This is a genomic window from Saccharothrix sp. AJ9571 (genome assembly GCF_021725495.1).
Taxonomy (GTDB): domain Bacteria; phylum Actinomycetota; class Actinomycetes; order Mycobacteriales; family Pseudonocardiaceae; genus Amycolatopsis; species Amycolatopsis magusensis.
Genome location: NZ_CP091382.1, coordinates 4,605,001 through 4,832,559 on the forward strand (window position 1 = coordinate 4,605,001; position 227,559 = coordinate 4,832,559).

The following is a 227,559-nucleotide window of genomic DNA, read 5'->3' on the forward strand; positions in this document are numbered from 1 at the left end:
ATAGGTGGGAGACTGTGAAGTGCTCACGCTAGTGGGTGTGGAGTCGTTGTTGAAATACCACTCTGACCGGATTGGGAATCTGAACCTACGCCCATGATCTGGGTGAGGGACAGTGCCTGATGGGTAGTTTAACTGGGGCGGTTGCCTCCCAAAGAGTAACGGAGGCGCCCAAAGGTTCCCTCAGCCTGGTTGGCAATCAGGTGTTGAGTGTAAGTGCACAAGGGAGCTTGACTGTGAGACTGACAGGTCGAGCAGGGACGAAAGTCGGGACTAGTGATCCGGCACCACCTGGTGGAAGGGGTGTCGCTCAACGGATAAAAGGTACCCCGGGGATAACAGGCTGATCTTGCCCAAGAGTCCATATCGACGGCATGGTTTGGCACCTCGATGTCGGCTCGTCGCATCCTGGGGCCGGAGTAGGTCCCAAGGGTTGGGCTGTTCGCCCATTAAAGCGGCACGCGAGCTGGGTTTAGAACGTCGTGAGACAGTTCGGTCCCTATCCGCCGCGCGCGTAGGATACTTGCGGAAGGCTGTCCCTAGTACGAGAGGACCGGGACGGACGAACCTCTGGTATGCCAGTTGTCACGCCAGTGGCATGGCTGGTTAGCTACGTTCGGAAGGGATAACCGCTGAAGGCATCTAAGCGGGAAGCCTGTTCCTAGATGAGGTATCCCACCCCTTTGTGGGTTAAGGCCCCCAAAAGACGATTGGGTTGATAGGCCAGAAATGGAAGCGCAGTAATGTGTGGAGTTGACTGGTACTAATAGGCCGAGGACTTGCCTACAAAGACGCTTCGCATCCACTCTACGGCTCTGAAACACCACATCAGAGACGTCAACGTCACCGGTTGGTTGTTTCGTAGTGTTTCGGTGGTTATAGCGGCGGGGAAACGCCCGGTCCCATTCCGAACCCGGAAGCTAAGCCTGCCAGCGCCGATGGTACTGCACTCGAAGGGGTGTGGGAGAGTAGGACGCCGCCGAACTTAACGTGAAACAGAGCGGGGCTCTGGACCAGAAATGGTCCGGAGCCCCGCTTTTTCGTGTGCCCTGTCCCGGATCAGTTGTCCTTCTTCGACTGCTTCTGCGCGGGCTCGCCCTTGCCGTTGTTCTTGTTGCGGTTCTCGTCCTTCTTGCCGGGCCCCGAGTTGCCCGGGTTGTCCGAGTTGTCCACCGGCACGGTCCCGCCCTGCGGCTGGGCGTTCACCGGGGGCACCACGGGCTGCCCGGCACCGGGGGAGAGGGTGGCACTGTCGATCGGCGCGCCCGCCTCGACCACCGGCGGCGGCGCCGGGGTGCTGTGCGGGGTCTCGCCGGTCGGAAGACCTTGCGTACCACCGGAGTTCGCCAGGGCGAAGATGCCGGCGACCGCCACCGCGGCGGCGGCCGGGATGGCGGCGGAGAGCATGACCTTCTTGCGGCGCTTGGGCGGCTTTCCGGACTGCAGCGGCTTGGTCCCGGCCACCGGCGGCCGGTCCGGCGACACCGGCTTGGTCACCAAGGTGGGTGCATCGGCCTGCTCGGCGGTGAGCCGGCCGATCACGGTGGTGATGGCCGTGGGTGCCTCCGCCGAGGTGAGGGCGTCGGCCACCTGCGCGGCGGTCGGCCGGACCCGGGGGTCCTCGTCGGTCATACGGGTCAGGAGGGCGGACAGCACCGGGCCGACGAAGTCGGGGATCTCCGGCGTGCGCGACAGCCGCGCCAGTGCCGACTCCACCATGGCGCCCGGGTATTCGCGGTAGCCCGTCAGGCACTCGAGCAGGATCAGGCCCAAGGCGTAGATGTCGGCGGGCGGGCCGACCTCCTTGCCCCGCACCTGTTCCGGCGCCATGTAGGCGGCGGTGCCCACGACCGCGCCACTGGAGGTCAGGTCGCTGGTGCCCAGCCGGTAGGCCAGGCCGAAGTCGGTGAGCAGCGGGCGGTCCCCGGCGAGCAGGATGTTCGCCGGTTTGAGGTCGCGGTGGGTGATACCGCGGGAGTGCACGTACGCCAGCGCTTCGGCGATGCCGATGCCCAACTGGGTCGTCTCCGCGGCCGTCAGCGGGCCGCAGAGGATGCGACCGGCCACGGTCGGGCCGTCGACCAGCTGCATCACCATGTAGGCCCGGTCCAGGTCGAAGCCCGAGTCGCGGAACTCCACCAGGCCGGGGTGGTGCAGATCGGCGAGCACCCGGAACTCGCGCTCCCGCCGCAGGAAGTCCTTGCCCGCTATCCCCGGGTGGAACAGCTTCACCGCGACGTCGTGCCCGGCTTCGAGGTCGATCGCCCGGTACACCACCGCGCTCGTGCCCGCACCGGTCTTCGACAGCAGGCGGTAGCGCCCGGCCACCAGCGCCGGGCACACCGGCTCTTCTGCCAACTCGGGCAGGTCGAACCGCGGCAACGTGTCGTCGGCCGAACTCACCGCCGGGGCTCCTCCGCTGTCGAAACGAGACAAGTCATCGTGGGTACCCGGGCGGGCGGTCACCCAAACGCCGACTCGAGAAATGCTTTACCCACCGCCGACAGGCGCTGAGCGTCGTAGACGATTCCATATCTACGCCGGATGGGTGGCGAGATCCCCCGGATCACCGCGCCTTCGCGGGCGGCGTCCTCCGCGCGGGACCGTTCGACCACGCCGACCCCCACCCCGGCCAGCACGAACCGCTCGGCCGCGGCGCGGTGCCGCAGCACCGCGGACGCCCGAGTCCGGCGGTTCGCGCCGGCGAGCGCGTCCTCGATCTGCGCCCGCACCGGGCTGCCCTTCGGCACGACGATCAGCGGCAGGTCCGGCAGCGCGGCCAGCGGCAGCGGGTCCTCCGGTGGCACCTCCGTGCCCGGCGGGAACACCAGCGCGTACTCGTGCACGCCGAGTTCGTGCGTGGTGAGGCCGTCCCCGCCGGCGGGGAAGTAGCAGAAGACCAGTTCGCAGTGGCCGTCCCGGAGCAGCAACGGCACGGAGTCGTTGTCCCGCAGTTCACCGATGCGCACCGACACCCCCGGGTGACGCTGCCGGAACGCGCCGACCAGCGCCGCCACCGGGTGACCGGTGGTGAACGGCCAGGCGTGGATGTCGAGCCTGCCGCGCGGGGCGGTCCGCAGGAAGCCTTCGGCGGCGACCACGTCCCGCAGCAGCTGCCGCGCCGGGCCGATGAACTCGTGCCCGGCGGAGGTCAGCACCAGTCCCCGGCCGATGCGGTGGAACAGGTCCACGCCGAGTGCCCGCTCCAGCGAGCGGATGCCCTGCGAGACCGACGGCTGCGCGACCCCGGTCGCGGCGGCGGCCGGGGTGATAGCGCCGTGGTCGACCACCGCGAGGAAGTACTCCACCTGGCGAAGTTCCACGTCGGCTCCCTACGCGAGTTCGATGAAGGCGGCCGCGGCGGGGGACAGCGGGCCCGCGCGGAAGATCAGCCCGATCTCCAGACGGATCGCGGGCTCGGTGGCCAGCAGGGGCACACCGGGCAACTCGCGTTCGGCCAGCGTCCTCGGCAGGAAAGCGGCTCCGGCGCCGTGCGCGACCAGCTGTCGCACGCCCTCCGGGTGCGCGCATTCCACCACCGGGTGCAGTGTGTCGGGGATCAGCTTGCGGATGGTCGCGTCGGCCAGGCCCATCACCAGGGGCAGGCTCGCGGCGGCGGAGAGCGGCACCGGATCGGGCAGGCCCGCTGCGAAGGCGGCAGGCACGGCGAGCACGATCTCCTGACTGCCGAGGCCGCGCTGCTCGACGCCGGTCACCGGCAGTTCGGTCAGGCCCAGTTCGCAGTTCCCGCGTTTGACCTCGGTGCCCACGTCGTCCGGACTGCCGGGGTCGGTGACCGAGATCAGCACACCGGGGTGCCGCCGGTGGAACTCGCCCGCGAGGGCAGGCAGCGGGTCGACCGCGAGCGTGGCGAGAGCGGCGATCGTCACCCGGCCGCCCCGGAGTTCACCGACCCGGGACGCCGCGGCCTTCGCCAGCCGGGCGTCGTCGAGCAGCCGCCGCGCGGGACCGACGAACGACCGGCCCGCCTCGGTGAGCACGAGCCGTCGTCCACCTCGGTCGAACAGTTCGGCCGCCAGCTCGCGTTCGAGCACGCGAAGCGCCTGCGAAACCGAGGGCTGCGCGACGAACAACGCCTCGGCCGCCCTGGTCACGCCGCCGTGGTCGACGACCGCGAGGAAGTACTCGACCTGCCGGAGATCCATGCCCGCACTCTGACATAGGCACGGCCTATCCGATCATGCGGAATCCCGACTTTGCGCGGGTCGCCGCGCTGTGCTGGATTGGGCGGTAACCCAGAGCTGGAGGTCGTGTGGACGCCGAGGACTTCGACGCGGTACTGCGAACCGTGCGTGAGTTCATCCGCAAGGAGGTCGTCGGCCGCGAGGCCGAGATCGAAGAACGGGACGAGATCCCGGCGCAGATCCGGCAGCAGGCGGCCGGGCTCGGCCTGTTCGGCTGGGCGCTGCCGGAGGAGTACGGCGGTCTCGGCTTGAGCATGGGCGAGGACGTCCGGCTGGCCATCGAACTCGGGTACACCACGCCCGCGTTCCGCTCGCTGTTCGGCACCAACAACGGCATCGCCGGGCAGGCGATCGTCAAGTACGGCACCGACGCGCAGCGCACGGAGTGGCTGCCGAAGCTCGCCGCGGGGGAGGCCATCGCCGCCTTCGCGCTGACCGAGACCGAAGCGGGCTCGGACCCGAGCGGGCTGAGCACCCGCGCCGTGCGCGACGGCTCGGAGTTCGTGGTGACCGGGACGAAGCGGTTCATCACCAACGCGCCGCTGGCCGACGTGTTCGTGGTCTTCGCCAGGACCGAGCCCGATTCGACCGGCAGGCACGGGATCTCCGCGCTGCTGGTGCCCGCCGGTGCGCCGGGGCTGACCGTCGGCCCGCACGACCCGAAGATGGGCCAGGCCGGGGCGTGGACCGCCGAGGTGTTCTTCGACGAGGTCCGAGTCGGCGAGGACTCGCTGATCGGCGCCGAGGGTGAGGGCTTCCGGATCGCGATGGCCTCGCTGGCGCGCGGCAGGCTGCACATCGCCGCGGTCTGCGTCGGCATGGCCGAGCGCGCGCTCGCCGAGGCCGTCGAGCACGCCAAGGTCACCCGGCAGGGCGGGCGGCCGATCGGGGAGTTCCAGCTGGTGCAGGCGCTGCTCGCGGAGTCGCACGCCGAGCTGTACGCCGGGCGCACGATGGTGCTCGACGCCGCGGCGAAGTACGACTCCGGCGAGGACCGCAAGCTCGCGCCGTCCAGCGCGAAGCTGTTCTGCACCGAGATGCTCGGCCGGGTCGCCGACCGCGCGGTGCAGGTACACGGCGGCATGGGGTACATGCGCGGGGTGGCCGTCGAGCGCATCTACCGCGACGCCCGGCTGTTCCGGATCTACGAGGGCACCAGCGAGATCCAGAAGCTGGTGATCGCCAAGCAGCTGCTAGCCGACCGGGGCTAACGCCAGTTCGCCGGTGACCTGCAGCGTCGGGTCCTCCTCCAGCGCGGTTTCCACGCCGAGCAGGCCGAGCGCGGCCAGGGTGACCGGCAGCCGGGCGCGGTCACCACCGTCGGCGATCTTGATGCCGAGCGCCGAGCCGTCCGGCAGCGCGGCCACCTGCACGCCTTCGAAGCCGTCCTTCGCGATCAGGCCGGGCACCGCGCGCATCAGCTTGGTGACATCGCGCCGGGTCCCGGCCAGCATCTCCGGGTGCCGCCGGATCGCGTGGGCCACCGCGCCTTCCGCGGTCTCCGGGTCGGCCGCCCCGATGCGCCCGATCGCCCTGGTCAGGCCGAGCAGCGAGAGCGAGAACAGCGGGGCACCGCAGCCGTCGGTGGCCACCTTCGCGATCGGCTCGCCGGACAACTCGGCGACCACATTGGCGATCTCGCGCTGCAGCGGGTGGTCCGGGCTCAGGTAGTCCTTGGTGGACCAGCCGTGCGCCCGGCTGACCGCGAGCATGGCGGCGTGCTTGCCCGAGCAGTTGTGCGACAGCTTGCTGGCGGGCCGTCCCGCGGCCAGCCAGGCGTCCCTGACCAGCGGGTCGTACGGCAGGGCGACCGGGTTGCGCAGGTGGGCGCCGGTGCAGCCGGCGTCGCCGAGGATCCGGCGGACCCCGGCGAGGTGGAAGTCCTCGCCGGAGTGGCTGGCCGCGACCAGTGCGCGGAGGTCGTCCGGCAGGTCGAGGCCGAGCCGGGTCATCGCCGCGGCCTGCAGCGGTTTCGCCGCCGAGCGCGGGTAGCCCGGCGATTCCACGTCACCGGTGGAGAAGCGCACTTCGCCGTCCGGGCCGATGACCACGACGGAACCGAAGTGCACGCTCTCGACCAGGCCGTCGCGCATGACGTGGAGCAGGGGGACGTGGGCTGGTGTGGCTGTCACGGCTTGACCTCGGCGAGCGCCTTGGTGGTGTCGACCCGCTTGCGGACGCTGAACCAGCCGACCACCAGCGCGAGCAGGATCAGCGGCAGCGACAGCAGGGTCAGCCTGCCCAGCTCGTCGAACCACATCAGCACCAGGACACCGGCCAGGAAGACCAGGGTGACGATCTCGGTGACCGGCGAGCCGGGCAGCCGGAACGAGGGCCGCTGGGCCAGGCCCGCCTTGGCCTTCCGCCAGAACAGCAGGTGGGACAGCATGATGATGCCCCAGGTGGACAGGATGCCGATGGCGGCGAAGTTCAGCACGATCTCGAAGGCGTCCGCGGGCACCACGTAGTTCAGGCCGACGCCGAGCACGCAGACCGCCGCGGTGAGCAGGATGCCGCCGTAGGGCACGTGGTTGCGGTTCATCACGCCGGTGAACTTCGGCGCCGAGCCGGCCACCGCCATCGAGCGCAGGATGCGGCCGGTTGAGTACAGCCCCGAGTTCAGGCTGGACATCGCGGCGGTCAGCACCACCAGGTTCATCACGTCACCGGCGGCCGGGATGCCGATGTTGGACAGCACGGTGACGAACGGGCTCTCGCCCTTGGTGTAGGAGCTCCACGGCATCAGCATCGCCAGCAGCACCACCGAGCCGACGTAGAAGACGCCGATCCGCCACATGATCGAGTTGATCGCCTTGGGCATGATCTTCGCCGGTTCGGCGGTCTCCCCGGCGGTGACGCCGACCAGCTCGACCGAGGCGTAGGCGAACACGATGCCCTGGATCACCAGCACCAGCGGGAGCAGGCCGTTGGGCAGGAAACCGCCTTCGCTGCCGAGCAGGCCGACGCTGGGGGAGGTGCCGTTGATCGGGTCGCCGGTGACCAGCAGCACGATGCCGATCACCATGAACAGCACCAGCGCGGCCACCTTGATGATGGCGAACCAGAACTCCATCTCGCCGAACAGCTTCACCGACACCAGGTTCAACACCAGCACCACGGCCAGCGCGATGAGCGCGAGCACCCACTGCGGAACCGGCGTGAAAAAGCTCCAGAAGTGGGCGTACAACGCGATCGCGGTGATGTCGGCGATGCCGGTGGTGGCCCAGTTGAGGAAGTACATCCAGCCGGCGACGAAGGCGCCCTTCTCGCCCATGAACTCGCGGGCGTAGGAGACGAAGGCGCCGGAGGAGGGGCGGTGCAGGATCAGCTCGCCGAGCGCGCGCACCACGAAGAAGGCGAACAGGCCGCAGACGGCGTAGGCGACGGCCAGCGCCGGGCCCGCCGAGGCGAGCCTGCCGCCCGCGCCGAGGAACAGGCCGGTGCCGATCGCGCCGCCGATGGCGATCATGCTGATGTGGCGGGGCTTGAGCGCCTTGCTGTAGCCGGCGTCCCCGGCGTCGACCGTCTCGGGCGGCGCGGTGGGCTGCAGGGTCTGGTCCGTCACGGGTGCTCCGGGGGTCGGTGCGCGTCGTTGCGCACGATGGTTTCGAGGGTTCGCTCGACGTTGTCGAGGTGCCGGGTCATCGCCTCGACGGCGGCCGCCTCGGCCCCGTCCGCGATGGCCCGCACGATCTCGGCGTGCTCGGCGTTCGACTCGGCCTGGCGGTCGCCGAGCTGGTTGAGGAAGCTCGACTGGCGGGAGAGCGCGTCGCGGATCTCCTCGATGACCTTGCCGAAGGCCGGGTTGCCCGAGGCCTGGGAGATGGTGATGTGGAACAGGCTGTCCAGCGCCACCCAGCCGGTGTTGTCGGTCTCGCCGGACATCTTGACCAGCAGGTGCTCGAGCAGGTCGAGATCGTCCTGGCCGCGACGCAGGGCCGCGTAGCCCGCCACCGGGATCTCCACGTGCCTGCGGACCTCGAACAGGTCGCGGGCCGAGTAGTCGCCGAAGACCGGGTTCTCCACCGGGCCCGCGGCCGCGACGAAGGTGCCCTTGCCGGGGCGGGAGACGGTGAGCCCGAGCGCCTGCAGCACGCGCAGCGCCTCCCGGACGACCGAGCGGCTCACCGCGAACTCGGCGGACAGCGCGGCCTCCGACGGCAGCTTGCCGCCGACGGCGTACTCTCCGCCCTCGATGGCCGACCGGAGACCGGCGAGCACGGCCTCCATCGCGGTCATCCGCCGGGCGGAATGTCCGACTGTCTGGCTGTCTGACAGGTTCACGAGGGCAGATGGTGCGGTCGTGCGCTCGGCGTTGTCAAGCGGAGCTTTCGGCGACGGCAGACCGTCCGGTATGGCTTGTGGGGCAGGGATTTCCGCGTTGAGCTGGGGCGCCGGGCGGCCGGTGTGGATCTTGGCCCACTGATCGGGTGACCCGGCTCACTAGTCATCTCGTGGTGCCGGGCGATTGCTATGAGTGGGGCATTACTAGCGTTGAGTGCAAGTAATGCCCCACTCATAGCAATCAGCCGAGGTGGGTGCCGGTGGCGCGAGGGGAGCGTCGGATCACCGGATCCGGAGGGCGTGCCGCTGGTGCTGAGGATCTTCGACTGGACTACGGTGGATCCCCCGGGCGGCGGTCGCGGCCGGTGGTGTTCAGGGGAGGTTTTCGCTGGTGTCCAAGGATTCTTTCGTTCATCTGCATGTGCACACCGAGTACTCGATGCTGGATGGTGCGGCGAAGATCGCGCCGTTGTTCGCGGAGGCGGCTCGGCTGGGGATGCCGGCGGTGGGGATGACCGACCACGGCAACATGTATGGGGCGGATGAGTTCTACCAGCAGGCGCGCAAGGCGGGGATCACGCCGATCATCGGGATCGAGGCGTATGTGGCGCCGGAGTCGCGGTTTCACAAGAAGCCGGTGTTCTGGGGTCAGTCGAACCAGCGTGGGGCGGATGAGCTGGGTGAGGGTGGTGATGTCTCGGGTGCGGGTGCGTATACGCACATGACGATGCTGGCGGAGAACGCGGCGGGGTTGCGCAACCTGTTCAAGTTGTCGTCGCTGGCGAGTCTGGAGGGGTATTACCGCAAGCCGCGGATGGATCGGGAGTTGATCGCCGAGCATCATGAGGGGATCATCGCCACGACGGGGTGCCCGTCGGGTGAGGTGCAGACGCGGTTGCGGCTGGGGCAGAAGGCCGAGGCGATCCAGGCGGCGTCGGATTACAAGGATATTTTCGGGGCGGGCAACTTTTTCCTGGAGTTGATGGATCACGGGTTGCCGATCGAGCGGTCGGTGCGTGAGGGTCTGCTGGAGATCGGTAAGCAGCTGGGTCTGGCGCCGCTGGCGACCAACGATTCGCACTATGTGACGCAGGATCAGGCGGATACGCACAGTGCGTTGTTGTGTGTGCAGGCGGGTAAGACGCTCAATGACCCGAACCGGTTCAAGTTCGATGGTGATGGTTACTACCTGAAGTCCGCGGCGGAGATGCGCCAGTACTGGGACACCGAGGTCCCCGGCGCGGCGGACTCCACCCTGCTCATCGCCGACCGCATCCAGTCCTACGAAGAGGTCTACGCGCACAAGGACCGGCTGCCGTTCTTCGAGGTCCCCGAGGGCTACGACCAGGGCACCTGGCTGCGCGAAGAGGTCCAGCGCGGCCTCAAGTGGCGCTTCCCGGAAGGCGCGCCCGAGGGCTACCAGGAGCGCATCGAGGTCGAGCTCGACGTCATCATCGGCAAGGGCTTCCCGGCCTACTTCCTCATCGTCGCCGACCTGATCAACTACGCCCGCCGCGTGGGCATCCGCGTCGGCCCCGGCCGTGGTTCGGCCGCCGGTTCGCTGGTCGCCTACGTGCTCGGTATCACCAACCTGGACCCGATCCCGCAGAAGCTGCTGTTCGAGCGGTTCCTCAACCCCGAGCGCGTCTCGATGCCCGATATCGACATCGACTTCGACGACCGCCGCCGCGGTGAGATGATCCGCTACGCCACCGACAAGTACGGCGTCGACAAGGTCGCCCAGGTCATCACCTTCGGCACCATCAAGACGAAGGCGGCGATCAAGGACGCCGCCCGCGTCCACTACGGACAGCCCGGCTACGCGATCGCGGACAAGATCTCCAAGGCCCTGCCGCCGCCGATCATGGCCAAGGACATCCCGCTCTCGGGCATCGTCGACCCCAAGCACGAGCGCTACGGCGAGGCCGCCGAGGTCCGCGCCCTGGTCGAGACCGACTCCGAGGTCTCCACCATCTTCGAGACCGCCCGCGGCCTCGAAGGCCTGATCCGCAACGCCGGCGTGCACGCCTGCGCGGTCATCATGTCGAGTGAGCCGCTGACCAACGCGATCCCGCTCTGGCAGCGGGACGACGGTTCGATCATCACCGGCTGGGACTACCCGTCCTGCGAGGCCATCGGCCTGCTGAAGATGGACTTCCTCGGCCTGCGCAACCTGACCGTCATCGGCGACGCCATCGACAACATCAAGACCAACCGCGGGGTCGACATCGACCTCGACACCCTGGGCGTCGAGGACCCCGAGACCTACAAACTGCTCGCCCGCGGGGACACGCTCGGGGTGTTCCAGCTGGACGGCGGGCCCATGCGGGACCTGCTGCGGCGCATGCAGCCGACGCTGTTCGACGACATCGTCGCGGTCGGCGCGCTGTACCGCCCCGGTCCGATGGGCATGAACGCGCACAACGACTACGCCGACCGCAAGAACAACCGGCAAAAGGTCAAGCCGATCCACCCCGAGCTGGACGAGCCCCTGAAGGAGATCCTGGCCGACACCTACGGCCTGATCGTCTACCAGGAGCAGATCATGCACATCGGCCAGAAGGTGGCCGGTTACTCGATGGGCCGCGCGGACGTGCTCCGCCGCGCGATGGGCAAGAAGAAGAAGGAAGTCCTCGACAAGGAGTTCGAGGGCTTCGAGGCCGGGATGAAGGCCAGCGACCTGGTGCCCGGCGGGTTCTCCGACGAGGCGATCAAGGCGCTCTGGGACACGATCCTCCCGTTCGCCGGGTACGCGTTCAACAAGAGCCACGCGGCCGCCTACGGCCTGATCTCGTACTGGACCGCGTACCTCAAGGCGAACTACACCGCGGAGTACATGGCCGCGCTGCTGACCTCGGTCGGGGACAACAAGGACAAGTCCGCGATCTACCTGTCCGAGTGCCGACGCCTCGGCATCAAGGTGCTGCCGCCGGACGTCAACGAGTCGGCCCAGCGCTTCGCGGCCGTCGGGGACGACATCCGCTTCGGCATGGGCGCGGTCCGCAACGTCGGCGCGAACGTGGTCGAGTCGATCATCAAGACCCGCGAGGAGAAGGGCAAGTACACCTCGTTCACCGACTTCCTGGACAAGTCGGAGCTGGTGGCCTGCAACAAGCGGGTGATCGAATCGCTGATCAAGGCCGGGGCCTTCGACTCCATGGGCAACACCCGGCTGTCGATGGTCCAGGCGCACGAAGAAGCCGTGGAAGCGGTCGTGCCGCTCAAGCGCCAGCAGGCGATGGGCCAGTTCGACCTGTTCGGCCCGATGGGCGACGAACCGGACGACGCGGCGGCCGCGGCGGCGTCCTCCCCGCTGGCGCACCTGAAGTTCAGCGACGAGGAGTACCCGCGCAAGCAGTTGCTCTCCTACGAGCGGGAGATGCTGGGCCTCTACGTCTCGGCGCACCCGCTGGACGGCGCCGAGCGGATCCTGCGCAAGCACGCGAAGAAGCCGATCGCGGCGATACTGGCCGATCCGCCGAAGGAAGGCGAGATCGTGGTGTCCGGGCTGATCACCGCGCTGGAGCGGCGGGTCAACAAGAAGGGCGAACCCTGGGCGATCTGCACGGTGGAGGACATGGACGCCTCGCTGGAGGTGCTGTTCTTCCCGAAGTCCTACGCGATCTTCGCCGCGGACCTGATCGAGGACAACGCGGTGCTGGTCAAGGGCCGGGTCAACTGGCGCGAGGACAAGATGTCCGTCTTCGGCGGGGGCCTGGTGCCGCTGGACCTGTCGGACGCCGCGGTCGGGGACGAGGAACCGCCGCTGGTGCTGCTGGTCGCCGCGGAGAAGCTCGACCACTCCGTGGTCAGCGAGCTGAAATCCACGCTGCTCGCGCACAAGGGCGAAACCCCGGCGCACCTGAAGCTGATGGGCAAGCAGGGGCCGCGGATGTACGCGTTGGACGACTACCCGGTGCGGGTCAGCTCGATGCTGATGGGCGAGCTGAAGAGCATCCAGGGCATCACCGCGAACACGTGATCCCGGCGGCGCCGCCGAGCTGGGTGCGTTGATCCGCGCGACGATGGACGGGTGAGCACACCCGAGGGCAGTCACCGCGCCGAACCCGATCCCCGTCGCTGGAAGGCGCTCGCGGTGACGTTGACCGCGGGGTTCATGGTGCTGCTCGACGTCAGCATCGTGAACGTGGCGCTGCCGTCGATGCAGGCCGACCTCGGGGCGTCGGCGGGCGGGGTGCAGTGGGTGGTCTCCGGCTACGCGCTGACCTTCGGCCTGGTGCTGGTGGCGGGCGGCAGGCTGGGCGACGCGCTGGGCAGGCGGCGGATGTTCCTCATCGCGCTCACCGGGTTCGTGGCGACCAGCGCGCTCGCCGGGATCGCGCCGAACGAGGTGCTGCTGATCGTGGCCCGGCTGCTGCAGGGCATGGCGGGCGGGCTGCTCACCCCGCAGAACACCGGGCTGATCCAGGAGTTGTTCTCCGGCCCGGAACGCGGGCGCGCGTTCGGCATGTTCGGGGCGGTCGTGGGCATCTCGACCGCGGTCGGCCCGGTGCTGGGCGGGGTCATCCTCGCCGTGTTCGGTGATCCGGAGGGCTGGCGGTGGGTGTTCTACGTGAACATCCCGATCGGCGCGCTCGCGCTGGTGCTGGCGGCCAGGCTGCTGCCGAAGTCACCTCGTTCGATACGCGGGCTGAGGTCCGAATTGGACTCCGTCGGCGCGCTGCTGCTCGGGCTCGCGGTGGCCGCGGTGCTGTTCCCGGTGATGGAGGCCGAACAGGGCGGGCTGGGCAAGCTGTGGTGGCTGTTCCCGATCGCCGTGGTGCTCGGTGCGCTCTTCGTCTGGTGGGAACGGCGGCTGGTGCGGCTGGAACGAGCACCGCTGCTCGACATCCGGCTGTTCACCACCGTGCGCGGCTTCTCCAGCGGGGCCACGCTCGGTTCGGTCTACTTCTGCGCGTTCACCGGGATCTGGCTGGTGTTCGCGATGTTCTTCCAGCAGGGACTGGGGTTCACGCCACTGGAGTCCGGCTTGGCGGTGACGCCGTTCGCGGTCGGCTCGGCGGTGTCCGCGGTGATCGCCGGCCGGCTGGTCGAGCGCTGGGGCCGCGGGCTGACCGTGACCGGGCTGAGCATGGTGGTGCTCGGCATGGTCGGGTCGGGCGTGGCGGTGCTGGTGTTCCCGGCCGAGCACGCGGGGCTGGCGATCGCGTTGCCGCTGCTGATCGGCGGGATCGGCGGCGGCATGGTGATCTCGCCGAACACCACGCTGACCCTGGAGTGCGTGCCGACGGAGATGGCCGGGGTCGCCGGGGGCGCGCTGCAGACGGGGCAGCGCATCGGCACCGCGATCGGCACGGCCACGCTGGCCTCGGTCTTCCACACCGCGGTCGCCGGTTCGGGGGAGGACTACCCGGTGGCGCTGGCGGTGTCGATGGGCTGTGCGGCCGGGCTCACCGCGGTCGCGCTCGGGCTGGGGATCTTCGAACTGCGACGGCGGCGGGTCGCGGTCGGAGGACAGCACAGCGTGTTCGCCGATAGTCCATCCGGGTGACACGCCGGTCCGCTAATGGCGCTACGCTGAGCCACTGTGCGAGGCTTTGACCGCCTTCGCGCCGCGGTATCCGCTACCCAGGGTGGTAATTCGGGTCAGCCTGCTGTGCCGGATTGTCTCCCGGACGCGCATCCGGGAGGAACTCTCAGCCGCACGTCACCGACGGCCGCGGGGGATCGCACGGTGAAGCGCTGAGGGCGTCGCCACCACGGCGGGGTAGGCGCGGGCGAAGGCCACTGGAGTGAGCTCGGGAGGGGGAGACCCCGGGCTCACTCCAGTACGTTCCGCTGTCGTACTAGTGGAGGGCGCTGCCCGCCACCCACTGGTCCCACGGCAGCGCCCAGTCGCCGTAGAGATCCCAGACCGGTAGCTGCGGGCCGCCGGAACCGGTCACCTCGACCACGTCACCGAGGCCGAGGTTGTCGAAGAACCACTTGGCGTTCTCCGCGTTGAGGTTGATGCAGCCGTGCGAGACGTTCGCGCTGCCCTGCTGGCCGACGCTGTTCGGGTTCTCGTGCACGAATTCGCCGTCGTTGGAAATGCGCAGCGACCACTTCTCCTGCGTCCGGTAGTAACCGGGGGAGCCCTGGCAGACGCCGTAGGTGCACGAATCCATGGTGTAGCTTTCGTGCTTTTCCGAGATGACGTGCGCGCCGAGGTGGGTCGGGGTGGCGTCCTTGCCCATCGAGATCGGCATGGTCTTCACCAGCGCTCCACTGTGGAATATCCGCATCTGCTCGGTGCTACCGTCCGCCTTGGCCACCCAGGAATCGTGCACCTGGTACGTTTCGCTGCGGTCCTGTGCGCCGTAGACCCCGCCACCGAAATCGACGCCGTAGACCTTGGCGTCGACCTTCAGCGTGGTGCCCGGCTGCCAGTACTGCTTCGGGCGGTAGTGCACGTTCTTGTCGTCGATCCAGTACCAGCCGCCCTCCTGCGCCGGTTCGGAGACCACCGAAAGCGACTTCTCCACGGTGGCTTTCGCCGCGTCGCCCTTCACCGGCTGGCTGAACTGGAAGACGATCGGCTGGCCGACGCCGATCCCGCTCTGCGCCACCGCCCCCGGCGCCGGGATGAGGTTCGGCTCGGCCTGCTGCTTCGGCGTGAGCGTGGTGATCCGCGCCTGCTGCTCGATCGGTTTCCCTTGCTGGTCAACGGCTTTCGCGACGATCGTGTAGCCGGCGCCGTAGCCGAGCGGCTCGGCAGAGGTCCAGCTGGCGTGGTCGGGGGCAAGCGTGCCCTTCACCTGCGTCCCCCGCGCGGTGTTGGTCACGGTCACCTCGGTCAGCCCCGCGTTCTCGGCGTGCACGGTGACCGGTGTCACCGGGCTGAGGTCCTGCCCGCCGGCCGGCTCGATGCGCACCACCGGCTGCCCCGGCGCCGGTTCGGCCGTGCCGGGGGTGGTGCCGCCGGAATCGCCTGCCGAACACGCGGAAAGCAGCAGCAACGCGGTCAGCGGGAGCCAGAGTAAAGACTTCTTGGGTGCCATGTTATCTCTTTTTTAAGAATCGACGCGGTGGATTTCCCTTGGCGTCAAAACTACCGGCAGTTCCCGGTCAGGGGGTGGCGAGCCCGGGCACACCATAAAGGCCGGGGCCGTTCACCGAAAGTCCGGCCAGGTGCTTTTTGGCCGATTCGTACGCGAGTGCGGTGAATTCCCCGGTGCGCCGGAAATCCAGCGGGCTCACCCGCACCGGCGGCGGCCCCGGCAGGTAGACCACCGGCACCTCGGTGGCGGCCAGCGGCGCCTCCAGCACCGCCTGGTTCCGCATGCTGATCATCGCGGTGAACATGACCACCTCGGCGAGGGTCTGCGGCCGGGTGGGCAGCCGGCCGGGGAACGCGCAGTCGAGCACGATCAGGGACTTCGCGCCCATCGCGATCGCCTGGCGCATCGGCACGTTGGCCACCAGTCCGCCGTCGTAGAGCAGCCTGCCCTCGTGCTCGACCGCCGGGTAGATGCCCGGGATCGCGCAACTGGCCAGCAGCGCGGGCCGGAGTTCGCCGGTGCGGATCAGCCGCGGTTCGGCGGTCTCCACGTCGGTGGTCACCACGCCCAGCGGCAGCGCGAGGTCCTCGAAGGTGGTGCCCTCGCCGATGTACTCGTCGACGATCGCGGCCAGCCCGGTGTTCGGGAACAGGTTGGTCCGGCTGTGCCGCAGGGTGCGGACCTGGCTGAACACGCCGCCGGGGAAGGCCTCGTGCCGGGTCATCCTGGTCCAGATGCGCTCCAGGCGTTCGGCCTGGTCGTCGCCCCGGCGCGCCAGCACCGCGCCGTTGAGCGAACCGACCGAAGTGCCGACCACCAGGTCCGGGCGGTAACCCGCTTCGGTCACCGCGCGCAGCATGCCGACCTGCATCGCGCCGAGGCTGCCGCCACCGCCGAGCACGAACGCGAGCGGGCGCGGCAGATCCGCCGTGGTCATCTCCGGTCCTCCTGATCGGGGTCGAACTGTTCAGTAACGTAGCCCGCCTGCCGGTTTCCCTGGCACTACTGATGGGTAACACTGGTCACAGTTTCCGGAATGGACTTGACGGGACTCGTCGATGCGAGGAAGGGGAGGCTGTGGTGGCCGACCAGCTCAAGGTGACGGAGAAGGAAGCCCGCGCGGTGGCCGAGGAGGCGAGGGAGAGCGGCTGGCAGAAACCGTCCTTCGCCAAGGAGTTGTTCCTCGGCCGGTTCCGCCTCGACCTGGTGCACCCGCACCCGCTGCCGTCCGCGGAGGACGACGCCAGGGCGGACAAGTTCCTCACCCAGCTCCGCGCGTACTGCGAAACCCTCGACGGCACGGTGATCGAACGGGAGTCGCGCATCCCGGACGAGTTCGTCAAGGGCTTCGCCGAACTGGGCTGCTTCGGCATCAAGATCCCCGAGGTCTACGGCGGGCTCGGGCTGACCCAGTTCGCCTACAACCGCGCGCTGATGCTCGCCGCGTCCGTGCACCCGACGATCGGCGCGCTGCTGTCCGCGCACCAGTCGATCGGCGTGCCCGAACCGCTGAAACTGGCCGGGACCGAGGAGCAGAAGAAGCGCTTCCTGCCGCGGTGCGCGAAGGGCGCGGTGACCGCGTTCCTGCTCACCGAGCCCGACGTCGGCTCCGACCCGGCGCGGCTGGCCACCTCGGCGGTCCCGGTGGACGGCGGAGAGGCGTACGAACTCGACGGCGTGAAGCTGTGGACCACCAACGGCGTGGTCGCCGAACTCGTCGTGGTGATGGCGCGCGTGCCCAAGAGCGAGGGGCACCGGGGCGGGGTCACCGCGTTCATCGTCGAGGCGGACTCGCCGGGCATCACCGTCGAGCACCGCAACGCGTTCATGGGCCTGCGCGGCATCGAGAACGGGGTGACCCGGTTCCACAAGGTGCGGGTGCCGAAGGAGAACGTGGTCGGCCGCGAGGGCGACGGGCTGAAGATCGCGCTGACCACGCTGAACACCGGGCGGCTGTCCATCCCGGCGATGTGCGCCGGCGCGGCCAAGTGGTGCCTGAAGATCGCGCGTGAGTGGTCGGGCGAGCGGGTCCAGTGGGGCAGGCCGGTCGGCGAGCACGGGGCGGTGGCCAATAAGATCTCCTACATCGCGGCCACCTCGTACGCGCTGGAAGCCGTGCTGGACCTGTCCGGGCACATGAGCGACGAGGGCCGCAACGACATCCGCATCGAGGCCGCGCTCGCGAAGCTGTGGGCGAGCGAGGTGTCCTGCCTGATCGCCGACGAGCTGATGCAGATCCGCGGCGGGCGTGGTTACGAGACGGCCGAGTCGCTGGCGGCGCGCGGGGAGCGGGCGGTGCCGGTCGAGCAGCTGGTCCGCGACCTGCGGATCAACCGGATCTTCGAAGGCTCCTCGGAGATCATGCGCCTGCTCATCGCGCGGGAGGCGGTCGACTCGCACCTCACCGCCGCGGGTGACCTCGCCGACCCGGACGCCGACGTGAAGGCCAAGGCGAAGGCCGCCGCGAAGGCGAGCGGGTTCTACGCGAAGTGGCTGCCGAAACTGGTCGCAGGCAAGGGCCAGGTGCCGACCTCCTACACCGAGTTCGGTGCGCTGGCCGGGCACCTGCGCTACGTCGAGCGGACCGCGCGCAAGCTCGCGCGGTCGACCTTCTACGGCATGGCGCGCTGGCAGGCCGGGCTGGAGAAGCGGCAGGGCTTCCTCGGGCGGATCGTCGACATCGGCGCCGAACTGTTCGCGATGTCGGCCGCCTGTGTGCGCGCGGAGATGCAGCGCGGGGTCAACCGTGAAGAGGGCGAGGCGGCTTACGAACTCGCCGACGCCTTCTGTCGCCAGGCGCGGTTGCGGGTGGAGGCGTTGTTCGGCGCGTTGTGGACCAACACCGACGACGTCGACCACCGGATCGCCGGGCGCACGCTGAAGGGCCGGTACACCTGGCTCGAAGAAGGCGTGCTCGACCCGAGCGAGGGCACCGGCCCGTGGATCACCGACTGGCAGGCGGGCGCGTCCGCCCAGGAGAACGTGGCGCGCCGGTACCTGCCGCGTCAGAACGGGAACTGAGCGGCGCGCAGCTTCCGGACCAGCTTGTCGCGTTCGGGCCCGGACGCCACCCTGGCGTCCGGGACCTCGGTCTCCGAGCCGCAGTTCACGTCGTCCTCCGGCACCGTGCCGTGCACGAGGTAGGCGGTCGCGGCGTTGGAGGCGCAGGCGTTCTGCGTGGTCAGGTAGGTGCCGTGGCCGCCCTGGTCGGCGAGCACCAGCCGGGCGCGGTCGCCGAGCGCGTCGCGCATGGCCACCGCGCCGGGCATCGGGGTGGCCGGATCGCGCCGGTTCTGCAGGAGCAACACGGTGGGTTGCCCCCGGTCGCTCACCGCGACGGGCGTCTCCGGCTGGTGCGGCCAGAACGCGCAGGGCCAGACGTTGGACGGCATGCCGCCGGTGATCGGGTAGCGCTTGCGGTCGCGTGCCACGTCCTGCCGGTACACCTCCGGGTCGCGCGGCCAGCTCGCCTCGTTGCAGGCGATGCCCCAGAGCGTGGCGGGCAGGGACTGCGAGTCGTCGGGCACCTGGAGCTCGTCGCGGGCTTCGGCGGCTTTCGCGGCGTCGGCGAGTTTGGCGGCCTGCCACAGCTTCGCCAGCGAGGGGAAGCTCTCGTCGCCGTACAGCGCGCCACGGGTGCGACCGCGGAAGTCGTTGCCGGACATGGGTTTGCGGGTGGCGGCGAGCGGAGTGATGTCGAGCTTGCCGGTCAGGTCGAGGTAGGTCTGCCGGACCGCCTGCGGGGTGTTGCCGAGTTCGTAGGTGGGGTGGCGCTGCGCGGCCCAGCGGGCGAAGTCGTCGAAGCGCTCTTCGTTGGCCGGGCCCCAGAACTGCCAGACGCGGCGCCAGACGTCGGTCGGGTCGACCACGGCGTCGAGCACGATGCGGTCGCTGCGCTCGGGGAAGAGCGTGGTGAACACGGCGCCGAGGTAGGAGCCGTAGCTGCCGCCGAAGTAGGAGATCTTCTCCTCGCCGAGCGCGGCGCGGATGCGGTCCATGTCGCGGGCGGTGTTGGCGGTGGTGACGTGGGCGAGGTTCGGGTCGGCGGCGCACTGCCCGGCGACCTGCTCGGCGTAGGCGAGGTTCGCGGTGATGGAACCGTCCGGGGCGGGGTAGGGCATCAGCTTGGTGACGTCCTGCTGCTCGTCGGTCAGCTCGCAGGAGACCGGGGTGCTGGCGCCGGTGCCGCGGGGGTCGAAGCCGATGAGGTCGTACTGGTCGGTCACCCCGCGCGGGGCCAGCTCGCCGACCGCCCCCGGCATCCCGCGCCCGCTCGACCCGGGCCCACCCGGATTGAGCAGGAGCACTCCCCGGCGGCGGTCGCTGGTGGCCTTCTGCCGGGAGATCGCCACCTTGATCTGCGGCCCGGCGGGGTCGTCGTAGTCGCGGGGCACGCTGACCTCGGCGCACTCGACCTTGCGGCCGAACTCCTGCGGACAGGGCGTCCACTCGAGGGCCTGCTGAGCGATCGCGGGCACCCCCGCGGCGGCGATCACGGCGATCGAGGCGATCGCCAGCCCGGTCCGTGTACTGCGCATGCTGCCTCCGAACAGTTGGGGTGTGACCACCCAACTACCGCCGGAAGAGCCGCGCACCCCTCCCCACCCATTCGAGACCCCACCCCGCCCCCGGACCATACAACCAGGTGACACCCACCCCACCCCCCTCCGCGCCCGCCCTCCCACGTCCACACCGAACCCCACACCCACGCACCCGAACCCCACACTCGAGCATCCGAACTCCACGTTCGCGCACGCGAGTTCCACACTCAGGCACCCGAACCCCACACCCAGGAGCCCGAGTGCCACATTCGGGCGGCCGAGTCCCACGTTCAGACACCCGATCGCAGCACACTCGGGAACTCGAGTCCCACACCGAGCACCCGAACTCCACACTCGGGAACTCGAGCGCCACGTTCAGGCGCCCGAGTTCCACACTCGGGAGCCCGAGTGCCACGTTCAGGCAGACCAGTCCTACGGCCGGGAGCCCGAACCCCACGTTCAAGCAGCCGTGGCCCACATTCAGGCAGCGAGTTCCGCGTTCAGGAGTCTGAGTTCCACGTTCGCGCAGCCGAACTCCACGTTCGGGCAGGCGAATTCGGCATTCGAGCAGCCGAGTTCGACGTTCAGGCCGCTGAACTTCACAGTCGAGGGCCTGGCCAGGCCACGCCATACGCCGAGGTGGCTGTTCGCGGAGCCTCACCCGCCCCAAGCCTGGGACTCGGCTGCCCGAAGGCAGGGCTCAGCTACCTGAATGCGGGCTTCGGCTGCCTCAATGTGGAACTCGGCTGTCTGAACGTGGAACTCGGTTGCGCGAGTGTGGAGTTCAGCTGTCTGAGTGCGGGACTCGGGTGCGCGACGTGAAGTTGGGGTGCCCGAACGTGGGACTCGGGCTCCCGGGTGTGGAACTCGGGCTCCTGAACGTGGGGTTCGGGTGCGCGAACGTGGGGTTCGGGTGCCTGAACGTGGAGTTTGGTTCGCGAGTGTGGGGTTCGGGGGGCTGGGCGTGGGACTCGCCCCCGGCGTGGGCCGGGGGCGAGTGGGGGGGCGGGGGTTAGTGGGGGCGGTCGGGGTCGTGGTCGGAGGTGGCGGTTGTCGTGGAGGTGGTGGCGGCTGCGGGGGTTGGGGCGCCGGAGGTGGAGCTGGGCGCGGAGGTGCCGGAGGTGGTGGAGGAGGCGGAGCCGGAGGTGCTGGAGGAGGTGGTGGTGGCGGGGTTTGCGTCGGTGGTGGTGGCTTTGGTGGCGGCGCGCTTGCGCTTCAGCAGGAAGAAGGTGACGAAGGCGGCGGCGATGAGGGCCAGCACGACCCAGCTTCCCTTGCCGACCGCGGACTCCAGTTGTTCGGCGGCTTCCCCGGCGGCGGCGCCGATGCCGATGTGCAGGGCGCACCAGGCGGTGGCACCGACGGCCACCGGCGGCAGGAACTTCCGGAACGGCAGGCCCGAAGCCCCAGCGGCGGCCGGGATCAGGGTTCGCATGACCGGCAGGAAGATCGCGATCAGCACGGCCCAGGAACCCTTGCGCCGCAGGAAGTCGCAGGCTTTGTCCCAGCCGTCGGCGCCGTGCTTCTGCACGAGTTTGGTCTGCCGCAGCCGTGGCCCGAACTTCTTGCCGAGCAGGTAGCCGACCGAGTCACCGGCGATCGCGCAGATGGTGGTGACCAGCCACATCAGCAGGAACTTCGGCGTGCTGTCCACGGTGGTGCCGAGGATGAACAAGCCGGACTCGCCGGGCGCGATGAAGCCGAGGCCGAGGGTGCACTCCCCGAACACCAGCAGGCCGGCCCCGGCGGTGACGCCCGCGGGCGGCAGCGCGCGGAGCCAGTCGAGAATGTCGGTCACCAGTGCCACGTGAAAGTCCCCTCAGTTCGCTTCGGTGGATCAGCAAGCCCGTTCAGGCTAATGCGACCCTAGCCATCGCGCGTCAACCTTTCGTCAGGGGATTTCACCCACTTTGGTGGTACGCGGGCGTACTACTAGCGGCTCAGGAGGCTGGCGGCTTCCTGCGCCGCGGGGCCCTGCGAGGTCAGGTGCGCCAGGTTCTCCGGCAGCTCCTCACCACGATGAGCCTTGGTCTGCGCATACAACCGCCCGGCCCGATACGACGAACGCACCAGCGGACCCGCCATCACCCCGGCGAAACCCATCGCCTCCGCGGCCTGCGAATGCTCCACGAACTCCTCCGGCTTCACCCACCGGTCCACCGGGTGGTGTCGCGGGGAGGGGCGCAGGTACTGGGTGATCGTCAAGATCTCGCACCCCGCGTCCACCAGGTCCTGCATGGCGGGGGCGACCTCCTCGAAGGTTTCACCCATGCCCAGGATCAGATTCGACTTCGTCACCAGCCCTGCTTCACGGGCAGCGGTGATGACCTCCAGCGACCGCGCATACCGGAAACCCGGACGGATCCGCTTGAAAATCCGCGGCACCGTCTCCACATTGTGCGCCAGCACCTCCGGCCGCGAACCGAACACCTCAGCCAGCTGATCAGGGTCGGCGTTGAAATCCGGGATCAGCAACTCCACCCCAGTACCCGGATTCAACGCATGGATCTGACGCACGGTCTCGGCATACAACCACGCACCACCATCAGGCAGATCATCACGAGCGACACCGGTCACCGTGGAGTAACGCAACCCCATCGCCTGCACGCTCTCGGCCACCTTGCGCGGCTCGGTACGGTCCAGCTCCGCCGGGCGACCCGTGTCGATCTGACAGAAATCACACCGCCGCGTGCACTGATCCCCACCGATCAAAAACGTCGCCTCACGGTCCTCCCAACACTCATAGATGTTGGGACAACCCGCTTCTTCACAGACGGTGTGCAGACCCTCCCGGCGCACCAAGCCCTTCAACTCGGTGAACTCCGGACCCATCCGCGCCCGCGTCTTGATCCACGACGGCTTCTTCTCGATCGGCGTCTGACTGTTGCGAACCTCGAGCCGCAGCAGCTTCCGACCATCCGGGGCAGCACTCACGCAGACCAGCGTACGCCCGGATCGGACCGCACCCGATCAAGCCGGGTCCGGCGTGATCCCGGTCATTTCCCCGGTGAGCTGCCACAGTCCTGCACCGAGCGGCTCGTTCCGCGCGGGCCCCAGCGGCCGCACCCGGGTGGGGAAGCCACGCGTCCCGGCGAAGCCGTCCGGGCCGTAGTACGCGCCGCCTTCGACCTCGGGCGCGGTGGCCGCGTAGAGCTGCGGCAGCGTGCCCATCCGCGTGCTCTGCGCGAACAACTGCCCGCTGAGCGCGGCTCCCGCGCCGACGACCGTCCGCAGCACCGCGTTGCGCTGCGAATCCGCCATGCCCGACGCCAAGCCCGACCGGGTGTATCCCGGGTGCGCGGCCACGCTGAGCACCGGTTCCTTCGCCGCCCGCAGCCGCCGGTCCAGCTCCAGCGCGAACACCTGGTTCGCCAGTTTCGACTGCCCGTAAGCGATCGCCGGGAAGTACCGCCGCGTCTCGAAGTTCGGGTCGTTCAGGCTGATCCGGGCGCCGGTCGCCACCACGCTCGACAGCGTGACCACGCGCGAGACGCCTTCGGACGCGCGCAGGGCGGGCATCAGCAGCCAGGTCAGCGCGGCGTGCCCGAGGTGGTTCGTGCCGAACTGCGTCTCGAAACCGTCGATGGTGTGGCCCTGCGGTGGCGCCATCAGGCCGGCGTTGTTCAGCAGGACGTCGACCGAGTCGCCGGTGGATTTGCGGATCTCGGCGGCGGCCTCGCGCACCGAATCCAGCGACGCCAGGTCCAGCCGGACCAGCTCCGGCGCCGGGCCGGTGGCGACTTCGGCCACCTCGTCGAGCGCGCGCTGCCCGCGTTCCGCCGACCGGCAGGCGAGCAGCACCCGCGCGCCCTTTTCCGCCAGCACCACCGCGCTGCGCAGGCCCAGGCCGGAGTTGGCGCCGGTGATCACCACCGTGCGGCCGTCCTGCGCCGGGATGTCCGCCTCGGTCCACTTGGTCCCAGTCATGCCCAGCAGGTTAGGCGTTCGGCAGCACCAGGCGCCGCACGGGACAGCCGGTGTGTGCCTTCGACGGCGCCCCGAGCAGCAGGCTTTCCAGTGCCAAGCCGACCTTCGTCACCTGCTCGGCGGAATCACCCGCCTCGGAGAGCCCGGCTGCCTGGGCGAGCATCCGCAGCTCGGCCTCACGCATCGGCGCGGTTTCCGGGAAGCGGTCGAGATGGGCGTCGAGCACCGCGCGCAGGGTCGGCTGTGCGGCGCTCGCGGCCCGCCAGGCGCGGGTGACCGCGTCCAGCTCGTCGCCGTCGGTCTCGCACAGCTGGACCCGCAGGTGCCCGCCGAGGATCAGCGACCACTTGTACTGCAGGGCCAGCACCAGCTCGCGGTCCGAGGCGAACACCCCGGTGCGCGGCAGCGGTCCGGCCGGGTCGCGGTGCGCCCGTCGCAGCACGGCGTCGATGGCGTCGCGGCGGCGGTAGTGGTCTTTCCAGCTCATGGTCGGAGCCCCCTTGCCGTGAGCGGGGACATACCGCGGGTTTGCGGCATACTCCCGGTACGGTCCTGACTGCCGGTACCGTACCACGGGTATGTTCCGGCGGAGGTGGCGTAAGGTTGTGGCCGTGCTGACAAAGTGGTCTCCATGAGGTCCCGTCGGCTGGACTACTCGGAGTCGACCCGATCGGCACTGGTCACCAGCGCGGTGGAGTTGTTCACCCAGCGCGGGTACGCCGGTACGTCGCTCGACGAGGTGGCCCGCCGCGCCCGGGTCACGAAAGGCGCGCTCTACCACCACTTCAGCGGGAAGCAGGCGTTGTTCGAGGCTGCCTTCGACGCGGTGGAGAACGAAGTGATCGGCCGCCTGCGGAAAGTGCGCAGCGGACCCGAGGCGCCGTGGGAACGAGCCGTGCTGTGCCTGCGCACCTTCATCAAGTGCTGCCTCGAACCGGAGTACCAGCGGCTCGTGGTGCACGAGGCGCCGGTGGTGATGGGCTGGGAACGCTGGCGCGAGGCCGAGGAGCACTTCAGCTTCGGCCTGGTCCGCGACAGCATCGAGGAACTGGTCGACGCCGGTGAACTCGAGCAGGTCCCGGTGGACACCACTTCGCGGCTGCTGTTCGGCGCGCTGTCCTCGGCGGCCACGGTGATCGCCGGTTCGGCGGACCCGCAGCAGGTCAGCGCCGAGGTCGAAGCCGTGGTGATCGCCCTGCTGAGCCGGATCAGGGTCACGCCGGAACACGCGTAGATTCGGTACCCGTGGAACTAAGGATCTTCACCGAACCCCAGCAGGGCGCCAGCTACGACGACCAGTTGCGCGTCGCGAAAGCCGCCGAAGAACTGGGCTATGACGCGTTCTTCCGCTCCGACCACATCCTGAAGATGGGCTCGGCCACCGGGCTGCCGGGGCCCACCGACGCCTGGGTCACCCTCGGCGCGCTCGCCCGCGAAACCCAGCGCATCCGGCTCGGCACGCTGGTCACCGCCGCCACCTTCCGGCATCCGTCGATGCTGGCGATCGCGGTGGCGCAGGTGGACCAGATGTCCGGCGGCCGGGTCGAGTTCGGCCTCGGGTCCGGCTGGTACGACGACGAGCACACCGCGTACGGCATCCCGATGCCGGAGATCAAGGAACGCTTCGACATCTACAGCGAGCAGCTCGCCGTGCTCACCGGCCTGTGGGAGACCCCGGAAGGGGGAACCTTCAGCTTCGACGGGGAGCACTACCAGCTCGCCGAGGCGCCCGGGCTGCCCAAGCCTGCCCAGCGCCCGCGGCCGCCGGTGATCATCGGCGGTGGCGGCAAGAAGCGGACCCCGCAGCTCGCCGCGCGCTACGCCGACGAGTTCAACCTGCCGTTCACCGACGCCGACACCGCGCTCGCGCAGTTCCAGCGGGTCGAGGCGGCCGCCGCCGAGATCGGCCGCGACGGCAAGGAGATCGTGCGTTCGGCCGCGCAGGTGGTGGCGATCGGCCGCGACGAAGCCGAGTTCACCCGCCGTGCCGCGGCGATCGGGCGGGAGCCTGCCGAGGTGCGGCAGAACGGCATCGCCGGGACGCCCGCCGAAGCCGTGGACAAGATCGGCGCCTGGGTGGAGAAGACCGGCATCACCCGGCTCTACCTGCAGGTGCTCGACCTGTCCGACCTGGACCACCTGGAGCTGATCGCCGCCGAAGTGGCGCGCCAGCTCGCGTGATCAGGAGTTCTGCAGCACGAAGGTGACACCGTCGGCGCTGGGGGCGGCCGGGCGCGGCAGCCAGCGGTCCTCGCGGACCGGGAGGCCGCCCTCCAGCGCCGCCAGCACCGCGTCGCGCGCGGGCGCCAGCGCCTCGGTGACGGTCACCTCGTGGCCCACCTCGAACGACAGCGAGGTCACCCCGGCGTCGCGGATGCCGCACGGCACGATCTTGTCGAAGGCGGTCAGGTCCGGGTTGCAGTTCAGTTCGAAGCCGTGCATGGTCACCCCGCGCTGCACGCGGATGCCGATCGCGGCGATCTTGCGCTCGGGGCCGCGGTCGTCGGCCGGGATCCACACCCCGCTGCGGCCCTCGACCCGGCCGGCGTGCACGCCGAAGCCTTCGCACACCGCGATCAGGCCCTCTTCCAGGCGCCGCACGTACTGGACCACGTCGATCGGGTCGGCCAGCTTCACGATCGGGTAGCCGACCAGCTGCCCCGGACCGTGCCAGGTGATCTTCCCGCCGCGGTCCACGTCGATCACCGGGGTGTCGTCGACCGGCCGGTCACCCGGTTCGGTCCGCTTGCCCGCGGTGTAGACCGACGGGTGCTCCAGCAGGAACAGCGTGTCCGGCCCCTCGCCGTCGGCGCGGGCCGTCGCGGTCGTGCGTTGCAGTTCCCACGCCTCGAGGTAGTCGATCGTGCCGAGCAGGCGTACGTCGACGGCTTCGCGGGCGTCACGGCAGGAGGAGGTGGTCACCCCCGCCACGCTACGCCGCCGGACCCCGGTTCGATAAGACGGGGAGCAGGCGCAATGCCACCGCTGAGACCAGACCCACACCACCGACGGCGAGCACCGCGCCGAGCGTGTCGGTGAACCAGTGGACCGAAAGCACCACCCGGCAGGCCGCCGCCACCGCGGTCGCGGCGAGCGCCAGGAAGGTCACCCGGCGCAGCAGTCGCGGCGCCAGCCACGCGCACAGCAGCACCGCGGCGAACCCGGTGCTGGCCACGGAAACCACGTGCCCGCTCGGATAACTCAGGTCGGGGTATTCGCGGGGGCGGTCGCGTTCGAACAGCGGCTTGAACACGAAGCTGGTCAACCGGCACAGCACCAGCACCACCGCCACCCGGACGAGCAGGCTCGCCCTCGCCCGGTCACCGCCGCGGTACGCGCGAACCGCGGCGACTGACAACGCGAGCCCGAGCGCGACCGGCAGCACCGGGCCGAAGATGTGGCTGAGCACCCCGGCGACCAGGCCCGGCGCGTCCAGCCATTCGCCGTGCAACGCCCAGAGCAGCGCCACGTCCAGCCCCCACGGCCGGTCGCGCACGGCCAGCCCCAGCACGGTGAACGCGAGCAGCAGCACCCCGCCGAACAGACTCCAGCGAACGCGCAGCGCGCGGGCCAGCCCGGCGGTCATCGCACAGCCGCGGCGAGTGCGTCACCGACCGTCTTGTACTGGAATTCGAACCCGGCGTCCTCCAGCGCCCGCGGCACGGCCCGCTGGCTCGCCAGCGCCATTTCCTCGGCGGCCTGGCCGATCGCCAGCTTCATCGCCGGGGCGGGCACCCACCACGGCGCCGGGCGGTTGAGCACGCGGCCGAACTCGCGGGTGAATTCGGCGTTGGTCACCGGCAGTGGACCGCAGACGTTGACCGGGCCGGACAGGCGGTCGCTGGTCACCGCGAACACCAGCGCGGAAATCTGGTCCTCCTCGGCGATCCACGGCATGTACTGCGTGCCGTCGCCGAGTTTTCCGCCCAGTGCCAAGGAGAACAGCGGCTTCAACGGGCCGAGCAGGCCGCCGTCGCCGGAGAGCACCAAGCCCGTGCGCACGCGGACCACGCGCGCGTCACCTGCCGCCGTGGTGGCGTTTTCCCAGGCGTCGCAAAGGTTCGCGAGGAAACCGTCGCCGTTCGGGGCCGACTCCTCCAGCAGCGCCGAACCGGCGTTGCCGTAGTAACCGACGGCGGAAGCGTTGACCAGCACCGGAATCCCGTGTTCGGCGACCGCTTCCGCGAGCACCTCGGTCGGTTCGACCCGGCTGTCGACGATGACCTGCTTGCGCGCCGCGCTCCAGCGCTGGGGGAGCAGCGGCGCGCCACACAGGTTGACCACCGCGTCGGTGCCGTCGAAAGCGCCGTCGGCGACCCGCCCGGCAGGCGGGTCCCAGCTGAACTCGTCCGGCTTGCGGGTCTCGCGGCGGACGAGCCGGACGACCTCGTGGCCCCCGGCCCGCAGGCGGGCGGTGAGCGCGTTGCCGATCAGGCCACTGGATCCGGCGATGAGTACTCGCATGCCGTCGATCCTGCCACCACCCGGTGGAACCGGCTGGGCTACCGCAACTGGCCCGCGATGTCGGCGGCGGCCGCGAGCAGTACGAGCGCCGGGATCGCCGCCCGCGGTTTGAGCCGGTAGCTACCGCGTTTGTCCTGCTCGACGACGCCGGCGCCGGTCAGTGCCTTGAGGTGGTGGTAGAACTGCCCGGCCGAGCCGAGTTCGGCGGCTTCCTGCAGTGCCGCACCGGGTTGTGAGCCGTGCTCGGCGAGCCGCCGCACGATCGCCACCCGCGCCGGGTGGGCCAGCGCCGAAAGCACCTCGATCCGAGGCTGGTCCGCCAGCGCCAGCACACGGGACGAGGGCAGGGCGACCTGCCACTCCAGCTCCCCTGGACGGGTGAGCTGACCGGCGTAGGTGATCACCCCGCCGTCGTCCGGGACTTCTTCGGCAGGCGTGTGGTGGCCTTCCAGCGCGGCGACCCGCCGTTCCAGCTCCGCGACCCGTTCGCTCAACTCGGCGCTCATGGCACCAGCATGCCGGTCAGGCGCCCAGCGCTCGCGCCAGCCCGTCGAAGCCGGCAGGGGTGCTCAGCGCGTCCAGGCCGGCGGTGAGGAAACCCCCGAATTCGGCCTGTTGTTCGTCGCTGATGCCGGTCAGCAGGAGGGCGAGCGAGCCGATGCGGCCGTCCTTCCAGCGCACGCTCATGCCCATGGTGATGGTCCTGGGGAAGCTGCCGCCCTTGAAACCGACGGCCGTCGCGCCCTCGGGTACGAGTGACGCGAGCGGGCGCTCCAGGTGGTCGCGGGCGAGTCCGCCGGTGGCCGCCACCGCGCGGTGCAACCCGGCGAGTTCGGCGGCGGTGCCCCGCATGTGGCCGCTGGTCCACGGCCACTGCGCGGCGCTGGTGCTGGGCATGGCCGGGATGCGGTTCGCCGCGTGGCGGCGGAATTCCGCGCTGCGGATGAACTTGGCGGCGAGCATGTCACCGATCGCGCGGCGCGCGGCGGGGTTGGGGCCGCACAGTTCGGGCATGATCAACTGCAGTGTTTCGCCCTGCATCGACCGGAAGTCCGGGCGGGACCAGTTCGCCGCCTTGACGAGCGCGCGCTGCCCGAGCCGGTGGCGCAGGTAGTCCGGGGCGGCGTTGTCGCTGAAGAGGATCATCGCGGTGGCGATCTGGTCCAGCGTGACCAGCCGCTCGGGGTCGTGGGCGATGCCGAACTCGTCGCAGGGGATGCCCAGCGCGGTCAGCGCGGCGCGGTGCGCGCCGCCGTCGCTGACGTACGGGTGCCGGATGTCCCAGTCGCCGACGCGGATCTGCTCGGCGGGATCGAGCCTGCCCTCTTCCACCGCCTGCGCGTATGCGGTCAGGTGCACGATCTTCACCGTTGAGGCCAGCACCATCGGTTCCGCTGCTCGATGGGCGAGCACGCGACCTGCACCGTCGTCGACCATCGCGCCCACGCCGGCGCGGTTCGCGGCCATCCAGTCGAGCCACTCGGCCGCCGGGGACTGGGCCTGGGCCCGCAGTGGCGGCAACAACGCGACCGAGCCCGCCGCGGTCACCCCCAGCAGCAACTTGCGCCGGTTCAGCATGGCACCTCCTCTAGAATTCCGTAATTCTAGAATATTAGACAGCCGCCCCCTGTCAACCCGACGCCGGTGCACCCGAACCCCACACTCAGGCATCCGAACCCCACGTTCGCGCACCCGAGTTGCACGTTCAGGCATCCGAGTCCTGCGCTCAGGCATCCGAGTTCCACACTCGGCAGCTGAACTCCACATTCGCGTAGTCGGATCCCGCCTCCGGAAGACCTTCGCGCCCAGCGGCTGAGCCGTGGCGGCGGCGGTCCCCGCGCGGATTCGGGAGACGCGAACGTGGGGTCGGCTGCCGGAGCGTGGAATTCGGCGGCCCGAGTGTGGGGTTCGGCTACGCGAACGTGGAGTTCGGCGGCCTGAGTGTGGGGTTGGGATGCGTGAGTGTGGGGTTCGGGTGTCTGAACGTGGGGTTCGGGTGCGTGAGTGTGGGGTTCGGGGGTGGGTAGCAGAACGGGGCACCACCCGGGTGGGTGGTGCCCCGTGTCGGGCGAGGGGTTACAGGCCCAGTTCGTCCTCGAAGTTGCCTTCTTCGAGGCGCTGCTTGATCGTCGTGACGAAGCGGCCGGCGTCGGCGCCGTCGATGAGGCGGTGGTCGTAGGTCAGCGGCAGGAACGCCATCGACCGCACGGCGATGGTGTCGTTGCCGTCCGAGTCGCTGATCACCACCGGGCGCTTCACCACCGCGCCGGTCCCGAGCATGCCGGACTGCGGCTGCACGATGATCGGCGTGTCGAACAGCGCGCCGTTGCTGCCGATGTTGGTCACCGTGAAGGTGCCACCGGTCAGCTCGTCGGGCTTGATCTTGTTCGTCCGCGCGCGGGCCGCCAGGTCGGCGATCTTGTGCGCGAGCCCGGCCAGGTTCAGCTCACCGGCGTCGTGGATGACCACCGACAGCAGACCCTTTTCGGTGTCCACGGCGATGCCGAGGTGGACCGCACCGTGGTAGGTGATCTCCTTGGTCTCCTCGTTGTACGACGCGTTCACGTTCGGGTGCTGCTTGAGCGCCTCGACCGTGGCCTTGGCGAAGAACGGCAGGAACGTGAGGTTGATGCCCTCGCGCTCCTTGAACGCCGCCTTCGCGCGCTGGCGCAGCCGGGCGATCTTGGTGACGTCGACCTCGTGCACCTGGGTCAGCTGCGCCGAGACCTGCAGCGATTCCCTGGTCTTCAGCGCGGTGATCTGCCGGATCCGGTTGGCCTTCTGCACGGTGCCGCGCAGCGCCGACTTGTCCTGACCACCGGCGGCCGGAGCCGGAGCGGCGGCCGCGGGGGCCGGAGCGGACGGGGCTTCCTGCTGGGCGGCGGGCGCCGGAGCGGCCTGCTGCTTCTGCTTCTCCTCGACCGCGGCGAGCACGTCCTGCTTGCGGATGCGGCCACCGACACCGCTGCCGGTCAGCGAGGCGAGGTCGATGCCGTTCTCCGAGGCCAGCTTGCGCACCAGCGGCGTGACGTACGGCGAGGAGGCGCCGTTCGCGTCGGCCGCGGGCTTGCTCGGCGCCGGGGCTGAAGCCTGCTGCTCGGGTGCCTGGTGCTTGGGGGCTTCCTGGCGGGGAGCCTCCTGCTGCTTCGGCGCTTCCTGCCGGGGTTCGGGCTTCGGCTCGGGCTTGGGTTCCGGCTTCGGCTCTTCCTTCGGCTCCGGCCGGGATTCCGGCTGGGACTGCTGCGCCTGCGGCGCGGAACCCGCGTCGCCGACCACGGCCAGCTGCCCGCCGACCTCGACGGTCTCGTCCTCACCGACGCTGATCTCCAGCACGGTGCCCGCCACCGGCGACGGCACCTCGGTGTCCACCTTGTCGGTGGAGATCTCGAGCAGCGGCTCGTCCACCTCGACGGTGTCGCCGACCTGCTTGAGCCAGCGGGTGACGGTGCCCTCGGTGACGCTTTCGCCGAGTTCCGGCAGCGTCACCGGGGTGCCCTGAGCGGAACCGCCGCCAGACGACGAAGACGACGAAGACGACTGCTGGGGCTCCGGCTCCGGCTCCGGCTCCGGTTCGGGCTCGGGCTCGGGCTGGGACTCCTGCGCGGGCGCCTGCTCCTGGGCGGGGGCCGACTGCTCGGCCGGGGCGGACTCGCCGCCGCCGGAACCGTCGTCGATCACCGCGAGCTCGCCGCCGACCTCGACGGTCTCGTCCTCGGCGGCCACGATGCGCTGCACGGTGCCCGCCACGGGGGAGGGCACCTCGGTGTCCACCTTGTCGGTGGAGATCTCGAGCAACGGCTCGTCGACCTCGACCCGGTCACCCTCCTGCTTGAGCCACCGGGTGACGGTGCCCTCCGTGACGCTCTCCCCGAGCTCCGGCAATGTGACGGAGTAGGCCATTTTCTGCTGACTCCCTTGATGAAATGGTTCTGGTGCGGTCTTTGGGTTGACTTGCGGTCGTCAGCTGTGCACGTGCAGTGGCTTGCCGGCCAGGGCTAGGTGTGCTTCGCCGAGGGCCTCGGACTGGGTGGGGTGGGCGTGGATGAGCGGGGCGATGTCCTCCGGGAATGCCTCCCAGTTGTAGATCAGCTGCGCCTCGCCGATCAGCTCGCCGACGCGGTCCCCGACCAGGTGCAGGCCGATGACCGGCCCGTCCGGCGCCTTGATCAGCTTGACCGCACCGGAGGTCTTGAGGATCTGGCTCTTGCCGTTGCCGCCGAGGTCGTAGGTGAAGGTGACCACGTCTGCACCGTAGCGCTCCTTGGCCTGCGCTTCGGTGAGGCCGACCGAGGCGACCTCGGGGTGCGAGTAGGTCACCCGCGGGATGCCTGCCTCGTCCGCCGGGCGCGGGTCCAGCCCGGCGATCTCCTCGGCCACGAAGATGCCCTGCTGGAAACCGCGGTGCGCGAGCTGCAGGCCCGGCACGATGTCCCCGACCGCGTAGACGTTCGGCAGGTTGGTGCGCAGGCGGTCGTCGGTGAGCACGAAGCCGCGCTCCATGGTGACGCCCGCCTCCTCGTAGCCGTGCCCGGCCGAGTTGGGCCCGCGGCCGACCGCGACCAGCATCAGGTCGGCCTCGATGGTCTCGCCGGACTCCAGCGACACGCTCACGCCGTCGTCGTCCTGCTTCGCGCCGGTGAACTTCACGCCGGTCTTGAAGGTGATCTTGCGACGGCGGAAGGCGCGCTCGAGCTGCTTGGAGGCGAACTCGTCCTCGTTCGGGACCAGCCGCGGCAGCGCTTCGACGATGGTCACGTCGGTGCCGAAGGAGGCCCACACGCTGGCGAACTCCACCCCGATCACGCCGCCGCCGAGCACCACGGCCTTCTTCGGGATGTAGTCCAGCGACAGCGCCTGCTCGCTGGCGATGACGCGCCCGCCGAGCTCCAGCCCGGGCAGCGTCTTCGAGTAGGAGCCGGTGGCCAGGATGACGTTCTTGCCGGTGTACCGGGTGCCCTCGACCTCGACGCTGGTGCCGCCGACGAAGGTGCCGCTGCCCTCGACCAGGGTGACCTTGTGGGCCTTGGCCAGGCCCTGCAGCCCCTTGTAGAGCCGCGAGACGATCGAATCCTTGTACTTGTTCACCCCGGCGATGTCGATGCCCTCCAGGGTGGCCTTCACGCCGAACTGCTCGCTCTCGCGGGCCGAGTCGGCGACCTCCGCCGCGTGCAGCAGGGCTTTGGTCGGGATGCACCCGCGGTGCAGGCAGGTCCCACCCAGCTTGTCCTTCTCGATCAGGATGACGGAAAGGCCGAGCTCGGCCGCGCGGAATGCCGCGGCGTACCCGCCCGATCCGCCACCAAGGATCACCAGGTCAGCGGAGGTGTCGGTCACGTTGATAACTCCTAGCAAGAGCTCGGCGATGGTGCTCGTCCGCCCGCGCGCGAGTTACTCGCGCGCGCGGAACACACCTCATCTTGTCACCTCGTCCGGCACGCTTGCGACCTAGCCGGGTGTGTGCCGACACACCCGCTGCACCAGGGCGATAATGGATGGGTCAGCGGCTTCGAGAGAGGGTGGTCGGTGTGGGTCTTTTCGACTCGCTGCGCAGGCGTGGCAAGGGCGGCGGGAAGGGTGCCGGCAAGCCGGGAACGCTGCGCAAGTCCACCCCGGACGACACGCGGCACCTGGACGAGTGGTCGGGCAGCAGGCAGGGGGTGGAGGCCTATGTGGAACCCCGGACCACGGTCACCGAGACCACGGTCGTGCTGATCGCGCACGACGGTGAGTGGACGCGCCGTCGCATCGGCAGCCTGGACGCGGCGCAGCAGTTCGGGAAGAAGCGCTCGATCCCGGTCTACGAGGTGTCGAAGGTGGGTTACCCCAAACGCATGCGCGAGTACACCGAGCGGCAGAAGCGACGCCCCTCCTAGGTGTCGGACAGCGCCTAGGTTTCCAGCAACCGCAGGTGTTCTTCCAGCAGTTCCCGGAAGGTGCGGAAGGTGCTGGTGCCGAGCACGGGATCGGTCTGCACGACGACCCAGCCCGACGACGCCGGTGAGAGCAGGATCATGCTTTCACCGGGTTCGCTGATCGGCACCACACCGCCGTGCGCGGTCAGTTCGGCCGCGGCGAGCAGGCGCGGGAAGGTCACGTCCGCGGGCAGTCCGTCACTGGTGTGCAGGAATTCCCGGTAGTCGGGCGGTAGTTCCCGGCCCAGCCGGGCTTCCGCGGCCGCTGTGTCCCTTGTGGACGCCGGAGCCCGGCCGGTCTGTTCGCGCAGTTCCAGGATCCGGCCGACCAGCGCGGGCCAGTCCAGCGAGGCGGAGTCCGGCGCGTGCCGCGTGCGCAGCGCGGCGATCAGTTCGGCGGTCAGCGCGGTCGCGTGCTCTTCCCCGAGGCCGAGCGGGTCGGCTCCGGCGACCAGCAAGGGCGCGAGGTGGCGGCACGCCAGCGCCGCGGGCATCGACGGGCGCAGTGCGGCCCAATCGGCCAAGGCTTCCCGCGCGGCCTCCGGATCGCCGTCGCGCGCGAGGTCTTCGGCCCGCAGCAGGGCCGTCTTCGTGGGGTCTTCCGCGCCCTTTTCCAGGTGCTCGGCGAGACCGGAGACGATGCGCCCGGCGGTCGAATCGCCGAGCAGGCCGGTCGGCAGGGAAGGAACCGGGCGGCTCAGATGGGCGCGGTGCGCGGCTTCTTCGGCATCGAGGTCGAGCGGCAGCAGCGCGCCGGCCCACTTCGGTCGTTCCCCGAGCGCTTCGAACAGCATCGCCCACGCGCGGGCGTGCACCGGCGTGGTCACCAGCGCGGCCACCGGTCGTCCGGTGGCCGAGAGCCAGGTGCGCACCAGCCGGTCGGCCTCGCCGGGGAACCCGCTGCCGGCCAGCAGCAGCGCGGTGTCCCCGACGGCCCGGTCGGCCTGCGGCCCACCGGCCGTGAGCACCGCGCTCACGGCCGGTTCGAGCTGCTCGTGCAACCGCTCAGCCGCGGTCGGCGATGTCCGCCAGCACCGCGGCGATGGTGCGCACCGGGACGCCGGTGCCGCCCTTGGCGGTGTAGCCCCACGGGCCGCCGGTGTTGAACGACGGGCCCGCGATGTCGATGTGCGCCCAGGGCAGGTCGTCGGCGACGAACTCACGCAGGAAGATGCCCGCGGCGAGCATGCCGCCCCAGCGGTGGCCGGTGATGTTGGCCAGGTCGGCCAGGCGCGAGTCGAGGTCGGCGCGCAGCTCCTCGGGCAGCGGCATGGCCCAGCCGCCCTCGCCGGTGGCCCTGGCGATCTCGGCCACGCGGTCGCGGAACTCGTCCGAGCCCATGATCCCGGCGGTCCGGTTGCCCAGCGCGACCACCTGCGCGCCGGTCAGCGTGGAGGTCTCGATCAGGTAGTCCGGGTTCTCCTCGCCCGCCCGCACGATCGCGTCGGCCAGCACCAGGCGGCCCTCGGCGTCGGTGTTGAGCACCTCGACGGTCTTGCCGCCGTACATGGTCAGCACGTCGCCGGGCCGGTAGGAGGTGCCCGACGGCAGGTTCTCCGCGAGCGGGATGTGCGCGACGACCTCGAGCGGGTACTTCAGCTTCGCCGCCAGCACCACCGACGCGAGCACGCCTGCCGCGCCGGACATGTCGGAGGTCATGTGGTCCATGTTCGCCGCGGGCTTGATCGAGATGCCGCCCGAGTCGAAGGTGATGCCCTTGCCGACCAGCGCGATCTTCTTCTTCGCCTTGGCGGGCGTGTAGGCCACGCGCAGCAGGCGCGGCTGCCGCGAGGAGCCGCCGCCGACGCCCAGGATGCCGCCGAAGCCCTTGCGCTTGAGGGCCTTCTCGTCGAGGACCTCGATCTCCAGCTTGTTCGCGTCGGCCAGCTTCTTCGCGCGGTCGGCGAAGGAGGCCGGGAACAGGTCGTTCGGCGGGGTGTTGATCAGGTCGCGGGCGATGGTGACCGCCTCGGCGATCGCGGTGGCCGCCTTGAGCGTGGCGCGGTGCTCGCGGGCGTTGCCCTCCGCCGGGCTCGCGATGTCCACAGTGGACAGCGGGCCGTCGCCGGGCTCGGACTTGTACTCGGTGAAGCTGTACGCGCCGAGCACGGTGCCTTCGACGGTGGCCTGGAGGTCCACAGCGGACAGGGTGGTGAAGGCGCGGCCGGTGCCGTGGAGCGCGCGGGCGGCGGCCCCGGAGGCGCGGCGGACCTGCTCCGGGGTGATGCCGTCGGCGCCGGCCTTGCCCAGGCCGACGGCCAGCACCACGTCGGCGCCGGTGCGGCCCAGCGTGGGCAGCTTGACGACCTCTTCGGCCTTGCCCGCGGCACCGAGGGTGGACAGCACCTTGGCGAGCTTGCCGTCGAAGGCGGCGTCGACGGCTTCGGCACCGGGGGCGAGGATGGGCCCGTCCTCACCTTGCACGGTGCCGACGACGATCACCTCGGCGCGGGTCTTCCCCAGCGCGGCCTCGGTGTTCTCGGACAGGGCAAGCTTCGGCAAGGTCATCGTCGTCCTCGTGCGTTCGCGTCGGCGGTACCGGGCGGGTGGCCCGGACTGATCGTGAGCCATGCTAATGACAACTCGGGTCGGTGCGAGAGGTAGGTGGCCGAGGTGCTCGTCGGGGCCGGTTCCCTGGTCGTGCTCGCCGCGGCCGCCGCGGCGGCCGGGTGGTGGCTGCCCGCCGGGATCGCGCTCGCCGGACTGCTCGCCTGGCTGGCCGCCGGTCTCCCGCACGCGGGCGGGCGGCTGGCCGCGGGCACCCGGGCGGCCGGGCGCATCGGCCTGCTGCCGCTGTTCGGCTCGGCCTTCGCCGCCTACGTCATCCCGGGCGCGCCCTCGTGGTCGGCCGGGGTGGTGGTCGCGGTGCTGGTGCTCGCGCAGGCGCTCGGCCTGCGGCCCTCGGAGTCCACCGCCCGCTGGATCACCGGCACGCTGCTGGCCGCCGGGCTCGCGCTGGTCGCGCTGTGCCTGGCCATCCCGCCGGTCGAGCAGGCCCAGCCCGGGCGGCAGCCGGGGGTGGGCGGCGTGCTGCTCGCCGCGGTCGTGGTGGTGCCGCTGCTCAAGACCTACAAGACCGACCAGCGCCGGCGCTGGTGGCCCGCCGCGCCGGTGGCCGCGCTCCTCGCACTCTCGGCGGCCGCGTTGTACCAGCTCGGGCCGTTCCGGCTGGGGCTGTCGGCGACCTCCTTGCGTGACCTGCTCGCCGCCGCCGACGCACCCGCACTGGGGACCATGCTCGCCGTGGTGGCCGCGCTGGCCACCGTTTCGGCGAGTCTCGGCTCGCTCGCTTCGGCGCAGGAGGAGGCCGGGCGCTGGCCCGTGCTCGGGGGCGGGCTCCTCGCCGCGGTGCTGGCCACGGTGCTCGATCCGTTCCAGGCGCTGCGGATCGCCGCCGTGCTGACGCTGATCGAGCTGTTCGCCGCCGGGGTGCTCGGCCGGTCCACCGCCCGCGGCACGGTGGTGGTGCTGAGCTCCGGGATCCTGCTGATCATGCTCGGTACGGTGTGGCCATGATGGGTTTTGCGCCTGGATCGACGGTGCGGTACCGCTTCCACCGCCCGGACGGCAGCACCGGGCAGGTGCACCCGCTGCGGGTGCTCGCCGACGACGGCACCGAACTGGTGGGCTGGCTGCCCGCGGGCACAGCGATCCTCGGCACCCGGCTGGCCGACGGCAGGTCGATGCGGGAAGCGCCGCTGGCCGAGCGGTTCCGGCTGCCGCGCGAGCGCTATCGGTCGACCTGGCACGGCACGTCGAACGTGCGGCGGGTGGTGGACGGCGAATGGTCTTCGGTGTGGTGGTTCTTCGACGAGGAACTGCGGTTCACCGGCTGGTACGTGAACCTGGAGATCCCGCTGGGGCGCACGGGCGACGGCGTCGACCGGATCGACGGCGTCCTCGACCTCGCCGTGGCCCCGGACCGCACCTGGGTGTGGAAGGACGAGGACGAGGCGGAGGCCGCGGTGGCCGTCGGACGGCTCACCGCGGCGCAACTCGACCGGCTGCGTGCCGAGGGCGAGCGGGTGATCCGGCTGATCGAGGCGGGCAGCTACCCGTTCGACGGCACGTGGACCGCCTTCGAGCCGGACCCCGCGTGGCCGCGGCCGGAGCTGTGACCGGCCGAGGTCAGACCATCAGCACGACGAGCAGCACCAGCAGCACCGACGCCACCGAGAGCCCGATCATCGGCCCCTTGGCGATGTCGCGCGGGAACATCTTCTTGCCGTTGAGGTTGCGCCACCAGACGGCCCCGAAGATCGCGGCGACCACGCCGAGGAGGCCGCCGAACACCCCGATCAGCAGCGCGCCGACGAGCACCAGCAGACCGGCGGAGAACGGGAGCAGCGCGGCGGCGACGAAGGTCTTCACGTCCGAGGCCCCGCCGGCGGACACACTGTTGCCCTCGGCGGGCTGAGCGGGTTGGTAGGTCACGGTTCCAGCCTAGCGGGGTCGGGTGCCAGGCGCGGAATACTCTGACGTCCAACTAAGAGTTATCGTCTTCGCATGACGACCACGATGCCCTTCACCCATACCCCGAACCCGGACGCGGCCAGCTCCCAGCGGGTCGCCGAGGTATTGGCCAAGCCGGGCTTCGGGACGTACTTCACCGACCACATGGTCACCCTCCGCTACGACTCGCAGAAGGGCTGGCACGACGGGGAAGTCGGCCCGTACCGCCCGATCAGCCTGGACCCGGCCACTTCGGTGCTGCACTACGGCCAGGCGATCTTCGAGGGGCTCAAGGCCTACCGCCAGCCAGGTGGCTCGATCGCGTCCTTCCGGCCGGACGCGAACGCCGCCAGGTTCCGCCGCTCCGCGGTGCGCATGGCGATGCCGGAGCTGCCGGATGAGCTGTTCCTGGAGTCCCTGCGCGAGCTGGTGGCGGTGGACGAGCGCTGGGTGCCGACGAAGGCGGGCGAATCGCTTTACCTGCGCCCGTTCATGATCTCCACGTCGGTCGGGCTCGGCGTGAACGCGCCGGCGAGCGAGTACCTCTTCAGCGTGATCGCCTCGCCCGCCGGGTCCTACTTCGCCGGTGGCGTGAAGCCGGTGAGCGTGTGGCTGTCCACCGAATACGTGCGCGCGGCGCCGGGCGGGACCGGGTTCGCCAAGTGCGCCGGCAACTACGCGGCCTCCTTCCTGGCGCAGGCGCAGGCCGTGGAGCAGGGTTGCGACCAGGTCGTCTGGCTGGACGCGGTGGAGCACCGGTGGGTCGAGGAAATGGGCGGGATGAACCTGTTCTTCGTCTTCGGCTCCGGTGCGGACGCGCGGGTGGTGACGCCGGAGCTTTCGGGCGCGCTGCTCCCGGGTGTGACGCGGGCTTCGCTGCTGCGGCTGGCCGCGGACAACGGGCTCGAGGTCGAAGAGCGCCGCATCTCCACCGCGGAATGGGAAGAGGCCGCCACCTCCGGCGAGCTGACCGAGGTCTTCGCCTGCGGCACGGCCGCCGTGATCACCCCGGTCGGCCGCGTCAAGTACGACGGCGGCGAGTTCGTCATGGGTTCCGGTGAGCCGGGCGCGCTGACGATGAAGCTGCGGGAGCAGCTGACCGGTATCCAGGAGGGGCAGCGCCCGGACCCGCACGGGTGGATGCAGCCGCTCAAGTAGAGGCTCTTCGATGTCACGAATGTGGCTTTGGGGGCGTAATCGGCCCCCAAAGCCACATTCGTGTCACTTCGGCGGGGTGACGCCGGACTGTTCGTAGGTGCTGGTTTCCGCGAGCACCCGGGCCGCCATGGTGAGCAGCGGCAGTGCGGTGACGCCGCCGCTGCCCCCGCCGACGCGCAGGTGCAGGTCCAGGATCGGGTCCAGGTCCAGGTGCTCCAGCACCAGCGCGTGCGCCGGTTCGCTCGACCGGTGCGCGGCCACCCACCAGTTCCGGGCGCCCGGCGCCAGTTCCTCCGCGACCAGTGCGGCCGCGCCGACGACGAGTCCGTCCAACAGCACCGGGGTCCGGCGGACGGCGGCCTGCGCGAGGAAACCGGTGATCGCGGCGATGTCCGCGCCCGCGGTGGTGCGCAGCAACGCGACCGGGTCCGCGAGGACCGCGCGCGCCCGGCGCAGGCCATCGCGGATGGCGACGGCCTTGCGCATCCACGCGTTGTCGTCGATCCCGGAACCCCGGCCCACCACCGCGACCGGCTCGGCCCCGGTCAGCGCCGCCACCAGCACGGAGGCCGGTGTGCTGCTGGCGACACCGATCTCCCCGGCGACGAGCAGATCGGCCCCACTGTCCACTTCGGCGTCCGCGATCGTGCGGCCCGCCTGGATCGCGGCGTGCACTTCCTCTTCGGACAGCGCGTCTTCGGTCGCGATCGAGCCCGAACCGCGGCGCACCTTCAGATCGGCGGCCTCCGGCGTCGCGGAGCCCTCGCGGTCCACCGCCAGGTCCACCACGCGCACGGTGGCTCCGGCGACCGTGGCCAAGACGTTGAGCGGGGCGCCGCCGGTGAGCGTCGCGCCGACGAGCTGACCGGTCACTTCGGCCGGATAGGCCGAGACGCCGTTCGCGGCGATGCCGTGGTCACCGGCGAAGACCACCACCCGCGGCCGGGTGAACGGCCGCGGCGGGGCCTGGCCCTGGCAGGCGGCGATCCAGGCGCCCAGTTCTTCGAGCCGTCCGAGCGAGCCGTTCGGCGTGATCAGCGTTCCGGTCAGCCGCTGCGCTTCCGCGCGGGCGATTTCATCCGGAAGGGGGAGTTCGGGGAAGTCGGCAGCCTCGTGGGTGAGCACGCGCCCACGCTACCGCCCCTATGCTTTCCGCCGTGACGACCGCGGCGGGTGTGGTGCTGGCGAGCGGCTCTGGCAGCCGCGTGGGCGCCGAGCTGAACAAGGTGTACCTCCCACTCGCCGGGCGGAGGCTGGCCTGCTGGTCGCTCGACGCCTTCGCGGGTATCCCGGAGTTCGGCGTGCTGGTGCTGGTGATCCGCCCGCAGGACGAGGACTTCGCGCGAGAGGTGGTCGGCGATCTCGACGTGGAACTGGTGCACGGCGGTGCCAGCAGGCAGGAATCGGAACTGCGGGCGCTGCGCCACCTTTCGGGACGCATCGGCAGCGGGGAGATCGACACCGTGCTCATCCACGACGGCGCGCGCCCGCTGGCGTCGACCGCCCTGATCACCTCGGTACTGGATGCGGCGCGGGAGTTCGGGGGCGCGGTCCCCGGCCTGACCGCCGACGACGTCGTGGTCGCCACCGAGGACGGCACCGGATTCGACGGCGTGCTCGAAGGAGCCGTGCGCGTGCAGACCCCGCAGGGCTTCCGGGCCGGACCGCTGCTGGCCGCCTATGAACAGGCGGACCGCGAAGGCTTCATCGGCACGGACACCGCGTCCTGCATGGAACGCTTCGCGGACCTGCCGGTGCACTGGGTGCCGGGGGAGGAGCGGAACCTCAAAGTGACCTACCCACACGACCTACGGGTAGTCGAACACCTGCTCCAACCCCCCGGCACCCTGTAGCCCCCGAATGCTATGAGTGGGGCATTACTAGCGTTCAATGCAAGTAATGCCCCACTCATAGCATTCCGGCCGCCGGGTTACGGCGACTTGGTGAGCGAGGGGTCCCGTTCGATGACGCCGTCCAGGATGTCGTCCATCTTGGCGAGCAGGTCCGCGTCGAGCTTGACGCCCGCCGCCTTCACGTTCTCGTGCACCTGCTCCGGCCGCGAAGCGCCGATGATCGCCGAGGCCACGTTCGGGTTCTGCAGCACCCACGCCACGGCCAGCTGGGCGAGCGACAGCCCGGCCTCCGCGGCCAGCGGCTCCAGCTTCTGCACGCGGGTCAGCACGTCGTCGTTCAGGTAGCGCTGGACGAAGTTCGCGCCGCCCTTGTCGTCGGTCGCGCGCGAGCCCTCGGGCAGCGGCTGGCCCGGTTTGTACTTGCCGGTCAGCACGCCCTGCGCGATCGGCGACCAGACGATCTGGCTGAGGCCCTCGCGCTCGGAAGCCGGGATGACCTGCGCCTCGATCACCCGCCAGAGGGCGTTGTACTGCGGCTGGTTCGAGATGAACGGCACGTGCAGCTCACGCGCCAGCGCGGCCCCGCGGGTGATCTCCTCGGCGGTCCACTCCGAGACGCCGACGTAGAGCACCTTGCCCTGGCGGACCAGGTCGGCGAAGGCGAGGAAGGTCTCCTCCAGCGGCACCGTGCGGTCGAACCGGTGGGCCTGGTAGAGGTCGATGTAGTCGGTGCCGAGCCGCTTCAGCGACGCGTTGGCCGACTCGATGATGTGCTTGCGGCTCAGGCCCTTGTCGTTGGGCCCCTTCGGACCGGTCGGCCAGAAGACCTTGGTGAAGATCTCCAGGCTCTCGCGGCGCTGCCCGGCCAGGCCGCGGCCGAGCACCGATTCGGCGGCGGTGTTGGCGTAGACGTCAGCTGTGTCGAAGGTCGTGATGCCGGCCTCCAGCGCGGCCTTGATGCACGCCTGCGCCTGCTCCTCTTCGACCTGGGAGCCGTGGGTGAGCCAGTTGCCGTACGAGATCTCACTGATGTTCAGGCCACTGCGGCCGAGGCGTCGAAACTCCATGGTGCCGAGCCTAGTCGCTCATCGTTCGCCTTGCTAAGGACCTGGAGTAGCTCCCGCCTCGTCCACGGATTCGGCGGCCGGTGGACCGCAGCGCAGCTTCACGCCGAGCGCTTCGTAGGAGAACTCCCATTCGGGTGCCGCGCGCCAGAGGAACAGGCCGTAGAACACCAGGCCGGTCAGGTGCGGGAGCAGCAGCACGGCGATCGCCGCGAGCGGGGTGAGCTTGAGGACGTCGACGATCCACGGAGTCGCTGGCACAACCAACCCTCGCCGCCGGACGAGTCCCGAGGCGTGCTCACCGGCCGGGTGTGGCTGGCAGTGGGAGCCTGGCCACCACCGACCGGTGAAGATCGGCGCGCGCAGCGGCTCGGCCCCGGGTGGCTGTCAGCGGGCAGCCAGGCGAACCACTGGCCCGCGAGGCCGATGGCCCCGCGGGTGTGTCGCTCCCTCATGGAACTCTCGGGAACGATGGCTCTTCTCACTGCCCCCATATGACGAGCAGTGCGAAGGATTCAGGCACCGCCAGTGTAGCCGGACTCGAGGCCGCGCCGGAAGGATCTAGACGGCGTCGCCCGGCTTGACGCGGGGCTTGGGGACGCGGAGCTTGCGGATCTGGCTGGCGCGGATGAAGGCGTACCAGCCGACCGAGCGGGCCTTGAAGTCCTCCTTGGGGAACTTCTCCCGCACCGCCTTCGCCACGCGGCGGCCGTTGAAGTAGCCCTCGACCACCATGCCCAGCAGCATCACCGTGCACAGCAGGGTGGCGTAGCGCTGGATCGACACGTTCGGCACCAGCAGCGCGACGAACACCAGCAGCGCCAGCGGCATGAACAGGCCGAGCAGGTTGCGCTTGGCGTCGACCAGGTCGCGCACGTAGGCCTTGACCGGCCCGCGGTCGCGCGGCAGCAGGTACTTGTCGTCCCCGGCGTCCATCCGGGCGCGGCGCTCCTTGGCGGCGGCGCGCCGGTCCTCCTTGGAGGTGGGGTTCGCCTTGCGGAGCTCCTTGTTGCGCTTCATCGCCTCGCGCATGGTCTTCGGTGGCGGGGCCACCGGGCCGCGGCGCTTCGCCTCCGCCTCCCGTCGCTTGGGCGTGGCTCGGCCCTTGCTCGGGGTGACCCCCCTGGTCTGCTCGGAGACCTCGGTCACCGCCGAGGCCGCGTCGTCGGGGCTATCGGTGGCTGTAGTGCTGTTACGCCGCAGGAACCTCACCTCGTCAGGGTATTCCAGGCCCGCCCGCGCTCGTTCAGCCGGTCGCGGGATGTGTCACCATGGAGTTCGCGCCGAGGGCGTGGAACAGAATGGGCAACGGGGTTGTTGATCCGGGTAACCGGGGTTCTCATGCCCACCGCAACACCACGAGGGAGAGTCATGACGACCGCTGAGCAGACCGGTGGCCAGACGGAGGCCGCCGAGGCCACCCACGGCGTGACCCTGACCGACACCGCGGCCGCCAAGGCCAAAGCCCTGCTCGAGCAGGAGGGCCGCGACGACATGCACCTGCGCATCGCCGTCCAGCCCGGTGGCTGTGCCGGCCTGCGCTACCAGCTGTTCTTCGACGAGCGCACCCTCGACGGTGACCTCTTCCGCGACTTCGACGGCCTCCGCGTGGCGGTGGACCGGATGAGCGCGCCGTACGTCTCCGAGGCCGTGATCGACTTCGTCGACAGCATCGAGAAGCAGGGCTTCACCATCGACAACCCGCAGGCCACCGGGTCCTGCGCGTGCGGCGACTCGTTCCACTGAGCCGCGATCGGGACAGAACGTGAAAAGGCGGGGCCGGTGATTCCGGTCCCGCCTTTTTTGACTGTGTTTCAGCTCACACGTAGGCGTCCAGTTCGGCGACCTGCGCGTGGCAGCGGTCGTCGACCGTCCAGTGCGGTGCCGCCTTCGGCGTGGCGGGGGTGCTCACGCAGGCGTGCAGTTCAGCGGGGAGGTCGGCGCAGTCGGCGATCAGTTCGCCGATGGTTTCGGGCTCGGTAAGTGTGCTCACGCAGCCGAACGTATGCGCGCTCGGCGGATTCGCCCACCGGTACTTGGCGGTAATGTCGGCCGGGTGTGCCCGAAGCACCCGGATGGGGCATGACCAGGCGGTAACTTCGGGGACTGACCGCCCTGACGACCCGAACAAGGAGAACCGGTGGCAGCCACGGCGCGGATCGCGGTATCCGGCAGTATCGCAACCGACCATCTGATGCACTTCCCGGGCAGATTCGCCGAGCAGCTCGTCGCGGAGCAATTGCACCGCGTTTCGCTCAGCTTCCTCGCCGACGACCTGATCGTCCGGCGCGGGGGCATCGGCGCGAACATCGCCTTCGGCCTCGGGGTGCTCGGGGTGCGGCCGGTGCTGATCGGCTCGGTGGGCGCGGACTTCGACGACTACCGCTCCTGGCTCGAACGCCACGGCGTGGACACCGCCGGCGTGCACGTGTCCGAAGTGGCCCACACCGCCCGGTTCGTCTGCACCACCGACGACGACCTCTGCCAGATCGCCACCTTCTACGCCGGTGCGATGGCCGAATCGCGCAACATCGAGATCGGCCCGATCCACGACCGCGTCGGCGGGCTGTCGCTGACCCTGCTCAGCCCGGACGACCCCGAGGGCATGCTGCGGCACGCGCAGGAATGCCGCCAGCGCGGCTACCCGTTCGCGGTGGACCCGTCGCAGCAGCTGGCCCGGATGGAGGGTGCGCAGGCGCGCCTGTTCATCGACGGCGCGAAGTACCTGTTCAGCAACGACTACGAGTGGGAACTGCTGCTGCAGAAGACCGGCTGGACCGAGGCGGACGTGCTCAGCCGCGTCGGCCTGCGGATCACCACGCTGGGGGAGAAGGGCGTCGAGATCGTCGGCGCCGACGGGACGAACCTGCAGGTCCCCGCGGTGCCGGAGCTGTCGAAGTCCGACCCGACCGGGGTCGGCGACGGTTTCCGCGCCGGTTTCCTGGCCGGCCTGCACGGCGGCCTCGGCCTGGAGCGCGCCGCGCAGCTCGGCTCGCTGATCGCGGTGCTGGTGCTGGAAACCGTGGGCACGCAGGAATGGCTTTTCGAAAAGGAAAGCGCGCTGGCGCGCATTTCCGAGGCGTTCGGCCCGGAAGCCGCGGCGGAGATCGGCACGGTCCTGCCCTGAACCGGCGCACGAGTGGGGCAGCACCGACGGTGGTGCCCCACTCGTTTGTCTATTGTGGACTGTGGGGGTAGGAGAGCTTCGGCCCGCGGACGGCGACGGCGTCGGCTGGTCCGCAGATCCGCTCCATCCAGTCCCGCCGGGTGACCGCCGAGAACCGCAGCACCACCAGGCGCGCGCCGAGTTGGCCGGTGGGGTCCAGCGCGGACAGTCCGGCCAGCAGTTCGGCGGCGAACAGCGAGTCGTGCCGGGTGGTCTTGACCACGTTGAAGTGCCCGGACAGCAGGCCTTCCACCGCGCTGAGCGCGCCGACCGCGGGTTCGTTCCCGGTGACGATGTGCGTGTGCAGCTCCGCTTTCGCCGCCCTGGCGGGAAAACCGGACCGGGTCAGGCGCGGGAGCGCGTCGAGCAGTCCGGCGAAGGTGCGCTCGATCCTGGGCCCGGCCACGTTCTGCGCCCGCAGCCGATCGGTCAGCCTGCCGCGCAGGTCCGTGCTCGGCACGGCGAGCAGGTTGCGCAGCCTGCCGCACGCGGCGAGGACCACCACCGGGTTGAGCCGGGCGCCGGCGAGCACCATCCGCGCCGTGTGCCCGAGCGAGCCGATGTGTCTGTCCACTTCGTCGTCATCCAGCCAGGCACCGCGCCAGAAGTGCCGGTTGACCGCGCGACCGGGCGCTCCCGGCTGGGTTTCGAGGACGTGCTTCACCGATGCCTCCCGGCGGGTTGGGTGGACGCGCGCGAACGACCGGCTGGCGCGGGTGGCGCGGCCGGTCGGAATTCCCGGTGGGGCGGGCTGAGCGGACCCTTGATCAGCCCTGGGCGAGGCTACTCGGTCTTGTACAAGGGTTAATGCAGCGAGTTCGGAGCGAACAGCGCAAACGAGGATCACCGGTGAGTGGGATCACGCATACCACGCCCCGAATGCAGCAACGCATTCGCGAAATCCGGGTGATTTCCCCGGAAAACTGGACAACCGCTCCCGTGATCTGGGAAAGATGGTGTTGCCCAGATCACAGATGGGCTAGGGTCGAGCCACATTCCGGAACGCCTTCCACGATGTGGTGGAGGCCCGCAGTTCGGGGAGCGGTGCCACATGGTCGTCGGAGACGCTCGGGCCGGAGTCCGCCCGCCGAGCCAGCCGATCCTGGTGCTGGCCAAGTCGCGCCGGGTGATCGACGTGGTGGCCGCCGATCCGGCCGGGCTGACCTGGCGCCAGGTGCAGCGCGCCACCGGACTCCCGGTCAGCACCACCGTGCGCCTGCTGCAGAACCTCGTCGCCGAAGGCTTCCTGGACGTGATCGCCGGGCGCTACCTGGTCGGCCTCGGCGTGCTGCGCTGGGCTCGCAGCCGCCGCACCGAGTCGCGGCTGACGATGCTCGCCCAGCCGGAACTGGACGCCCTGCGCGACGCCACCGGCGAGACAGCCCTGCTCTTCGTGCGCCACGGGGACCAGCGCGTGCTGGTGGGGCTGGCCGAGACCCGGCACGAGGTGGTGCGGCTGATCGGCATCGGCCAGGTCATGCCGCTGCACGCGGGTTCGGCGGGCAAGGTCTTCCTGGCCTACGAGGACGAGGTCCGCGACCGCGTGCTCGATTTCGGCGAACTCACCTCGTACACGCCCGGCACCATCGTCGACGCCGATCGCCTGCGCGCCGAACTGGTCGGCATCCAGTCCTGCGGCTGGGCCGACAGCGTCGCCGAGCGGGACCACGGCACGGCGTCGATCAGCGCGCCCGTGCACGACCACACCGGCGAACTCGCCGCCGTCCTCGGCATCGGCGTCCCCGAACAGCGCTTCACCGACGCGAACCGGTCGTTGTGGACCGAAGCGGTGGTCACCGCGGCGAGACGGCTGTCGGCGGCGCTGGGACACGCGGAGTTGACTGCTGGCGGGTGAGCCGGAGGTGACGAGGGGTGGCGGACAACGGCAGCGCACCGGCCGTGGCACTGGAGTCGGTGACCATCGCGTACCCGGGGGCCGGGGGTGCCTACACCGCTGTGTCCGAAGTGGACTTGAGCGTGGCGCGGGGGCGGTTCGTCGCCCTCGTCGGGCCCACCGGCTGCGGCAAGTCCAGCGTGCTCAACGCGGTGGCCGGGCTGCTCCCGCCGTCATCGGGGAGGGTGCTCATCGACGGTGAACCGGTGTCCGGGCCGAACCGCCGCGCCGGCTACCTGTTCCAGCAGGATGCCTTGCTGCCGTGGAAAACCGTGCTCGGCAACGTGGCGTTCGGGCTCGAACTGCGCGGGGTGGGCAAGCGCGAACGCCTCGAGCGCGCCCGCGACTGGGTGCGCCGCGTCGGCCTGACCGGCTTCGAGAACGCCTACCCGCACCAGCTGTCCGGCGGGATGCGGAAGCGGACCGCGGTGGCGCAAACCTGGATCGGCGACCCGGAACTGCTGCTGATGGACGAACCGTTCGGCGCGCTGGACGTGCAGACCCGGCAGGTGATGGAGAACGAACTGCTGGGCCTGTGGACCGGCACGGAGAAGACCGTGCTGTTCGTCACGCACGACCTCGACGAAGCGGTGTCCCTTTCGGACGAAGTGGTGCTGCTCTCGGCCGGACCAGGGAGCCGGGTGGCCGGCCGGTACCCGGTGGACCTGCCGCGGCCGCGCGACCTGCTGGACGTCCGGACCGAGCCCGCGTTCACCGGGATCTACCGGGCGATCTGGGCTGACCTGCGAGACGAGGTGATGGCGGCCTATGACCGGAACCGGGGTGAAGCGTAGGGCCCGGCGGCGCGGTCCGGCCGTGCGCACCGCGCAGGCCGGTCTCGCCGTGCTGCTGGTGGCGGGCTGGGAGGTCGGCTCGCGCACCGGGGTCGTCGACGAATTCTTCTTCTCCAAGCCGTCGGACATCGTGGTGCGGGCCGGGGAGTGGTTCGGCACCGGCTACCTCTGGGACCACCTGGGCACCACCCTGCTGGAGGCCGCGCTCGCGCTGGTGCTCGGCGGGCTGCTCGGGCTGGTGCTCGGTTTCCTGCTGGCCCGCGTGGACTTCCTCGCCGCGGTCTTCGACCCGTACCTCAAGGTGGCGAACTCGCTGCCGCGCGTGGTGCTGGCGCCGATCTTCCTGCTGTGGTTCGGGCTCGGCATCTGGTCCAAAGTGGCCTTCGGCATCACGCTGGTGTTCTTCATCGTCTTCTTCAACACCTACCAGGGGGTGCGCGAGGTCGACCGGGTGCTGGTCGACAACGCGCGCATGCTCGGCGCCAAGGAGGGGCAACTGGTGCGGCACGTGCTGCTGCCGAGCGCGCTCACCTGGATCTTCTCGAGCCTGCACATCAGCGTCGGCTTCGCGATCGTCGGCGCGGTGGTGGGGGAGTACCTCGGCTCGTCGGCCGGGGTGGGGTACCTGATTTCCCAGGCCGAGGGGACCTTCGACACCACGGGGGTGTTCACCGGCATGGTCGTGCTTTCGGTGGTGGTGCTCGTCGTCGATGCGGGAGTCGACCGCGTCGAGCGCCACCTGCTGCGGTGGAAACCCCGCCGTGGCATCGAGTTGGGAGGACAACGATGAAGCGGGCGAGGGTGGGCGCGCTGCTGCTCGTGGTGGCGCTGACGATGACCGCTTGCCAGGGGAAGCCGGGGGACCGCGCCGCGGGGGGCGAGGTGCGGATCGGGGTCGGCGGGCAGCCGCTGCTGGTGTACCTGCCGACCACGCTGGCGCGACAGCTCGGGTACTACGAGGCGGAGGGCCTCAAGGTCGAGCTGGAGGACCTGCAGGGCGGCTCGAAGGCGTTGCAGGCCATGCAGGGCGGGAGCGTGGACGTGGTCAGCGGGTACTACGACCACACCATCCAGATGCAGGCCAAGCGCAAGGAGGTGAAGTCGTTCGTCACGATGCTGCGGTATCCGTCGATCGTGCTGGCCGTCTCACCGCGGGCGAGCAGGCCGATCGACTCGATCACCGACCTGGCCGGGGCGAACGTCGGGGTGACCGCGCCCGGTTCGTCCACCGACTTCTTCCTCAAGTACCTGCTCGGCAAGCACGGCCTCGACCCGGGAGCGGCGCACGTGCAGGGCATCGGCGGGGACGCCGGGGCGGTGGCCGCGATGGAGCAGGGCCGGGTGGACGCCGCGGTGATGATCGACCCGGCGGTTTCGGTGCTGCAGACCAGGGTCGGCGTGGACAAGGTGAAGATCCTCACCGACACGCGCACCGCGGAGGGCGTGCAGGAGGACTTCGGCGTCCCCGCGTACCCGGCGGCGGTGCTGTACTCGTCGGGCGAATGGCTGGCCAACAACGGTGACACAGCGAGGAAACTGGCCAACGCGATCGTGAAGACGCTGAGGTGGATCGAACAGCATTCGCCGGACGAGATCGCCGCGCGCATGCCCGCGGAGTACGCGCAGGGGAACCGGGACGTCTACGTGCAGGCGATCGGGCGGGCGAAGGAGTCCTTCTCGCGGGACGGGATGATGCCTGCGGAAGGGGCGGAGGCTGTGCACAAGGTGCTATCGCAGTTCGACAAGGAGATCGCTGGGGCGCCGATGGATCTCAGTCGGACTTATTCGAATGATTACTTGCCTCAGTGATGGTTTTCCACCCCGGTTTTTTATTGTGACTACGGCGGGGGTTCCGTTGTCAAGGCGGGAGAGATGCCTTGACAACGGAACCCCCGCCGTGTTTTTGGCTTGGGACCGGGGATGGGAGGGGTGGGTGGCTCTGGTGGGCGGCTGTCGTTGCCGGGCGCCTGGTGCGTTGCGCGGGTCGTGACATGGGAGAAGCGCGAGGGTGCTGTGAATGTGGCTTTCACGGCGGAATGTGCCGTGAAAGCCACATTCACGGCGAGCTAGAGCTTCACGGGGTAGACGGGTTCGGGGATTTCCGGCTTGATCCGGTGCTCGATGAAGATGCCGTGCCAGAGCATGAAGACGACCAGCGCCCAGATGCGGCGGCTGTGGTCCAGGGTGCCCGCCTTGTGTTCTTCCAGCATCCGCAGGACGGCAGGCTTGTCGAACAGGTGCTCGGTCTTCGAGTCCGAGACGATGCCGCGCGCCCAGTCGTACATGTCGGTGCGCAGCCAGTGCCGGATCGGGACCGGGAAGCCCAGTTTGCGCCGGTTCAGCACGTGCGCGGGCACGATGCCGTCCAGCGCGCGGCGCAGGGCGTGCTTGGTGGTCTCACGGGTGATCTTCTCTTCGAGCGGGATGCTCGCGGCGACCTTGAACACCTCGGCGTCGAGGAAGGGGACCCGCAGCTCCAGCGAGTTCGCCATGGTCACCTTGTCCGCCTTGACCAGGATGTCACCGCGCAGCCAGGTGAACAGGTCCACGTGCTGCATGCGCGCCACCGGGTCCCAGTCACGCGAAATGCGGTACCACGGCTCGGTGACGTCCTGGTGCCCGACGCCGTCGGTGAAGTTGCGCAGCACGCCGCGCAGCTGGTCCTCGCGGAAGATGCGCGCGTTGCCGTAGTAGCGCTCCTCCAGCGAAAGCGAACCGCGGCGCAGCAGGTCCTTGCCGCGGGTGCCCTCCGGAATCTTGGTGGACACCTTGCCCAGCAGGCTCTTCACCGCACCGGGCATCTTTTCGAAGCGCGCCAGCGAGAGCGGCTCGCGGTAGATGGTGTACCCGCCGAACAGCTCGTCCGAGCCCTCGCCGGAGAGCACCGCCTTGACGTACTTGCGGGCCTCGCGCGCGATGAACCACAGCGGGACCAGCGCCGGGTCGGCCACCGGGTCGTCGAGGTACCAGACGATCAGCGGCAGCGCCTCCATCATCTCCTCGCTGGAGACGGTGCGGATGACGTGCTTGACCCCGATCGCCTCGGCCGACTCCGCGGCCACGTCCACCTCGGAGTACCCCTCGCGCTCGAACCCGGTGGTGAACGCGATCAGGTTCGGGTTGTGCCGCTTGGCCAGCGCCGCGGTCGCGGTGGAGTCGATGCCGCCGGAAAGGAAGGCGCCGACGGTCACGTCCGGGTCGGCGATCATGTGCTTGGCGACCGAGTCCTGCATCACCTGCGAGATGCGCTCGTACAGCTCCTCGGAACCCCGCGGCCCGGAGACCGGCTTCGCGGTGAACTCCGGGAAGAAGTAGCGCTCGGTCTTGACCTGGCCGCCGGGGGAGACGGTGAACGAGGTGCCCGACTCCAGCCGCCGCACGCCGACGTGCAGCGACTCGGGTTCCGGCACGTACTGCAGGGTCAGGTAGTGCTGCAGCGCGATCTGGTCCAGCTGCTGCTTCACGCCGAGGGTGTCCGACAGCTCCAGCAGGCTCTTCTTCTCACTCGAGAAGGCGACCCCGCCCGGCCCCTCGGAGTAGTACAGCGGCTTGATGCCGAACGGGTCGCGGGCGCCGTAGACCAGCTTCTCCTGCGAGTCCCAGATCAGGAAGGCGAACATGCCGCGCAGCTGCTTGACCGCGTCCTGGCCGAGGTAGTGGTAGGCGGCCACGATGGCCTCGCCGTCACCCTCGGTGTTGAACTTCGCGCCGTGCTCGGTGGCGAGCGTCTCACGCAGTTCGAGGTAGTTGTAGATCTCGCCGTTGAAGTTCATCGTGTAGCGGCTCGGCGACTCCGGCGGGCCCCAGGTCAGGGGCTGGTGGGAGTGCTCGAGGTCGATGAAGGCGAGCCGGTTGAACCCGTAGACCACCTCGGCGTCCGCCCAGGTGTCGGTCTCGTCGGGGCCGCGATGCCGCTGGCAGCGCAGGGCCGCGCCCACCGCGTCCCGGGCCTTCGCCGCGTCTTCTTCAGTGGCGCACACCAGTCCGAGCAGGCCGCACACGTGTCTTCACACACCTCTGGTCGTAGCCGTAAGTCGAGTGGCCAAGTATGGACGACACGAACGATTACCCCTTGGGTGGGACCGCCCGGTTGCTCGGCTAGGCTCCGGAGGTCAAATGGATCGCGCTAGGAGGAATCCCGCAGTGGGCGTTGCAGAGCGCACCCCGGCCGGCAGGCGGTCGAAGGTCGGAAAGGTGACCCTGTTGGCCGCGCTCGTCGCCGTGACGGCGACCGGGTGCTCCGGCGATGAGGTCCTGCGCTTCGGCTGGCCCGAGGGTGTCACCCCGCAGGCCGAGAGCATGCGGAACCTGTGGACCTGGTCGGTGATCGCGGCACTGGTCGTCGGCGTCATCGTGTGGGCGCTGATCTTCTGGTCGGTCGCCTTCCACCGCAAGAAGAAGGCCGTGGACGGCGTGGAGCCGGAGCTGCCGAGGCAGTTCCAGTACAACGTGCCGCTCGAGCTGTTCTGCGTGGTCGTGCCGGTGATCATGGTCTGCGTGCTGTTCTTCTTCACCGCGACCACCGAGTCCAAGGTGCTGGGCAAGACCGAGGACCCCGACGTCACCGTCGACGTGATCGCCTTCCAGTGGAACTGGGAGTTCCAGTACCCGAGCGAGTCGCGCGACGCCGAGGCGCAGACGATCAGCACGGTCGGCAGCTCCGCCGAGATCCCGATCCTGGTCCTGCCGACCGATCGCACGATCCGGTACAACCTGCGCTCCACCGACGTCATCCACTCGTTCTGGGTGCCGGAGTTCCACTTCAAGCGCGACGTGATGCCGCACCCGGAGAAGAACAACCAGGACTGGTCGTTCGAGAACACCATCGACCGGGAAGGCGCCTTCGTCGGCCGCTGCGCCGAGCTGTGCGGTACCTACCACGCGGTGATGAACTTCGAGGTCCGGGCGCTTTCGCCGGACAAGTACGAGCAGTTCATCCGGCTGCGCACCCAGGTCAACCCGGCCACCGGCAAGCCGAACACCACCGCCGAGGCGCTGTCGGCGCTGAACTGTGGTGAGCTGTGCGCGCCGCAGGCGACCACCACCCAGCCGTTCAACACCGACCGCACCGCCCGGACCGCGACCGGCTGAGCCGGCCGCCGCCGTCCGTCGTCCGCAGCTCAGAGTGAGGAAAGCCCCATGAAGGTCGAAGCCCGGATCTTCGACATCGTCACCCTCTTCGCGTTCCTGGTGTCGGTCGTCTACGGCGTGATGACCGGGTGGCTGAGTCCCTACGGCGTCGAGCCGATCGGCCTGGTGGCGCTGATCCTCACCGGTGGGCTTTCGCTGCTGGCCGGGAGCTACTTCCGGTTCGTCTCCCGCCGCATCGAGCCGCGGCCGGAGGACCGGGAGGACGCCGAGATCAGCGACGGCGCCGGTGAGCTGGGCTTCTTCAGCCCGGGCAGCTACTGGCCGATCGGCCTGGCCGCCTCCGCCGCGACCGCGGGCGTGGCGATGGCCTTCTTCGAAATCTGGCTGCTGGTCACCGCCATCGTGATGCTGCTGATCACCATCGGCGGCCTGGTGTTCGAATACCACACCGGCCCCAACCACGACTGACTCTCCCGAGCTCGCTCACTACGAACGCTATGAGTGGGGCATTACTTGCATCCAACGCAAGTAATGCCCCACTCATTGCATTCAGCCCCCAGTCTGGCGGGACGGGACCACCTGAGCAGCCCCCAACCGACCGTCACCCGGGCACCCAGCGGTGAGCACCGCCCAGACCCCCCACCCCGCCCCGGTCCACAGCCAAAAACACGGCGAAGGCCTCGATGTCAAGGCATCTCTCCCGCCTTGACATCGAGGCCTTCGCCGTAGTCACACTAAAAAACCGGGGCGGCTCACAATGCTCACAACACTCACGACTTGAGCGAAGTCGACAGAGAAGCCCACCGCGTAAGCAGGTCCGCAGCAGCCCCCGAGTCGATCGCTTCGGCAGCCCTCGCCAGCCCAGAACCGATGTCTTCAGCGAGCGACCCCGTGAAGCCGGTGTGCGCCGCCAGGGCACCCGCCGCGTTCACCAGGACGGCATCCCGCACCGGTCCAGCTTTGCCGGAGACGAGTTCCCGGACCACTTCGGCGTTGAAAGCCGCGTCCCCACCGCGAAGATCCTCAGCGGTGACGCGGGGGATGTCCCAGGCGGACGGATCGATTGTCTCCTCGCGGACCTTGCCGCCGGAGACGACCCAGGCCGAAGTCGTGGTTGTGGTGGTTATCTCATCCAGTCCGTCGTCCCCGCGGACCAGCAGCACCGAGTGGCCGCGGCGGGCGAACACCTCGGCCAGCACCGCGGTCTTGTCCGCGTAGGCGCAGCCGATCAGCGCCGCCGACGGCTGGGCCGGGTTGGTCAGCGGGCCGAGCAGGTTGAACGTGGTCGGCACGCCGAGCTGCTGCCGCGTCGGGCCGGCGTGCCGGAAACCCGGGTGGAAGATCGGCGCGAAGCAGAACCCGATGCCGAGTTCGGCCACGCAGCGCTCCACGCCCGCGGGCGGCAGGTCGATCTTGACGCCGAGCGCCTCCAGCACGTCCGCCGCGCCGGACTTCGACGAGGCCGCGCGGTTGCCGTGCTTGACCACCGGCGCCCCGGCGGCGGCGACCACCAGCGAGGTCATCGTGGAGATGTTCACCGAACCGGAGCGGTCCCCGCCGGTGCCGACGATGTCCACCGCCGCCACGTCCACGTGCACGCGGCGGGCGTGCGACAGCATCGCCTCGGCGAACCCGGAGATCTCCGCCGAAGTCTCGCCCTTGGCGCGCAGCGCCACGGCGAACCCGGCGACCTGTGCGTCGGTCGCCGAGCCGGACATCACCTGGTCCATCGCCCACGCGGTGTCCTGCGCGGACAGGTCCGTGCCGGCGATGAGCTGGTTGAGCAGTGCGGGCCAGCTGTGCTCGGGCACGGCCGGCTCAGCCGCGGACGGCGGGGACCGGCGTGGCGCGCAGGACCTCGGCGACGGTTTCGGCAGCGGTCAGCGGGTCGAGCGGGTGCACCAGCACGGCGTCCGCCTGCGACCAGGTGGCCAGCCAGCGGTCGTCCTTGCGCCGGACCGCCACCACGATCGGGGGGCAGTCGGTGATCTCGTTCTTCAGCTGCCGGGTCAGCCCGATGCCGCCGGTCGGCTGCGCCTCGCCGTCGAGGATGGCGAGATCCACCTCACCCGCGTCCATCGCCATCAGCACCTCCGAGACGGTGCCGGCCTCGGTGTAGTCCACGCGGCCGAGGTCGGTGGCCGGGCGGCGGCCGACCGCGGAGATGATCGACTCACGCACCTCGGCGCGGTGGCTGAACACCAGGATCTTCTTCGCCGGGCTTGACTCGGTCATGAACTTGCCTCCGGCCGGGTAGTGGAGCGGGGATGGGCCGATGCTATCCGCCCGGTGCCGCCGGGCCCAGCACCAGGGCGGGCGCCGGTGTGATCCAGTCGGCGCGCGACGCGCCGGAGACCCGGCGGGCGGGCCGCGGTCGCGAGGAGACATAATGCGACTCGTGACAACGGCTCCCACCATCAGCCAGCGCGTGCACTCGCTGAACCGCCCCAACATGGTCAGCGTGGGCACCATCGTCTGGCTGTCCAGCGAGCTCATGTTCTTCGCTGGGCTGTTCGCGATCTTCTTCACGGTCAAGGCACAGAATGCGAGCGGTCACTGGCCGCCGATCCTGGAGTCGACCGGCGAACCGATCCACCTGAACCTCCCGTTCGCGCTGCCCTTCACCATCATCCTGGTGGCCTCCTCGTTCACCTGCCAGCTCGGCGTGTTCGCGGCGGAGAAGGGTGACGTCTACGGGCTGCGCCGGTGGTACCTGATCACCCTGCTGATGGGGGCGATCTTCGTCGGCGGCCAGGGGTATGAGTACCTGCAGCTGATCAACGAGGGCGTGACCATCCCGTCCGGTGCGTTCGGCACGGCCTTCTACCTGACCACCGGTTTCCACGGCCTGCACGTGATCGGCGGGCTCATCGCGTTCGTGTACCTGCTCATCCGCACCCGGCTGAGCAAGTTCACCCCGGCCCAGGCCACCTCGGCGATCGTCGTGTCGTACTACTGGCACTTCGTCGACATCGTGTGGATCGGGCTGTTCGCGGTGATCTACATCGTTCCCTGAGACCAGCCGTCCCGGCCGAACTGACAGCAAGGGTTGCCGCAAGATGACCACCAGCAAGAAACCCGCCTCGGCGACGAAGCCACGGCGGCGCCGCACGAAGTTCCAGCGGCGGGTAGCCGGCCTTCTGGCGCTTTTCGTCGCGCTGCTGAGCGCGGGCGGGTTGTACGCCGTGTTCGCCCCCGAGCCCCAGACCGCGCAGGCGCAGGTCGACCCGGCGCTGCTGCGCAAGGGCGAGGAGATCTACAACAACACCTGCAGCACCTGCCACGGCGCGAACCTCGAAGGCGTGCAGGACAAGGGCCCGAGCCTGGTCGGCATCGGCGAAGCCGCGGTGTACTTCCAGACCTCCTCCGGCCGCATGCCCGCCGTGCGCCAGGAGGCGCAGGCCGCGCGCAAGCCGCCGAAGCTCACCGCGGAGGAGATCGACGCACTGGGCGCCTACATCCAGGCGAACGGCGGCGGTCCGCAGCGGCCCACCGAAAAGGGTGAGGAACTGCGCGGCCAGAGCCCGGCCCGCGGTGGTGAGCTGTTCCGGCTGAACTGCGCTTCGTGCCACAACTTCACCGGTGCCGGTGGGGCGCTCTCGGAGGGCAAGTACGCCCCTCAGCTGGCCCCGGCCAACGAGGAGCAGCTGTACACCGCGATGCTCACCGGCCCGCAGAACATGCCGAAGTTCTCCGACCGGCAGCTCACGCCGGAAGAGAAGAAGGACATCATCGCGTACGTCAAGTCCGTATCGGACGGCAACAACAACCCGGGCGGGAACGGCCTCAACGGGTTCGGTCCGGCTTCGGAAGGCGTGGTCGCGTGGATCGTGGGGATCGCCGCGCTGGTCGGTGTGACCCTCTGGATTGGATCGAGGGCTTAGGGCATGAGTAGCGGCGAAGAGCCGAAGCCGCCCACCGAGGCGGAACTGGCGGACATGGACCGCGACCAGCTGGTGAAGCTGGGTACCAACCTGGACGGCGTCGAGCTGATCCACTACGAGGACAAGTGGCCGGTCAAGGGCACCAAGGCGGAGAAGCGCGCCGAGCGCTCGGTGGCGATCTGGTTCCTGATCTCCGCGCTGGCCGGCCTCGGCTTCGTGGTCTCGCTGATCTGGTGGCCGTGGCAGTACAAGTCGCCGACCGATGAGACCGGGCACTTCTGGTACTCGCTCTACACCCCGATGCTGGGTGTCACGCTCGGCCTCGCGGTGCTCGCGCTGGCCATCGGCGTGCTGCTCTACACCAAGAAGTTCATCCCGGACGAGATCGCGGTGCAGCAGCGCGGGGACGGCGGGTCCAAGGAGGTCGACAAGGCGACGATCGTCGCGCAGCTGGCCGACTCGGGCAGCCGCAGCACCATCGCGCGCCGCTCGGCGATCAAGCGCAGCGTCGGCCTCGGCGCGGGCGCGCTCGGCCTGGCCACCGTCGCGCTGCCGCTCGCGTCGTTCATCCGCGACCCGTGGAAGGACACCGAGAACCGCGACTCCCTGTGGCACACCGGCTGGCAGCCGAACTACCCGGGTGAGGTCGTCTACCTGCGCAGGCACACCGCGCACCTCGGGCACGAACCGGAGGAGCCCTCGCTGGTGCGCCCGGAGGACCTCGAGGCGGGCGCCATGGAGACGGTGTTCCCGTTCCGCGAGTCCGAGCGCGGCAACCACGAGCTGCTGGCCAAGGCCCTGAAGCGGTCCGACAACCCGGTCATGCTGATCCGCCTGCGCCCGGCCGACGCCGCGCGCGTGGTCAAGCGGGCGGGCCAGGAGGACTTCAACTTCGGTGACTTCTACGCCTACACGAAGATCTGCAGCCACGTGGGGTGCCCCACCTCGCTGTACGAGCAGCGGACCAACCGGATCCTCTGCCCGTGTCACCAGTCGCAGTTCGACGCACTGCACTACGCGAAGCCGGTTTTCGGGCCGGCGACTCGCGCACTCGCCCAGTTGCCCATTACCGTGAACGAAGAGGGCTACTTCGTTGCGAGAGGTGACTTCATCGAGGCAGTCGGTCCTGGGTTTTGGGAGCGCAAGTCATGAGTTCACTGACCACCCCCACCAAGGGGTCAAACCCGGCCGAAAAGGCCGCAGGTGCCGCGGCCACCTGGGCCGACGACCGGTACCACCTGGCCAAGGGCATGCGGCACCAGCTGAACAAGGTGTTCCCGACCCACTGGTCCTTCCTGCTCGGCGAGATCGCGCTGTACAGCTTCATCATCCTGATCATCTCCGGGGTGTACCTGACGCTGTTCTTCGATCCCTCCATGCAGGAGGTCATCTACGACGGCGCCTACCAGAACCTGCAGGGCGTCGAGATGTCCAAGGCGTTCGCGAGCACGCTGGACATCACCTTCGAGGTCCGCGGCGGGCTGTTCGTCCGCCAGTTGCACCACTGGGCCGCGCTGATCTTCGTCGCGGCGATGTTCGTGCACATGATGCGGATCTTCTTCACCGGTGCGTTCCGGCGCCCGCGTGAGGCGAACTGGGTGATCGGCGCGCTGCTGCTGGTCCTGGGCATGTTCGAGGGCTTCTTCGGCTACTCGCTGCCGGACGACCTGCTCTCCGGTACCGGTATCCGCGCCACCCTGTCGGGCATCGTGCTCTCGGTGCCGGTGATGGGCACCTGGGTGCACTGGGCGCTCTTCGGCGGGGAGTTCCCCGGCACGGAGATCATCCCGCGGCTGTACACGCTGCACATCCTGCTGATCCCGGGCATCATGCTGGCGCTGGTCGGCGCGCACCTGGCGCTGGTGTGGTACCAGAAGCACACGCAGTTCCCCGGGCCGAAGCGCAAGGAGACCAACGTCGTCGGCGTGCGCATCATGCCGGTGTTCGCGCTCAAGGGCGGCGCGTTCTTCGCGCTGGTCACCGGCGTGCTCGCGGCGATGTCGGGCATCTTCCAGATCAACGCGATCTGGAACATCGGCCCGTACAACCCGTCGCAGGTCTCCGCCGGTTCGCAGCCGGACTGGTACATGGCCTGGGCCGACGGCATGCTGCGGATCTGGCCGGCGTGGGAGGTCTACCTCGGGAACTACACGATCCCGCCGGTGTTCTTCGTCGGCGCGCTGGGCATGCCGATCCTGATCGGGTTGCTGCTGGCGTATCCCTGGATCGAGCGAAAACTCTCGGGCGACACCGCGCACCACAACCTGCTGCAGCGGCCCCGGGACAACCCGGTCCGCACCAGCATCGGCGTGATGGCGCTGACGTTCTTCATGGTGCTGATGCTGTCGGGCTTCAACGACATCATCGCCTACACGTTCGACATCTCGCTGAACGTGACCACCTGGGCGGGCCGGATCGGCATCCTGCTGGCGCCGCCGCTCTCGTACTACCTCACCTACCGGGTGTGCATCGGGCTGCAGCGCGGTGACCACGAGGTGCTGGAGCACGGGGTCGAGACGGGCATCATCAAGCGCCTGCCGCACGGTGAGTTCATCGAGATCCACCAGCCGCTGGGCCCGGTGGACGGCCACGGCCACCCGCTGCCGCTGGAGTACCAGGGCGCGTCGGTGCCGAAGAAGATGAACAAGCTGGGCTCGGCCGGGCGCGCGGTGCCCGGTGGCTGGCTGGTCGCGGACCCGGCGGAGGAGACCACCGCGCTGGACCGCGCCCGCTCGAACGGCCACGGCGGCGACGGGCACGGTCCCGGTGACGTCGACTCGTCCGCGGTGGGTGAAGGCGCCACCAAGGAGAGCACGGAGATCACCAGCGGCCACTAGGGCCACTACGTGACACGGGCCGCATCCCCTCGGGGGTGCGGCCCGTTCGCTTCGCCGGGTGCCTCGGGCCGTGAATGCTATGAGTGGGGCATTACTTGCATTGAACGCAAGTAATGCCCCACTCATAGCATTCGAGTCGGGGGGCGGCCCGGGTGGGCGAGGGGTCAGTCGACGCCGATGGAGAAGGCGGATTCGGTGTCGGCCCGCGAGTACGAGCGGAAGGCGATGTGCGTGTCGGTGTTGTGCACGCCCGGGATCTTGCCGATCTTCGCCGGGATCAGGTCGGCCAGGTCCTCGTGCGCGCTGACCCGGACCATCGCCACCAGGTCCACGTCACCGGCGCAGGAGTAGACCTCCGTGACGCCGTCGATGTCCGCGATCGCCTGCGCGGTTTCGGGGATGCTGTCCGCTGCGGCGTGAATCAGCACGATCGCGGTGATCACCGGGATGCCCTCCTGGCTGCGTTGGGGTCGTCTCGTCGGCGATCGTAGCCGGGCACCCTCAGTTCACGCGTTCCAGCGCCGTCGCGCTGCCCACCAGGTCCAGCCACGGCCGCCACGACCCGGCACCCCGCGCGGGCTCGGCCCACGGCTGGGCGGTGCGCACCAGCCGCACCCCCGGCCGGCACAGCCACCGCAGCAGGATGCCGACCTCCTCCCGCGAACCCCCGTGCAGCGGCCCCGGACCGGGCAGCACCGTCTCCGCCGAGGCCACCAGCGCGTCGACCACCGGCATCGGCGCCACACCCCGCCGCGCCACGCCCGCCGAGGCGAGGCGGCCGTAGCGGATCACGGCGAATTCCCAGCCGCCGGCGCCGTCGGGGTGGGCGGCGACCAGTTCGGGGATCGTGGCCAGCGAAGCCAGCCGGTGCGCGCGGTCCACCGAGCGCACCAGCAGCGCCAGCTCGTCCCGTCGCCGGGCGGCCTGCTCGAAGTGCTCCGCCTCGGCCAGCAGGTCCAGCTGATGGGCCGCCGAGCGCAGCGGCTCGTTGCCCCGCCCGGCGATCAGGTCGGCCACCGCGATCACGCCCGGCTCGTACTCGCCGGCGCTCTGGTGCCCGGCACACGGCGCCCCGCAGCGTCCCAGCTCCGCCAGCACGCACGGCTTCCCGGACGGCGCCGTCGCCGAGATGCGCTGGGTGCAGGTGCGCAGCCCGGAGGCACCGGCGAGGGTGTCCGCGGCCACCTTCGCGTCGGCCTGGGTGCGGAACGGGCCGAGCGCGCCGTCCTTGGGCAGCCGGACCACCGACAGCCGGGGGAACGCCTCGTCGGTCAGCGTGATCCACCAGGAGTTGTGCGGGTTCTTCGAGCGCCGGTTGTAGGCGGGCCGGTGCGCGGCGATCAGCCGCAGCTCGCGGATCTCGGCCTCCAGCGAGTGCGCGCACTCGATGCCTTCGACGCCGGTGGCCAGCGCGACCATCTCGCGGATGCGGCCCCGGCTCTCCGAACCGGTGAAGTACTGCCGCACCCGTCGCCGCAGGTTCGACGCGGTGCCCACGTAGAGCACTTCGGCGCCCGGACCGCGGAACAGGTAGACCCCCGGCGTGGTGGGCAGGTGCGCGGCCATGCCGCGTTTGCGGCGCTGCTGCGGGGTGACCTCCGGCAGGTAGTCGAGCAGTTCCTCGAGCGACTGCACGCCCACCGAGCCGACGCGTTCGAGCAGACCGTGCAGCACGTCGACGGTGGCGCGGGCGTCCTGCAGCGCGCGGTGGTTCGGCACCGTGCTGGAGTTGAACAAGGCGGCCAGCGCGGACAGCCGGTGGCTCGGCGTCTCCTGGCGCGTGATGACGCGGCGCGCGAGCCGGACCGTGCAGACCACCGCCGGTTTCGGCACCGGGTAGCCGTGGCCCTGGCAGGCCGCGCGCAGGAAGCCGACGTCGAAGGCGGCATTGTGCGCGACCAGCACCGCGCCGGAGATGAACTCGAGGAAGGCGGGCAGCACCCGGTCGATCCGGGGCGCGTCGTAGACCATCGCCGAGGTGATGCCGGTGATCGAGACGATCTGCGGCGGGATCGGCACGCCCGGATCGACCAGGGTCGCGAACTCGGCCAGCACCTCGCCCCCGCGCACCTTGACCGCGCCGATCTCGGTGATGCCGTCCGGGCCCGGCTTGGTGCCGGTGGTTTCCAGGTCGAACACCACGAAGGTGGTGTCCCGCAGCGGGGTGCCGAGTTCGTCGAAGGCGAGCTGGCCTGCCCCGGAGCCATGTGCCACCGTCATGGGTCGCCACCCTAGGCACCGCCACCGACAATCTCCGGCTCGGTAACAACATGCCACGGCGGCGTGGACACGTCCTGCCACGCCGTGGTGCCGGGGCTACCCTGGGCGGATGACCGCATCCGCGCACCCGGAACCGGAGCACGCCGACGGCGTGCCACCGGCGCCGCAGGCAGGCGCGGAGCCCGAGCACCCGGCCAAACCGGTGAACTGGGTGGGGCTGCCCGAGGCCATCCGCGAGCGGATCGCCGAGCTGGCCGCGGCCGCGCTGGGCAAGCTCCCGGTCGCCGACATACCGCGTCAGCTGCGCCCGGTGGCGCGGTTCGCCCCGGCCAAGCGCGCCAAGCTGGGCGGCTCCGCGCTGCTCAGCACGCTCGGCGAGTCCAGCCGGTTCCGCACGGCGGTGCTGGAGTGGCTGCGTGAGCACCGCGCCGACGTGCTCGACCCCAACGCGCTCGACTCGGTCGCCGCGGCCACCGCCGCGGTGCTGCTCGGTGAGGCCAGTGCGGACTCCCGCGTCCGGCTGGTCGCGAAGAACGCCGAAGAGACCACCCTGCGGGCCGAGCGCGACGCCGCGCTGGCCCGGGTGCACCGGCTCGAAGGCGAGCTGGAGCGGGTCCAGGCCGAACTGGTCGAGGCCAAGCGCGTGGTGGAGAGCGCACGGGCCGACCGGGAGGCCGAGCTGGACCGGCTGCGTGGCCGCCTGCGCGAGCAGGGCGTGAAGCTGCGCCAGGCCAAGGACGCCGCTGAAGAGGCCAGGGCCGCGGCCGCCGAGGCGGGCGGCATCCGGGCCGAGGAGGTGGCTTCGCTGACCGCCCAGCTCGAACGGGAGCGCCAGCGCGTGGCCGCCGAGCGGGCCAGAGCCGCCAACGCGATCGCCGAGGCCGACGTGGCCCGCCAGTCCGCCAGGGAGGCCCGTGAGGCCGACGAGGTGCGCCTGGCGTTGCTCATCGACACCATCGAAGGCGCCGCGAAGGGCATGCGGCGTGAGCTGTCGCTCGGCCACGCCGGTCCGCGTCCGGCCGACGTGATCCGCGGTGCGAGCACGCGAGCCGACGGCGGTGGCAAGGTCCAGGACCCGGCCGCGCTCGAGAGGCTGCTCGCGCTGCCCGGCGTGCACCTGATCGTCGACGGCTACAACGTCTCCAAGACCGGCTACCCCGAACTCGCGCTGGCCGACCAGCGTGACCGGCTCGCCCAGCAGCTCGGCGCGCTCTCCGCCCGGACAGCCGCCGAGGTCACCGTGGTCTTCGATGGGGCTGGGGTGATCTCCGTGCCCGCCGCCGCGGCCCGCGGGGTGCGGGTGCTCTTCTCCGACAAGGGCGTGCTCGCCGACGACGTGATCCGCACGCTCGTCGCGGCCGAACCGGCGGGCCGCCCGCTGGTGGTGGCCACCAGCGACCGGGCCGTCGCCGACTCGGTCCGGGCGCGCGGCGCGCACCCGGTGCCCTCCGCCGTGCTGCTCACCCGCCTCGGCCGGGTCTAAGCTCCTTAGCTCGCTGACCTGCGTATACCCACTATTCTGCGGGTGTATACCCTCGATGTATACCTCCCGTGTATAGTCCTGCGCACAGGAAACGAAGATCAAGGGAAGGAGGTCGCATGTCGGTATCGCGCACATTGCTCGCCCTGCTGGAAACGGGGCCGCGACACGGCTACGACCTGAAGAAGTCCTACGACGAGCAGTTCGCCCAGGGGCGCCCGCTCGCCTACGGGCAGGTGTACTCGACGCTGTCCCGGCTGCTGCGCAACGGGCTGGTCGTCGAAGCGGGCGTCGAGCAGGGGGACGGCCCGGACCGCAAGCGCTACACCATCACCGATGCCGGTGTGACCGACATCGAGTCGTGGCTGGCCACTCCGGAGAACCCAGAGCCGTACCTGCAGAACACGCTCTACACCAAGGTCGTGCTGGCCTTGCTCTCCGGGCGCAGCGCCAACGACGTGCTGGACAGCCAGCGCGCCGCGCACCTGGCGGTGATGCGGGACCTGACCAAGCGCAAAACCGGCGGGGACCTCGCCGACCAGCTGATCTGCGACCACGCGTTGTTCCACCTGGAGGCCGATCTCCGCTGGCTGGAGCTGACCGCGGCCCGGCTGGACGCGCTGGCCGAGGCGGTGCGCCGGTGAACCAGCCCCTGCTCAAAGCCCGCGACCTGCACAAGTCCTTCGGGCACACCACCGCGCTGCGGGGTGCCGACATCTCGGTGCGCGCCGGTGAGGTGCTCGCGGTGATGGGCCCGTCCGGGTCCGGCAAGTCGACGCTGCTGCACTGCCTGGCCGGGATCGTCACGCCGGACTCCGGCACGATCGACTACCGGGGCCGCGACCTGATCGGCATGAGCGACAAGGAACGCAGCGCGCTGCGGCGCACCGAGTTCGGCTTCGTCTTCCAGTTCGGCCAGCTCGTCCCGGAGCTGACCTGCCTGGAGAACGTGGCGCTGCCGCTGCGGCTGACCGGATCCAAGCGGTCCGTGGCCGAGGAGAAGGCGCGTCAGTGGCTCGACCGGCTGGAGATCGGTGAACTGGGCGAACGCCGTCCCGGTGACGTCTCCGGCGGGCAGGGCCAGCGCGTCGCGGTGGCCAGGGCGCTGGTCACCGGGCCGAAGGTGATCTTCGCCGACGAGCCGACCGGGGCGCTGGACTCGCTCAACGGCGAAATGGTGATGCGCATGCTCACCGACGCCGCGCGCACCACCCAGGCCGCCGTGGTGCTGGTGACGCACGAACCTCGGGTCGCCGCCTACTCCGACCGCGAGGTCGTGGTGCGCGACGGCAAGGCGAGCGACCTGGAGCTGGTCTCGTGATCCGGGACCTGCTGCTCGGACTCCGGCTGGCCGTCGGGGGCGGCCGGATCTCCGGGCAGGCGCTGCTGCGGCTGGTGATGACCACGATCGGGGTCGCACTGGTGGTGGCGATCCTGCTGCCGGCGGCCTCGATCGGGGGCATGGTCTCCGAACGCGACGCACGCGAAGCGGCGAACGCCGAGGTGATCGAGCGGCGGCCGGGGGTCGACCCGCTCTACAGCTACAGCTGGTTCACCGAGCTGGACGGCAAGTACCTGGGCACCACCGTGGTCGCGGCGAGCGGGCCGACCTCGCCGGTGCCGCCGGGTATCGACCGGATCCCGGGGCCGGGGGAGTTGTTCGTGTCCCCGTCGGCCGCGGAACTGCTCGCGGGGCCGCAGGGTGACTCCCTGCGGGCCCGCGTGCCCGGCACGGTGGTCGGGGAGATCGGCAAACCGGGGCTGATCGACGCCAGCGACCTGCGGCTCTACCTCGGCAGCACGGTGGACCGGCTCAGCCGGACCGAGGACGTGAGCCAGGTCAGCGGCTTCGGCGGTCCCGGCGAGGGCTTCCGGCTCGACGCGACCACCGCGCTGCTGCTGGCCCCGATCGTGGTGGCGTTGCTGCTGCCCCTGCTGATCTTCGTCACCACCGCCTCCCGGATGGGGGCGGCGCAACGCGAACGCCGCCTGGCCGCGCTGCGGTTGCTGGGGGTCGACGCCCGGCAGGTGCGCCGGATCGCCGCGGCCGAGTCCCTGCTCGGCGCGGTCGCCGGGCTCGTGGTGGGCGGGGTGCTGTTCGCCGTGTTGCGCCCGCTGATCGGGAACCTCGACCTGTTCGGGACGAGGTTCTTCCCGGAGGACTTCGTGCCGTCGTGGCAGCTCGTGCTGGCGATCGTGCTGGTGGTGCCCGGCCTGGCGGTCGGCGCGGCGATCTTCGGTCTGCGCCGGACGATCGTCGAGCCGCTGGGCGTGGTGCGGCAGAGCAGGCCGATCCGGCGCCGGATGTGGTGGCGCTGGACCATCGCCGGGCTGGGCGCGCTGCTGATGGGGCTCACGCTGTTCGCCGGCGAACGGGACAACTCCGAGACCATCGGCGTCGCGCTGAGCGTCGGCAGCGCCCTGCTGCTGATCGGGGTCGCGGTGCTGCTGCCGTGGGCGGTGGAGAAGGTGGTGCGCGGGCTGCGCGGCGGTACGCCGGCGTTGCAGTTCGCGGTGCGACGGCTGCAGATGGACGGGGGGACCGCGAGCCGGGTGGTGTCCGGGCTCGTGGTCGTGCTGGCAGGCACCATCATGATCCAGACGCTGATGGTCTCGGTCGGCGCCGACCAGGACGACAAGTTCTTCTGGCACCCGGCCGAGGCACAGGCGGCCGAGGTGTGGACGGAACCCGCGCACGCGGACGAGGTGCGGCAGCGGCTCACGGGGGTGCCCGGCCTGACCGGCGTGCACGAGGTGCGGCAGACCAACCTGCGGCAGCCGGGGGAGTCCAGCCGGGGCACGTGGGTCGAGATCGGGGACTGCGCGGCGTTGCGGACCAGGGCGGATCTGCCCTCGTGCGCGGACGGGGACGTGTTCGCGGTGGGCATCTCGGCGGACTCGCCGCGGCCGCGGTCGCTGCCGACCGGGGAGCAGCAGTTCACCCGCTATGTGGACGGCGAACCGGAGCCGGGTCCGATGTGGACGGTCCCGGCGCAGATCCACCAGGTCCCCGGTGACCGGTCGAGCCCCGCCGCGGAAGGCAACCTGCTGGTCACCCCCGGGGCGCTCGGCTCGGTCCGGCCGCCCGCGGACTCGGTCACCTTCTCGCTGGCCGGTCCCGGTGGCGGGAACGCCGTGGTGGACCGGGCGTCGATCGCGCTCAGCCCGCTGGCCTGGGACGTCAGCGTGCGGACCGTGGTGCAGTCCGAGGCGGCGAGCCGGCACATCGACGAACGCACGGGCACCTTCCGCGCGGCGTTGATGGCGGCTTCGGGGTTCGTGCTCTCGGTGGCCGCGCTCAGCCTGCTGATGCTGTCCATCGAGCAGATCGTCGAACGGCGGCGCCCGCTGGCGGCGCTGTCGGCCTCCGGGGTGCCGCTGTCCGTGCTCGCCCGCGGCTCGTTGTGGCAGAACGCGATCCCGGTGCTGATCGGGGTCGGGCTGGCGATCGTGGCCGGGCTCGGGCTGACCGTGCCGACGCTGCGGTACGCCGGGCTGCCGTTCCAGCTCGACGTGGGGCTGATCGCCACCATGGCGGGGGCGGCCGTGCTGGCCGTGTTGATCACCACGGCGCTGACCTGGCCGTTGTTGCGGCAGGTGACCCGGCTGGACGGCCTGCGCGCGGAGTAGGGGGCGTGGTTCGCGGTTCGGCATCGGGCCCGATGCCGAACCGCAACCGTCCCGGAGAGTGACCCGAGTGGCCCTCGCCCGTTGATGACGGTAGGACAACAACGCGTTTGTCCGTCGTCGTCGCAGGTGGAGGTCGTGGATGCGGGCCGGAGCTGGCCTGGCGTTGACGCTGGTGGTCGCGGGCGCGCTGCTCGTGGTGCCGACGGCGGGCGCCCAGAACGAGGTGCCCGCCGACCCCGGCGACCTGCGCGTGGAAGCGGGGGTGGCGCCGGGGACCGGGGTCGGGGACCCGCGGCCGGGCGAGGCCTTCGCCGATCCCAAGGTCGCCGATCTCCAGCGATCCGCCAAGGACGTGCAGGCCGAACTCGGGGAGCTGGCAGGCCGGGTCGAAGCCGCCGAAGCCGAACTCGGCACGGCGACCGCGCAGTTGCAGCACGCCACCGCCGAGCGGCTGGAGGCGGAGGCGCAGCTCAACGCGATCCGCGGGGAGGCCGACCAGTTCGCCAAGTCGGTGTTCACCTCGCTGGGCCGCCCGGACAACGTGCGGTTGCTGTTCAGCGCCACCAACGCCAGCGACCTGCTCAACGGCAAGTCGATGGTCGACCACCTGCGTGCCGGGCAGGACGCCCGCCTGGGCAGCGCGCTGGACCGCCGGCGCCGGGCCGTGGAAGCCGAGGGGGTCGCGGCCGGGGCGGAGAAGACGGCCGCCGAGCGCAAGACCGAATTGGACAGTCGCACCGGGGACGCGGCCAATCGCGCGGACGCCGTCAGTTCCGAACTGCGCGGGCCGATCGACGCCGCCAACGCCGCGGTGGTCGAGCAGCAGAAAGCCCAGCGGGATCGCAATTCGCAGACTGCGTCGAACTGGAAGGCCTACACCGATCGCCTGGCGGCGGCCGGGATCAAGCCGCCACCGGCCGCCGCGCTGGCCGATCCGGCGAAACTACCCGCGGGGCTTCGGCCGCTGATGGGCTCCGGCGGGCCGCAGGCCGGGGTCGCCGAGTCCAGTGTGGACGGTCAGCGGATCCTGGTGCTGCCGGAGGAGACCATCGACGCGGTGACCGCCGGGATCGGCGCGCTGGGCAAGCCGTACGTGCCCGAGGACGGCGGTGAGGGCCCGGTCGCGTATTCGTGCGACGGCCTGGTGCGGTCGGTGTTCTCCGGCGCGGGGCTGCCGTTGCCCGCCGCGGCGGGTGAGCAGATGGCCGCGGGCAAGCCGGTGCCGCTCGCCGACGCCCAGCCGGGGGACCTCGTGTTCGTGGGCCCGGCGAAGTACGGCGTGCAGTCGGTCGGTGTGGTGCTGGACGGGCGCACCATGCTCGCCGCGGACGCCCGGCTGGCCGGGGTGGTGGTCGCCGACATGCCGGCCGGGGACAGCGTGCTCGGCGTCGCCCGGCCCGCACTGGGCCGGCGCCCGGCCGCGGAAGTCCCGCAGCGCGGGGAAAACGAGCTGACCTGGCGCTGCGGGGGCGTGGAAATGCCGCCCGCCGCGCCAGGAACCGACCAAGCCGCTGGTGCCTGGGGCGGCTTCCCGAACGGACTGATCCCGGCGGGTGCGTTGTGCCCCATCGGTATCGGCGCGCACGTGCTGCGCTGCGACGCCGCGCAGACGTTCGCCGCGCTGTCGGAGGCGTTCGCCGGCACGTTCGGACGGCCGCTGTGCCTCACGGACTCCTACCGCACCTTCGCCGGGCAGGTCGACCTGTACCGCCGCAAACCCGCACTGGCCGCCGTGCCAGGCACCAGCAACCACGGCTGGGGCCTGGCGGTGGACCTGTGTGGCGGGGCGCAGTCCTTCGGCACCCCGGAGTACGGCTGGCTGGCGGCGAACGCCCGCTCGTTCGGCTGGGTGAACCCGGGCTGGGCCCAACCGGGCCGGGGCCGCGAAGAACCGTGGCACTGGGAGTTCGCCGGTCGTTAGCGCACGGAACTGTCCCAGCGCCACGATTCCCGGCGCGGGTGGCCCGGCAACTCGCCCCGGCCGGTGGCCCAGAGCAGCGTGGGCCAGCGGCCGGTGCCGGTGGGCGCGTCCGGGAACAGGCGGACGAGGACGCGGTCGCACAGGTCGGCGGGCGGGGTCCAGTCCAGGCCGAGGCCTTCGGCCAGGTCGTGCGTGTGCACCAGGATCTCGACGATGCCCATCGCCGCGGTGCCCGCCGGGTCGGCGGTGCCGAGCGAGTGGAAGCCCCTGGCCGACGGCGGGGATGTCCGCACCATGGCGGCCAGCAGCGCGCCACACGTCTCGAGCACCTGGAGCAGGCCTTCCGGCCCGTATTCGCGATCGGCGAGGACCACGCCGTCCGGGGCTTCCGGCCGTCGGCGGATCAATTCGAAAGGCACGTACCGGTCGACCGGTTCTCGTCGCAAGCCGAGTTGCGCGGCATAGGCGAACAGATCGTCGGCCAGGTGCTCGGCCGTTTCCCAGCAGGTCCAGGTCAGCGTGCCCGCCGATTTTTCCCAATTTTCCGGCGGCGCCGCGCTCAGCGTCTCGAGCGCGAGTGCGACGGCCTTTTCGACATCTTCCGCAGTGGTGACCACGAGCGCATCGTAGAGACGTCCGGAGCCGCCGCTATCGCCGCGCGGTAGGCGGTAGGCGCCGGACGGCCGCAGTGATCGATCTCACGATCGGGTGTCGCGCCGAGCGGTCACTTCCATCGGGTGAGCGGTTATCTCGCCGCAGCGTAGTGAACTGTTGCACTGGTCACACCGATCGTGTCAAAGCTCGTCCATGTGGTGATTCATCTCGCTACGGAGAGTTTTTATCAGTCGGATGGTGGACGCGCCGCCCGCTCTTTCGTAACCTGGCCGAGATCTCGTGGCCGTTAGCCGTCGCACAAGGGATGGCGACACGAGATTGCCGCCGTGCCAGCTTTGTCGGGGAGCTGAACCGGGACTACCGCGTGCACCAACTCGCCTTTTCCAGGTGTGGTGGCTCGCGCGGTGCCGATGCACCGGCCGGAACGGGTGTTGTGTCCGCCCATCCGGCCCGAACGGAACGAGGGCCCCCGACCTCGTCCGGCAGGTGCGACCGGTGAGGCGGCCGAACGCAAAGGAGACACGCGCGACGTGCAGTCGCATCCGGTAAAGCGCGTGGTTTCAGGCGCACTGGCAGCCGCCGCGGTGATCGCGGCCGTGACGCTGGTCCAGGCCCCCGCCAACGCCACTCCCATCCTCGCCCCCCAGCAACCCCCGAGCAGTGAGTCCGAGGCGCTCAAGCAGTACCGCGAACTCGCTTCGCAGGCCGAAAAGCTCAACGAGGACCACCTCAACGCCCAGGAAGACGAGAAGGCCAAGCAGGCCGAGCTCGACAAGGCGAACCAGGACCTCGAGGGCGCCAAGCAGACCGAGAGCACGGCCAGCGCCGACATCGAGCGCTACCGGGTCGACGTGGACAAGTTCGCCGGCGCCTCCTTCACCAGTGGCGCGCAGCTGAACAAGATGTCCGCGTTGCTCACCGGCAACTCGGCGCAGGACTTCCTTGACCGCTCGTCCGCACTGGACGTGCTGGCCACGGACCAGAACAACGTGCTGCAGGGCTACGCCGGCTCGCTGAAGCAAGCCGCCGACGCCCGTCAGCTCGCCGCCGACGCGCAGGGCCGGGCCCAGGCCGCCAAGGACGAGGCCTCCCGGCTCAAGTCGGACATCGAGCAGCGCAAGAAGTCGCTCGACGAGCAGATGGACAAGCTCGAGGACGCCTCCGGCAACCTCAGCTCGGCCGACAAGGCCGCCCAGAAGGACACCGGTGCCGATGTCGGCCCGATCAAGGCGCCCGGCGCGGCTGCCCAGACCGCGGTCGACGCGGCCATGGGCAAGCGCGGCAAGCCCTACTCCTGGGGTGCCACCGGCCCGAACTCCTTCGACTGCTCCGGCCTGACCGGCTGGGCCTACAAGCAGGCCGGGATCAGCATCCCGCGCACCTCGAAGGCCCAGTCGACCTTCGGCAAGGCGGTCTCGCGGGACCAGCTGCAGCCGGGCGACCTGGTGTTCTACAACTCGCCGGTGTCGCACGTCGGCATCTACATCGGCGGCGGCAACATGGTGCACGCCCCGACCACCGGTGATGTGGTCAAGGTGGCGCCGCTGCAGAAGAACTACGTGGGTGCGCGCCGCGTCGCCTGACGCGGATCCACCCTTGCGAAGGCCGTCTTCCTCCCGGGGAAGGCGGCCTTCGTGCTTTTCGCTAGCCTCGCCTGGTGCGCCGAACCCTGCTGGTGACCAACGACTTCCCGCCCCGCCCCGGCGGTATCCAGTCCTATCTGCACTCGCTGGCGACCCGGGTGCCCTCGGACGATCTGGTGGTCTACGCACCGGCGTGGCGCGGTCACGAGGAGTTCGACGCCGCCGCCCCGTTCGAAGTGGTCCGGCACCCGACCTCGCTGATGCTGCCGACGCCCGGCGTGCTGCGCCGCGCGAAGCAGATCATGCGCTCGCGCGACTGCGAAGCGGTCTGGTTCGGCGCGGCGGCACCGCTCGCGCTGCTGGGTCACCCGCTGCGGGCGGCCGGGGCGCAGCGGGTGCTCGCCAGCACGCACGGGCACGAGGTCGGCTGGTCGATGCTGCCCGCCGCGCGGCAGGCGCTGCGGCGGATCGGTGACACCGCCGACGTGGTCACCTTCGTCAGCGAATACACCCGTAGCCGGTTCGCGGCCGCGTTCGGGCCGATGGCCGGGCTGGAGCACCTGCCGTCCGGAGTGGACCCCGCGGTGTTCCGCCCGGATCCCGCCGCCCGCGAGAGCATCCGCAAGCGCTACGGCCTCGGTGACCGGCCGACCGTGGTGTGCGTCTCGCGGCTGGTGCCCCGCAAGGGCCAGGACATGCTCGTGCTGGCGATGCTGGAACTGCGCAGGCGGGTGCCGGACGTGGCGCTGCTGCTGGTCGGCGGCGGTCCGTACCGCGCGAAGCTGGCCGGGCTGGTGGACTCGCTGGGCTTCGGCGACGACGTGGTGCTCACCGGATCGGTGCCGTGGGAGGAGCTGCCCGCGCACTACGCCGCCGGTGACGTGTTCGCCATGCCGGCGCGGACCCGAGGCAAGGGGCTCGACGTGGAGGGCCTCGGCATCGTCTACCTGGAGGCTTCGGCGACCGGGCTGCCCGTGGTCGCCGGGCGCTCGGGCGGCGCGCCGGAGACCGTGCTCGACGAGGTGACCGGGCACGTGGTCGACGGCCGTGACGTGATGCAGCTGGCCGACACGCTCGCGCCGCTGCTCACCGACCCGGCCAGGGCCCGGCGCATGGGCCAGGCGGGCCGGGAGTGGGTCAGCGGGAACTGGCGCTGGGACGTGCTGGCGGGGCGGCTGGCGAGCATGCTCGGCGGTCAGCCGATCGCCGCGGTCCGCTGAGCGTCGCCAGATCCAGGCGGGCCAGCCGGGCCGGGGACGCGATGATCTCGTAGGCGGTGACGCGATCGCCGTCGAAGGTGAACCTCAGCACGAGGCGCAGCCGTCCGCCCGGTGCCACCACCGCGCCGATCTCGCCGTCCACCAGCGCGACCTCGGCGAAGCGCGCGGGACGGCCGAACTTCAGCACACCCTCGGCGACAGCCCGGGCACCGCGCTGGACGGCGGGGACGCCCGGTGGCACGGTCGCCGGGTCGGTTCGCCGGACCACATCGGGGGCCAGCAGGGTGAGCAGCGCGTCGAGGTCCCCGTCGCGCGCGGCGGCCAGAAATGCTTCGACCACCTTCCGCTGCCGGGCGAGTTCGCCCGCCGGTGACGTGGGCGTGCCGCGCAACCGCTGCCGCGCCCGGCTCGCGAGCTTCTTCGCGGCCACCGGCGTGCGGTCCACGATCGGCGCGATCCGGTCGAACGGCACGGCGAACAGGTCGTGCAGCACGAAGGCGATCCGTTCGGCGGGCGCGAGGGTCTCGAGCACGACGAGCAGCGCGCGACCCACCGAATCGGCCAGCACCGCCTCGGTTTCCGGGTCCTCGCGAGCCCAGCCGTGCTGAGGCAGCTCGCTCAGCGGTTCTTCGCGGCGGGCCTTGCGCGTGCGCAGCATGTCCAGGCAGATGCGGGAGAGGACCGTGCGCAGCCAGCCGCCGAGGTTGTCCACCTCGCCGTCGGCCCGGTTCAGCCGCAGCCAGGTTTCCTGCACCGCGTCCTCGGCCTCGGCGGCCGAACCCAGCATCCGGTACGCCACCGCGCGCAGGTGGGCGCGCTGCTCCTCGAACTGTTCCGCCCTGTCCACATCTGTCTGACGAGACGGCGGCCGTGAAGGTGACAGTGGTTCAGTGCCGTTCGATCAGTGCCGGGTGCCGTGGATCGTCCATGCGGACCACCACGTCGGCGAACTCGCCGGGCGCGACCTCGCGGTCGTACCGGTCGAAGGCGGGCAAGGCCCAGTGCTCGGCCGCGGGCAGCCGCCGGGTCAGCGCGCCGGGGGAGAGCCACAGGTGCACGGTGAAGTCGAAGGGCAGGCCGTGGCCGAGCAGCAGTTCGCCGTCCACCAGCACGACGGCACCGGGCGGCAGCCGGACCCGGTCGCGCCGGGTGGCGCGGTCGCGCTCGGCATCCCAGAGGGCGGGCAGCGCCAGGCCGGAGCCGCCGGGGCCCAGCGGGTCGAGCACTTCGCGGCGCAGGCCGCCGATGTCGAGCCAGTCGTCGTAGCGGGCGTCAGGGTCGTGCTTGCCGCGTTCGAACCGCAGCGAAGCCGCCCGCAGGAAGTCCTTTGTGGACACGTGCAGGGTCTCCCTGCCATGCAGGCGAAGCGATTCGGCCACCGTGTCGGCCAGCTCGCCGGGTGCGTCGCCGGCGCCGTCGATGGCCACGCGGGTGACCGGGGCGTCCACGATGCGCTCGGTGATCTCGCGGGCGAGCAGGTCCGGGGAGATCGGGCGGTAGCGGCGGTCAGGCATCTCGTGCTCAGGCTAGCAACGCGGCATTCCGGTGAGGTGGGGCACCAAATCCGCGCGTGCCTCGTTGACCCACTGACAACATGGACAACACTGTTACGAAACGGTGTTACGAAACTAAGGGGGCGGCGATGGCGGCAGTCGTGGAACCGGTCCGGCTCGACGACGCGTTCATGCAGGATCCGCACGGGATGGCCGAGGTGTTCCGCCAGGAGGGCCCGGCGCGGCCGGTGGTCATGCCGCGCGGCCTTCGGGGCTGGGTCATCACCGGCTACCACGAGGCACGCGCGCTGCTCGCCGACCCGCGGCTGAGCAAGAACGCCGAGCGGATCTCCGAACTGTTCGAGACCCAGGTCCAGCCGGGCGACAACGCCGAGTCCCGGACGTTCGCCTCGTCGCTGACCGCGCACATGCTCAACTCCGACCCGCCCGAGCACACCCGGCTGCGCAAGCTGGTGAACAAGGCGTTCACGCCGAAGTCGGTGGACCGGCTCCGGCCGCGGATGGAGCAGATCACCGACGCCCTGCTCGACGAGATGGCCGCGCACGACGAGGTCGACCTGCTGGAGTCGTTCGCCTTCCCGCTGCCGATCACGGTGATCTGCGAGCTGCTCGGCGTGCCGGAGGCCGAGCGCGCCCAGTTCCGCGACTGGTCTAACACGCTGGTCTCGGCCGATCCGTCGGCGCAGATCGAGAAGGCGGCCGGTGAGCTGGTCGGCTACCTGCGCGACCTGATCGAGCGCAAGCGCGCCGAGCCCGGTCAGGACCTGCTCTCCGACCTGGTGCACATCTCCGAGGACGGCGACCGCCTCGCCGAGCACGAACTGGTGCCGATGGCGTTCCTGCTGCTGGTCGCCGGGCACGAGACCACGGTCAACCTGATCGGCAACGGGGTGCTGGCGCTGCTGCGCGATCCCGATCAGCTGGCCGCGCTGCGCGCCGATCCGTCGCTGCTGCCCGGCGCGGTCGAGGAGTTCCTGCGCATCGACGGGCCGGTCAACCTGGCCACGCTGCGGTTCACCACCGATCCGGTGCGGGTCGGGGACGCAGAGATCGGGGAGGGCGAGTTCGTGCTGATCTCGCTGCTCGCGGCCAATCGCGACGGCGAGCGCTTCGACGACCCGGGCCGCCTCGACGTCACCCGGCAGGCGGGCGGGCACCTGGCGTTCGGGCACGGCATCCACTACTGCGTGGGCGCGCCGCTGGCCCGGATCGAAGCCGAAATCGCGATCGGGCGGCTGCTGGCCCGGTTCGACGGCCTGGCGCTGGCCGGTGAGCCGTCGCGGCTGCGCTGGCGCGCGAGCACGCTGATGCACGGCCTGGAGTCCCTGCCGGTCCGCCTGGGGTGACGCCGGGGTGCCCGTAGGGTGCCAGCCATGACGAGCCAGGAGGAACTGCTCGCGCTCGACGCGCGTCACGTGTGGCACCCCTACGGGCCCATGCCGGGCACCGTGCCCCCGCTGCTGGTCCGCGAGGCCGAGGGCGTGCGGTTGCGGCTGGCCGACGGCCGGGAACTGGTGGACGGCATGTCGTCCTGGTGGGCGGCGGTGCACGGCTACCGGCACCCGGTGCTCGACGCGGCGCTGGCCGAGCAGGCCGGGCGGATGAGCCACGTGATGTTCGGCGGGCTGACCCACGAACCGGCGATCGCGCTCGCCCGCACGCTGGTGGACATCACCCCGGACGGGCTCGAGCACGTGTTCCTCTGCGACTCCGGCTCGGTGTCCATCGAGGTCGCGGTCAAGATGTGCATGCAGTACTGGCAGTCGACCGGGCAGCCGGCCAAGCGCAGGCTGCTCACCTGGCGGGGCGGCTACCACGGCGACACCTTCCAGCCGATGAGCGTCTGCGATCCCGACGGCGGCATGCACTCGCTGTGGAAGGGCACGCTGACCGAGCAGGTCTTCGTGCCGGAACCGCCCGCGGGGTTCGAATCGCCGGTCGAACAGTCCTATGTGGACATGCTGGCCGAGGAGATCGCGGCACACGCGCACGAGCTGGCCGCGGTGATCGTGGAGCCGGTGGTGCAGGGGGCGGGCGGAATGCGTTTCCACAATCCGGGATACGTGCGCGCGCTGCGGGAAATCACCGCGGAAAACGGGGTGCTGCTCATCCTCGACGAAATCGCCACCGGATTCGGCCGGTCCGGTTCGCTCTTCGCCGCCGGGCACGCCGGGATCACCCCGGACGTGTTGTGCGTCGGAAAGGCGCTGACCGGCGGCTATCTCAGCATGGCCGCCGCATTGTGCACACCGGAGGTGGCGGACGGCATTTCCCGCGGCGAATTGCCGGTGCTCGCGCACGGGCCGACGTTCATGGGCAACCCGCTGGCCAGTGCCGTGGCGAACGCGTCGATCGGCCTGCTGCTCGAGCAGGACTGGCTCGCCGAGGTCCGCCGCATCGAAGCCGGGCTCCGAAGTGGACTCGCGCCCGCCGCGGAGCTGCCAGGGGTGCGGGAAGTCCGGGTGCTCGGCGCGATCGGCGTGGTGCACCTGGATCACCCGGTCGACATGGCCACCGCGACCAGGGTGGTGACCGAGCACGGCGTGTGGGTGCGGCCGTTCCGCGACCTGATCTACACGATGCCGCCCTACGTGAGCACCGACGCCGATGTGGCGGCCGTCTCGCGGGCCATCGTCGCAGCCGCGGGTGAGGCTTGAGTGGAATTCACCCGATCCGGTGACAACACGGGTTAACTGAATGTTACTCGGGTTCTTCGAGTACGCAGAGCGATAATTCGACGGGCTCATTGTCTGGATCGGGTGAGACGTGGGCCACGTGATTGAGCGAGATTGCGGTTCGTGTTCTCGAATACGTGACGAAGCCGCCGTGAACAAAACATGAGGATGTCTTCACAAAGCGGACTTTTCACGCGGATCCGTGTTCCCTGGTGATCATGAGCTTCGCCACCCTATTGCGGCGTGACGTGCCCGCTTCACTCGTTGTCTTCCTGGTCGCCGTGCCCCTTTCGCTCGGCATCGCACTGGCGTCCGGCGCCCCGATCGTCGCGGGGCTGATCGCCGCCGTGGTCGGCGGGGTGATCGCCGGTCTCTTCGGCGGTTCTGTTCTCCAGGTCAGCGGACCCGCCGCCGGCCTGACCGTGGTGGTCGCCGAAACCATCTCCCGCTTCGGCTGGGCGGCCACCTGCGCCATGGTGGTCGCCGCCGGCGCGCTGCAGATCCTGCTCGGGCTGAGCCGGATCGCGCGCGCCGCGCTGGCCATTTCCCCCGCCATCGTGCACGGCATGCTCGGCGGCATCGGCCTGACCATCGTGCTCGGCCAGTTGCACGTGGTGCTGGGCGGTTCCGCGCAGAGTTCCGCGCTGGACAACCTGCTCGCCCTGCCCGGCCAGCTGATCGGCAGCCACGACACCGCGGCCTTCATCGGCGTGCTGACCATCGGCATCCTCCTGCTGTGGCCGCGCCTGCCGAAGGCCGTGCGCAAGGTGCCCGGCCCGCTCGCCGCGATCACCCTGACCACCGTGCTGGCGCTGGTCGCCGGCATGCAACTGGACCGCATCGAACTGCCGGGCAACCTGCTGGAGATCAGCTTCGTGCCGCAGTTCCCCGAGGGCGGCTGGTTCGACATCGGCATCGCGGTGCTCACCATCGCGCTGATCGCCAGCGTGGAGAGCCTGCTTTCGGCGATCGCGGTGGACAAGCTGCACACCGGCCCGCGCACCAACCTCAACCGCGAACTGGTCGGCCAGGGCATGGCCAACATGGCCTCCGGCGCGATCGGCGGCCTGCCGGTCACCGGCGTGATCGTGCGCAGCTCCACCAACGTGGCCGCGGGCGCGCGCACCCGTGCCTCCGCGGTGCTGCACGGGATCTGGGTGCTGCTGTTCAGCGTGCTGCTGGCCGGGTTGCTGGAGAGCATCCCGCTGGCCGCGCTCGGCGGCCTGCTGGTGCACGTCGGCGCGAAGCTGCTCAACGTGGGCAACATCCGCGAGGTGCACCGCCACGGCGACCTGCCGATCTACCTGGTCACCCTGTTCGGCGTGGTGTTCCTCGACATGCTCACCGGGGTGCTCCTCGGCATCGCCGCGTCGCTGCTGATGATGCTGCTGCGCACCCGGTCCAAGATCCACGCCGAATCCGACGGCGACCGCTGGCGCGTGGTGGTCGACGGCGCGCTGACCTTCCTGGCCATCCCCAAGCTGTCCAAGGTGCTCGCGGCCATCCCGGCGCGCACGGAGGTCAACATCGAGCTGGTGGTGGACTACCTCGACCACGCCGCCTTCGAAAACCTGTCCAACTGGCAGCTGGCCCACGAGCGGGGCGGCGGCACCGTGGTGGTGGACGAGATCGGGCACCCGTACTACGAGCGCGGGAAGTCGGGTGCGCCCACGGTGAGCAGGCTCGCCGCCGCGCCGGTGCTGCCGCGCTGGCTGGCGTCGTGGTCGGACTGGCAGGCGAAAACCGGCCCGCACCTGCCGGACCAGCGCAGCGCCCCGCCGTCCACCGCGCAACTGCGCCTGGGCACCTCGGAGTTCCAGCGCCGGACCGCGCCGCTGGTCCAGGACACGCTGAGCGGGCTGGCCGACGGGCAGAACCCGCACACCCTGTTCATCACCTGCGCCGACTCGCGGATCGTGCCGAACCTGATCACCACCAGCGGGCCCGGCGACCTGTTCGCCGTGCGGAACATCGGGAACCTGGTGCCCGCCGGCAGCGACTCCGGGCCATCGGACTCGTCGGTCGCTGCCTCGATCGAATACGCCGTCGGCGTGCTGCGGGTGCCGGAGGTGGTCGTGTGCGGCCATTCGGGGTGCGGTGCGATGAAGCTGATGCTCGATTCCACCGCCGAACTGCCGGTGGTGCGCGAGTGGCTCCGCCACGCCGAACCCAGCCTGCGCCGATACGAGAAGAACTCGCCGGTCTCGCTGAACGGGGAGCTGCCCGACGCCGAAGGTGACCGGCTGGCGCTGCACAACATCCTCCAGCAGCTGCGTCACCTGCGGAGTTACCCGGTGGTCGCCGAGGCCGAAGCCCGCGGTGAGCTGCACCTGACCGGGATGTACTTCGATGTGGGCGCGGCACAGGTCTACCTCTTCGATCCGGCGTCCGGGGCGTTCGAGCCCGCCGGGGAACCGGCGGCTTGCCGTCAGGACTAGGGTCGAGGGCCGTGACTGTGCTGGTGATCTCGGGTACCGGAACCGGTGTCGGCAAGACCGTGGTCACGGCGGCGATCGCCGCGCTGGCCAAGGCCGACGGCAGGCGGGTGGCCGTGCTGAAACCCGCCCAGACCGGCGTGACCGACGGCGAGCCGGGTGACCTGGACGAAGTCCGGCGCCTGGCGGGCGAGGTCACCACCCGCGAGCTGCGGCGCTACCCCGACCCGTTGTCCCCCGAAGCCGCCGCGCGGCGCAGCGGCATCGCGCCGGTGACCCCGGCCGAGGCCGCGAGCGCCGCCGCCGAGCTCGACGCGGAGCACGACCTGGTGCTGGTCGAGGGCGCGGGCGGGCTGCTGGTGCGGTTCGACCCCGGCGGCGGCACGCTCGCCGACGTGGCCTGGTCACTCGGCTCGCTGCTGCTGGTGGTGGCCGAAGCCGGGCTGGGCACGCTCAACGCGACCGCGCTGACCGCCGAGGTGGCCACCCGGCGCGGCCTGAACGTGGGCGGCGTGCTGATCGGCTCGTGGCCCGCCGAACCGGACCTGGCCGCCTGCTCCAACCTCGAAGACCTGCCCGTCGCGGCGGGCGCGCCCCTGCTGGGGGCGTTGTCCGCCGGGGCGGGGCAGGCCGGGGCCGAGGAGTTCCTCGCCGAAGCCCGGCGTGGCCTCTCGCCGTGGTTCGGCGGTGAATTCGACCCCGAGTGCTTCGCCAAGGGTGAATCCGCCCAGAAGTGACCTGGCTCGCTTTTTCGGGGCGGGGTGTTCGGGCAGACTGTGCCGGACGTGCCCGAGCGAGAAGGAGAACCCGTGACCTCAGCACCAGAACGCGCCACCGACGTCCTCACCACGGCGCGGGAGCAGGTGCTCGAGCGCGGCGAGGGGCTGAGCGAGGCGCAGGTGCTCGAGGCGCTGCGGGTGCCCGACGAGCGGCTGCCCGACCTGCTCGCGCTGGCGCACGAGGTGCGGATGCGCTGGTGCGGTCCCGAGGTGGAGGTCGAGGGCATCATCAGCCTGAAGACCGGCGGCTGCCCCGAGGACTGCCACTTCTGCTCGCAGTCCGGCCGGTTCCCGACCCCGGTGCGCTCGGCCTGGCTGGACATCCCCGGCCTGGTCAAGGCCGCCCGCCAGACCAAGGAGACGGGGGCGACGGAGTTCTGCATCGTGGCCGCGGTGCGCGGGCCGGACAAGCGCCTGCTCTCCCAGGTCCGCGAGGGCATCAAGGCCATCCGCGAGGACGGCAACGACATCCAGATCGCCTGCTCGCTCGGCATGCTCACGCAGGAGCAGGTGGACGAGCTGGTCGAGATGGGCGTGCACCGCTACAACCACAACCTCGAGACCGCGCGCTCGCACTTCCCCGAGGTGGTCACCACGCACACCTGGGAGGAGCGCTGGGAGACGCTGCTGATGATCCGCGAGGCGGGCATGGAGGTCTGCTGCGGCGGCATCATCGGCATGGGGGAGACCGTCGAGCAGCGCGCCGAGTTCGCCGCGCAGCTCGCCGAGCTGGGCCCGGACGAGTGCACGATGAACTTCCTGATCCCGCAGCCCGGCACGCCGTACGAGCACTACGAGGTGGTCGAGGGCAAGGACGCGCTGCGCACCGTCGCCGCCTTCCGGCTGGCCATGCCGCGCGCGCTGCTGCGGTTCTCGGGCGGCCGTGAACTGACCTTCGGCGACTTCGGCACCAAGCAGGGCATGCTGGGCGGGATCAACGCGATCATCGTCGGCAACTACCTGACCAACCTGGGCCGCCCGGCCGAGGTCGACCTGGAGATGCTCACCGAGCTGAAGATGCCGGTGAAGGCGCTGAGCGACTCCTTGTGACGCAACCGGAATTCTGCGTCCACTGTGGACGCCCGGGGGCCGGCGACCACGCGGCATGCGACAACCCGCGCACCGCGCTGGAGCCACCGCGCTTCTGCCCCCACTGCGCGCGCCGCATGGTCGTGCAGATCACCCCGATCGGCTGGACCGCCCGCTGCAGCAGACACGGCGAAACGACGGGTTAAGCTCAACTCACCGTAGTCAGGAGGTACGCCGGTGGCTGAGTCTTCGGTCGGGGTGCGCCCGCCCGCCGAACCCGCGCACCACTTCTTCAGCGTTCCGCGCGAGCGGCCGAAGGTGGTGGTGGCCGCGGACATCCTGCCCGCGGTGAGCGTGCTGTCGATGGTGATGCTCACCGGCATCCCGCTGGCCGCGCTGTGGGCGCTGCTGGCACCGCCGCAGCGGGTGCGCGTGGTCTCCGCCACCGAAGAACCGGTGCCCCTGCAACTGGAGAGTTGGCACCGCTTCGACGATCTCGCCGTGTTCGCCCTCCTGGCCTTCGGCGTCGGCATCGTGGTCGGCGTGGTGATCTGGCTGCTGCGCGAGCGACGCGGGCCGGTGGTGCTGCTGGCCGCGGTCGTCGGCTCGGTGCTGGCCTGGTGGCTGGCGTCCATGCTCGGGCCGGGCACCTTCGCCGGGATGCTCTACGAGGTGACCACCGCGCCCCAGGTGGGTGACGTGCTGGAGACCGCGCCGGTGCTCGAGTCGGCGTGGGTGCTGCTGGCCCAGCCGCTCGCGGTGGCCGCCACCTACGGGTTGCTGGCCGGGTGGAACGGCCGTGACGACCTCGGACGCCGCCTCGGCTGAATTCGGCTGATCGGCAGCGCGGCCTGCCCGGTTTCCGTAGGCTGGCGGCAACCGAGGGAGGCCTGCATCACATGACCGACGACGTAGTTTCCGGCTCGAACGGGCGCATCCGCTTTCCGGGCATCAGCCCGCGCGCCTACGAGCACCCGGTCGACCGGGGCGCGCTGGCGACGCTGCGCACCATCCCCGGGTTCGCCGAAGTGCTCAAGGCCGTGGCCGGGTTCTTCAGCGAGCGCGGTGAGCGGCTGATGGCGCTGGCGTCGTCGATCCGCGTCGGCGAGAAGCAGTACCCCGAGCTGAACAAGCTGCGCCTGGAATGCGCGCAGGCGCTGGACATCTCGCCGGCGCCCAACATCTTCGTCGCGCAGGACCCGTCGGTCAGCGCTTACACGATCGGCATGGACGAGCCGTTCATCGTGCTCAGCACCGGGCTGGTCGAACTGCTCGACACCAACGGGCTGCGGTTCGTCATCGGCCACGAAATGGGGCACGTGCTGTCCGGGCACGCGGTGTACCGGACCATGCTGATCCGGCTGATCAGCATGCAGATGTCGATGTCGTGGACCCCGGTCAGCGCGTTCGGGCTGCGCGCGGTGATCGCCGCGCTCAAGGAGTGGTACCGCAAGTCGGAGCTGTCCTGCGACCGCGCCGGCCTGCTCTGCGGCCAGGACCCGGCCGCCGCGCTGCGGGTGCACGTGCTGATGGCGGGCGGGATCGACCCGTCGCGCATCGACATCCCGTCGTTCCTGCAGCAGGCCGAGGAGTACGAATCGGTCGACGACGTCCGCGACAGCCTGCTGAAGCTGCGCAACGTCGAGCACATGTCGCACCCGCTCGCCGTGGTGCGCGCCGCCCAGCTGCAGAAGTGGGCCGCGTCGGAGGAGTACCGCGCGATCCTGGTCGGCGACTACCCGCGCCGCGACGGCGACAGCCCGTCGAGCACCTGGTCCGACGACGTCAAGTCCGCGGCGAAGTCGTACAAGGACTCGTTCAGCAACTCGACCGACCCGCTGGCCAAGGTGTTCACCGATGTCGGCGAAGCCCTCTCGGGCGCGGCGGGCAAAGTCTGGAACAAGTTCGGCGGCAACCGAACCCCCAACGGCGAATCAGAACCCGCCAACTGACCCCAGCACACCACCGGACGGCCCCTGCTCATCCGCCACCAGGCAGCCCCCCACCCTCCCGGGGGCGGCCCCTGTCGCCAGCTTATCGCGTAGGGGCCTTCCCGAGGGGGTGCTGAGCGGGGGCCTGGGGACAGGTGGGTGCCTGTGGATACTTCACGGTCACGAATGTGGCTTTCGGGACGTGGATGAGAACAGTGCGCAGCTCCGTTGAGGGTGGCGGCAGGGCGTCCCGAAAGCCACATTCGTGACCGGAAGCCGAAACCACGCTAGTTCAGGCTCGCCGGTCGCGTCAGCGCGCTCAGTTCCGCCGGCGGAGCCGGGACCGCGCGCAAAGTGGTGAGGAAACCCGTTTCCCGCGTGAGCAGGCGGCACACGTCCCGCAGGCGCCGCAGCGGCTGGGTTTGTTCCAGCAGCGCCTGCCGGTCGTCCATCGGCAGCAGGCAGTCGGCCGCCAGCTGGTAGGCCAGGTCCGCCATCGAGGTGTCCGCGGGCGGCTCGCTCCAGGCGTCGTGTTCCCAGGCCGAGCGGCAATACCGCCGGTGCGCGCCCCGCGCGACTTCCGCCATGCGCGCGCCCGCTTCCCCTGAGCCGCGCGGCAAGGGGTCGTCCGACACCCATTCCACCGTGCCCACCAGGTAGGGCGCCGCCTCGCTGTCGATGTCGAGCAGCCGGAACCGCTTCTGCCCGGTGGTGACCACGTCGAACCGCCCGTCGGGCAGGCGCTTGGCCTCGCGCAGCCGCGTGGTGCAGCCGATGGCGTGCACCTGGTCGAGCCCGGTGACCTCGCGCGTCAGCGACGTGCGCATGGCGATCACGCCGAACTCCTGGTCCGGCACGGTGCCGGTGACCAGATCCACGGTGAGCTGCCGGTACCGCGGCTCGAAGATGTGCAGTGGCAGGTGCGCCCCCGGCAACAGCACGGTCTGCAGGGGGAACAACGGCAAGGTCGTCGTTCCCGTACTGTCTCCCGCCGCGCCGTCAGCCACGGGTACACGGTACGACGAAGCCGTCCCGCGCGCAGGCCTTCATCCGGATGCCGTGCCGGGCAACGGAAATCGCGCCGTCGCGCGGAGTTATCGCCGCACCGGCGGGGGACGCAGCACGGCGAATGGGTCGGTCACCTGGATTCCCTTGCAGGCGAAGGAGAACAACGCCGCCGGACGACCACCGCTGCGACCGGATGGCGCGGTCTCCCCGGTCGGTTCGAGCAGGCCGCGGCGGGCCAGCACGCGCTGCAGATTGGTCGCGGAAATCTTGTAGCCGAGCGCCGCGGAGTACAGCCCGCGCAGCTCCGAGATGGTGAACACGTCCGGCGCGAGCGCGAAGCCGACATTGGTGTAGCTCAGCTTGGACCGCAGCCGGTCCCGCGCGCGCAGCACGATCTCGGCGTGGTCGAAGGCGGTGCGGGGGAGTTCGTCCACCCGGTGCCACGAGGTGTCCTCGGGCACCGCCGGGTCCACGTCCGACGGCACCAGGCCGAGGAACGCGGTGGCCACCACGCGTGGACCGGGCACCCGGTCCGGCGTGCTGAACACGGCGAGCTGCTCCACGTGCTTGAGCTGTTTGATGTCGACCTTCTCGGCGAGCTGACGCCGGATGGAGGTCTCGACGTCCTCGTCGGGCCGCAGCCGCCCGCCCGGCAGCGACCAGCGGCCGATGTGCGGATCGAGCGCGCGCCGCCACAACAGCACCTGGAGTGTGTCCGATCGCACTTGCAGCACTGCCGCCAAAACCTCGTGTGCCAGGGGGGCGCTGCTGTTAATATGGCTTCGCACGGTTTTCGATTGTAAGGCGAAAACCCGCGTCAGTCTAGGAGGGCCACCATGGCCGGCACGACGACCCTGCGGGCGAGCGAGCTCGCCGAAGCCGATCTCATCCCGTTCGACGGGGTGGAGCCGGACGCGAGCTGGGCGGAGGAGGTGCGGCGCCTCGCGGAGGAGCGCGACGCCGTGCTGCTCGCGCACAACTACCAGGTTCCGGCGATCCAGGATGTCGCCCACCACACCGGCGACTCGCTCGCGCTGAGCCGCATCGCGGCGAGCAGCGACGCCTCGACCATCGTCTTCTGCGGGGTCCACTTCATGGCCGAAACGGCCAAGATCCTGGCCCCGGACAAGACCGTCCTGATCCCCGACGCGCGGGCGGGCTGCTCGCTGGCGGACTCGATCACCGGTGCGCAGTTGCGGGAGTGGAAGGCCGAGCACCCGGGCGCGGTGGTGGTCTCCTACGTCAACACCACGGCCGAGGTCAAGGCCGAGACCGACATCTGCTGCACCTCGTCGAACGCGGTGGACGTGGTCGCCTCCATCCCCGCTGACCAGGAAGTTCTCTTCCTGCCGGACCAGTTCCTCGGCGCCCACGTCAAGCGCGTGACCGGCCGGGAGAACCTGCACATCTGGGCCGGGGAGTGCCACGTGCACGCCGGGATCAACGGTCCCGAGCTGGCCGAGCGGGCCGCCGCGAACCCCGACGCCGACCTGTTCATCCACCCCGAATGCGGCTGCGCGACCTCGGCGCTCTACCTGGCTGGCGAGGGCGCGGTGGCCCCGGACCGGGTCAAGATCCTGTCCACCGGCGACATGGTGCACGAGGCCAAGGCGACCAAGGCGGGCTCGGTGCTGGTGGCCACCGAGATCGGCATGCTGCACCAGTTGCGCAAGGCCGCGCCGGGCATCGACTTCCGCGCCGTGAACGACCGCGCCTCCTGCCGCTTCATGAAGATGATCACCCCGGCCGCCCTGCTGCGCTGCCTGCGCGAGGGGCTCGACGAGGTGCACGTCGACCTCGAGACCGCCGCCCGCGCCCGCGCTTCGGTGCAGCGGATGATCGAGATCGGCCAGCCCGGCGGCGCCGAGTGAACCGCCCGGTTACTGCCCGTGAGGCGAAAACCACGCCTCGCTGGGAGGCCGCCGCCGATCTCGTGGTGATCGGCAGCGGGGTCGCCGGACTGACCGCGGCCCTGCGCGGCCGGGCGCTCGGCTTGCGGGTGCTGGTGGTCACCAAGGCCGCCATCGAGGACGGCAACACCCGCTGGGCCCAAGGCGGCGTCGCGGTGGTGCTGCCCGGTGAGCACGACGACGGCGACTCGGTCGCCAAGCACGTCGAGGACACGCTCACCGCCGGTGCCGGGCTCTGCGACGAGGACGTGGTGCAGTCGATCCTCGACGGTGGCCCGGCCGCGGTGGCGCGCCTGCGCGAGTCGGGTGCCCGGTTCGACGCCGGGGTCGGCGGCGGGCTTGCCAGGACCCGCGAAGGCGGGCACACCGCGTTCCGCGTGATCCACGCCGGCGGGGACGCGACCGGTGCCGAGGTGGAACGCGCGCTGGTCGCGGAGACCACCGGCCAGCGGCTGCCGGTGCTGGAGCGGCACGTGGCGGTCGACGCGCTGCGCACCCCGGCCGGTGCGGTGGCCGGGGTGTCCGTGCTGGACCCGGACGGGGTACTCGGCGTGGTCCGCGCGCCCGCCGTGCTGCTCGCCACCGGTGGCCTCGGCCAGCTCTACCAGGCGACGTCCAACCCGGAACCGGCCACCGGCGACGGGCTGGCGCTGGCGCTGCGCGCGGGTGCGCAGGCGGCCGACGTGGAGTTCGTGCAGTTCCACCCCACCGTGCTCTACACGCCCGGCGCGCGCGGCCGCTGTCCGCTGGTCACCGAGGCGGTGCGTGGCGAGGGCGCGCGCCTGCTCGATGGCGCGGGCGAGCTGGTCATGCTCGGGGTGCACCCGCTCGGCGACCTGGCACCGCGTGACGTGGTGTCGGCGGCGATCAACCGCCGCATGGCGGAGGCACCCGGCGGCGTCGACGATCACGTGTTCCTCGACGCCACCCGGATCACCGGCTTCGCGAAGCGGTTCCCGACCGTTTACGCGGCCGCACGGGCCGCCGGGATCGATCCGCTGCGGGAGTTCATCCCGGTCACGCCCGCCGCGCACTTCGCGTGCGGTGGCGTGGTGACCGACACGACCGGGCGGACCGGCGTGACCGGGCTGTACGCGGCGGGCGAGGTCGCGCGGACCGGGTTGCACGGGGCCAACCGGCTGGCGTCGAACAGCCTGCTCGAAGGCCTGGTGATGGGGGAGCGGGTCGCCGAAGCGGCGGCCGCCGACCTGGCCTCGGGCGTGCTCGCCGAGCCCAAGCACGGGCTGGCGCCGGAATGCCGGCACGTCGAGGCGGCCGACCGCGATTCGCTGCAGCGGGCGATGAGCCGGTACGCCGCGATCGGCCGGGACGCCGACGGGCTCGCGGTGCTGGGCTCGGTGCTCGACCTGGCCACCGTCGACAGTCCACTTCGGACACAGGCGGAGGTGGAGGACGCGGCGCTGACCTTGGCCGCGCAGGCGCTGGTCGCCGCGGCCGCGCACCGCACCGAATCACGCGGTTGCCACGTGCGCCTGGACTTCCCCGAGCGCGACGAGCGGGGTGGGCGGCGGAGTCAGCTGATCCGGCTGAGCCCGTCGGGACAGCCGGTGCTCGCCGACCCGATCCTGCAGGAGGTGGTGGCGTGAACGAGCTGACCCACGAGATCCTGGCCGAGGCCGGGCTCGACGTGACCGATGTGCTCCGCGTGGTCGACACCGCACTCGCCGAGGACCTGCGTTACGGCGCCGACGCGACCACGCAGGCGACCGTGCCGGACGGCGCGATTTCGACGGCCGCTTTCACCCCGCGCGTGGCGGGCACGCTCGCGGGCGTCGGCCCGGCGCTGGCCGTGCTGGACCGGGTGCTCGACTCGTACGAGGTGCTGGACCGGCGCGTGGACGGGAGCTGGCTGAGCGCCGGGGAACCGGCGCTGGTGGTGCGCGGGCCGGTGCGCGGCTTGCTGACCGCCGAGCGGACCGCGCTGAACCTGGTGTGCCACCTGTCCGGCATCGCCACCACCACCGCGGCCTGGGTGTCCGAAGTGGAGGGTACGGGGTGCGCGATCCGCGATTCCCGCAAGACTTTGCCGGGGCTGCGGTTGCTGGAGAAGTACGCGGTTCGGTGCGGTGGCGGGGTGAACCACCGGTTCGGCCTCGGTGACGCGGTGCTGATCAAGGACAACCACGTGGTGGCGGCGGGTTCGGTCACCGCGGCGCTGCGGGCCGCGCGCGAGCACGCCGCCGAGCTGGCGTGCGAGGTCGAAGTGGACGACCTGGCGCAGTTGGAGGAGGCGTTGCGGGCGGGTGCCGACGAGGTGCTGCTCGACAACTTCACCCCGGCCCGGTGCGGCGAAGCCGTCCGGCTGCGCGACGAGCTGGGGCTGAAGACGCGGTTGGAGTCGTCCGGCGGGCTGCGGCTGGAAAACGCGCGGGAGTACGCGGAATCCGGCGTCGACTACCTCGCTGTCGGGGCGCTGACGCACTCCGCACCGGCGCTGGACCTCGGCATGGACCTCGGCTGAGGGGGAAAATTACCCGCGCGGCGTAGTCGTCGCGCGGCTTAGGGTCGCCGCGTGAGGTGGTTGCGTGCGGTACCCGCCGTCCTGGTGGCGGCGACGGTGCTCACCCCTGGCGCGGCGGCCCAGCCGTCTTCGGCGCCGCCCCCGCAGAGCGCCTGCGCGAACCCGTCCGGGGTGTACCCGGGCGCGGTGCCGTGGGGGCAGCGGGTGGTCGACGCCTCGCGGGTGTGGCCGCTGACCGACGGCTCCGGCCAGACCGTCGCCGTCATCGGGACCGGGGTGGACGCCGCCAACGCGCAGTTCGGGCCCGACCAGGTGCTGCCGGTGCGCGGGATCGGCGCCGGCGCGACGGCGCCCGCACCGGACTGCGACGGCCGTGGCACGGTCGCCGCGGGCATCGTCGCCGCGCGGCAGAACCGGTCGACGACCTTCGCCGGTGTCGCACCAGGCGCGAAGGTGCTGCCGGTGCGCTACCTACGGCCCGGCGGCAACTCCGCGGACAGCGCCGACCCGGACGCACTGGCCGCGGCGATCATCACCGCGGCGGACGCGAAGGCGGGCGTCATCCTGGTCGCCGTGCCGTCGCCGGTGGACTCGCCCGCGCTGACCGCGGCCGTGAACGACGCGCGGCGGCGGGGTTCCGTGGTGATCTCGGCGGCTTCGGCCAAGGAGGAGGGCGCGGTCACCTACCCGTCGGCGACGCCCGGGGTGCTCGCGGTCGGCTCGCTGAACCAGCAGATGCAGCCGGTGCAACGGGAGTCGGGCAGGCACCTTTCGCTGTCGGCACCTGGCGCGGACCTGGTCAGCGTTTCGGCTGGGGGACAGGGAAAACTCGCGCACCGGTGGCCGGTGACCGACCCGTCGATGGCGGGCGCCTACGTCGCGGGCGCGGCGGCGCTGCTGCGGGCCTACCGGCCGGAGCTGACGCCCGACCAGGTGATCACCCGGCTCACGCTGACCGCGAACCGCCCACCCGGCGGCACGCACGACCCGCGGCAGGGCTGGGGCCTGGTGGACGCCTACACCGCGGTCTCGGCCGACATCCCGCCGGACGCCGTGGGCCCCGGCGGCCCGTTGCCGCGCCCGGTCGCCGGAGCCATCGTCCCGGCCGCCGCCCCCGCCCGGCCACCGGTCAACGAGATGGCGGGCGTGGTGGCGATCGCCGGTGTCGGCGTGGCGGCCCTGGTCGGCCTGATCGTGGCCACCTTCCGGCGGGGCCGGACACGCGGGTGGCGGCCCGGCCGTCGCGCCTAAGCGTCCGGGAGGTAGCGGCGGAGCACGTCCGCTTCGGCGCGGAGGCGCTCGGCCTGCTCGGCGCGGCCAAGCCGCTCGTACTCCTCGGCGGCGTTCGCGCGCTGCTGGACTTCGTTGTCGACGATGGCGTGGAGATCGGCGTCGGTCAGGTGGAGGCGCTCGACCTCCGTGGACCCGACGCCCATCGGGACGGACGTCGTCGCGTGGTGCTCCACGGAGGGCGCCTCGGAGTTGTCGATGGCAGCCAGCGCCGACCGGATCGCCGAGACAGCGATGCGGTCCTTGCCCTTGATGGCCTGGGTCAGCCCACGTCGAAGATCAGTACGCACGCTGCCCGACAATACTTCGCGCCGATAATCGCGCAACAGAATTCGGCGGGGGGCCTGAGGACACGAATGTGGCTTTGGGGGCGGATTCGGCCCCCAAAGCCACATTCGTGTCGCTGGTGGTGGGGCCGGGCGCCGATCTGAGCGCGGGGCTCGGGGCCCTCGACTGTAGGCGCGACTGTCGCTCTCGGCTGCCCGAGTGTGGATCTCGGCTGCCCGGGTGTGGGACTCGGTTGCCTGAGTGTGGGACTCGGGGCCTCGACTATGGCGTTCGGCTGCATGGATGTCGCTCTCAGTGGCGCGAGCGCGAGACTCGGCTGGGCGAGCGTGGGGCTCGGGTGTCTGAACGTGGGGTTCGGCTGCTTGAGTGTGGATCTCGGGTGCTTGAGGGTGGGGCTCGGGGCTCCGACCGGGGAGTTCGGCTGCACGGGTGTGGATTTCGGTGGCGCGAGCGCGGGCTCGGGGCCTCGACTGTGGGTTCGGGTGCCTGAATGTGGAACTCGGCTGCGCGAGTGTGGGACTCGCCGGACCGAGCGTCGGCCGGGCTGCCTGAATGTGGAACTCGGCTGCCTGAACGTGGGACTCGGCTGCGCGAGTGTGGGGTTCGGGTGTGTGGGGGTGGGGTTAGAGGAGGTGGGCGTTGGTGGTGCGGACGGCGGGGGCCAGGTCGGGGAGTTCGGTGACGGTGACGCCGGCGGCGGTGAGGGTTTCGGCGCCGACGCAGTCGACGAAGAGGGTGGGTTCGCGCCACGCGAAGACGACGCGCGGGATGCCGGCTTCCAGGATGAGGGTGGTGCAGGTCTTCGGCCGCGAGCGGCGGCTGCTGCACGGTTCCAGCGAGGTGTACATGGTGGCGCCCGCCAGGCGCGGGTCGTCGGCGGCCAGTTTGGCGAGGGCGGCTTCTTCGGCGTGGTCGTGCGGGTCGGTTTCGCCGGAGTGGCCGGTGGCCAGGATCGTGCCGTCGGCGGCGGTGATGACGGCGCCGACGCGGAAGGTGGCCGACGGCGGGCACTGATCGCCCAGTGCGATGGCCTTGGCGAGGAAATCGTGGTCAGTCATGCGAAGTCACCCGGTATTTCAAGAGGACCAGATCGCCGATCTGCTGCACGTCGGCCAAGGACATCGGCCGCGCCGGGGACTGCGGGAAATCGGCCGGGTGCACGAATCGCGGAGCAGCGCTTTCACCGACGAAGAATGGCGCGTAGACGAGGTGGATTTCGTCCACCACATCGGCGGCCAGGAATTGCGTGTGGATGTGCCCGCCGCCTTCGACCATCAGGCGGGAAATGCCACGGGAATGCATGTCCGCCAAAGCGGCGGTGAGATCGGCGGCCCCTATCACCGTCGCGGAGGGGCCCAGGGAAAGCGAAGGGGCCACCTCGGGCGGGGCATAGACCAGTTTCTGGACATCACCCGCCACGAAGAACTGCGACGACGGGTCCATCGAACCGGTGCGGGTGAAGGTGACCTTGGCCGGGGAAGCGGGCTTCCCGGCGGCGACCCGGCGCTCCCGGCGTTCCGCGGAGCGGACCAGGAGGCGGGGGTTGTCGGCGCGGATGGTGCCCGCGCCGACCAGGATCGCGTCGGCAGCCGCCCGCTCGGCGTCCACCCGGTCGAAATCGTCCTCATCGGACAAGACGAGCCGGGTGGTGCTGGTGTCGTCGATGCACCCGTCGAGCGAGGCGGCTACCGAGAGCAGTACGTATGGCCTGGGCACCAGGCCACCGTACCGCCGCTCACCGCGGGGCGTCCGGCTCCTCGCCGATCACCGACGGCGCCACCACCGACGATTCACCCCACACGTCCTCGGTTTCCACCAGCCACGGCGGGATGCGCCTGCCGGAACCCATGTCCCCGCCCGCGCCCATGCCCATCGGCATCATGGGCATCATCGGCATCATGCCCTTCGCCGCGGCGGCACCGGCCGCCCCGGCCGCACCACCGGCGAGGCCGGACATCGCGTTGCCCGCGCCACCGGAACCGGCCATGCCGGGCGCCGCGGCCGCGCCGTCGCCGGGACTGCCGAGATCGACACCGCCGACCCCGCCGACCCCGCCACCACCGACGCCGCCCACGCTGCCGCCGCCGATCGGGATGCCGCCGCCACCGCCGCCACCGGCCGCGCCACCGCCGAACCCGTCGCCGAGCTTGCCGGAGCCGTCCCCGCCGGGCAGCTTGTCGTCGCCGTCCTTCTTGCCACCGGCCCACGGCGGCACCTTCGGCATGATCGACCCGAAACGGCCGAACGCCGCGGCCGAAGCGGCCGCCAGCCCGGCGGTGAACATGTTGCCGAACAAGGGGCTGGACGGCTTGGCCTGGTCGATCGGCATCGGCATCGGCTGCGTGCCGTCACCGGGCAGGGTCGGCGGTGCCCCTGGCACCACCGAGATGCCGGTGGGCGGCGGCGTGGTCACCGCACCACCACCGCCGCCGCTCGCGCCGCCACCGGGGGTTCCCGGGCCGGGCAGGGGCGGGGCGGTGACCGCGTTCGGCGAAGCGGGGATCGACTCCTCGGCGGCGGTGTAGTCGCCCGCCAGGTCGGTCATCACCTGGATCGCCTTGCTGTGCGCGGCGTTCGCCGCGTTCGCGGCCTGCTGCTGGGCTTCGACGTTGCCGATCGCGGCGGCCCGGCGCTGCGCGGCCGCCTGCACCACATCGGGAGTGGTGTCGGGCGGCAGCAGCGGCGGGTTCACCGCCAGCGACAGGTCAGCCGGGGAGACCTCCGGCACGCTCACCGGCGGCGGCATCTGCGCCTTGGCGGTCTCCAGTTCGTCGGCGGCGTCCTCGAGCAGGTGCCGCATGGACACCGCGGTCTGCCCGACCTTGCGGATGCCGCCGACCAGGTCGTCGATCATCACCTGGTACTTGTCCGCGGCGCCACCGGTCCAGTGACCCTCGAATTCGGACAGCTGGGACATCAGGTTGTCGGCCTGCTCGAACAGGCCGAACCCGGCCGCCCGCCACTTCTCCGCCGCCGCGCGGGCCCCGCCGGGGTCCCCGGCGTGCAGCATCGCGTAGAGCTGCTGGTGGCTGAACGAACCGAAGTTGGTGTGCGCGGTCATCCCTTGGCCCCCTTGCCGTCCCCGCCGCCGCCGAGCAGGTTGCCGATCCCCGAGACGATCCCGCCGATCACGTTGCCCGCGGTGACGTGCAGATCGGTGGCGACGTTCTGGTCGGCCTGCTGGTAGCCCTCGGCCACGGTGTGGGTGACGTCCTGCGCGAAGGTGATCGCGCCCTTGACCTGGTCGAGCAACCCCTGCATCTCCGCCACCGCGGCGCGGTGCGCCTCGGCGAGGGAACTCGCTTCGCCGAACTCCCCGAACCGCAGCGGCTCACCGCCGAGGGTGAGCAGGAAGTCGTTCGGCTTGGTCATGCACTCGAGCTGGATCTCCAGCTCCCTGGCGAAGTCCTTCAAGGACTCCAGGTGAACGTAGTACGACCGGTCTTGCATCCCGACTCCCTCGTTCTCCTTCTCGAATCAGGGACGGCAGGCCGGACGGCCGGTGCGAGTGGGGGGTTGGCTCGCACCGGCCGTCCGGGAAACTCCGCCGATCACACGGCGAAGTAGTTGGTGTTCCGGTTCTCGAGCGCGTACTGCAGGTCGTGCGCCTCGCCGACCTTGCCGCCGAACTGCGCGATGATCGCGACGATGTCGGCGGTGGCCTGGCGCAGCCGGGTCTCCGAGGCTTCGGCGGCCTGACCGGCCGAGCTGCCCGAGGCGTACCAGGTGGCCTTGATCGGCTGCAGGTTCTGCTGCAGCGTCTCCAGCTGACCGGTCAGCTGCTTGGCCTTCTCCGCCAGCGAAGCGGAGCTGAACTGCAGTGCGTTGAAGTTGACTTCGACCATGTCGGCCATGTCGGGTTCCCCTCTGGGTCAGTTCGCGCCGGACAGGCGGCCGAGCACGGAGCCGCCGGCGTCGGAGGCGAGGCTGGAGACACTGGTCAGCTGCTGCGCCACGTCGGCGTCACCGCTGCCGTAGTTGTGGAAGCTCTGGTTGACCAGCGTGGACATGGTGTCCAGCTCGCGGACGGCGAGCTGCATCTTCTCCTGAAGCCTGCGCTGCAGGTCCCAGAACGCCACCGCCTGGTCGCCCTTGTAGTTGCGCAGCGTTTCGGTCAGCTCCGCCTCCAAGCTGGCCATGGTGGTCTTGGCGCCAGACGCGGTCTCCTCGAACCCCTGGACCGCACGCGTCATGGCCGCGGCATCACTCTGGTAGCCGGCACTGCTCACGGGCTGGCCACCTCCTCTCAACTCGCGGGAAAAAGATCTCCGGAAAGAGCCAGAGCTGGAACTTTCTCCGGCTCGCCTGCGAACAACACGCTAGAAAAGCCAGCAGTACGTTCAAACGGCACAACTGCCGGTCGCGGTGGCGGTACTTGTACCCACGACCGGCGGACCTGCTCAGTCCGCCGGTGGTGTCCAGGCCACCTGCAGCAGCCCGGTGCCGAGCCGCCGGGAGACCAAAGTGCCTCGTCCAGGGGGTAGCGGGCCCGCTTTGACGTCACCGATCAGCGGTCCCTCGTCCTTGGACCCCGACATCACCAGCCCCGGCGAGCCGAGTTCGCGCACGCGCTGCACCACGGGTTCGAAAAGGGCCCGCCCGGCACCTCCCGCACCGCGCGCGATCACCAGGTGCAGCCCGATGTCGCGGGCCTGCGGCAGGAATTCCAGCAGCGGCAGAAGCGGGTTCTTGCCCGCGGTGGCCACGAGTTCGTAGTCGTCCACGAGCACGAACAGGTCCGGGCCGGTCCACCACGACCGGTTGCGGAGTTGCTCAGCGGTCACGTCCGGGCCCGGGAGCCGCAGGCGCATCGCCTGGACCACTTCGCTGATCAGACCGCTCAGCGTGGGCTCTGAGCCCGCGTAACCGAGCAGGTGGCGGCCGGTGACCGCGTCGAGCAGGCCACGCCGGTAGTCGGCGACGATGATCGCCGCGTCGTCGGCCGGGTAGGCCGCCATGATGCCCTGGCCGATCACCCGCAGCAGCGCGCTCTTGCCCGACTCGACGTCACCGAAGGCGAGGAAGTGCGGATCCGCGGCGAAGTCCAGCAGCACGGGCTCCAAAGTGGCCTCGGAGACCCCGAGCGTGACCTTCTTCGGCGGCGCGGTCGGCAGCCCGGACAGCTCGATCTTCGGCGGCAGCAGGCGCACCCGCGGTGCCGGGTCGCCGGTCCACGACTCGCTGATCCGGCGGACCAGGTCCGTGGCGCCCACGCCGATCGTGCCCGCCCGCTGGTCGCCGTCGATGCGGGGGAGCGCGCCGAGGAAGTGCAGTTTGTCCCCGGTGATGCCGCGGCCCGGTGCCTCGGCGGGCACGTTGCGGGCCACCTTGCGGTCGATCAGCGAGTCGCCCGCGTCACCCAGGCGCAGCTCGAAGCGCGTGCCGATGGCGTCACGGAGTTGCGCGCGCACGCCCATCCAGGTGTTCGCCGAGAGCACGATGTGGATGCCGAAGCCGAGCCCGCGTGCGGCGAGCCCGGTGATCTGCTCCTCCAGCTGCTCGTAGTCCTTGCGGACCGTCGCCCAGTCGTCGACCACCAGGAAGACGTCGCCGAACTCGCGTCCGTCGGTGCTCTCGGTGAACTCGGCGCGGCGGTTGCGGAACTCCGCCACCGACTCGATCCCGTTGGCGGAGAAGAACTCCTCGCGTTGCTCCAGCAGGGTGGTCACCTCGGCGACCACGCGGCGGCAGCGTTGCGCGTCGCGCCGCGTGGCGTACCCGGACACGTGCGGCAGCCCGGCGACCGGCGACAGCGCGCCACCGCCCATGTCGAGCAGGAAGAACTGGGCCTCCGCCGGGGTGTGGGTCAGCGCCAGCACACCGACGATCGACCGCAGGAGCGTGCTCTTGCCGGTCTGCGGAGCGCCGACCACCAGCGCGTGCCCGCCCGCCCCGGAGAAGTCCGCCCAGAGCAGGTCGCGACGCTGTTCGATGGGCTTGTCCACCAGCGCCACCGGCACGGTCAGCCGTCCGTTGCCGCCCCAGCCCACCGGGCACAGGCCGCGCTCCGGTTCCTCGCCGAGCGGCGGCAGCAGCTGGTCCAAAGTGGGCGGTTCGGCGAGCGGGGGCAGCCAGATCTGGTGCGCCGCCGGGCCGTCGAGCCGGGAAAGCATGGCGTCGATGACCGTCTCACCCGAACTGTCGGCGGGTGCCTCGGGCGCGACCTCTTCGTCGTCACGGGGTTCGACCGGGGCGGGGGAGCTGACCGGACCCAGCGTGAACGGCACGATGTGCTGCTCGGGCGCACCCCGCTCGCGCACCACCAGCCGGGGTGGCAGCTCGCCGGAGACGTAGGCGGCCTTCAGCCGGATCAGCGAGTCGGTGTCGGCCTTGAGGTAGGCCGAGCCGGGGACCGGCGGCAGCTGGTAGGCGTCCGCGACCCCGAGCACCGCGCGGCTTTCCGAGGCGGAGAACGTGCGCAGGCCGATCCGGTACGACAGGTGCGAGTCCAGCCCGCGCAACCGGCCCTCCTCCAGGCGCTGGGAGGCGAGCAGCAGGTGGATGCCGAGGCTGCGGCCCAAGCGTCCGATCGAGACGAACAGGTCGATGAACTCCGGCCTGGCCGAAAGCAGCTCGCTGAACTCGTCGATGATCACCAGCAGCGAAGGCAGCGGCCGCAGGTTCGCACCCGCCTCCCTGGCCCGCTCGTAGTCGCGGGCGGAGGCGTAGTTCCCGGCCGCGCGCAGCAGTTCCTGCCGCCGGATCACCTCGCCGTTGATCGCGTCGGCCATGCGGTCGACCAGGATCAGTTCCTCGGACAGGTTCGTGATCACCGCGCAGGTGTGCGGCAGGCCGGTCATCCCGGCGAAGGTGGCGCCACCCTTGAAGTCGATCAACGCGAGGTTGAGCCGTTCCGACGAGTGCGTCACGGCCAGCGCGGTGACCAGGGTGCGCAGCAGTTCGCTCTTGCCCGACCCGGTCGCGCCGATGACCAGGCCGTGCGGGCCCATCCCGCCTTCGGCCGACTCCTTGAGGTCCAGCTCGACCGGGCGGCCGTCCGGGTCCACGCCGAGCGGCACGCGCAGCCGGTCGCGCGCGGCGCGCGGGGCCCAGGTGACCGCGGTGTCCACGTCACGCGGGTCGCCGATGCCGAGCAGGCCGGACAGGCCGAAGGTGGACGACATCGGGTTGTCGCCGGTGACCACGGTGCCGAACTGGTGCAGCGCGGTGAGCCGGCGCGCCAGCGCTTCGGCGGCCCCGGAGTCCAAACCGTCCGGTACGCCGAGGAAGCCGAGCTGCTGCTCGCTGCCCTCGCCGACCAGCATGCCCATCTGGGTGCGATCGGCGTGCAGGCACAGGGTCCGGTCGCTGGGCACCGCGTTCGGCTGCTCGCTGCTGATGTCCAGCACGGTGACGCCGTGCTTGCCGCCGTAGGGCATCAGGCGCGTGTCGCCCTCGGTCCTGCCGCCGTCGAGCACCAGCACGATGTGCGGCTGGTCGTGGCCGTGCCCGGGGGTCCGGGTGAACGGCGCGCGCTCGCCGAGGTCCTGGCCGAGCGCTTCGACCAGCCCGGCCAGGTCGTCGGCGACCAGCCGCGCCGGGCCCGCCGCGTCGGTGCCGGTGGCGGAACCGGCGTGCGGCAGCCACTTCAGCCACTCCCACTCCGCCTGGCGGTCGGGCGCGGCGCACAACGCGATGCGCAGGTCGTTCGGTGAGTGGAAGGTGGCGAGCTGGGCGAGCACCGCCCTGGTCAGGTCGAGCACCTCACCGCGGCGCCCGCTCAGCGCCACCGTGGCGAACGAGCGCAGCGAGATGGCCACCGGCAGACCGTTCACTGTGGAATAGGTGCGGATGAAGTGGCGCAGGCTGGTCGAGGACACCGGGTCCAGGTCCTCCAGCGGCACCGTCTGCGGGGCCTTGAGCGGGGTCATCAGCCGCTGCGGGCCGGTGCCGACGCGCACCTGGCCGAAGTGCCCGTCCAGCCGCCGCCGGTCCCACAGCCTGCCGCTGGTGACGTAGGCCCACAGGTCCGCCGGATCCGGCTGCAGCGAGATCATCGCCGAGCGCTGGTTGTCGGCGATGTCCCGCACCTGCCCGCGAAGCCCGGCCAGGTAGCGCTGGTAGTCGCGGCGCTCCTCGTTGATCTGCGCCTTCTTCTGCTGCCCGCCCCTGGCCAGCGACATCACGATCATGCCGCCCATGGCGGTGATGAACAGGGCGCCGAACACCCAGGTCATCGCGCCGCCGTCGCGTCCGATGTAGACGAACGACATGGCACCCATGCCGAGCATCATGGGCAGGAACAACATCAGCTGGAGCGCGCCACCCGAACCGCCCTTCGGCAGCATCGGCGGGGACTGCAGGACGATCTCGCTCGGCTGCTCACCCGATAGTGGCAACCGGTCTCGGGCCAGGGTCATGTAACGCCGTTCTGCCTTCGTGCGTGTGGGTACTTTGCCGCTCATTTTGGCCACTCGTGAGGCGGTCACGGTGGGTACTTTTGCCGTCCGTCGGCCTTCTCGGCCGTCCTTACGCTGGTCGCGACCGGTGGAAGGGAGGGTGATGGGCGGCAGCCAGGAGTTCCGGGCGGAGCCGGAGGCGATGCGCTCGGCGGCGGGCAACGTCGGCGGGATCATCATGCGCGGCGTGAACTCCGCCGGTGACCTCGAACGGCTCGAAGTGCCCCCGGCTTCCTTCGCCGGCATCGGGGACGCCGTGGCCTCGGCCGGTGCGGCGCTGCGGAGCCAGCAGGTCACCGCGGTCCGCACGCTGCTCACCCTCATGCAGGAAGTGAACGACCTGGTGCGCCAGTGCGCCGACGAGTACCAGGCCGCCGACGAGGCGGCCGCGACCGGGTACGGCGGCAAGCCGCCCTCGGCGGGCTCGGTGCTCCCGGCGATCTGGGGCACCCCGGTGGCGGCCGAACTGGCGGCCTGCGCGGTGCGCGACAGCGCCGGCGCGGGCGGCGAGCCCGGTTCGGTCGGCAACGTGCTGCGCTACATGGAACAGGCGGGGCTCGCCGGACCCGGTGCGGAGTTCTCCGACGCGGCCCAGTTCAACGCCTGGCTCGAAGGCAACGCGGACAACCAGGCCAGCGTCGGGGTGATCGAGGTCTATTCGGGTACCGCGCGCGATCTGGGTGACGTGCCCGGCGGGGTGCGCGGGGGTGACGTGGTCATCGTCGCGGACTCGCTGATCGGCGTCGCGGGCAACAACGGCCAGCTGTACAACCACGGCCTGGTGGATTCCGGTATCCACGGGCCGGCGAAAGTGAGCGTCTATCGACCGGCGTTCGCCTGAATACGTTTCCGGCTCGTGGACAGAAGAAGAGGTGTGCAGTGTATTTCCCGAACTCTAGCGCGATGGACGCCACCGCGTCTTCCGGCGGGCCGATCACCGTGCTGCCGCAGATCGTTTCCGGTTCCCCGGAACAGATCGCCAAGCACGTCGGTGAACTGCTGAAGAAAGCGACCGAATTCGCCACGCTGCTCAACGAGTTCGCCGGGGCGGCGAAGCAGCTGGAAAAGGTGTGGTCGGGCAACGCGAGTGAATCGGCGCTGAAGAAGATCGCCGACTCGCTGGCTTCGCTGACCAAGATCATCGACGTGGTGCGCAAGGGCGCGGACCTGCTCGGCATCTCCGGCACGCTGGTGCAGACCGCCCAGCAGGCCTACCGCTCGGTGGTCGCCGCGGTCAACCCGACGGTGGCCTCGCTGATGTCGAACCCGTGGACCTACGGCGCCGCGGTGGCGCTGTCCACCGCGACCAGCGCCTCGCTGAAGGGCTTCATCCAGGCCATCGCGGCGCTGCTCAAGACCCTCGGCGTGGTCGACCTGGCCGGGCAGATCAGCCAGATCGCCACCATCATCGGCGAGATCGAGAAGCTCTTCGGCGGTGGCGACAAGGGCACCGGCTCGGGTGGCGCGCCGAACAACGGCAGCGTCGGCGGCACCCCGGTGACCCCGCCGCAGACCCCGCCCTCGGTGGCCAGCCCGTCCGGGCAGCAGGTCGCGGGCAACGGCGGCCTCCCGATCGGCGGCGGCACCGGCGGGATCGGCGGTGGGTTCGGCGGTGGCACCGGTGGCACCGGTGGCGGTTTCGGTGGTACCGGCGGGGGCGCGGCGCCCGGCGGGTTCACCAACTACCTGCCGCCCGCGCTGAACGGGTTCACCGGCAACCAGGGCCAGTCGCCGTGGGACTGGGCCGCCGGTGGCGGGGGCGCCGCCGGCGGCTCGCTGGCCCCCGGCCTGATCGACCCGCGCAACGCCTGGATCCCGGTCGACCCCGCGGCGAACGCCGTGCCGGGCCAGACGCTGCCCGCGCCCGCCGACCCCGCGCCCGTGCCGCAGCAGCCCGCCCCCGGTGGCGGGGACGGGGACGACATCGTCATCAGGACCGAGCACGGTGACGTGGCCACCTCGATCGAGGTGCCGATGGGCCGCGACATCGAACTCGACCTCGAGTTCACCGTCGACGGCAAGGAATACGAGCAGCACATCGACATCGACGCCGACGGCACCGTGTCGGTCGACCGCTGAGAGGGAAGCAGATGAGCGATCCGTACCAGGTCCCGGACATGAACGCGCTGCTCGAGGAGGTCCGCGCGCAGACCGAGCAGGTGCAGCGGATCCAGAAGTCGGTGGAGAAGATGGAGGTGAAGGGCTACTCGCGCGGCAACGAGGTGGTCGCCACCCTGCGCGGCGACGGCCGGTTCACCGACATCTCCATCGACCCCGAGACCGTGCGCCGCTTCCCGGCCAGGGAACTGGGCGAGATCGTGCTCGAGGCGGTCAACAACGGGCTGACCAAGCTCGGTGAGGCCAGCCGGGCGAAGTTCGCGCCGGTGATCGACGCCGCCGGAGCGGGGACCCCGCAGCAGTGACCGAGACCCTCACCTCCGGAACGACCACCCGGCGGGTCACCGTGGTGACCCCGCTCGCCAGGGTGGATGTGGCCCTGCCGCCCCAGAGCACGCTGGCCGAACTGGTGCCGCAGCTGGTGCGGCTCGCCGGGGCCGAGGGGCAGGCGTCACCGGAGCACCCCGGCTGGGTGCTGACGCGGCTCGGGGGCGCGCCACTGGCCCCCGGGCTGACCGTCGCCGCCGCGGGCATGCGCGACGGCGAGGTGCTCTACCTGACCCCGCGTGAACGCCCGCGCGCGCCGCTGCTGTTCGACGACGTGGTCGACTCGATCGCCAGCGCGAGCGAGTCCGACCGCGAATGGGGCACGGACCTGGCCCGCCGGGCCGGGATCACCGCCGCGGTGGTGCTGCTGCTCGGCGCCGCCGTGCTGATGCAGGCCGGTTTCGCGGGCACCCTGTTCGCGCCGGTCAGCTGCGGGCTGCTGGCGCTGGTCCTGCTGCTCGGCGGCGGTGCGCTGAGCCGGGCCTACGGCGACGCCCAGGCGGGTGCCGCCGCCGCGCTCGCCGGGATCGGCGCGGCCCTGCTCGCCGGGATGTCGGCGTTCCCGCCGCACCCGGTGTTCTCGCTCGACGCCGGTCCGCTGGGCACCGGGCTCGCCGCGGTGGCGGTGTTCGGCGCGTTGTCCGCGGTCACCGTGGCCGACCGGCTGCCGTGGTTCGTCGCGGTCACCGTCTCCGCCGTGCTCGCCGCGCCCGCGGCGGGCATCGTGCTGCTCACCGGCGTGCGCCCGGTCAGTGGCGCGGGTGTGCTGGCGGTGCTGGCCACCGCGATGGCCGCGTTCGCGCCGATGCTCGCGCTGCGGCTCGGCAGGCTTCCGCTGCCCCGCGTCCCGGACGACATGGCTTCCTTCCGCGCCGACGAACGCCCGTCGGTCGGCGCGGCGATGGCCGGGCAGACCGCCTACGCGCAGCGCCTGCTCACCGGGCTGCTGGTCGCGCTGGGCAGTGTCGTGCTCGGCAGCTCGGTGGTGCTCGTCATGGACGGCGGCGCGTGGGAAGCCGGGCTGGCCGCGCTGCTCGGGCTCGCCTGGGTGCTGCGGTCGCGGTCGTACGCCGGTGGCCCGCAGCGGCTGGTGCTGATCGGCTACGGCCTGGCCGCGCTGACCTGCGCGGGCATCTGGCTGGGTACGGAAGCCGACCGCGCGCTGGTCTTCGCCGCCGCGCTCACCGTGGTGCTCGCCGCCGTGGTCTGCCTGGTCTACGCCGCGCGCGTGGCCAAGGGGCACCGCTCGCCGTACTGGTCGCGCCTGATGGACATCGCCGAGTTCCTCGTGCTGCTGTCACTGGTGCCGATCGTCGGCGTCATCATCGGCGTCTACGAAGCCGTCCGAGGCTAGCCACACCCGCGAGGTCGCGCCGTTCATCGGGTTGTGGCGCGTCGGGCCGCCCAGCGGCACGGCGTACCGCAGCCCGATGAACGGCTCAAAAGCGACCTCGCCGCCGCGCCGGAGGCGCGGCCAAATTACGGCAAAGCCAGCGGCAGCGAGCGCCGCACGTGTTCGGCGTGCCGCCCGTTCACCGCGACCAGTGGCACTCCGCACAACGTCGGTGAACCGGTGGGCGGCTCGGCGTCGCCGCGGGTGCCCACGCGCACGGTCACGTCGGCGCGTTCCCGTCCGGCGGCCGTCCGGCTCAGTGTGTACGAGACGGTGGTGAAGGCGGCGGTCGGCACGTGGCCGGTGACCAGCTTCGGCAGGTCGCGGTCGGACAGCGGGCGGAAGCACGACTGCCGGATGCGGCCCTCGCCGGTCCCGGCCGACCACCAGCGCCAGTCGTCGGTGAACTCCGGGGCCTCGGCGCCGAAGTCCGGTTCCGCGCCGAGCGCGACGCGCAGTTCCTCGCCGAGTTCCCCGGCTTCGAGCACGGTGCTCTCGTAACCGACGTCGGCCAGCGCGCCCGCCAGGCCCAGCGCGGCGCTCGCGGTGGTGCGCAGGGCACCGAGTTCGCCGCCGCCCCTGGCCATCGCGGCGATCGGCGCGTCGGCGGGCCGGTAGCGCACGGCCAGCCAGCACACCCGCAGCGGCGTCTGCCCCGGCCGCGGCGCGGTCCAGACCACCAGTTGCGCGCTGTCCAGCGGGATGTCGGCCCGGCGGTAGGCCGCGCCGAGCACGTCGAGCAGGGTGCCGACCGCGGGCAGGCCACCGCCGGTCAGCCGCACCACCGAGGTCCAGCCGTCGCCGACGCCCGCGATGCCCAGCCGGTTGCCCGCGCGGTCGGTGTGCTGGCGGATGGCGGTCTCACCGACCAGCGAGTGCATCGGCCCGGCGCCTTCGCGGCGGTCGTCGTGCCGCCGCAGCCGGAAGGTGAGCCAGGTCCACAGCCAGCCGGCCAGGTGCTTGCCGGTGATGCGCACGGAGGTGGTCAGCACGACCAGCACGGCCACCACGATGGCGGTGATCGACACGGCGGTGAAGCCGTCGCCCAGGCCGTAGGCGCCCAGCGCGCCGAGCGCGGCGACCTCCCAGATCGCCACCTGGCGGGCACGCACCGGCAGGATCCACGGCGCCACGGCCGGATCCGCGATGGAGCCGGGCTCCCGGCCGCCCGACGGCAGTGGCACGGCTGGCACTGCTGGCACGGCTGGAGTCCGGCTCTGCCAGGGGGCAGGCGACGACAACGACACAGGATGGCCCCTCTCGACTCCCCCTCGGCAAACGGTATCCGGACACCGACAGCGGCGCTGCCGGAAAAATTGCCCACATCAGCGAGTGCATTCGTACCTAGCATTGGCCTTCGCGGCAGGCTTCTCTTCGGGGGTAACAAGCGGTGTGGACTCAGCGGGACCAGATCCAGGCGTACCAGTTCCTGCGCCGGCGCCTGGTCTCGGCACTCGTTTCGGCCGACGCCAACCACCCCGTCTCCCCGGGGCGCAGACTGGTGCTCGGCACCATCATCGGTATCGCGGTGGCGTTGCTGATCACCGCCGTGTTCGGGGTGATCGGCCTGCTGAAACCGTCCGGCGGCAAGGACTGGCTCTCCGGCGGCAAGGTGATCGTCGAGGAGGAGACCGGAGCGCGGTTCGTCCTCGGTGAGAACGGCACGCTGCACCCGGTGCTGAACTACGCCTCCGCGCGGCTGCTGGCCGGTGGCGACGGCTCGGCCACGGTCAAGGTGCCGGCCAAGAACCTCGCCAAGGCCGGACGCGGCGCCCGCGTCGGCATCCCCGGCGCCCCGGATTCCTTGCCGGGCAAGGAAAGACTGCTGACCAGCCCGTGGATTTCCTGTTCCCGCACGAGTCGTGACCAGCCGACCGACGCCGAGCCGCACACCTCGGCGCTGCTCGGCACCCCGTCGACCGGCCGTGAACTCGCCACCGGCGAAGGACTTCTGGCCCGGCTGCCCGGCGGCGAGCGGTTCCTGGTCAGTTCCGGGCACCGGTTCCGGCTCAGCCCCGAGGCGAGCGCGGCGTTGGGGTACGACCGCCGCGTGCCGATCGTGGTGTCGAGCCGCTGGCTGAACAGCGTGCCCGCCGGCCGGGATCTGGACTTCGTCGCGGTCGACGGGGCCGGGCGCAAGGGATTGCGGGTCGGTGGCCGCGACACCGAGATCGGCCAGGTGCTCAGCGTCGCGGGCACCAGCTCACCCGGTTACTACCTGGTGCGCGCCGAAGGGCTCGCGCCGATCACCCAGACCGAGGCCGCGCTGATCATGCAGGCCCCGGCGAACGCCGCGGCCCAGGTTTCCAGCGGTGGCAGCCAGACGGTCGAGGTGTCCGCCGCGGACATCGCCGCGGCGGGACTGGCGGCGGACGCGGGCACCGCCGGTGGTGCCGACCCGGCCGGATACCCGGACCGCATCCCGGCGGCGGTCGAGGTCAACGGCGACAGCGTGGCGGTCTGCGCCGAGGGCGACGGCTCCCACACGGCCAGGGTGACGGTCGGCGCGAACATCCCGCTGCCCGGCGGAGCGCGCACCCAGCCGGTCACCACGGGGGACGGCCGGACGGCCGACGAGGTCTACGTGCCACCCTCGGGCGGGGCGGTGCTCGCCGAACAGCCGTCGGGCACGGTCTACGTGCTCACCGATCTCGGGACCAAGTACCCCGTCGCGAGCGGTGAAGCTCTGGCCGCGCTGGGTTATGGTGCTGTACCTAAGCTGCCGGTGTCCGCCGGCCTGCTGGCGCTGGTGCCGAGCGGGCCCGCGCTGGACCCGGCCGCGGCCGCCGGATTCGGGTGAACTGGGGTGAGTCGAGGAGTGGTCAGCACGCAAGCCATCAGGGTCGGGGTGATCGAGGACCATCCGCTCTACCGCGCGGCCGTGGCGAGAGTGCTCGAAGAAGCCGAGGACATCGAACTGGGCGCGGTCGCCGACTCGGTGGCCCGCTTCGCGGTGTGCCGCCAGCCCGCGGGCAGCGTGGTGGTGCTGGACCTGAAGCTGCGGGGGATCGCCGACGCCGCGGCGGTGATGGAGATCGTCGGCATGGGGCACAAGGTGCTGGTGGTCTCGGCGCACGCCGGGCAGTCGGAAGTGCTGGGCGCCATCTCGGCCGGGGCGCGCGGCTACCTGTCGAAGGACGCCGACGGTGAGGAGATCCTGCGGGCCATCCGGGAGATCGCCTCCGGCAACTCCTACGTCTCGCCGACGCTGGCCTCGTTCGTGCTGAACTCCACGCGGGACCGCAACGCCGGGCCGAAACTGGTGCTCTCGGAACGGGAACGGCAGGTGCTCTCGCTGGTCGCGGCGGGGGAGCGGGACCAGGACATCGCCGAGGCCATGTCGATCAGCGTCCGGACCGTGCGGTCCTACCTGGACCGGATCCGCGACAAAACCGGCAGGCGCCGACGCCCCGAACTGACCCGCTTGGCCATCGAAGAAGGCATCGCCCACCCCTCGTAGCCCCCCGGCAAACGCTATGAGTGGGGCATTACTTGCATTCAACGCTAGTAATGCCCCACTCATAGCATTCGAGCCAGCTCGCCCAGCTCGGCGAGGGGAGCGGGGGGCCGGAGGCCCTGACTGTGGAACTCGGCGTCCTGGGTGTGGGGTTCGGCTGCAGGAGTGCGGGGTTCAGGTGCGCGAACGTGGGACTCGCCCGGGCCGCGCTGGATCCCGGGCGAGTCCCACACTCCCGCAGCCGACTTCCACACTCGCGGCCCCCCATCGGACACGAATGTGGCTTTGGGGGCCGAATCCGCCCCCAAAGCCACATTCGTGACAGGGAGCCGGGTCAGAGGCGTCGGTTCGGGAGGACGGCGGTGGCGGTCCGGGAGGCCAGGGAGAGCGCCGGGTCGATGTCGGCGACCAGGAGGCCGGCGTCCGCGCCCAGTTGTGCGTGGACCCGGCCGAACGGGTCGGCCACCAGCGAGTAGCCGATGCCGGTCGGGGCTTTCGGGTTCACTTCCACCCCGGTCACCGCGGGATCGGCCTGGTCGCACGCGAGCACCCAGCTGCCCGAGTCCAGCGCCCGCGCCCGCACCAGCAGATCCCACTGTTCCCGCTTGCCCTCCCCGGCGCCCCACGACGCGGGCAGCAGCACCGCGGCGGCGCCCTCCTCGGCCAGCTTCTGGAACAGCGAAGGGAACCGCACGTCGTAGCAGGTGGCCAGGCCGAGCACGGTGCCGTCCACGGTGACCGTGGCGGTCGACTCGCCCGGCGCGACCGTGTTCGACTCCTTGAAGCCGAAGGCGTCGTAGAGGTGGATCTTGTCGTACCCGCGGTGCTCGCCGAGGCCGGTGATCAGCAGCGTGTTGCGCACGCGGTCACCCGCCGGGGTGAACATGCCCGCGACGATCAGCACGTCGTGTTCGGCGGCGACCTCCGACACCGCGGTGGCCCACGGGCCGTCGACCGGTTCGGCGAGCGGGCCGAGCGGCACGCCGAACGCGGCCATCGCCGCCTCCGGGAAGACCACCACGCGGGCACCGTCCCCGGCGGCACGCGCGGTCCACTCCCGGACGAGGTCGAGGTTGGCGGCCGGATCGGTACCGGAGGTCAGCTGGCAGAGCGCGATTCGGGGCACGGGCGTCTCCTCTCCGCTGCCAAGCTACCGACCCGGCTACCGATACGCTCATGGTCATGCTCAACCGCACGGACCTGCGAGGTCGTACCCCGTCCCCCGCCGAACTGCGCGCCGCCCTGCCGCGCGCCGGAACCGACGTGGACGCCGTACTGCATTTGGTCCGGCCGATCGTGGACGCGGTGCGCGAGCGGGGTGCCGAGGCCGCGCTGGAGTACGGCGAGCGCTTCGACGGCGTGCGACCGTCCGCGATCCGGGTGCCCGCCGAAGAGCGCGTCCGCGCGCTGGCCGAACTCGACCCCGCCGTCCGCGAGGCACTCGAAGAGGCGACCAAGCGGGCCCGCAAGGTGCACGCCGACCAGCGCCGCGCCGACGTCACCACCAAGGTGGTCGAAGGCGGCACGGTCACCGAGCGCTGGGTGCCGGTCGAGCGCGTCGGGCTGTACGCGCCGGGCGGGCTCGCGGTCTACCCGTCGACCGTGGTGATGAACGTGGTCCCGGCGCAGACGGCGGGCGTCGGCTCGCTGGTGGTCTGCTCACCCCCGCAGGCGGAGTTCGGCGGCCTGCCGCACCCGACCGTGCTCGCCGCCGCCGAACTGCTCGGCGTCGACGAGGTGTGGGCGGTCGGCGGGGCGCAGGCGGTGGCGCTGCTGGCTTACGGCGGCACCGACACCGACGGCGCCGAACTGGTCCCGGTGGACGTGGTGACCGGCCCGGGCAACATCTACCTGACCGCGGCCAAGCGCCTGCTGCGCGGCCTGATCGGGATCGACTCCGAGGCGGGCCCGACCGAGATCGCGGTGCTCGCCGACGACACCGCCGACCCGGCGCACGTGGCCGCCGACCTGATCAGCCAGGCCGAGCACGACCCGCTCGCCGCCAGCGTGCTGGTGACCACCTCCGAGCGGCTCGCCGACGCCGTCGACGCCGAGCTGGCCCGCCGCGTCCCGGTCACCAAGCACACCGAGCGTGTCACCGAAGCCCTGTCCGGCAAGCAGTCCGGGATCGTCCTGGTGTCCACTGTGGACGACGGACTGCGGGTGGTGGACGCCTACGCCGCCGAGCACCTGGAGATCCAGACCGCCGACTCGCGCGCGGTGGCCGCCCGGGTCCGCAACGCGGGCGCGGTCTTCGTCGGCGCCTACGCCCCGGTCTCGCTCGGCGACTACTGCGCCGGTTCGAACCACGTGCTGCCCACCGGCGGTTTCGCGCGGCACTCGTCCGGCCTGTCGGTGCAGAGCTTCCTGCGCGGCATCCACGTGGTCGACTACAGCGAGGAGGCGTTGCGCGAGGTGGCGGGCAAGGTGGTCGCACTGGCCAACGCCGAGGACCTGCCCGCGCACGGCGAGGCGATCACCGCGAGGTTCGAAAAGTGATCTTCCTCGACAGCGCCGGTTCCTCCCTGCCGCCGTCCGAGGTGCTCGACGAGATGGTCGGGCACCTGCGCCGCGAAGCCGAGGTCGGTGGCTACCGCGCGGCCGCCGAGCGCGAGGACGACCTCGAACGCGCCTACCCGGTGTTCGCCGAGCTGCTCGGCTGCGCGCCGGAGGAGGTCGCGTTCACCGACAGCGCCACCCGGTCCTGGCTGACCCTGGTCGACTCGATCCCGCTGGAGCCGGGTGACCGCGTGCTGATCAGCGAGGCCGAGTACGGCGCGAACGCGGTGGCGCTGCTGCGGCTGGCCGAGTTGACCGGCGCGCGCGTGGACCTGGTGCCCTCGGACGAGATCGGCCAGCTGGACGTGGCCGCGCTGCGGAACCTCCTCGACGAGCGGGTCAAGCTGGTCTCGCTGGTGCACGTGCCGACCAACGGCGGCCTGGTGAACCCGGTCCGCGAGGTGACCGAGGCCGCGCACGAAGCGGGCGCGCTGGTGCTGCTGGACGCCTGCCAGTCGGTGGGCCAGCTGCCGGTGCACGCCGCCGACCTGGGCGTGGACCTGATCAGCGGCACCGGGCGCAAGTGGCTGCGCGGGCCGCGCGGCACCGGTTTCCTGGTGGTCCGGCGCGCGGTGGCCGACCGGCTGCGGCCCCGGCTGTTCGACCACAGCGGCGCCGACTGGGCCGGGCTGTGGGAGTACCGGATGCGTCAGGACGCGCGCCTGCACGAGCTGTGGGAGTTCGGCGTCGCCGACCGCCTCGGCCTGCTCAAGGCCGCCGAACACGCGCTCGAGCTGGGCATGGACCAGATCGCCGCGCAGATCGGCGAGCGGGCGGAGCACCTGCGGACCGGGCTGGCCGGGATCCCCGGCGTGACCGTGCACGACCTGGGGGAGCGCCCGAGCGGCATCGTCACCTTCACCGTCGGCGGCCTGTCGCCCGAGCGCGTGAAGGACCTGCTGTGGGACAAGGACATCGTGGTCAGCGTGACCTCCGAGGGCTCGACCAGGTTCGACATGGGACGGCGGGGCCTGAGCGCGATGGTCCGCGCGTCACCGCACTACTTCGTCACGCGGACCCAGCTCGACGAGTTCCTCACCGTGGTGACCGGCCTGCGGTGAGGCCTTCGCCACGCCTTAGGCTGGGGCGGTGGACGAGGTGGACAGGGTAGGCGCGGTGACGCTGGACGAGCTGCCGTTGCGGGAGGACCTGCGCGGACGAAGCCCGTACGGTGCGCCCCAGCTGGACGTGCCGGTCCGGCTGAACACCAACGAGAACCCGTACCCGCCGCCGGACGCGCTGGTCGAGGACGTGACCGAGGCCGTGCGCGAGGTGGCCGCCGGGCTGCACCGCTACCCCGACCGGGACGCCGTCGCCCTGCGCCGCGACCTCGCCGCCTACCTGTCCGCGAGCACCGGCGTGCCGCTGACCGAGCGGCGGGTGTGGGCCGCGAACGGGTCCAACGAGGTGCTGCAGCAGATCCTGCAGGCGTTCGGCGGGCCGGGGCGCAGCGCGCTCGGCTTCGAGCCGTCCTACTCCATGCACCCGATCATCTCGGCGGGCACGCGCACCGAATGGGTGCCCGCGCCGCGTCGTGACGACTTCAGCCTGGACACCGCCGCCGCGGCCCGCGTGGTCGCCGAGCGCGCCCCCGACGTGGTGTTCCTGACCAGCCCGAACAACCCGACCGGCGGCTCCATCCCGACCGGCGAACTGGCCGAAGTGCTGCGCGCGGCGCCGGGCATCGTCGTGGTGGACGAGGCGTACGTCGAGTTCTCCGCCCAGCCGAGCGCGGTGACGCTGCTCGCGGAGTTCCCGGCGAAGCTGATCGTCTCGCGCACGATGAGCAAGGCGTTCGCGTTCGCTGGGGGACGGCTGGGTTACCTGGCCGCCGCACCGGCCATTGTGGACGCCCTGCAGCTGGTCCGGCTGCCGTACCACCTGTCGCTGCTGACCCAGGCCGCCGCGCGCGCCGCGCTGCGGCACGCCGAGGCCACGCTCGCCTCGGTGGCCAAGCTCGCCGCCGAGCGCGACCGGGTGGCCGACGCGCTGCTCGGCCTGGGCGCCACGCCGGTGCCCAGCGACGCCAACTTCATCCTGTTCGGCCGCTTCGCCGACGCACCGGCCGCCTGGCAGTCCTTTGTGGACCAGGGCGTGCTGATCCGCGACGTCGGCATCGCCGGGCACCTGCGGGTGACCGTCGGCACGCCGGAGGAGAACGACGCCTTTCTCGGCGTCGCCAAGGAAGTCTTCGCGAAGGAGGTGCTCCGGTGAGCCGTGTGGGCAAGGTGGAGAGGACGACCAAGGAGTCCTCGATCTCGGTCCAGCTGGACCTCGACGGCACCGGTGAGGTGGAGATCGCCACCGGCGTGCCGTTCTTCGACCACATGCTCACCGCGTTCGGCGCGCACGGGTCGCTGGACCTCAAGGTGGACGCCACCGGTGACGTGCACATCGACGCGCACCACACGGTGGAGGACACCGCGATCGTGCTGGGCCAGGCGATCCGCCAGGCGCTGGGTGACAAGAAGGGCATCCGCCGCTTCGGCGACGCGTGGATCCCGATGGACGAGACGCTGGCGCACGCCGCGATCGACGTCTCGGGCAGGCCGTACTGCGTGCACCTCGGCGAGCCGGAGCAGTTCAACACCTTCACCATCGGCGGGAACTACCCGTTCGTCCTGACCCGGCACGTGTTCGACTCGCTGTCGTTCCACGCGCAGCTCGCGCTGCACGTGCGGGTCCTGCACGGCCGCGACCCGCACCACATCGCGGAGGCGCAGTACAAGGCGGTGGCCCGCGCCCTGCGTGCGGCGACCGAAGCCGACCCGCGTGCGCACGGTGTCCCGTCGACCAAGGGTGTGCTGTAGATGCCCAAGGAATTCGTCATCGTCGGCCTGCTGGCACTGGCCGGTTTCCTCATCGGCGGCGTGTACAGCACCTGGAAGACCGCCCGCGGCCTGGCGATGCTGCTCGGCGTCGGCGCGGTACTGGCCGTCGGCGGCGCCATCGCCTGGCTGGCCGGCTAGTCGCTGATGCCGTGAATGTGGGGTGGTCTCAATCGATGGTTGCAACTTAGGTTGGTTGGGATAGTAGTTCACGTAGGCATCGGGCTGGTGTGTGCCAGCCCAGTGTCTGGCGTGGGCGGTTGTTGAGTTCGGCGGCGACGTGGGCGAGGTCGTCGGCGGTGTGGGTCGTCAGGTTGGTGTGTTTGGGGAAGTACTGGCGCAGCAGGCCGTTGGTGTTCTCGTTGGAGCCGCGTTGCCAGGGGCTGGAGGGGTCGGCGAAGTAGATGGGCATCCGGGTGGCCAGGGTGATGTCGGGGTGGCGGGCCATTTCGTTGCCGCGGTCCCAGGTCAGCGAGCGGCGTAGATGCTGGGGCAGGGCGGTGATGGCGGGGATCATCGCGTCACGGACCTGTTCGGCGCTGTGACCATCCGGTAGGTGCAGCAGGATGACGAAACGGGTGGAGCGCTCGACCAGGGTCCCGATCGCTGAGGCGTTGTTTGTGCCGAGGATGAGGTCGCCTTCCCAGTGTCCGGGTACTGCGCGGTCAGCGGCTTCGGCGGGGCGCTGGGAGATCGGGATCGGGTGGCCCAGTTTCGAGGTTTGCGCGCGGGCGCGGGCCCGGTTACGCGGGACCCGCAGTGCCCGCCCGGTGCGCAAACAGGCGGCCAGTTCCCGCCGCAGCGCACCCCGGGCCTGGACGAACAGTGATTGGTAGATCGCTTCCGGGCTGATGCGCATGCCGGGGTCGTCGGGGAACTGCTCGGGCAGGGTGGCGCTGATCTGCGCGGGGGACCATTTCTGGTTCAGCCCGGCCTGGACCTGCTCACGCAGTTGCCGGTGCACGGCCAGTTTCGCCGGTTTCGGCCGTTTGCCGCGTTCGCGGGCCAGTTCGTGCGCGACCGAGGCCCGGTAGTGTTCTCGCACATCGGTGCCGGCGTGTTCGGTGCCCAGCACCCGGCCCACGGTGCGGTCGATCTCCCGGCCGATGGTGGACTTGTCCCGCCCCAGCCGGGCGGCGATCTGCGTGTTGGACTCACCCCGGGCGATCCCCACCGCGATCTCCTCCCGCTCGGCCAGGCTCAAAAACCGGCCCGACCCCGGCCGGGGAATCCTCGCGTTCGCGCTCACCCCACCAGCCTGAGCGAACCACCGCCGCCCTGTCTCGTGCGACACGCCCACCACCCGCGACGCCGCCCGCACCGACAACCCCGCACGCACCCCCTCCCAAAACCCCGCCACCACACCCACCGGCAACAACCGACGACCCATCACAACCCCTCCTCACTCAGGAGTTGCAACCACCGCTAGACACCGCGTGGCTTTCACGGCACATTCCGCCGTGAAAGCCACATTCACGGCACCTCGCATCGGCTAGGTCAGGAATGTGGGTGGGACGGCGTCGGTGAGCCAGACGCCGTTCTCGCTCAGGTGGAACACGTGCCCCGCCGCGGCCATCCGCTGCGCGGCCACGCGCAGGATCACCGGTTTGCCCCGCCGCGAGCCCACCCGGTGGGCGGTTTCCTCGTCGGGGGACAGGTGCACGGCGTGCCGGGCCATGGGCCGCAGGCCTTCCGCGCGGATCGCGGGCAGCGAAGCCGCGATCGTGCCGTGGTACAGGAATTCCGGCGGGTCGGCGACCGGCAGTTCGAGTTCGACCGCCACGCTGTGTCCCTGGTTCGCGCGGATGCGCGTTCCGCTCCCGTCGAAGGCATAACGCCGTTTGTCGTTGCGGGCGACCACTTCCTCCAGTTGCGCCCGCGTCATTCCGACCGCGGCGAGCAACTCGTCGACCGCGACCCAGCCCGCCGGGTCCAGCTCCAGTCCGACCGAGGCGGGATCGTGGCGCAGGACCTTCGACAGCCGCTTGGACAGCTTGACCAGCCGCCGCTGTTCGATCACCGCAGCACCGGCAGGATGCCGTTGAGCCCGGTCACCGCGAGCAGCCGCGTCAGGAACGGCGGCACCCCGCGCAACCGCACGCGCCCGCCGAACGCGGCCGCGCGCTTGTGCGCGGCGAGGAACATGCTCAGCCCCGTCGAGTCCACATAGGTCAGTCCGGCCAGGTCGAGCACCAGGTCCTGGTGCACCTCGGCGAGTTCGGGCAGCGCCAGCCGGAAGTCGGCGCCGGTGTGCGCGTCCAGCTCCCCGGCGGTGGTGACCACCGCGCGCCCGGCGGAGACCGTCACGTCATAGCTGAACTCGTTCATCGTTCCGTCCCGACCAGTCCGCCGGCCCAGTGCGCCACGACCAGTTCGCGCGCCAAGGGGAAGTCTGCCAAACCGGCGGCGAGGAGTTCACCCAGTTCCGCCACCGGGTGTACGCCGGCGCCGCGGGCGGCGAGCAGGTCGGCCAGCCAGGCCGCGGTTTCCGGGATGGGCCGCTGGTCTCCGGTGAGCAGGGCCGCCGAAACCGCGTGCAGCGCCTGGTCGAGCACGTCCTTCGCGACCGCCTGCAGGCTCACGGGCGCGTCGGCCAGCACATCGGCTGCGAGCGTCCACGTGGTGCGCAGCCCGGCCACCAGGCGCCGGTGCGCCAGTTCCAGCTCGGCCTGCTCGGCGGCGGGTGCGGCGGGCAGCGGCGGGGCCGCCGGGACCACGGCCGGCAGCTTCGCGATCGCGTCGATGGCGCTGTGGGCACCCGGCGCCCACGCGGTCGCACCCAGTGCCAGCGCCCGCACCGGGTCGGGACCGAACGCGGAACCACCGGCCAGCACCGGGATCCCGGCCGCGGTGGCGGCTTCGATGAACCGGCGGCCGGCGGGCAGCGCGCCCAGCACCGAGCAGCTGACCGCGGCCGCGTCCGGCCCCAGGTCGTGCAGGTACCGGTTCAGCCGCGCGGTCGTGGTCGAGGCGCCGAGCAGGGTGACGTCCCAGCCGTTCGCCCGCAGGGCGTGGCCGATGAGCATGGCGGGCAGGGCGTGCCATTCGCGTTCGGCGCAGGCCACCACCACCCGCCCGCGGGTGACCGGCACCCGGCGGACGTGCCGCGCGACCACCTCGACGGCCGCGGCCGAGACCCCGGTCGCCGCGTGCTCCCTGGCCACCGGCCACTCACCGCGCTGCCAGCGCAGGCCGACCGAGCGCTGCGCGGCGGCGATCACCTCGACCAGCACGGCCACCGGATCCTCGCCCCGGTCGAGCAGTTCGCCGATGAGGGCGGTGGCGGCGGGGGTGTCCACCGCCTCCAGCGCGCGGTCGAAGCGGTCCGCCGCTTCGGCGAGTCCCGGCACGGTCATCGGCCCCAGGACACCGCGAACAACGCCATGTCGTCGTGCGGGCGGCCGTCGAGGTACTCGTGCACGTCCCGCTCGACCGCCTCGCACAACGGTTCCGGGCCCGCACCCGCGTACGCCGGCAGCAGCTCGGCCAGGCGGCCCATGCCGTAGAAGTCGTCCGCGCCGCGCGCCTCGTAGATGCCGTCGGTGAACAGCAGCATCGTGTCGCCGACGTGCAGGCGCACGTCGACCTCCCGGTACGCCAGGTCCGGCAGCACACCGGCGACCGTGCCGACGGCCTCGATCTGCTCGATCGAGCCGCCGGCGCGGAGGATCACCGGTGGCGGGTGCCCGGCCACGGCGACGCTGGCCACCGCGGAGCTGCCGTCGCCGATGGGGCGCAGCCGCACGCACACCACGGCCACGAACCGGCTGGACTCGGCTTCGTAGAGCACGGTGTTCAACGCGGTCAGCACCTGGGACGGGCGCCGGTCGAAGTAGGCGGCGGTGCGGATGCTCTGCCGGGTGCGGCCGGTCAGCACGGCCGCCTCCACGCCCTTGCCGCAGACGTCGCCGAGCACGACCAGCCAGTCGTCCCCGGCGCCGTGCACGTCGTAGAAGTCGCCGCTGAGGTCGAGGTGCTCGGCGGCGGACCGGATGCGGGCGGCGATCCGCGCGCCGGGCAGTTCGGGCAGCTCCGGCGGGCGCAACCCGGCCTGCAACACCGACGCGACGTGGGTGCGGTCTTCGTAGAGCTGGGCCGAGTCGATCGCCAGCGCGGCACGGGCGGCCAGCCGCTCGGCGGATTCGACGTCCTCGGCGGGGAAGCCGCGGTTCGAGCCGCGGACCAGCACCAGTACGCCGATGGTGGTCCCGCGGGCGGTCAGCGCCACCCCGGCGATGTCGGCCGGGCGCAGTTCGGCGGCTTCCTCCCGCAGCCGTGGGTGCGGGAGCATCGCGTCGAGGGCGGTTCCGTCCTCCTCCGCGACGTGCAGCACCTCGGTGCGCCCGGAGGACAGCACGCGACCGAGCCCGGTGTCCGGGTCGACACGGACGGTGACGGGTGTGGTCGCGGTCAGTTCGGTGCCGCCGTGCAGGACGAGCCTGCCGGAGCGCAGTTCGGGCAGTGCCAGCACGGCCCAGTCGGCGAACGCCGGGCACAGCAGGTCCAGGAGGCGCAACGCGGTGCGGCGCAGGTTCAGCGAACCGGCCAGCTCACCGGTGACCCGCTCGGCGAGGCCGGTCGTCGCGGGGGCGTCCGTCCCAGGTTGCATCAGGCTCCTTCTCGGCTCCTGTCGAGGGTACTTCCCGGAGCGGGTCGTCAGACCCCACCTTCGGCGGCGGGTTTGAGCAATCGCGCGCCGGGGCCGAAGCGGGCCATCTGGTCGTCGTGGTTGTAGAGCCCGCAGACCCGCAGCGAGAGGCAACCGCAGCCGACGCAGCCGGTGAGCCGGTCGCGCAGGCGCTGCAGCGCGTCGATCCGCGCGTCGATCTCGGACTGCCAGTTGCGCGAGAGCCGGGTCCAGTCGGCCTTCGTCGGCGCGTGGTCCTTCGGCAGCGTGGACAGCGCCTCGCTGATCTGCTCCAGGCTCAGCCCGACCCGCTGGGCGGCCCGGATGAAGGCGATCCGGCGCAGCACCGACCGGGCGTACCGGCGCTGGTTCCCGGCGGAGCGTTCGGAGTGGATCAAGCCCTTGTCCTCGTAGAAGCGCAGGGCGGTGTGCGGTACCCCGCTGCGCTCGGAGACCTGCCCGATGCTGAGGTGGTCGGCGAGTTTGGTCACCCGGCCACCATAGCCTTGACTTCGACTTAGGTCGAGGTTGCACGGTCGTGACATGACTGCCACCGCCACCGGCTACCACGAACTGCCCCGGCTGATCGGCCTGATGACCGGCGACGAGAAGCACTCCGCCGCGGCTACGTCCACTGTAGACGTTCTGTGGGTGCTCTACGACCGGGTGCTGAACATCTCACCGCGGCAGCCGAACGACCCGCGCCGCGACCGGTTCCTGCTCTCCAAGGGGCACGGGCCGATGGCCTACTACGCGGTGCTCGCCGCGAAGGGCTTCCTGCCCGAGGGCGACCTCCCCGGCTGGGCGGGGGTGGAGTCCCGGCTCGGCATGCACCCGGACCGGATGCGCGTGCCGGGCGTGGAGATCTCCAGCGGCTCGCTCGGGCACGGGCTCGGGATCGCCGTGGGGGAGGTCTACGGCCTGCGTGCCCAGCGGATCGGCGCGCGGGTGGTGGTGCTCCTCGGGGACGCCGAACTGGACGAGGGCTCCAACCACGAGGCGATCGCGCTCGCCGGACGGGAAGGCATGGAGGCGCTGACCGCGGTGGTGGTCGACAACCGGTCCGCCAGCCTCGGCTGGCCGGGCGGCATCGCGCGGCGCTTCGCGGTGGAGGGCTGGGCGACGCGCACGGTCGACGGCCGCGACCACGAAGCGCTCCACGAGGCCTTCACCGCATCGCACCCGGGGCGCCCGCTGGCCGTGATCGCCGAAGTGGAACGGAAGGGCTGAAACCGATGTCGAGCATGCGCGACGAATTCACGTCCACAATGGACGAAGCGATGGCGGTGGACCCGCGACTGGCGCTGGTGCTCGCCGACATCTCGGTGGACCGGGTGCGCGCGGCCCGGCGCCGCCACCCGGACCGGGTGATCAACGTCGGCATCCGCGAACAGCTGCTGGTCGGCGTCGCGGGCGGGCTGGCGCTCTCGGGTATGCGCCCGGTGGTGCACACCTTCGCCTCGTTCCTCGTGGAGCGCCCGTTCGAGCAGGTGAAACTGGATCTCGGGCACCAGGGCGCCGGCGCGGTGCTGGTGTCCTCCGGCGCGTCCTACGACATGTCCTACGCCGGGCGAACGCACCAGTCACCGGGGGACGTGGCGCTGATCGACTCGCTGCCCGGCTGGACGGTGCACGTGCCGGGACACCCGGCCGAGGCACGCAGGCTGCTCTGCGAGTCACTGCCGGGGGACGCGAGTGTCTACTTGCGACTGTCCGAAGCGGTCAACGCGGAACCGTTCATCGGCGCGGGTTTCCAGGTGCTGCGACGCGGTGGCCGAGGGGTGGTGCTCGCCGTCGGCCCGATGCTGGACCGGGTGCTCGCGGCGACCGCCGCGCTGGACGTGACCGTGCTCTACACCGCGACCGTGCGCCCGTTCGACGCGGCCGGACTGCGCGCCGCGGTGGACGGCGCGACCGCGGACGTGGTGCTCGTCGAGCCCTATCTCGCGGGCACTTCGGCGCACCAGGTGGCCGAAGCGCTCACCGATCGCCCGCACCGCCTGCTTTCCCTGGGTGTGCGCCGCGATCGCGAAGTGCGCATCTACGGCGGCATGGCCGACCACGACGTGGCGCACGGACTCGACGAACAGGGCATCGCCGCGTCCGTGCGCGCTTTCCTAGGTGCTGTCCGGTGAGTTTGGTCGATGGGCTTCGTGATCCAGGGACCGCCTGGGCGCGGAGAGCGCGACCTTGACTCACCGGACAGCGCCTAGGCTGACTCGCCCAGATAGTCGGCCAGCAGGCAGGTGATGTTGTCCGGCCCGCCGCCCGCGTTGGCCAGGTCGATCAGCCGGCGCACCGCGGCGTCCGGGTCGGCGACGCTGTCCAGCACCTCGCGGATGGCCTCGTCGCTGACCACGTCGGTCAGCCCGTCCGAGCACAGCAGGAACCGGTCTCCCGGCGCCGCTTCGTGTTCCGAGAGGTCCGGCTCGTGCGTGCTCCCGCTCTGCAGCGCGCGCACCAGCATCGACCGCCGCGGGTGGACCTCGGCCTCCTCCGGCGTGATGCGCCCTTCGTCGACCAGGGTCTGCACCAGCGTGTGGTCGCGGGTCATCTGGTAGAGCACGCTGTCGCGCAGCAGGTAACCCCGTGAGTCGCCGATGTGCGCCAGGCCGAACCTGGGGCCGTTCCACAGCATCGCGGTGACCGTGGTGCCCGCGCCGGCGGGCGCGTGCTCGTCGAGCAGCCTGCCCGCCTCGGCGACCGCTCCGGCGAGCGCGCCGGTCAGGTCCTCGTGCGGTTCCTTGTCCAGTTCGCGCAGTGCGTCCACGGCCAGTGCGCTGGCGACCTCACCGCTGGTGTGCCCGCCCATGCCGTCAGCCAGCACGAGCACCCGGGAACCCGCGTAGGCGGCGTCCTCGTTGCCCTTGCGGTTGAGCCCTGGATCCGTGTCGACCACCACACGGAATTCTTGTGTCATGCTTCCAGTAGAGCATGTTGTGAACTCAATACACAAGTGATTGTGCCGTGGATTAGCATGTCGTTATGAACGAAGCGACCGTGACCGCCGGCGACATCGCCCGGCTGGTCGACGTGGGCCGCGCGGCGGTGAGCAACTGGCGCCGCCGTTACGACGATTTCCCGCGTCCGGTCGGGGGAACCGCCTCCAGTCCGGTGTTCTCCCTGGCCGAGGTCGAAGACTGGTTGCGCCGCAACGGTAAGCGCTTCGAGGTTTCACTGGCCGAGCGGGTCTGGCAACGGCTGCGCGCGGCGGCCGACGACCTGGCACTCGGCGAACTGGTCGCGGAAACCGGCATCGCACTGGAGGACGGTGGTTTCCGGGCGGACGAACTGCTCAGCGGCGCGGTGGGCGAACTCGGCCGCCGCGCGGTGTTCGAGTTCCTCTACGAGCGCTACCAGGAGGTGCACGTCCGCCGGTTGCCGGTGACCCCTGGGCCGATCGCCGAGTTGATGGCGCGGCTGGCAGGCCGGGTGGACTCGGTGTTCGACCCGGCCTGCGGCACCGGCGCGCTGCTGCTCGCCGCCGCCGCGCCGCGCGCCTGCGGCCAGGACCTGGACGAAACCTCCGCCGCGATGACCGGCACGCGCCTGCGCCTGGCCGGGATCGACGCGCGGGTGGTCGCGGGCGATTCGCTGCGCCACGACGCCTTCGGCACCGAAGTCGCCGACGCCGTGCTGTGCGATCCACCGCTCAACGAACGGGCCTGGGGGCACGAGGAACTGGCCGGTGACGCGCGCTGGGCTTACGGCGTGCCGCCGCGCGGTGAACCGGAACTGGCCTGGGTGCAGCACTGCCTGGCACACGTGCGCCCCGGCGGGACCGTGGCGATCCTGCTGCCGCCCGCGGTCGCCGGCCGCCGGTCCGGCAGGCGGATCCGCGGGAACCTGTTGCGTGCCGGGGCGTTGCGCGCGGTGGTGACCATGCCGGACGGCACCAGGGACCTGTGGTTGCTGCGCCGCCCGGAACCCGGCACCGGCGGGGACCGGGTGCTGCTCATGGAGTCCACAGAGGACTTGTCGATGGTCGAAAAGGCTTGGGCGGAGCCGGATTCCTGGACGACTCGGGTGATCGACCTGCTCGACGACGACGTGGACCTGAGCCCGGCGCGGCACCGCGGTGCCGATGGCGGCGAGAGTTTCCTGGCCGCGCTGGAGGGTTTCCGCGCGCGGGCGCTGGACGCGCCGGAGCTGGCGGTGCTCACCCAGGACCGCTCGTGGCCGCTGATCACCATCGGCGAGCTGATCAAAGCCGGGCTGGTGCGCAAATCCGGCGAGGGCGTGCCGGTGAAGTCCCCGGCGGGCACCGAATACCGCGTGGATCCCGAACGCATCGACCCGGACTTCCTGGCCGGGCTGCTGCGTTCGGCGATGCACCGGATGACCTCCAACTCCACCCGGCTGGACCTGCGCCGCGTGCGCGTGCCCCGGCTGCCGCTGGCCGAGCAACGGGCCTATGGGCGGGCGTTCCGGCGGCTCGGCGAGTTCGAGGCACAACTGGCGGAGGCGGCCGAATACGGGGAAAGGCTGGTGCGGCTAGGCTTCGACGGGCTGGCGGACGGCCATTTGCAGCCGGAGGACTGAGGAGGCCGAGATGCTCATCGCCGATCGGTACGAGCTGGACGACCTCCCGCTCGGCCAAGGCGGGATGGGCGCGGTGCACGCCGGGCACGACAAGCACCTCGGTCGCCGGGTGGCGGTGAAGTTCCTGCGCCTGCCCGGCGGGCCGGACGACGAGCTGGAACGCCGGTTCGTCCGCGAGGCGCGGATCCTGGCGCGCCTGGAACACGCCGGCGTGCCGGTGCTCTACGACTTCGGCATGTTCGACCAGCGGTTGTTCCAGGTCATGCAGTTCATCGACGGGGTGACCGTGGCGGACCTGGTCGGCGAGCACGGGCCGCTGCCGGTGCCGTGGGCCGCGGCCATCGCGGCACAGGCCAGCGCGGTGCTCGCGGCGGCGCACGAGCTGTCGATCTGCCACCGCGACCTCAAGCCGACGAACCTGATGCTCTGCCCGGACGGCAGCGTCAAGGTGCTCGACTTCGGCCTGGCGATGCTGCGGGAAGCCGACGTGGCGCAGTTCACCAGGGCAGGGCAGATTCTCGGCACGCCCGCGTACATGGCGCCCGAGCAGATCCAGCGCGGGGTCGCCGAGCCGCGCAGCGATCTGTACGCGCTGGGGTGCGTGCTGCACGAGATGCTGACCGGGAACCAGTTGTTCACCGGGCCGACCGCGTTCGCGGTGTTCGAGAAGCAGGTGCGCGAGCAGCCGCCGCGCTTGCCCGGGGCGCTGGGCGCGTTGCTCGGGCAGGTGCTGTCGAAGGCACCGGAGGACCGGCCGTCGAACGCGGCTGAGTTCTTCGAGCGGTTGCGGCCGTTCACCGCGAACCCGCCGATGCTGCCCGGCTACCTCTCACCGGCGGTCAGCCCGGCGCGGATGTACGCCAGCATGGTCGGCCAGGTGCACGGTATGGGAGGGTGACCACCGTCCGCGATCAACGGGGTGGGTTGGGAGTACACGATGGAGCGACGGTTTCTTTTGGCTGCGCTCGTCGGGGCACTACTGGTCACTGGCTGTAGTTCCGCGGCGGAGAACCCGCCGCCGGCTGCGCCACCTCCACCGCCGCCCACCCCCACCGCGCCCGGCTTCTCCGTGGTCGCCACCGGGGACGTGCTGGTGCACCCGGCGCTGACCGAGCAGGCCGAAGCCGACGGCAAGGGCAAGATCGACTTCCGGCCGCAGTTCGCCGGTGTCAAGCCCGTGGTGTCCGGTGCCGACCTCGGCCTGTGCCACCTCGAAGTGCCGCTGGCCGAGCCCGGCGGGCCGTACAGCGGCTACCCGTCGTTCAACGCGCCGCCGGAGATCGCCGAGGCGTTGAAGGACACCGGATACGACGCCTGCTCGACGGCCTCGAACCACACCCTGGACCAGGGCGAGGACGGGGTGGAGCGCACGCTCGACGGGCTGGACGCGGCCGGGCTGAAGCACACCGGCTCGGCGCGGTCGTCGAAGGAGGCGGGCACCCCGCTGCTGCTGGACGCGGCGGGCACGAAGGTCGGGCACGTGTCGTTCACCTTCGGCTTCAACGGGATCGAACTGCCCGATGGCAAGCCGTGGATGTCGAACACGCTCGACGCCGCCGACGTCGTCGCGGCGGCCCGCAAGACCCGCGAAGCCGGGGCGGAAGTGGTGATCGCGAGCCTGCACTGGGGCACCGAATACCGCTCGGAACCCACGAAGGAACAGACCGACCTGGCGAAGAAACTGCTCAAGGACGACTCGATCGACCTGATCATCGGGCACCACGCGCACGTGGTGCAGCCGTTCGAGAAGATCGGCGAGAAGTGGGTGGCCTACGGGCTGGGCAACCACATCGCGAAGCACTCGGAGCCGCGGGGGACCACCGAAGAGGGCGTGGCCGCGCGGTTCCACTTCACCAAGGACGGCGGCGGCTGGAAGGTCGACCGCGCCGAGTACGTGCCGACGCTGGTCGACCTGGGCCCGCCGATCCGCCTGGTGGACGCCACCAGCGCCGCGTCACCCCGGCACCAGGAAGCCCTCACCCGCACCGACGAGGTCGTGCTGAGCCGGAAGGCCGCCGACCACGGCCTCACCCGCCCGGGGAAGTAACCGCCGCTGAGCCGCTAGGAGTGGGCGAAGGTGCGCCGGTAGTCCTTCGGTGAGACGCCGACGACGCGGTGGAAGTGGTGCCGCAGCAGGGCGGCGGTGCCGAAGCCGGTCTCCGCGGCGATCTCGTCCACGCTCAGCGTGGTCTCTTCGAGCAGCCGCCGGGCGTGCAGAACCCGTTGCGTGGACAGCCACCGGTTCGGCGTGGTGCCGGTCTCCGCGGCGAACCGGCGCGCGAAGGTGCGTTCGGACATCTTCGCCTGCCGCGCCAGCCCGGCCACGGTGTGCTCGGCGGTCAGGTTCTCCAGCATCCAGGCCAGCAGCGGCTGCAGGCTGTCCCCGGTGCACTCCGGGATCGGCGTTTCGACGAACTGCCGCTGCCCGCCCTCCCGCTGCGGCGGCACCACCATCCGGCGCGCGATGCGCATGGCCACCTCGGACCCGAGCTCCCGCCGCACCACGTGCAGGCAGGCGTCGATGCCCGACGCGGTACCGGCGCTGGTGACCAGGTTCCCGTCGTCGACGAACAGCACGTCCGGGTCGAGGTCCGTGTCCGGGAAGCGCGCGGCGAACGCGGCCACGTGGCGCCAGTGCGTGGTGCACCGCCTGCCGTCGAGCAGTCCGGTCGCGCCGAGGAAGAAGGCGCCGCTGCACACGGTCAGCACGGTCGCGCCCCGCGCGCTCGCCTGGCGGACGGCTTCGAGCGCGGCCTCCGGGTACTCGTCGCGGATGCCGTAGGCGGGCAGCGCCACCAGGTCCGCGCCCTCGAGCCCGTCCAGCCCGTGGTCCGGCGTCACCGACATGCCCATGCTCGCCCGCACGGGTACGCCCGCGCGCTCGCCGCAGACCCGGAAGTCGATCGGCGGCACCCCGCCGTCGGTCCGGTCGACGCCGAACACCTCGCACAGCACGCCCAGTTCGAACGGCGCGACGTCCTCGATCACCAGCGCGGCCACGGTCTTCAGCATGCGGACAGCGTAGATGGCAGGATTTTGCCGCACAAGGTCAGATCTGCCACTGGTGGCAGCAAATGCACGAGCGAACAATAAGTGCCATGAGCTACTTCGTGCTGATCCTGCTGCTGGCCCTGTCCGTCTACGCCATCGAACGCAACCACCGCCGCCAGGCCAGGCCGTCGTACTCCGGGAGCGGCCGGGAGGACCGCGACCTGGACCGCGTGCGCACCGAACTCCGGGTTCAGGCCGGGCGCGCCAGCCGGGGTGCCGCCCGTTCCGGGGCGATGACCTCCGGCCGCGTTTCCAGCTCGCCTGCCAGGCTGGCGGCCCACTGAACGAGCCCGGGGATGTCGATCCCGTACGGCTCGTCGGCGCGGTACGCCTCGATGTTGGCGGAGCCGCGGCGCAACAGGGACGCGCCGCCGACGGAGTTGCCGCGCGCCGCGTGCGTCAGCCCGACGGCGAGCTGGGCCATGCCGCGCCAGAGCCCTTCATCCGCCTCGGGGCCGGTCTTCCACGCGTCCTCGAAGACCTCGTGCGCGTGGAACGGCATCCCGGCGTCGAGGAGGCGCTGCGCCTCGGCCAGCGTCTCCGCCGGCGTCCGCTCGACGCCCTCCGGCTGCCGCTCGACCCCGGGCACGCCATAGGGCAGCGGCCTGCCGAGGCCGTCCCTCGGCCTGGCGTTGCGTGCCCGTCCTTCCGGATCGCGGTCTCGCATACCCGGATTCTGGCACGGTGGTCAGCGCACGCGCCGCCCCGCCCTGCTGCCGGAAGAGAACTTCGCCGCCCCCGAATTCCCGGACGGCCGTGACCGCTGCCCGGCCTTGGGCTGCCCGGCACCTTGGGTCCTGGACGGTGCCTGACCGCGCCCCTTCGGCTGGTCGGCCGCCTGGTGCCGAGCCTGTCCCGCGGCCCGCGCCCCGGGCTGCCCCGAGCCCTGCGCCCGCCCCCTGGACTGACCCTGCCCTTGACCCCGGCCCTGCCCTTGACCTCGACCCTGGCCTTGTTCCTGACCCTGGCCTCGGCCCTGATCCCGGCTCTGGCTCTGGCCTCGGCCTCGGGTCTGGCCTTGATCCCGGCTTTGTCCGCGGCCCTGGCCCGGGGTTTGCTCCCAGGCCTGGTCCTGGCCCCGGGTCTGGCCCTGTCCGTTGGCTCGCCTGGTGCCCTGCCCCTGGCCCCGGCCGCGCCCGTTGCCGCGTCCCGTGGTCTCGGCGCGAGCTTCGTCCTGCGTTCCCCGCTGGCCCGTGGCCTGCGCGATGGACCGGCTCGGCTGGGCTTTTCCTTGCGGCTGCGGCGTTTTCGGCGTGGGCTTGACGAAGGAGCGTTCGCCGGGCGCGAGTTCGGTGAGCAGCGGGTGCCCGGCGTCGAGCCGCGTGGTGCGGGGCTTGATCCCGGCCTTGCGCGTCAGGTCGCGGACGTCCGGTACCTGCTCGTCGGTCATCAGCGTGATCACCGTGCCCGACGCGCCCGCCCGTGCGGTGCGGCCAGAGCGGTGCAGGTACGCCTTGTGCTCCACCGGCGGATCCGCGTGGATCACCAGCGTCACGTCGTCGACGTGGATGCCGCGGGCCGCGATGTCGGTGGCGACCAGCGTTTTCGCCGTGCCCTCCGAGAACGCCGCCAGGTTGCGGGTGCGGGCGTTCTGCCCGAGGTTGCCGTGCAGTTCCACCGCGGGCACGCCCGAGGCGTTGAGCTTGCGGGTGAGCGCCTTCGCGCGGTGCTTGGTGCGCGTGAAGACCAGCGTGCGCCCCGGCGCCGAAGTCAGGTCGATGAGCACCGGCAGCCGGTCGTCCGGGTGCACGTGCAGCACGTGGTGCGCCATCGTCGACACCGGCGACTGCGCGGAATCCACGCTGTGCGTCACGGGATCGCTGAGGTAGCGCTTGACGATGACGTCCACCCCGGCGTCCAGGGTGGCGGAGAACAGCAGGCGCTGACCGTCCGCCGGGGTCGCGTCGAGGATGCGCCGGACACCGGGCAGGAAACCGAGGTCCGCCATGTGGTCGGCCTCGTCGAGCACGGTGATCTTGATCGCGTCGAGGTGCACGTGGCCGGACGCGAGGTGGTCGTTGAGTCGCCCGGGGCAGGCGATCACGATGTCCACGCCCGCTCGCAGCGCGCTGATCTGCGGATTCGCGCTGACGCCACCGAACACCGTCAGCGTGCGCAGGGAAAGCGCCTTGGCCAGCGGGGCGAGCGAGGCGTCGATCTGGGTGACCAGTTCCCGGGTCGGCGCCAGGATCAGCGCGCGCGGGCGTCCGGGCCGCCGCTTGACCGGGTTCGCCGCGAGGCGGGCCAGCAGCGGCACCACGAAGGCGTAGGTCTTGCCGGAACCGGTCCGGCCGCGGCCGAGGACGTCACGGCCCTCCAGCGAATGCGGCAGCGTGGCGGCCTGGATCGGGAAGGGCGACAGCACGCCCCCGGCGGCGAGTGCGGTGACCAACGGCGCGGGGACGCCCAGGTCCGCGAAACCAGGTGTGTCCTGCGTGGGGCGGCGGCCCGACATGTGTTCTCCGAACGTGGAAGGGGCCGCGGGTGCCCGGCGCCAGTGCGATCAGTCTAGGCGGCCTGCCCCAGTGACCTGCGCCACCGCGGCGGTTGCTGGTTACGGTGCCGTAGGTTACGGTTGCGTAGGTTCACTTCCCTCAGCCCGAAGGCTTGGCCCATGCCGATTTCCGACACCGCCCGCCTGCTGCTCGAACTCGAGTCCACCGCCGAAGAAAACCTGAACCGGCACCTGGACGTCGCCAAGGAATGGATGCCCCACGAGTACGTGCCGTGGAGCCGCGGCCGCGACTTCGCCGATCTCGGCGGCGAAGCGTGGGACCCGGAGCAGTCGGAGGTCTCGCCGATCGCCCGCACCGCGCTCGAGGTCAACCTCCTCACCGAGGACAACCTGCCCAGCTACCACCGCGAGATCGAGCGCGCCTTCGGCCGGGAGGGCGCCTGGGGCACCTGGGTGCACCGCTGGACCGCCGAAGAGGGGCGCCACGGCATCTGCATCCGCGACTACCTGCTGGTGACCAGGGCGGTCGACCCGGTCGAGCTGGAGCGCGCCCGGATGGCGACCATGCAGGCGGGTTACGACAGCGAGGACAAGCCGCTGCTGCACGTGTTCGCCTACGTCTCGTTCCAGGAGCTGGCGACCCGCCTTTCGCACCGCAACACCGGCCGGTACACCCAGGACCCGATCGCGGAGAAGCTGCTGGCCAGGGTCGCGATGGACGAGAACCTGCACATGATCTTCTACCGGAACCTGGTCACCGCCGCGCTCGAGGTCACCCCGGACGCGATGGTGCGCGCGATCGCCGACGAGGTGATCGACTTCCAGATGCCCGGCAGCATCATCCCCGGCTTCGTGCGCAAGGCCGCGCAGATCGCCAAGGCGGGCATCTACGACCTGAGCATCCACCACGACGAGGTGATCTGGCCGTTGCTGCGGCACTGGCGGGTCTTCGACCTGGAGGGTCTCGGTGAAGAGGGCGAGCGCGCGCGGGAGGAACTGCACGAGTTCCTGACGCGGCTGGAGAAGCAGGCCACGCGGTTCGTCGAGCGGCGGGCGCAGGCGCTGGCACGCCAGCCGGGCTGATGTCCGCCGATTCTGTCGGTCTCCTCCGGTAGGTTCGAATTCATGGCGACATTGGTTTCCTTCCACGCCCACCCCGACGACGAGTGCATCACCGTCGGCGGCGTGATGCGCAAGGCTTATGAAGAGGGACATCGGGTGGTGTTGGTGGTCGCCACCCAGGGCGAGCACGGCGAGGTCGAGGAAGGTTTCCTCACCGAGGGCGAGACGCTGCGCGAACGCCGCATCGCCGAAACCCACGCGGCGGCGGGGATCCTCGGCGCGCAGCGCGTGGAGTTCCTTGGCTACACCGATTCCGGGATGATGGGCGAGCCGGAGAACGACGCCGAAGGCTCGTTCTGGACGGCGTCGGTCGAGGAGGCCGCCGAGAAGCTGGCGGCGATCCTGCGCGAAGAAAACGCCGACGTCCTCACCATCTACGACGACAACGGCGGCTACGGCCACCCCGACCACATCCAGGTGCACCGGGTCGGCGCGCGGGCGGCCGAGCTGGCCGGGACACCGCGGGTCTACCAGGCCACGCAGAACCGCGACGAGATCCAGCGCTGGTTCGAGTCGTGGGCGGCGAAGGCCGAGGCCGAAGGCGGCGAGACGCCGGACTTCGGCGACCTCAGCGGCATCGGCAAGCCGGAGGCGGAGCTGACCGCGAAGGTGGACGTGTCGGCGTACCTCGAGCACAAGCGGCAGGCGATGCGCGCGCACGCGAGCCAGATCGCCGAGGACTCGTGGTTCCTGGCGCAGCCGGAGGAGGTCTTCCGGCTGCAGTTCGGCACCGAATGGTTCATCCGGGAGGGCCAGGGGCCCGGCATCACCGAGAAGGACCTGCTCGCTGGGCTGTGAGTCCGGCGAGGTGGCTCAGATGATCCACAGTGGAGTGTCCACTGAGGATGGTGGGTTCGCCGGAAGCGGCCAGTGCCGCGCGCACGGCGAAGCCCGGTGGCGCACCGGGTTTCGCCGTGCGCGTGACTACAGCGTCTGCCACCAGCCGTCGACCGGCGGCGGCGCCGAGACGTCCACCCGCTCGCCGGGGCGCGGCACGGCCAGGTCGACGTCCTTCGCCTTCGCCTCGCGCCACACGCGGTCGGCCGGCTCGGTCCAGGCGTGCATGGCGAGGTTGAAAGTGGCCCAGTGGACCGGGATGAGCAGTCCGCCGCGCACGTCGAGGTGCGTGGCGACGCCCTCCTCCGGGGTCATGTGGATGTCGGGCCAGCCGAGGGCGTAGGCGCCGATCTGGATCAGAGTGGCGTCGAAGGGGCCGTACTGCTCGCCGATCTTCTCGAAGGCGGGGAAGTAACCGGTGTCGCCGGTGTAGAACACGCGGTGTTCCGGGCCGATGATCGACCAGGAGGCCCACAGCGTGCCGTCGTTGGCGAGCCAGCGGCCGGAGAAGTGCTGGGCCGGGGTGGCGACCAGGCGCAGGGGGCCGGCGGTGAACTCGGCGTGCCAGTCCAGTTCGACGATGCGGTCCTCGGGCACCCGCCAGCGGCGCAGGTGCGCGCCGACGCCGAGCGGGACCACGAACGGGGCGTCCTGGTGCTCGACCAGGGTGCGGACGGTCGGCAGGTCGAGGTGGTCGTAGTGGTCGTGGGAGATGACCACGGCGTCGAGCCGGGGGAGGTCCTCGAGCGCGACGGGCGGGGCGTGCATGCGCTTGGGCCCGATCAGCGCCGAGGGGGAGCAGCGGTCGCTCCAGACTGGGTCGAGCAGAACGCGGGCGCCGTCGATTTCGACCAGCGTGGAGGCGTGGCCGTACCAGGTCAGATGCAGCCCGTCGGCGCTGGTCGCGGTGCGGGGCGCGGCGACCAGGGGGACCGGACCGCCGGGGTGGCGCGGTTCGTCGCCGAAGAGCATGTCGTGCAGGATCTTGCGGTAGGTGCCCTGCTCCACCACCCGACGGGGTGCTTCGTTGCGGAACCTGCCGTCGCGGAACTGCGGGGAACGCCGGAGCGACTCCGGATCCGGCCTCCCGCCGACGGCCACCGGCAGCCCGCGGGCCGCCAGCCCCAGCACCCCAAGCCCAGCAGCACCCGCCGCGGCCACCGCCGCTGCGACCAGGTTTCTCGTACGCATGAATCTATTTTGCCCTCGCCCTCACCCACCCCGCAGCGCGACGCAGCCCACCCGAGCCCCTGACCACCCCCACACCCACCCCACCCGAACCCCACGCTCGTGCAGCCGAACCCCACACTCGTGCAGCGAACCCCACACTCGTACAGCCGAGCCCCACGTTCAGGTAGCCGAGTTCCACGCTCGCGCAGCCGAATTCCGCACTCAGGTACCCGAGCCCCACATTCGCACGGTCGGACTCGGGCAGCCGAGTCCGGAAGTCGGGCGGCCGGGTTCGCGTGGGACTCGCCAGCCCGGGTGCCGGGCTCGCTTCTCGAGTGTGGGGTTCGGCTGCTGGAGTGTGGAAGTCGGGCGCCTGAACGTGGGGTTCGGCTGCCTGAACGTGGGACTCGGCTGCCTGAGTGTGGGGTTCGGGTGCGTGGGTGTGGGGTTCGGGTTAGCGGAAGGCGGGGAGGGTGGTGATGGACTGGCCCAGGGTGAGGGCGTGCATCTCTTCGGTGCCTTCGTAGGTGAGCACGGTCTCCAGGTTCGACATGTGCCGCATGACGGGGTATTCGAGGGAGATGCCGTTCGCGCCGAGCATGGAGCGGGCGGTGCGGGCCACGTCCAGGGCCGAGCGCACGTTCGACAGCTTGCCGAAGCTCACGTGGTGGTGGTGCAGCGTGCCGGCGTCCTTCAGGCGCCCGATCCGCTGGGCGATCAGGCCGGACCGGTTCACCTCGACCAGCAGGTCCGCCAGCTTCCGCTGGGTCAGCTGGAACCCCGCCAGCGGCTTGCCGAACTGGGTGCGCGACAGCGTGTACTCCAGCGCCGATTCGTAGCACGCCCGCGCCGCGCCGACCACGCCGAACAGGATGCCGTACCGCGCCTCGTTCAGGCAGCTCAGCGGCCCCTTGAGACCACGCACCTCGGGGAAAGCGGCCGACCCCGGCAGGCGGACACCCTCGAGCACCAGTTCCGCGGTGAGCGAGGCCCGCAGCGACAGCTTGTGCTTGACCTCGTTCGCGGTGAAGCCCGGCGTCGAGGTCGGGACCACGAAACCGCGGATGCCGTCGTCGGTCTGCGCCCACACCACCGCGACCGCGGCCACGGTGCCGTTGGTGATCCACATCTTGGTGCCGTCGAGCACCCAGTCCGAGCCGTCGCGCACGGCACGCGTGCGCATGCTGCCCGGGTCGCTGCCGGCGTCCGGCTCGGTCAGCCCGAAGCAGCCGAGCGCCTCCCCGGTGGCCATCCGCGGCAGCCACTCCGCCTTCTGCTCGTCCGAACCCCACCGGTGGATCGCGTACATCGCCAGTGAGCCCTGCACCGAGACGAAGCTGCGCAGCCCGGAATCCACCGCCTCCAGCTCACGGCAGGCGATGCCGTAGGCCATGGCGCTGGTCCCCGCGCAGCCGTAGCCCTCCAGGTGCATGCCGAGCAGGCCGAGCTGCCCGAACTCCTTGGCCAGCTCGGCCGCGGGCAGCGCGCCCGTTTCGTACCAGTCCGCCACGTTCGGCGCGAGCTGCTCGGCCGCGTACTCGCGCACGGCGTCGCGGATGTCCCGCTCCTCACCGCTGAGCTCGGCGTCGAGATCGAGGAAGTCGTGGGGGTCCGGGGTGTTCATCAGGCCATGCTAACCCGCGCGCCGCGTCGAATCGTGCTGGATGGCGTGCTGGACCACCGAGATCAGCACCTGCTTCGCCGACTCCCGGTCCCGCGCGTCGCAGGCCATGATCGGCACGTTCGGCGAGATGGTCAGCGCGTGCCGGACGTCCTCGATCTGGTGGTGCAGCAGGCGGTCGAAGCAGTTGATCGCCACCACGTACGGGAGCTTGCGGTTTTCGAAGAAGTCGATCGACGGGAAGGCGTCGGCGAGGCGGCGGGTGTCGATCAGCACGACCGCGCCGATCGCGCCGAGCGCCAGGTCGTCCCACATGAACCAGAACCGGTGCTGACCCGGCGTGCCGAACACGTAGAGCACGATGTCCGAGTCCAGGGTGATGCGGCCGAAGTCCATGGCCACCGTGGTGGTCGTCTTGTTCGGCGTCGCCGAGATGTCGTCCACCCCGGCTCCGGCCTCGGTCATCGACGCCTCGGTGGTCAGCGGGTCGATCTCCGAGATCGCCCCCACCAGGGTGGTCTTGCCCGAACCGAAGCCACCGGCGACCACGATCTTCGCCGATGAGGTCGGCCCATTGGACGGGCGTGGTGCGTTCACCGCGGTTTCTCCTCGTTCCGGGTTCTAAAGGGAAACGACCGGCTGGGGGCCGCTCGCGCCGCGCAGTTGCGCGCGCTGGGCCGGGGTGAGCTGCTTGCCGACGCGGTCCACCAGCAGGGTCATCTCATACACCACGAGCCCGATGTCGCTCTCCGGGGAGCCCAGCACGGCCAGGCAGGACCCGTCGGAGACCGACATCAGGAACATGAACCCGCCCGCCATCTCCACCACGGTCTGCGCGACCGTGCCGCCCTCGAAGATCTTCGCGGCGCCGCGTGCGAGGCTGGTCAGCCCCGACGCCACCGCGGCCAGCTGATCGGCCTTGTCCTTCGGCAGCCCGCGGGAGGCCGCCAGCAGGAGCCCGTCCGCCGAGACCACGACCGCGTGCGCGGCCCCGGGCACCCGGCGGACGAAATCCGTGATCAACCAGGCGAACCCACCGTTGGCCAGCGTGTTCGGCTGGCTCGCGCCTTCCGGCTGCTCCCCTGTCACTGCCACTCCCTAGTGCCTTGCTCTGTCCTGCTGTTGCTGCCTGCTCCCGGGTAGGAGCCCGTTTCGCCGGTGCTGTCGGTGAGCGCGTGCCGCCCGGTGGTGAAACCGCGCTGGAAACTCGCCATGCGGCTGCGGGCCGCGGCCGCCGAGCGGGAGATCGCGCTCGGGCTCGGCTGGCCGACGGAGGTGTCGCGGAAGGCGTCCTGCTCGGGGGCGTTGACCGAACCGGGCACCAGGTAGGCGTTGGGCACCCGCTTGGGCAACCCGGCCTCGGTGACCTCTTCGTCCCGCGCCTCCAGCAGTGCCTGCGCGGCCTGCCAGCCGTGGTCCGAAGCGCTCTGCCAGGTCGAGGCCACCACCGGCCGCGGCCGGGCGGGGGGGCCCTCGGTGACTTCCGGCTCCGGCGTGCTGGTCGGCTGCGACGGCACCTCGGCGACCGGTTCGGGCTCCGGCTCCGGCTCTGGTTCCGGGGCGGCCTCGGGTTCGGGCTGCTGCTCGGGCTCCGGCTGGCGGGAGCGCTCGGCCTCGCGCGCCGGTCCGGCCAGGTCCGCCGAGGCCGGGGCCTGCGACTGACGCTCGTCCAGTTCGTCCTCGACCTCGCTGAACCACCGCGACATCACCGACTGGTAGATCGGCAGGCGGCGGGTCGGCGCGTCGGGGTCGTCGTCGGCGGGCTGCTTGGCCAGTGCCGCGTAGTCGCTGTAGTCGCGCTGGGGGGCCTGCTGCTGGTCCGGTTCCTCGGTCGGGAAGCCGTAGTCCTCCTGCGCCGGTGGCTCCGGGGGAGCGGGCGGCGGCGGGGGAGCGGGCACCTGGCGCACCGGCAGGTGCTGGCTGACCGGGTACGCGGTGGGCAGCGGCGCGTCCGTCGGGCGGCTGGTGAACGCCGCGTTCGGCGAGCCGGCCACCAGGTCGTCCAGCGAGATCGGCTGCGCCAGCGGGGTGAGGCCGTTGGACGAGGTTTCCGCCGGTGTCGGTGGCGGGGGCGACGGCGACCAGCCCTGGGTGGCCGGTTCCGGATCCCGCTGCTGGTAGGCCGGGGTGATCGGCGGCAGCGTGGACTGCGACATCGGGGCCTGCGACTGCGACGGGATCCGCGGCTGCGAGGGCGGGCCGCCGGGGGACTGCGGTGCCGGGGTGGCCACCAGCAGTTCGGCGGGCACCACGATCCGCGCGATGATGCCGGTGCCGATCTCCTCGTTCTGGCGCAGGCGGACCTCGATGTTGTGCCGCTTGGCCAGCCGCGCGACCACGTACAGGCCCATCCGCCTGGTCACCGAGACGTCGAACGCGGGCGGGTCGGCCAGGCGCTGGTTCGCCTCCTCGATGTCCTCTTCGGACATCCCGACGCCCTTGTCGGTGATCTGCAGCGCCAGCGAGCGCTTGCGGGTGACCGCGGCGCGCATGGTCACCTTGGTCTCCGGCTCGGAGAAGTAGGTCGCGTTGTCCAGCAGTTCGGCGAGCAGGTGCACCAGGTCCTGGATGGCGCGGCCCTGCACGGAGACCTCGGGCACCTGGCCGACCTCGACCCTGGCGTACTGCTCGATCTCCGAGACCGCGGCACCGATGACCTCGACCGCGGGCACCGGGCGCGACACCGCCTTGGTCAGCCCGGCGCCCGAAAGCACCAGCAGGCTTTCACCGTTGCGGCGCAAGCGGGTGGCCAAGTGGTCCAGTTCGAACAGGCTGGCGAGGTGGTCGGGGTCCTGCTCGTCGGCTTCCAGCCGGTCGATCACGCCGAGCTGGCGCTCCACCAGCCGCTGCGACCGCCTCGAGAGGTTCACGAACATGCCGTTGACGTTCTCCCGCAGCATCGCCTGCTCGGCGGCCAGTTTGACGGCCTGGGCGTGCACCGCGTCGAACGAGCGGGCGACTTCGCCGATCTCCTCGCGGGTGAGCACCGGGACCGGCTCGACGGCGTCCTTGGCGGCCTTGAGCGGGTCCGGGTTCTGCAGGATCCGCTGGACCGTGGCCGGCAGCCGGGTGTAGGCCACGTCGAGGGCGTTGGCCCGCAGCGTCCGCAGTGGATTGATCAGCGCGCGGGCGACCGCCAGCATCAGCACCAGCGCGGCGAGCACGGCCAGCAGCACACCGGCGGAGAACAGCCAGGCGGTGGTGGTGGCGGCGCTGGCCAGCTCGTCGGCGTGCGTGCGCATCCGGTCGAGCAGCTGGGTCTCCACCGAGCGCAGCCGGTCGATCACCGCGGTGCTGTCGCTGGTCAGCCGGTCCACCGGCATCCGCAGGTTCTCGTCGCCGTCGGCCAGCACGAACGCCGAGGCCTTGATCCGTTCGCGGTCGTCGACCTCGGCACCGCTGTAGGTGTCGTTGAACAGCTGCTGCTCGGCCGGGCTGGCGTTCGCCGAGAAGTTGGCGAGCGAGGCGTCCGCGCTGGCTTCCGAGGCACGCACGTCCTGCAGCAGGTCGCCGGGGAACTCGTCGCGGCCCGCCGCGATCTGCAGCCCGGCGTTCTCCCTGGCGACGAACTCCTTGGCCTGGCTCAGCGCGGTGATCGTGGTGCCCTCGCGGAGCAGGTCGCGTTCGGTCACCGTGGCGGTGGACTCGTTGGCGAGCTGGTTCAGCGAGTCCAGGATGGACGTGTAGGTGTTGTACGCCGCGAGGTCGGGGTAGGCGGGGTTGTTCGTCGCCGCGCGCAGCGGGCCGAGGGCTTCCAGGCGCTGCACGCCCTGGCGGTAGCGCTCCTGCACCGCCGGGTCCAGCACCTCGACCCGGCCGGCGGCCTGGCGCAGCGAACTGACCGCGCGGTCCACTTTGGCCACCTGGTCGCCGAGCACGGCCCGGTCGGTGTCCGATGGCGAGGCGATGGCGGCCACCGCGAGCGTGCGCTCGCCCTGCAGCTCGTGCGACACCGCTGTCACCGCCACGGCCAGCTCGACCTGGGTGACCGTGTTCCCGAAGTCTTCGGCGAGGCCGAACTCGTTGGCCGCCCGCAGGCCACCGAGGCCGAGTGCGGTCAGTGCCGGGATGATCAGCACGACGGCCAGTTTCGAGCGCAGGCGCCAGTGTTTCATGCTCCAGCGCGAGCCGGGCGCCATCGCCGGCGCCGGGGTCTCCCGATCACCCGCTGGCGCGTCCTCTACCGCTGCGGTCGATGTGCTCGACACCGCTCTCCCACCGTCATTCTTCGAGTTCGACATTTCACCCGGTCGGTGCTCCGCCTCTGAGCTCACCGGGCCTGGGGCTCGCTGGGTCCGTGGCAGAGACCATAGCTGGATCGGTGTAGCGACCACCGTGTCGGCGGGGGCTTTCACCGCCCGATCGAGCAGAAGGTAGCGAAGGTACTACCAAGATGTAACCCTTGTGGGGGAATAATTGCGGTTCAATGCTAGCCACGGCTGATCCCCGGGCTGCTGACGGGGCGGGTCCACAACACCACCCTCAGTATGGGCGCCCTTGTTGACTCACCCTCCCGTTGGCGGTAGGACAAGCCCGTCAGTGTGGTTGGGGACACTGAATGTAGTGCGATCAGTCGGGTCCCTAGAGTAACCACGGACCGCGCCGAGTCGACCCCGTGCTCGGCCCGTCCGGCAGTGCACAGTCCCCTCTTAACCGCGTTTCAACAGGAGTTGGCCTTGCTACGAATTCACAGCAGCGCTCAGCCGGCCCGGCGCCGGTTCCACAGACTGGGCGTGCTCACCGCCACGATCGGGCTCCTCGGCTCACTGAGCGGCTGCGGCCTGCTCGGGGGCTCGGACGACTCCGCCGCCGAGGGCAACGGCCCGCTGGAGAAGTCCAAGATCAAGGTCTCCATCATGCCGACCATCGACGTGGCGCCGTTCCACCTGGCCAACAAGAACGGCTACTTCAAGGCGGAGGGTCTCGACGTCGAGATCGTCAACGCGCCGAGCGGCCAGGCTTCGGTGACCAAGCTGGTCAACGGCGAGGTCGACATCGCCTACGGCAGTTACACGCCGTTCTTCGTGGTGAAGTCGCAGGGCGCGGCGGACGTGCGGATCATCGCCGACGCCTCCTCCGCGGGCCCGAAGAGCACCATGGTGGTCGCCATGCCGAGCTCGACGGTGAAGAGCGTGCAGGACATGGCGGGCAAGCGCGTCGCGATCACCGGGCGCAACACCATCACCGACACGCTGATCAAGTCGGTGATGAAGACCAACGGGGTGGACTTCAACGGCGTGCAGTGGGTCGAGTTCCCGTTCCCGGAGATCGCCCCGGCGCTGCAGCGCGGTGACGCCGACGCCGGCTTCCTCACCGAGCCGTTCATCACCCAGGCCAGCCGCACCGTGGGCGCGGTGCCGGTGTTCGACACCGCGGTCGGCCCGACCCAGGACTTCCCGACCGCCGGTTACGGCACGCTGGGCAAGTTCGCCGACGAGAACCCGAAGACCGCCGCCGCCTTCCAGCGCGTGATGCAGAAGGCCACCGTCGAGGCCGCCGACCGCAGCAAGATCGAGCCGCTGCTGGTGGAGTTCGCCAAGGTGGACCCGCCGACCGCTTCGCAGACCGGTCTGCTCACCTTCCAGTCCAAACTGGAGGCCGCGCGGCTGCAGCGCGTGCCGGACATCCTGCTCGAGTTCGGCATCATCAGCACCAAGGTCAGCGCCGACGACATGATCGTCAAGCCTGCCGCATGACCGCCGCCGCGCCGCCGGACCCCTCGCCCGGCGGCGCGGCACCGGCGCGAGTGAAAGGACACGTTGCCGCCGACCGGCGGAGACACCCATGAGACCCCTCATCCGCAACCTCGCCGGCCTGGCCGGGTTCTTCCTGCTCTGGGAAGCCGTGGTCCGGGCCGGACTGGTCAACGCGATCTTCCTGCCCCCGCCGACCACCGTCTTCGCCAGGGCGATCGAGCTGCTCGGGCAGCAGTCGTTCCTGCGCGACGTCATCGCCACCATGCTCGCCTGGGCGATCTCGCTGGGCATCTCGATCCTCATCGCGGTACCGGCGGGCCTGCTGCTGGGCAGCGTGCCCGCGGTGCGGGTGGCCACCCGCTCGCTGGTCGAGTTCCTCCGGCCGATCCCCTCGGTCGCGCTGATCCCGCTGGTCATCCTGCTGGTCGGCGGCGGCCCGGAAGCCAAGATCACCCTCGCGGTGTACGCGGCGACCTGGCCGATCCTCTACAACACCATCTACGCGCTGGACGAGATCGACCCGCTGCTGCTGGAGACCGCCCGGTCCTACGGCACCGGCCGGACGCGCACGCTGGCCTTCGTCGCGCTGCCGCACGCCGCCCCGTTCGTCTTCACCGGGATCAGGATGTCCGCCTCGATCGCGCTGATCCTGGTGGTCAGCACCGAGTTCCTGGCCGGGGCCAGCCGCGGGATCGGCAACTTCATCCTGGACGCCAGCGCCGGTGGCGGCCGGTCGGACCTGGTGCTCGCGGGCACCGTGGTCGCCGGGATCATCGGCTTCATCATCAACGACGGGCTGGAGCGACTCGGCAAGCGCTGGTTCCGCTGGAGCACCGTCACTTCGGGGGCCCAGTGAGCACGTCGGAATCCCAGTCGCTGAAGTTCGTCCGCGGCTTCCTCAACCGCTGGCTGCTGTTCATCGCGGTGGTGCTGCTCTGGGAGCTGGTCACCCGGCTCGCCGGGGACGTGTTCTTCCCGCCGCCGTCGAAGATCCTGGTCACGGCGGGGGAGATCTGGTTCACCGGACCCGCGTCGCAGCTGTTCCTCACCGACACCGTCTACAACAACATCCTGCCCAGCCTGGGCCGGGTGCTCGGTGCCTGGGCGATCGCCTCGGTGGTGGGGGTGGCGCTGGGCACCGCGCTCGGCCGCTCCCGCACCGGCATGGACTACGCCGGGCCGCTGTCGGCCTTCGCGCGGGCCATCCCGCCGCCCACGCTGATCCCGGTGTTCCTGGTGCTCTTCGGCATCGGCACCGGTATGCAGATCGCCACCATCGTCTTCGGTGCACTGTGGCCGGTACTGTTGAACACAGTGGACGGTGTGCGCTCGGTCGGGCAGCTCCAGCAGGAGACGGCCAGGTCGTTCCGGACCCCAGGGCGGTACTGGATCGGCATGGTCGTGCTCCCCGCCGCCCTGCCGAAGATCTTCGCCGGCCTGCGGCTGGCGCTGTCCATCGCGCTGATCCTGATGGTGGTCTCCGAGCTGGTCGGGGCCCTGAACGGGATCGGCTACGAGTTGATCTTCTCCCAGCGCCAGTTCGACTTCCCGGTCATGTGGGCGTGGATCGTCCTGCTCGGGGTGCTCGGTTACGGGCTGAACGCGCTCCTGCTGCGGGTGGAGCGGCGCGCGCTGCGCTGGCAACCCACCCGCGGCGCCCAGCAAGCCATCGCCGGAGGGTGAACATGTCGACCATGCTCGAGGTCAAGGGCCTCACGCACAGCTACGCCGAGAAGAAGCACGCCCACGTCGCGGTCGCCGACCTCGGCTTCACCGTCGAGGCCGGGCAGCTGGCCTGCATCGTGGGACCGTCCGGCTGCGGCAAGTCCACGCTGCTGCGCTGCATCGCCGGGCTGATCAAGCCGACCGGCGGTTCGGTCCGGCTGCACGACGACGAGGTCGACGGGGTGCCCGAGGACCTGGCCGTGGTGTTCCAGGACTACAGCCGGTCCCTGTTCCCGTGGCTGTCCGTGCGGCAGAACGTGGAGTTCCCGCTGCGCTGGCGCGGCCTCGACCGTGCCGAGCGGCGGGCGCGCGCCAAGGAGGCGCTGGGCTGGGTGGGACTGTCCGGAGTGGACGACAAGTTCCCCTGGCAGCTCTCCGGCGGCATGCAGCAGCGCGTGTCCATCGCCAGGGCGCTGGCGAGCAGGCCCGCCCTGCTGCTGATGGACGAGCCGTTCGCCTCGGTGGACGCCCAGACCCGGTTCGAGCTCGAGGACCTGCTGCGGCGGGTGCAGCGCGAGCTCGGCAGCACGGTGCTGGTGGTCACCCACGACATCGACGAGAGCGTCTACCTCGGCGACCGGGTGCTGGTGCTGTCGAAGTCGCCCGCCTCGATCGTCGCGGACCTGCCGGTGGGCCTGCCCGCCGAGCGGGACCAGATCACCACCAGGGAGTCGGCGGAGTTCGTCTCGCTGCGTGGTGAGGTCGCCCGGTTGCTGCACGGCGGCACCCCCGGCGAGTCGGCCGAGGAACTGGCCGGGCGCGACCTCGCCGAGGCCGAAGCCGCCGAAGAGCACGCCGGTACCCGGGCCAAGGAGACGCTCTAGTGCACTGCCTGACCGAACGCCAGCAGGGTTTCGTCGACCGGGCCGCGGTGCTCGCGGACCGGTTCGCCGAGCGGGCGCAGCTCCACGACCGGGAGAACACCTTCCCGCACGAGAACTACGAGGACCTGCGCGAAGCGGGTTTCCTCCAGTTGTCCGTGCCCGCCGAACTGGGCGGGGAAGGGGCCGAACTGGCCGACATCCTGCCGGTGCTCGAGCGGCTGGCGATGGGGGACGGGGCCACCGCGCTGGCCTTCACCATGCACCTCTCGCCGCTCGGGCAGTGGGGCAGCGTGTGGCGCCGGACCGGCAACCCGCGGCTGGAGGCGCTGCTGCGCCAGGCCAGCGAGGGCACGCTGGTGTGGGCGTCGATCACCAGCGAGGTCGGCCTGCGCAACGACATGACCGACGCGCTGACCAAGGCGGTCAAGGTGCCCGGCGGGTTCACCCTGAGCGGGCGCAAGAGCTTCGCCACCAACTCCGCGGTGGCCACGCACTGCTCGACCACCGCCCGGTACGAGGACGCCGAGGGCGGCCCGCGCGTGCTGCTCTGCCAGATCGCGCTGGACCAGCCCGGGGTCCGGATCCACCAGACCTGGGACACGCTCGGCATGCGCGGCACGCAGAGCAACGACGTCGAGCTGTCCGAGGTCTTCGTGCCGGACGAGGCCGTCGTCCACTCGCTGCCGGTGAACCACCTGGACGCGCGCGTGCTGGAAACCGTGTGGGCGTGGGCGATGCCCGCCTTCTCCGCCACCTACACCGGGATCGCGGCCGGCGCGCTGGACTTCGCCGTGCAGCGGCTGACCAAGCGCGGCAAGCCGATCGACCCGGTGGTGCAGGACGCCATCGGCGAGTGCACGATCCTGGTCGAGAGCTCGCGGGCGCTGATGTACCGGCACGCCGAAGAGGTGGCCAGCCGCAGGCTGTTCGACCTCGGCGTGCAGGAGGCCACCGCGCGCTGCGCCCTGGTGAAGTACGTGGCCAGCAACAACGCGGTCAAGGTGCTCCAGCGGCTGGTCGACGTGATCGGCGGCATGTCCTACACCCGGGCGCTGCCGTTCGAGCGGATGTGGCGCGACGCGCAGGCGGGCACCTTCATGCCGATGGGCAACCTGGCCGCGCGCAAGCTGATCGGGGCGAGCGCGCTCGGCGTGCGGACGGCCCCGTCGATCGGCTTCGCCGAGACGGGGCACGACAGCCGCGCCAAGGAACCCGCCCCGGCGCAGTAGTCCTCAGTAGAGCTTGGGCGGGTCCGGGTCCACCCGGACCTGCACCAGGCTGGGACCGTCCGCGTCGAGCGCTTCGGCCAGCGCCGACTTGAGCTCTTCCGGCGTGGTGGCCAGGCGCGCGGCGCAGCTCATGCCGGTGGCCAGCGCGGTGAAGTCCAGGCCGCCCAGTTCCACGCCGGGCAGCTTTTCGGCGCCCTCGCCGAGGATGCTCACCGCGGCGTACTGGGAGTTGTCGAGGATGACGAAGGTGATCGGCAGCTGCTCCCGCGCGGCGGTCCACAGCGCCTGGATGGCGTACATGCTGGACCCGTCGCCGAGCACGGCCACCACCCGCCGGTCGGGGCGGCCGATGGCGGCGCCGACCGCGGCGGGCAGGCCGTAGCCGAGCGTTCCACTCGCGACGGTGAGGAACCCGGCGTCCGTGGCGCGGATGGGCAGGTGGTCGTGCAGGGCGCCGCGCTGGCTGGGGGTCTCTTCGACCACCACCGCGTTGGGCGGCAACAGTTCGGCGAGCGTGGCGAAGACGTAGGCCGGGCTCACCGGGGTGGTCGCGGGCGGGCTCGCCGGGCGCCGCCGGGGTTCGGGCGCGGGTCGTTCGCCCTGGGGGACCGTGTCGAGCAGCTGGCGCAGCACCAGCTTCGCCGTGGCACGGACACCCACGCCGATCGGCGCCCTGGCCAGGATCTGCTCGTCGTCGCTGACCACGTACAGCGGCGGCAGGCCGAGCTCGGCCTCACCGCGGTGCACGTGGTAGGTGAACGCCGGGGCACCGAGCACCACCACCAGGTCGTGCCCGCTGAGCGCGCGGGCCAGCGAATTGCGCTCGGGGTCGAGGAAACCGAGGAACAGCGGGTGGTCCTCGGGGAAGGAACAGCGGGAGCTCATCGGGCTGGCCCACACACCGGCGTTCAGCCGCTCGGCCAGTTCCACCAGTTCACCGACCGCCGCGTCGCCGTCCACCGCGGGCCCGGCCACCAGTGCCGGGGTGCGGCTCGCCGCCAGTGCGTCCGCCAGTTCCCGTACCGCTTCCGGGTCGGCGGAGAACCCGCGGATCCGGGGCCGTGCCTCGATTTCCGTGGTTTCGGCGTTCCAGTCGTCGGCGGGAACGGAGACGAAGACGGGACCCTGGGGGTGCTGGGTGGCGATGTGGAAGGCGCGGGCGAGCGCGGCGGGCACGTCCTGCGCGCGGGCCGGTTCGCAGCTCCACTTTACATAGGGGCGGGGGAATTCCGTGGCGCTGGACGCGCCGAGGAACGGGTCCTCCGGCATCAGGGACCGGACCTGCTGCCCGGCGAGCACGATCATCGGCGTGCGGTTGCGGAAGGCGGTGAAGATCTGCCCGAGGCCGTGGCCGACGCCGCCTGCCGAGTGCAGGTTCACCAGCACCGGGCGGCGGGCCGACTGGGCGTAGCCGTCGGCCATCGCGACCACGACGGACTCCTGCAGGCCCAGCACGTAGCGGAAATCGCCGGGCCAGTCGGTGAGGAACGGGATCTCGGTGGTGCCCGGATTGCCGAAGACCGTGGTCAGTCCCAGTTCCCGCAACAGCGTCCTGGTGACCTCGCGGACCGTTCGCCCCGTGCCGCCTGTGCTCATCGACTTCCCTCCACCGCGGTTGCCGTTACGCCACAAAGTATCCTCTGCCACGTCGTGCCGATCCGGGAGGGAGCCGCCCGCTGAGCCCGCTCCGCCACCGCGACTTCCGCCTGGTGCTGGCGAGTACCACGCTGCTGTTCTCCGGTTACGCGCTGCTGTTGTCCGTGGTGCCGTTGTGGGTGGTGCACCGGGGTTCCGGCGAGTTCGCCGCGGGCGCGGCGACCGGGGTGTTCATGGGCGCGACGGTCGCCGCCCAGTGCGTGGTGCCGGTGCTGGCCGCGCGGTTCGGCTACCGGCTGGTGACCGCGGCGGGCGGCCTGCTGCTCGGCCTGCCCGCGCCGCTGCTCCTGCTGACCGCGGACTGGCCGGGCATCCTCGGCGTCTCACTGGTGCGCGGCCTCGGGTTCGGGCTGGTTTCGGTGTGCGGCAGCGCGCTGATCGGCGAACTGCTGCCCGCGTCGTCGGCGGCCCGGGGTTCCGGCTGGTACGGCCTGGCCACCGGCGTGCCGCAGCTGCTCGGACTGGCGATCGGCACGTGGGCGGCCGGTACCTGGGGCTTCACCCCGGTCTTCCTGATCGCGACGGCGTTGCCGCTGGCCGGGGTGCTTCCGGTGCTGTGGCTGCCGAGGCTGCTGCCCGAGGACAGCGGCCTGGAGGTGCGCTGGTCCGCGGTCACCACCCGGACCTGGCGCCCGGGGCTGGTGCCGTTCAGCGGCGCGGTCGGCTTCGGCGCGATGGCGACCTTCGTGCCGCTCGTGCTGAACGGCCCGGCCGCGGCGGTCTCGGCGACGTTGTTCGTGGTGGCCGGCGCGGCGCTGCTCGGCCGGTGGTCGGCCGGCCTGTTCGCGCACCGGGTGAGCGGTTCGGGGCGGATGCTCGGCGTGGCGACCGTGGTGGTCGGGGTGGGCATGGCGGTGTTCGCGGTGACCGCGCCGATCGGCGGGGCGTGGGCGCTGACCGCCGCGATCGCCGGTGGCGCGGTCTTCGGCGCCGGGTTCGGCGTGGTGCAGAACGACGCGCTGGTGGTGATGTTCGCGCGGGTCTCGCCCGGTGCGGCGGGGGTGGTCTGGAACCTGGCCTTCGACGCCGGGCAGGGCGCGGGCGCGGTGCTGGTGGGCGCGCTGCTCGCCGGGATGGGGCCGGTGGGGGCGTTCGGCGTCCTGGCGGGGTTCGCCCTGGTCCTGCTGCCCGTCGGCCGCGCTGCCCGGGTGACCGGTTAGCCTGGTGGGGTGCCTCGTGTCGTGATCCTGGACTACGGTTCGGGCAACCTCCGGTCCGCCGAACGCGCCGTGCGGCGCGTCGGAGCCGATGTCGAAGTGACCGCCGACGCCGCCGCGGCCCTCGCCGCCGACGGCCTGGTGGTGCCGGGCGTCGGTGCTTATTCCGCGTGCATGGCGGGGCTGCGGGAGGTCCATGGCGAGCGGCTGATCGGCAAGCGCCTCGCCGGTGGCCGCCCGGTGCTCGGCATCTGCGTCGGCATGCAGATCCTGTTCGAGCGCGGGGTCGAGCACGGCGAGGAGACCGAAGGCGCGGGCGAGTGGCCCGGCACGGTCGACCGGCTGAACGCGCCGGTGCTGCCGCACATGGGCTGGAACACCGTCCGCGCTCCGGCGGAGTCCCGGCTGTTCGCCGGCCTGGACGCCGGGACGCGCTTCTACTTCGTGCACTCCTACGCCGCCCGTTCGTGGGAACTGGACTCCGGCCTGGCGGGGCAGCAGCCCCTGGTCACCTGGGCCCACCACGGCGAGGACTTCGTCGCCGCGGTGGAGAACGGCGCCCTGTCCGCCACCCAGTTCCACCCGGAGAAGTCGGGAGACGCCGGCGCCACGCTCCTGGAAAACTGGCTCCGCACCCTGTGACACCGGCCGGGCGGGGGTCCGCTCCGGGTTCTATAGTTGCCGCGTGACTTTCCAGCTGCTTCCCGCCGTTGACGTCGCCGACGGACAGGCCGTGCGCCTGGTCCAGGGCGAGGCGGGCACCGAGACCTCGTACGGCGATCCGCTGGAGGCCGCGCTGGCCTGGCAGCGGGACGGGGCCGAGTGGGTGCACCTGGTCGACCTCGACGCCGCCTTCGGCAAGGGGTCCAACCGCGAGCTGCTCGCCCGCGTGGTCGGCGAGCTGGACGTGCAGGTCGAGCTCTCCGGCGGCATCCGCGACGACGCCTCGCTCGACGCCGCGCTGGCCACCGGCTGCCGCCGGGTCAACCTCGGCACCGCCGCGCTGGAGGATCCGGAGTGGACGGCCAAAGTGGTCGCCACCCACGGCGACCGCGTGGCGATCGGGCTCGACGTGCGGATCACCGACGCCGGGCACCGGCTCGCCGCCCGCGGCTGGACCAAGGACGGCGGCGACTTCTGGGAGGTGCTCGAGCGCCTCGACCGCGACGGCGCCCAGCGCTACGTGGTCACCGACGTGAGCAAGGACGGCACGTTGCAGGGCCCCAACATCGACCTCCTGCGTGAGGTCACCGCGCGCACCGACGCCGCGGTGATCGCCTCCGGTGGGGTGTCCAGTTTGGACGACCTGCGGGCGCTGGCCACGCTGGAGCGCGACGGGGTCGAGGGCGCCATCGTCGGCAAGGCGCTCTACGCCGGCGCGTTCACCCTGCCGGACGCGCTGGACGCGGTCCGCTCCTGAATCACCCGTCGAGGGTGATCGCGATCCCGATGGTGCGCTGACGGCCGCGCAGCCTGCTGAAGAACATGGTGACCTGGCCCACGATGCCGTACTTGCGCGCGATCGAACCGCGCACGCGTTCGGTCTCGGGCTCGTCGAGCAGCCTCGCCTGCCCGGACACCTTGTCGCCGTGGGTCTTCTTGCCGCCGAAGTCGCTGGCCTGCACGGCGACGCGGCCGTCGTTGCGCAGCCGCTTGACCTTGCCCGCCGTGCGCTGGCTCCACAGCACCAGTTCGCCGCCTTCGCGCGCGATCCACACCGGGGTCGGCACCGGGGTGCCGTTCTTGCGGAAGGTGGTGACCACCACGTACTTCTCCGCGGCCAGCCGTTCCAGCTCGGATGCCATGGTGGTCACCGTACCCGTGCGGCCGGGTCAACGCCGCAGGTAGACGAATCCCGTCGTCGGGCCGCCCTGTTCGGGCCGCCGCTCGCCGTCGTGCAGCACGAGCAGGCCACGCGGGAAGCCGGGCAGCGGGGTCGTGGTGACCGCGGCACCGTCGGAGTGCTCGACCGAGTCGGTGCGCGAGGTGCTGCCGACGGAGAACTCGGACAGCACCCGGTTGCCGCCGGTGCGGTCGTAGACGACGAAACGCGAGTCGCCCTGGCTGGACGCGTAGAGCTGCCCGGTGCCGTGCGGGCCTTCGGCGATGGTCAGGCCCTCGGCGTCGGCGGTCAGCCGGGTGCCGCCGAAGCCCGGGTCGGGGCCGTCGGGCACGCATTCCTCGGTTTCCTCGTCGTAGCGCGCCGGGGCGCCGAACGAGCGCACCTTGTCCATCAGTACCGGCTCGCCGCCGAGCGGGATGCGCCAGATCCCGACGTCCTCCTGCGCGGCGTAGAGCACCCCGTGCGCGGCGTCCAGCGCCATGCCCTCGATCTGCGGCCGTTCGCCGGGCTCGGCGCAGGGCGTCCAAGTTGTGCCGTCCGGCAACGGGAACCGGTCCGGCAGGTCCATTGTGGACACGGGTTTGGTGCCGACCCGGCCGCCGGGCAGGTCGACCAGTTCCAGCAGGGCGACACGCGTCTCGTGCCGCCTGCTCACCGCGATCACCCGACGGTCGCCGAGCTTCGCCGCGGTCAGGCCGTACGCCGTGCGTTGTTCGTCCACTTCGGACTCGTCGCCGGAGAACACCGGCGGGGCGGCGGGATCGGTGACCTCGGTCAGCACCGGCTGCCGCCGGGGATCGATGCGGTAGACGCGGATCCGGTCGCGCCCGCGGTCGCTGACCACCGCGAGGTCGCCGAGCACGTCGACGTTGTTGAACCGGCCGGGTGCGGCGCCCGGTGCCGGCGGCGGGGGAGCGGGCAGCGTGGCCACCTCGCGGCCGCGCAGGTCGAAGACGGCGAGCCCGCCTTCCTTGAGCGTGCCGAGCACGAGGCTGCGGGCGGGGTTCGCGCGGTCGACCCAGATGGCCGGGTCGTCGGCGTCGGCGTTGGCCGGGGTGGCCGCCGGGTCGTCGACGAAGGCCCTGGTCTGCTGGACCGGCCGGGGTGCCTGGGCCGCCTGCGCGGGGGCCGCGGTGAGGAGGAGGGGGACGAGGAGGAGCAGCGGCGTGATGCGCATCCCCGGACGGTAGCCCCGCGGGGTTGCCGTCGGGTGAACGCGCGGGCCCGGCACGTACCCTGATCGGCATGTCCGTAGCGGTGAGGGTGATCCCGTGTCTCGACGTGGACGCGGGACGGGTGGTCAAGGGCGTCAACTTCGCGGATCTGCGCGACGCCGGGGATCCGGTCGAACTGGCGCGCCGGTACGACGCCGAGGGCGCCGACGAACTGACCTTCCTCGACGTGACCGCCTCCTCCGGCGACCGGGAGACCACCTTCGACGTGGTGCGCCGGACGGCCGAGCAGGTGTTCATCCCGCTCACCGTCGGCGGCGGCGTGCGCACCAACGACGACGTGAACAGGCTGCTCCGGTCCGGGGCGGACAAGGTGAGCATCAACACCGCGGCCATCGCGCGGCCCGAGTTCCTGCACGAGGCGTCGCGCCGGTTCGGCTCGCAGTGCGTGGTGCTTTCGGTCGACGCGCGCCGGACGCCGGAAACCGCCTCCGGCTTCGAGGTGACCACGCACGGCGGGCGCAAGGGCACCGGGATCGACGCGGTGGAATGGGCGGCCAGGGGCGAGGAACTCGGGGTCGGTGAGATCCTGCTCAACTCGATGGACGCCGACGGCACCAAGGCCGGCTTCGACCTCGAACTGATCGCACTGGTGCGCGAGGCGGTCCGGGTGCCGGTGATCGCCAGCGGCGGAGCCGGTGCGCTGGAGCACTTCCTGCCCGCGGTGGAAACCGGGGCGGACGCGGTGCTCGCGGCCAGCGTGTTCCACTTCGGACAGTTGAAGATCGGTGAGGTCAAGGACGCGCTGCGCGCCGGCGGGGTGGAGGTCCGATGAGCCGCCGGCGGGCCGCGCTCGAGGTGAAGGTGATCACCGGCCTGCTGCTCGGCATCGCGGTGGTGCACATCGTGCTTTCGCTGGTGCTGCTGTCCGCACCGGGCTCCACCGTCCGGGTGCTGTTCGTGCCGGTGACCAGCCTGATCCTCGGCGCGATCGTGGCGGGCGGGCTCGCCGCGCCGGACCGGTTCCCGCGGTACGCGCGGTTTTCGCGGTACATCGGGTACGCCGTGGTCGGGATCATGGCCCTGCAGCACGCGTTCGGCATGCTGGCGGGGGCGCTGTGGTGGCTGCGGATCTTCTTCGGGCTCGCCGCGGCGGGCTACATCTACGCCGGGGTGCTGCTGAGCAGCCGCCCGGTGCTGCGACACGTGGGGAGTGCGAAGGCGTGAACCCGGCCGAACGCATCAAGTTCAACGACGACGGGCTCGTCTGCGCGGTGGTGGTCGACCACGAGAGCAACGACGTGCTGATGGTCGCCTGGATGAACGCCGAGGCGCTGGAACTGACGCTGACCACCCGCCGCGGCACCTACTTCTCCCGCAGCCGCGGGAAGTTGTGGGTCAAGGGGGAGACCTCCGGGCACGTGCAGCACGTCCGGGAGGTCCGCCACGACTGCGACGCCGACACCCTGCTGGTGCGGGTGGTCCAGGAGGGACCCGCCTGCCACACCGGCACCCGGACCTGCTTCGACACCGAAGCCCGACGCCTGCTCTGACCAGTGCTAATGTACAGGTGTTCAGAAACTCTGTGCGGAAGGCGGCGCGGTCATGCGGGTAGTGGCGGAGGTGCTGGTCGGGCTGGTGGCCCTGATCCACGGCTACATCCTGGTACTGGAGATGTTCCTCTGGAAGGGACCGCGCGGGCGCAAGGCGTTCGGCCTGACCCCGGAGTTCGCCGAGCAGACCGCGCCACTGGCGGCGAACCAGGGGCTGTACAACGGGTTCCTCGCCGCCGCACTGGTGTGGGGGCTGATCGCCGCGGACCCGGCGGGGTTCCAGTTCCAGGTGTTCGGGCTCATCTGCGTGATCGTCGCCGGTCTCTACGGGACGGTCACGGCGAACCGGCGCATCCTGTTCGTGCAGGCGCTGCCCGGTGCGCTGGCGCTGGTGGCGGTACTCATCGCGGGGTGACCGGGTGAGCGGCGACCCCCGCGCCGCCCGTACCCGCGCCCGGCTGCACGAAGCCCTGTTCGAAGCCTGTGCGGACCGGCCGCTCGGCGAGGTGAGCGTGGCGGAGGTGACCCGCCTCGCGCGCGTCTCGCGCGGCACGTTCTACCTGCACTACGAGGACCTGTCCGCGCTGGCCGTGGGCGCGAGCGCGGAACTGGTGCGCGAGGCGGTCGACGCGCTACATGCTTCAGATGACCCGCCGTCGGTTCTGACTGGGTTGCTCGGCTCGATCTCGCAGCACGCGAACGTGTACCGAGGGCTGATCGGGCCGGGTGGCGGGGGTCCGCTGGGTGAGGCGCTGCATGGTGAGTTGCGGGACCGGGCGCTGGTTGAACGGCGGAAGCGGGCTGTTCAGCCGGGGGACGAGGCGATCGCGAGTGCGGTGGCGGCGACGTTCACGGGGGTTGTGGCGGGGTGGTTGCACGGGCGGGTGCCTGGGACGGCTGGTGAGGTGGCTGGGCGGATTTGGGGGATGGTGGTGGCTCTTCATCGGTCTTTGTAGGGGGTTTGGACCGGGGTGGGGTGGGGGTTTGGGCGGATGCCCTGGTGGGTGCCCCGGGCGGCGGTTGCGCTGGTGGCTCCGGGCGGCGGTCGGGCTCGGGGCGGCGGGTGGGGCGCGAACGCTATGAATGGGGCATTACTAGCGTTGGATGCAAGTAATGCCCCACTCATAGCATTGGGCGCCGGGGGCGAGGATCACGAATGTGGCTTTCGGGGCGTTTGGCGTCTCGAAAGCCACATTCGTGACATCGGAGGGGGCGCGGGTTAGTCCAGGTCGCCGGTGAGGTAGCGCTGCAGGGTGGGGGCGATGGCGGCGATGATCTCTTCGCGGTCCGCTGAGGCCATCGGTTCGAACTTCGCCACGTACCGCACCATGCCCATGCCGACCACCTGCGAGACGCACAGCGACGCCCGGAACTGCAGCCGGTCGGCGCTGACCCGGTCGGTCAGCCGGACGAAGATGTTCTCCAGGAACAGGTGGCGCAACGCCGCGGCGGCCTGCTCGTGGCCCGCCACGCTCCGGATCAGCGCCGCGAAGGCGCCGCCCCCGGTTTCGTCCCATCGGGTGAGGAAGGTGCGTACGATGCGTTCGCCGAGTTCCTCCACCGGGCCTTCCTCGAAGACCTGGGAGAAGAGCTGGACCGGGTCGAACGGCAACTGGAGCACAGACTGGGCGAACAGCCCCTGCTTGCCGCCGAACCAGTGGTTGACCATGGCCGCGTCCACCCCGGCGCGCTGGGCGATGGCGCGGACGGTGGCACCCTCGTAACCCAGTTCGCCGAACAGCTCGCGGGCCGCGGTGAGCATCGCTTCACGGGTGTCCTCGCCGGCGGGGCGGCGGCCCCGGCGCTTGGCGGCCGCCGGTTTCGGGGTCGTCATGGCGCCATCATGCCTTTCGCTGCCCGGTCCACCGGAATAGTTCAACGCTCAATGAATTGTACACGCGGGTGTACCGCGCGCCGGTACCGACGGGTATACCCACGCGGCCGGGGGCGCGACGGCACAATGAGGCGCATGGTCAGCTCGCGCACCGACACCGCCGCTTCCGCCGTCGCCACCGGCCTCGGCGCGGTCAGCCCCAGCCGGGAGGAGTTCCGGGCCCTCGCCGAGTCGCGCCGGGTCATCCCGGTCGTCCGCCGCCTGCTCGCCGACGGCGAGACCCCGGTCGGGGTGTACCGCAAGCTCGCCGCCGACCGGCCGGGCACCTTCCTGTTCGAGTCGGCGGAGAACGGCGCCTCCTGGTCGCGCTGGTCGTTCGTCGGGGTGGACAGCCCCGCGGCGCTGACCGTGCGCGACGGCGAGGCCGTGTGGACCGGCACCCCGCCGGTCGGCCTGCCCTCCGACGGCGACCCGCTGACCGTGCTGCGCGCCACGCTGGAGGCGCTGCACACCGAACCGCTGCCCGGCCTACCCCCGCTGACCGGCGGCCTGGTCGGCTACATCGGCTACGACGCGGTCCGCTGGCTGGAGAAGCTGCCCGAGCTGGCCGAGGACGACCTGAAGATCCCCGAGCTGACCATGCTGCTGGCCACCGACCTCGCCGCGCTGGACCACCACGAGGGCACGGTCACGCTGATCGCGAACGCGGTGAACTGGGACGATTCGCCCGAGCGGGTAGACGCGGCCTACGACGACGCGCTCGCCCGGCTCCAGCGGATGACCGACCAGCTCGCCGTGCACGCCCCGGCCACCAACGCGGTGTTCGACCGCCCGGCGCCGCAGTTCACCCGCCGCCGCAGCCAGGCGGACTTCCACCAGGCCGTGGCGAAGGCGGTCGAGGCGATCAAGGCCGGTGAGGCGTTCCAGGTGGTGCCCTCGCAGCGGTTCGAGATCGAGACCGGCGCCGACGCCCTCGACATCTACCGCGTCCTGCGCACCTCCAACCCGAGCCCGTACATGTACCTGCTGCGGATGGAGGGCTTCGACATCGTCGGCTCCAGCCCGGAGTCGCTGGTCACCGTGCGTGACGGACGGGCGACCACTCACCCGATCGCGGGCACCCGGTGGCGTGGCGCCGACCCGGAGGAGGACGCGCAGCTGGCCAAGGACCTGCTCGCCGACGAGAAGGAGCGCGCCGAGCACCTGATGCTGGTCGACCTCGGCCGCAACGACCTGGGCAAGGTGTGCAAGGCGGGCACCGTGCGGGTGGTCGACTTTTTCACCATCGAGCGCTACAGCCACGTGATGCACATCGTGTCCACCGTCACCGGCGAACTGGCCGACGGCAAGACCGCCTTCGACGCGGTGACCGCCTGTTTCCCAGCCGGCACCCTCTCCGGCGCGCCGAAAGTCCGCGCGATGGAGCTGATCGAGGAATTGGAGCCGACCCGGCGGGCGTTGTACGGGGGTGTGGTCGGCTACCTGGACTTCGGGGGCGACGCCGACACCGCCATCGCCATCCGCACCGCGCTGGTGCGCGACGGAGTGGCGTACGTGCAGGCGGGCGGCGGGGTGGTGGCGGACTCCGACCCCGGCTACGAGGACAACGAATCGCTGAACAAGGCCCGGACCGTGCTGTCGGCGGTGGCCGCCGCGCAGACCCTGGCACCGGCCGGGGTGATCGAGGAAGCGGGTGACCCCGCTGGTGTCTGACTCCGGCAACAAGCGTCCCCTGTGGACGATCGTGGTGCTGCTCGGGCTGGGCGCGCTGGCGCTGTGGGGCGCCTCGCGGCTGACCTGGTTCGAACGCCCCCGCTCCGACCTGCCCGGCGTGCCACCGCAGGTGGTGACCGGGGCGGACCACCTGCCCGCACTGGTGCCGCTGGCGGTGCTGGTGGCCGCCGGGGTGGCCGGCCTGGTCGCCACCTCGGGCTGGGCCCGCCGGGTGGTGGCGCTGGTGCTCGCGGGCACCGGCCTGGCCGCGTGCCTGGTCGTGCTGCTGAACCTCGGTGGCGGGCCGCGCTTCACCGGGTGGGGCCTGGCCGTGCTCGGCGGCCTGCTGGTGCTGGCCGGCGGCGTGCTCGGCGTGCGCGAGGCGGGCCGGTTGCCGCGCCTGGGCGCCAAGTACTCCGCACCGGGTGGGAAACGTCCCGCCCGCGACGCCGATACAGAGCTCTGGGACGCGTTGTCCGACGGCCGGGATCCCACGACCGGTCGATGAGGGTTGACAAACCGACGATGGACCCGGGACCGGCCGGTCAAACCGCGCGGGTTAGCATCTTTCCGGCGGGAAGGGGAAGGTTTTTGTGAGCGAACTTGCGAGGCGTGGTCTACCCAAGACAGCGGTGCACACACCGGTAGGCGGGGCCGTCCGGTGACTGTTCTCGAAGACATCGTCGAAGGCGTCCGTGCCGACCTCGCCACCCGCGAGGCGGAGCTCCCCTTCGACGAACTGAAGCGCCGGGCCGCCCAGGTCGCGCCTCCGCGCGACGTGATGGCCGCCCTGCGGGAATCGGGCATCGGCGTGATCGCCGAGGTCAAGCGGCGCAGCCCGTCCAAGGGTGATCTGGCATCGATCGCGGACCCCGCGGCACTGGCCAAGGACTACGCCGAAGCCGGCGCGCGGGTGATCAGCGTGCTGACCGAACAGCGGCGCTTCGGCGGCTCGCTGGACGACCTCGACGCGGTGCGCGCGGCGGTGGACATCCCGATCCTGCGCAAGGACTTCGTGGTCAGCCCGTACCAGGTGCACGAGGCGCGCCTGCACGGCGCGGACATGGTGCTGCTGATCGTGGCCGCGCTCGAGCAGAACGCGCTGGTCGCCCTGCTGGACCGGGTCGAGTCGCTCGGCATGACGGCGCTGGTGGAGATCCACAACGCCGAGGAGGCCGACCGCGCGCTCGAAGCCGGGGCGTCGGTGATCGGCGTGAACGCGCGCAACCTGCACACCCTCGACGTGGACCGGGACGTGTTCAGCAGGCTCGCCCCCGGCCTGCCGATGGACGTCTACAAGGTCGCCGAGTCCGGCGTGCGCGGTCCGGGTGACCTGATGTCCTACGCGGGCCAGGGCGCGGACGCGGTGCTGGTCGGCGAGGGCCTGGTCGCCTCCGACGACCCCAAGGCGGCGCTGGTGAAGCTGGTCACGGCCGGTTCGCACCCCGCGTGCCCGAGGCCGAGCCGATGACTCCGGACTCTCGGGGGTCCGGGGGGCGTCCCCCGGGCGATGACCCAGAACCGACCAGGCAGCACGAGCGGACCGAGCACGACCCGGACGACAAGGGTCACTTCGGCCCGTACGGCGGCCGGTTCATGCCGGAGGCCCTGATCGCCGCGATGGACGAGCTGTCCGCCGAGTACGACAAGGCCCGGCTCGACCCGGAGTTCACCGGCGAGTTCGCCCGGCTGCTGCGGGACTACGCCGGTCGTCCGTCGCTGCTCACCGAGGCGCCGCGCTTCGCCGAGCACGCGGGCGGGGCGCGGGTCTTCCTCAAGCGCGAGGACCTCAACCACACCGGTTCGCACAAGATCAACAACGTGCTCGGCCAGGCGCTGCTGACCCGGCGCATGGGCAAGAAGCGGGTGATCGCGGAGACCGGGGCCGGGCAGCACGGCGTGGCCACGGCCACCGCCTGCGCGCTGCTGGACCTCGACTGCGTGGTCTACATGGGCGAGGTGGACACCCAGCGCCAAGCGCTGAACGTGGCCAGGATGAAGCTCCTCGGCGCCGAGGTGATCCCGGTCAAGACCGGGTCGCGCACGCTGAAGGACGCGATCAACGAGGCCCTGCGCGACTGGGTGGCCAACGTCGACACCACGCACTACCTGCTCGGCACGGCCGCGGGCGGGCACCCGTTCCCGGTGATGGTGCGCAACTTCCACAAGATCATCGGCGAGGAGGCCCGGCGCCAGATCCTGGCGCAGGCCGGTCGTCTGCCGGACGTGGTCGCGGCGTGTGTCGGCGGCGGGTCGAACGCCATCGGCATCTTCCACGGCTTCATCGACGACCCCGAGGTCCGGCTGGTCGGCCTGGAGCCGGGCGGCAAGGGCCTGGACAGCGGTGAGCACGGCGCGACGCTGACCGAGGGCACCCCCGGCATGCTGCACGGCGCGCTGTCCTACCTGCTGCAGGACGAGGACGGCCAGACCACCGAGGCCTACTCGATCTCCGCCGGGCTGGACTACCCGGGCGTCGGCCCCGAGCACTCGTGGCTCAAGGACACCGGGCGGGCCGAGTACCGCGCGGTGACCGACGCCGAGGCCATGGAAGCGATGAAGCTGCTGTCGCGGACCGAGGGCATCATCCCGGCCGTCGAGTCGGCGCACGCGCTGGCCGGGGCGATGAAGCTGGGCCAGGAGCTGGGCCGGGACGGGCTGATCGTGGTGAACCTCTCCGGTCGCGGCGACAAGGACATGGACACCGCGGCGAAGTTCTTCCACCTGGTGCCCGAGGAGGAGCTGTCGTGAGCGAGCTCGACGAGGTCTTCCGCCGGGCCAAGGCGGAGGACCGGGCCGCGTTGATCGGCTACCTGCCCGCCGGCTACCCGACCGTGGACGGCTCGAAGGGCCTGCTCTCGGCGATCGTCGACGGCGGTGCCGACCTGGTCGAGGTGGGCGTGCCCTACTCCGACCCGGTGATGGACGGGCCGACCATCCAGGCCGCCGCGGACGCCGCGCTGACCGGCGGGTTCCGGCTGAAGAACCTGTTCGAGGTGGTCGAGTCCGTCTCCGCGCGGGGTGGCAAGGCCGTGGTGATGACCTACTGGAACCCGGTGCACCGCTACGGCGTGGACGCGTTCGCGCGGGACCTCGCCGCGGCGGGCGGGCTGGGCATGATCACCCCGGACCTGATCCCGGACGAGGCCGACGACTGGTTCGCCGCTTCCGAGGCACACGGGCTGGACCGCATCTTCCTGATCGCGCCCTCCTCGACCGAGGAGCGCGTGCACCGGACGGTCCAGGCCAGCACCGGTTTCGTCTACGCGACCGCGCTGATGGGCGTCACCGGCGTGCGGGAGACCGTGGACGCGGCCGCCTCGAAGCTGGTCGACCGGGCCAGGGCGCACACGGACCTGCCGATCGGCGTGGGCCTCGGCGTGCGTTCGGGTGCGCAGGCCGCCGAGGTGGCCGGGTTCGCCGACGCGGTGATCGTCGGTTCCGCGCTGGTCACCGCCGCGGCCGAAGGTCTCGACGCGGTGCGCGAGCTCTCCGGTGAACTCGCCGCGGGCGTGCGGAAAGCCACCACCCCCACCGCGTAATTTCCACCGCGACACCAAAAAGGGTCGTGGGTGATTATGGCTGGCGATCAGCCCTAATCACTCACGACCCTTTTCCATGTGCGTTGATGCGCATATCAGCTTCTGACTATTTGACAATGATTTCCATTTCCTGCCAGGATTGTCGCAGCTGGGAGATCTCACCTGATCGGTGCGCGCGTTAATTCGTTCGGCGGGCGCGTCGGCTCGACATTTTCGTCGACGATTCTTCGCAAGGCGCGGCGCCCGCCGCGGGAAATGGAGGAGCCGTCATGCCGATCGCCCTGACGCGGCGGGGTTTTCTCGGGTTTTCGGCCGGTGCGGCACTGGTGCTCGGCGGCTGCGGGGGAGCGGACGGCACCGGTGACGGGGCGGGCGGCGAGCCGAAGCGGGGCGGGCGGTTGCGGGCGTTGTTCACCGGCGGCGGGACCAAGGAGACCCTCGACCCGCACGCGCAGAACCTGTTCATCGACCAGGCGCGGCACAAGGCGATCTTCGACAAGCTGACCGAACTCGGCGACGACCTGGCGCCGGTACCGCGGCTGGCCGAGCGCTGGGAGTCCAACGCGGACGCCACGCTGTGGCGGTTCACCCTGCGCCCGGCGAAGTTCCACGATGGACAGCCGCTGACCGGCGAGGACGTGCTGTTCAGCCTGGCCAGGATCCTGGACCCGGCGGCCGGGGACCGGCTGGCCCGGCAGTCGCTGTCGGCGATCGACCTCGGCCGCAGCCGCGTGGTCGATCCGCGCACGGTCGAGCTCGCGGTGAGCACCCCCTCGGCCGAACTGCCCGCCTTGCTGGCCACCACCGGTGCCGCGATCGTGCGGGCCGGTTACGCCGATCCGGCGAAACCGGTGGGTACCGGGCCATTCCGGTTCGTCTCCTTCGACCCGGGCCGCTCGCTGGTCGCCCAGCGCTTCGACGAGCACTGGGAAGGCGCGCCCCACCTCGACGAACTGCACATCCTCTCGGCCGACGCGGACGCCCGCGCGAACGCGCTGCAGGGCGGGCAGGCCGAGTACGCGCACGAGATGTCGCCGACCTTCGCCAGGACGGCCGAAGCCGGCCGCGCGGTGAAGATCGTCGCCGCGCCCGGCAGCACCACGCAGGCGTTCGTGCTCAAAACCGACCGCCCGCCGTTCGACAACCCCGACGTGGCACTGGCGTTCAAGCTGCTGGCCGACCGCCCGCGGCTGGTCGAGGTGGTGCTCGGCGGCCGCGGCGTGCCCGGCAACGACCTGTTCGGCAAGGGCTACCGCTACTACCACGACACGCTGCCGCAGCGCCCCCGCGATGTCGCCGAAGCGCGCTCGCTGCTGACCAAGGCGGGCGTGCTGAACCAGACCATCCAGTTCTTCACCTCCACCGTCTCCGCCGGTTTCGTCGACGCCGCGACGCTTTTCGCCGAGCAGGCCGGGGAAGCCGGGATCCGGGTGGAGGTGGTCACCGGGGCCGCCGAGACCTACTTCAAGGACCAGTTGACCACCGGCGTGCTCGGGAGCCACCGGGCCGGTGCCGCGCCGATCCCGGACTACATCAACTCGCGCCTGCTCTCCACCTCGCCGTTCAACGCCACCGCGTGGAAGCGCCCGGAGTTCGACGCGGCCTTCACCACCGCGCAGTCCACTGTGGATGAGGCTGAGCGCACCCGGCTCTACCACGACCTGCAGCGCGACCTCCACGACCGCGGTGGCCTGCTCGCCTGGGGCCACCCGGACTGGATCAACGCGGTGGCCGCGAACGTGCACGGGGTCCAGGCCGTGCCACCGAACACGGTGAACTGGGCCCGGTTCGACAAGGTGTGGCTGGGCTGAGGGGGTGCGGGGATACGTCGCACAGCGGCTGGGCCTGGCCGTGGTGCAGGTGATGGTGCTTTCGGTGCTGGTCTTCGCGTTGACCGCGTTGCTGCCGGGGGACGCCGCCGACGTGCGGTTCGACGAGAGCGCGTCACCGGAGCAGGTCGCCACGCTGCGGGCCGAACTGGGCCTGGACCGGCCCGCGGTCGAGCGGTTCTTCGACTGGGCGGGCGGCGTGCTCACCGGCGACCTCGGCCAGTCGCTGGTCAACCGGCAGCCGGTCAGCGAAATCATCGGGGGCTCGGTGGGGGCGACGCTGGTACTGGCGGTGGTCACGCTGGCCGTGGTGGTGCCGCTGGCCGCGTTGCTCGGCGCGCTGGCGGGGGTGTTCGAAGGCGGCAGGCTCGACCGGTCGATCACCTCGGTCACGCTGGTGCTCACCGCGATCCCGGACTTCGTGCTGGCGCTGCTGCTGATTTCGGTGCTGTCACTGCAACTCGGCTGGCTTCCGGCGACGTGGGTCGGCGCGACCGGCGACGATCTGCTGACCAGTCCGGAGCTTCTGGTGCTGCCGGTGCTGGTGTTGTTCCTGCGTACCGTGTGCACGCTCTCGCGGCAGGTCCGCGCGGGCACGATCATCTCGCTGCACGCCGGGTACGTGGTGCAGGCGCGACGGCTCGGGGTGCCGCGGAGGTCGTTGCTGCTGCGGCACGTCCTGCCGAACGCGGCGGTGCCCGGCGTGCAGGAACTGGCGCGCGTGGGGGACAACCTGCTCGGCGGGGTGCTGGTGGTGGAGGCCATCTTCGCCATCCCCGGCTTCGCGACCGCGTTGATCGACGGGGTCGAGTCGCGGGACGTGCCGGTGGTGCAGGGGCTGACCCTGGTGCTGGCGGTGGCCGCCCTGCTGGTCAACCTCGCCGCCGACCTCGTCTGCAACCGCCTGGTGCCGCGGACGGAGGTGCTGCGGTGAACCGCCTGCTGACCGGGGTTTCCGTGGCGCTGCTCGCGGTTCCGGTGCTCACCGCGCTCGTCGGCCCGTTGCTGGCCGGCGCGTTCACCCGGCCGACCGGGCTGCCGTACGGCGACAGCGGGCTGCTCGGCACCGACGGGCTCGGCCGCGACGTGTTCGGCACCTTGCTCGTCGGTGGCCGCACCACGCTCGGGGTCGCGCTGCTCGCCGTGGTCTTCGCCTACCTCGTGGGCGGGTTGATCGGCCTGGTCGCCGCCTCCACCCGGCGCCGGGTGCTGGACGAGGCGCTCATCCGGCCGCTGGACATCCTGCTGCCGCTGCCCTCGCTGCTGGTGATCAGCGTGGTCGCGGTCGGCTGGCGTGGTGACCCGCTGGCGATCGCGCTGGTGGTGGGCGCGGTGAACGTGCCGACCGTGGCCCGCCTGGTGCGCGCGGCCGCGCTGGACGCGGCGAGCGGGCCCGCGGTGGAGGCGATGCGCATGCAGGGCGAGTCGTGGGCACGCATCCAGTTCGGCTTCATCGCCCGGTCGGCGCTGCCGCCGGTGCTCGCCGACATCGGCACCCGCATCACGCTGGCGGTGTTCATCGTGGCCTCGGCGAACTTCCTCGGCCTCGGCCTGAACCCGACCTCGCCGGACTGGGCGGTGACCGTCTCCCGCAACCGGGAGGGCTTGCTGCTGCAACCGTGGGCGGTGCTCGCGCCCGCGGCGATGATCGTCGCCTTCACACTCGGGCTGAACCTGCTCGCCGACCGGTTGCTCGGGAACCGCCGGGAGGTGGTCGCGGCATGAGCGCGCTGGTCGAGGTCGACGGGCTCACCGCGCACGCCGGGGACGCGGTTCTGCTGCACGACGTCGGTTTCCGCCTGTGGCCGGGCAAGGTGACCGCGCTGGTCGGGCCGTCGGGCAGCGGGAAGACCACGGCGGCGTTGTCGCTGCTGGGCGATTCCGCGCCGGGCGTGCGGCTGACCGGGTCGGTGACCGTCGCCGGGAAGCCGGTCGGTCCCGGGGTGCGCGGGGGCGTGGTCTCGTACCTGCCACAGCACCCGGGCAGCGCGCTCAACCCGGCCCGGCGGATCGGCACCACCCTGCGGGAACTGGCCAAGCTGCACCGCCCCAACGAATCCACCGGCGAAGTCGTCGCCGAAGCACTGCGTGCGGCGCAGTTGCCCGGCGATCGCAAGCTGTTGCGCCGCTTCCCGCACCAGTTCTCCGGCGGGCAACGGCAACGCGTCGCGCTCGCGCAGGCGCTGGTCTGCGGTCCGCGCGTGCTGGTGCTCGACGAACCGAGCACCGGGCTCGACACGGTCACCCGGCTGCGGCTGGCCGGTGAACTGGCCGAACTCGCCGCGACCGGGCTCGCCATCCTGCTGTTGAGCCACCAGCACGATCTGGTGCGCGCGCTGGCCGACCACGTCGTGCTGCTCGACCACGGCCGGGTGGCCGCGACCGGCACCCCGGACGAGGTGCTCGGCGAGGTGGTGCCGCCGTCCGATGACTGGGCCGAGCCCGGTTCGGAGGAGGCGCTGCTCGAACTGCGCGGGCTGTCCGCCTCCCTGCGGCCGCGGGGCAAGCAACCGGTCCTGCACGACATCGACCTCGTGCTGCCGCCGGGCGGGCGGATCGGCGTCGTCGGACCGTCGGGCAGCGGGAAGACCACGCTCGCCCGGTGCATCGCCGGGTTGCACGAGCGGTACACCGGCGAACTGCTGCTCGACGGGCAGCCGCTGCCCGTGCTGCGCAAGCGGAGCACGGAACTGCGGCGGCGCGTGCAGTACGTCTGGCAGGAGGTCCGCGGCTCGTTCGACGACCGGCGCCCGGTGCTCGACCAGGTGGCCCGCACGGCGATCCGCCTGCGCGGCCTGGAGCCCGCCGCGGCACGCGCCGAAGCCGTGCGGTTGCTGGACGAACTGGGCGTGTCCGAAGAGACCGCCGCCCGGCACCCGGACGGTCTTTCCGGCGGTGAACTCCAGCGTGCCGCCCTCGTGCGCGCGCTGCTCGCCGAGCCGGAAGTACTGGTGTGCGACGAAATCACCACCGCGCTCGATCCGGCAACCGCGCGGAAGGTGACCACCCTGCTCGCGCGGCTGACCGGGGAGCGGGGTACCGCCCTGCTGTGGATCAGCCACGACCTCGGGCTCATCGCCGCGGTGACCAGCGAGGTGCTGGTCCTCGACGACGGGGTGGCCACCGGGCTGGGACAACCCTGTCCGGGCCTCGACAGGAAGGAATCGGTATGAGCGAAGAATCCTGGGCACTGCACGCGAGCCTGCCGCCCACGCTGACCACGGCCGAGATCCTCGAGGTGAACCCACCGAGGAACGACCTGCACACGGTCCGCTCCCACACCTACCGCGACTGGGAGTTCGAGTTGCCATCCGGGGTCTTCCGGCCGGGGGAGACCAGCCGGATGATCCACGACCGCGTGCTCGACGGGCGGATCCCGGTCGCCGGGCGGACCTACGTGGCGATGGGCTCCGGGCTGGGCGTCGAGGCCGTGGTGGCCGGGATCGCCGGTGCCGCGCGGATCTACGCGCTCGACGTGCACCCGGCCAGCGTGGCCGCGACCGAAGCGCACTACCGGCGCTTCGTCGGCGACACCCCGCCGCTGCACGCCCTGGTCTCCGACCTGTTCAGCGCGTTCCCGGACAAGGCGCAGGCCGACGTGATCACCTTCAACCCGCCCGCGGTCGCGCTGAAGACCAGTGAGGACCCGGACGTGGTGCGCAACGTCTGCGTGGGCGCGGAGATCACCGCGCGGTTCTTCGACCAGGTGCTGGCCGGCGACCTGCTGGCCCCCGGCGGCGAGATCCACCTCATCGTCTCCAACACGGCGAACCTGCGCGACATCATCGCGCACGCCATCGAGAGCGGCTTCGTCCCGGAGATCCGGGAACGCCGGACCTGGCCGGACGACGACGTGCAGACGTTCCTGTTCCGCCTGCGCGCCAAGGGAGAAGCGGCTTGATGCACGACCACTTCGCCGAGGCGGTCAAGGAGCCGGACCTGGTCAGGGTCCGCGAGGACCTGCTCTGCGTGCGCTTCGAGACGATGAAGATCTACTCGGCGCTCGGCGCGGTCCGGCGATTGCTCGAAACCGGTGCCGTGCGGCCGGGGGACACCCTGATCGACAGCTCCAGCGGCATCTACGCCCACGCGCTGGCGCTGGCCTGCAACCGGTACGGCCTGCACTGCCACATCGTCGGGTCCACCACCATCGACGCCACGCTCAAGGTACAGCTGGAAATCCTCGGGGCCACCCTCGAACAGGTGCAGCCCTCGCGCAGCCTCAAGCTGGACCAGAGCCTGCGCGTGCGGCGGATCACCGAGATCCTGCGGGAAAACCCGTCGTACCACTGGATGCGCCAGTACCACGACGAGATCCACTACCTCGGGTACCGCGAGGTGGCCGAGCAGCTCGACCGGGCGGTGCCGCCGGGGCCGCTGAGCCTGTCCGGCGGGGTCGGCACCGGGGCCTCGACCGGCGCGATCGCCTCGTTCCTCGGTGAGCTGGGCCGGGACGTGACGCTGATCGGGGTGCAGCCGTTCGGCAGCGTCACCTTCGGCGCGGAGCACGTGGCCGATCCGGAGATGATCATCGCGGGCATCGGCAGTTCGATCGAGTTCGAGAACGTGCGTCACGAGCTGTACGACCGGATCCACTGGATCTCCTTCGAGTACGCCATGTCCGCCGCGGTGGACCTGCTCCGGTGCAGCGGGGTGTTCGCCGGGTTGTCGGCCGGGGCGGCGTACCTGGCGGCGCACTGGGAGCGCGAGCGGGATCCCGGGCGCCACCACGTCTTCCTGGCCGCGGACACCGGGCACCGGTACGCCGAATCCGCGTACAGCAGGCATCGTGAGGCGTTCGAGCTCGAGCGCATGCGCCCGCGGGAAGTCGGCGTGCTCAGCGAGCTGGCGTGCCCGTGGTCGGCGATGGACTGGGCGCGCCGGCCCGCCTGCGCACGCACCCACGACGTACTGGGTGTGGCGTGAACGATCCGGGATATCGAGTCCTTTCCGGACTGTTCGGCGGGGCGGAACTGGCGCGGCTGGGCGAAGCCGCCGAAGCGGTGCAGCGCGACGTACTGGCGAAAGCCGCTTCCGGGCAGACGTCGGTGGAGGTGTGGCCGGACGGGCACCGGCTCGAACGCGTCGACGGCACGACCGTGCACTGGGAACCGGACGCTCCCGGCGCGATCCGCAGCCTCTCGCCGGTCGCACACCTGCACCCGGCGTTCGAGGCGCTGTGGGCCGATCCCCGGCTCACCGGCCCGATGGCGGACCTGCTGGGGCTCGGGGAGATCGGCCCGTTCGTGTCCAAACTGAACTTCAAGCGGGCCGGCGTCGGCTCGGAGTTCGCCTGGCACCAGGACTTCACCTTCTGGTACTGCTGCGCGGGCCAGGCCGCGCGGGACATCGCCACCGCGATGATCTACCTGGACGACGCCGGTGCGGGCAACGGCGCGCTGAGCGTGATCCCGGGCAGCCACCGCGACGGCCCGGCGCCGCGGGACCACGCCGAGCCGACCGGCCTGCTGCTCGACGCGTCCAAAGTGGATGCTGATCGTGAGCGCACCGTGGAACTGCCCGCCGGGTCGGTGCTGGTGTTCCCCAGCACGCTGGTGCACCGCTCGGTGCCGAACCGCAGCGAGCGCGACCGCCGGACGCTGTTGTTCTGCTTCCAGCCCGCGGGCCGCCCGCGGCTGGCCGAATTGCCCTACCGGGCGGAAATGCTGGCGGATCTGCCATGAAAGGGAAAGCGAAAATGGAAAGTGTGGCCGCGCTGGTCGATTCCGTGCTGGCCGGGGAATGGGGCCCGGCACCCGGTGAACGGTCCGTGACGAGTGCGTTCTGGCTGCACCACACCACCCGGCTGGCCGGTGGCGGGGTCACCTATCGCAACCACTACCTGTTGTTGCGCGTCGGCAGCGCGTTCGGCGCCTGTTCCTTCGAACAGGGTGAGCTGGACGCCGATTTCTGCGCCACCGCCTCGGGGGAGCCGCTGGACAAGCTGATCCGGGACGACCGGCTGCCGGTGCGGATCGCCGCGCTGGACGCCTACCTGGCCGACGCCCTGCCGCACCGCGAAGCCGGTGCCGAGCCGGTGGTGCTGCCGATCGGCACGCCGGAGGTCCGGGCGCGGGCCCGCGACGACGCCATCGCCGGGCTGCTGGACATCCGGCCCGGGGCGAAGGTGGCGCTGATCGGGGTGGTGAACCCGCTGGTAGAGGCCATCACCGAGCGCGGCGGCGAATGCCTGCCGTGCGACCTGAACCTGCGCACCACCCAGTGGGGGCAGCCGGTCAGCCGGGAGATGGACGAGGTGCTCGAAGCCGCCGACGCGGTGGTGGCGACCGGGATGACGCTGAGCAACGGCAGCTTCGACCGGCTGCTGGCGCACTGCCGCGGGCGCGACCTGCCACTGGTGATCTACGCGCAGACGGGCAGCGCGGTGGCGCGGGCGTTCCTGGGGCGCGGGGTCACCGCCGTTTCGGCGGAACCTTTCCCGTTTTCGCAGTTCAGCGCGGAACCGAGCACGGTGTACCGCTATCGCGCGTCCTTCGGGCGCGCCGGTTAAATTGTGCCCTCCGGGGCCGGACCACGAAAGAAGAGTACGAGAAGTGAGTGCGGAAACCGTGAAGCCGGTGGAGGACCTGCCGGTGCCCAGTGACCTGCGCATGGCCAGGCTGCTGGGCCCGGTGCTGCTGGCCTCGGCGGTGAGCCTGCTGCCGTTCACCGTGTTCAGCACCTTCCTGGTGCCGATCTCGGCGGACGCCGGGACCAGCGTCGCCGCGATGGGCGGCTTGCGCGGCCTCGGCGGCCTGGCGGCGCTGGGCGTGGGAGCGGCCGTGGCGCCGCTGCTGGACCGGGTGCCCAAGCAGTACACGGCCGGTGGCGGGCTGGTGCTGCTCGGCCTTTCGGCGGTGCTGGGCGCGGCCGGTCAGTTCCTCGCGCTGGCCGCCTTCTGCCTGCTGGTGGGCGCGGCGACCTCGGTGCTGAACCCGGCGCTGGCCGCGGACGCGGCCGACCGGTTCGGCTCGGGCGCGGCGGCGGGCCGCGCGGCCACGCTGGTCACCGCGACCCAGTCGCTGACCGCCATGCTGGCCGCGCCCCTGGTGGCACTGCCCGCGTTGTTGTGGGGCTGGCAGGGGAACCTGCTGGCGGTGGCGGTCATCTCGGTGGCGCTGTCCGTGGTGTTCTTCCGGCGACGTCCGCTGCCGGTGGCTGCTTCGGACGCGCAGCCGCGGCTGGGTTACCTGGCCTCGTTCCGCGCGCTGGCCGGGGTGCCGGGGGCGGTGCCGCTGCTGCTGGTCGCGCTGCTGCGGACGGCCGCGTTCATGGGCTACCTGTCCTACCTGGCGGCTTTCTACGACTCGCGGTTCCACTTGGACCCGGAGCTGTTCGCCCTGGTGTGGACGCTCAGCGGCGCGGCTTTCTTCGTCGGCAACCTGCTCGCGGGCCGGTACACCAGCGCCGAGGCGCCGTGGATCCGGCCGGAACGCATGCTCACCGCGAGCCTCGTGGTGGCGCTGGGTTCGGTGGTGGCCTTCTACTTCGCCGAGAACCTGGTGCTCGCGCTGGCGCTCACCGCGGTGCAGGGCGCCGCCCACGCCACCGTGGCGGCCTGCGTGGTGACCCTGCTGGTGCGCCGCTGCGGCCCGCTGCGGGGCTCGGCTCTGGGCGTGAACGCAGCAGGCATGAGCCTGGGCACCTTCACCGGCGCCGCCCTGGGCGGCATCGGCCTCGGCGTCGCCGGCTACCCGGGTACCGCGGCCGCCTTCGGCGCGATCACCCTGCTCGCCCTCGTCGCCGCCCTCTTCGTCCGCCCGACTCCACCGTGAGTGCGAAAGCCACATTCGTGACACCTGCGCACCTGAGGCCGTGATCGGTCGACGAGGTGCTGCCTGGCGCCAATCTCCTCTTGGGCGCCCACTTGCCCAAGCCCGCGTGCCGTTCTACCTCGTCGTGGAAGGCGGCGAGGCGGTGCTGCACGAGTGGCGCGACGGCGAGTACCACCTGTCCGAGAAGAGCGACGCCGGTGTGCTGAGCCTGCGTCGCCCGTTCGCGGTGGAGGTCACCCTCGGGGGGTGATCTCGCTGCGCTGCCAGGGTGAAGCGGGGTTGGTAACCCGCTGGTAGCTGGGCAGAATCCGCCACGTGGGAGGCATGATGCCGGCATGAGCCGGCCGGCGCGGTGAGCCGCGCGCGGGGGGCTTTGCTGGTGGCACTGGCGATCGACAACTTCGGCACCGGGCTCTTCCTGCCGCTGACGCTGGTCTACCTCACCCGGGTGGTGGGCCTGCCGCTGGCACTGGCAGGCACCATCGTGCCGCTGGGTACGGTCGCCGGGCTGCTGGTGCCGCCGCTGGCCGGGCGCCTCACCGACCGCGTCGGCGCGCGGCTGGTGGTGATCCTCGCCCAACTCGTGCAGGCCGCCGGGGTCGTGGCCTACCTGCTCGCCGGTTCGGCGGTGGCCGTGGTCGTCGCCGCGATCCTGGTCGCCGCGGGCCAGCAGGCGTTCTACTGCGCGCTCTACGCACTGGTCGCCGACGTCGCCGGGGACGTGCCCAAGGACCGGCCGTTCGCGGTGGTCGGCATGGTCCGCGCGGCCTCGTTCGGCGCCGGTGGCCTGGTCGCGGCCTTGCTGCTGACCGGCTACGGCACCACCGGCTTCCGGCTGGCGCTCGGCACCAACGCGCTGACCTACCTGCTCGCCGCGCTCGTGCTGCTGCTCTGCCTGCGCGAACCGCTGGGCCGCTTCCTGCCGCCTCCGTGCCGGCTCACCACGGGCCCGCTGCGCGACCGGCCGTACGTCGCACTCATCCTGATCAGCGGACTGTTCGGCCTGTCGCTGGACGTCTTCCTGATCGGCGTCCCGGTGTTCGTCCTGGAACAACTGCGCGGGCCGTCGTGGCTGCCCGGCGCGATCATCGCGCTGCTCACCCTCTGCACCAGCGTCGGCGGCACGCTCGCGCTCCGGCTGACCCACCGCCTCAGCCGGATCGACGCCATGCGCTTCGGCTCCCTGCTCTACGCGGTGTGGTGGCTGAGCTGCCTCGGCGCGGTGCTGGTGCCCCCGGCCGCGCAGCCGGGGTACCTGCTCGCGGTCACGCTGATCATCGCCACCGCGAACCTGGTGTTCGGCCCGCGGGCCAACGCGCTGGCCGAGGCGGCGGCCCCGCGCGCGGCCCGCGGCCGGTACCTCGCCGCCTTCCAGTACGCCTTCACCGCCGCGCAGGTCCTCGCCCCGGCCGTGGTCGCGTTGTTCTCGGTGGCCATCTGGCTGCCGTGGCTGGTGGTCGCGGTCTGCGCGGTGCTGGCGGTGTTCGGTCTGAACGGGCTGGCCGCGCGGCTGCCGGCCCACGCGGTGCACCCGCCGCGGCCGGGGGAGTCAGGCGGGTGAGGGGTCGATGCGGAAGACCGCGCACCGCCCGGCGAGCGCCTCGAACTCGTCCGGCGAATCGGACTCGACGATGCCCGCGCTGGTCATCATCGACACGCCGGACGGCACCTTCGCGGGGAACGCCCGCAGGATCGGGCGCGCCTGTTCGACGGGCAGTTCGACGAGCCGCACCTGCTCGTGGCGGCGGCCGCAGGTGAGCGTGCCCGCCTTGGCCGCGCTGGCGTTGCGCACCCAGTCGGCACCGGGGAAGCCCCCGACGACGTAGCGCTCACCTTCGTGCTCCATCAGGGAAATGGGCGTGGTGCGGGGCTTCCCGGACTTCCGGCCGGGCACGGTCAGCAGGTGCATCCCGCCGAGCTTGAGCCCGGTCCGCTGGAGTCCGACGAACACCCGGTTCATCGGCTTGAGCCAGCGCGGGGGCGTGACCTTGGCAGTGGGCAAATCCGACCTCCATCATCGAACGGTAGGCTGTACCGTACAGCATACGGTACAGCCTTGTCTAGGATGGCCCGCATCATGGCGACCGACAGCAGCTCCGACCCCGCCCGCAGCCTCGCGATCCTCTGGCGCACCCGTGAAGTGGCCAGCCGCAAGGGGAGACCCGAACTGAGCGTGGACCGCATCGCGCGCACGGCCATCGAGCTGGCCGACGCCGACGGCTTCGACTCGCTGTCGATGCGCAAGGTCGCCGAGAAGCTCGGCGTCGGCACGATGTCGCTCTACACCTACGTGCCGGGCAAGGCCGAGCTGATGGACGTCATGTTCGACCTCGTGCAGGCCGAGACCGCGCGCCCGGACGAGGTGGAGGGCGGCTGGCGGGCCAAACTCGAGCTGATCGCGCGCGAGAACCTGGCGCTCTACCGGCGCCACCCGTGGCTGCTGCACGCCTCGCACCGGTCCGTGCTCGGCCCCCGCGTGATCGAGAAGTACGAGTACGAACTCCGTGCGCTGGAAGGGATCGGGCTCACCGAGATCGAGATGGACTCGGTGCTCACGCTGCTGATCGGCCACGCGCAGGTGTCCGCGCGCGGGCGGGCCGAAATCTCCAGGGTGGAGCGCGCCTCCGGGCTCACCGAGGAGCAGTGGTGGACGCAGAACGCGCCGCTGCTCGAGCAGGTCATCGACTACAGCCGCTACCCGGTGGCCTCCAGGGTGGGCGCCGCGGCCGGTGCCGCGCACCACGCCTCCTACAGCCCGGAGCACGCGTTCGAGTTCGGCCTGGCCCGGATTCTCGACGGGATCGCGGTCCTCGTCGGGGGCAGGGCAGACGCCGGGAGCTGAGTTGGCTACGGTGGCCCGGTGAATACCGCCGCGGCGTCGTTCCTGGCCAGCATCCCCAGCCCCGATCGCGGGGTGTGGCACATCGGGCCCATCCCGATCCGCGCCTACGCGCTGTGCATCATCGCGGGCATCGTCGTGGCCATCTGGCTGGGCGAACGCCGCTGGGTGGCGCGCGGGGGCACCAAGGGCACGATCCTCGACATCGCGGTGTACGCGGTGCCGTTCGGCCTGGTCGGCGGGCGGCTCTACCACGTGATCACCGACTGGCACCGGTACTTCGGCGAGGGCAAGGACCCGATCCAGGCGCTGAACATCGTCAACGGCGGCCTCGGCATCTGGGGCGCCATCGCGCTGGGCGGGGTCGGCGCGTGGATCGGCTGCCGCCGCAAGGGCATCCCGCTGCCCGCCGTCGCGGACGCCCTCGCGCCGGGCATCGTCATCGCGCAGGGTGTGGGCCGCCTCGGCAACTACTTCAACCAGGAGCTCTACGGCGGGCACACCGACCTGCCGTGGGCGCTGGAGATCTACTCGCGGGTCAGCATCGACGACCCGCGCATCGAGGACACGCTCAACGGCGTCGCGCTGAACAACATCCCGATCGACACCGTGCACCCGACCTTCCTCTACGAACTGCTGTGGAACCTCGGGGTCGCGCTGCTGGTCATCTGGGCGGACAAGAAGCTGCGCCTGGGCCACGGCCGCGCGTTCGCGCTCTACGTCGCCGGCTACACCCTCGGCCGGACCTGGATCGAGCTGATGCGCACCGACGCGGCCACCCTGGTCTTCGGGGTCCGGGTCAACGTCTGGGTTTCGATCCTGGTGTTCGCCGGCGCGGTGATCTACTACTTCGCCGCCCGCGGCCGGGGGGAGCGGGAAGCGCCGGAGACACTCAAGGGCAAGGACGGCGACCAGCCGGACGAGGAACTGGACGGCGAGGAGAACGCCGTGGTGCCGAACGGCAACGGCGCCACGAGCGCGGACGAGCCGGGCTCGACAGAGCGCACAGAGCCCGCGGCGCGCACCGAGCGCACGGACAAGCCGGACACAAAGGACTGAAAGCCCAGGTCAGGCGAGGGTGACGAATACCGCGGCGGCACAGGGCTGCCGCGTTCGCCCGAGCGGGCTAAGCTGGAGCGACTGCGCCGAACTGTTCCGGAGAACCTAGTTAGCGGGCCGAAGTAATCTCATCCCATCAAGAACGATGTCGTTCGGGCCGATCGGATCGTTACGGTCGAATGACCGGAAACACGCCTTCGACGGGTGCCCCGGCGTTTCCGGGATGTTAAGGTCGCGTCAACGAGCGGGCCATCGTCGTCCCGTGCGCAGCGTTAACCAGGGATTTTTCCCGAACTGAGCACGAAACGACGAGGGAGGTCCCTTGATGATCTTCTCCGCCAATCCCGGTCCCAGTGGTCTGTACGACCCCACCACCGAGCAGGACTCCTGCGGGGTCGCCATGGTGGCCGACATCCGCGGCCGCCGCTCGCACGGCATCGTCACCGACGGCCTGACCGCACTGGCGAACCTGGAGCACCGTGGTGCCGCGGGCGCCGAGCCGACCAGCGGGGACGGCGCGGGCATCCTGCTGCAGCTCCCCGACGAGCTGCTCCGGGCCGAAGTGGACTTCGAGCTGCCCGACCCCGGGGAGCACGGCCATTCCTACGCCGCGGGCATCGCCTTCCTGCCGGTCGAAGAGGACCGCCGGGCCAAGGCGGTCGAGCTGATCGAGCGCGTCGCCGACGAGGAAAGCCTGGTGGTGCTGGGCTGGCGCGACGTGCCGATCACCCCGGACACCGCCGAGGTCGGCCCGACCGCACGGTCGGTCATGCCGCACTTCGCCATGCTGCTGGTGGCGGGCAAGCCGGCCACCGACGGGCACACGCCCAGCGGCGTCGAGCTCGACCGGCTCGCCTTCTGCCTGCGCAAGCGCGCCGAGCACGAGACCGAGGTGGCCGGCTGCGGCACCTACTTCCCGTCGCTGTCCGCGCGCACGCTGGTCTACAAGGGAATGCTGACCACCGAGCAGCTGCCCGCCTTCTTCAGCGACCTCACCGACGAGCGCCTGGCCAGTGCGATCGCCGTGGTGCACAGCCGGTTCTCCACCAACACGTTCCCGTCGTGGCCGCTGGCGCACCCGTTCCGGTTCGTCGCCCACAACGGTGAGATCAACACCATCCGCGGCAACCGCAACCGCATGCGCGCCAGGGAAGCGCTGCTGGAGTCGGACCTGCTGCCCGGCGACCTGAGCAGGCTGTACCCGATCTGCTCGGCCGACGCCTCGGACTCCGCCTCCTTCGACGAGGTGCTGGAGCTGCTGCACCTCGGCGGGCGCAGCCTGCCGCACGCGGTGCTGATGATGATCCCGGAGGCGTGGGAGAACCACACCACGATGGACGCCCAGCGCCGTGCGTTCTACCAGTTCCACGCCAGCCTGATGGAGCCGTGGGACGGCCCGGCCTGCGTCACCTTCACCGACGGCACCCTGGTCGGCGCGGTGCTCGACCGCAACGGCCTGCGCCCGGCGCGCTGGTGGCGCACCGCCGACGACCGCGTGGTGCTGGCCAGCGAGGCCGGCGTGCTGGACGTGCCGCCGGATCAGGTGGTGGCCAAGGGCAGGCTGAAGCCGGGCCGGATGTTCCTGGTGGACACCGCGGCAGGCCGGATCGTCGACGACCGCGAGGTCAAGACCGAGCTCGCCGCGCAGCTGCCCTACGAGGACTGGCTGCACGCCGGGCTGCTGCAGATCGCCGACCTGCCCGACCGCGACCACATCGTGCAGAGCCACGATTCGGTGCTGCGGCGCCAGCTCTCCTTCGGCTACACCGAGGAAGAGCTGAAGATCCTGCTCACCCCGATGGGCATCAACGGCGCCGAGCCGATCGGCTCGATGGGCACCGACACCCCGCCCGCCGTGCTGTCCCAGCGCTCGCGGCTGCTCTACGACTACTTCAAGCAGAACTTCGCGCAGGTGACCAATCCGCCGCTGGACGCCATCCGCGAGGAGCTGGTCACCTCGATGGCGCGGATCATGGGCCCGGAGCAGAACCTGCTCGAACCCGGCCCGGCCTCCTGCCGTCACGTGCAGCTGCCCTACCCGGTCATCGACAACGACGAGCTGGCCAAGCTCATCCACATCAACGACGACGGCGACCTGCCCGGGTTCGCCTGCACCGTCCTCTCCGGACTGTACGAAGTGGACGGTGGAGCGGCGGCGCTGGCCGAGGCGGTCGAGCGGGTGCGCCGCGAGGCCTCCGAGGCGATCGCCGCCGGGGCGCGCACACTGGTGCTCTCCGACCGCGACTCCGACCACCGCATGGCGCCGATCCCTTCGCTGCTCCTGGTTTCCGCGGTGCACCACCACCTGGTGCGCACCAAGGAACGCCTGCGCGTGGCGCTGGTGGTGGAGAGCGGGGACGCGCGCGAGGTGCACCACGTCGCGCTGCTGCTCGGTTACGGTGCCGCCGCGGTGAACCCGTACCTGGCCTTCGAGACCATCGAGGACCTGATCGGCCAGGGCGCGATCACCGGCATCGAACCGGCCAAGGCCATCCGCAACTACGTGCAGGCGCTGGTCAAGGGCGTCCTGAAGATCATGTCCAAGATGGGCATCTCCACCGTGGGCGCCTACACCGCGGCCCAGGTCTTCGAATCCTTCGGCCTGGCGCAGGACCTGCTCGACGAGTACTTCACCGGCACCAGCTCGAAGCTCGGTGGCGTCGGCCTGGACGTGCTCGCCGAGGAGGTGGCCATGCGCCACCGCCGCGCCTACCCGGACAACCCGACCGACCGGGTGCACCGCCGCCTGGACACCGGTGGCGAGTACGCCTACCGCCGCGAGGGCGAACTGCACCTGTTCACCCCGGAGACGGTGTTCCTGCTGCAGCACGCCAGCAAGACCGGGCGCGAGGACGTGTACCGCCAGTACACCGCCGAGGTCGAGCGCCTCAACCGCGAAGGCGGGGCGCTGCGGGGCATGTTCGCCTTCCAGACCGGTGGACGGCCGCCGGTGCCGATCGACGAGGTCGAGTCGGTCGAGTCGATCTGCAAGCGGTTCAACACCGGGGCCATGTCGTACGGCTCGATCTCGATGGAGGCGCACCAGACGCTGGCCATCGCGATGAACCGGATCGGCGGCCGGTCGAACACCGGTGAGGGCGGCGAGGACCCGGAGCGGCTCTACGACCCCGAACGCCGCAGCGCGATCAAGCAGGTCGCGAGTGGACGGTTCGGCGTGACGAGCGAGTACCTGGTCAACGCGGACGACATCCAGATCAAGATGGCGCAGGGCGCCAAGCCCGGCGAGGGCGGCCAGCTGCCGCCGAACAAGGTGTACCCGTGGATCGCGCGCACCCGGCACTCCACGCCGGGCGTCGGGCTGATCTCCCCGCCACCGCACCACGACATCTACTCCATCGAAGACCTCGCGCAGCTGATCCACGACCTGAAGAACGCCAACGAGCAGGCCCGCATCCACGTGAAGCTGGTCAGCTCGCTGGGGGTCGGCACGGTCGCGGCCGGGGTGTCGAAGGCCCACGCCGACGTGGTGCTGATCTCCGGGCACGACGGCGGCACCGGCGCCTCGCCGATGAACTCGCTCAAGCACGCGGGCACGCCGTGGGAGGTCGGCCTCGCCGAGACGCAGCAGACCTTGCTGCTCAACGGTTTGCGCGACCGGATCACCGTGCAGGTGGACGGCGCGCTGAAGACCGGCCGTGACGTGGTGGTCGCCGCGCTGCTCGGGGCCGAGGAGTACGGCTTCGCCACCGCGCCGCTGGTGGTGGCCGGGTGCGTGATGATGCGCGTGTGCCACCTCGACACCTGCCCGGTGGGCGTCGCCACGCAGAACCCCGAGCTGCGCGAGCGCTACACCGGCCAGGCCGAGCACGTGGTGAACTACTTCCGCTTCGTCGCTCAGGAAGTGCGGGAAACGCTGGCGGAGCTGGGTTTCCGCACCCTCGACGAGGCGATCGGGCGGACCGACGTACTGGAGACCAACGAGGCGCTCGAGCACTGGAAGGCCCAGGGGCTCGACCTCGGTCCGGTGTTCGAGATGCCGTCGCACACCCCGTACGGCGGCGCCAAGCGCAAGGTGCGCGACCAGGACCACGGGCTGCAGTTCGCCCTGGACCGCACGCTGATCCAGCTCGCCGAGGCGGCGCTGGAGGACGCGCACCCGGTGCGCCTGGAACTGCCGGTGCGCAACGTGAACCGGACCGTGGGCACGCTGCTCGGCTCGGAGATCACCCGGCGCTACGGCGGCCAGGGCCTGCCGGACGACACCATCCACGTGACGCTGACCGGGTCGGCGGGGCAGTCGCTCGGCGCCTTCCTGCCCGCGGGCATCACGCTCGACATGGTCGGTGACGCGAACGACTACGTGGGCAAGGGCCTGTCCGGCGGGCGCATCGTGGTGCGCCCCGATCCGTCGGCGAAGTTCGCCGCCGAGCGCCAGGTGATCGCGGGCAACACCATCGGCTACGGCGCCACCAGCGGGGAGATCTTCCTGCGTGGCCAGGTCGGGGAACGGTTCTGCGTGCGGAACTCCGGCGCGCTGGTGGTGTCCGAGGGCGTCGGTGACCACGCCTTCGAGTACATGACCGGCGGGCGCGCGGTGGTACTCGGCCCGACCGGGCGGAACCTGGCGGCCGGTATGTCCGGCGGCGTGGCCTACGTGCTCGACCTCGAGCGCGGTCAGGTCAACGAGGCGATGGTGGAGCTGAGCGCGCCGGTCGGGGAAGACCTGGCCTGGCTCAAGGAAACCGTGCAGCGGCACTACGACCTCACCCGGTCGCTGGTGGCCGCGTCCCTGCTGGGCGACTGGACCCGCCGCTCGGCCGCGTTCACCAAGGTGATGCCACGGGACTACAAGCGGGTGCTGGACGCGGCCAAGGCGGCTAAGGCCGCTGGACGCGATGTCGACGAGGCGATCATGGAGGCCGCTCGTGGCTGACGATGGCGAAGCACACCACGAGTGCCGACCGGGTGCGGGTGTCCCGCAGGACAAGGAGGCCGCTCGTGGCTGACCCCAACGGTTTTCTCAAGTACCAGCGGGCCGAGGCGAAGAAGCGTCCGGTCGACGAGCGGCTGGGTGACTGGGCCGAGGTCTACGAGGCCATTTCCCCGGCCGAGCGCAACGAGCAGGTGCGCACGCAGGCCACGCGCTGCATGGACTGCGGCATCCCGTTCTGCCACTCCGGTACCGCGGGCTGCCCGCTGGGCAACCTGATCCCGGAGTGGAACGACCTGGTGCGCCGCGGTGACTGGGCAGCGGCCAGCGATCGCCTGCACGCGACCAACAACTTTCCCGAGTTCACCGGGAAGCTGTGCCCGGCGCCGTGCGAAGCCGGTTGTGTGCTCTCGATTTCGCCGGTGTCCGGCGGCCCGGTGACGATCAAGCGGATCGAGCAGACCATCGCCGACCAGTCCTGGGAAGCCGGTTACGTGCAGCCCCAGGTGTCCGCGGTGTCGTCGGGGCAGCGGGTGGCCGTGGTCGGGTCCGGCCCGGCCGGGCTCGCCGCCGCGCAGCAGCTGACGCGTGCCGGGCACGAGGTCACCGTGTTCGAGCGGGACGACCGGCTTGGTGGGCTGCTGCGGTACGGCATCCCCGAGTTCAAGATGGAGAAGAAGGTCCTGGACCGGCGGCTCGCGCAACTCCGCAAGGAGGGCACGAAGTTCGTCACCGGCTGCGAGGTCGGTGTGGACCTGACCGTGGACGAGCTGAACGAGCGCTTCGACGCCGTGGTGCTCGCGGTCGGCGCGCTGCGCGGCCGCGACGACCGGGTGACCCCGGGCCGGGAGCTGGCGGGGGTGCACCTGGCGATGGAGCACCTGGTGCCCGCCAACAAGTTCGTCGAGGGCGACGGGCCGCCGGAGGTGGACGCCGCCGGCAAGCACGTGGTGATCATCGGCGGTGGCGACACCGGGGCCGACAGCTACGGCACCGCGACCCGGCAGGGCGCGCTTTCGGTGACCCAGCTGGACCAGTACCCGATGCCACCGTCCACAAGGGACGACGACCGGTCGCCGTGGCCGACCTGGCCGTACATCCTGCGCACCTACCCCGCGCACGAGGAGTCGGGCGAGCGGAAGTTCGCCGTGGCGGTGAAGCGGTTCGTCGGCGACGAGAACGGCACCGTGCGCGCGGTCGAACTCCAGCAGGTGAAGGTGACCAAGGACCCGGCGACCGGGCGGCGCGAGGTGGTGCCGATCAGCGACGAGGTCGAGGAGCTGCCCGCGGACCTGGTGCTGCTGGCGATCGGCTTCGAGGGCGTCGAGCACATGTCGCTGCTCGACGGGCTCGGCCTTTCGCTGACCCGGCGCGGCACGCTGTCCTGCGGGGCGGACTGGCAGACCTCGGCACCGGGCGTGTTCGTCTGCGGTGACGCGCACCGCGGTGCTTCGCTGGTGGTGTGGGCGATCGCGGAAGGCCGCTCGGTGGCGAACGCCGTGGACGCCTACCTCACCGGGGCGTCGGACCTGCCCGCTCCGGTGCACCCCACCGCGTTGCCGCTGGCCGTCGTCTGACGCTACGGCTGATTGCTATGAGTGGGGCATTACTTGCGTTCAATGCAAGTAATGCCCCATTCATAGCGTTTGGGCAGCCGTCGCAGCCGGGTCATGGGATGATGCGGCGCTTGCGCAGGTCGTCGAACAGGCGCCACATCATCTCCTCGGTGTCGACGAATTCGTGGAAACCGAAGCGGCGGGCCTTGGTGCCGTCGGCGAACATGTCGTAGTCCCACGACAGCACGAAATCCACGAACGGCCACGCCGAAACCTGCTGGTACGGCGTGGGTTCGAGGTTGTGCCGGGCCACGATCCGGTCCCACAGCGGCTCCTTGTCCGCCATCACCACGTCCAGTGACATCGGCAGCGGGGGAGCGACCGCCAGGCCGAAGTAGTCCGCGATCTTGGGCCAGAGGTCGTTCCAGCGGAACAGATCCCCGTTGGTGATGTTGAACGCCTGGTTCGCGCACCGCTCGTCGGTGGCCGCCCAGACGGTGGCCCGCGCGAGCAGTCCGGCGTCGGTCATCTCCAGCAGTTTGCCGTAGGCGCCGGGTTTCCCGGGGAACCGCAGCGGCAGGCCGAGTTCCTTCGAAATGGTCGCGTACACCGCGATCGAGACGGCCAGGTTCATCGGGTTGCCCAGCGCCGTGCCACCGACCACCGCCGGCCGGAGCGCCGACCAGGTCCAGGTTTTCCCTTCCTGGCGTCGTTCCAGGAACTCCTGCTGGTCCACATTGAACTCCGGTGGCATGTGCCCGGCGTCGTCCTCGCGGGCGGGGGTCTTGAACGGCCCGAGGTGGGCGCCGTAGACCTTGTACCCCTGCATCAGGCTGACGTGGCGCAACCCGGTGGCCACCGGCTCGATCGCGTCGACCACGTTGACCAGCATCGCCAGGTTCGGCGGCACGAGTTCCGCCCAGGTCGGCCGGTCCTGGTAGGCCGCGAAGAACACGTGCGTCACCTCGGTGAGCGCACCGAGTTCGGCGCGGCAGTCGTCGGCGTCGAGCAGGTCCACGGCGACGTGCCGGACGTTCGGGGACGGTTCACCACCACGCCGGGACAGGCCGATCACCGTCCAGTCGCCGAGTGCGGCGAGGTGCTCCACCAGGTTGCTGCCGATGACTCCGTGCGCGCCCACCACGAGGGCGACCTTCTTGCTCATACCTCGATGTTCGACGGCTTTCGTGCATAAGTCCAAGTCTTGTTTCTCATCGGAGCGATAAAATCTGCTCATGAGCACGCTGCGCCGCTTCGAGTACCTGGCCGCCGTGGTGGACGAGGGTTCGTTCACCCGTGCCGCCGAGCGGCTGCACGTCACCCAGCCCGCGCTGTCCCACCAGATCCGTGCGCTGGAGCAGGACGCGGGTGGTGCCCTGCTGGAACGGTTGCCGCGCGCGGTCCGGCTGACCGCGATGGGTCGCGCCATGCTGCCGCACGCCAGGGCCGCGCTCGCCGACGCGGAACGGGCCGTCTGCGCTGCCCGGCAGGCCGCCGGGCTGGAGGCGGCCGACCTGCGCGTGGCGACGGTGTACTCGGTGAGCCTCGGCGTGCTGCCGCCGGTATTGCGCGAGTGGAGCCGCAGGCACCCGGGCGTGGCGATCACGCTGTTCGAGCACCGGCACACCGGCGAACTCCGCGAGGCGATGCTGGCCGGGCAGGCCGATCTGGCCGTCGGGCCCCGGCCGCCGGACTGGGAGGGGCCGGTGCGCACGCTGGGGGAGGAGGACTTCGTGCTGGTCCTCGCCGCGGACGACCCCGCGACGCCGGGCACGACCACCCGGCTGGCGGACTTCGCCGAGCGCGGCTGGGTGCACTACGCACCGGAGAACGGGCTCGCCGAGGTGCTCGACCAGGCCTGCGCGGCAGCCGGGTTCCGGCCCCGTGCCGCGATCCGCGCCCAGACCGCGGTGGCGCCGCTGCTCGCCGCCGCCGGGCTCGGGCCCGCGCTGGTGCCGTCGAACCTGCTGCCCGCCGGGTTCGAGGGCCGGGTGCTGCGGCTCGATCCGCCGGTGCGCCGGGAACTGGCGGTCTACACGCGCGGCACCCCGGACCCGGTTTCCGCGGCTTTCGCCGACCTGCTCGCCGAGGCGGAACTCTAGTCGGTTTGAGAAAATTTCCACCTTTGGTCTGTACCTTCCCGTCGGAGATTATTACGCTCGGCGTCCGGTTCGACCCTGCGGCGGCAATTGATCAATTCGATTGCTGTCTCGAAACCGTTCACTGGAGGAAGAATGCGCAAATTCCTGGTGCGATCGCTCGTGGCGGGCGCGATCGCGTCACTGGGCGTGCTGGCGGGCTCCGGCATGGCCACGGCCGAGGTGGCCGGTGCCGACCCGGTCTTCGACCAGCCCGGCGCCGGCGCGGTCCCCGAGGTGGGTGCGCTGGTCACCAAGCTGACCCACAGCCAGGCGACCTCGCGGCTCAGCTCGTCGAACATCTCCTGGTCGTCCAGCGGGGGCTGCAGCGACCGCAACCGGCCGAACTGCACCTCGTTCGACCAGGTCAACCTGGCCACCATCCAGGGGGCGCAGACGCTGAAGTCGGCCTCGGGCTGCGGGCTGAACGTCACCGGCGGCACCGAGACCGGGCACGCCAGCGGCACCTACAGCCACTGGAACGGCTACAAGCTCGACTTCTCGCTGAGCAGCTGCCTGACCAACTACATCAAGGGCAACTTCAGCTCCATCGGCGGCAACAAGTGGAAGGCTGGCTCGGGCAACATCTACTACCTCGAGTCGAACCACTGGGACGTCACCTTCTACAACTGTGGCGGGTGCTGATCCTTTCCCGGCGCTGAACGCGGCGGGCGGTGCGAGGGTCACCGCCCGCCGTTTCCGGCATTCGGCCCACGACTTCGGCGGGGAATCGGGCGAACGGCCGATTGCCGCAGTGTAGTCAGCTGATTACCGTCAATTCGTTCGGTGGTGAATCACATTCCTGCGGACGAACAGGTGGGCGCGATGAGGCGAGCATCCTTACTGACCGCGATCGGCTTGACCCTCGGCGCCCTGCTGAGCGCCCCCGCGACGGGACAGGCCCAGACCGCCGCCGACTACTGGACCCCGGAGAAGATGCGCTCGGCGGTGCCGGTCGAACGGCTGGTCACCGCGCCGGAGGCGGTGGCGGGCGAGGTGCTCGCGGGCGTGCCGGAGGTCGTCCCGGCCGCGTTCCCGACCACGGGCGCGCCCTGGACCGGCGGCGGCGACGTGGTGCGCACCGCGGGCCGCGTGTTCTTCACCATGGGCGGCCAGAACGCCTCGTGCAGCGGTGACGCGGTGACCAGCGAGAACAAGAGCACGGTGATCACCGCCGGGCACTGCGTGAAGTACCAGGGTGCCTTCCACACCAACTGGATCTTCGTGCCCGCCTACGACGACGGGAACGCGCCCTACGGCGAATGGCCCGCGACGACCACGCTGACCACCCCGCAGTGGGAAGCCGGTGAGGACATCAACTACGACGTCGGCGCGGCGGTCGTGGCTCAGGTGAACGGGCAGTCCCTGACCGACGTGGTCGGCTCGCAGGGCATCGCGTTCAACCAGCCGCGCAACCAGAACATGTACACCTTCGGCTACCCCGCCGCGGATCCGTACGACGGCACCACGCTCATCCACTGCAGCGGGAGCACCTTCACCGACTTCCTGCTCACCCAGGACCACGGGATGGCCTGCGGCATGACCGGCGGGTCCAGCGGCGGGCCGTGGTTCCTGCAGTTCGACGAGCAGACCGGGCGCGGGGTGCAGGCTTCGGTGAACAGCTTCGGCTACGTCTTCCTGCCCGGCTACATGTTCGGCCCGTACTTCGGCGCGGAGGCCCAGGCGCTCTACGCGCAAGCGCAGTCCGCATGAGCGCGGGGTGAGGGATGAACTGACCGTGGGTGTTCATTCCCTGGGAGTTCCGTCCCGCTGACCGGGAGATGGGTGTCACGGCATATTCTTGTCCCGTGAACTGGACAGTGGACGTTCCCGTAGACACGCTCCCTGAACTCCCGCCGCTGCCGCCCGAGTTGCGGGCCCGCCTCGACGAGGCGCTGTCCCGGCCCGCGGCCCAGCAGCCCGACTGGCCGGACCAGGCGCTCACCGGCCGCGTTCGCGCGGTGCTGGAAAGCGTGCCGCCGATCACTGTGCCCGCGGAGATCGACCGGCTGCACCAGCGCCTGGCCATGGTGGCCAACGGCGAGGCGTTCCTGCTCCAGGGCGGTGACTGCGCGGAGACCTTCGAGTCCAACACCGAACCGCACATCCGCGCGAACCTGCGCACGCTGCTGCAGATGGCCGTGGTGCTGACCTACGGCGCCAGCCTGCCGGTGGTCAAGGTGGGCCGGATCGCCGGTCAGTACGCCAAGCCGCGCTCGGCCTCCACCGACTCGCTCGGCCTGCCGGTCTACCGCGGTGACATCGTCAACTCGCTGATCGCCAAGCCCGAGCTGCGGGTGCCCGACCCCGGCCGGATGATCCGCGCCTACGCCAACGCGGGCGCGGCGATGAACCTGGTGCGCGCGCTGACCGCGGCCGGGATGGCCGACCTGGGCCAGCTGCACGACTGGAACCGGGACTTCGTGCGCCTCTCGCCGGCCGGTGAGCGGTACGAGGCACTGGCCAGCGAGATCGACCGCGGCCTGCGGTTCATGTCAGCGTGCGGGGTCACCGACACCTCGCTGCACACCACCGAGATCTTCGCCAGCCACGAAGCCCTGCTGCTGGACTACGAGCGGGCGCTGCTGCGCCTCGACAACGCCGACGCGGACAACCCCAAGCTGTACAACCTGTCCTCGCACTTCCTGTGGATCGGCGAGCGCACGCGGCAGCTGGACGGCGCGCACATCGCCTTCGCCGAGCTGCTGCACAACCCGATCGGGCTCAAGATCGGCCCGACCACCACGCCCGAGCAGGCGGTGGAGTACGTGCGCCGGCTCGACCCGCGCAACGAGCCGGGCAGGCTCACGCTGATCGCGCGCATGGGCAACGGCAAGGTGCGCGAGGTGCTGCCCGCCATCGTGGAGAAGGTCGAAGCTTCCGGGCACAAGGTCATCTGGCAGTGCGACCCGATGCACGGCAACACCCACGAGTCGTCCACCGGCTACAAGACCCGGCACTTCGACCGGATCGTGGACGAGGTGCAGGGCTTCTTCGAGGTGCACCGCAAGCTCGGCAGCTACCCCGGCGGCATCCACATCGAGCTGACCGGCGAAGACGTCACCGAATGCCTCGGCGGCGCCCAGGACATCTCCGACATCGACCTGGCAGGCCGCTACGAAACCGCCTGCGACCCGCGCCTGAACACCCAGCAGTCGCTGGAACTGGCCTTCCTGGTAGCCGAAATGCTCCGCTCGTAACGTGGCCGCGCCTCCGGCGCGGCGGCGAGGTCGCCTCTGAGCCGATTCCTGGACCACGCCACGCCATGCCGCTGGGCGGCCTGACGCGGCGCGGTCCAGGAATCGGCGCCACCTCGCGGCGGGCCGAGCCCCACACTCGCCGCCCCCGAACTGGGGTCCCGGGTGACACGGATGTGGCTCCGCCCCGAGGAGGCACGCCTGGCACTTCGGTGAGCCTCAGGCGCAGGTGTCGGCGAGGGTGGCGGTGGACTTGGCGAAGGCGTCTCGCAGGGAGCCCAGGTCGGCGACGGCTTCGCCGTTGGCCTGCAGGCCGATGTGCACCGAGTCGCGGTAGACGGAGATCGCGATGCCCAGTGCCTGGTGCGGCGGCAGCGGGACCAGCGGGTAGATCTCCCGCAGCCGCGCGCCGTCCAGGGTGAGCGGGCCGCCCGGCATCGGCACGTTGGTGACCACCGTGTCGAACAGCAGGGGGGCCGCCCGTCCCGCCGCCCTGGTGGCCAGGCGGTGCACCGGCGCGGGCAGCCGGTTGGCCAGGACGCCGAACGCGCCGGGGCCGGTGGCGGTGCCCTGCGCCTTGGCGTGGCTCATCGACCGGCGCACCGCGCGCAGGCGGGCCACCGGGTCGGTCAGGCCGATCGGCAGGTCGCACAGGTAGCCCGAGAGCTGGTTGCCGTCGGTGCTGCCCTGGTGCCGGGCACGCACGCTCACCGGGATCAGCGCCCGCAGCGTGCGGTCGTCGGCGCGGTGGCCCCGGTTGATCAGCCAGTCACGCAGCGCCCCGGCGACGATGGCGAGCAGCACGTCGTTCGTGGTGCCGCCGTGGGCCCTGCGTACCCGGCGCAGGTCGGCGAGGTCCAGCCGCACGAAGCCGAGGCTGCGCTCGTCCGCGTCCGGCGCGGAGATCGGTGAGGCCGGGTACGGGCGCGCGGCCCGCAGCATCGAGGAGGCGATCGACGCGCCTTCCGCGGCCTGCGTGAAGACGGTCGAGACGCCGTCCTTCAGCAGGCTCAGCGCCCCGCGCGCGGGCTTGGCTCCGACCGGCTTGGGGCTGGTCGCGCGTACCGCACGCGCACCGGGCAGCTCATCGAGCAGGCCCGAGCCGATGGTGAAGGCGCCCGCGCCGTCGGCGAGCGCGTGGTGCAGTTTGAGCAACACCGCGAACCGGCCGCCGGGCAGCCCGGTCACCAGGCGCAGGTCCCACAGCGGACGGCTCATGTCGAGCGGTTCGGCGATCCACAGTGAAGCGAAGGCGGCGAGTGGATCCGGTTCGTACAGCGAGGAAACGTGGTGCACGCCGAGGTGCCGCGCCGGGTCGAAACCGGGGTCGTCCACCCAGACCGCGCCGCCCGGCGGCAGCAGCGTGTGCCGGATGTGCTTGCGCAGCTGGGGAATCCGCGCCGCACGCGCGGCCAGCAGCAGGGTCAGGCGCTCGGTGTCCACCGGCCCGCCGGGCTCGAAGGTGACCACCGCCCCCATGTGCATCGGGGTCCGTTCGCCCTCCAGGCAGAGAAACGCCACGTCGAGTCCGCTGAGCCGGCCGTCGAGCATCGATCGGACCTCCCTGAACAGAAGTGGATTCGAGCTGCCAGTTCACCAGCAGGACGTGTCAGGTGAATGGTCGGGGTGTTTCCACGGGGATAACGCATCCTCTCGTTCACCCGGACGGCGGTAAATCGATCTCCTCGTTTCTTCCTCGCCGTAGAGTTTTCGCCGATGCCCGGCCGAATGCAGCCGCCTTTTGCCCTAAACGGGAGGAAACCGTTGCCAGATAACTAATCTCGGCTGACTAGCCCAGGTGAGTGTGCTTAAGCTCTCCGGCCGAGAAATGCGAGCAACCGGTCACCGGAGGTGGCGCGTCCGGTTACTTCGATCGGTGCGGCGAATCGCTCGGGACGGTCGGCGCCGGTGATGAACAGCGCGGAAAGCTCGAGCATTTCCCCGGCCAGTGCCGGTGGGAGTGGACGGTCGTGGCCGCAGGCCCGCGCCACGTCCCAGCCGTGCACCGCCACCTCCAGCGCGCCGGCGCCGGCGATGAGGCCGGTGGTCATCGGCGTCCCGCCCATCGAGACCAGGTCGCGCGGCTCACCCGTCCAGGCACCGAGCAGTTCGCCCGCCCTGGCCCGCACGGCCGCGGCCGGGTCGCCCGGCACCGGTGCCGCGGGCTCCAGGCTCACGCGGCCGAACTCGGCGGCTTCGGCCAGCGCGGTGAGCGCGTCGTCCAGGTGCGCCAGCAGCGCACGCAGGTCCCAGTCACGGCAGGGCGTGGGGTTCGCCATCGACTCGTCGGTGACCAGCATGAGGTTGCCCAGTGTGTAGCTGACCGCGCGCTCCAGCAGGGCGACCCCGCCGGTCAGGGCGCGGGGTGGCGTCGGCATCATGACCGGACCCCGCGCTCAGGCGGTGGCGGCGGGGTAGTCGGCAGGCAGCGTTTCCGGCAGTTCGAAGACCGCGAACAGGCTCGCGTCCACGAAGTTCGCCACGTGCGTGATCCCGCCCCGGCCCAGGGTGAGCACCTGCAGGTTGAACGCGCGGAACCGCTCGCCGTCGCTCTCTCGCAGGTACGTGCCGAAGGCGGGCTGCCCATTGGCCCAGGTGGCCACCAGCCGGGTGTGCCCAGGACGGCAGGGGCAGCGCGTGGACAGGTGGCGGGCGATCCGCTCGACACCGAGGTACCAGCCGGCGAACGGCGGCATCTCCCAGACCGCGTCCTCGGTGAACAGCTTGATGATCGCCGGGATGTCCTTGGCTTCGAAGGCGGTGACGAAGCGGTCGAGCAGTTCGCGCTGCTCGGCGGCGGACGGCTCGGTCACCGCGTTCTCGGTCGGCGCCACCTTCTCCAGTTGCGCGCGGGCGCGCTGCAGGATGCTGTTCACCGCGGGTGTGGAGATGTCCATCAGCTCGGCCACCTCGGCGGCCCGCCACTTCAGCACGTCACGCAGGATCAGCACCGCGCGCTGACGCGGTGGCAGGTGCTGCAGCGCGGCGACCAGCGCGAGCCGGACGCTCTCGCGGGAGGTGACGATCGCGGCCGGGTCGGCGCCGTCGGCCCCGGTGAGCGCGTCGGGCACCGGCTCCAGCCACGGCACCTCGCGCCGCTCCTGCAGGGTGTCCTCCGGCTCGCAGCCGGGCGCGCCGAGGCCGGTGGGCATCGGGCGCCTGCCGCGGCTTTCCAGCGCGGTCAGGCAGGCGCTGGTGGCGATGCGGTAGAGCCACGTACGCAGTGAGGAACGGCCCTCGAAACGGTCGTAGGCGCGCCAGGCACGAATGTAGGTTTCCTGCACGAGGTCCTCGGCGTCGTGCACCGAGCCGAGCATCCGGTAGCAGTGGGCCATCAGCTCACGCCGGTAGGGATCGGCCTGGCTCAGGAAGTCACCGTCCGTGCCGGTGCTCACCACTTCTGTCATCGTGCCCACGACCTTCCTCCCGCCTGCCGATTCCTCCGCCACCGGTGCCCGGTCTGGCCCTTGCACCGGTACTGACCGGGCCCGGGCGGCGAACTCATCGGTCCTTCGGGAATACGTGTTTCGTGCTCGGGTGGTTCAGCGGAGGTCGGTCGTGGTGGGCACCACGGAACCGTTGGTCTCGGGCTCGGCGGACTTGCTCGTCTGGCCCATCGCCTCCATGAGCTGGCGAGCCAGGCCGAGGCCGGTGCCACCGAGCGAGAGCGCCTTGGCGAACATGTCGGACACGCCGTCGGCGCCGTTGAACACCACCATGTGGTCCACGCTGCCGAACGCCTTCGCCCCGGCTTCCACGATCTCCGGCCACCGCTCGGCCAGCTGCTGCGCGACCACGGCCTCCTGGTTCTCCGCCAGCGCCGCGGCACGCGCCTGGATCGCGTCCGCCTCGGCGAGGCCCTTCGCCTTGGCCGCCTCGGCTTCGGCGAGCCCCTTCGCCCTGGCGGCGTCCGCTTCGGCCAGCCCCTGCGCCTTGGCGGCGTGCGCCTGCGCTTCACCGGTGGCCCTGGTCGCGGCGGCACTGGCTTCACCACGGGCCTTGGTCGCCTGCGCCTCGGCCTCGGCGGCGGTCTTCACCTTGGTCGCGTCGGCCGCGGCCCGCAGTTCGGTCTCCTTGGCCTCGGCCTGCGCCTTGGCGATCGCCGCGTCGCGCTCGGCGTCCGCGGAGGTCCTGGTGTCATACGCTCGCGCGTCGGCGGGCTTGCGGACCTGCGACTGCAGCTTCTGCTCGGCCAGCGCGGCTTCCAGCTCCGCCGCCCTGGTCTCCTGGACCACGACCTCCTGGCGGGCGGTCGCCTCGGCCAGCGGGCCGGACTGACCGGCCTTCGCCCGCGCCTGGTCCACTTCGGCCTGGAACCCGGCCTGCTTGATCTCGCTCTCGCGGATCGCGCCCGCCTTCTGCGCGGCGGCGACCTGCTCGGCCTGGGTGGCTTCCTGGTCGCGCTGCGCCTCGGCGATGCGCGCGGACGCGGCCACCGCGGCCGCGTGCGGCTTGCCCAGGTTCAGGATGTAGCCCGACTCGTCCTCGATCTCCTGGATCTGCAGCGAGTCGACCACCAGCCCGAGCTTGATCATCTCGTTCGCCGACGAGCTGCGGATCTCCCCGGTGAGCGCGTCCCGGTTGTGGATCATCTCCTCGATGGTCAGCCCGCCGACGATCGAGCGCAGGTGCCCGGCGAACAGCTCGTGGATGGTGTCGTTCATGCCGTCCTGCTGGTCGAGGAACCGGCGGGCGGCGTTGGCGATCGAGGCGAAGTCGTCCCCGACCTTGTAGATGACCACCGCGCGCACGGTCACCGGAAGGCCCTGCTTGGTCACGCACGAGACCTGCAGGTTGGCGCCCCTGGTGTCCAGCGACAGCCGCCGCGCGGTCTGGAAGCCCGGGATCACCAGCACGCCCTTGCCGGTGATGATCTTGAAGCCGAGGCTGTCCGCGGTCTCCGAGCGCTGCACGCGCACGCCCCAGCCGGAGATGAGCAGCGCCTCGTTGGGCTCCGCGACCTTGTAGAGCATGCGGAGCAGGATGAACAGCACGATGATGGCGCCGACGACAACGCCGGCGAGGATCAGCGGATCCACGTCAGTCTCCCCCAGGTGAGTGGCTGGTCAGCCGAGCGGCAGCCAGCGCTGGACGTAGACCGTACGCGGTGACTCGAAATCCACCACCAGTACCTGCGTTCCGTTTTCGAATCGTTCCTGACCGTCGGCGGGGTAGGCGTAGAACGCTTCCGTGCCACCGCGGACGCTGAGCAGCACCTCGCCGACCAGGCCCGGGCCGATGGTGCCGGTGACCCGGCCTCGACTGCCGATCACAGGAACGTCCGGCACTGCACCTTGGTGCCCTTGCCGACCGGCGTGCCCGCCGGCGGGTTGGTCTCCACCACGAGGTTGAAGTCGTTCTTCTCGTCGTCCCTGCCGCGCTTGAAGTCCGGGTCGAGCCCGGCCTCGCGCAGGATCTTCGCCGCGTCCTTCGGCGAGCGGCCGACCACGTTCGGCACCTGCACGGCGCTGGAGATGAACACGCCGATCCGCTTGTCGCCGCCGGTGACCACGGTGCCGCCGGGTGGGCTGGTCTTGCTGACCTTGCCCGCGGGCACGTTCTGCACGAACTCCTCACCGGCCTCGAACGGCTGGAACCCGGCGTCGGTCAGCGCCTTGAACGCCTCCTCCTTGCTCCGGCCGGTCACGTCCGGCACCGGCAGCGGCGGCGGGCCCTTCGAGAGCCCGATCGACACGGGGTCGCCGATGTTGGCCCGGCTGCCCGGGGTCGGCTGCACCTTGACCACCGCGCCCTTGGGCACGGTCGCGCTGTAGTCGTCGAGCTTCGGGTCCAGCTTCGGTTCGAGCTTGACCAGCCGGATCGACTGCTCCGCGGTGGCCGGGTCCGCGCCCGGCTTGATGTCGGGCACCACCGGCTGGCCTTCGGAGACGACCACCGACACCTGCTCGTCGAGCAGCACTTCGGCCCCGGCGTCGGGATCGGTCCGGATCACCGTGCCCGCGGGCACGGTGTTGTGCATTTCCTTGGTGTAGGCCGGGTTCAACTGCGCGGCACGCAGCATGTCACCGGCCTCGGCCTGCGACATGCCGGCCAGCTTCGGCACCTGCGCGTACCGGCCGCCGGAGTACCACCAGGATGCCGCGCCGATCGTGCCGCCGAGCAGCACCACGACGACCGCGATCAGGACGTACAGCCGCTTGCGCGACCGGGGTGACGGCTGCTCCTCGTACGCGGGCGCCGGGTTGCCCGCCGGGGGCGAGGGTGGCGGTGGCGTGTGCGGGGGCGGGACCGCGGGCCGGTCGTACATCTTCGTCGCGTGCCGGACGGGCGGCGCCTGCGGGACGTGCCGCAGGGTGGGCTGGTCGGCCAGCTGCGGGCCGGGCTGCACCGCGGGCACGGCCGGGGCGGTCGGCGCCGCGGCGATCGCGGCCAGGTGCGGCGTGGTCTTCTCCACGTCGGATTCGCGGTCGACGTCCGGGGGCGGCGGCACGGGCACCGGCACCCGCGGGATGCCCAGCTCGGCCCGCACCTGCAGGAGTTCGTCGAGGAAGGCGCCCGCGTCGGCGGGACGGGCTTCGGGGTCGCGGCGGGTCGCGCGCAGCACGAGCTGGTCGAGCGCGGGCGGGATCCCCGGCCGCAGCCGGCTCGGCGCGGGCACGTCGTCGTTCACGTGCCGGTAGGCCACCGAGATCGCCGTGTCGCCGGTGTAGGGCGTCTGCCCGGTGAGCATCTCGTAGAGCAGGATCCCGGCGGAGTAGACGTCGCCGCGCACGCTCGCCGCGCCGAGCGTGACCTGCTCGGGGGAGAGGTAGGCGACCGTGCCGAGGATGACGCTGGAGCTGGTGGTTCCCGCGCTGGCGACCGCGCGGACCAGGCCGAAGTCGGCCACCTTGACCACGCCGGCGCCGAGCTGGCCACCGCGCCCGATGAGCACGTTCTCCGGCTTGACGTCGCGGTGCACCAGACCGGCGCGGTGAGCGGCGGCGAGTGCCGAGAGCACCGGCTCGGCCACGGACAGCGCCAGCGCGATGTCCAGCGGGCCCTGCTCGGTGAGCACCTCGCGCAGGGTGCCGCCGTCGACCAGTTCCATCACCAGGAAGGCGCGGCCGACCTCGGCCGAGGTGTCCAGGCCCTGGTCGTGCACGGCCACCACGTGCTGGTGGTGCAGTTTGGCCGCCGAGCGCGCCTCGCGCTCGAAGCGGTCGACGAAGGAGCGGTCGTCGGCGAACCGCGGGTCCATCACCTTGATCGCCACCGGGCGGTCGAGCCGGGTGTCCACGCCGCGGTACACCGAGGACATGCCACCGCGGGCGAGCAGCCGGTCGACCCGGTACCGCCGGTCGAGCAGGGTGCCGACCAGGCCGGCTTCCGTGCGTGTCACGGTTGACGATCGTACGGATGTGACCATGTCCGGTAGGACGTGCCCTGCCGGGTGATGGTTGACCTTGTTGAGGTTTCGTTACGCCATCGGTGCCAACGGCCGGGTTGTGGCACAGTATCGGTGTGAGTGCGATTCCAGTCGCCGATGACATCCTCGACGCCGATGTGGCCGTGCTTCCGCTCGGGGAAGTGGCCACCGCGCTCGGGCAGTCGGCCAACAAGGTCCGGCAGCTGCTCCGCGACGGGCAGCTGATCGCCGTCCGCCGCAGTGGCGACCTGATGATCCCGGCCGACTTCCTGGTCGGCGACGCGATCGTGAAGGGCCTCGGCGGCACCGTCACGGTGCTCGCCGACGCCGGTTTCGGCCGCACGGAGATGCTGCGCTGGCTGTTCGAGGCGGACGACTCCCTGCCCGGCAGCACGCCCATCAACGCGCTGCGCGAGAACCACGGCACCGAAGTCAAGCGCCGCGCACAGGCGATGGCCTTCTGAGCGTTCCCCGCCGCGTCGAAGGCGGCCGTGAAGCGTGCCCCGCCGTGACCGGTCCGCGAACTCCCTGACCAGAGCTTTCTTTCAGGAAGTCGCGAGGTCGAGGATGAGGGTGGCTGTGGCGAGTACGAGGAATCCGTTCGCGAGGCCGAACTGGGACTGTGGTCGCTGACCCGTACGTGGGCGAAGACGGCGCAGACGTAGTAGAGGACGAGGCCGATCGCGGCGGCCGTGCCGATCAGGGGCACGCCGAGGACGCCGAGCAGCAGCCCTGCCGCGCTCAGCCCCAGCGCGCTGGCGCGGCGGGCGGGGGTGCACACGGCGACCATGACCGGCGTGAGCGCAACCCGGAACTCTTCCGCCTCTACGCGGGCATGAACGCGTCGATGGACGAGCTGATGACCGACTACACGGTCGACGAGCTGGCGGCGATCGCGGACTTCCTCCGTCGCACCGCCAAGGCCGGACAGGACGCGACGGACGACCTGTCCGCCCAATAGGCGAACGGTCGGCGCGACCTGCCGGAGCACCCCGAGCCGGTCAGGCGTCTACCTCCCACCTGATCCGGCTGCGGCCAATCGGGTGAAATCCGGCTGACCACCCCCTGCCTGCGCTTTCGCACGCCTGGAAACTGTTCATGTATGTGAAAGTAAGTCACAAGTGTGATTCACTTCCCAGCCGAAGCTTCCAACGACCGAAATCCCCTCGTAAGACGTACGTCACAGAACTCGCGCGGGTGAAACTCAGGGAGGTGCGATGGAGACGCTGGACTGGATAGTGGTCGGCGCTTACTTCTTCGTGATGGTGGCGATCGGCCTGTGGTCGAAGAACCGCATCCGGAACGTGGTCGACTTCTTCACCGCCGGCGGCAAGATGCCGTGGTGGCTGTCCGGGATCTCGCACCACATGTCGGGCTACAGCGCCGTCATGTTCGTGGCGTTCGCGGGCGAGGCGTACCGGCTCGGCTTCACCGTCTACGTCTGGTGGGCGCTGACCATCGGCGTCGGCGTGGGCATCGGCAGCTGGCTGTTCGCCGCCCGGTGGAACCGGCTGCGGGCCAAGCACGGCGTGGCCTCACCGCTGGAGTACCTGGCACGGCGCTACAACGTGCCGACGCAGCAGGTGATGGCCTGGTCGGGCGCGGTGCTCAAGGTGGTCGACATCGCGGCGAAGTGGTCCGCGGTGGCCATCCTGCTCCGCGGGTTCGCCGGGGTGCCGATCGAGGTCGGCATCCTGCTCGTCGGCGTGGTCACGATGATCTACTCGGTGATGGGCGGGCTCTGGGCCGACGCGCTCACCGACTTCGGCCAGTTCATCATCCAGGCCGCGGCGGGCATCGTGATGTTCGTGGCGGTGGCCGCGCACTTCGGCGGCATCCAGTTCATGTGGGAGATCTGGGACCAGTTGCCCGCCGACCGGAGCCAGCCGCTCAACGGCGAGTACACCTCGACCTTCTTCATGGCGCTGTTCGTGATCAAGACGCTGGAGTACAACGGCGGCATGTGGAACCTGGCGCAGCGCTACATGGCCGCGCCGGACGGGGCGGCGGCGCGCAAGTCGGCGATGCTGTCCAGCTTCCTGTGGCTGGTCTGGCCGCTGGTGCTGTTCTTCCCGATGTGGGCCGCGCCGCTGATCGTGCCGGACCTGGCCGTGGCCAACGACGCCTACGTCGAGCTGGGCAAGATCATGCTGCCGGTCGGGATGATCGGGCTGGTGCTGGCGGGGTTCTTCTCGCACACCATGGCGATGGTGTCCTCGGACGCCAACGTGATCTCGGCGGTGATCACCCGGGATATGTTGCCAAGGCTGTGGAAGGGCGCCAAACAGCTGAGTCAGGACGCGCAGCTGAAACTGGCGCGGATCACCACGTTCCTGTTCATCGGGCTGAGCATGGCGATCGCGTTGTCACTGGACACCAACGGCGGGGTGCTCAGGATCGTGGTCGACCTGGTGGCCGCCACGATGGGCCCGATCGCGGTGCCGCTGATGCTGGGCCTGCTGCCGTGGTTCCGGCGGATGGGACCACTGGCCGCGCTGACCTCCACCCTGGCCGGGCTGGCGGTCTGGGCGACGCTGTACATCACGCAGAAGAGCGGGGGTGGGGTGCCGAAGGAGGCGCTGGTGGCCTTCCCGCTGCTCACCTCGCTGGGGCTGTTCCTGGTGATCGGGCTGGTGTTCTCGCAGCGCACGGCCGACCGGGACCTGCTGATCGACTCGTTGTCCACCGACGAGCGGACCACCGAACCCGGTGATCCCGGCGAACCCGCCCGGGTAGCCGCGAAGTAGCTCCCGCGAATGCTATGAGTGGGGCATTACTAGCGTTCATTGCTAGTAATGCCCCACTCATAGCGTTTGGGCCGGAGGGTCAGCCGTTGGTTTTGTCCCGCCATTCGACCCATTGGCGCAGCAGCGAGAAGTCGTAGTCCGGGCCGGTCACGCCGACGGTGAACAGCGAGACGCCGTGCTCGAGCAGCTGCGGGCCCAGCGCGCTCGGCTCGGACTCCACGGAGACCGAGCGCTCGATCTCCGCCGGGTCGCGGCCGACGTCGGCGCAGTGCTGGTCGAGGATGCGCACCTTGCGCTCCACGGTCTCCGGGTCGCCGAAGCCGTGCCAGATGTCGGCGTGCTTGGCCACCAGGCGCAGCGTCTTCTTCTCGCCGCCACCACCGATGAGCACCGGGATCTTGCGCACCGGCTGCGGGTTCAGCTTCCCGAGCCGTGCCTCGATCCGCGGCAGCGCCTCACCGAGGTCGTTGAGCCTGCCGCCGGCGGTGCCGAACTCGTAGCCGTATTCGGTGTAGTCCTTTTCGAACCAGCCGGAGCCGATGCCGAGGATCAGCCTGCCGTCGCTGATGTTGTCCACCGTGCGCGCCATGTCGGCGAGCAGTTCGGGGTTGCGGTAGCTGTTGCAGGTGACCAGCGCGCCGATCTCCACCCGCGAGGTGGACTCGGCCCAGGCACCGAGCATGGTCCAGCACTCGTAGTGCTTGCCTTCGGGTTCCCCGTAGAGCGGGTAGAAGTGGTCCCAGTTGAAGGCGATGTCCACCCCGAGGTCCTCGGCCTCGGACGCGGCCCGGCGGATGGTGGCGTAGTCGGCGTGCTGGGGCTGGATCTGGACTCCGACCCGGATCGGCCGGTTGGGTGTCGTCATGCTTCCGACCCTAGCCCCGGTGCGCCACCGCGGCACCTGTTCGGGCGAGGATCCGGGCGGCGGCGAGCTTCCCGGAGATGAGCACCGGCGGAATGCCAACGCCGGGTGTGGTCCCGCACCCGGCCAGTGCCGCGTTTTCGATGCCCCGTAGCACATTGCGCGGGCGGAAAGGTCCCGTTTGGGCGAATGTGTGCGCCAGTGAGAACGGCGTCCCGGCACCGAGCCCGCGTGCCGCCCAGTCGGCCGGGGTCACCGCGTCGACCACCTCGAACTCGTCGCTGAACCCGGACAGCCCGCGCTTTTCCAGCGTGCGCACCAGTTCCTCGCGGTAGGCCGGGCCGACGCGCGCCCAGTCGACGTGGCCGGCGTGCAGGTTCGGCGCGGGTGCCAGCACCGAGACCACCTGCCTGCCCGCCGGGGCGAGCGACGGATCGGTCGCCGTCGGCCGGGTGACCAGCAGCGACGGATCGCTCATCAGCCCGCCCTGGCGGATGATCTCCGCGAAGGTCCGTTCCCAGGCGCCGCCGAAGAAGATGGTGTGGTGGTCCAGCTCCGGCCACGACCGGCCGGTGTGCCCGAGCAGCACCACCGCCGACGGCGAGTACCGCAGCGGCAGCGGCCGTCGCGGCCGGGCGCCGAGCAGCTGGTACGCCGCGTCCAGTTCGGTGGCCACCACCACCGCGTCACAGGCGATCCGCTCACCACCGCTGGTGCGCACGGCGTCCACATGGGACCCCCGCCGCTCCAGCCACGCCGCGTGCGTGGCGAACTTCAGCTTCGCCCCGGCCTTCTCCGCCGCGCCGGCCATGGCTTCGGCGACCTTCCCGATCCCGCCGGCCGGGTAGTGGACCCCGCCGACGGTGTCCATGTAGGAGATGACGCCGTACGCGGCGATCGCGCGCATCGGGTCCAGTCCGGCGTAGAGCGACTGGAAGGAGAACAGCCGCCGCACGCGCTCGTCGCGCAGGTACCGGGCCATCCGCGGGCCGAGCCTGCCGAACCCGCCGAGCGCGGCCAGTTTCGCCAGTTCCGGGCGGACCAGGTCGGCGGGGGAGTCGAAGTTGGCGCCGATGAAGTGGTCCTTCTGCGCCGCGTACAGCTCGGTCAGCCAGGTGCGCAACCGCCGGTAACCGGCCGCTTCACCCGGACCGGCGAACGCGCGGATCTCCGCCTCCATCGCGTCGCCGTCGGTGTGCAGCGCGAGCGTGCTGCCGTCGGCGAAGTGCGCGCGGTAGGCCGGATCGAGCCGGATGAGCCGCACCCGGTCCGAAGTGGACTCACCGACCGCGGCGAAGGCCTCGTCGAGCAGCTCCGGCATGGTGAACACGCTGGCGCCGGTGTCGTGGTGGTAGCCGTCGCGGGAGGACTGGCCCGCGCGCCCGCCGGGGCGCTCGTCCTGTTCGACCACGGTGACCTCGCGGCCCGAACCCAGCAGGTGCAGCGCGGCCGACAGCCCGGCGAGCCCGGCGCCGACCACCACGACGTGGTCTGTCACTAGTACTTCCTCTGCGTGGCCTGGACCGCGAGTTCACGCAGCCGGGTGGTGGCCGGTTCGGCGAGTTCGGCGGCGTCGAGCGAGCCCAGCGCCGCCGTGGTGAGGTCCTCGATCCGGCGTTCGACCGCGGCCACCGCGCCGACGCCGGTGAGCGCTTCGCGCACCTCGGTGACCGCGTCCTCGGTGAGGTCCTTGTCGCCGACCGCGTCGGCGATCACGGTCGCGTCGGCCCGGCGGCCCTGCGCGCCCGCGAGTTCCATGCCGAGCGCGAGCAACAGCGTCCGCTTGCCCTCCCGCAGGTCGTCCCCGGCGGGCTTGCCGGTGATCGACGGGTCGCCGAACACGCCGAGCAGGTCGTCGCGCAGCTGGAAGGCGACGCCGAGGTCGCGCCCGAAGGAAAGGAGCGCGCCGATCAGCCGGTCGTCCGCGCCGGCCAGCGCGGCGCCGAGGTGCAGCGGGCGCTGGACGGTGTAGGCGGCGGTCTTCAGCCGGTCGATGCGCAGCGCGGCCTCGGGGGAGGCGTCGCCGGTGGCCTGGGTGTGCACGTCCAGGTATTGCCCGGCGAGCACCTCCGTACGCATCGCGCGCCAGGCCGGTCGCGCGGCGGCCAAGGTCCGCGCGGGCAGCGGGGCGGCGGCGAACATGTCGTCGGCCCACGCCAGCGCGAGGTCGCCGAGCAGCACGGCCGCGGCCTGGCCGAAACCGGCCGCCGAGCCGAGCCAGCCGTGGTCGGCGTGGCGCTTGGCGAAGGCGACGTGCACCGTCGGCGAGCCGCGCCGGGAGTCGGAGGAGTCCATCAGGTCGTCGTGGATCAGCGCGCAGGCCTGCACCAGTTCCAGGCTGGCGACCGCCTGCAGCACACCTTCGGCGTCCGGGCCGGCCGGGTCACCGCCCGCACCGCGCCAGCCCCACCAGGCGAAGGTCGGGCGCAACCGCTTGCCACCGCCGAGCACGAACTCGCTGAGCGCGTCCACACCGGGGCCGGTGGTCGGTTCGATCGCGCGGATCGGGTCGCCCGCTTCACGCAGGAACTTCTCGAGCGCACGCTCGACGTGCGCGGGGAAATCGGCGTCGAAGCCCGGCTCGCTCATGCCTACATCGTCCGCGTTCACCCGGACGGATGCCCAGCCGGGGTCGCCGGATGTGGTGAATCAGACGGGTTCGCGCGTGCGCTGGTAGTGGCGCCGGGCGCGTTCGCGGTTCCCGCAGTCGTCCGACCGGCACCAGCGGCGGGAATGGTTGCGGGTGCTGTCGATGAACAGCCAGGCGCACCCGCGGCCCTCGCACCGCCGGATGTTCGCCGTTTCGGGGGACCGCAGCAGTTCGTCGGCCCGGAGCACGAGCGCCGGGAGGAGGTCGTCCGGCGTCTCGACCGGCACCGACCAGCGCACCGGCAGCGACGGTTCCGCCTTCGCGCGCGCGTGTGCCGCGGCGAGCAGTTCGCCGAAGCGATCGAGGTCGGCCTGCGCCGGGTCGCCCTCGGCGAGCAGGTCGTACAGCAGTTCACGCAATTCGCGCAGGCCGGGGTAGACGGCGGACAGATCACCGTCGAAGCGGGCCAGCCCGGTCTCTTCGAGCCAGTGGGCGAAGAAGCCGGGCAGTTCGAGCCGGTCCGTTCGCCGGGGCGGATCGCCGCGCCACGACACCGTGTTGACCAGGTCGAGCGCGATGTGCCCACCCGCGAGGGTGTACCCGCGCCAGCTGTCCGCCATGTCCGCCAGTCTAAGCTCTCATGGTCTAATCGGCTTTAGCCTGTTAGTTTGGAAGCATGACCTCCGAGACATCGAGGACCAGCGGCTACCTCGCCGGCATCCGGGTCGGCGCCGGTTTCGCCACGGCGACCGCGGTGCTGGGGCTGACCTTCGGCGCGCTCACCCAGTCGCTCGGCTGGGGCGTGCTCGCGCCACTCGCCTGCTCGGTGCTGGTGTTCTCCGGCTCCGCGCAGTTCGCGCTGGCCGCGGCGCTGGCGGGCGACGGCGGGGTCGGCGTGGCGGTCGGGGCGGCCGCGCTGATCAACGCGCGGTTCCTGCCGATGGGCGTGGCCGCCGCGAGCGACTTCAAGGGCGGCAGGCTGCGGCGGGCGCTGGAAGGCCAGGCCGTGGTGGACGCTTCCTGGGCGGCCGCGCACCTCGGCGGCGGCCGGTTCGACCGGGAGAAGATGATCGGCGGCACCCTCGTGCAGTTCCCGGCCTGGGTGCTCGGCACGCTCGCCGGGGTGCTGGTCGCGCCACCCGCCGACGTGGTGCACCGCTTCGGCCTGGACGTGGTGTTCCCCGGCTTCTTCCTGCTCCTGCTGATCGACGAATTGCGCAAGGAACCGGCGGCCCGCGAGGTCGCCGCGCTGGCCGTGGTCCTGGCCGCCGGGCTGGCCTTGGTGCTGCCGATCGGCCTGGCCATCGTCGGCTCGGCCGCCGCCGCGCTGCTCGGCCTGCGCACCCGGCGAGCCGGACAGCGGACCGTGACGACATGAGCACACACAGGTGGCGCAGTGGCCGTGGGAGGTGTCGGCATGAGTGAACTCTGGGTGAGCATCCTGCTCGTCGCGGCGGTCAGCGTGGGGATCAAGGCGGCCGGTCCCGCGTTGCTGGGCGACCGGAAGCTGCCGCCGTGGGCTTCGGTGGTGATCGCCGCGCTCGCGCCCGCGTTGCTCGCCGGGCTCGTGGTCACCGACGTCACCGGTCAGGGCTGGTCCGCGTTCGATTGGCGGCTCTGCGCCGGACTCGGCGTGGCGAGCGGCGCCTACCTGCTGAAGCTGCCCGCGCTGCCGTCCATCGCGCTCGCCGTGGTGGTCACCGCGGGGCTGCGCTGGGTGGTGTGATCAGTCCCATCACCCGAGAGGCCGGTCTCGCCAAACGGACTCCGACCACTAGCATGACCATCATGACCTCGGTGGTGGAACGGCTGCGCGGCAACGAAACCGTGTTCTCGGTGGAGTTCTTCCCGCCCCGTGACGACGCCGACGAAGCGATCCTGTGGCGGTCGATCCGGGAGCTGGAGGGGTTCGACCCGGCGTACATGTCGATCACCTACGGCGCCGGCGGGACCAGCCGCGACGGCACCATCCGCAGCATCGCCAGGGTGGCCACGGAGACCACGCTGGTGCCGATGGCGCACCTGACCGCGGTCAACCACTCGGTCGCCGAACTGCGCAACGTGATCGGCTGGTACGCCGCGGTCGGCGTGCGCAACATCCTCGCCCTGCGCGGCGACCCGCCCGGCGACCCGTACGGCGAGTGGATCCCGCACCCGGCCGGGCTGAACTACGCCGAGGAACTGGTCGAGCTGGTGCGCTCGCTCGGGGACTTCTGCGTCGGCGTGTCCGCGTTCCCCTACGGCCACCCGCGCTCGGCCGACCTCGACGAGGACACCCGCCACCTGGTGCGGAAGTTCAACGCGGGCGCCGACTTCGCCATCGCCCAGCTGTTCTTCGAGGCGGAGGACTTCCTGCGGTTGCGCGACCGGGTCGCCGCGGCCGGTTCGGACGCGCTGATGATCCCGGGCATCATGCCGCTGACCACCCCGCGGACGCTGCGCAAGACGATCGAGCTGTCCGGCGCCAGCGCGCCCGGCAGGCTGCTCGAGCGGCTCTCCCCGCTGGAAGACGACCCCGCCGCGTTCCGCGCCGAAGGGCTCGACGTGGTCACCGAACTGTGCGAGCGGCTCATCGCCGAAGGCGTGCCGGACCTGCACTTCTACACCTTCAACCGGTCCAAGGCCACGCGCGAGGTGGTCAGCAGGCTCGGCCTGGTCCCGGCACGCGCATAACCTGCTGCCGGGTCGCGCCGGCGCGAGGTAGCGTGCGCCACATGGTTTCCAGTGCTTCTGCCCGGGGGACGACCCCCGGACCCCCGAAAAGCCGAGAACAAGGCGTGCACGCGATCTGCGACCGCTACGTCGAGGACCTCGCCGCCGCCGACCCGGTCGCCGCGACGGTGTTCGGCATCGCCGGGCACGACGACAAGCTGACCGACTACTCGCCGGCCGGGTACACCGCCCGCGCGACGCTGGCCCGCCGCGCGCTGGAGGCGGTCAAGGCCGCCGAACCCGCCGACGACGGCGAACGCGCGGCGAAGGCGGTCTTCCTCGAGCGGATCGGGCTGGAGCTGGAGATCCACGACGCCGGGCTGGACCTGGCCGCGCTGAACGTGATCGCGAGCCCGGTGCAGGACCTCCGCATGGTCTTCGACCTGATGCCCACCGAAACCGCCGAGGACTGGCAGCGGATCGCCACCCGGATGGCCGCGGTGCCGGAAAGCCTCGACGGCTTGCGCTCGTCGCTGCTGACCGCGGCCGACGCCGGCCGGGTGGCCGCGCTGCGCCAGGTCAGCAAGGTCGCCGAGCAGGCGGAAACCTGGGCCGGGCTGCATGGCAAGAAAGGCTACTTCAGCACGCTGATCGAAGGCGCGCCGGAACGCACGCCGGAACTCGAGCGCGGGGCCCGGCTCGCCGAAGAGGCGTACGCCGAACTCGCCGGTTTCCTGCGGGCCGAACTCGCGCCGGTCGCTCCGACGAAGGACGCCGTCGGCGAAGAGGTCTACCAGCTGTGGTCCCGGTTCTTCGTCGGCGCGAAGCTGGACCTGCAAGAGGCCTACACCTGGGGCTGGGCGGAGTTCCTGCGCCTGGAAGCCGAAATGCGCGAGGTCGCCGACCGGATCAAGCCGGGCGGGACGCTCGCCGAGGCGGCCGCCACGCTCGACGCGGACGAGCGCTACCGCGTGCGGGGCCGGGACGCTTTCGAAGCGTGGATGCAGAACCTGTCCGACGAGGCGCTGAAGTCGTTGCGCGGCAAGCACTTCGAGATCCCCGACGCGGTGATGGCGCTGGAGTGCAAGATCGCGCCGCCCGGTGGCGGGGTCGGCGCGTACTACACCTCACCGAGCGAGGACTTCAGCCGTCCCGGCCGGATGTGGTGGTCGCTGCCAGCGGACAAGGACGAGTTCACCACCTGGCGCGAGGTCAGCACCGTCTACCACGAGGGCGCGCCGGGGCACCACCTGCAGATCGCCACCGCGGTGTACCAGTCGGCCTCGCTGAACAAGTACCAGCGCATGATCGCGTTCACCTCCGGGCACGCCGAGGGCTGGGCGCTCTACACCGAGCGGCTGATGCAGGACCTCGGTTACCTGGACGACGACGGCGACCTGCTCGGCATGCTGTCGGAGCAGCTCTTCCGCGCCGCGCGGGTGATCGTGGACATCGGCATGCACCTGGAACTGGAGATCCCGGCCGACGCGGGCTTCCACCCGGGGGAGCGGTGGACGCCCGAACTGGGCCTGGAGTTCATGCTGACCCGCACCATCACCGACGAGGCCCACGTGTACGACGAGATCGACCGGTACCTCGGCTGGCCGGGGCAGGCGCCGTCGTACAAGCTCGGCGAGCGGCTGTGGCTGGCCGCCCGTGAGGAGGCGCGGGCGCGCAAGGGGGATTCCTTCGACATCAAGGAGTTCCACACCAAGGCGCTCGCACTCGGCGGCATGGGCCTGGACACCCTGCGCGAGCAGCTGGCCCAGCTCGACTGATGTTCCAGGCGCTCACGGCCACTCGGGTTCGGTCGCGGTGGCCGTGAGCGCGTTCGCCAGGGCGTCGACGGGCAGCGGTGCCGGTGGTTTTCCATAGGTGGCAAGGAAAACCCGGCGCCACTGCCCGGACAGGCGATCCGTGCGCACGGCCGTGTTCCGGTTCGCCAGCAACGCCAGGCCGGGCAGCGTGCTCACCCCCAGCCCGGCCGCGACCAGCGCCTGCACGGCGACGTAGTCGTCGGTCTCGAAGGTGATCTCCGGTTCGAAACCGGCCGCCGCGCACGCTTTCACCAGGTGCGCCCGGCACCGCGGGCAGCCCGCGATCCACCGTTCCCCGGCGTAGGTCGCCAGTTCCGCGCGCGGGCCCGCCCAGTCACGCCCGGCCGCGGTCACCGCGTACAGCGGCTCCTCCAGCAACGGCGTCATCCGCACGTTCCGCAGGTCCGGCTCGTGGTCGTGCTCGAACACCAGCGCCACGTCGGCATCGCCGTTGCGCAGCGCGGTCAGCGCTTCCGGCGGCTCGGCCTCGGTGAGCGCCAGGTCGACGCCGGGGTGCTCGGCGGCCAGCCACGCGGCCGCCGCCGGGACCAGCGTCGCCAGCGCGGTCGGGAAGGCCGCGAGCCGGACCCGTCCCGTGCGCAATCCGGCGTGCGCGGCCAGTTCCGCTCGCGCCGACTCGACCTGCCCCAGGATTTCCTCGGCCCGCCGCACCAACAGTTCCCCGGCTTCGGTGAGGCGGACACCTCGCCCCGCCCGCTGCAGCAACGGCAACCCGGCCTCGGCTTCCAGCCGCGCCAGGTGGTGGCTCACCGACGGCTGCGCGTAGTGCAGGGCGTCAGCGGCCGCGGTCACCGAGCCCTCCCGGGCGACCGCCACCAGCACCCGCAGGCGGACGAGATCGAACACGCGCTCAACTATAGATCTCATCGATGATTTGTTGACAAATTTCCATTGGACCTATGGGTCGGCCGCTGCGACGGTGGAAATCATGCGGTTACCGACCATCACCGACGCCCTGCGCGCCCGCCGGCTCCTCCGGCCCCTGCTCGCGCCGACCCCGCTGTCGGCGTACTCCGCGCTCGACGCGGCGACCGGCGCGAGGGTCCGCGTCAAGCACGAGAACCTCCAGCCCACCGGCGCTTTCAAGGTGCGTGGCGGCCTCAACCTGCTCGCCTCGCTCGGCCCGGAGGAGCGGGCTCGCGGGGTGCTCGGCTACTCCACCGGCAACCACGCGCAGTCGCTCGCCCACGCCGCCGCCCACCACGGTGTGCGGTGCACGATCGTCATGCCGGAACGCCCCAATCCGGCCAAGGCGCAGGCGGTCCGAGACCTGCGGGCGGAGCTGGTCGAGCACGGCGAGCGGTTCGAGCAGGCTCGTGCCCACGCGGAACAACTCGCCGCCGAACGCGGTATGCGGCTGGTCAGCGCGGCCAACGAGCCCGAGATCATCGCCGGGGTCGCCACCGCCTACCTCGAACTCTTCGAGCAGGAACCCGAACTCGACGTGGTGCTGGTCCCGGTCGGCAGCGGGACCGGGGCGGCCGCGGCCACGCTGGTCGCGGCGGCCTTGGCGCCGGAGTGCGAGGTCATCGCCGTGCAGTCGGCGGCGGCGCCCGCGGCCCACGACTCCTGGCGTGCGGGCGAACTGGTCGACCGCCCCAACCGGACCACCGCCGAGGGCCTGGCGACCGGTTCCGGCTTCGCGCTGACCCAGCGGCTCCTGCGCGACCGGCTCGCCGACTTCGTGCTGGTCGACGACGGCGACATCGAGGAAGCGCAGCGGTTCTACCTGCGAGCCGCGCACACCGTGGCCGAGGGCGCCGGTGCCGCCGCGCTCGCCGCGCTGCTGGTCCACCGCGAACGGTTCGCGGGGCGGACCGTGGCGGTGGTCTGCAGCGGTGGCAACGCCGGTGAGGCGGAACTCAATCGGATGGGCCGCCCGGCGGTGATCGGGTAGGTTGGCCCGCATGCACCGGGTCTTCCTCGTCACCCCACCCCCGCGCTCCTGAGCGGGGCGCTGACGAGCCGTGCGAGGGACTGAGCCCCGCACGGCGTCTTCGTGACGACCACTTCGCCCCGCACGTCGGAATTGTCGAGTTCCTTCGATGTTGGAGCGTGTTCTTCTTGTCCATTTCCGTAGTCGCGCCCGCCAAAGAACGGGCGGCGGGCGCGTTGATCACCGCGGGTGTGCTGTGGGGTACCGGCGGTCTCGCCGGCGCATTTCTCACCGCGCGAGGAAATCTGCATCCACTGGGCGTCGCCGGGTGCCGGCTGTTGTTCGGCGGAATCTGCGCCATTGCGTACCTGGTGGTGACCGGTCAAATGCGCGCGGTGCCGCGCGGCCGGGCGGTACGGGTGCGGTTGCTGGTCGTCGGGGTGCTGCTCGCGGTGTTCCAGGTGAGCTATTTCGCCTCGGTGGCGCTGACCTCGGTGAGCGTGGCGACCATGACCACGATCGGCAGCGTGCCGGTGTTCGTCGCGGTGGCCACCACCGTCCGCGACCGGCGCCTGCCCGCCGCGCCCACGCTGGTCGCGGTGGCCATCGCGCTGGCGGGCCTGGTGCTGCTCACCTCGTCCTCGGACGGGGTGGTCACCGGCGGCAGGCTGGTCGGCGGGCTGGCCTGCGCGCTGGCCGCCGGGGCCGGGTTCGCGGTGTTGACGCTGGTCAACGGCAAGCCGGTGGCGGGATTGGCGCCCCTGCCGACCATCGCGTTCGGCTGCCTGACCGGCGGGGTGCTGCTGCTGCCGCTGAGCCTGGGCTCGGCGCTTTCGGCGGACTGGCGGCCCGAAGTGGTGGCCGCGGCGCTGTTCCTGGCGGTGGTGCCGACGGCGGTGGCCTACGCGGCCTACTTCCGCGGCCTGCGCACCGCGCACCCGGTGGTGGCGGCGCTGGCCGCGTTGCTGGAACCGCTGGTCGCCGCGCTGCTGGCGGCGCTGCTGCTGGGTGAGCGGCTGGGCCTGACCGGCTGGCTCGGGGCGGCGCTGCTGGTCGGCGCGCTGGCGGTGGCGTCACTGCCTTCCGGCGGCGCCACGGCCAGGCGGGGCTGAGTGCGGCCGGGGCCCGGCCGCCGGTCCGGGCCCCGGTCAGCGCCTCAACTGGCGGACCTGGGTGGCCAGCGCGTGCAGCGCGCGGCTCAGCCGGTCCGAGTCCTCGCGCTCGGGTTCCCGCCGTCCGTGGCGGTCCCCGTCGCGACGCTGCTCACCTCGTGTTCCGAGCACGAGCAGCGGCCGGGTGAATTGCTCGGGCATTCTCTTCCCCCTCGGGTATCGCGCGGGCAATTCGATTCGCTCAACAGAGTCGTCGTGCTGCCGTGCGACGTTACATTTTCTTCTCCGAAGAGGACATCTTGCCGAATGGCAGACGAGTTCGTCAGCTGATTTCTGCCGGACAAACAGCGTTCAATCGAACGCTACCGCGGTGGCTCCAGCGGCAGCGTGCGCCCGAGAATGGCGAACGCGCGCGGATCACCGGCGAAGTAGTAGTCCCGCAGCACGTCGACGAACCCGACCCGGCGGTAGAGCTTCCACGCCCGGCTGGTGCCCTCCGGAGTGGACAGCAGCACCCGCTGGTTGCGCACCCCGTCGAGCAGGCGGCGCAGGAGGTCCTCACCGATGCCCGCGCCCTGCTGGTCCGGCCGCACGTGGATCTCGGTCAGCTCGAAGTAGTCGCCGAGCCACCGGTCCGCGGCTTCCTGGCCGTCGCGCTGCAGCAGCCCGCGGCGCACCTGCTCGTGCCACCACTGCCCGACGCTGCCCCGGTAGCCGTAGGCGAGCCCGAGCAGCGTGTCGTCGGAGTCCAGTGCGGCGATGCAGCGCCAGCCCTCGCGCAGCGCGTGCGTGAGCCACATGGGGGCGCGCTGCTCGGCCGTGCCGTCGGGGTAGCGCATCGCGCTGACGTAGATGTCGAGCGCTTCGGGGAGCCGCGCCCGGAACTCCGCCTGGGAGAGCCGGGCGAACCGGGTGTAGCCGGAAGAGGTCGCGGTCACGGGTGTGGATTCTCCCGCGCGCCGGCCAAAGCGCCCGCACGACCCCCGGTGAGCGCGAGCAGTTCGGCGTGGGTGGTGGGGAACACGGCTTTCGCGTGCCCGGCGGCGGCCCACACCACCTCGTGGGCCCGCAGCGCGGTGTCCACCAGCGTGGTCAGCTTCGCCGGGTGCCCGACCGGCGCCACACCCCCGATCACCTGACCGGTGTGCTCCTTGACGAACGCCGGGTCGGCCTTGCCCACGGCCGAAGCGCCGGCCAGTCCGGCGAGCGTGGCCACGTCGGCGCGGTGGGCGCCGGAGGTCAGCGCGAGCAGCGGGCGGTCGCCGTCGGCGAAGGTGGCGCGGAACACCAGGCTGTTGGCGATCGCGCCGACCTCGACGCCGAGCGCTTCGGCGGCCTGCGCGGCGGTGCGGGCGTCGGCGGGCAGGATCCGGATGCCCTCGGCGGCCTGGGGCAGGCCTGCTTCGGCGAGCGCGGCCGCCACTTTGGCGATCGCGGGGTGGTCGAAGGTGCTCATGCCATCCATCAGATCACGGGCCCCCGGACCGGCGCAGCGGTGGCACTTGGCGAATCGCCGGGTACGGGTTACTGTGGAGTTCGAACATACGTTCGACGTCCGGTGGGCGCCCGCCGGACAGGTACCCGGCGGCGGGGCGGGGGAAGCGTTTCGTCGCCGGGTGCCGCCGCGAGCCCGGGACGCACCGGGGAAAGCGAAAGGCTGCTCATGTCCTCAGCGATCACTTCACGAGTGTGCGCCGCGCAGACGATGCTGCCGATGTCCCTGCGGCCACCGGCACCCCCCGCCGCGGTCTCGCTGCTCGCCAGAGCCCGGCGGGCGCTGACCGAGGCGAGCCGGGAAACCGAACCCGCCGAGCGTTTCGTGTCCGCTTACCTGGCCGCGCACAAGTCGGCCGCGGCGGTGGTGGCCGCGCGCGGCCGTCCGCACCGGGGCCGCGCCAGACCGGCCAGCGTGTGGGTGCTGCTGGAGACGGCGGTGCCCGAGCTGAAGGAGTGGGCGCTGTTCTTCGCCGCCAACTCCGCGGAGCAGGCCGCCCTGCTGGCGGGCACCAGCCGCCGCCCCAGCGCGGAGACGGCGGACGAGTTGTTCGAGCAGAGCGCGCAGTTCCTCGAGCTGGCTCGCCGGGCTGTGCACGGGAGCAGTTGATGTGGCGGCACGACCTCGTCGATCCCGGCCGCTTGCTGGACGTGATCGCTACCGAGGGCGAGTCGCTGGGCGAGCTCGCGCGCACGACCGCGCCGGAAGCGCCGGTGCCCTCCTGTCCCGGCTTCACCACCGACGGGCTGCTGCGTCACGTGGGCAGTGTGTACCGGGTGGTGACCGGGCGGCTGGACACCGGCGAGCCGCCTGAGGACTGGCAGCGCGAACCGGCCGAGGAGCAGTCGACCGAGGAGTACCTGGGCACCGGCCTGCGTGAGCTGCACGCCCGGCTGGTGGCCCACCCGCCCGGCGAATGGGCCTCCACCTGGTGGCCGGAGGACGAGACCTACCACTTCTGGCGGCGCCGGATGGCGCACGAGACCACGGTCCACCGGGTGGACCTGGAGGAGGCCGCCGGGCGGGAGCGCGGGCACATCGGCGAGGACGTCGCGCTCGACGGGGTGGACGAGGTGCTCCGGCTCTGGTTCGGGCACCGGCTCTTCGAGCTGGGCCTGTCCGGCACCAGGGAGAGCTCGGTGGCGGTGCGGACCGGCGACCACAGCTGGTTCGCCAGGGCCGGGCCGGGGGAGACCCACGCCTGGCGCTGCACCGAGGAGGAGGCCGAGCGGGCCGACGCCCAGGTCACCGGTCCGCCGGTGACGGTCTACCTCTGGCTGTGGGGCAGATTGCCCAACGGCGCGGTGACCCAGGACGGGGATTTCGACGCCATCGCCCAGCTGTGGGCCCTGTTGCGGCTGGCGACCCGCTAGCGGACCGAAGCGGATCCATGGGGAAGTGGATCGAGCTAGGGTCTGCCGCATGGGGCTCACAGCGGTGGTGTTCGACGTGGCGCGGCCGTGGGCGGTCGCCGGGTTCTGGTCCGACCTGATCGAGTGGCAGATCATGGAGGACGGCCCCGGCCGCGTCGAGGTGTTCTCGAAGGACTTCACGCTGGCCTTCGAGGAATCACCGGTGCCGAAGACGGTGAAGAACCGGATCCACCTGGACCTGGCCAGCCCGTCGGCCGCGGTGCAGAAGTCCATTGTGGACAGGGCGCTGTCGCTCGGGGCGACGCGGGCGGACATCGGCCAGCGCGGCGAGCTGCCGTGGGAGGTGCTCGCCGACCCGGCGGGCAACGAGTTCTGCGTGCTGGAACCCCGGCCGGAGTACACGGGCACGTTCGCGGCGGTGGTGCTCGACGCCGGGCCGATCGAGCCCGCCGCCTTCGACCGGCTGGGCGAGTTCTGGTCCGCCACCACGGGCTGGCCGATCCACCGGCGGCACCCGGTGCAGCTCGGCCTTCGCTCACCCGAGGGCACCGGCCCCTGGCTGGAGGTGCTGCTCGACGGCGACGCCAAGCAGGTCGAGGACAGGGTGCGCTTCGAGGTGACCGGGCCCGAACCCGGCCCGCGCCAGGACCCGGAGGGCAACGACTTCCGGGTTGTTTCCCGGGCGTGACCCGAGGTGCGCAGGCGCTGACACGGCGGTAACACCCGCGCCCCCGACCGGCAACAACCGGGGCGGACCGTGGGGTGATGGACATGGGCCGAACGACCGCAGCGCAGACCACCGTGGAGACCGCCACCGGCACGACCTGGCGCCTGCGGATCCGGATGGACGACAGTCCCGGCACGCTCGCCAGGATCACCATCCGGCTGGCCGACCTCGGCTGCAACATCCTCGGCCTGCAGGTCATGCCGGTGCCGGGCGGGGTGGTCGACGAGCTGGTGGTCCGCCCGGCGCCCGGCCTCGGCCGCGCCGAACTGGTCGAAGCGATCGCCGCCGAGGGCTGTGAATGCGCCGGGGTCACCGACGCCGACGTGCGCGAGCTGGTCGAACCCGCCACCGCCGCGCTGGCCGCCGCCGGCCGCGCGGTCGACGACCCGGCGAAGCTGGCCGACGTGCTGCGCGAGGTGCTCGCCGCGGACATGGTCACGCTGGTGCCGTCGAACGAAGCGAACCCGGCCCGCACCGAAGGCGGTCACCGCCGGGTCTTCCCCGTCGGCCCGGACGGCGCGCTGGTCGCCCGCCGCAGCTGGGCGCCGTTCGTGCAGCTGGAGATCGCGCGGGCACAGGCCATGCTCGGCCTGCTCGCCGCTGTGCGGGCGAACCTGGCCGGCCCCTCGGTGGTCACCTGCACCGACGGCGCCATGGTCGTGCTGCGCCCGGGCCGCCCCGCCGACACCGACGCCGTGTTCGCGCTGCACACCCGCTGCTCGACGGACACCCTGTTCCACCGCTACCACACCGGCCTGCGCACGGTGCCCCGCCGCTGGCTGCACCGGTTGCTGATGCCGCCACGCGGGCTGAGCCTGCTCGCCATCGCCGGTCGGGAGGTGGTCGCGCTCGGTCAGCTGATCCCGTCGGCGAACGGCGGTCCCGCCGAGGTCTCCCTGCTGGTGGCGGACGACTGGCAGCGCAAGGGCCTCGGCACCGCGCTGCTCGCCAGATTGGCCGAACTGGGCGCCGCCGCCGGGCACCGCGAGCTGGTCGCCGTCTGCCTGCCCGGTCAGGACGCCGTGCGCCGGGCCGTCCTGCGCGCGGGCCTGCACGCCCCTGAGCCGGACGCCGAGGAAGGCGTGCTCCGCATCGAGATCCCGGCAGGCTGAGCGTGCCGCTGACGCGTGTTCAGCGCGACCAGAACCAGTCCTTGCCGCGTGCCTCGCGCAACGCCTTCTTCTTGCGCTCCTGGGTGAGCCGGTCGAGGTAGAGCATCCCGTCGAGGTGATCGGTCTCGTGCTGCAGGCACTGCGCCAGCACGTCGTCGCCCTCCACCACGATCGGCTCGTTGCGCAGGTCGACGCCCTTGACCACGGCGTGCTTCGCCCGCACCGTCGGGAACCACAGCTCCGGCACGGAAAGGCAGCCCTCGTTGATCTCGTGCGTCTCCTCGGAGAGCTCCACGAGCTCCGGGTTGATCACGTACCCCTTGAGCGTCTCCACGTCGTAGCTGAACACGCGCAGGTTCACGCCGATCTGCGGCGCGGCCAGCCCCGCGCGACCGGGTGCGGCCACGGTGTCCATCAGGTCGGCCACCAGCGACTCGGTGGACTTGTCGAACCGGGTGACCGGATCGCTGACCGTCTTGAGCACCGGATCGCCGAAGTACCGCAGCTCTCGCAACGCCATGAATCTTCGTCCTTCGGTAGTCCCCAGCTTTCCCCGCAGTTTAGGAGACCATCAGGCCCGCAACCGCAGCCCCTTCGGCGTCGCCCGGAACCCGGCTTCCCGCAGGATTTCGGCCAGCGCGGACGTCAGCGCGTGCTCCCCGTCGGCCCGCTGCACCGACAGTTGCCCCAGCCAGCCGGACCGCACCGCGGCGGACAACGCCTCCGCCGCCGCGCGCAACGCCGGTTCCGCATCGGTGAACGACAGCAGCGAGCGCCCGCCGCGTTCCACGTACAGCACCGGCACCCCGTCGACCAGCACCGCGAGCGCCCCGGCCTTCCTGGCCGGCCGGTGCTTGGTCTCGCCCACCGCCGCGGGCCAGTCGAGCGCGGCGCCGTACGGCTGCGCCGGATCGGTGGCCGCCAGCACCACCGCCCCGGCCGGTGTGCGCCCGCCCGCGTTGTCGGACATCGCACGCAACCGGTCCACCGCGCCCTTGGCGGCGAACTGGGCCGCGCCGAGCCCTTCCACCACATACCCCCGGATCACCTGCCCGGAGTCCTCCATGCCCCGCAACACCTTGTAGATTCCGGAAAACCCGCCGGTGACCCGTTCGGTGTCGAGCGCGCCCCTGGTGAGCACGCCGTGCCGTTCCAGGAAGGCCTCGGTCCGCGCGTGCGTGCGGCGGGTCAGTTCCGCCTCCCGGTTGGGCGTGAGCCCCCAGCGCCCGGCCACGGTCGGCGGACCGGTGCGCGAGGGCATCGCCGGCCGCGCCGCGCGCATCCGGGCATACCGGCCGCGTGGTGCCGCCCGCCGCGGTTTGTGCGCCGCGCCCGATCCGGAGATCTGCGCCCGCATCGGCGCGAGCGTGTCCCCGGTGACCAGCCCCGCCCACACCAGTTCCCACATCGCGGTCACCACGTCGCCGTCGGCCGGTGGCGCGTCCACCAGCACCGAAACCCGGTCCACCAGCTGGCGGAAGAACAGCGCCCCACCGTCCAAAGTGGACAGGATGGCGGCGTGCAGCGGCCCGTCCGGCGGGTTCTCCTCCACCTCGGGCAACAGCAGGTCGGCGACATCGGCTGGCGCGAGCGCCAGCCAGCCGTCACTGCCCGGCAGCGTGCCGCAGCCCGCCCAGACCACCTCGCCCGCGGTGGACAACTCGTCGAGCAACGCCGGGTGGTACCCCGGCAACCTGCTGGGCAGGATCAGCGACTCCACCGCGCTGGCCGGCAGCGGCGCCCCGGCCAGTTGCTCCACCACCGACAGCACGTCGTCCGCGGTCGGCGCCGACCGCATCCGTGCCCCGATGCCGTGCCAGGCGGGCAGGAACCGGCCCAGCGCGGCCGGTTCCACCGGCTCGACCTCGGCACGCAGCTTCGCCAGCGAGGCTCGCCGCAACCGCCGCAGCACCGAGGAATCGCAGTACTCCAGCCCCAGATCGTGTGGTTCGCGCTCACCCGGATGCCCGATCGGGCTCAGCTCACCGCGCACCAGCCTGCCCTCGCCGGTGAGCCGATCGAGCACACCGGTCACCACGGCGGGCCCCAACCCGAACCGCTCCGCCGCCTGCCGGGCGGTGAACGGACCGCGCGTGCGGGCATAACGGATCAGCAACCCGCCCAAGGGATCGGGCACCGGCTCGGTGAACGCTTCCGGTACTCCGACCGGCAACGCCGCGCCGAGCGCGTCCCGCACTCGGCCCGCGTCCTCGATGGCCAGGAACCGTTCCTGGCCGGCGATCCGCACCCGGATCGCCCGCCGGGCGGCTTCCAGTTCGGTCAGCCACTCCGGCTGGATGCCGCGCCGCGCCGCCTCTTCGACGGACAGGTCACCGAGGAACCGCAGCAGGTCGGCGGCGTCCTCGGCGTGCCGGGCGTGCCGATCCTCGTCCAGGCGCTGCAACGACCGCTCGACCTCGGCCACCGTTTCCGCGTCGAGCAGTTCGCGGATCGCCTCGGTGCCCAGCAGTTCCGCCAGCAGCGTGGAGTCCAGCGACAGCGCGGCCGCCCGTCGCTCGGCCAGCGGCGCGTCCGTCTCGTAGAGGAACATGCCGACGTACCCGAAGAGCAGGCTCCGCGCGAAGGGTGAAGGCGACGGCGTCTCCACCTCGACCACCCGCACCTTGCGGGACCGCACATCGGACATCAGCTCACGCAGCCCGCCGACGTCGTACACGTCCTGCAGGCACTCCCGCATCGCTTCGAGCACCACCGGGAAGCGCTCGTACTTCGCCGCCACCGACAGCAGTTGCGAGGCCCGTTGCCGTTGCTGCCACAACGGACTCCGCCGCCGCGGGTCCCGCCGGGGGAGCAGCAGCGACCGCGCCGCGCACTCCCGGAACCGGGCCGCGAACAACGCCGAACCGCCGACCTCGGTGATGATCAGCTGCTCGACCTCCTCCGGGTCCAGCAGCACGTCGTCCACCTCGATCCGGATGTCCCCGCCCTCGGCGTCCAGCGCGTCCGGCAGCCGCAGCACGATCCCGTCGTCGGAATGCGCCACCTGTGCGTCGACACCGCGGTTCTCCCGCAGCCGCGCGGCGATCGCGAGCGCCCACGGCGCGTTCACCTGCCCGCCGAAGGGGGAGTGCAGGATGACCCGCCAGTCGCCCAGTTCGTCGCGGTAGCGCTCGAGCAGCACCGTGCGGTCGTTCGGCACGTGCCGCGTGGCCGAACGCTGCTCCCCGAGGTAGGCCAGCAGGTTGCCGGTGGCGAACTCGTCCAGCCCGGCCGCGCCCGCCCGTTCGCGGGCCGCCGATTCCTCCAAAGTGGACAGTTCGCGGACGAACGCGCCCAGCGCCCGCCCCAGTTCCAGTGGCCGCCCCTGCGCGTCGCCCTTCCAGAACGGCATGCGGGCGGGCTCACCGGGGGCAGGCACCACGATCACCCGGTCGTGGGTGATGTCGGTGATCCGCCAGGACGAGGTGCCGAGCAGGATCGCGTCGCCCACCCGCGATTCGTAAACCATCTCCTCGTCCAGCTCACCCACCCGCGAGCCCGGCCTGCCCTCCGCGCCCGGGGTCATCACGGTGAACAGCCCGCGGTCCGGGATGGTGCCGCCCGAGGTGACCGCCAGCCGCTGCGACCCCGGCCTGCCGCGCAGTTCACCGGTGACCCTGTCCCAGGTGATCCGCGCGCGCAGCTCGCCGAACTCCTCGCTGGGGTAGCGCCCGGCGAGCATGTCCAGCACGGCGTGCAGCGCGTCGTCCGGCAGGCTGGCGAACGGGGCCGCGCGGCGGACCAGCCCGGCCAGCTCGTCCACCGTCCACGGCTCCAGCGCGACCATCGCCACCGCCTGCTGGGCCAGCACGTCCAGCGGGTTGCGCGGGTACCGCACCGCCTCGATCGCCCCGGCCGCCATCCGCTCGGCGACCACCGCGCAGGAGACCAGGTCACCGCGGAACTTCGGGAACATCACCCCGCTGGAGACCGCGCCCACCTGGTGCCCGGCCCGGCCCACCCGCTGCAGTCCGGACGCCACCGTCGGCGGCGCCTCGATCTGCACCACCAGGTCGACCGCGCCCATGTCGATGCCCAGTTCCAGGGAGGAGGTCGCCACCACGCACGGCAGCCGCCCGGACTTCAGGTCCTCTTCGACGTGCGTGCGCTGCTCCCGCGACATCGACCCGTGGTGCGCCCGCGCGATCACCGGCTCGGCCCCGGTGGACAGGCCCGATTCACCGATCGCCTCGGCCGGGAACCGCTGCCCCGGCTGCAACTCGGAGCCGGTTTCCGTGGCGAGTTCGTTCAACCGCGAGGTGAGCCGTTCGGTCAGCCGCCGCGAGTTCGCGAACACGATGGTGGAGCGGTGGGCGCGGATCAGCTCCAGCACCCGTTCCTCCACCGCGGGCCAGATCGACGGCCGCCGGATCTCCTCCGGCGGCTCGAGTTCCCCGTCCATCGGGAACGCCGGCGCGGCTTCCGGCTCCCCCGGTGACCGCCGCGGCGCGTCGAGGTCGGCCATGTTCTCGACCGGCACCTCGACCCGGACCTCGATCGTCTTGGCCAGCTTCGGCTGCACCACCCGCACCGGCCGCCCGCCGCTGAGGAAGGCGCTCACCTCGTCGATCGGGCGGACCGTGGCGGACAGGCCGATCCGCTGGGCCGGTTTCGGCAGCAGCGCGTCCAGCCGTTCCAGCGACAGCGCCAGGTGCGCGCCGCGCTTGCTGCCGGCCACCGCGTGCACCTCGTCGACGATCACCGTCTCCACCCCGCGCAGCGACTCCCTGGCCGACGAGGTGAGGATGAGGAACAGCGACTCCGGCGTGGTGACCAGGATGTCCGGCGGGGTGCGCTGGAACGACCGGCGCTCGGCGGCCGTGGTGTCGCCGGTGCGCATGCCGACCTCGATCTCCGGCGGCCGCAGCCCGAGCCGCCGCGACGCCTGGGAGATGCCGGCCAGCGGGGCCCGCAGGTTGCGCTGCACGTCGACGGCGAGCGCCTTCAAGGGTGAGACGTAGAGCACCCGGCAGCGGTGCAGCACGTTTTCCGGCGGCGGCTCCACGGCGAGCCGGTCCAGCGCCCACAGGAAGGCCGACAGCGTTTTGCCCGATCCGGTCGGCGCCACGACCAGCGCGTGCTCCCCGGCGTGTGCCGCTCGCCACGCCCCGTCCTGGGCCTGCGTGGGCGCGGCGAAGGCCCCCGCGAACCAATCCCTGGTCGCGGGGGAGAAGAGGTCCAGCACTCCGGTCACGCTCTCCATCTTGCGCCGGGGGTCCGACAATTTCGCCTCGGGGAATCTGACGGGTGGCCATACGCCGGGGTGGTTGACGTGGGAACATCACCGCGTTCGTCCCGCTGGGGGGCTTGGAGAGGGGAGAGTCGTGCGGATCCTGTCGGTGGACCTCGGGACCTCGAACACGGTGGCCGTGCTGTCCGCGCACGGGCGGGCGCCGCGCGTGGTCGAGGTGGACGGCTCGGCGAACATGCCGTCGGCGGTCTTCGCCGGTGAGGACGGCACGCTGATGGTCGGCCGGGACGCCGAACGCCGCGCCCGCCTGGACCCGACCCGCTTCGAACCCAACCCCAAACGCCGCGTGGACGAGCAGACCCTGTTGCTGGGCAACGACATCGTGCCGGTCAGCGAGGCGCTGGCGGCGATCCTGCGCCGCGTGCTCGACGAGACCTCCCGCCAGCTCGGCGGCGAACAGCCCGACGAGGTCCGGCTCACCCACCCCGCGCAGTGGGGCCCGGTGCGCCGCAACGTGCTCCTCTCCGCCGCGCGGCTGGCAGGCATGGGCACCAACCTGTCGCTGGTGCCCGAGCCGGTGGCCGCCGCCGCGCACTTCGCCTCCTTCCCCGGCAAGACGCTGGCACCCGGCCAGGCGCTCGCCGTCTACGACCTGGGCGCGGGCACCTTCGACGTGGCCGTGGTCGGCGCCACCCAGAACGGGTTCACCGTGCTCGCCGAGGACGGCCTGCCCGACCTCGGCGGCCTCGACGTGGACCAGGCGCTGCTGGTGCACGTCGGCCGTGAGGTCTCGCACAAGGACCCCCAGCGCTGGCAACGGCTGCTGCGGCCGGAGTCCACTCCGGACCGGCGCACCCGGCGCGCGCTGCAGGAGGACGTGAAGGCGGCCAAGGAGGCGCTCTCGCGGCACCCGCAGACCGAGGTGCCGATGCCCGAACCCTTCGCCGACGTGCTGGTCACCCGCTCCGAACTGGAGGCGCTGGTCCGGCCTGCCCTGCTGCGCAGCGTCGAACTGCTCTCGCGGACCGTGCGCTCGGCCGGGCTGTCGCCGGACCGGCTGGTCGGCATCTACCTGGTCGGCGGCTCCTCGCGGCTGCCGCTGGTCGGCAGCATGATCGCGGAGAAGCTGGGCGTGGTCCCGGCGAGCCTGGACCAGCCGGAGACCGCGGTCGCGCTCGGTGCCCACCACGTCGCCCGCGACGGCATCAGCATGCGCACGCAGCACGTCGAAGGCCACATGGCGGCCAACGGCACCGGCACGCACACCGTGACGCCGGGGTTGCCGGGTCCCCCGCCGCAACAGCAGCAGCAGCCCGTGCCCGCGAGGCCGGGTCCCTACCAGCAGCAGGGCGCCCACGCGCCCAGCTTCCCGTCGAACTTCCCGCCCAGCGGGCCGCAGCAGGCACTCGGCGGCCAGCAGCAGCACGCGCCGTCGAACTTCCCGACCTACTCGCTCGCCGGGCCGGGCGACAGCGGCGGCGGCGCGACGGCCAAGAAGAAGAAAAAGCTGGTCATCGGCATCTCCGCGGCGGTGGCCGTGGTGGCGCTCGCCGCGGCGGCCTTCTTCTTCTGGCCATCGGGTTCGGCCACCACCTACACCGCGCAGGAGTGCGCGCAGCCGGGCCAGGCGGACGGCGAAGACGGGCTCACCGGCTGCATGCGGCAGCTCGCCGGGCGCGTGGCCGACAACGGGCAGTGCTCACCCGGCATCCGCGGTGCGGCCGCCCCGCCGGACGTGGCGGCGCTCGGAGTCGCGGTCACCTGCTCGGCGCCGGGCCGCGCGGGCACCCAGATCAACTACGTCCACGCCAAGGACGCCGACCTGGTCAAGCAGCACACCGACTCGCTGCTGAACACCGCGGGCGGCGGCGACAGCGACAAGGTCGAGGCGGACTGGAAGGGCAACGGCCTGCAGGGCCGCTACACCTCGGCCGCCAGCCCGGCCACCTCGGTGCTGGTCTTCACCGTCAGCGACCGGCCGCTGGTCGGCTTCATCTACCAGGTCAACGACCAGGGCCAGCCGAACCCGCCGGGGCCGTCGGAGCTGGCGGACTACTTCGAGCAGCAGGTTCAGCCGGGCGAGTGAACCCGGCTAGCGCCGCCGGTTGTTCCGGAGCGCGCGCAGGCCGACCACGATGACCGCGACCAGGGTCACGGCCGAGGCGATCGCCAGCGCGGTACCGCCCCACGCGGGCATTTCCTGGGCCAAGTGCATGGGTTCACGGTACCGCTGTCTACGCTGGGCGCGATGCGTATCACGATGTTCCGGCGGTTGATGACGGACGAGTTCGGCGCGGCCAGGGCGGCGACCCTGAGCAAGGATCACCAGTTCGGCGGGCTCGGCGGGCGGACGGTGGACCAGGCGCTGGCCGCCGGGATCCCGGCCAAGGAGATCTGGCAGGAGGTCTGCGCGGCCTTCGACGTCCCCGCCGAACGCAGGTAAGAACCACGGGGGCGTGTCGGTGTCAACCTCGAACAGGTGTTCGGCTATCGTGTCATCCACAACGCGATGGTCGATCCACAGATCGCGGCCAGTGCCCGGAAATTGTCGGACCCGGCCCGTAGCGTCGGGATCGACAGCCTGACAGCTCGACTACCAGCCACAGGCAAGCCGGCCCGATCCGGCTCCGACAACGACCAACTGAGGTGGAATTCCATGCCAGCAGCACCGGACAAGGACAAGGCTCTCGAGCTCGCCCTGGCCCAGATCGACAAGCAGTACGGCAAGGGCTCGGTGATGCGCCTCGGCGACGAGGGCCGCGCACCGATCGCGGTGATCCCGACCGGCGCCATCGCGCTGGACATCGCCCTCGGCATCGGCGGCCTGCCGCGCGGCCGCGTGGTGGAGATCTACGGCCCGGAATCCTCCGGTAAGACCACGGTCGCCCTGCACGCGGTGGCCAACGCGCAGCGAGGGGGCGGCATCGCCGCGTTCATCGACGCGGAGCACGCACTGGACCCGGAGTACGCCAAGGCGCTCGGGGTGGACACCGACGCGCTGCTGGTGTCCCAGCCGGACACCGGTGAGCAGGCGCTGGAGATCGCGGACATGCTGATCCGCTCCGGCGCGCTGGACATCCTGGTCATCGACTCGGTGGCCGCGCTGGTACCGCGCGCCGAGATCGAGGGCGAGATGGGTGACTCGCACGTGGGTCTGCAGGCCCGCCTGATGAGCCAGGCGCTGCGGAAGCTCACCGGTGCGCTGAGCAACTCCGGCACCACCGCGGTCTTCATCAACCAGCTGCGTGAAAAGGTCGGCGTGATGTTCGGCTCGCCGGAGACCACCACCGGTGGCAAGGCGCTGAAGTTCTACGCCTCGATCCGGCTCGACGTGCGCCGCATCGAGACGCTGAAGGACGGCGGCGAGCCGGTCGGCAACCGCACCCGCGTCAAGGTGGTCAAGAACAAGGTCGCGCCGCCGTTCAAGCAGGCCGAGTTCGACATCCTCTACGGCAAGGGCATCTCCCGCGAGGGCTCGCTCATCGACATGGGCGTGGACCAGGGCATGGTCCGCAAGTCGGGTGCCTGGTACACCTACGAGGGCGACCAGCTGGGGCAGGGCAAGGAGAACGCCCGCAAGTTCCTGCTGGACAACCCGGACATCGCCAACGAGATCGAGAAGAAGATCAAGGAAAAGCTCGGCATCGGCGCCCAGCTGGACGCCGAAGAAGCCGTCGCCCCGGCCCCGGTCGACTTCTGATCACTCGCTGACGCCACATCCCCGACGACGACGACCCGGCCCGGCACGCGTGCCGGGTCCCCGGCCCCACGGCTTCCGGCGGCCCGCACCACAGCGGCCTGCCGGACGCCGGGCACCGGTGAGCGCCACCGCTCCGAGATCGACGAGCGCCGGCCTGTCTGGCGCTCGCTCGCGAGACCCGGCCCGATGCGCTGTTCCGTGGAGCCACGGCTTCCGGCCGGGTGGGCCTTGATGAACACCACCGCGGGGAAGCCCGGCCGGGTCGCGGTGGTGAGAACGACTAGGAGAACCGTGCCGAAGGTGAACCCCGAGGAGTTGCCGCCGGAGGAGCGGGCGAAGAAGGCCAAAGAGGTCTGCTTCGACCTGCTCGCGGCGCGGCCCCGCACCCAGGAGGAACTGCGGCAGGCGTTGCGCCGCAAGGGTTTCGACGAGGACACGAGCGAGACCATCCTCGGCAAGCTGGACAACGCCGGCCTGATCGACGATGCCGCCTTCGCCGAAGTGTGGGTGCGTTCACGGCACAACAACCAGGGCTTGGCCCGCCACGCACTGGTCGCCGAGTTGAAGCGCAAAGGCGTGGACCCCGAAATCGCCGTCCAGGCCGCCGGCGAAGTCGACCGCGAAGCCGAAGAACAAAAGGCACGGGAGCTGGTGCGCAAACGCCTGCGCTCCCTGGGAAACGTCGACGAGCAAACCGCCATCCGCCGCCTGCTCGGCACCCTGGCGCGCAAGGGCTACTCCCAAGGCCTCGCCTACACCGTCATCCGAGAAGAACTACGCGAATTCGGCGCCGAAGCCACCCTCCTGGACAACGCCGTCCCGGACTGACCCACAAGGCGTTCCCGGAATGATCGGTGCGAGGCCGGGCTGATTGCGGCGGTCAGGCGCCCGGCTGGTGGATGCTGAAGGCGGCGCCCTGCGGATCGGCGAGCATGGCCATCTGGCCCACCGGCGTATCGAACGGAGCCATGAGCACGGCGCCACCCAGGGACGGGATTTGGGCGGCGGCCGCGGTGATGTCGTCGACGGCGAAGTAGACGTGCCAGTGGTTCGGCAGATCCACGTCCGGCGGCTGGCTCACGCCCGCGACATCCGTGCCGCCGGCCTGCAGCATGGTGTACTTCTCGCCGTCCAGCTCGGTTTCGGTGACGGCCAGGCCCAGCAGTTCCTGGTAGAACGGCACGGCCTGCTCCGGGCTCGAGGTGATCAGCTCGTTCCACACCATGCCGCCCGGTTCGTCGACCAGGCCGGCCCCGATGTGCGAGTACGCCTGCCACAGGCAGAAAGCCGCACCGCCCGGGTCGGCACCCGCGGCCATGCGGCCGGAGTCCAGGACGTCGAAGACCGGGGTGAACAGGGTGCCGCCGGCGGCCTCGATCCTGGCGGCGGTGGCGTCCACGTCTTCGACCGCGAAGTACGTGTTCCACATCGGCGGCAGGCCCCGCTGCTCCGCTGTCTGCGGGGCGATCGCGGCCGCTTCCGAGCCGTTCTTCAGCGCCATCGAGTACGTCGAACCACCGGGTACCGGCTCGTCGCGGAACTCCCAGCCGAGCAGGCGCCCGTAGAACGCCTTCGCCGCCTCCTGGTCGGAGGTCTGCAGGTCCACCCAGTTCGGGGTGCCCTGGGCATAGGTGGTTCGCAGCGGCATCGCGGTCTCCCGGGTCGGCGTGGCGGACAGGACCAACCTGCGCCTGCCCGCCCGTCGCCACCAGGGCCGAAAGACCCTGACCGGGAGAACTAGCGCAGCCGCGCGGCCTCCGCCGCCAGCTGCTCGATGCGGGCGAAGTCCTTGGCCGCCACCGCGTCCTTCGGGGTCAGCCACGAGCCGCCGATGCAGCCGACGTTCGGCAGCGCCAGGTACTTCGGCGCCGACGCGACCGTGATGCCGCCCGTGGGGCAGAACTTCAGCGAAGGCAGTGGCCCGGCGATCGACTTCAGGTAGTCGACCCCGCCACTCGCCTCGGCCGGGAAGAACTTCAGGGCGGTCAACCCGCGCTCGGCCAGGCGCATCGCCTCGGAGACGGTGCCGGCGCCCGGCAGGAACGGCAGGCCGGTGTCGAAGCACGCGTCCAGCACCCCGTCCGTGGTGCCCGGGGTGACCAGGAACCGCGCACCGGCGTCCGCCGCCTGCTTGGCCTGGCCGGGCGTGGTCACCGTGCCCGCGCCGATCAGGATGTCCGGTACTTCGGCGGCGACCCGTTCGATCGCCGCCAGCGCGACCGGGGTGCGCAGGGTGAGTTCGATGACGCCGATGCCACCGGCGAGCAGCGCCGACGCGACGGGCACCGCGTCGGCCACGTCGTCCACCACGACGACCGGCATCACGGGGGATGCCTCGAGCAGTTCCAAGCCGGTGGTCACGCCACTACCTCTTTCGTCATCCCGGCACCGAAGTGCCCCGGCGTGTACCCGCCGAACACGCTGGCGCCCTGGTCGGCGGGGCCGACCGCCCGGCGCAGCGCGCCGAACAGCTCACGCCCGGTGCCGGTCCAGGATGCCTCATCGGGTGGACCGTCCACCAAGGGCCGTCCGTCCAGTTCGGCCGCGCTCACCTGGACCTCCAGCAGCCCGGCCTCGGCGTCGAGGCGCACCACGTCGCCGTCGGCGATCCGGGACAGCGGGCCGCCCGCGGCGGCTTCCGGGGTCAGCTGGATGGCCGCCGGGATCTTGCCCGACGCCCCGGACATCCGGCCGTCGGTGACCAGCGCCACCTGGAACCCCCGGTCCATCAGCACGCCCAGCGCGGGCGTCAGCCCGTGCAGCTCCGGCATGCCGTTCGCCATCGGGCCCTGGTTCCGGATCACCACGACCACGTCACGCTCCAGTTCACCGGCCTGGAACGCCGCCGAGAACTGCTCCTGCGTGGTGAACACCCGAGCAGGCGCCTCGACCACCCGGTGTTCCGGCGCCACCGCGGACACCTTGATCACCGCGCGCCCCAGGTTGCCCGCGACCATGCGCAGGCCGCCGTCGGCGGAGAACGGGCGCGAAGCCGGTCGCAGCACCTCTTCGTCGAGGCTGCGTCCCGGGGTGTCGCGCCAGGTCAGGGTGCCGTCGAGCAGCACCGGTTCCTGGCGGTACCGGTTCAGCCCCGGCCCGGCGACCGTCCGCACGTCCTCGTGCAGCAGCCCGGCGTCGAGCAGGGTGCCGATGAGGAACTGGATGCCACCCGCGGCGTGGAAGTGGTTGATGTCCGCGCTGCCGTTCGGGTACACACGCGCCAGCAGCGGGACCACGGCCGACAGCTCGGAGAAGTCGTCCCAGGTGAGCTGGATGCCTGCGGCCGCGGCGATGGCGGGCAGGTGCAGCGTGTGGTTGGTCGAACCGCCGGTGGCCAGCAGCGACACCACGCCGTTCACGATGGCCTTCTCGTCGATGACCTGGCTCAGCGGCGCGTACTCGGCACCACGGGAGATCGCGACGGCCCGCCGCCCCGCCTCCTCGGTCAGCGCCTGCCGCAGCGGGGTGCCCGGGTGCACGAACGTCGCGCCCGGCAGGTGCAGCCCCATCACCTCGACGACCATCTGGTTCGAGTTGGCCGTGCCGTAGAAGGTGCACGTGCCGGGGGAGTGGTACGAAGCGGCCTCCGCCTCGAGCAGGTCTTCGCGGGACGCCAGGCCCTCCGCGTAGAGCTGCCGGATGCGGGCCTTCTCCTTGTTGGGCAGGCCCGAGGTCATCGGCCCGGCGGGCACCAGGATCGACGGCAGGTGGCCGAAGGACAGCGCGCCGATGAGCAGGCCCGGCACGATCTTGTCGCACACCCCGAGCAGCAGGGCGCTGTCGAACATCTCGTGCGACAGCGCGACCCCGGTGGCCATCGCGATCACCTCGCGGCTGAACAGCGACAACTCCATGCCCGCGCGGCCCTGGGTGATGCCGTCGCACATGGCGGGCACGCCGCCGGCGAACTGGGCGACCCCGCCCGCTTCGCGCACGGACACCTTGAGCCAGTCCGGGTACTCGTGCAGCGGCTGGTGCGCCGAGAGCATGTCGTTGTAGGAGGACACGATCGCCACGCCGGGCTTGCGCACGGCTCGCAGCGCTTCCTTGTCGCCGCCGGTGATCCCGGCGAAACCGTGGGCGAGGTTGCTGCACGCGAGGCCGCGCCGGGCGGGGCCTTCGGCGTGGGCGGCGGCGGTGCGTTCGAGGTAGGCGGCGCGGCTCTCGGCACTGCGAGCCACGATGCGCTCGGTCACTTCGGCGATGACGGGATGCGGTGCGGCGGACGGGGTGGGGCTCATACGGCGGCTCCGGGTGCGGATCACGGGTTCGGGTGGTCCGGTGACGGCGTCGCTGGCGTCCGGTCTTCGTGGTGACGGTCCACACAGTACAGAAGGAGGAAGCCCGAATCAAAATCGATACAGATGAACTCCAGACGTGACTCCGATCACGTACCGCGACCAGTGTGTGCTACTTGTCACACTGGACAAGGCAAGGCAGAGTCAGGCATCAGCGCGCCCCACCACGGTGCGGCCCGGCCTCTGGCCCCCGCCGCACGAACTGACTGATCGTCGGAGGTACGTATGACCACCACCGAATTCACCGAACTGCGCCGCACCATCGGGCAGTTGCGACAGTGCGTAGGCGCGTTGCGAGCCAAGTACGGCGAGGCGCCGGCGGTGCGCCGGATCGCCAACGACGTGGAGCGGCTCGAGATCGACGTGAACGAGTTCGACGACACACCCCCGGTGCCGCAACAGGCCCGCGCCACCGACCGCTCGAACGTGGTCGTGGTCCCCGACACCCCCTACGACCCGTCGCTCTGGCACGGCGCTGACGATGAAGGCGTCGGTGGCTACCAGCGTGACCAGCGGTGAGCGCTCCGGCTAACGACAAGGCAGGCCGGAGGGGTACCGGGGTCTTCGCGCCCACGCGCGCCAAGATCGCCGAACGCACCCTGCGCAAGGACCGGTGGTGGCTGCCACCGCTGATCACCACGGTCGGCCTGGCCACGTTCGTCATCTACGCGACAATCCGGTCGTTCATGCGCACGGCGTACTGGGTGGAGGAGTACCACTACCTCACGCCCTTCTACTCGCCGTGCCTGAGCGATTCGTGCGTGCCGGGGTCGAGCCACTTCGGCACGCCGTTCGGCGAGCTGCCGGGGTTCATCCCGCTCGGGTTCGTCGTGCTGCCGTTCCTGCTCGGCTTCCGGCTGACCTGCTACTACTACCGCAAGGCGTACTACCGGTCGGTGTGGTTCTCCCCGCCTGCCTGCGCGGTCGCCGAACCGCACGCGAAGTACACCGGCGAGACCAAGCTGCCGCTGATCATCCAGAACGTCCACCGCTACTTCTTCTACGTGGCGCTGATCGTCTCGCTGATCAACACCTGGGACGCGATCACCGCCTTCCACGGCTCCGGCGGCGGGTTCGGCTTCGGCCTCGGCAACATCGTGCTGCTCGGCAACGTGATCATGCTCTGGGCCTACACGCTGTCCTGCCACTCGTGCCGCCACATCACCGGCGGCAGGCTGAAGCACTTCTCGAAGCACCCGGTGCGCTACTGGATGTGGACCCAGGTGACCAAGCTGAACAACCGGCACATGACGCTGGCGTGGATCACCCTCGGCACCCTGGTGCTGACCGACTTCTACGTGATGCTGGTGGCCAGCGGCACGATCGCCGACCTCCGCTTCGTCAACTAGCCTTCTCTCCCCAATGACAACGGCGTCAGAACGCACTGAGGTGGATTGATCCATGACCGAGGTCGAACGGCACAGCTACGACGTGGTGGTGATCGGTGCCGGTGGCGCCGGTCTCCGCGCGGTGATCGAGGCGCGGCAGCGCGGCCTCAGCGTGGCCGTGGTGTGCAAATCGCTGTTCGGCAAGGCGCACACCGTGATGGCCGAGGGCGGCTGCGCGGCATCGATGGGCAACGCGAACGAACGCGACAACTGGCAGGTGCACTTCCGCGACACCATGCGCGGCGGGAAATTCCTGAACAACTGGCGGATGGCCGAGCTGCACGCGAAGGAGGCGCCGGACCGCGTCTGGGAGCTGGAGTCCTACGGCGCGTTGTTCGACCGCACGGCCGACGGCCGGATCAGCCAGCGCAACTTCGGCGGGCACACCTACCCGCGGCTCGCGCACGTCGGTGACCGCACCGGGCTCGAGCTGATCCGCACCATGCAGCAGCAGATCGTTTCGCTGCAGCAGCAGGACTTCAAGGAACACGGCGACTACGAGGCCAAGCTCAAGGTCTTCGCCGAGTGCACCGTCACCGAGCTGATCAAGGACGGCGACCGCATCGCCGGGGCGTTCGGTTACTACCGCGAGAGCGGCCGGTTCGTGCTCTTCGAGACGCCGGCCGTGGTGCTGGCCACCGGCGGTATCGGCAAGTCGTTCAAGGTCACCTCGAACTCCTGGGAGTACACCGGTGACGGGCACGCGCTGGCGCTGCGCGCCGGGGCGACGCTGATCAACATGGAGTTCGTCCAGTTCCACCCGACCGGCATGGTCTGGCCGCCGAGTGTGAAGGGCATCCTGGTCACCGAGGGCGTGCGCGGTGACGGTGGCGTGCTGAAGAACTCCGACGACGAGCGGTTCATGTTCGAGTACATCCCCGACGTGTTCAAGGGGCAGTACGCGGACAGCGAGGAGGAAGCCGACCGCTGGTACACCGACCAGGAGGAGAACCGGCGCACCCCGGACCTCCTGCCGCGCGACGAGGTGGCGCGGGCGATCAACTCCGAGGTCAAGGCGGGCCGCGGTTCCCCGCACGGCGGCGTCTTCCTCGACATCGCGAGCCGCCTGCCCGCCGAGGAGATCCGCAAGCGGCTGCCCTCGATGTACCACCAGTTCAAGGAACTGGCCGATGTGGACATCACCGCCGAGCCGATGGAGGTCGGCCCGACCTGCCACTACGTGATGGGTGGCATCGAGGTCGACCCGGACACCGCGGCTTCGGTGGTGCCGGGCCTGTTCGCCGCGGGCGAGTGCTCCGGCGGCATGCACGGCTCGAACCGGCTCGGCGGGAATTCGCTGTCGGACCTGCTGGTGTTCGGCCGCCGGGCCGGACTCGGCGCGGCGGCCTATGTGGAGGGTCTGGCCAATCGGCCGTCGGTGGCGCAGGAGCGGATCGACACGGCGGCGAAGATGGCCGTGGCGCCGTTCGACCCGCCGGAGAACGGGGTCGAGGAGAACCCGTACACCCTGCACACCGAGCTCCAGCAGTCGATGAACGACCTGGTCGGCATCATCCGCAAGGCCGAGGAGATCGAGCAGGCGCTGGCCAAGCTCGCCGAGATCAAGCAGCGCGTGCACCAGGTCACCGTGGAGGGCCACCGGCAGTTCAACCCCGGCTGGCACCTCGCGCTGGACCTGCGGAACATGCTGGTGGTCAGCGAATGCGTGGCCAGGGCCGCGCTGATCCGCACCGAAAGCCGCGGCGGGCACACCAGGGATGATCACCCGCAGATGGATTCCCAGTGGCGCAACCGGTTGCTGGTGTGCCAAGTGGACAGTGGCGACGAGGTGGTGCCCGCGGTGACGGTGACCCCGAAGTCGCAGGAGCCGCTGCGCCAGGACCTGCTCGAGTTGTTCGAACTGACCGAGCTGGAGAAGTACTACACCTCCGACGAGCTGAGCACGCACCCGGGAAGGCAGGCCTGACATGGGGTACAAGGCGAGCTTCCGGGTGTGGCGCGGCGACGACACCGACGGCGAGCTGAAGGACTACACCGTCGAGGTGAACGAGGGTGAGGTGGTGCTCGACATCATCCACCGGCTGCAGGCCACCCAGACGCCGGACCTGGCGGTGCGGTGGAACTGCAAGGCGGGCAAGTGCGGCTCGTGCTCGGCGGAGATCAACGGCCGCCCGCGCCTGCTGTGCATGACCCGGATGTCGGTCTTCGCCGAGGACGAGGTCATCACGGTGACCCCGATGCGGACCTTCCCGGTGGTCCGCGACCTGGTCACCGACGTGTCGTTCAACTACACCAAGGCACGCGAGATCCCGTCGTTCACCCCGCCCGCGGACCTCAAGCCGGGGGACTACCGGATGCAGCAGGTGGACGTCGAGCGCTCGCAGGAGTTCCGCAAGTGCATCGAGTGCTTCCTGTGCCAGAACACCTGCCACGTGGTGCGTGACCACGAGGAGAACAAGGAAGCCTTCGCCGGGCCGCGGTACCTGATGCGGATCGCGGAGCTGGAGATGCACCCGCTGGACGTCGCCGACCGCCGGGACTCCGCGCAGGACGAGCACGGCCTCGGCTACTGCAACATCACCAAGTGCTGCTCCGAGGTGTGCCCGGAAGGCATCCACATCACCGACAACGCGCTCATCCCGATGAAGGAACGCGTCGCCGACCGCAAGTACGACCCGATCGTCTGGCTGGGCAACAAACTGTTCCGGCGGGGCACCTCCGACCGCCCCTGAACGCAAGGAATGGGGCATTACTAGCGTTCAATGCTAGTAATGCCCCATTCATAGCATTCGGGGGAGACTGCTCAGAGAGCGCCGGTGCCACCGGCTCCGGTCGTCGTGGTGATCTGCGAAGGGGCGTCGAGCAGCGGCTGGGTGCCCTTCGGGGTCTTCTTCCGGCGGGCCATCCGCTTCTGCAACCACGAAGCGAACGTGGTCAGGATGAAGTTCAGCACCACGTAGATGACGCCGATGACGATGTAGACCGGGATGGTGTTGCCGAAGTTCCCGGAGATCACGTTGGCGCTGCGCAGCAGGTCCGGCACCGACAGCGCACCACCGGCGAGCGCGGTGTCCTTCAGGATGACCACCAGCTGGCTGACGATCGCCGGCAGCATCGCGGCCACCGCCTGCGGCAGCAGCACGTTGGTCATCGTCTGCGTCTTGCGCAGGCCGAGCGCCGAAGCCGCCTCCGTCTGCCCCTTCGGCAGCGACAGGATGCCCGCCCTGACCACCTCGGCGAGCACGGAAGCGTTGTACAGCACCAGACCGGTCACCGCGGCGAAGAGCACGCGGTTGTCCGAGTCCACATCGGTGTACTCCGAGTAGAACTCGTTCGCGAAGATCATCAGGATCAGCACCGGGATGGCGCGGAAGAACTCCACCACGATCCCGGCCAGCGTGCGGACCGCCTTGTGGTCCGAGAGCCGGGCGATGCCGAAGAACGCGCCGACCGGCAGGGCGATCACGATGGACAGCACGGCGATCAGCAGCGTGTAGCCGAGACCGGGCAGGATGAACGTGGTCCACGTGCCGCTTTCGGCGAACGGGCGCCACTTGTCGCCGGTCAGCTGGTTCTTCTCGGCCAGCTTGTCGATCACCAGGTAGGCGATGAGCGCCAGCACCGCGGCGAAGACCAGCGAGTAGACGAGGTTGCGCGCCTTGGCCTTCGGGCCCGGGGCGTCGTAGAGGACAGAAGGAGCGCCGCTCATCGTTTCACCGCCATTTTCTTCGCCACCCAGCCGAGCAGGAGCCCGACCGGCAGGGTGAGCAGGACGAAGCCGAGCGCGAACACGGCGAAGACCAGGATGATCGCGTCACTCTCGTTCTCGATCATTTCCGACATCAGCAGCGAGGCCTCGGCCACGCCGATCACACTGGCCACCGTGGTGTTCTTGATCAGCGCGATGAGAACGCTGGCCAGCGGCGCGATCACCGAGCGGAACGCCTGCGGCAGCACGATGATCCGCAGCACCTGGGTGAAGCCCAGCCCCAGGGCGCGGGCCGCCTCGGCCTGGCCGACGGGCACCGTGTTGATGCCCGAGCGCAGCGACTCGCAGACGAAGGTCGAGGTGTAGAGGATGAAGCCGAGCACGGCCAGCCGGAAGTTGTTGTCCACGATGAACGACGGCGAGTCGGACGTCGCGAGGTTGAAGTTCAGCGTGGAGGCCAGGCCGATGGAGCAGAAGAAGATGATCACCGTCAGCGGGGTGTTCCGCACGACGTTGACGTAGGTGGTGCCGAACCCCCGCATGATCGGGACCGGGCTGACGCGCATCCCGGCCAGGATCGTGCCCCAGATCAGCGAGCCGACGGCCGACAGCACCGCCAGCTGGATGGTCATCCAGAAGGCATCGAGGATGTCGTACTCACCGAGGAAGTCGAACACGGAAAACTCCTCGTCGGATATGGGACGGCGCGCCGCGAACGGGTCGCGGCGCGCCGCCGTGGGTCAGTCGAAGACGGAGGGACTCGGGCTTACTTTTCGGTCACCGGCGAGGGCTCCGGGATCTTGTAGCCGGACGGGCCGACGTTGCTCTCCAGCGAAGCCTTCCAGGCACCGTCGGTCTGCATCTTGGTGATCGCGTTGGCGATCGCGGTGCGGCTCTCGGCGTCGTCCTTCTTCAGGCCGACACCGTAGTTCTCCTTGCTGAAGGCGTCGCCGACCAGCTTGAACTTGCCCGGGTTCTTGGCGGCGAAACCGGCCAGGATCACGTCGTCGGTGGTGACCGCGTCGATGCTGCCGTTCTCCAGCGCGGTGATGCAGTCGGAGTACTTGCCGAACTCCTGCAGCTGCGCTTCCTTGGAGAACTCGTCCTTGATCTTCTGCGCGGGGGTGGAACCCTTGACCGAGCAGAGCTTCTTGCCGTTGAGGGCGGTGTTGCCGGTGATGTCGGTGTTGTCCGCACGCACCAGCAGGCCCTGGCCCGCCACGAAGTACGGCCCGGCGAAGGAGACCTTCTCCTTGCGCTTGTCCGTGATGGAGTAGGTGGCGACGATGAAGTCGACGTCACCCTTCTCGATCAGGTTCTCGCGCTCGGCGGACTGCGCTTCCTTCCAGGTGATCCCGGCCTCGTCGACACCGAGCTCCTTGGCGATGTACTTCGCCACGTCGACGTCGAAGCCCTCGGGCTTGCCCGCCTGGGTCTGGAGACCGAGGCCCGGCTGGTCGAACTTGATGCCGATGGTGACCTTCTTGTCTTCCTTCGCCCGCGCGACCAGGTTCTTGCTACCGCTGTCTTCGCCGCCACCACAGGCGGCGAGCGTCAGGCCCGCTACCGCGACGACTGCGCTCATACGCAGAACTCGACTCAACCGCATCAGATCAGGTTCCTTCCTAGTGGGTCAGGATCTTGCCGAGGAAGTCCTTCGCGCGGTCGGACTTCGGGCTGGTGAAGAACTCGTCGGGGGTGGAGTCCTCGACGATCTCGCCGTCGGACATGAACACCACCCGGTGCGCGGCGCGGCGCGCGAAGCCCATCTCGTGGGTGACCACCAGCATGGTCATGCCGTCGGCGGCCAGGCTGGTCATCACGTCCAGTACCTCCTGGACCATCTCCGGGTCCAGCGCCGAGGTCGGCTCGTCGAACAGCATCACCTTCGGCCGCATGGCCAGCGCCCTGGCGATGGCCACGCGCTGCTGCTGGCCGCCGGAGAGCTGGGCCGGGTACTTGTCGGCCTGGTTGGCGATGCCGACCCGCTCGAGCAGCTCCATCGCGGTCTTGCGGGCCTCACCGGAGGAGACCTTGCGGACCTTCTGCGGCGCGAGCATCACGTTCTCGACGATGGTCTTGTGCGCGAAGAGGTTGAACGACTGGAAGACCATGCCGACGTCGGCGCGCAGCGCGGCCAGTGCCTTGCCCTCGGCGGGCAGTGGCTTGCCGTCCACGTGGATCTCGCCGGAGTTGATCGGCTCGAGGCGGTTGATCGCCCGGCACAGCGTGGACTTGCCCGAACCCGACGGCCCGAGCACCACGACCACCTGCCCGCGCGGGACCTCGAAGTCGATGTCACGCAAAACGTGCAGGTCGCCGAAGAACTTGTTCACGGCGGCCGCCTTGATCATCGGCGGCGCCGGCGTCGCGGTGGTCATCTGGCCTCCAGGCGGCGAGCTGCGGTGTCCTTCTTGGTTGCCGTAACTCTAGTCACACCCCGTATACGGCCCTTGTCGCAGGTCTGGACTAGGCCTTTCGCGCGTGACGAGTCGGCGATGGCGGAAACTTACTCTGCTCCGTCAGGGTGTAAAGCCCGCTTGACTAACACTTAGGGTTTCAAATCGATCTCATCGGACCGGAAAGGAGCCGGCGTGCGCGTTCTGCTCGTCGAGGACGACGACCGGGTGGCCGACGCACTGGTCCCCGCGCTGCTGCGCCGCGGGCTGTCGGTCCGCCGCCTGGCTTCGGGCGCGGAGGTGCTCGACCGGATCGCCGACGCCGACGTGGTGCTGCTCGACCTGGGCCTGCCCGACGTGGACGGCATGGTGCTGTGCTGGCGGATCCGCGAGATCAGCGACGTGGCGATCATCGTGGTCTCGGCCCGCGGCGAGGTCGACGACCGCATCCTCGGCCTGCGCTCGGGAGCCGACGACTACCTGGTCAAACCGTACGATGTGGACGAGCTGGTGGCCAGGGTGCACGCGGTGCGGCGGCGGCGCGGGGAACCGGCGCGGGCGGCCACCGGCGCGATCAAGGTGGCGGACGTGGTCATCGACCTGGACCGGCACGAGGTGACCGCGGGTGGTGAAGTGATCACGCTCTCGCGCAAGGAGTTCGGCGTGCTGAAGCTCATCGCGGCCGAAGGCGGCTCGGTCTGCTCGCGGGACCGCCTCCTCACCGAGCTGTGGGGCAGGCGCGGGCAGGCGGAAAGCCGCTCACTGGACGTGCATGTCGCTACTCTGCGGACGAAGCTCGGCCGCGCCGAGCTGATCGAGACGGTGCGCGGGGTCGGTTACCGGCTGGGTGCGCGCCCGGACGAGGAGTGAGACGTGCGGGTCCGGCTGCAGG

The 227,559-nt window shown here is 71.0% G+C and carries 213 protein-coding genes, 2 rRNA genes and 1 pseudogene (2 of these 216 cut by a window edge); 121 read left to right on the plus strand and 95 right to left on the minus strand.

The genetic code is table 11. The annotated features are described in order from the left end of the window. Both L3Q67_RS21210 and rrf read left to right on the plus strand, forming a co-directional pair. Positions 1-784, plus strand: a 23S ribosomal RNA gene (locus L3Q67_RS21210); it begins 2,332 nt to the left of the window's first position. A gap of 81 nt (positions 785-865) precedes the next feature. After that, positions 866-982, plus strand: a 5S ribosomal RNA gene (rrf, locus tag L3Q67_RS21215). A 74-nt stretch (positions 983-1,056) separates the two neighbouring features. On the opposite strand, the gene L3Q67_RS21220 is transcribed toward rrf, so the two are convergent. The 3 genes from L3Q67_RS21220 to L3Q67_RS21230 are packed head-to-tail and all read right to left on the minus strand — an operon-like array spanning position 1,057 to position 4,163. Further along, positions 1,057-2,400 carry a serine/threonine-protein kinase gene (locus L3Q67_RS21220; protein ID WP_499191118.1) on the minus strand — a complete coding sequence of 448 codons (1,344 nt, stop codon included), beginning with the start codon at positions 2,398-2,400 and terminating at the stop codon, positions 1,057-1,059. A 59-nt stretch (positions 2,401-2,459) separates the two neighbouring features. Further along, positions 2,460-3,320, minus strand: coding sequence for a LysR family transcriptional regulator (locus tag L3Q67_RS21225; RefSeq protein WP_499191119.1), 861 nt, complete (start codon positions 3,318-3,320; stop codon positions 2,460-2,462). A 9-nt stretch (positions 3,321-3,329) separates the two neighbouring features. After that, a complete protein-coding gene (locus tag L3Q67_RS21230; RefSeq protein WP_499191120.1) occupies positions 3,330-4,163 on the minus strand; it encodes a LysR family transcriptional regulator in 834 nt (277 codons plus the stop codon). A 107-nt stretch (positions 4,164-4,270) separates the two neighbouring features. Between L3Q67_RS21230 and L3Q67_RS21235 the strand changes: the two genes are divergently transcribed. Further along, a complete protein-coding gene (locus L3Q67_RS21235; RefSeq protein WP_499191121.1) occupies positions 4,271-5,413 on the plus strand; it encodes an acyl-CoA dehydrogenase family protein in 1,143 nt (380 codons plus the stop codon). Here L3Q67_RS21235 and L3Q67_RS21240 read toward each other — a convergent pair. The 3 genes from L3Q67_RS21240 to L3Q67_RS21250 are packed head-to-tail and all read right to left on the minus strand — an operon-like array spanning position 5,396 to position 8,432. Beyond that, positions 5,396-6,295: an asparaginase gene (locus L3Q67_RS21240; protein WP_499191603.1), complete on the minus strand. Its 900-nt coding sequence runs from the start codon at positions 6,293-6,295 to the stop codon at positions 5,396-5,398. The genes L3Q67_RS21235 and L3Q67_RS21240 overlap by 18 nt on opposite strands. Positions 6,296-6,330: 35 nt before the next feature. Then, positions 6,331-7,767, minus strand: coding sequence for an amino acid permease (locus L3Q67_RS21245; RefSeq protein WP_499191122.1), 1,437 nt, complete (start codon positions 7,765-7,767; stop codon positions 6,331-6,333). Next, positions 7,764-8,432: a FadR/GntR family transcriptional regulator gene (locus tag L3Q67_RS21250; RefSeq protein ID WP_499191604.1), complete on the minus strand. Its 669-nt coding sequence runs from the start codon at positions 8,430-8,432 to the stop codon at positions 7,764-7,766. Before L3Q67_RS21250 ends, L3Q67_RS21245 begins: the two co-directional genes overlap by 4 nt. A gap of 445 nt (positions 8,433-8,877) precedes the next feature. On the opposite strand from L3Q67_RS21250, the gene dnaE reads away from it, so the two are divergent. After that, positions 8,878-12,468, plus strand: coding sequence for a DNA polymerase III subunit alpha (dnaE, locus tag L3Q67_RS21255; protein WP_499191123.1), 3,591 nt, complete (start codon positions 8,878-8,880; stop codon positions 12,466-12,468). 135 nt (positions 12,469-12,603) lie between these two features. Beyond that, on the plus strand, positions 12,604-13,998 hold the full coding sequence (locus L3Q67_RS21260) for an MFS transporter (protein ID WP_499191605.1): 1,395 nt from the start codon (positions 12,604-12,606) through the stop codon (positions 13,996-13,998). A 295-nt stretch (positions 13,999-14,293) separates the two neighbouring features. Here the strand turns inward: L3Q67_RS21260 and L3Q67_RS21265 are convergent, their stop codons facing one another. Next, the gene (locus L3Q67_RS21265) at positions 14,294-15,487 is read right to left on the minus strand and encodes a L,D-transpeptidase (protein ID WP_499191124.1); all 1,194 of its coding nucleotides are present in this window, start codon (positions 15,485-15,487) and stop codon (positions 14,294-14,296) included. 67 nt (positions 15,488-15,554) lie between these two features. Continuing rightward, on the minus strand, positions 15,555-16,424 hold the full coding sequence (locus tag L3Q67_RS21270) for a patatin-like phospholipase family protein (RefSeq protein WP_499191125.1): 870 nt from the start codon (positions 16,422-16,424) through the stop codon (positions 15,555-15,557). Positions 16,425-16,567: 143 nt separating this feature from the next. Between L3Q67_RS21270 and L3Q67_RS21275 the strand changes: the two genes are divergently transcribed. Beyond that, positions 16,568-18,508 (plus strand): acyl-CoA dehydrogenase family protein, encoded by a 1,941-nt coding sequence (locus tag L3Q67_RS21275; protein WP_499191126.1) that lies wholly within the window; start codon positions 16,568-16,570, stop codon positions 18,506-18,508. Here the strand turns inward: L3Q67_RS21275 and L3Q67_RS21280 are convergent. From L3Q67_RS21280 to L3Q67_RS21300, 5 genes are all read right to left on the minus strand, one after another. After that, complete coding sequence (locus tag L3Q67_RS21280; RefSeq protein ID WP_499191127.1) at positions 18,493-20,025, minus strand: alpha/beta hydrolase; 1,533 nt, start codon at positions 20,023-20,025, stop codon at positions 18,493-18,495. The two genes, L3Q67_RS21275 and L3Q67_RS21280, sit on opposite strands and share 16 nt — an antisense overlap. Before the next feature lie 1,015 nt (positions 20,026-21,040). Next, entirely contained in the window at positions 21,041-21,826 is a 786-nt protein-coding gene (locus tag L3Q67_RS21285) for a DedA family protein (protein WP_499191128.1), read from the minus strand. Positions 21,827-21,960: 134 nt separating this feature from the next. Beyond that, positions 21,961-22,962, minus strand: coding sequence for a lipoyl synthase (gene lipA / locus L3Q67_RS21290; RefSeq protein WP_499191129.1), 1,002 nt, complete (start codon positions 22,960-22,962; stop codon positions 21,961-21,963). 36 nt (positions 22,963-22,998) lie between these two features. Then, positions 22,999-23,955: an SDR family NAD(P)-dependent oxidoreductase gene (locus L3Q67_RS21295; protein ID WP_499191130.1), complete on the minus strand. Its 957-nt coding sequence runs from the start codon at positions 23,953-23,955 to the stop codon at positions 22,999-23,001. Between the two features lie 10 nt (positions 23,956-23,965). Next, positions 23,966-24,442, minus strand: coding sequence for a hypothetical protein (locus L3Q67_RS21300; RefSeq protein WP_499191131.1), 477 nt, complete (start codon positions 24,440-24,442; stop codon positions 23,966-23,968). A 144-nt stretch (positions 24,443-24,586) separates the two neighbouring features. On the opposite strand from L3Q67_RS21300, the gene L3Q67_RS21305 reads away from it, so the two are divergent. Beyond that, positions 24,587-25,189, plus strand: coding sequence for a TetR/AcrR family transcriptional regulator (locus L3Q67_RS21305; RefSeq protein ID WP_499191132.1), 603 nt, complete (start codon positions 24,587-24,589; stop codon positions 25,187-25,189). Between the two features lie 11 nt (positions 25,190-25,200). After that, on the plus strand, positions 25,201-26,136 hold the full coding sequence (locus L3Q67_RS21310; RefSeq protein WP_499191133.1) for an LLM class F420-dependent oxidoreductase: 936 nt from the start codon (positions 25,201-25,203) through the stop codon (positions 26,134-26,136). On the opposite strand, the gene lipB is transcribed toward L3Q67_RS21310, so the two are convergent. From lipB to lpdA, 7 genes are all read right to left on the minus strand, one after another. Beyond that, the gene (gene lipB, locus L3Q67_RS21315; protein WP_499191134.1) at positions 26,137-26,886 is read right to left on the minus strand and encodes a lipoate-protein ligase B; all 750 of its coding nucleotides are present in this window, start codon (positions 26,884-26,886) and stop codon (positions 26,137-26,139) included. 1 nt (position 26,887) lies between these two features. Continuing rightward, positions 26,888-27,541, minus strand: coding sequence for a phosphatase PAP2 family protein (locus L3Q67_RS21320; protein ID WP_499191135.1), 654 nt, complete (start codon positions 27,539-27,541; stop codon positions 26,888-26,890). Next, positions 27,538-28,419, minus strand: coding sequence for an epimerase (locus tag L3Q67_RS21325; protein ID WP_499191136.1), 882 nt, complete (start codon positions 28,417-28,419; stop codon positions 27,538-27,540). The genes L3Q67_RS21320 and L3Q67_RS21325 overlap by 4 nt, the downstream gene beginning before the upstream one ends. Before the next feature lie 38 nt (positions 28,420-28,457). Then, on the minus strand, positions 28,458-28,925 hold the full coding sequence (locus L3Q67_RS21330) for an ArsR/SmtB family transcription factor (RefSeq protein WP_499191137.1): 468 nt from the start codon (positions 28,923-28,925) through the stop codon (positions 28,458-28,460). Between the two features lie 16 nt (positions 28,926-28,941). Continuing rightward, a complete protein-coding gene (locus L3Q67_RS21335) occupies positions 28,942-29,997 on the minus strand; it encodes a serine hydrolase (protein ID WP_499191138.1) in 1,056 nt (351 codons plus the stop codon). 498 nt (positions 29,998-30,495) lie between these two features. After that, positions 30,496-32,319: a 2-oxo acid dehydrogenase subunit E2 gene (sucB, locus tag L3Q67_RS21340; RefSeq protein WP_499191139.1), complete on the minus strand. Its 1,824-nt coding sequence runs from the start codon at positions 32,317-32,319 to the stop codon at positions 30,496-30,498. A gap of 60 nt (positions 32,320-32,379) precedes the next feature. Continuing rightward, positions 32,380-33,753, minus strand: coding sequence for a dihydrolipoyl dehydrogenase (gene lpdA / locus L3Q67_RS21345; protein ID WP_499191140.1), 1,374 nt, complete (start codon positions 33,751-33,753; stop codon positions 32,380-32,382). Positions 33,754-33,935: 182 nt separating this feature from the next. Here lpdA and L3Q67_RS21350 point away from each other — a divergent pair, with 182 nt between their 5' ends. Further along, entirely contained in the window at positions 33,936-34,292 is a 357-nt protein-coding gene (locus L3Q67_RS21350; protein ID WP_423582884.1) for an oxidoreductase, read from the plus strand. Between the two features lie 14 nt (positions 34,293-34,306). Here the strand turns inward: L3Q67_RS21350 and L3Q67_RS21355 are convergent, their stop codons facing one another. After that, entirely contained in the window at positions 34,307-35,332 is a 1,026-nt protein-coding gene (locus tag L3Q67_RS21355; protein WP_499191141.1) for an SMI1/KNR4 family protein, read from the minus strand. Positions 35,333-35,336: 4 nt separating this feature from the next. Further along, a complete protein-coding gene (locus tag L3Q67_RS21360; protein ID WP_499191142.1) occupies positions 35,337-36,839 on the minus strand; it encodes a M17 family metallopeptidase in 1,503 nt (500 codons plus the stop codon). Positions 36,840-36,935: 96 nt separating this feature from the next. Here L3Q67_RS21360 and L3Q67_RS21365 point away from each other — a divergent pair, with 96 nt between their 5' ends. Both L3Q67_RS21365 and L3Q67_RS21370 read left to right on the plus strand, forming a co-directional pair. Further along, positions 36,936-37,847, plus strand: a complete 912-nt coding sequence (locus tag L3Q67_RS21365) for a hypothetical protein (RefSeq protein WP_499191143.1) — start codon at positions 36,936-36,938, stop codon at positions 37,845-37,847. After that, the gene (locus tag L3Q67_RS21370; protein ID WP_499191144.1) at positions 37,844-38,449 is read left to right on the plus strand and encodes a ribonuclease FAU-1 family protein; all 606 of its coding nucleotides are present in this window, start codon (positions 37,844-37,846) and stop codon (positions 38,447-38,449) included. Before L3Q67_RS21365 ends, L3Q67_RS21370 begins: the two co-directional genes overlap by 4 nt. Positions 38,450-38,459: 10 nt before the next feature. Here the strand turns inward: L3Q67_RS21370 and L3Q67_RS21375 are convergent, their stop codons facing one another. Further along, positions 38,460-38,765 carry a hypothetical protein gene (locus L3Q67_RS21375; protein ID WP_499191145.1) on the minus strand — a complete coding sequence of 102 codons (306 nt, stop codon included), beginning with the start codon at positions 38,763-38,765 and terminating at the stop codon, positions 38,460-38,462. A gap of 72 nt (positions 38,766-38,837) precedes the next feature. On the opposite strand from L3Q67_RS21375, the gene L3Q67_RS21380 reads away from it, so the two are divergent. Continuing rightward, on the plus strand, positions 38,838-39,941 hold the full coding sequence (locus L3Q67_RS21380; protein WP_499191146.1) for a branched-chain amino acid transaminase: 1,104 nt from the start codon (positions 38,838-38,840) through the stop codon (positions 39,939-39,941). 63 nt (positions 39,942-40,004) lie between these two features. Here the strand turns inward: L3Q67_RS21380 and cobT are convergent, their stop codons facing one another. Further along, a complete protein-coding gene (gene cobT, locus L3Q67_RS21385) occupies positions 40,005-41,066 on the minus strand; it encodes a nicotinate-nucleotide--dimethylbenzimidazole phosphoribosyltransferase (protein WP_499191147.1) in 1,062 nt (353 codons plus the stop codon). Between the two features lie 50 nt (positions 41,067-41,116). Between cobT and L3Q67_RS21390 the strand changes: the two genes are divergently transcribed. Further along, the gene (locus tag L3Q67_RS21390; RefSeq protein ID WP_499191606.1) at positions 41,117-41,794 is read left to right on the plus strand and encodes an IspD/TarI family cytidylyltransferase; all 678 of its coding nucleotides are present in this window, start codon (positions 41,117-41,119) and stop codon (positions 41,792-41,794) included. A 77-nt stretch (positions 41,795-41,871) separates the two neighbouring features. On the opposite strand, the gene L3Q67_RS21395 is transcribed toward L3Q67_RS21390, so the two are convergent. The 3 genes from L3Q67_RS21395 to L3Q67_RS21405 form a co-directional block, all read right to left on the minus strand. Beyond that, positions 41,872-42,861, minus strand: coding sequence for an aldo/keto reductase family protein (locus L3Q67_RS21395; protein WP_499191148.1), 990 nt, complete (start codon positions 42,859-42,861; stop codon positions 41,872-41,874). A 33-nt stretch (positions 42,862-42,894) separates the two neighbouring features. Next, the gene (locus tag L3Q67_RS21400; protein ID WP_499191149.1) at positions 42,895-43,119 is read right to left on the minus strand and encodes a hypothetical protein; all 225 of its coding nucleotides are present in this window, start codon (positions 43,117-43,119) and stop codon (positions 42,895-42,897) included. A gap of 300 nt (positions 43,120-43,419) precedes the next feature. Further along, entirely contained in the window at positions 43,420-44,070 is a 651-nt protein-coding gene (locus L3Q67_RS21405; RefSeq protein WP_499191150.1) for a DUF3043 domain-containing protein, read from the minus strand. Between the two features lie 159 nt (positions 44,071-44,229). On the opposite strand from L3Q67_RS21405, the gene L3Q67_RS21410 reads away from it, so the two are divergent. After that, entirely contained in the window at positions 44,230-44,604 is a 375-nt protein-coding gene (locus L3Q67_RS21410) for a HesB/IscA family protein (RefSeq protein WP_395907735.1), read from the plus strand. A 73-nt stretch (positions 44,605-44,677) separates the two neighbouring features. Here the strand turns inward: L3Q67_RS21410 and L3Q67_RS21415 are convergent, their stop codons facing one another. After that, positions 44,678-44,851, minus strand: coding sequence for a hypothetical protein (locus tag L3Q67_RS21415; RefSeq protein WP_499191151.1), 174 nt, complete (start codon positions 44,849-44,851; stop codon positions 44,678-44,680). A gap of 147 nt (positions 44,852-44,998) precedes the next feature. Here L3Q67_RS21415 and L3Q67_RS21420 point away from each other — a divergent pair, with 147 nt between their 5' ends. Continuing rightward, positions 44,999-45,985 carry a carbohydrate kinase family protein gene (locus tag L3Q67_RS21420; RefSeq protein ID WP_499191152.1) on the plus strand — a complete coding sequence of 329 codons (987 nt, stop codon included), beginning with the start codon at positions 44,999-45,001 and terminating at the stop codon, positions 45,983-45,985. Between the two features lie 49 nt (positions 45,986-46,034). Here the strand turns inward: L3Q67_RS21420 and L3Q67_RS21425 are convergent, their stop codons facing one another. Further along, a complete protein-coding gene (locus L3Q67_RS21425) occupies positions 46,035-46,688 on the minus strand; it encodes an aldehyde dehydrogenase family protein (RefSeq protein ID WP_499191153.1) in 654 nt (217 codons plus the stop codon). A gap of 387 nt (positions 46,689-47,075) precedes the next feature. Between L3Q67_RS21425 and L3Q67_RS21430 the strand changes: the two genes are divergently transcribed. From L3Q67_RS21430 to L3Q67_RS21445, 4 genes are read left to right on the plus strand one after another with little or no spacing between them, the layout of a single operon-like run. Beyond that, the gene (locus L3Q67_RS21430; protein WP_499191154.1) at positions 47,076-47,879 is read left to right on the plus strand and encodes an IclR family transcriptional regulator; all 804 of its coding nucleotides are present in this window, start codon (positions 47,076-47,078) and stop codon (positions 47,877-47,879) included. Positions 47,880-47,896: 17 nt separating this feature from the next. Next, positions 47,897-48,712, plus strand: a complete 816-nt coding sequence (locus L3Q67_RS21435; RefSeq protein ID WP_499191155.1) for an ABC transporter ATP-binding protein — start codon at positions 47,897-47,899, stop codon at positions 48,710-48,712. Continuing rightward, positions 48,702-49,502 (plus strand): ABC transporter permease, encoded by an 801-nt coding sequence (locus L3Q67_RS21440; protein WP_499191156.1) that lies wholly within the window; start codon positions 48,702-48,704, stop codon positions 49,500-49,502. The genes L3Q67_RS21435 and L3Q67_RS21440 overlap by 11 nt, the downstream gene beginning before the upstream one ends. Next, a complete protein-coding gene (locus L3Q67_RS21445) occupies positions 49,499-50,521 on the plus strand; it encodes a type 2 periplasmic-binding domain-containing protein (RefSeq protein ID WP_499191157.1) in 1,023 nt (340 codons plus the stop codon). The genes L3Q67_RS21440 and L3Q67_RS21445 overlap by 4 nt, the downstream gene beginning before the upstream one ends. 257 nt (positions 50,522-50,778) lie before the next feature. On the opposite strand, the gene asnB is transcribed toward L3Q67_RS21445, so the two are convergent. Then, on the minus strand, positions 50,779-52,713 hold the full coding sequence (gene asnB, locus L3Q67_RS21450) for an asparagine synthetase B family protein (protein ID WP_499191158.1): 1,935 nt from the start codon (positions 52,711-52,713) through the stop codon (positions 50,779-50,781). Between the two features lie 142 nt (positions 52,714-52,855). On the opposite strand from asnB, the gene ctaC reads away from it, so the two are divergent. Beyond that, positions 52,856-53,803, plus strand: a complete 948-nt coding sequence (gene ctaC / locus L3Q67_RS21455; protein ID WP_499191159.1) for a cytochrome c oxidase subunit II — start codon at positions 52,856-52,858, stop codon at positions 53,801-53,803. A gap of 48 nt (positions 53,804-53,851) precedes the next feature. Then, a complete protein-coding gene (locus tag L3Q67_RS21460; protein ID WP_499191160.1) occupies positions 53,852-54,271 on the plus strand; it encodes a cytochrome c oxidase subunit 4 in 420 nt (139 codons plus the stop codon). 302 nt (positions 54,272-54,573) lie between these two features. On the opposite strand, the gene trpD is transcribed toward L3Q67_RS21460, so the two are convergent. After that, positions 54,574-55,614 carry an anthranilate phosphoribosyltransferase gene (trpD, locus tag L3Q67_RS21465; protein ID WP_499191161.1) on the minus strand — a complete coding sequence of 347 codons (1,041 nt, stop codon included), beginning with the start codon at positions 55,612-55,614 and terminating at the stop codon, positions 54,574-54,576. A gap of 7 nt (positions 55,615-55,621) precedes the next feature. Continuing rightward, complete coding sequence (locus tag L3Q67_RS21470; RefSeq protein ID WP_499191162.1) at positions 55,622-56,038, minus strand: hypothetical protein; 417 nt, start codon at positions 56,036-56,038, stop codon at positions 55,622-55,624. A 154-nt stretch (positions 56,039-56,192) separates the two neighbouring features. Here L3Q67_RS21470 and ctaE point away from each other — a divergent pair, with 154 nt between their 5' ends. From ctaE to qcrB, 4 genes are read left to right on the plus strand one after another with little or no spacing between them, the layout of a single operon-like run. After that, positions 56,193-56,819: a cytochrome c oxidase subunit 3 gene (gene ctaE / locus L3Q67_RS21475; protein ID WP_499191163.1), complete on the plus strand. Its 627-nt coding sequence runs from the start codon at positions 56,193-56,195 to the stop codon at positions 56,817-56,819. Between the two features lie 43 nt (positions 56,820-56,862). Then, entirely contained in the window at positions 56,863-57,687 is an 825-nt protein-coding gene (gene qcrC / locus L3Q67_RS21480) for a c-type cytochrome (RefSeq protein WP_499191164.1), read from the plus strand. A 3-nt stretch (positions 57,688-57,690) separates the two neighbouring features. Continuing rightward, on the plus strand, positions 57,691-58,839 hold the full coding sequence (qcrA, locus tag L3Q67_RS21485) for a ubiquinol-cytochrome c reductase iron-sulfur subunit (protein ID WP_499191165.1): 1,149 nt from the start codon (positions 57,691-57,693) through the stop codon (positions 58,837-58,839). After that, positions 58,836-60,524 carry a cytochrome bc1 complex cytochrome b subunit gene (qcrB, locus tag L3Q67_RS21490; RefSeq protein WP_499191166.1) on the plus strand — a complete coding sequence of 563 codons (1,689 nt, stop codon included), beginning with the start codon at positions 58,836-58,838 and terminating at the stop codon, positions 60,522-60,524. The genes qcrA and qcrB overlap by 4 nt, the downstream gene beginning before the upstream one ends. Before the next feature lie 164 nt (positions 60,525-60,688). Here qcrB and L3Q67_RS21495 read toward each other — a convergent pair whose 3' ends face one another. Together L3Q67_RS21495 and L3Q67_RS21500 are read right to left on the minus strand one after the other, a co-directional pair. Next, positions 60,689-60,967: an Lrp/AsnC family transcriptional regulator gene (locus tag L3Q67_RS21495; RefSeq protein ID WP_209669225.1), complete on the minus strand. Its 279-nt coding sequence runs from the start codon at positions 60,965-60,967 to the stop codon at positions 60,689-60,691. A 58-nt stretch (positions 60,968-61,025) separates the two neighbouring features. Beyond that, positions 61,026-62,744 carry a DEDD exonuclease domain-containing protein gene (locus L3Q67_RS21500; RefSeq protein WP_499191167.1) on the minus strand — a complete coding sequence of 573 codons (1,719 nt, stop codon included), beginning with the start codon at positions 62,742-62,744 and terminating at the stop codon, positions 61,026-61,028. 109 nt (positions 62,745-62,853) lie between these two features. Here L3Q67_RS21500 and L3Q67_RS21505 point away from each other — a divergent pair, with 109 nt between their 5' ends. From L3Q67_RS21505 to L3Q67_RS21525, 5 genes are all read left to right on the plus strand, one after another. Then, complete coding sequence (locus tag L3Q67_RS21505; RefSeq protein ID WP_499191168.1) at positions 62,854-64,227, plus strand: NYN domain-containing protein; 1,374 nt, start codon at positions 62,854-62,856, stop codon at positions 64,225-64,227. A gap of 116 nt (positions 64,228-64,343) precedes the next feature. After that, positions 64,344-64,868, plus strand: a complete 525-nt coding sequence (locus tag L3Q67_RS21510) for a PadR family transcriptional regulator (protein WP_209669220.1) — start codon at positions 64,344-64,346, stop codon at positions 64,866-64,868. Continuing rightward, on the plus strand, positions 64,865-65,545 hold the full coding sequence (locus tag L3Q67_RS21515) for an ABC transporter ATP-binding protein (protein WP_499191169.1): 681 nt from the start codon (positions 64,865-64,867) through the stop codon (positions 65,543-65,545). Before L3Q67_RS21510 ends, L3Q67_RS21515 begins: the two co-directional genes overlap by 4 nt. Then, positions 65,542-67,854 carry an ABC transporter permease family protein gene (locus L3Q67_RS21520; protein WP_499191170.1) on the plus strand — a complete coding sequence of 771 codons (2,313 nt, stop codon included), beginning with the start codon at positions 65,542-65,544 and terminating at the stop codon, positions 67,852-67,854. Before L3Q67_RS21515 ends, L3Q67_RS21520 begins: the two co-directional genes overlap by 4 nt. Positions 67,855-67,993: 139 nt before the next feature. Then, the gene (locus L3Q67_RS21525) at positions 67,994-69,775 is read left to right on the plus strand and encodes a D-alanyl-D-alanine carboxypeptidase family protein (protein WP_499191171.1); all 1,782 of its coding nucleotides are present in this window, start codon (positions 67,994-67,996) and stop codon (positions 69,773-69,775) included. On the opposite strand, the gene L3Q67_RS21530 is transcribed toward L3Q67_RS21525, so the two are convergent. Further along, positions 69,772-70,392 carry a hypothetical protein gene (locus L3Q67_RS21530; protein WP_499191172.1) on the minus strand — a complete coding sequence of 207 codons (621 nt, stop codon included), beginning with the start codon at positions 70,390-70,392 and terminating at the stop codon, positions 69,772-69,774. The genes L3Q67_RS21525 and L3Q67_RS21530 overlap by 4 nt on opposite strands. A 528-nt stretch (positions 70,393-70,920) precedes the next feature. Here L3Q67_RS21530 and L3Q67_RS21535 point away from each other — a divergent pair. Both L3Q67_RS21535 and L3Q67_RS21540 read left to right on the plus strand, forming a co-directional pair. Next, a complete protein-coding gene (locus L3Q67_RS21535; RefSeq protein WP_499191173.1) occupies positions 70,921-71,973 on the plus strand; it encodes an NlpC/P60 family protein in 1,053 nt (350 codons plus the stop codon). Between the two features lie 74 nt (positions 71,974-72,047). Continuing rightward, a complete protein-coding gene (locus L3Q67_RS21540; protein ID WP_499191174.1) occupies positions 72,048-73,193 on the plus strand; it encodes a glycosyltransferase family 4 protein in 1,146 nt (381 codons plus the stop codon). On the opposite strand, the gene L3Q67_RS21545 is transcribed toward L3Q67_RS21540, so the two are convergent. Both L3Q67_RS21545 and L3Q67_RS21550 read right to left on the minus strand, forming a co-directional pair. Beyond that, positions 73,111-74,040, minus strand: coding sequence for a sigma-70 family RNA polymerase sigma factor family protein (locus L3Q67_RS21545; protein WP_499191175.1), 930 nt, complete (start codon positions 74,038-74,040; stop codon positions 73,111-73,113). The two genes, L3Q67_RS21540 and L3Q67_RS21545, sit on opposite strands and share 83 nt — an antisense overlap. A 40-nt stretch (positions 74,041-74,080) precedes the next feature. After that, positions 74,081-74,707: a nucleoside/nucleotide kinase family protein gene (locus L3Q67_RS21550; protein ID WP_499191176.1), complete on the minus strand. Its 627-nt coding sequence runs from the start codon at positions 74,705-74,707 to the stop codon at positions 74,081-74,083. A gap of 128 nt (positions 74,708-74,835) precedes the next feature. Here L3Q67_RS21550 and L3Q67_RS21555 point away from each other — a divergent pair, with 128 nt between their 5' ends. The 8 genes from L3Q67_RS21555 (at position 74,836) to L3Q67_RS21590 (ending at position 83,577) form a co-directional block, all read left to right on the plus strand. Continuing rightward, entirely contained in the window at positions 74,836-76,053 is a 1,218-nt protein-coding gene (locus tag L3Q67_RS21555) for a cytochrome P450 family protein (RefSeq protein WP_499191177.1), read from the plus strand. Between the two features lie 27 nt (positions 76,054-76,080). Beyond that, positions 76,081-77,364: an adenosylmethionine--8-amino-7-oxononanoate transaminase gene (locus L3Q67_RS21560; protein WP_499191178.1), complete on the plus strand. Its 1,284-nt coding sequence runs from the start codon at positions 76,081-76,083 to the stop codon at positions 77,362-77,364. 236 nt (positions 77,365-77,600) lie between these two features. Next, entirely contained in the window at positions 77,601-79,820 is a 2,220-nt protein-coding gene (locus tag L3Q67_RS21565) for a SulP family inorganic anion transporter (protein ID WP_499191179.1), read from the plus strand. Positions 79,821-79,831: 11 nt separating this feature from the next. After that, the gene (bioD, locus tag L3Q67_RS21570; protein ID WP_499191180.1) at positions 79,832-80,554 is read left to right on the plus strand and encodes an ATP-dependent dethiobiotin synthetase BioD; all 723 of its coding nucleotides are present in this window, start codon (positions 79,832-79,834) and stop codon (positions 80,552-80,554) included. Positions 80,555-80,626: 72 nt separating this feature from the next. After that, a complete protein-coding gene (gene bioB, locus L3Q67_RS21575; protein ID WP_282774140.1) occupies positions 80,627-81,646 on the plus strand; it encodes a biotin synthase BioB in 1,020 nt (339 codons plus the stop codon). After that, positions 81,643-81,831 carry a biotin synthase auxiliary protein BsaP gene (bsaP, locus tag L3Q67_RS21580; RefSeq protein ID WP_499191181.1) on the plus strand — a complete coding sequence of 63 codons (189 nt, stop codon included), beginning with the start codon at positions 81,643-81,645 and terminating at the stop codon, positions 81,829-81,831. Before bioB ends, bsaP begins: the two co-directional genes overlap by 4 nt. Before the next feature lie 31 nt (positions 81,832-81,862). After that, positions 81,863-82,453 carry a DUF2567 domain-containing protein gene (locus L3Q67_RS21585; protein ID WP_499191182.1) on the plus strand — a complete coding sequence of 197 codons (591 nt, stop codon included), beginning with the start codon at positions 81,863-81,865 and terminating at the stop codon, positions 82,451-82,453. Positions 82,454-82,524: 71 nt separating this feature from the next. Continuing rightward, positions 82,525-83,577: a M48 family metallopeptidase gene (locus L3Q67_RS21590; RefSeq protein WP_499191183.1), complete on the plus strand. Its 1,053-nt coding sequence runs from the start codon at positions 82,525-82,527 to the stop codon at positions 83,575-83,577. Positions 83,578-83,843: 266 nt separating this feature from the next. On the opposite strand, the gene L3Q67_RS21595 is transcribed toward L3Q67_RS21590, so the two are convergent. Next, the gene (locus L3Q67_RS21595; protein WP_499191184.1) at positions 83,844-84,563 is read right to left on the minus strand and encodes an LON peptidase substrate-binding domain-containing protein; all 720 of its coding nucleotides are present in this window, start codon (positions 84,561-84,563) and stop codon (positions 83,844-83,846) included. An 87-nt stretch (positions 84,564-84,650) separates the two neighbouring features. Continuing rightward, a complete protein-coding gene (locus L3Q67_RS21600) occupies positions 84,651-85,289 on the minus strand; it encodes an NUDIX hydrolase (protein ID WP_499191185.1) in 639 nt (212 codons plus the stop codon). A gap of 111 nt (positions 85,290-85,400) precedes the next feature. On the opposite strand from L3Q67_RS21600, the gene nadA reads away from it, so the two are divergent. Genes nadA through L3Q67_RS21620 form a run of 4 tightly spaced genes read left to right on the plus strand, consistent with a single transcriptional unit; the run spans position 85,401 to position 90,207 of the window. Next, positions 85,401-86,435 (plus strand): quinolinate synthase, encoded by a 1,035-nt coding sequence (gene nadA / locus L3Q67_RS21605; protein ID WP_499191186.1) that lies wholly within the window; start codon positions 85,401-85,403, stop codon positions 86,433-86,435. Next, positions 86,432-88,081: an L-aspartate oxidase gene (locus L3Q67_RS21610; RefSeq protein WP_499191187.1), complete on the plus strand. Its 1,650-nt coding sequence runs from the start codon at positions 86,432-86,434 to the stop codon at positions 88,079-88,081. Before nadA ends, L3Q67_RS21610 begins: the two co-directional genes overlap by 4 nt. Next, complete coding sequence (gene nadC, locus L3Q67_RS21615) at positions 88,078-88,956, plus strand: carboxylating nicotinate-nucleotide diphosphorylase (protein ID WP_499191188.1); 879 nt, start codon at positions 88,078-88,080, stop codon at positions 88,954-88,956. The genes L3Q67_RS21610 and nadC overlap by 4 nt, the downstream gene beginning before the upstream one ends. A 51-nt stretch (positions 88,957-89,007) precedes the next feature. Then, a complete protein-coding gene (locus L3Q67_RS21620) occupies positions 89,008-90,207 on the plus strand; it encodes a S8 family serine peptidase (RefSeq protein ID WP_499191189.1) in 1,200 nt (399 codons plus the stop codon). Here the strand turns inward: L3Q67_RS21620 and L3Q67_RS21625 are convergent. The 8 genes from L3Q67_RS21625 to eccCa form a co-directional block, all read right to left on the minus strand. After that, complete coding sequence (locus tag L3Q67_RS21625; protein WP_499191190.1) at positions 90,204-90,536, minus strand: GatB/YqeY domain-containing protein; 333 nt, start codon at positions 90,534-90,536, stop codon at positions 90,204-90,206. The two genes, L3Q67_RS21620 and L3Q67_RS21625, sit on opposite strands and share 4 nt — an antisense overlap. Positions 90,537-91,157: 621 nt before the next feature. Beyond that, entirely contained in the window at positions 91,158-91,592 is a 435-nt protein-coding gene (locus L3Q67_RS21630) for a deaminase (protein WP_499191191.1), read from the minus strand. Beyond that, on the minus strand, positions 91,585-92,250 hold the full coding sequence (locus L3Q67_RS21635; protein WP_499191192.1) for a RibD family protein: 666 nt from the start codon (positions 92,248-92,250) through the stop codon (positions 91,585-91,587). Before L3Q67_RS21635 ends, L3Q67_RS21630 begins: the two co-directional genes overlap by 8 nt. 19 nt (positions 92,251-92,269) lie before the next feature. Beyond that, positions 92,270-93,595, minus strand: coding sequence for a WXG100 family type VII secretion target (locus L3Q67_RS21640; protein WP_499191193.1), 1,326 nt, complete (start codon positions 93,593-93,595; stop codon positions 92,270-92,272). Beyond that, positions 93,592-93,984 (minus strand): hypothetical protein, encoded by a 393-nt coding sequence (locus tag L3Q67_RS21645; protein WP_499191194.1) that lies wholly within the window; start codon positions 93,982-93,984, stop codon positions 93,592-93,594. The genes L3Q67_RS21640 and L3Q67_RS21645 overlap by 4 nt, the downstream gene beginning before the upstream one ends. Before the next feature lie 101 nt (positions 93,985-94,085). After that, positions 94,086-94,388 (minus strand): hypothetical protein, encoded by a 303-nt coding sequence (locus L3Q67_RS21650; RefSeq protein ID WP_209669176.1) that lies wholly within the window; start codon positions 94,386-94,388, stop codon positions 94,086-94,088. Between the two features lie 18 nt (positions 94,389-94,406). Beyond that, positions 94,407-94,763 carry a WXG100 family type VII secretion target gene (locus L3Q67_RS21655; RefSeq protein ID WP_282773434.1) on the minus strand — a complete coding sequence of 119 codons (357 nt, stop codon included), beginning with the start codon at positions 94,761-94,763 and terminating at the stop codon, positions 94,407-94,409. A 171-nt stretch (positions 94,764-94,934) separates the two neighbouring features. Then, complete coding sequence (gene eccCa / locus L3Q67_RS21660; protein WP_499191195.1) at positions 94,935-98,894, minus strand: type VII secretion protein EccC; 3,960 nt, start codon at positions 98,892-98,894, stop codon at positions 94,935-94,937. 142 nt (positions 98,895-99,036) lie between these two features. Here eccCa and L3Q67_RS21665 point away from each other — a divergent pair, with 142 nt between their 5' ends. The 4 genes from L3Q67_RS21665 (at position 99,037) to eccD (ending at position 102,732) form a co-directional block, all read left to right on the plus strand. Next, positions 99,037-99,774, plus strand: a complete 738-nt coding sequence (locus L3Q67_RS21665) for a WXG100 family type VII secretion target (protein WP_499191196.1) — start codon at positions 99,037-99,039, stop codon at positions 99,772-99,774. A 62-nt stretch (positions 99,775-99,836) separates the two neighbouring features. After that, complete coding sequence (locus L3Q67_RS21670; protein WP_499191197.1) at positions 99,837-101,012, plus strand: WXG100 family type VII secretion target; 1,176 nt, start codon at positions 99,837-99,839, stop codon at positions 101,010-101,012. A gap of 11 nt (positions 101,013-101,023) precedes the next feature. Next, positions 101,024-101,356, plus strand: a complete 333-nt coding sequence (locus L3Q67_RS21675) for a YbaB/EbfC family nucleoid-associated protein (protein ID WP_499191198.1) — start codon at positions 101,024-101,026, stop codon at positions 101,354-101,356. Then, entirely contained in the window at positions 101,353-102,732 is a 1,380-nt protein-coding gene (gene eccD, locus L3Q67_RS21680) for a ubiquitin family protein (RefSeq protein ID WP_499191199.1), read from the plus strand. Before L3Q67_RS21675 ends, eccD begins: the two co-directional genes overlap by 4 nt. A gap of 125 nt (positions 102,733-102,857) precedes the next feature. Here the strand turns inward: eccD and L3Q67_RS21685 are convergent, their stop codons facing one another. Beyond that, on the minus strand, positions 102,858-103,955 hold the full coding sequence (locus L3Q67_RS21685) for a type VII secretion protein EccE (RefSeq protein WP_499191200.1): 1,098 nt from the start codon (positions 103,953-103,955) through the stop codon (positions 102,858-102,860). A gap of 206 nt (positions 103,956-104,161) precedes the next feature. Between L3Q67_RS21685 and eccB the strand changes: the two genes are divergently transcribed. Both eccB and L3Q67_RS21695 read left to right on the plus strand, forming a co-directional pair. Next, positions 104,162-105,571 (plus strand): type VII secretion protein EccB, encoded by a 1,410-nt coding sequence (eccB, locus tag L3Q67_RS21690; protein WP_499191201.1) that lies wholly within the window; start codon positions 104,162-104,164, stop codon positions 105,569-105,571. A gap of 6 nt (positions 105,572-105,577) precedes the next feature. Continuing rightward, complete coding sequence (locus tag L3Q67_RS21695; RefSeq protein ID WP_499191202.1) at positions 105,578-106,231, plus strand: response regulator transcription factor; 654 nt, start codon at positions 105,578-105,580, stop codon at positions 106,229-106,231. A gap of 331 nt (positions 106,232-106,562) precedes the next feature. Here the strand turns inward: L3Q67_RS21695 and L3Q67_RS21700 are convergent, their stop codons facing one another. Continuing rightward, positions 106,563-107,354, minus strand: coding sequence for a carbon-nitrogen hydrolase family protein (locus L3Q67_RS21700; protein ID WP_499191203.1), 792 nt, complete (start codon positions 107,352-107,354; stop codon positions 106,563-106,565). 56 nt (positions 107,355-107,410) lie between these two features. Here L3Q67_RS21700 and hisD point away from each other — a divergent pair, with 56 nt between their 5' ends. Genes hisD through L3Q67_RS21725 form a run of 5 tightly spaced genes read left to right on the plus strand, consistent with a single transcriptional unit; the run spans position 107,411 to position 111,756 of the window. Next, positions 107,411-108,727: a histidinol dehydrogenase gene (gene hisD, locus L3Q67_RS21705; RefSeq protein ID WP_499191204.1), complete on the plus strand. Its 1,317-nt coding sequence runs from the start codon at positions 107,411-107,413 to the stop codon at positions 108,725-108,727. Then, complete coding sequence (locus L3Q67_RS21710) at positions 108,724-109,848, plus strand: aminotransferase class V-fold PLP-dependent enzyme (RefSeq protein ID WP_499191205.1); 1,125 nt, start codon at positions 108,724-108,726, stop codon at positions 109,846-109,848. Before hisD ends, L3Q67_RS21710 begins: the two co-directional genes overlap by 4 nt. Before the next feature lie 37 nt (positions 109,849-109,885). Further along, entirely contained in the window at positions 109,886-111,001 is a 1,116-nt protein-coding gene (locus tag L3Q67_RS21715) for a histidinol-phosphate transaminase (RefSeq protein ID WP_499191607.1), read from the plus strand. Beyond that, positions 110,998-111,597: an imidazoleglycerol-phosphate dehydratase HisB gene (gene hisB, locus L3Q67_RS21720; protein WP_209669155.1), complete on the plus strand. Its 600-nt coding sequence runs from the start codon at positions 110,998-111,000 to the stop codon at positions 111,595-111,597. The genes L3Q67_RS21715 and hisB overlap by 4 nt, the downstream gene beginning before the upstream one ends. Continuing rightward, complete coding sequence (locus L3Q67_RS21725) at positions 111,598-111,756, plus strand: CG2302 family histidine operon protein (protein WP_209669153.1); 159 nt, start codon at positions 111,598-111,600, stop codon at positions 111,754-111,756. It begins immediately after the preceding gene. 46 nt (positions 111,757-111,802) lie between these two features. Here L3Q67_RS21725 and L3Q67_RS21730 read toward each other — a convergent pair whose 3' ends face one another. From L3Q67_RS21730 to soxR, 6 genes are all read right to left on the minus strand, one after another. Further along, positions 111,803-113,005: an IS30 family transposase gene (locus L3Q67_RS21730; protein WP_499183822.1), complete on the minus strand. Its 1,203-nt coding sequence runs from the start codon at positions 113,003-113,005 to the stop codon at positions 111,803-111,805. Positions 113,006-113,107: 102 nt separating this feature from the next. Beyond that, positions 113,108-113,632, minus strand: coding sequence for an RNA 2'-phosphotransferase (locus L3Q67_RS21735; RefSeq protein WP_499191608.1), 525 nt, complete (start codon positions 113,630-113,632; stop codon positions 113,108-113,110). Next, positions 113,632-113,943, minus strand: coding sequence for an STAS domain-containing protein (locus L3Q67_RS21740; RefSeq protein ID WP_499191206.1), 312 nt, complete (start codon positions 113,941-113,943; stop codon positions 113,632-113,634). The genes L3Q67_RS21735 and L3Q67_RS21740 overlap by 1 nt, the downstream gene beginning before the upstream one ends. Continuing rightward, positions 113,940-114,971, minus strand: a complete 1,032-nt coding sequence (locus L3Q67_RS21745) for a cobalamin B12-binding domain-containing protein (RefSeq protein ID WP_499191207.1) — start codon at positions 114,969-114,971, stop codon at positions 113,940-113,942. Before L3Q67_RS21745 ends, L3Q67_RS21740 begins: the two co-directional genes overlap by 4 nt. Next, positions 114,968-116,224 carry a PP2C family protein-serine/threonine phosphatase gene (locus tag L3Q67_RS21750; protein WP_499191208.1) on the minus strand — a complete coding sequence of 419 codons (1,257 nt, stop codon included), beginning with the start codon at positions 116,222-116,224 and terminating at the stop codon, positions 114,968-114,970. The genes L3Q67_RS21745 and L3Q67_RS21750 overlap by 4 nt, the downstream gene beginning before the upstream one ends. A 47-nt stretch (positions 116,225-116,271) precedes the next feature. After that, the gene (soxR, locus tag L3Q67_RS21755) at positions 116,272-116,733 is read right to left on the minus strand and encodes a redox-sensitive transcriptional activator SoxR (RefSeq protein WP_209669146.1); all 462 of its coding nucleotides are present in this window, start codon (positions 116,731-116,733) and stop codon (positions 116,272-116,274) included. Positions 116,734-116,785: 52 nt separating this feature from the next. Between soxR and L3Q67_RS21760 the strand changes: the two genes are divergently transcribed. Further along, the gene (locus L3Q67_RS21760; protein ID WP_499191209.1) at positions 116,786-117,472 is read left to right on the plus strand and encodes a thiamine pyrophosphate-dependent enzyme; all 687 of its coding nucleotides are present in this window, start codon (positions 116,786-116,788) and stop codon (positions 117,470-117,472) included. Between the two features lie 5 nt (positions 117,473-117,477). Beyond that, on the plus strand, positions 117,478-118,377 hold the full coding sequence (locus L3Q67_RS21765) for a transketolase family protein (protein ID WP_499191210.1): 900 nt from the start codon (positions 117,478-117,480) through the stop codon (positions 118,375-118,377). Between the two features lie 74 nt (positions 118,378-118,451). Here L3Q67_RS21765 and L3Q67_RS21770 read toward each other — a convergent pair whose 3' ends face one another. Then, positions 118,452-119,162: a PP2C family protein-serine/threonine phosphatase gene (locus tag L3Q67_RS21770; RefSeq protein WP_499191211.1), complete on the minus strand. Its 711-nt coding sequence runs from the start codon at positions 119,160-119,162 to the stop codon at positions 118,452-118,454. Between the two features lie 65 nt (positions 119,163-119,227). Here L3Q67_RS21770 and L3Q67_RS21775 point away from each other — a divergent pair, with 65 nt between their 5' ends. The 3 genes from L3Q67_RS21775 to L3Q67_RS21785 are packed head-to-tail and all read left to right on the plus strand — an operon-like array spanning position 119,228 to position 122,831. Beyond that, positions 119,228-120,784, plus strand: a complete 1,557-nt coding sequence (locus L3Q67_RS21775; RefSeq protein ID WP_499191212.1) for an N-6 DNA methylase — start codon at positions 119,228-119,230, stop codon at positions 120,782-120,784. A 10-nt stretch (positions 120,785-120,794) separates the two neighbouring features. Beyond that, complete coding sequence (locus L3Q67_RS21780; protein ID WP_499191213.1) at positions 120,795-121,682, plus strand: serine/threonine-protein kinase; 888 nt, start codon at positions 120,795-120,797, stop codon at positions 121,680-121,682. Positions 121,683-121,721: 39 nt separating this feature from the next. Continuing rightward, a complete protein-coding gene (locus L3Q67_RS21785; protein WP_499191214.1) occupies positions 121,722-122,831 on the plus strand; it encodes a CapA family protein in 1,110 nt (369 codons plus the stop codon). A 14-nt stretch (positions 122,832-122,845) separates the two neighbouring features. Here L3Q67_RS21785 and L3Q67_RS21790 read toward each other — a convergent pair whose 3' ends face one another. The 3 genes from L3Q67_RS21790 to L3Q67_RS21800 all read right to left on the minus strand — a co-directional run bounded on the left by L3Q67_RS21790 (position 122,846) and on the right by L3Q67_RS21800 (position 126,290). Next, positions 122,846-123,796 (minus strand): GlxA family transcriptional regulator, encoded by a 951-nt coding sequence (locus L3Q67_RS21790; protein ID WP_499191215.1) that lies wholly within the window; start codon positions 123,794-123,796, stop codon positions 122,846-122,848. A gap of 229 nt (positions 123,797-124,025) precedes the next feature. Beyond that, on the minus strand, positions 124,026-124,502 hold the full coding sequence (locus tag L3Q67_RS21795; protein WP_499191216.1) for a DUF309 domain-containing protein: 477 nt from the start codon (positions 124,500-124,502) through the stop codon (positions 124,026-124,028). Between the two features lie 21 nt (positions 124,503-124,523). Continuing rightward, positions 124,524-126,290: a DEAD/DEAH box helicase gene (locus tag L3Q67_RS21800; RefSeq protein ID WP_499191217.1), complete on the minus strand. Its 1,767-nt coding sequence runs from the start codon at positions 126,288-126,290 to the stop codon at positions 124,524-124,526. A gap of 159 nt (positions 126,291-126,449) precedes the next feature. Here L3Q67_RS21800 and L3Q67_RS21805 point away from each other — a divergent pair, with 159 nt between their 5' ends. Continuing rightward, a complete protein-coding gene (locus L3Q67_RS21805) occupies positions 126,450-127,373 on the plus strand; it encodes an acyl-ACP desaturase (RefSeq protein ID WP_499191218.1) in 924 nt (307 codons plus the stop codon). A gap of 42 nt (positions 127,374-127,415) precedes the next feature. Next, on the plus strand, positions 127,416-128,210 hold the full coding sequence (locus tag L3Q67_RS21810) for a PIG-L family deacetylase (protein WP_499191219.1): 795 nt from the start codon (positions 127,416-127,418) through the stop codon (positions 128,208-128,210). A 126-nt stretch (positions 128,211-128,336) separates the two neighbouring features. Here L3Q67_RS21810 and L3Q67_RS21815 read toward each other — a convergent pair whose 3' ends face one another. From L3Q67_RS21815 to L3Q67_RS21835, 5 genes are all read right to left on the minus strand, one after another. After that, on the minus strand, positions 128,337-129,440 hold the full coding sequence (locus tag L3Q67_RS21815) for an MBL fold metallo-hydrolase (RefSeq protein WP_499191220.1): 1,104 nt from the start codon (positions 129,438-129,440) through the stop codon (positions 128,337-128,339). 433 nt (positions 129,441-129,873) lie between these two features. Continuing rightward, entirely contained in the window at positions 129,874-131,046 is a 1,173-nt protein-coding gene (locus L3Q67_RS21820) for an acyl-CoA dehydrogenase family protein (protein WP_499191609.1), read from the minus strand. 6 nt (positions 131,047-131,052) lie between these two features. After that, positions 131,053-131,637, minus strand: a complete 585-nt coding sequence (locus tag L3Q67_RS21825; protein WP_209669117.1) for a GTP-binding protein — start codon at positions 131,635-131,637, stop codon at positions 131,053-131,055. A gap of 24 nt (positions 131,638-131,661) precedes the next feature. Then, positions 131,662-132,129, minus strand: coding sequence for a roadblock/LC7 domain-containing protein (locus L3Q67_RS21830; RefSeq protein WP_499191221.1), 468 nt, complete (start codon positions 132,127-132,129; stop codon positions 131,662-131,664). Beyond that, positions 132,126-135,155, minus strand: coding sequence for a sensor histidine kinase (locus tag L3Q67_RS21835; protein ID WP_499191222.1), 3,030 nt, complete (start codon positions 135,153-135,155; stop codon positions 132,126-132,128). The genes L3Q67_RS21830 and L3Q67_RS21835 overlap by 4 nt, the downstream gene beginning before the upstream one ends. A gap of 618 nt (positions 135,156-135,773) precedes the next feature. Between L3Q67_RS21835 and L3Q67_RS21840 the strand changes: the two genes are divergently transcribed. The 5 genes from L3Q67_RS21840 to L3Q67_RS21860 all read left to right on the plus strand — a co-directional run bounded on the left by L3Q67_RS21840 (position 135,774) and on the right by L3Q67_RS21860 (position 140,514). Beyond that, positions 135,774-136,736: an ABC transporter substrate-binding protein gene (locus L3Q67_RS21840; protein WP_395908401.1), complete on the plus strand. Its 963-nt coding sequence runs from the start codon at positions 135,774-135,776 to the stop codon at positions 136,734-136,736. An 88-nt stretch (positions 136,737-136,824) separates the two neighbouring features. After that, positions 136,825-137,592, plus strand: a complete 768-nt coding sequence (locus L3Q67_RS21845) for an ABC transporter permease (protein ID WP_499191223.1) — start codon at positions 136,825-136,827, stop codon at positions 137,590-137,592. 20 nt (positions 137,593-137,612) lie between these two features. Next, positions 137,613-138,419: an ABC transporter permease gene (locus tag L3Q67_RS21850; protein WP_499191610.1), complete on the plus strand. Its 807-nt coding sequence runs from the start codon at positions 137,613-137,615 to the stop codon at positions 138,417-138,419. A 2-nt stretch (positions 138,420-138,421) separates the two neighbouring features. Then, positions 138,422-139,285, plus strand: a complete 864-nt coding sequence (locus L3Q67_RS21855; protein ID WP_209669109.1) for an ABC transporter ATP-binding protein — start codon at positions 138,422-138,424, stop codon at positions 139,283-139,285. Continuing rightward, positions 139,285-140,514, plus strand: coding sequence for an acyl-CoA dehydrogenase family protein (locus tag L3Q67_RS21860; protein WP_499191224.1), 1,230 nt, complete (start codon positions 139,285-139,287; stop codon positions 140,512-140,514). The genes L3Q67_RS21855 and L3Q67_RS21860 overlap by 1 nt, the downstream gene beginning before the upstream one ends. A gap of 3 nt (positions 140,515-140,517) precedes the next feature. On the opposite strand, the gene mdlC is transcribed toward L3Q67_RS21860, so the two are convergent. Then, positions 140,518-142,110 (minus strand): benzoylformate decarboxylase, encoded by a 1,593-nt coding sequence (gene mdlC / locus L3Q67_RS21865; RefSeq protein ID WP_499191225.1) that lies wholly within the window; start codon positions 142,108-142,110, stop codon positions 140,518-140,520. 113 nt (positions 142,111-142,223) lie between these two features. Here mdlC and L3Q67_RS21870 point away from each other — a divergent pair, with 113 nt between their 5' ends. Genes L3Q67_RS21870 through priA form a run of 3 tightly spaced genes read left to right on the plus strand, consistent with a single transcriptional unit; the run spans position 142,224 to position 144,747 of the window. Further along, positions 142,224-143,330, plus strand: coding sequence for an MFS transporter (locus tag L3Q67_RS21870; RefSeq protein WP_499191226.1), 1,107 nt, complete (start codon positions 142,224-142,226; stop codon positions 143,328-143,330). Between the two features lie 9 nt (positions 143,331-143,339). After that, a complete protein-coding gene (gene hisH, locus L3Q67_RS21875) occupies positions 143,340-143,969 on the plus strand; it encodes an imidazole glycerol phosphate synthase subunit HisH (protein WP_499191227.1) in 630 nt (209 codons plus the stop codon). A gap of 43 nt (positions 143,970-144,012) precedes the next feature. Further along, positions 144,013-144,747 (plus strand): 1-(5-phosphoribosyl)-5-[(5-phosphoribosylamino)methylideneamino] imidazole-4-carboxamide isomerase, encoded by a 735-nt coding sequence (gene priA / locus L3Q67_RS21880; RefSeq protein ID WP_499191228.1) that lies wholly within the window; start codon positions 144,013-144,015, stop codon positions 144,745-144,747. 1 nt (position 144,748) lies between these two features. On the opposite strand, the gene L3Q67_RS21885 is transcribed toward priA, so the two are convergent. Together L3Q67_RS21885 and L3Q67_RS21890 are read right to left on the minus strand one after the other, a co-directional pair. Next, entirely contained in the window at positions 144,749-145,132 is a 384-nt protein-coding gene (locus tag L3Q67_RS21885; protein ID WP_499191229.1) for a PNPOx family protein, read from the minus strand. Between the two features lie 27 nt (positions 145,133-145,159). Next, positions 145,160-146,347, minus strand: coding sequence for a phytase (locus L3Q67_RS21890; protein ID WP_499191230.1), 1,188 nt, complete (start codon positions 146,345-146,347; stop codon positions 145,160-145,162). A 68-nt stretch (positions 146,348-146,415) separates the two neighbouring features. Here L3Q67_RS21890 and hisF point away from each other — a divergent pair, with 68 nt between their 5' ends. From hisF to L3Q67_RS21915, 5 genes are read left to right on the plus strand one after another with little or no spacing between them, the layout of a single operon-like run. After that, entirely contained in the window at positions 146,416-147,177 is a 762-nt protein-coding gene (hisF, locus tag L3Q67_RS21895) for an imidazole glycerol phosphate synthase subunit HisF (RefSeq protein ID WP_499191231.1), read from the plus strand. Further along, positions 147,174-147,569, plus strand: coding sequence for a hypothetical protein (locus tag L3Q67_RS21900; protein WP_499191232.1), 396 nt, complete (start codon positions 147,174-147,176; stop codon positions 147,567-147,569). The genes hisF and L3Q67_RS21900 overlap by 4 nt, the downstream gene beginning before the upstream one ends. Next, positions 147,566-147,895: a phosphoribosyl-AMP cyclohydrolase gene (hisI, locus tag L3Q67_RS21905; RefSeq protein ID WP_499191233.1), complete on the plus strand. Its 330-nt coding sequence runs from the start codon at positions 147,566-147,568 to the stop codon at positions 147,893-147,895. Before L3Q67_RS21900 ends, hisI begins: the two co-directional genes overlap by 4 nt. 52 nt (positions 147,896-147,947) lie before the next feature. Then, entirely contained in the window at positions 147,948-148,310 is a 363-nt protein-coding gene (locus L3Q67_RS21910) for a DUF1304 domain-containing protein (protein ID WP_499191234.1), read from the plus strand. 4 nt (positions 148,311-148,314) lie between these two features. Beyond that, positions 148,315-148,851 carry a TetR/AcrR family transcriptional regulator gene (locus L3Q67_RS21915; RefSeq protein ID WP_499191235.1) on the plus strand — a complete coding sequence of 179 codons (537 nt, stop codon included), beginning with the start codon at positions 148,315-148,317 and terminating at the stop codon, positions 148,849-148,851. Positions 148,852-149,114: 263 nt separating this feature from the next. Here the strand turns inward: L3Q67_RS21915 and L3Q67_RS21920 are convergent, their stop codons facing one another. Continuing rightward, complete coding sequence (locus L3Q67_RS21920; RefSeq protein WP_499191236.1) at positions 149,115-149,729, minus strand: TetR/AcrR family transcriptional regulator; 615 nt, start codon at positions 149,727-149,729, stop codon at positions 149,115-149,117. Between the two features lie 135 nt (positions 149,730-149,864). Here L3Q67_RS21920 and L3Q67_RS21925 point away from each other — a divergent pair, with 135 nt between their 5' ends. From L3Q67_RS21925 to L3Q67_RS22000, 16 genes are all read left to right on the plus strand, one after another. Beyond that, complete coding sequence (locus L3Q67_RS21925) at positions 149,865-151,442, plus strand: anthranilate synthase component I (RefSeq protein ID WP_499191237.1); 1,578 nt, start codon at positions 149,865-149,867, stop codon at positions 151,440-151,442. Continuing rightward, on the plus strand, positions 151,435-151,950 hold the full coding sequence (locus L3Q67_RS21930; RefSeq protein WP_499191238.1) for a Trp biosynthesis-associated membrane protein: 516 nt from the start codon (positions 151,435-151,437) through the stop codon (positions 151,948-151,950). Before L3Q67_RS21925 ends, L3Q67_RS21930 begins: the two co-directional genes overlap by 8 nt. A 153-nt stretch (positions 151,951-152,103) precedes the next feature. Then, complete coding sequence (gene trpC, locus L3Q67_RS21935) at positions 152,104-152,913, plus strand: indole-3-glycerol phosphate synthase TrpC (RefSeq protein ID WP_499191239.1); 810 nt, start codon at positions 152,104-152,106, stop codon at positions 152,911-152,913. Further along, positions 152,910-154,193, plus strand: a complete 1,284-nt coding sequence (gene trpB, locus L3Q67_RS21940) for a tryptophan synthase subunit beta (RefSeq protein WP_499191240.1) — start codon at positions 152,910-152,912, stop codon at positions 154,191-154,193. Before trpC ends, trpB begins: the two co-directional genes overlap by 4 nt. After that, complete coding sequence (gene trpA / locus L3Q67_RS21945; protein ID WP_499191241.1) at positions 154,190-154,984, plus strand: tryptophan synthase subunit alpha; 795 nt, start codon at positions 154,190-154,192, stop codon at positions 154,982-154,984. The genes trpB and trpA overlap by 4 nt, the downstream gene beginning before the upstream one ends. Before the next feature lie 269 nt (positions 154,985-155,253). Then, positions 155,254-156,795 (plus strand): ABC transporter substrate-binding protein, encoded by a 1,542-nt coding sequence (locus tag L3Q67_RS21950; RefSeq protein ID WP_499191242.1) that lies wholly within the window; start codon positions 155,254-155,256, stop codon positions 156,793-156,795. Positions 156,796-156,799: 4 nt separating this feature from the next. Further along, positions 156,800-157,747, plus strand: coding sequence for an ABC transporter permease (locus tag L3Q67_RS21955; protein ID WP_499191243.1), 948 nt, complete (start codon positions 156,800-156,802; stop codon positions 157,745-157,747). Continuing rightward, positions 157,744-158,538 (plus strand): ABC transporter permease, encoded by a 795-nt coding sequence (locus L3Q67_RS21960; RefSeq protein ID WP_499191244.1) that lies wholly within the window; start codon positions 157,744-157,746, stop codon positions 158,536-158,538. The genes L3Q67_RS21955 and L3Q67_RS21960 overlap by 4 nt, the downstream gene beginning before the upstream one ends. Further along, complete coding sequence (locus tag L3Q67_RS21965; RefSeq protein WP_499191245.1) at positions 158,535-159,986, plus strand: ABC transporter ATP-binding protein; 1,452 nt, start codon at positions 158,535-158,537, stop codon at positions 159,984-159,986. Before L3Q67_RS21960 ends, L3Q67_RS21965 begins: the two co-directional genes overlap by 4 nt. Further along, complete coding sequence (locus L3Q67_RS21970; RefSeq protein WP_499191246.1) at positions 159,983-160,714, plus strand: class I SAM-dependent methyltransferase; 732 nt, start codon at positions 159,983-159,985, stop codon at positions 160,712-160,714. The genes L3Q67_RS21965 and L3Q67_RS21970 overlap by 4 nt, the downstream gene beginning before the upstream one ends. Further along, positions 160,714-161,739, plus strand: a complete 1,026-nt coding sequence (locus L3Q67_RS21975) for a PALP domain-containing protein (protein WP_499191247.1) — start codon at positions 160,714-160,716, stop codon at positions 161,737-161,739. The genes L3Q67_RS21970 and L3Q67_RS21975 overlap by 1 nt, the downstream gene beginning before the upstream one ends. Continuing rightward, on the plus strand, positions 161,736-162,497 hold the full coding sequence (locus L3Q67_RS21980; protein WP_499191248.1) for a phytanoyl-CoA dioxygenase family protein: 762 nt from the start codon (positions 161,736-161,738) through the stop codon (positions 162,495-162,497). Before L3Q67_RS21975 ends, L3Q67_RS21980 begins: the two co-directional genes overlap by 4 nt. A gap of 14 nt (positions 162,498-162,511) precedes the next feature. Further along, on the plus strand, positions 162,512-163,324 hold the full coding sequence (locus L3Q67_RS21985; RefSeq protein ID WP_499191249.1) for a Rossmann-like domain-containing protein: 813 nt from the start codon (positions 162,512-162,514) through the stop codon (positions 163,322-163,324). 43 nt (positions 163,325-163,367) lie between these two features. Then, a complete protein-coding gene (locus tag L3Q67_RS21990) occupies positions 163,368-164,588 on the plus strand; it encodes an MFS transporter (RefSeq protein WP_499191250.1) in 1,221 nt (406 codons plus the stop codon). A 106-nt stretch (positions 164,589-164,694) separates the two neighbouring features. Continuing rightward, positions 164,695-164,838: a hypothetical protein gene (locus L3Q67_RS21995; RefSeq protein ID WP_499191251.1), complete on the plus strand. Its 144-nt coding sequence runs from the start codon at positions 164,695-164,697 to the stop codon at positions 164,836-164,838. Positions 164,839-164,940: 102 nt separating this feature from the next. Continuing rightward, positions 164,941-166,149 (plus strand): MFS transporter, encoded by a 1,209-nt coding sequence (locus tag L3Q67_RS22000; RefSeq protein WP_499191252.1) that lies wholly within the window; start codon positions 164,941-164,943, stop codon positions 166,147-166,149. On the opposite strand, the gene L3Q67_RS22005 is transcribed toward L3Q67_RS22000, so the two are convergent. Continuing rightward, positions 166,138-166,590 carry a PNPOx family protein gene (locus L3Q67_RS22005; RefSeq protein ID WP_499191253.1) on the minus strand — a complete coding sequence of 151 codons (453 nt, stop codon included), beginning with the start codon at positions 166,588-166,590 and terminating at the stop codon, positions 166,138-166,140. The genes L3Q67_RS22000 and L3Q67_RS22005 overlap by 12 nt on opposite strands. Before the next feature lie 75 nt (positions 166,591-166,665). Between L3Q67_RS22005 and L3Q67_RS22010 the strand changes: the two genes are divergently transcribed. The 4 genes from L3Q67_RS22010 to L3Q67_RS22025 all read left to right on the plus strand — a co-directional run bounded on the left by L3Q67_RS22010 (position 166,666) and on the right by L3Q67_RS22025 (position 174,954). After that, positions 166,666-167,430: a TetR/AcrR family transcriptional regulator gene (locus L3Q67_RS22010; protein ID WP_499191254.1), complete on the plus strand. Its 765-nt coding sequence runs from the start codon at positions 166,666-166,668 to the stop codon at positions 167,428-167,430. A gap of 18 nt (positions 167,431-167,448) precedes the next feature. Next, positions 167,449-168,486 (plus strand): prolipoprotein diacylglyceryl transferase, encoded by a 1,038-nt coding sequence (lgt, locus tag L3Q67_RS22015; RefSeq protein ID WP_499191255.1) that lies wholly within the window; start codon positions 167,449-167,451, stop codon positions 168,484-168,486. 325 nt (positions 168,487-168,811) lie between these two features. Beyond that, positions 168,812-173,380, plus strand: coding sequence for a glutamate synthase family protein (gene gltB / locus L3Q67_RS22020; protein ID WP_499191256.1), 4,569 nt, complete (start codon positions 168,812-168,814; stop codon positions 173,378-173,380). A gap of 65 nt (positions 173,381-173,445) precedes the next feature. After that, positions 173,446-174,954: a glutamate synthase subunit beta gene (locus L3Q67_RS22025; RefSeq protein ID WP_499191257.1), complete on the plus strand. Its 1,509-nt coding sequence runs from the start codon at positions 173,446-173,448 to the stop codon at positions 174,952-174,954. A 91-nt stretch (positions 174,955-175,045) separates the two neighbouring features. On the opposite strand, the gene L3Q67_RS22030 is transcribed toward L3Q67_RS22025, so the two are convergent. Then, positions 175,046-176,098: an SDR family oxidoreductase gene (locus L3Q67_RS22030; RefSeq protein ID WP_499191258.1), complete on the minus strand. Its 1,053-nt coding sequence runs from the start codon at positions 176,096-176,098 to the stop codon at positions 175,046-175,048. A gap of 70 nt (positions 176,099-176,168) precedes the next feature. On the opposite strand from L3Q67_RS22030, the gene L3Q67_RS22035 reads away from it, so the two are divergent. From L3Q67_RS22035 to L3Q67_RS22050, 4 genes are all read left to right on the plus strand, one after another. Then, positions 176,169-177,035, plus strand: coding sequence for a LysR family transcriptional regulator (locus L3Q67_RS22035; RefSeq protein WP_499191259.1), 867 nt, complete (start codon positions 176,169-176,171; stop codon positions 177,033-177,035). Positions 177,036-177,167: 132 nt separating this feature from the next. Continuing rightward, positions 177,168-177,716 (plus strand): hypothetical protein, encoded by a 549-nt coding sequence (locus L3Q67_RS22040; RefSeq protein ID WP_499191260.1) that lies wholly within the window; start codon positions 177,168-177,170, stop codon positions 177,714-177,716. A 180-nt stretch (positions 177,717-177,896) separates the two neighbouring features. Continuing rightward, a complete protein-coding gene (locus tag L3Q67_RS22045; RefSeq protein ID WP_499191261.1) occupies positions 177,897-178,784 on the plus strand; it encodes a trypsin-like serine peptidase in 888 nt (295 codons plus the stop codon). Positions 178,785-178,852: 68 nt separating this feature from the next. Then, on the plus strand, positions 178,853-180,271 hold the full coding sequence (locus L3Q67_RS22050; protein ID WP_499191262.1) for a 3-deoxy-7-phosphoheptulonate synthase class II: 1,419 nt from the start codon (positions 178,853-178,855) through the stop codon (positions 180,269-180,271). Positions 180,272-180,487: 216 nt separating this feature from the next. Here L3Q67_RS22050 and L3Q67_RS22055 read toward each other — a convergent pair whose 3' ends face one another. The 6 genes from L3Q67_RS22055 to L3Q67_RS22080 form a co-directional block, all read right to left on the minus strand. After that, positions 180,488-181,819, minus strand: a complete 1,332-nt coding sequence (locus L3Q67_RS22055) for a WS/DGAT/MGAT family O-acyltransferase (RefSeq protein ID WP_499191263.1) — start codon at positions 181,817-181,819, stop codon at positions 180,488-180,490. A gap of 257 nt (positions 181,820-182,076) precedes the next feature. Then, the gene (locus L3Q67_RS22060) at positions 182,077-182,646 is read right to left on the minus strand and encodes a DinB family protein (protein WP_499191264.1); all 570 of its coding nucleotides are present in this window, start codon (positions 182,644-182,646) and stop codon (positions 182,077-182,079) included. Positions 182,647-182,664: 18 nt separating this feature from the next. Beyond that, the gene (locus L3Q67_RS22065; RefSeq protein ID WP_499191265.1) at positions 182,665-183,675 is read right to left on the minus strand and encodes a sigma-70 family RNA polymerase sigma factor; all 1,011 of its coding nucleotides are present in this window, start codon (positions 183,673-183,675) and stop codon (positions 182,665-182,667) included. A gap of 135 nt (positions 183,676-183,810) precedes the next feature. Continuing rightward, positions 183,811-185,307 (minus strand): flotillin family protein, encoded by a 1,497-nt coding sequence (locus L3Q67_RS22070; protein WP_499191266.1) that lies wholly within the window; start codon positions 185,305-185,307, stop codon positions 183,811-183,813. A 27-nt stretch (positions 185,308-185,334) separates the two neighbouring features. Continuing rightward, a complete protein-coding gene (locus L3Q67_RS22075) occupies positions 185,335-185,556 on the minus strand; it encodes an NfeD C-terminal domain-containing protein (RefSeq protein WP_245371718.1) in 222 nt (73 codons plus the stop codon). Further along, on the minus strand, positions 185,538-187,610 hold the full coding sequence (locus tag L3Q67_RS22080) for a Stk1 family PASTA domain-containing Ser/Thr kinase (RefSeq protein ID WP_499191267.1): 2,073 nt from the start codon (positions 187,608-187,610) through the stop codon (positions 185,538-185,540). The genes L3Q67_RS22075 and L3Q67_RS22080 overlap by 19 nt, the downstream gene beginning before the upstream one ends. 122 nt (positions 187,611-187,732) lie before the next feature. On the opposite strand from L3Q67_RS22080, the gene L3Q67_RS22085 reads away from it, so the two are divergent. Next, positions 187,733-188,101, plus strand: a complete 369-nt coding sequence (locus tag L3Q67_RS22085) for an Rv2175c family DNA-binding protein (RefSeq protein WP_499191268.1) — start codon at positions 187,733-187,735, stop codon at positions 188,099-188,101. A 215-nt stretch (positions 188,102-188,316) separates the two neighbouring features. On the opposite strand, the pseudogene L3Q67_RS22090 reads toward L3Q67_RS22085, so the two are convergent. Next, a pseudogene (locus L3Q67_RS22090) lies at positions 188,317-188,427 on the minus strand (hypothetical protein); the annotation flags it as partial. 427 nt (positions 188,428-188,854) lie between these two features. Here L3Q67_RS22090 and L3Q67_RS22095 point away from each other — a divergent pair. After that, positions 188,855-190,384, plus strand: a complete 1,530-nt coding sequence (locus tag L3Q67_RS22095; RefSeq protein ID WP_499191269.1) for a sodium:solute symporter family protein — start codon at positions 188,855-188,857, stop codon at positions 190,382-190,384. Positions 190,385-190,463: 79 nt separating this feature from the next. Here the strand turns inward: L3Q67_RS22095 and L3Q67_RS22100 are convergent, their stop codons facing one another. Genes L3Q67_RS22100 through L3Q67_RS22115 form a run of 4 tightly spaced genes read right to left on the minus strand, consistent with a single transcriptional unit; the run spans position 190,464 to position 194,456 of the window. After that, a complete protein-coding gene (locus tag L3Q67_RS22100; protein WP_499191270.1) occupies positions 190,464-191,249 on the minus strand; it encodes an LLM class F420-dependent oxidoreductase in 786 nt (261 codons plus the stop codon). A gap of 10 nt (positions 191,250-191,259) precedes the next feature. After that, a complete protein-coding gene (crtI, locus tag L3Q67_RS22105; RefSeq protein WP_499191271.1) occupies positions 191,260-192,744 on the minus strand; it encodes a phytoene desaturase family protein in 1,485 nt (494 codons plus the stop codon). Beyond that, positions 192,744-193,835 carry a polyprenyl synthetase family protein gene (locus L3Q67_RS22110; RefSeq protein ID WP_499191272.1) on the minus strand — a complete coding sequence of 364 codons (1,092 nt, stop codon included), beginning with the start codon at positions 193,833-193,835 and terminating at the stop codon, positions 192,744-192,746. Before L3Q67_RS22110 ends, crtI begins: the two co-directional genes overlap by 1 nt. 60 nt (positions 193,836-193,895) lie before the next feature. Then, positions 193,896-194,456, minus strand: coding sequence for a CGNR zinc finger domain-containing protein (locus tag L3Q67_RS22115; protein ID WP_499191273.1), 561 nt, complete (start codon positions 194,454-194,456; stop codon positions 193,896-193,898). Positions 194,457-194,512: 56 nt separating this feature from the next. On the opposite strand from L3Q67_RS22115, the gene L3Q67_RS22120 reads away from it, so the two are divergent. The 4 genes from L3Q67_RS22120 to L3Q67_RS22135 all read left to right on the plus strand — a co-directional run bounded on the left by L3Q67_RS22120 (position 194,513) and on the right by L3Q67_RS22135 (position 198,266). After that, on the plus strand, positions 194,513-195,214 hold the full coding sequence (locus L3Q67_RS22120; RefSeq protein WP_499191274.1) for an AzlC family ABC transporter permease: 702 nt from the start codon (positions 194,513-194,515) through the stop codon (positions 195,212-195,214). A gap of 39 nt (positions 195,215-195,253) precedes the next feature. Continuing rightward, complete coding sequence (locus L3Q67_RS22125) at positions 195,254-195,562, plus strand: AzlD domain-containing protein (protein WP_499191275.1); 309 nt, start codon at positions 195,254-195,256, stop codon at positions 195,560-195,562. 62 nt (positions 195,563-195,624) lie between these two features. Further along, on the plus strand, positions 195,625-196,509 hold the full coding sequence (locus L3Q67_RS22130; RefSeq protein WP_499191276.1) for a methylenetetrahydrofolate reductase: 885 nt from the start codon (positions 195,625-195,627) through the stop codon (positions 196,507-196,509). A 104-nt stretch (positions 196,510-196,613) separates the two neighbouring features. Continuing rightward, positions 196,614-198,266, plus strand: coding sequence for a DUF885 domain-containing protein (locus L3Q67_RS22135; protein ID WP_499191277.1), 1,653 nt, complete (start codon positions 196,614-196,616; stop codon positions 198,264-198,266). A 12-nt stretch (positions 198,267-198,278) separates the two neighbouring features. On the opposite strand, the gene L3Q67_RS22140 is transcribed toward L3Q67_RS22135, so the two are convergent. Next, on the minus strand, positions 198,279-199,172 hold the full coding sequence (locus L3Q67_RS22140; RefSeq protein WP_499191278.1) for a LysR family transcriptional regulator: 894 nt from the start codon (positions 199,170-199,172) through the stop codon (positions 198,279-198,281). Between the two features lie 82 nt (positions 199,173-199,254). Here L3Q67_RS22140 and L3Q67_RS22145 point away from each other — a divergent pair, with 82 nt between their 5' ends. Next, the gene (locus L3Q67_RS22145) at positions 199,255-200,223 is read left to right on the plus strand and encodes a threonine ammonia-lyase (protein ID WP_499191279.1); all 969 of its coding nucleotides are present in this window, start codon (positions 199,255-199,257) and stop codon (positions 200,221-200,223) included. A 173-nt stretch (positions 200,224-200,396) separates the two neighbouring features. After that, positions 200,397-201,314 (plus strand): DMT family transporter, encoded by a 918-nt coding sequence (locus L3Q67_RS22150; protein ID WP_499191611.1) that lies wholly within the window; start codon positions 200,397-200,399, stop codon positions 201,312-201,314. Between the two features lie 36 nt (positions 201,315-201,350). Here L3Q67_RS22150 and L3Q67_RS22155 read toward each other — a convergent pair whose 3' ends face one another. From L3Q67_RS22155 to L3Q67_RS22165, 3 genes are all read right to left on the minus strand, one after another. Beyond that, positions 201,351-201,515 carry a hypothetical protein gene (locus L3Q67_RS22155; RefSeq protein ID WP_499191280.1) on the minus strand — a complete coding sequence of 55 codons (165 nt, stop codon included), beginning with the start codon at positions 201,513-201,515 and terminating at the stop codon, positions 201,351-201,353. A 161-nt stretch (positions 201,516-201,676) separates the two neighbouring features. After that, positions 201,677-202,252, minus strand: coding sequence for a GNAT family N-acetyltransferase (locus tag L3Q67_RS22160; protein ID WP_209669017.1), 576 nt, complete (start codon positions 202,250-202,252; stop codon positions 201,677-201,679). After that, entirely contained in the window at positions 202,249-202,770 is a 522-nt protein-coding gene (locus tag L3Q67_RS22165; protein WP_499191281.1) for a YbaK/EbsC family protein, read from the minus strand. Before L3Q67_RS22165 ends, L3Q67_RS22160 begins: the two co-directional genes overlap by 4 nt. Before the next feature lie 258 nt (positions 202,771-203,028). Between L3Q67_RS22165 and L3Q67_RS22170 the strand changes: the two genes are divergently transcribed. From L3Q67_RS22170 to L3Q67_RS22185, 4 genes are all read left to right on the plus strand, one after another. Beyond that, positions 203,029-203,418 carry an SAV_6107 family HEPN domain-containing protein gene (locus L3Q67_RS22170; RefSeq protein ID WP_499191282.1) on the plus strand — a complete coding sequence of 130 codons (390 nt, stop codon included), beginning with the start codon at positions 203,029-203,031 and terminating at the stop codon, positions 203,416-203,418. Further along, positions 203,418-204,182 (plus strand): maleylpyruvate isomerase family mycothiol-dependent enzyme, encoded by a 765-nt coding sequence (locus tag L3Q67_RS22175; protein ID WP_499191283.1) that lies wholly within the window; start codon positions 203,418-203,420, stop codon positions 204,180-204,182. The genes L3Q67_RS22170 and L3Q67_RS22175 overlap by 1 nt, the downstream gene beginning before the upstream one ends. A 49-nt stretch (positions 204,183-204,231) precedes the next feature. Beyond that, the gene (locus L3Q67_RS22180) at positions 204,232-204,870 is read left to right on the plus strand and encodes a VOC family protein (protein WP_499191284.1); all 639 of its coding nucleotides are present in this window, start codon (positions 204,232-204,234) and stop codon (positions 204,868-204,870) included. A gap of 83 nt (positions 204,871-204,953) precedes the next feature. Beyond that, a complete protein-coding gene (locus L3Q67_RS22185) occupies positions 204,954-206,021 on the plus strand; it encodes a GNAT family N-acetyltransferase (RefSeq protein ID WP_499191285.1) in 1,068 nt (355 codons plus the stop codon). 19 nt (positions 206,022-206,040) lie between these two features. Here the strand turns inward: L3Q67_RS22185 and def are convergent, their stop codons facing one another. Together def and L3Q67_RS22195 are read right to left on the minus strand one after the other, a co-directional pair. Further along, positions 206,041-206,541, minus strand: coding sequence for a peptide deformylase (gene def, locus L3Q67_RS22190; protein ID WP_499191286.1), 501 nt, complete (start codon positions 206,539-206,541; stop codon positions 206,041-206,043). Positions 206,542-206,592: 51 nt separating this feature from the next. Then, positions 206,593-211,224 (minus strand): DEAD/DEAH box helicase family protein, encoded by a 4,632-nt coding sequence (locus L3Q67_RS22195; protein WP_499191612.1) that lies wholly within the window; start codon positions 211,222-211,224, stop codon positions 206,593-206,595. A 121-nt stretch (positions 211,225-211,345) separates the two neighbouring features. On the opposite strand from L3Q67_RS22195, the gene L3Q67_RS22200 reads away from it, so the two are divergent. After that, the gene (locus L3Q67_RS22200; RefSeq protein WP_499191287.1) at positions 211,346-213,298 is read left to right on the plus strand and encodes an Hsp70 family protein; all 1,953 of its coding nucleotides are present in this window, start codon (positions 211,346-211,348) and stop codon (positions 213,296-213,298) included. 6 nt (positions 213,299-213,304) lie between these two features. Here the strand turns inward: L3Q67_RS22200 and L3Q67_RS22205 are convergent, their stop codons facing one another. Further along, positions 213,305-213,427, minus strand: a complete 123-nt coding sequence (locus tag L3Q67_RS22205) for a hypothetical protein (RefSeq protein WP_499191288.1) — start codon at positions 213,425-213,427, stop codon at positions 213,305-213,307. Positions 213,428-213,460: 33 nt separating this feature from the next. Between L3Q67_RS22205 and L3Q67_RS22210 the strand changes: the two genes are divergently transcribed. From L3Q67_RS22210 to L3Q67_RS22220, 3 genes are all read left to right on the plus strand, one after another. Continuing rightward, positions 213,461-213,655 (plus strand): DUF3046 domain-containing protein, encoded by a 195-nt coding sequence (locus L3Q67_RS22210; protein WP_499191289.1) that lies wholly within the window; start codon positions 213,461-213,463, stop codon positions 213,653-213,655. Positions 213,656-213,868: 213 nt separating this feature from the next. After that, positions 213,869-214,912, plus strand: a complete 1,044-nt coding sequence (gene recA, locus L3Q67_RS22215) for a recombinase RecA (RefSeq protein WP_499191290.1) — start codon at positions 213,869-213,871, stop codon at positions 214,910-214,912. A 300-nt stretch (positions 214,913-215,212) separates the two neighbouring features. Continuing rightward, entirely contained in the window at positions 215,213-215,740 is a 528-nt protein-coding gene (locus L3Q67_RS22220) for a regulatory protein RecX (protein ID WP_499191613.1), read from the plus strand. 52 nt (positions 215,741-215,792) lie between these two features. On the opposite strand, the gene L3Q67_RS22225 is transcribed toward L3Q67_RS22220, so the two are convergent. The 3 genes from L3Q67_RS22225 to edd all read right to left on the minus strand — a co-directional run bounded on the left by L3Q67_RS22225 (position 215,793) and on the right by edd (position 219,153). Continuing rightward, positions 215,793-216,560, minus strand: a complete 768-nt coding sequence (locus L3Q67_RS22225) for a VOC family protein (protein ID WP_499191291.1) — start codon at positions 216,558-216,560, stop codon at positions 215,793-215,795. A gap of 89 nt (positions 216,561-216,649) precedes the next feature. Then, the gene (gene eda / locus L3Q67_RS22230; RefSeq protein WP_499191292.1) at positions 216,650-217,273 is read right to left on the minus strand and encodes a beta/alpha barrel domain-containing protein; all 624 of its coding nucleotides are present in this window, start codon (positions 217,271-217,273) and stop codon (positions 216,650-216,652) included. Further along, a complete protein-coding gene (edd, locus tag L3Q67_RS22235; protein WP_499191293.1) occupies positions 217,270-219,153 on the minus strand; it encodes an IlvD/Edd family dehydratase in 1,884 nt (627 codons plus the stop codon). The genes eda and edd overlap by 4 nt, the downstream gene beginning before the upstream one ends. 282 nt (positions 219,154-219,435) lie before the next feature. Between edd and L3Q67_RS22240 the strand changes: the two genes are divergently transcribed. The 4 genes from L3Q67_RS22240 to L3Q67_RS22255 are packed head-to-tail and all read left to right on the plus strand — an operon-like array spanning position 219,436 to position 223,291. Then, positions 219,436-219,729, plus strand: a complete 294-nt coding sequence (locus tag L3Q67_RS22240) for an Rv0250c family protein (protein WP_206809687.1) — start codon at positions 219,436-219,438, stop codon at positions 219,727-219,729. Continuing rightward, positions 219,726-220,559 (plus strand): succinate dehydrogenase subunit SdhC, encoded by an 834-nt coding sequence (gene sdhC / locus L3Q67_RS22245; RefSeq protein WP_499191294.1) that lies wholly within the window; start codon positions 219,726-219,728, stop codon positions 220,557-220,559. Before L3Q67_RS22240 ends, sdhC begins: the two co-directional genes overlap by 4 nt. Positions 220,560-220,611: 52 nt before the next feature. Further along, positions 220,612-222,525, plus strand: a complete 1,914-nt coding sequence (locus tag L3Q67_RS22250) for a succinate dehydrogenase flavoprotein subunit (protein ID WP_499191295.1) — start codon at positions 220,612-220,614, stop codon at positions 222,523-222,525. A gap of 1 nt (position 222,526) precedes the next feature. Continuing rightward, positions 222,527-223,291, plus strand: coding sequence for a succinate dehydrogenase/fumarate reductase iron-sulfur subunit (locus L3Q67_RS22255; RefSeq protein ID WP_499191296.1), 765 nt, complete (start codon positions 222,527-222,529; stop codon positions 223,289-223,291). A 71-nt stretch (positions 223,292-223,362) separates the two neighbouring features. Here L3Q67_RS22255 and L3Q67_RS22260 read toward each other — a convergent pair whose 3' ends face one another. The 4 genes from L3Q67_RS22260 to L3Q67_RS22275 all read right to left on the minus strand — a co-directional run bounded on the left by L3Q67_RS22260 (position 223,363) and on the right by L3Q67_RS22275 (position 226,622). After that, a complete protein-coding gene (locus tag L3Q67_RS22260) occupies positions 223,363-224,268 on the minus strand; it encodes an amino acid ABC transporter permease (protein ID WP_499191297.1) in 906 nt (301 codons plus the stop codon). Then, complete coding sequence (locus tag L3Q67_RS22265) at positions 224,265-224,945, minus strand: amino acid ABC transporter permease (protein WP_499191298.1); 681 nt, start codon at positions 224,943-224,945, stop codon at positions 224,265-224,267. Before L3Q67_RS22265 ends, L3Q67_RS22260 begins: the two co-directional genes overlap by 4 nt. Positions 224,946-225,034: 89 nt before the next feature. After that, the gene (locus L3Q67_RS22270) at positions 225,035-225,877 is read right to left on the minus strand and encodes a glutamate ABC transporter substrate-binding protein (RefSeq protein WP_499191299.1); all 843 of its coding nucleotides are present in this window, start codon (positions 225,875-225,877) and stop codon (positions 225,035-225,037) included. Positions 225,878-225,893: 16 nt separating this feature from the next. After that, on the minus strand, positions 225,894-226,622 hold the full coding sequence (locus L3Q67_RS22275; protein ID WP_209672096.1) for an amino acid ABC transporter ATP-binding protein: 729 nt from the start codon (positions 226,620-226,622) through the stop codon (positions 225,894-225,896). Positions 226,623-226,862: 240 nt separating this feature from the next. Here L3Q67_RS22275 and L3Q67_RS22280 point away from each other — a divergent pair, with 240 nt between their 5' ends. Together L3Q67_RS22280 and L3Q67_RS22285 are read left to right on the plus strand one after the other, a co-directional pair. Continuing rightward, entirely contained in the window at positions 226,863-227,537 is a 675-nt protein-coding gene (locus tag L3Q67_RS22280; RefSeq protein ID WP_209668978.1) for a response regulator transcription factor, read from the plus strand. Between the two features lie 3 nt (positions 227,538-227,540). Beyond that, positions 227,541-227,559, plus strand: the 5' end (the start) of a protein-coding gene (locus L3Q67_RS22285) for a sensor histidine kinase (RefSeq protein WP_499191300.1). The gene runs 1,403 nt beyond the window's last position; 19 of the gene's 1,422 nt are visible here — the first part of the coding sequence; its start codon is at positions 227,541-227,543; the stop codon falls past the right edge of the window.

Excerpts from the sequence above, each read along its gene's own strand:
- L3Q67_RS21230 (WP_499191120.1), bottom strand. The coding sequence starts at position 4,163 with ATGGATCTCCGGCAGGTCGAGTACTTCCTCGCGGTCGTCGACCACGGC.
- L3Q67_RS21240 (WP_499191603.1), bottom strand. The coding sequence starts at position 6,295 with ATGCGCGACGGCCTGGTCGAGAGCGTGCACTTCGGTTCCGTCGTGGTC.
- L3Q67_RS21250 (WP_499191604.1), bottom strand. The coding sequence starts at position 8,432 with ATGGAGGCCGTGCTCGCCGGTCTCCGGTCGGCCATCGAGGGCGGAGAG.
- L3Q67_RS21260 (WP_499191605.1), top strand. The coding sequence starts at position 12,604 with ATGGTGCTGCTCGACGTCAGCATCGTGAACGTGGCGCTGCCGTCGATG.
- L3Q67_RS21265 (WP_499191124.1), bottom strand. The coding sequence starts at position 15,487 with ATGGCACCCAAGAAGTCTTTACTCTGGCTCCCGCTGACCGCGTTGCTG.
- L3Q67_RS21270 (WP_499191125.1), bottom strand. The coding sequence starts at position 16,424 with ATGACCACGGCGGATCTGCCGCGCCCGCTCGCGTTCGTGCTCGGCGGT.
- L3Q67_RS21280 (WP_499191127.1), bottom strand. The coding sequence starts at position 20,025 with ATGCGCAGTACACGGACCGGGCTGGCGATCGCCTCGATCGCCGTGATC.
- L3Q67_RS21295 (WP_499191130.1), bottom strand. The coding sequence starts at position 23,955 with ATGACTGGGACCAAGTGGACCGAGGCGGACATCCCGGCGCAGGACGGC.
- L3Q67_RS21300 (WP_499191131.1), bottom strand. The coding sequence starts at position 24,442 with ATGAGCTGGAAAGACCACTACCGCCGCCGCGACGCCATCGACGCCGTG.
- L3Q67_RS21305 (WP_499191132.1), top strand. The coding sequence starts at position 24,587 with ATGAGGTCCCGTCGGCTGGACTACTCGGAGTCGACCCGATCGGCACTG.
- L3Q67_RS21320 (WP_499191135.1), bottom strand. The coding sequence starts at position 27,541 with ATGACCGCCGGGCTGGCCCGCGCGCTGCGCGTTCGCTGGAGTCTGTTC.
- L3Q67_RS21325 (WP_499191136.1), bottom strand. The coding sequence starts at position 28,419 with ATGCGAGTACTCATCGCCGGATCCAGTGGCCTGATCGGCAACGCGCTC.
- L3Q67_RS21330 (WP_499191137.1), bottom strand. The coding sequence starts at position 28,925 with ATGAGCGCCGAGTTGAGCGAACGGGTCGCGGAGCTGGAACGGCGGGTC.
- L3Q67_RS21335 (WP_499191138.1), bottom strand. The coding sequence starts at position 29,997 with ATGCTGAACCGGCGCAAGTTGCTGCTGGGGGTGACCGCGGCGGGCTCG.
- sucB (WP_499191139.1), bottom strand. The coding sequence starts at position 32,319 with ATGGCCTACTCCGTCACATTGCCGGAGCTCGGGGAGAGCGTCACGGAG.
- L3Q67_RS21360 (WP_499191142.1), bottom strand. The coding sequence starts at position 36,839 with ATGACCTTGCCGAAGCTTGCCCTGTCCGAGAACACCGAGGCCGCGCTG.
- L3Q67_RS21370 (WP_499191144.1), top strand. The coding sequence starts at position 37,844 with ATGATGGGTTTTGCGCCTGGATCGACGGTGCGGTACCGCTTCCACCGC.
- L3Q67_RS21380 (WP_499191146.1), top strand. The coding sequence starts at position 38,838 with ATGACGACCACGATGCCCTTCACCCATACCCCGAACCCGGACGCGGCC.
- L3Q67_RS21395 (WP_499191148.1), bottom strand. The coding sequence starts at position 42,861 with ATGGAGTTTCGACGCCTCGGCCGCAGTGGCCTGAACATCAGTGAGATC.
- L3Q67_RS21410 (WP_395907735.1), top strand. The coding sequence starts at position 44,230 with ATGACGACCGCTGAGCAGACCGGTGGCCAGACGGAGGCCGCCGAGGCC.
- L3Q67_RS21430 (WP_499191154.1), top strand. The coding sequence starts at position 47,076 with ATGGTCGTCGGAGACGCTCGGGCCGGAGTCCGCCCGCCGAGCCAGCCG.
- L3Q67_RS21445 (WP_499191157.1), top strand. The coding sequence starts at position 49,499 with ATGAAGCGGGCGAGGGTGGGCGCGCTGCTGCTCGTGGTGGCGCTGACG.
- L3Q67_RS21460 (WP_499191160.1), top strand. The coding sequence starts at position 53,852 with ATGAAGGTCGAAGCCCGGATCTTCGACATCGTCACCCTCTTCGCGTTC.
- L3Q67_RS21470 (WP_499191162.1), bottom strand. The coding sequence starts at position 56,038 with ATGACCGAGTCAAGCCCGGCGAAGAAGATCCTGGTGTTCAGCCACCGC.
- ctaE (WP_499191163.1), top strand. The coding sequence starts at position 56,193 with ATGCGACTCGTGACAACGGCTCCCACCATCAGCCAGCGCGTGCACTCG.
- qcrC (WP_499191164.1), top strand. The coding sequence starts at position 56,863 with ATGACCACCAGCAAGAAACCCGCCTCGGCGACGAAGCCACGGCGGCGC.
- qcrA (WP_499191165.1), top strand. The coding sequence starts at position 57,691 with ATGAGTAGCGGCGAAGAGCCGAAGCCGCCCACCGAGGCGGAACTGGCG.
- qcrB (WP_499191166.1), top strand. The coding sequence starts at position 58,836 with ATGAGTTCACTGACCACCCCCACCAAGGGGTCAAACCCGGCCGAAAAG.
- L3Q67_RS21500 (WP_499191167.1), bottom strand. The coding sequence starts at position 62,744 with ATGACGGTGGCACATGGCTCCGGGGCAGGCCAGCTCGCCTTCGACGAA.
- L3Q67_RS21505 (WP_499191168.1), top strand. The coding sequence starts at position 62,854 with ATGACCGCATCCGCGCACCCGGAACCGGAGCACGCCGACGGCGTGCCA.
- L3Q67_RS21510 (WP_209669220.1), top strand. The coding sequence starts at position 64,344 with ATGTCGGTATCGCGCACATTGCTCGCCCTGCTGGAAACGGGGCCGCGA.
- L3Q67_RS21525 (WP_499191171.1), top strand. The coding sequence starts at position 67,994 with ATGCGGGCCGGAGCTGGCCTGGCGTTGACGCTGGTGGTCGCGGGCGCG.
- L3Q67_RS21550 (WP_499191176.1), bottom strand. The coding sequence starts at position 74,707 with ATGCCTGACCGCCGCTACCGCCCGATCTCCCCGGACCTGCTCGCCCGC.
- L3Q67_RS21555 (WP_499191177.1), top strand. The coding sequence starts at position 74,836 with ATGGCGGCAGTCGTGGAACCGGTCCGGCTCGACGACGCGTTCATGCAG.
- L3Q67_RS21560 (WP_499191178.1), top strand. The coding sequence starts at position 76,081 with ATGACGAGCCAGGAGGAACTGCTCGCGCTCGACGCGCGTCACGTGTGG.
- L3Q67_RS21565 (WP_499191179.1), top strand. The coding sequence starts at position 77,601 with ATGAGCTTCGCCACCCTATTGCGGCGTGACGTGCCCGCTTCACTCGTT.
- L3Q67_RS21590 (WP_499191183.1), top strand. The coding sequence starts at position 82,525 with ATGACCGACGACGTAGTTTCCGGCTCGAACGGGCGCATCCGCTTTCCG.
- nadA (WP_499191186.1), top strand. The coding sequence starts at position 85,401 with ATGGCCGGCACGACGACCCTGCGGGCGAGCGAGCTCGCCGAAGCCGAT.
- L3Q67_RS21630 (WP_499191191.1), bottom strand. The coding sequence starts at position 91,592 with ATGACTGACCACGATTTCCTCGCCAAGGCCATCGCACTGGGCGATCAG.
- L3Q67_RS21640 (WP_499191193.1), bottom strand. The coding sequence starts at position 93,595 with ATGACCGCGCACACCAACTTCGGTTCGTTCAGCCACCAGCAGCTCTAC.
- L3Q67_RS21645 (WP_499191194.1), bottom strand. The coding sequence starts at position 93,984 with ATGCAAGACCGGTCGTACTACGTTCACCTGGAGTCCTTGAAGGACTTC.
- L3Q67_RS21650 (WP_209669176.1), bottom strand. The coding sequence starts at position 94,388 with ATGGCCGACATGGTCGAAGTCAACTTCAACGCACTGCAGTTCAGCTCC.
- eccCa (WP_499191195.1), bottom strand. The coding sequence starts at position 98,894 with ATGACCCTGGCCCGAGACCGGTTGCCACTATCGGGTGAGCAGCCGAGC.
- L3Q67_RS21665 (WP_499191196.1), top strand. The coding sequence starts at position 99,037 with ATGGGCGGCAGCCAGGAGTTCCGGGCGGAGCCGGAGGCGATGCGCTCG.
- L3Q67_RS21670 (WP_499191197.1), top strand. The coding sequence starts at position 99,837 with ATGGACGCCACCGCGTCTTCCGGCGGGCCGATCACCGTGCTGCCGCAG.
- L3Q67_RS21675 (WP_499191198.1), top strand. The coding sequence starts at position 101,024 with ATGAGCGATCCGTACCAGGTCCCGGACATGAACGCGCTGCTCGAGGAG.
- hisD (WP_499191204.1), top strand. The coding sequence starts at position 107,411 with ATGCTCAACCGCACGGACCTGCGAGGTCGTACCCCGTCCCCCGCCGAA.
- L3Q67_RS21725 (WP_209669153.1), top strand. The coding sequence starts at position 111,598 with ATGCCCAAGGAATTCGTCATCGTCGGCCTGCTGGCACTGGCCGGTTTC.
- L3Q67_RS21730 (WP_499183822.1), bottom strand. The coding sequence starts at position 113,005 with ATGGGTCGTCGGTTGTTGCCGGTGGGTGTGGTGGCGGGGTTTTGGGAG.
- L3Q67_RS21740 (WP_499191206.1), bottom strand. The coding sequence starts at position 113,943 with ATGAACGAGTTCAGCTATGACGTGACGGTCTCCGCCGGGCGCGCGGTG.
- L3Q67_RS21745 (WP_499191207.1), bottom strand. The coding sequence starts at position 114,971 with ATGACCGTGCCGGGACTCGCCGAAGCGGCGGACCGCTTCGACCGCGCG.
- L3Q67_RS21750 (WP_499191208.1), bottom strand. The coding sequence starts at position 116,224 with ATGCAACCTGGGACGGACGCCCCCGCGACGACCGGCCTCGCCGAGCGG.
- L3Q67_RS21760 (WP_499191209.1), top strand. The coding sequence starts at position 116,786 with ATGACTGCCACCGCCACCGGCTACCACGAACTGCCCCGGCTGATCGGC.
- L3Q67_RS21765 (WP_499191210.1), top strand. The coding sequence starts at position 117,478 with ATGTCGAGCATGCGCGACGAATTCACGTCCACAATGGACGAAGCGATG.
- L3Q67_RS21770 (WP_499191211.1), bottom strand. The coding sequence starts at position 119,162 with ATGACACAAGAATTCCGTGTGGTGGTCGACACGGATCCAGGGCTCAAC.
- L3Q67_RS21775 (WP_499191212.1), top strand. The coding sequence starts at position 119,228 with ATGAACGAAGCGACCGTGACCGCCGGCGACATCGCCCGGCTGGTCGAC.
- L3Q67_RS21780 (WP_499191213.1), top strand. The coding sequence starts at position 120,795 with ATGCTCATCGCCGATCGGTACGAGCTGGACGACCTCCCGCTCGGCCAA.
- L3Q67_RS21785 (WP_499191214.1), top strand. The coding sequence starts at position 121,722 with ATGGAGCGACGGTTTCTTTTGGCTGCGCTCGTCGGGGCACTACTGGTC.
- L3Q67_RS21790 (WP_499191215.1), bottom strand. The coding sequence starts at position 123,796 with ATGCTGAAGACCGTGGCCGCGCTGGTGATCGAGGACGTCGCGCCGTTC.
- L3Q67_RS21795 (WP_499191216.1), bottom strand. The coding sequence starts at position 124,502 with ATGCGAGACCGCGATCCGGAAGGACGGGCACGCAACGCCAGGCCGAGG.
- L3Q67_RS21800 (WP_499191217.1), bottom strand. The coding sequence starts at position 126,290 with ATGTCGGGCCGCCGCCCCACGCAGGACACACCTGGTTTCGCGGACCTG.
- L3Q67_RS21805 (WP_499191218.1), top strand. The coding sequence starts at position 126,450 with ATGCCGATTTCCGACACCGCCCGCCTGCTGCTCGAACTCGAGTCCACC.
- L3Q67_RS21810 (WP_499191219.1), top strand. The coding sequence starts at position 127,416 with ATGGCGACATTGGTTTCCTTCCACGCCCACCCCGACGACGAGTGCATC.
- L3Q67_RS21815 (WP_499191220.1), bottom strand. The coding sequence starts at position 129,440 with ATGCGTACGAGAAACCTGGTCGCAGCGGCGGTGGCCGCGGCGGGTGCT.
- L3Q67_RS21835 (WP_499191222.1), bottom strand. The coding sequence starts at position 135,155 with ATGAAACACTGGCGCCTGCGCTCGAAACTGGCCGTCGTGCTGATCATC.
- L3Q67_RS21845 (WP_499191223.1), top strand. The coding sequence starts at position 136,825 with ATGAGACCCCTCATCCGCAACCTCGCCGGCCTGGCCGGGTTCTTCCTG.
- L3Q67_RS21855 (WP_209669109.1), top strand. The coding sequence starts at position 138,422 with ATGTCGACCATGCTCGAGGTCAAGGGCCTCACGCACAGCTACGCCGAG.
- mdlC (WP_499191225.1), bottom strand. The coding sequence starts at position 142,110 with ATGAGCACAGGCGGCACGGGGCGAACGGTCCGCGAGGTCACCAGGACG.
- L3Q67_RS21885 (WP_499191229.1), bottom strand. The coding sequence starts at position 145,132 with ATGGCATCCGAGCTGGAACGGCTGGCCGCGGAGAAGTACGTGGTGGTC.
- L3Q67_RS21890 (WP_499191230.1), bottom strand. The coding sequence starts at position 146,347 with ATGCGCATCACGCCGCTGCTCCTCCTCGTCCCCCTCCTCCTCACCGCG.
- hisF (WP_499191231.1), top strand. The coding sequence starts at position 146,416 with ATGTCCGTAGCGGTGAGGGTGATCCCGTGTCTCGACGTGGACGCGGGA.
- L3Q67_RS21900 (WP_499191232.1), top strand. The coding sequence starts at position 147,174 with ATGAGCCGCCGGCGGGCCGCGCTCGAGGTGAAGGTGATCACCGGCCTG.
- L3Q67_RS21910 (WP_499191234.1), top strand. The coding sequence starts at position 147,948 with ATGCGGGTAGTGGCGGAGGTGCTGGTCGGGCTGGTGGCCCTGATCCAC.
- L3Q67_RS21920 (WP_499191236.1), bottom strand. The coding sequence starts at position 149,729 with ATGACGACCCCGAAACCGGCGGCCGCCAAGCGCCGGGGCCGCCGCCCC.
- L3Q67_RS21925 (WP_499191237.1), top strand. The coding sequence starts at position 149,865 with ATGGTCAGCTCGCGCACCGACACCGCCGCTTCCGCCGTCGCCACCGGC.
- trpB (WP_499191240.1), top strand. The coding sequence starts at position 152,910 with ATGACTCCGGACTCTCGGGGGTCCGGGGGGCGTCCCCCGGGCGATGAC.
- L3Q67_RS21950 (WP_499191242.1), top strand. The coding sequence starts at position 155,254 with ATGCCGATCGCCCTGACGCGGCGGGGTTTTCTCGGGTTTTCGGCCGGT.
- L3Q67_RS21965 (WP_499191245.1), top strand. The coding sequence starts at position 158,535 with ATGAGCGCGCTGGTCGAGGTCGACGGGCTCACCGCGCACGCCGGGGAC.
- L3Q67_RS21970 (WP_499191246.1), top strand. The coding sequence starts at position 159,983 with ATGAGCGAAGAATCCTGGGCACTGCACGCGAGCCTGCCGCCCACGCTG.
- L3Q67_RS21975 (WP_499191247.1), top strand. The coding sequence starts at position 160,714 with ATGCACGACCACTTCGCCGAGGCGGTCAAGGAGCCGGACCTGGTCAGG.
- L3Q67_RS21985 (WP_499191249.1), top strand. The coding sequence starts at position 162,512 with ATGGAAAGTGTGGCCGCGCTGGTCGATTCCGTGCTGGCCGGGGAATGG.
- L3Q67_RS22010 (WP_499191254.1), top strand. The coding sequence starts at position 166,666 with ATGGCGACCGACAGCAGCTCCGACCCCGCCCGCAGCCTCGCGATCCTC.
- gltB (WP_499191256.1), top strand. The coding sequence starts at position 168,812 with ATGATCTTCTCCGCCAATCCCGGTCCCAGTGGTCTGTACGACCCCACC.
- L3Q67_RS22030 (WP_499191258.1), bottom strand. The coding sequence starts at position 176,098 with ATGAGCAAGAAGGTCGCCCTCGTGGTGGGCGCGCACGGAGTCATCGGC.
- L3Q67_RS22035 (WP_499191259.1), top strand. The coding sequence starts at position 176,169 with ATGAGCACGCTGCGCCGCTTCGAGTACCTGGCCGCCGTGGTGGACGAG.
- L3Q67_RS22040 (WP_499191260.1), top strand. The coding sequence starts at position 177,168 with ATGCGCAAATTCCTGGTGCGATCGCTCGTGGCGGGCGCGATCGCGTCA.
- L3Q67_RS22045 (WP_499191261.1), top strand. The coding sequence starts at position 177,897 with ATGAGGCGAGCATCCTTACTGACCGCGATCGGCTTGACCCTCGGCGCC.
- L3Q67_RS22050 (WP_499191262.1), top strand. The coding sequence starts at position 178,853 with ATGGGTGTCACGGCATATTCTTGTCCCGTGAACTGGACAGTGGACGTT.
- L3Q67_RS22055 (WP_499191263.1), bottom strand. The coding sequence starts at position 181,819 with ATGCTCGACGGCCGGCTCAGCGGACTCGACGTGGCGTTTCTCTGCCTG.
- L3Q67_RS22060 (WP_499191264.1), bottom strand. The coding sequence starts at position 182,646 with ATGCCGACGCCACCCCGCGCCCTGACCGGCGGGGTCGCCCTGCTGGAG.
- L3Q67_RS22065 (WP_499191265.1), bottom strand. The coding sequence starts at position 183,675 with ATGACAGAAGTGGTGAGCACCGGCACGGACGGTGACTTCCTGAGCCAG.
- L3Q67_RS22095 (WP_499191269.1), top strand. The coding sequence starts at position 188,855 with ATGGAGACGCTGGACTGGATAGTGGTCGGCGCTTACTTCTTCGTGATG.
- L3Q67_RS22100 (WP_499191270.1), bottom strand. The coding sequence starts at position 191,249 with ATGACGACACCCAACCGGCCGATCCGGGTCGGAGTCCAGATCCAGCCC.
- L3Q67_RS22110 (WP_499191272.1), bottom strand. The coding sequence starts at position 193,835 with ATGAGCGAGCCGGGCTTCGACGCCGATTTCCCCGCGCACGTCGAGCGT.
- L3Q67_RS22115 (WP_499191273.1), bottom strand. The coding sequence starts at position 194,456 with ATGGCGGACAGCTGGCGCGGGTACACCCTCGCGGGTGGGCACATCGCG.
- L3Q67_RS22120 (WP_499191274.1), top strand. The coding sequence starts at position 194,513 with ATGACCTCCGAGACATCGAGGACCAGCGGCTACCTCGCCGGCATCCGG.
- L3Q67_RS22125 (WP_499191275.1), top strand. The coding sequence starts at position 195,254 with ATGAGTGAACTCTGGGTGAGCATCCTGCTCGTCGCGGCGGTCAGCGTG.
- L3Q67_RS22130 (WP_499191276.1), top strand. The coding sequence starts at position 195,625 with ATGACCTCGGTGGTGGAACGGCTGCGCGGCAACGAAACCGTGTTCTCG.
- L3Q67_RS22145 (WP_499191279.1), top strand. The coding sequence starts at position 199,255 with ATGCGGTTACCGACCATCACCGACGCCCTGCGCGCCCGCCGGCTCCTC.
- L3Q67_RS22155 (WP_499191280.1), bottom strand. The coding sequence starts at position 201,515 with ATGCCCGAGCAATTCACCCGGCCGCTGCTCGTGCTCGGAACACGAGGT.
- L3Q67_RS22165 (WP_499191281.1), bottom strand. The coding sequence starts at position 202,770 with ATGAGCACCTTCGACCACCCCGCGATCGCCAAAGTGGCGGCCGCGCTC.
- L3Q67_RS22170 (WP_499191282.1), top strand. The coding sequence starts at position 203,029 with ATGTCCCTGCGGCCACCGGCACCCCCCGCCGCGGTCTCGCTGCTCGCC.
- L3Q67_RS22175 (WP_499191283.1), top strand. The coding sequence starts at position 203,418 with ATGTGGCGGCACGACCTCGTCGATCCCGGCCGCTTGCTGGACGTGATC.
- L3Q67_RS22180 (WP_499191284.1), top strand. The coding sequence starts at position 204,232 with ATGGGGCTCACAGCGGTGGTGTTCGACGTGGCGCGGCCGTGGGCGGTC.
- L3Q67_RS22185 (WP_499191285.1), top strand. The coding sequence starts at position 204,954 with ATGGGCCGAACGACCGCAGCGCAGACCACCGTGGAGACCGCCACCGGC.
- def (WP_499191286.1), bottom strand. The coding sequence starts at position 206,541 with ATGGCGTTGCGAGAGCTGCGGTACTTCGGCGATCCGGTGCTCAAGACG.
- L3Q67_RS22195 (WP_499191612.1), bottom strand. The coding sequence starts at position 211,224 with ATGGAGAGCGTGACCGGAGTGCTGGACCTCTTCTCCCCCGCGACCAGG.
- L3Q67_RS22205 (WP_499191288.1), bottom strand. The coding sequence starts at position 213,427 with ATGCACTTGGCCCAGGAAATGCCCGCGTGGGGCGGTACCGCGCTGGCG.
- L3Q67_RS22210 (WP_499191289.1), top strand. The coding sequence starts at position 213,461 with ATGCGTATCACGATGTTCCGGCGGTTGATGACGGACGAGTTCGGCGCG.
- recA (WP_499191290.1), top strand. The coding sequence starts at position 213,869 with ATGCCAGCAGCACCGGACAAGGACAAGGCTCTCGAGCTCGCCCTGGCC.
- L3Q67_RS22225 (WP_499191291.1), bottom strand. The coding sequence starts at position 216,560 with ATGCCGCTGCGAACCACCTATGCCCAGGGCACCCCGAACTGGGTGGAC.
- edd (WP_499191293.1), bottom strand. The coding sequence starts at position 219,153 with ATGAGCCCCACCCCGTCCGCCGCACCGCATCCCGTCATCGCCGAAGTG.
- L3Q67_RS22240 (WP_206809687.1), top strand. The coding sequence starts at position 219,436 with ATGACCACCACCGAATTCACCGAACTGCGCCGCACCATCGGGCAGTTG.
- L3Q67_RS22250 (WP_499191295.1), top strand. The coding sequence starts at position 220,612 with ATGACCGAGGTCGAACGGCACAGCTACGACGTGGTGGTGATCGGTGCC.
- L3Q67_RS22255 (WP_499191296.1), top strand. The coding sequence starts at position 222,527 with ATGGGGTACAAGGCGAGCTTCCGGGTGTGGCGCGGCGACGACACCGAC.
- L3Q67_RS22260 (WP_499191297.1), bottom strand. The coding sequence starts at position 224,268 with ATGAGCGGCGCTCCTTCTGTCCTCTACGACGCCCCGGGCCCGAAGGCC.
- L3Q67_RS22270 (WP_499191299.1), bottom strand. The coding sequence starts at position 225,877 with ATGCGGTTGAGTCGAGTTCTGCGTATGAGCGCAGTCGTCGCGGTAGCG.
- L3Q67_RS22275 (WP_209672096.1), bottom strand. The coding sequence starts at position 226,622 with ATGATCAAGGCGGCCGCCGTGAACAAGTTCTTCGGCGACCTGCACGTT.